Below are 230686 nucleotides of genomic sequence, written 5' to 3' on the forward strand. Positions count from 1 at the left end.
CCGCGTGAGGCGAACTGGGTGATCGGCTCGCTGCTGCTGATCCTGGCGATGTTCGAGGGCTTCTTCGGCTACTCGCTGCCCGACGACCTGCTGTCGGGCACCGGCCTGCGGGCCGCGTTCTCCGGGATCACGATCTCGATTCCGATCATCGGCACCTGGATGCACTGGCTGATGTTCGGTGGCGACTTCCCGGGCGAGATCATCATTCCGCGGCTCTACATCGCGCACGTGCTGTTGTTCCCCGGCATCATCCTGGCGCTGATCGCGGCGCACGTGGCGCTGGTGTGGTACCAGAAGCACACCCAGTTCCCCGGCCCTGGCCGCACCGAGAACAACGTGGTCGGCGCCCGCATCGTGCCGGTGTTCGCCGCCGACCAGGGCGCGTTCTTCGCCTTCACCCTCGGCGTGGTCGGGCTCCTCGGTGGGCTGTTCCAGATCAACCCGATCTGGAACCTCGGTCCGTACAACCCGTCGCAGGTCTCGGCGGGTTCGCAGCCGGACATGTACATGATGTGGACCGACGGCATGGCCCGGTTGATGCCGCCGTGGGAGCTGTACCTCGGCCGCTACACCGTGCCCGCCGTCTTCTGGGTCGCCGTGCTCATGGGGTTGGTCTTCGCCGTGCTCATCGCCTACCCCTGGATCGAAAAGCGGCTCACCGGCGACACCAGCGCACACCACAACCTGCTGCAACGCCCCCGTGACGTCCCGGTCCGCACCGCGATCGGCGCGATGGCCATCACCTTCTACGTGGTGCTGACGCTCTCGTGCGTCAACGACATCATCGCCTACAAATTCCAGATCTCGTTGAACGCGACGACCTGGGCGGGCCGCATCGGCATTCTGCTCGCGCCTCCGATCGCCTACTTCCTGGCCTACCGCATCTGCCTCGGCCTGCAACGCAGTGACCGGGCGGTGCTCGAGCACGGCGTGGAGACCGGCGTGATCAAGCGCCTGCCGCACGGCGAGTACATCGAGGTGCACCAACCGCTGGGGCCGGTGGACAAGCACGGCCACCCGGTACCGCTGGACTACCAGGGCGCGCCCGTGCCGAAGAAGATGAGCAAGCTCGGCGCGGCGGGCAAGCCGGGGACCGGCAGCTTCCTGCGCGCGGATCCGCGGAACGAGAGCGCCAAGCACTTCGAGCTCGAGCACGAAGAGGAGCGCAAGCAGCTCACCGTGCTGCGCAAGGTGCAGGAACGGGCGAACGGAAACGGGAACGGTTCCGCGCACCGCTGATCGGCGCCGCGCCGCGCACGACCCGCCCGGAAAACCGCGAAGGCCCCGAGTCCATGCGACCCGGGGCCCGCTTTGCCTTGTTCAGGCGATTCCGGAGCGACTCACCCGCGCCGGAACTCTCCCGTCGAGACCCCCTCTAGGAATGCATCCCACTCGCCCGGCGCAAACGCCAAGACCGGGCCACGTCCACTGTCCTTGGTGTCACGAACCGCGACATTGCCGTCGACGAGAAAAGCGACTTCCACGCAGTTCCCATCCGGACCGCTGTATGTGCTCTTGCGCCACACAGCGCCCGTCCAATCAACCTCCACGGCACTAGCTCCTTTGCTGCGTCGAGAGCGAGATTTCTCCTGACATCGTTCCAGCTAGCTCGGTACCCGACCGGAAAGCCGAATCCCGTGGTGCACCCCGTGCCGGAGCGCACTTTCCCGGTGCGTCGATATCGCACATCGAGTTCGAGAGGAAATTAACCTCGCGCGGGGCCTGTCCCCGCGCGGTAACACTAGCAGGTCCTTCGAAAGTTTGCCCGGCTCTTGCCTATTGAATCATCGCAACCACACACGTTTGCGAAGCAACGAAGTTGCGGGAACATTGCCGAGTCTCGGCATTCATTCCAAACACTGCCGTACCACAATGTTTTTAACGGATGTGATTGCTCTGTTATCGGTCGACAATTCACCTCCCTCCGGAGGCCGCGTCGACGGGGCCGCGGCGGCCGTGCATGATGGAACCTATGGTCGAACGCGATCGAGACGACGCAGGTCGCGCCCGTAATGCCCGTCCGCGCGACCGCCTCGGGCGTCCACTGCCTCCCGGCAGCACCGGAGTTGCCCGAATTCCGGACGATCTCGAGCTTCCACCCCAGCAAACCTTGACCTTCGCCCAGCAACTGCTGGACGAGGGACTCGCATTCAACGCACACGAGGTTTTAGAGGCCGCGTGGAAGAACGGACCGTTCGCCGAGCGGATGCTGTGGCAGGCGCTAGCGCAGTTCGCTGTCGGGCTCACCCACATACAGCGCGGTAATCCCAAGGGGGCGCGTACACTGCTCGGCCGCGCGGTGTCGCGGTTGACGTCATACCAGTCCGAGGGCGAGCACGCGCCCTACGAAATCGACCTGCCCGGATTGATCGCCCACGGCCGAGCCTTGCTCGCCACGCTGGAGGCGGGCGGCGAACCGGCGGACGCCGACCTGCGGCCGCGTCTGCGCGGCTGACCGCCGTGACTTCTACCATGACCGACGTGCGCATGTCATCGTCCACCAGGCGAGCCCGTGATTGAGCCGGGCGCGGGCCGGTACGCGCCGAGCCCGTCCGGGGACCTGCACCTGGGTAACCTCCGCACCGCACTGCTGGCCTGGGCGTTCGCTCGCTCCACCGGCCGCCGCTTCCTGCTCCGGATCGACGACCTGGATCGGGTGCGACCCGGTGCCGAACAGCGGCAGCTGGAGGATCTCGCCGCGATCGGCGTGGATTGGGATGGACCCGTGGTCCGCCAGTCCGATCGGCTGCCGCGATACGAGGCGGCCATCGAGCGCCTCACCGCCGCCGGGCTCACCTACGAATGCTTCTGCACCCGAAGAGAAATACAGAAGGCCGCGACGGCCCCGCACGGACCGATGGGCGCCTACCCCGGCACCTGCCGCACCTTGATTCCGGTGGAGCGCGAACGGCTGCGCGCGCAGGGCCGCCCGGCCGCACTGCGCCTGCGCGCCACGACCACCGAATTCGAAGTGCACGACGAGCTGCACGGTCGTTACCGAGGCCCGGTCGACGACGTGGTGCTGCGGCGCGGCGACGGCATCCCCGCCTACAACCTCGCCGTCGTGGTGGACGACGCGGCACAGGGCGTCGACCAGGTGGTGCGCGGCGACGACCTGCTGCCGTCGACCCCGAGGCAGGCCTACCTCGCGACGCTGCTCGATCTGCCGGTGCCGCACTATGCCCACGTGCCGCTGGTGCTCAACGCGGAAGGGCGGCGACTGGCGAAACGGGATGGGGCGGTGACACTCCGCGAACGATTGGCGCTCGGCAACACGCCGGAGGAAGTACTCTCGGCACTGGCCGCTTCGCTCGGCTTCACCGCGACATCGTCGTCCGAGCTACTCGAGCGTTTCGACACCGGGCGGCTACCCCGCGAACCGTCGATATTCGACGTGGACGGGTTGTTGCGAAGCAGCCCATGTCCGTAACGTACGCATCGTCCAACTACTGATCAATCGACGAGGACAAACAACTATGACAAGCGGTGGGTACGACCCCAACCAGTATCCGCAGGGCGGGCAGCCGTACGGGCAGCCGTACCCACAGGGGGGCGACCAGTACGGACAGCAGCCCCAGTACGGCCAGCAGCCTCAGTACGGGCAGCAGCCTCAGTACGGCGGGCAGCAGCCCCAGTACGGCGGCCAGCAGCAGCAATACGGCCAGCAGCCCCAGTACGGGCAGCAGCCCCAGTACGGCGGGCAGGAGCCGTACGGCCAGTACCCGCAGCAGCCGGGGTTCAACAACTACGGCGGCCAGCCGGGCGACCTCGGCACCCGGATCGGCGCGCGTGTCATCGACGCGCTCATCCTCTACATCCCGTACCTCATCCTGTACACCCTGTTCAACAACTCGCTCGGCCTGACCATCGGCCTCAGCATCGTGTGGACCTTGGTGCAGCTCGGTTACTTCGTCGGCATGGAGACCTCGCAGGGCACCACGCTCGGTAAGAAGATCCTCGGTCTGAAGGTGCTCGCCCCCGGTGGCGCCGCGAAGATCGACCCGGCCACCTCGTTGAAGCGCAACATCTTCGTCGCGGCCAACATCATCCCGTGCGTCGGCGGCCTCGTCTCGCTCGGTCTGGCCATCTACATCATGGTCACCATCTCGCAGGACCCGAACAAGCAGGGCTGGCACGACAAGTTCGCCGGCGGCACCCAGGTCGTGAAGGCCTGATCCGCCGCGGCGGGCACGAAAGCAGAAGGGGCGCACCCGGATGGGTGCGCCCCTTCTGCTTTTCCGTGACCGGTTGCGCTACGCGCTCGTCGCCCCCGCGATGATCACGACGACGAACCACAGGATGCCGAGCACGATCGCGCCGACCCCGATCCAGATGCCTGCGAGCGCCATACCGCGCCCCTCCTGGCCGGTCTGCTTGACCTGGTTCAACGCGATCACGCCGAGGATGATGCCGACGATCGAGCCGAGCCCGCAGGTGACGAACCCGACCAGCGACGAGATCAGCGCGCCGATCGCCATGCCGTTGGTGCCTTGCGACGGGACTCCGTAGGGCTGATAGGGCGTCTGGTAGCCGTATTGCGGCTGCGGCTGCGAGTACGGCTGCGCAGGCGGCTGGTAGGACGGGTACTGCGGCTGCGGAGGCGGCGTCATCGGCTGCGAGGGCGGCTGCACGGGGTACTGCGGCGCCGACGGGTAGCCCGACGGCTGCTGGTGCTCCTGGCTCGGGTACTGCGGGACCGAACTCTGCCCCCCGGACTCCGGCGACACGCCTTGGCCGCCGTACTGCTTCCACCACTCGTCGGAGTCCCCGGGATTCGTCATTGCTACAGCGTATTCCACAACCTGGTTTGATGATGCGGGTGAGTGAGTCGAAAACCACGCAAGAGCACGGCGGGCCTGGACGCCCCGCGGACCATGCGGCATTCGCCCAGGTAGCGCGGGGGTACTACGCACCGATCGTGGCCCTGTTCACGGCAACCCTGATCATTTCCAACATCTGCGCCACCAAGGGGGTGGAGTTCTTCGGCGACCGGTCGGTGTCGCTGGGGCCGCTGCAAATCCTCCCGATCGCCACCGACGGCGCCTTCTTCCTGTTCCCGCTGGCCTACATCCTCGGCGATGTGCTCAGCGAGGTGTACGGCTTCCGCGCCACCCGGCGGGCCATCTACTACGGCTTCGCCGCCCTGCTGCTGACGGTCGTCTGTTTCGCCATCGCGATCCGGCTGCCCGCCGCGAGCTTCTACGACAACCAAGAGGCGTTCCGCACCGTCCTGGGGACGACGCCTCGGCTCGTCATCGCGGGCCTGGCCGGGTACTTCGTCGGCCAGTTGCTGAATTCCGCGACGTTGGTGCTGATCAAGGAGCGGACGAAGGAAAAATACCTGTGGGCCAGGCTGATCGGATCGACCATCGTCGGCGAGTTCGCCGACACGCTGATCTTCTGCTCGATCGCCGCCGGCGCGATCGGCATCGATACCTGGCAGCAGTTCGTCAACTATGTGATCGTCGGCTTCATCTGGAAGACCCTGTGCGAGGTATTCGTACTCCCGATCACCTACCGGGTGATCGCGTTACTCAAGAAGCGCGAACCGAGCTACGCACCGACCGAAGCGGACCCGCTGCACGCCTGACGAAGTTCCCGGCGACACCACGGAGGGCGCGGGCAACGAGGGCCGATCGGAGAGTCACCGATCCGCCTCACGCCCCGCGCCCTTCTTGCTTTTCCAACGCCCCAGGGTCTCCGCCTTGTGCTCATCGAAGTAGCCGCCCTCGATGCTGTGGCGGATGCGGTCCACCAGGCGAACGGTGAACCGCTCGTTGTGGATCGTGCACAGCGTGGCCGCGAGCATCTCCTTGGCCTTGAACAGGTGATGGAGGTAGGCGCGCGTGTAGTTGGCGCAGGTGTAGCAGTCGCAGTTCTCGTCGATCGGGGTGAAGTCGCGGCGAAAGCGGCTGGTGTTGATGTTGAACCGGCCGGTGTCGACGTAGATGGCGGCGTTGCGGGCGACCCGGGACGGGTTCACGCAGTCGAAGGTGTCGGCGCCGTTCTCGATGGCGGTGAAGATGTCCTCCGGCTCGCTGATGCCGAGCATGTGGCGTGGCTTGTCCTCCGGCAGCTCGTCACTGCACCACCCGACGATGGCGCCCAGGTTGTGTTTCTCCAACGCGCCGCCGATGCCGTAGCCGTCGAATCCCGTTCCCGCGTTCCCGCGAATCGATTCCAGTCCCCGGCACGCTTTCCGGCGCAGGTCCTCGTACTGCGCGCCCTGGATGACGGCGAACAGCGCCTGGTACGGACGGTGCGTGCGCGCGGCGGTCAGACGCTCGTGCTCGTCGACGCAGCGCTGCGCCCACTCGTGCGTGCGCTGCACCGATCGTTCCTGGTAGGCGCGGGTGTTGAGCAAGGTGGTGAGTTCGTCGAACGCGAACATGATGTCGGCGCCGAGCTGGTGCTGGATGTTCATCGACACCTCGGGCGTGAAGCGGTGCACGGAGCCGTCGAGGTGGGAACGGAACGTGACGCCGTCGTCGTCCACGGTGGCCAGCCGCTCTTTGCCCGGTGCGATCACGTCGTCGCTGCGCACGTCGACGGCCTCCATCGCGAGCACCTTCTTGAAACCGACGCCGAGCGACATCACCTGGAACCCGCCGCTGTCGGTGAAGGTCGGGCCCGGCCAATTCATGAACGCGCCGAGGCCGCCAGCCTCGTCCACGATGTCGGCGCCCGGCTGCAGGTAGAGGTGGTAGGCGTTCGCGAGCAGCGCTTGGGCGCCGAGTTCCCGCATGGTCTCCGGCAGCACCGCTTTGACCGTCGCCTTGGTGCCCACCGGGATGAAGGCGGGCGTGGCGATCGGTCCGTGCGGCGTGGTGATCACGCCGGACCGGCCGTGCCGTCCGTCCAGGCGGGTACCGACGGTGAAGGAGAAGGATTCGGGACCGGACACCCCGCTATCCTCGCAGTTCGGCTGGCCGCGACCGCACATGGCCATCACTCACCGGCCGGGAAGAGCTGTTTCGTGCGCATAGCGGCGGCCTCACGACAGCCGGACGGCGCCGGCCTCCGGCGGAGGGAGGCCGACGAGCTTGGTCAGGAAGCGGTCGATCTGTTCTTCGGCGGGCGGCCAGGGCAAGTCCGGCTCGTTGATACGTTGCGCCAGCATGCCGTTGACGGCGGTGCGGAGATCGATCGTGACGGTGGCGGCGTCGTCGGGCGGGGCGAGCCCCGCGTCCATGCAGGCCTGCACAGCGGTCGCGGTGCGCTCGACGAGCACTTTCTTGAACGGCATGCCCAGCCGCCGGTGCACCTTGCTCTCGTGCAGCACCTTGTAGAGGCCGGGATGCGCCTGCGCCCACGCGGCCTGGGCCAGAATCCGCGCTCGTAGCGCCGACGCAGGGTCGGGTGCGGCCGTGGCTGCCCGGTCGCCCGCTTCGACCAATTGCTCGTGGCAGCGTTGCAGGACGGCGAGCACGAGTGCGTCGCGGTCGGGGAAATGTAGGTAGACCGAGGTCGCGGCGACCGAAACCGCGCGCGCGACCGCGCGCAGGGACAGGGCCTCGTCGTCGGCGAGTTCGTTGAGCATCTCCGCTGCGGCCACGATGATCTCTTCGCGCAGCAGCCCGCCTTGCCCGCGCGCGTTGGGACGCCGTCGGGCGCTGGGCTTCCGGGTCTCCTCCATTACTGCCGGAGTATAGCTGGACAGTCATTGCGCTACAGCTGTAGCCTTACTTGAGCTACAGCTGTAGCGCTACCGCCGTTTACTTATCTAGAGGAGTTTCCGTGAGCACTACGAGTGGGACGGCCGCCATGACGAACCTGGAGCGACTGGCCGAAGTGGACCCGGTGTTCGCCCAGATGGTCGGCGCCACCGCCGGACATGTCCGCGCGATTCCAGAGCTGACTCAGCGCGAGAAGACTTTCCTGTGCGTGGTGGCCGACGTCTGCCAGTCGAGTCTCGGTTTCGCGTTCGAGGCACACGTCCGGACCGGCCTGGCGCATGGCGTCTCGACTTCTGACGTCCGGGCGCTGTTGCGCTTCATCTCCTACGACTGCGGATATCACGCGGCCAGCGAGGGCTTCGAAAGGCTCGCCGAGTTCGAGGCGCGGCACGGCATCGCGCGCACCGAAACCGAACCGCTGGCCGACGATCTCATCACGACGGGACCCGGCGCGGCGCCGAGCCCGCTACCGGACGTGGTCCGCGATCAAGTGCGGGCGCTCGACAGCCACTTCCTCGAACACTTCGATCTGCAATCCCGCATGCGGTCCGGGCATGGCCCCGGCACGCTCTCCGAGCGCGAACGCGGATTCGCGAGCCTGAGCATCGACGTGCACTATCAGACGCTGGAAGAGACGTTCCACGCGCACGTCGGCCGGGCCCTGCGCGGCGGCGCGTCCCGTGCGGACGTCCGCGCCGCCCTGCGCTTCAACGCCCAATTCGGGGTGACTAGGGCCTGGCACGGCTGGAAGGCACTGAACGCGTACTTCGCCGAACTCGACGCGGCGGACTGACGCCGGCTTCCTACCGGCCCCAGCCCTGACGAAGAGCACTGAGGAGTTGGACCAGCAGAGCAACACGGCGCCCGCGAACTGTGCGTTCAAAGGCCGCAAATGAGCCCACGCTCGTCACAGTTCGGTGGTCGCCGCCCGAACCAGGCCACTGCTCGTCGAAGACATCAGCGGGATTCGCCCGAGCGCGACACCCGCTCGGTTTGCTCTTGGTGCACCCGCAGCGCGGTGCGCAGGAAGTCGAGGGCGATGCGCAGCTCGTCGGTGTCGAACCGCGTAAGGGCCTCGGCGCCCGCCGTCCCCACGGGTTCGAAGATCTCTCGCGCCACCTCGACGGCCCGCGCGGTGGCTTCGACCATGATCCGCCGCCGATTACCGGGATCTTGTGCGCGCGAGACGAATCCGGCCCGGGTCAACCGGTCCACGACGGTGGTGGTGGCGGCGGGACTCAGTCGCAGCGCGGCGCTGAGCTCCCCCGCCGTCAACGGGCCTCGGCCGAGCACGATGTCCAGACAGCGCAGGTCGGTGCGGTTCAACCCCAGACGAACGGCCGCGGCCTCGTCGAAGGCGTCGAAGCTCTGCTGCAGCGTCCGCAGCTCTTGCGCGATCGCGCCGATCAACTCATCTTTCGACATTCGAAGCTTTCTGTTATCTTACATTTCGATCATCGAATCTTAGCATCGGAAGGCACCACCATGAACGCGACCCTCGACCGCACCGACGACCGCGCGCTGCGCAGCCTGTTCGACGACCTCATGCGCACCTGGACCGACAACGACGCCGCCGCGTACGCCGCGCTGTTCACCGAGGACTCCGACTACGTCTCCTACGACGGCACCCGCGCCACCGGCCGCGGCGAGCATCAGGCCAACCACGACAAGCTCTTCCGTGGAGTCCTGGCCGGGTCGGCACTGGTCGGCGGTCTCGAGTCGATCCGCTTCGTCACCCCCGACGTGGCGATCGTGCACGGCACGGCATCGGTTCTGATGCCGTGGCGCTCGCGCCTGCCCCAGCGCCGCCTGTCCCGCCAAACGCTGGTGACCGTGCGCACCGAAGAGGGTTGGAAGATCGCCGCGCTGCACAACGGCCGCGTCCGCCCGGTGCGCATCCCCGAACCGAACTCGTTCCCGTCGAAGATGTCCCAGCTCATGAGCCGCTTGGCCCGCCGCATCGGCCTCGGCCGGAAACGGTCGTGAGTGCGGGCCGACCGAGCGAGCTGCTGCGTGTCCGCGCCGAAGGCGCGGCCAAAACTACACAGCTCCAGCGAACTGGGCGTTGTAGAGGCGGTAGTACGCCCCGCGCTCGTCGAGCAAGCGTTCGTGGGAGCCGTGTTCCACGATGCGGCCCGCTTCCATGACGACGATCAGGTCGGCGTCGCGGATGGTGGACAGGCGGTGGGCGATGACGAAACTGGTCCGGTCGCGGCGCAGGGCCGCGGTGGCGTGCTGCACGAGCAGTTCGGTGCGGGTGTCCACCGAGCTGGTCGCCTCGTCCAGGATGAGGATGGACGGTTTGGCGAGGAACGCGCGCGCGATGGTGATCAGCTGTTTCTCGCCCGCGCTGACGCCGGAGCCCTCCTCATCGATGACCGTGTCGTAGCCGTCGGGCAGGGCGTGCACGAAGCGGTCGACGTAAGCGGCGCGGGCCGCGGCGAGGATCTCCTCTTCGCTCGCGTTGGGGTTGCCGTAGGCGATGTTCTCCCGGATGGTGCCCTTGAACAGCCAGGTGTCCTGCAGCACCATGCCGATGCGCGAGCGCAGGTGGTCGCGGGTGATCTCGGTGATGTCGACGCCGTCGATGGTGATGGTGCCCGCGTCCAGTTCGTAGAACCGCATGAGCAGATTCACCAGCGTGGTCTTGCCCGCGCCGGTGGGGCCGACGATGGCGACCACGTGCCCTGGCTCCGCCACCAGCGACAGCCGCTCGATCACCGGTTTGTCGGGTTCGTAGCGGAACGAGACGGCCTCGAACTCCACCCGGCCGCGATCGACGGGGCGCGCGTCGGCCATCACCGGGTCGGGGCTCTGCTCCTCGGCGTCCAGGATCTCGAAGATCCGCTCGGCGGAGGCGACGCCGGACTGCAGCAGGTTGGCCATCGCGCCGAGCTGGGTCAGCGGCTGGCTGAACTGGCGGGAGTACTGGATGAACGCCTGCACCTCGCCGAGCGAGAGACTGCCCGTGGCCACCTTCAGGCCGCCGACCAGCGCGACCAGCACGAAGTTCACGTTCCCCAGGAACATGATCGCGGGCATGATCAGGCCGGAGATGAACTGCGCTTTGAAACTGGCCTGGTAGAGCTGCTCGTTGCGCTGGTCGAACTCCTTGCCGACCTCGCGGTTGCGGCCGAACGCGGTGACCACCTCGTGCCCGGTGTATGCCTCCTCGACCTGGGCGTTGACCAGGCCGGTGTACTTCCACTGGTCGACGAAGTGGGGCTTGGACCGCTTCGCGATCTGCGCGGTGACCACGATGGCGGCGGGCACGGTGAGCAGGGCGATCACCGCGAGCTGCCAGGAGATCCAGAACATCATGACCAGGATGCCGAGCACCGAGAACACCGAGACCAGCAGCTGGCTCATGGTCTGTTGCAGGCTCTGGGAGACGTTGTCGACGTCGTTGGTCACGCGGCTGAGCACGTCACCGCGCGGCGCGGAGTCGAAGTAGCGCAGCGGAAGCCGATGGATCTTGTCCTCGACGTCGCTGCGCAGCCGCTTCACCGTCCGGTTGATCACGATGTTGAGCAGGTAGCCCTGCAACCAGCCGAAGACGGCCGCGCCGATGTACAGCGCCAGCACCAGGGCGAGGACCCGCCCGACCGCGCCGAAGTCGACCCCGACGCCCGGGACCACGTTCATGGCGCTGAGCATGTCGGCGAAGGTGTCGTCACCCTTGGCCCGCAGGGCCTCGATCGCCTGGTCCTTGGACACGCCGGACGGCAGTTGTTTGCCCACCACGCCGTCGAAGACCAGGTTGGTCGCCTTGCCGAGGATGTATGGGCCGATGGTGTTCAGCACCACCGAGACGATGACGAGCGCGACGATCAGCGCGACCTGCACCCGCTCCGGCGCGAGCCTGCGCAACAGTCGTTTGAGCGATGGGCCGAACGATTTCGCCTTGGTGCCGGGTGCGCCGGGGGTCGGCATTCCGGGTCTCATCGCGCCTCCTCGGCACTCAGTTGCGACTCGACGATCTCCCGGTACTCCGAGCAATCCCGCAGGAGCTGGTCATGGGTGCCGATGCCCGCGATCGCGCCGTCCTCGAGCACCACGATCTGGTCCGCGTCCCTGATGGTGGCGATGCGCTGCGCGACGATGACGACCGAGGCGTCGGCGGTCTCCGGTTTCAGCGCCTCGCGCAGCCTGGCGTCGGTCGCCACGTCCAGCGCGGAGAACGAGTCGTCGAACAGATACACCCTCGGCTTCTTCACCAGCGCACGGGCGATGGCCAACCGTTGACGCTGGCCGCCGGACACGGTGGTGCCGCCCTGGGCGACCGGGGTTCGCAGCCCTTCGGGCATCTCGCGGACGAAATCGGCGGCCTGCGCGATCTCCAGCGCGCGCCAGAGCTCCTCGTCGGTGGCTTGCGGATCGCCGTAGCGCAGGTTGCTCGCGATCGTGCCGGAGAACAGGTACGCCTTCTGCGGGACGAGGCCGATCTGCGAGCGCAATACCTCCAGGTCGATATGGCGCACATCGGTGCCGCCGACGTAGACGGCGCCGTCGGTGACGTCCATCAGCCGGGGTACGAGGTTGATCAGCGTGGTCTTTCCCGCGCCGGTGGAGCCTACGATCGCGGTGGTAGTGCCGGGGCGCACCTGGAACCGGATGGCTTTCAGCACCGGCTTCTCCGCACCGGGAAAGGCGAACTCGGCGAACTGGAAGTCGACGACGGCCGGATCGTCGGTGAACGGCTGCGGCAGGCGCGGCGGGTGGACCGAGGACTCGGTGTCGAGCACCTCGCCGATCCGGTCGGCGGAGACCGCGGCGCGCGGGGCCATCATGGCCAGGAACGAGGCCATCATCACGGCCATCAGGATCTGCATGATGTAGGACAGCATCGCGGTGAGCGAACCGATCTGCATGTGCCCGGCGTCGATGGCGTGCCCGCCGAACCAGATCACCGCGACCGCGGTGACGTTGCTGATCAGCATGACCGTGGGGAACATCAGCGCCATCAAACGGCCGACTCGCAGCGCGGTGTCGGTGAGTTCGGTGTTGGCCAGGCCGAACCGCCAGGTCTCCTGGCGTTCCCGCACGAAGGCCCGCACCACACGGATACCGGTGATCTGTTCGCGCAGAACGCGATTCACCTCGTCGATCCTGGCCTGCATGTCGCGGAAGCCCGGCACCATCCTGGAGATCAGCACGGCCATGGAGAGGCCGAGCGCGGGCACCGCGATCAGCAGCAGCCAGGACAGGCCGAGATCCTCGCGCAGCGCCATGATGATGCCGCCGACGCACATGATCGGCGCCATCACCAGGATGGTCGCCGACATCACGATGAGCAGCTGCACCTGCTGAATGTCGTTGGTGTTGCGGGTGATCAGCGAGGGCGCGCCGAACATGCCCACTTCGCGGGCGGAGAACGTGCCGACGCGGTGCAGCAGCGCGCCGCGCAGGTCGCGGCCCGCGCCCATGGCCGCCTGCGCGCCGAGGTAGACCGAAGTGGCCGAGGCGACGATCTGCACACCCGTGACCGCCAGCATCCACAGGCCGGTGGTCCAGATGTAGCCGAGGTCGCCTTTGGTGACGCCGTTGTCGATGAGGTCCGCGTTCAGGCTCGGCAGATACAGCATCGCGATCACGGAAATCAGCTGAAGCGCAACGACCCCCGCCAACTGGGCGCGGTAGGGCTGCAGATGCGAGCGGAGCAGTTGGATCAGCATGATGAGTCGCAGGCTACCGGCTGACGGCTCGATACGCCCTGATGATTTCTGACCTGCATGGATGCTCTCCCGTTGTGATGTGCGGGGCTAACGGCGCGCCCAGGCGCCCGGATCCTCGGTGAGCGCCCCGACGAATCCGGGCAGCCGGTCGCTCGCGATGTCGGCGATGGTGACGTTCTCCAGCACCGCGCGAATATTGACCCGCAGCGCGATCCACACCCGCTGCAACGGCTCGGCCGCACCGGCATAGTGGACGTCCTCCGGTCGCGCACCGCGCACCGACGCCAGCGGGCCCTCGATCGCGCGGATCACGTCGGCGATGGAGATCTCGGCGGCCGGCCTGGCCAGCCAATAGCCGCCGTCCGGGCCGCGTCTGCTGATCACGAGTTCGGCGCGGCGCAGTTCGCCGAGCACCGACTCGAGCACCTTGGGCGGGATCCGCTGGGCGGTGGCGATCGCTTCGGCCTTGACCACCGGCGCGGCCTGCACGACGGGTGCGCCGAGACCGACCACGGACCGGTCCAGCCGCGGCGCACTGGCGATTTCGAGCAGCGTCCGCACCGCGTAATCGACCTTCGCGGTGATGTGCACAGCGGCGACTCCTGGCGTCGAGGGGATGGCTCGAATCTACGCGGCGCCGCCGCCCGCGAGCACGCAGGTCGCGGCGTCCAGCAGTGACGATTCCACCAGCGAGTCGTCCGCACCAGGCACGAGTTCCTTGGACACCAGCGCGACACCGATCACCTCGAGCGCGGCGCAGGCGCGCAGGTGCGCTTCCTCGGTGGCGTCCGGCCCGGCCAGCCACAAGCGCAGTTCCCGGGTGGTGTCCCTCAGATCGGGGTAACGGTCGGCCATGGCGTTGATGATCGCGACCGTGTCGCGCACGACCAGAGCCCCGGCGTCACGGTGATCGATCAGACCGCGCAGATACGTTCGCAGCACCCGGCGGATGCTCTCGCTGTCGTGCGGGACCTGGTCGAGATCGCTCACCACCGAGCGCATGTGATCGACGATCGGATCAATGATCGCCAATAGCAGATCGAGTTTCGACGCATAGTGATAGTAGAGCGACGCCTTTGTGATTCCTACCGCATCCGCGACCTCACGCAGGCTCGTCTGCTCGAATCCTTTGGCTCCGAAAAGTTTCACCGCGGCGTCCCGAATCGCGCTTTTGGTGCCTCCACCTGCGGCGACAGCGCCGGGTGTGTCACGCACAGCCATCCGATGATCCTCTCATCACCTTCGCATCGAGCGAATCTCGCCCGCAGAATAGAGGTTGTACCTCCGCTTAGCCGCTGGGTAGTCTACCTACCGCACGGTAGGCAGAAAGCGTCAGTGGAGGCGGAGGCAGGCAGGGCACCTCCGCGAGTGCTGTCTACACGCAGAACCAGCACGATCCCAGTCATCGCTAGGAGTAACCACTCGTGTCCGTTTATCTGTACAGATGGGGGAAGTTCGCCTTCCGCCGGAAGTGGATAGTGCTTCCCGTCTGGCTCGTCTTGTTCGTGCTCCTAGGTGGCCTTGGCGCGCAGCTCAGCAAGCCGATGAGCGACGACTTCAGCATGCCCGACCTGCCCTCGGAGCGTGCCAACGAAATTCTCGACAAGCACTTCCCCGGCGCCTCCGCCGCGTTCAAGCTGGACGCGGTCACCGGCACCTACGTCGCCGCCGCGCCGGAGGGACAGACGCTGACCGATCCGGCGAACCGTGCGGCGCTGGACGCGTTCATCGCCAAGCTCGGCCAGCTCGACATCGTCGACCACAGCAAGCCCATCACCAACCCGGTCGAAGCGGCCGAGAAGATGGGCTGCCTGAGCAATCCCGACCCCGCGCAGTGCAGTGGCGCCCCGCTGAACGTGCTCAGCAAGACCGCGCCCGCGACCGTGGCCGTGATCAATGTCCCGTTCACCATCGCGAAGGTCACCGACGTGACCGACGCCAACCGGGAAGCGGCCTACGACATCGCCGCCGACGCGCGCAACGCCGGGCTGACGGTGGAGATGAGCGGCTCGATCGCGCAGAAGCAGCAAGCGCCGAGCGGCAAGTCCGAGATGATCGGCATGGCCGTCGCGCTGGTCGTGATGGTCGTGGCGTTCGGCGCCATCGTCGCGGCGTTCGTGCCGATCGTCACCGCGATCATCGGCCTCGGCGCGGCCACCTCCTTGATCATGCTCGGCACCTCGGTGATCGAGATCCCCAGCTTCACCACCTTCCTGGCCTCGATGATCGGCATCGCGCTTTCCATCGACTACGCACTGTTCATCGTGTCCAGGTACAAGCACGAACTGGCGGTGCAGGATTCGCCGGAAGAGGCGGCGGGCACCGCGCTCGGCACGGCCGGTTCCGCCGTGGTGTTCGCCGGTCTGACCGTCATCATCGCGCTCGCGGGTCTGAGCATCGTCGGCGTCCAGTTCATGACGTTCATGGGTCTGGGCGGCGCGATCGCCGCCGGTTTCGCCGTGCTCACCGCGATCACGCTGATGCCTGCGCTGCTCGGCGCGTTCGGCCGGTTCCTGTTCAAGCCGAAGCTGCCGGTGGTCGCCCAGCACGATCCCGAGGACGAGAACTCGGTCACCAACGGCATGCGTTTCGGCCGCCTGATCGGCCGCGCGCCGTGGGTCGCGCTGATCCTGAGCGTCGTGGTGCTCGGCGCGCTCGCCGCCCCCGCGGCCGGCCTGAACCTGGGCCTGCCCGGCGAGGACAGCATGCCGAAGACCTCCACCATCAGGAAGGCATACGAGCTGCGGACCGAAGGCTTCGGCGAAGGCAGCAACGGCGTGCTGAACGTGGTCGCCGACCTGAGCGCCGTCCCCCCCGAGAACCGGGACGCCGCGGTGAAGGCACTGCGTGACAAGCTCGCGTCCTACCCCGACATGGACTACGTGACCGAGCCGCAGTTCAGCCAGGACCAGCAGGGCGCGATGTTGAACGGCGTGCCGAAGTCCGGGCCCAACAACCAGGCCACCAAGGACCTGGTGCGCGACGCCAGGGAGGCCGAAGGCCAGCTGAAGGCCGAGTACGGCATCGAGTACGGCATCACCGGCACCACGGCGATCTTCGCCGACGTGGACCACGTGCTGCTCAGCAAGATCGTGCCCTACCTGGCGATCGTGGCCGGTGCGGCGTTCGTGCTGCTGATCCTGGTGTTCCGGTCGATCCTGGTGCCGCTCACCGCGGCGCTCGGGTTCCTGCTGTCGATGGCCGCGACCTTCGGCGCGACCGTGCTGATCTTCCAGGAGGGCAAGCTCGGCCTGATCGAGGACCCGCACCCGCTGGTCAGCTTCATGCCGATCATGCTGATCGGCCTGGTGTTCGGCCTCGCGATGGACTACCAGGTGTTCCTGGTGACCCGGATGCGCGAGGAGTTCGTGCACGGCAAGTCGGCCAAGGAGGCGGTGGTCGCCGGTTACCACCACGGCGCGCGTGTGGTGACCTCGGCGGCGATCATCATGATCTCGGTGTTCGGCTCGTTCCTGCTGGAGACCGACGTGACGGCGAAGTCGTTCGGCTTCGCCCTGGCGGCGGGCGTGCTGCTGGACGCGTTCATCGTCCGCATGGTGCTGATCCCGTCGCTGCTGGTGCTGATGGGCAAGTGGTCGTGGTGGATGCCGAAGTGGCTCGACCGCATCCTGCCCGACATCGACGTCGAGGGCACGAAGCTGCGTGAGCTGCAGCGGCGTTCCGCCGAGACGGCGAAGGTGCCGGTCGGCGTGAGCTGATCGCAAGGACCTGCCTCGGCCCCGTATCCGGACTCCGGATACGGGGCCGAGTGCGTTTCACCCGCTGGGTTGGGGCAGCTCGCAGCTACCGACCTTCGGATTCACCCCCACATAGTTCAGCGGACCGGCGAGGGCGGTGAGACCGATCGTGCCCCAACCGGCGCAGTTGATCGGGGGGCCACTGTCGAAATAGTGCCGTTGACCGGCCGCGAGCAAACCGATGGCCAGCCAGGCCAGCAGCAGGAACCCGAATACCCGGGAGCCTGCACCGGAGCCGCGCCCGTCACGCGCGCGACGTTCGTAATCACGCCCCCGACGTCCGTAATCACGCATCTCATCGGTTCCTTCCGTGCTCCCCGTCGAAGGGGGATACCCGGGCACACCGACAGCTATCCAAAGAAACCTAGGAAAATGCGACCACCTCGCTGACTAGCAAACATTTGGTTTACGGCCGCGTACACAAGCGGACGGCCGGGTGGTATACCCACCCGGCCGTCCGCCGTCACTCGATCGAATTACGGGCTCGGTTGCGGGACATTGCAATCCGCGACCTTCGGGTTGACGCCCATGTAGTTGAGCGGCCCCGCGATCACCGTGACGGCGATCGTGCCGAAACCGGCGCAGTTGACCGGCCCACTGTCGAAATAATGGCGTTGTGCTGCGGCGACCACGCCGATCAGCAACCAGATCAAGACGATTACACTTCCGATTCTCATGTCTCTCTCGCGCATCGCTCCCGCGCGGATCGTCCGACGGCGCATGTGGCATCGCGTCCTTCCCGCACTTTCCGTATCGGGCGTATACCCGCGATCATCGGCGTTACCCATCGCGAAACGGGCAATTTTCGCCCCGGTTCGGCGGGGGCGTCGGCTGGTAGCTTCGGTGGCATGGCAGCGCTGTTCCAGTGGTCGATTCCCGGCTGGGTGATCCTGCTCGTGCTGGTGGCCGTCTACGAGCTGACCGTGAACAAACGCCGCAGGCGCCGCCGCACCCCCATCTCCGGCACGTTCACCGACGAGTTCACCGCGCTGTTCTACGCGACCAAGCGCATGGAGCTGGACCACCGTGAGTCGGTGTCGATGTTGCGGGACGAGCAGGAGCAGGGCGCGCCGCCGCTGGCCGGAGTCGACCTCGACGGCCGAAAGGCCGTGTTGCGCAGGGCGAAGGACGACAACCCGTAGCGCTGCGCCGATTCTCAGCGCGGGCGGTCGGCGTCGGACAGAATGAGGCCATGCGTGGCTCGATGAGTGAGAAGTGGCAGCGGTTCGGCGAGCACCTCGAGTCCGCCCCGGGGCGGCTGCCGAGCCCGGTCCGCCGGGCGCTGAAAGCCAGGGCCGCCGGGACGGCCGACTCCGGTCAGGACGTGCCGGCGGAACTCGCCGCCTTCGCCGATTTGGTGGCCGAGCGGTCCTACCGGGTCACCGAGCAGGAGATCGCGGCGTTGAAAGCGGCCGGGCACAGCGACGACGAGATCTTCGAGGCGACCGCGGCGGCCGCCTACGGCGCGGCCGACCGGCGCCTGCGCGCCGCGCGCCTGGCTTGGGAGGGGCACTGAGATGTGGCTGGAGGCAGTGCGATCCGGCCACGACCGGCCGACCAGACTCGTTTTGTGGACCATGCGCCGGTTCAGCGGCGTCGAGGTGCCAGCCGTGCTCAAAGTGCTGTTCTACCGGCACCGGTTCTTCGGTTCGCCGTTGTCGGACCTGATCCAGGACATCATGCGCGGACCGTCGTACTGGACTGTCGCCGAACGCGAGATCTTCGCGACGCACACCTCGCAGGCCAACGAGTGCCCGTTCTGCGCCACCTCGCACGAGGCGATCGCGGGCGCCTACATCGACGCCGATGTGGTGACCCGAGCCCTGGCGGGCGGCGCGGACTCCCCGCTGCGCCCCGAGGCGCGCGTCATGCTCGACTTCCTCGCGAAGATGGCTCGTGACCCCGCCGGGTTGACCGCCGAGGACGCCGCGGTGGTCCGGCTGGCCGGCGTCTCCCGGGAGGCGTTCGACGAGGCCGTCTGGGTGGGCACCTGCTTCAACGTGATCAACCGGATGATGAACACGGTCGGAGCGGGCCCGCTGGAGGACGGGCAGCGCGGCGTGAGCGCCCGATTCATCAAACTCGCCGGGTATCGCATGCCGCCGCCGGTGGCGTTGTTCTCGCGCGGCGTCTGACCGCATTTCACCCGATCCGCTCGCGCGCCGGATCAATGTGTGTTTTGCTCGAATGGTGAGCCAAGTCCACTTGGGGCACATTTTCCACATCGCCGGAAGTCCCGCTGCCGGCGATGCGGCCGCCGCTTTGACCGACGTGCCCGACGGGGCTTTGGTGATCGACGAGAGCGGCCGGGTCGTATTCTGCGGACCGCGCTCCGATATCCCGGCCGAACACCATTCCGAAAAAGTGTTCGACCATCGCCCCGGGTTCCTGCTTCCTGGGTTCGTCGACACGCATATCCACTTCCCGCAGACTTTCGCGGGAGATGCCTACGGCGGCGGCCAGCTGCTGGAATGGCTCGAATTATGTATCTATCCCGCGGAATCCCGCTATGCCGACCCGGAATTCGCGCGCTCGGCGGCCACCGAATTCTGCGCGCGGCGCATCGCCGCGGGCACCACGGCGGCGATGGTCTTCGGTTCGGCGTTCCCGCACGCGCAGGACGCGCTGTTCACCGAGACCCGGCGGCGAGGTCTGCGGATGGTCGCGGGCCGTGGCATCCAAACGACCGGAGCGGACGCGGCGGCCGCACTCATCACCACCGAAGCCGACGCCATCCGTTTGACCAGCGAAGAGATCGACAAGTGGCACGCCGCCGACACCGGTGACGTGGACACGGCGCTGCTGCACGTGGCGATCGTGCCGCGATTCTCGTTGGCGGTCACGCGCGAGACGCTGAAAAACCTGGGCGATCTCTACGATTCGGTGCGCGAACGCGGCGTCTATTTCCACAGTCACCTCAACGAGAACAACCGTCCTGGGACCGGCGAAGTCGACAGCACCAAGCAGGCGTACGACGTCGCGACCTACCTGGACACCTACGACGGGAAGTTCCTGCCGGGGTCGGCGGTGGGCGGCAAGAGCCTGCTCGGCAGGCGCAGCATCCTCGCCCACTGCGTGCACTGCCAGGATGTCGAGCTGCGGCGGATGGCCGAAACCGGCACGTCGGTGGCGCACTGTCCGGTCTCGCAGCAATTCCTCGGCTCCGGCACGATGCCGTGGCAGCGCACGCTCGCCTCGGGCGTCACGGTGGCCGCGGGCACCGATTACGGCGGCGGAGACGAATGGCTGATCCCGCAGGTGCTGTCGGCAGCGTTCAAGGTGCACATCTCCGAACCGGGCGAGCAAGGCGTGTCGATGCATCCGGCCGAAATGCTGTTCACCGGTACGCTGGCCGGTGCGCGCGCCTTGGATATGGAGAATCGTTTCGGCAACTTCGACCTCGGTAAGGAAGCCGATTTCATCGTGATCGATCCGGCGCGGGTCCCGACGCTGGAAAGCACGCTGGCCTACGGCATTCGTTCCGACGACCCGGTACTGGCTCGGGATCAGACCCTGTTCGCGCTGCTGATGGGTATTCGCGAACCCGCGATCACCGAGGTCTATGTGCGGGGCCGCCGCGTCGACGTGATATGAATGCCGCTACTGTCGTGACGGTCTTTCATCGACCGGCACACGAAGCGGCATTCCGGGATTGGCTCGATAGGCTGCGCCGAATCGCCTGCGGAATACAAGGATTCATGCATTCGTCGGTCGCGGTGACCGGAAGCCCGATGCTCGAAGCGGGATTCAGCGTCACGTTCCGTTCCGAGCCATCGCTCCATGAATTCCTGGACTCGGCCGAACGGGCAGCCGTCGTGTCCGATGGCGAATCGCGCGGCTTCCATTGCAAGAGTTCGGATCTGATCTTCGTGGAAGGCGGGGCGGCCCCGCCGGGCGTCTGCGTGTTCCGGCACAGCGTCGCGGACGGCAAGGAGGACGAATTCCAGGCGACCGAAGCGCAGCTCGTGGCGGCGAGTTCGCGATTCTCCGGGTTCGAAGGAGCGGCGCTTTTCCCCGTTGACGATGGGCGCTGGTTCTCGGTGCTCAGATTCCGCACCCAACGTCAGCTGACCGACTGGCTCGGCTCGGACGAACGCGCCGCCGCCTTACCGGAATTGCGCGCGAAGCTGACCGAGGACTTCACCGTGGACGCGCACACCACACCGTTCGGCTCGACCGTGCGCACGGTCGACGGCGAGACCAGGATGACGCCGGCCTGGAAGACCGCCATGCTGGTGTTGCTGGTGTTGTATCCGACGGTGATGGTGCTGTCCCGATTCCTCGGCCCGGTGCTCGACCGGCTCGGCGCGCAGCCGTGGCTGGCGCTGTGGCTCAGCCAGATCGTGAGCGTGGGTTTGATGAGCTATTTCCTCTCGCCAGCCGTCGCTCGCTGGTTTCGCCGGTGGCTGGACCCGGTTGACGGCGCGAGCCCGCGCATCAGCGTCGCCGGGGCGGCGGTGGTCGTCGTGCTCTACGCGCTGACGCTGCTGCTGTTCGCGTCGGTGCGCTGGTTGCAGTACTGGGACTACGACTGATCAGGACAGGTCGAGGTGCCGGTTCATCGACATCGCCGCCTCGGCCAGGTCGGCGAGCTCGATCACCTCGACGCCCGCCCGCTGAAGTTTCTCCACTCCCACGCAGTTCACCACGAACGTCGACGGCTCGCGCCACGCGATCACCACGACCGGTATACCGGCCCGCAGTATCCGGTCGGTGCACGGCAGCCGGTCCTTCGTCCCCCGCTCCGAGCAGGGCTCCAGCGTGCTGTAGATCGTCGCGCGCGCCAGCCGGGGATCGGCCGGATCGAGCTTGCGAAGCGCGGCCTCCTCGGCATGCTCCTTGGGATCGGACTCTCGTGAATAACCGGTCGCGATCTCCGCCCCGTCGGCGACGATCACCGCACCCACCGAGAACGCACCCTCGGCCATCGGGCACTGACGCGCGAGCTCGATAGCGCGGTTCATCCAGTAGTGATGGTCGGGTTCACCCACCCCGGAGCGACCTCCTTCGACTCGTCCTGCTGATCACTCACCTCTCGGACCTGAGACTAGCGCCACGCCATCCGGCCGCGCGGAGACCGCCGGGTCGAAGTCGGCAAGACGATTCACCGGCCACGCTCGATCGCCCGACTCCGGTCCTGACTGTGCCAATGACCACGCCGCACCCGCGGCGACGTGCCGGGAGGTTCCCGCACCGCCGCCGACGGCGGTTCCGCCTGACCGATCTGAAGGAGCTGCACCACCTCCGGCGAAATCCCCCGCGCCTGCAACCGCGCCCGTTCTTCGGCGCGTTCCTTCTCCGCCGCCTCACGCGCCTTGAAAGCAGCCTCTCGTTCCTTCTCGGCTGCCGCGCGGGCCTCGGCCGCTGCGCGCTCGACGCTTGCAACCTCCGCCCCGTCGCTCCCCGACCGCCGCCCGGTGTCGACAGCTTCGCGTTCCTGGTACTGGGTGGACACTGGGAACTCCTGCGCCACCCGTTCGGCAGCCGCCCGTTCAACTCGTGCACGCTCATCGGCTCCGCGCGCCAGTCTGAACCGCTCGGCTTCTTCTCTGGCCTGCCGATCACGTTCGATCTTCTGCGCTGCGTCCACCCGGCCCCGCGCAGCGGCTTCGCGGAATCTCAGCATGCTACGGAACTTTTCAGCTCGCTCACGCGCTCGCGCCAGCTCCGCGATTTTCGCGCGTCGCTTCTCTAGAGCCTGGGCCTTCCCTTGTCGAGCTCTCTCGCGAATGCCCGGAAATTCGAGCTGTTGCCCTTTTCCGCGCTCCATGGCGAGACCTAGTGCCCAGATCTCGCGGGCATCGGAACGTGAGATTATCTTATGATGAAATTGGCTCGGAAAATCGCGGATCAAGCCGTCTATCAGTTTCTGTAGATCTTTCGCTACCGTCTCGCCTTCAACGGATCGCAACATGTGCTGATGATTCGGATTCTCTTTGAGAATCTCTCGCATCGCCTCCAGTTGCTTTCTGTCCTTCTGTCCTCCGATCTGCCCGGACTTATCTTCTATGGTGAATGTCCGCGCGCCAACCTCCTTGGAGTGGTCTACACGGATCCGCCCTTTGGTGGTCTCGTATATGCGCGACCCTGGAATATACCCGTTCTCGCGGTCGCGAAAGAATCGATCGATGCCGTTCTCGAAAATTCTGCCGCGTTCATGGTTCGGGACCCGGTCGCGGTCTCTGTCGTATTCGTCCATTGCGGGCCACACCCCCCGGTGGGCAGAACATCGTGGTCAAAGAGGTTGTTCAAAAACCTTCATCGAGCCGTCGAGGCTTCATCGTCGAGCTTCTCTTGGTGATAGGCCGCATATTCACGGAAGATGGCTGCCATTTTCGAGAACATTCCGTCGTAAACCTCGGGGTCGAAGTCGATCATGCTTCCCATCAGTCCCCATATGGTGTCCACGTCTTCGTCCAACGTGTCGAATCGCAAAGCCGGATTCACGTGGTCATAGAACGAATGATCGCGACCGAACCATTTGAATTCGACCCACTCGGCACCCGCGAATTTCATGAAGCACTCACCGATAAAACATATGAATGCGTCCGCCATGTCCGCGTTCTCGGGTGCCATCGCCGTCGCCAGGTCGGGGAACAGCTCCGCAACGACAGGATCAAGCCGTTTGACTTCCGCCGACTCCTCCGGCCACGGCTCCGATGGAATGCGCCGCAATCCGGCATGATCCATGAACTTTCGCACTTGAGCCTGGCGGCGCTCCGGGTCGACCCATTTGCCCCATTCGGTCCGCTCGACGGGCACGCCGAGATCGATGGTCAACTGCTCGTCATTCCCCACATCCAACTCCTTCTCGTCACGGCCCGAACAGGTCAGTGTCGCGCGTGCAGGTCCACCGGGCAAGGAACCCACATCATCGCTCGATATACAGCCGTTCACACGGCAATCTGGGCCAGCCCTCGGCACTATCCGGAAGCACGTGCACCGCGTCGACGTAGTGCCGTTTCCGATGTTCTTGCACAAACAGAACAGCGGCGGTGAGGCAAGCGGCGAAGTCGAACCGCGCGCCGTGCAGGAACACCGACAAGTGCACGTCCGGTTCGTCCGGCGGCGGAGATGTCATCACATGCCCCGTTCCCGGAACCACCGGTAGTCGTCGCGGGTCACGATTTCCGCCGTGACCCGAGTCGAACACTGCAACGGGTCGCAACCGTCGTGCGCGTCCAGTGCCTTGTCGGCGGCGTCGCGGCTCATCAACGGCAGGGTCGGGTTGCTGTGCGAAGTCAGCCGGTCATACAACCGCGCCCACGCTGCCTCGACATCGAACCTGTGCGACTTCCCGCCCTGGAGCAGTCGCAGCGCAGGACGCTCGGGTTCGTCACTGTCCGGCATAAGCCAGTACCCGCCGGCGCTGGGCCCGCTTCACCTCCGCGATGTCCCGTATCGCCCGCACTATCACCCACCCCGAAGGGCGAACGTGGCTGTCCGGACGCACAATCCACGCTCGAAAAGCCGTCCCGCGATCGGCTGGACTCGGCAACCCGATCGTTCCGCCGTCGCGCACGATGGAGACGTTGAACCGGAACATCTCAGCGAACAACCGCACATCATCCGGCGCGTCCGGCCGGATGATGAACGTCCAGCGCTGCGAACGGGGATGCGACAGAATCGGCCCCAGCTTGTAACCCTGGTTCTGCATCCACACCTTCACGTCGTGCCCCAGCACGGCGGGCATGGTGATCGCCCACACCGAACCGCAGCGGGCCACGATCCGACCCACATGCGGCGGATCCACCCTCGCGGGTATGTCGCACACATTCCGGTAATAGGCACATCGGGACATCGGCGTATCCCCAAACGCTATGTGGCCCATACAGACCTCTACTCGAATCGGAGGGGCATCGAGGTGCGCCCGGTCCTCGACAACCCCCTGACCGGTACCCGAGGACGGAAGCGGATGTCCTGTGCCGCTTGCGGTTCCGCACTCCCTGCCGGGCGCGTATTCAGATGACCACGGAATGTGCATCGAACAACATGGATCGGCGTCCACAGCGCATCCACAACTGGCTGTCTGCGTGGCCATTACCAGCTAGATTCGGCGGTATGGACGGTCACGCCGCTATCGTCGGTGCGCAGCTCCGAGCGGCCCGAGAAGCCGCTGGAGTGTCCCTGGCCGCACTATCTGCTCAGATTCACTACAGCAAGTCTGTGCTTGCCTACTACGAGACCGGAGAACGCACACCGACGCCTGATGTCATAGCGTGTTACGAGAAGCATTTTGGTCGCATCCAAGATCCGGTAGCGACCCTGCTCAATCTCGGAAAGGCTGATGTGGAACGGCGTTCTTTCCTACGTGTCGGATACTCCACAGCACTCAGCGCGTCCGTCCTGCTTCCCGACTGGCTCGACCACGCGTCCGCCCTAACTCGTAAGGAATCTCGAGTCCGCTACGTGGGGGAAGCCGACGTAGCCGCTGTACGAGACGTGATGCTCGTCTTCTCGCAGATAGATCAGCGGCTCGGTGGCGGGCATGGACGAACAGCCGTCGTTCAGTATCTGACCAACGAGGTAACCGGCTATCTGAAGGGGTCCTTCGCCAGCGAGACGGTGCGTCGCCAAATGTTCTCCGCAGCGGCGGAAATGGCCTATCTCGTCGGGTGGATGGCTTTCGACAACGACGAGCACGCAGCCGCACAACGCTACTTCGCCACATCGACCCAGCTTGCCGCCGAAGCCGAAGACGCGCCGTTGGCCGGTCACGTGCTGCGCGCCATGGCCCACCAGGCCGTCGACCTAGGACACTCTGAGCAGGGCCTACAGCTGGCCGAAGCATCCGTCGGCGGCGCGCGCTACCGGGCGGCGTGCCCCCGCGAGCGCGCGCTGCTGAAGGTGGTGCACGCGAAAGCATTGAGCGCGGCCGGTCGGCCCGCCGAGTCAGCGAAAGCACTGCTCCAGGCCGAGCAGGATCTCGCGGCAGTCTCCGACTCTGATCCCGAACCCACTCGGGTGTTCTTCTTCTCCGAGGCGAGTCTCGCCCACGAAACTGCGTGCGCACTGCGGGATACGGGCGATCTCGCCGGGGCCGCTGACCAATTCCAGCTCAGCGTCCGTAAGCGCAAGGCCACCGCGTTCACACGAACCCATGCGGTGACTCTTGGTTACCTCGGCACAGTGCAGGCCCGCAGCGGCGAAATCGAGCAGGCTTGCGCGACCTGGCGTTCAGCACTCGACGCCATGGGCGGGGTGCAGTCCGGGCGCACCCGGAACGTGGCGCGCGACATACGCTCGACGCTGGCACGGTACCGCGGCCAGTCCATTCCCGGTGTCCGCGAGACTGACGAGCAGGCAGCCGAGTATCTAGCCGCAAACAAGAAGTAGGACAGGGGTCGTATGGCTGACGAAGTGTTCGAAGTAGTGCCGGTTGCGCACGTTGTAGGTGGACGGCGCGAACCGACCGATGATCACTGGGGTGGCACCGAGGCGATCATCCGCGTCGACGACCCCCGGTTCACCGAAGAGTCGGTGCAGGGGTTGGAGGAGTTCAGCCACCTGGAGATCGTGTTCCGGTTCCACCTCACCGACCCGACGGACCTGCATTTCGGTGCGCGTAGCGCCCGCGACAATCCCGAATGGCCGAAGGTCGGCATCTTCGGGCACAGGAACATGCGGCGCATCAACTGGCTCGGCGTCTCGCGATGCCGACTGCTCCGAGTGCACGGCCGCGACCTGCACGTCGCGGAACTCGACGCCGTCGACGGCACACCCGTGCTGGACATCAAACCCTGGTTCGCGGAGTTCGGCCCGCGCGGAGACGTCCGGCAAGCTGCGTGGTCCACGGAAATGCTCAAAGACTATTTCTAGGGACCAGGCCGCTGACCAGCCGGGCGCGGCGCTACGATGCCGGACGTGGCGCTCGACCGGTTTGAGGGCATTCCAGGACTGGAGTACCGATTGTCGGACTCGCCCTATGTCGAGGGCGTTTACCGGGTGGCGCCGATCGGTGGGCATGGTGTCTTCGCTCCGGAGCGCATGGTCTCGGTCGCGAACTCGAACTGGGAACTGCTGGTGTGGGCGTCGGACGGCGTCACCACCGTTTCGGTCCGCGGTCCCGAGACCCGACCAACCGTGGTGCCGTTGGGTGGCGGGCTGGGCTGCACCTTCGGCGTGATCTTCCGGCACGGCGCCTTTCTCCGGAATCTGCCCGTGAGCGGACTTGTGGACGGCAGCGTGTCGAGCCCGTATACGACGCCGCGCTCCTTCGTGCTGCAGGGGAGCGAGTGGGAGATCCCCACCTACGAGAACGCGGAGACGTTCGTGGAGCGCCTGGTCCGGGCGGGGTTGCTGGTGCGGGACCCGTTGGTGACCGACGTCGTCGCCGGGGAGCGGCCGGTGCTGGTAACTCCGCGCTCGGTGCAGCGCCGGGTCGCCGCCGCGACGGGCCTGACTCAGGGCATGATCCGGCGGATCGAGCGGGCTCGGCAGGCCACGATGCTGCTGCGGCAGGGCGTGGCCGCGACAGAGGTCGTACATCTGGTCGGGTATCACGACCAGCCACATCTGGCGCGGTCGCTGACCCGGTTCGTCGGCTTGACGGCGACACAGCTGCGACGGCCCGCCGCTGACGAGATCCTGTCGCTGCTGTACAAGACCGAGGCCGCGGTGCGGCCATAGGTTCGAAATCAGCCGGACGGCCCGGCGACAAGAACCGAGGAATACCAATGGCTTTCACACAGATCTATGTCAACCTGCCGGTCACCGACCTGGACGCGAGCACATCGTTCTACCTGGCGCTGGGTGGTGTGCTCAACCCGCAGTTCACCGACGAGACTTCCGCACAGGTCGCCCTCGGCGAAGTGGTGACCGTGCAGCTCATGACGCACGAGCAGTTCGCCGGATTCACCTCGCGGCCCATCGCCTCCGGTGCGATCGAGTCGATCCTCGCGCTGCCCGCCGAGTCGAAGGAGGACGTCGATCGGCTGGCCGACGCCGCCGTGAAGGCGGGCGGATCCGAGCCGCGCCCACCTCAGGACATGGGCTGGCTCTACAACCGTGCTGTGGACGACCCGGACGGCCACAGCTGGGAGCTGCTCTCGTTCGACGCGTCCGCGATGCCCGGCACGCCGGAATGATGAAGGCGCGGGCGGTTGATTCCCACCGCCCGCGTCGCGCCCGGCTAGCAGTGCGTTGTTCGGCGCGACGGCGATGTGTTCTGCTAGTGACCAGGCCGCTGACTGAGCAAAGGAAAAGCCCTTCACCTGGGCTAACAGGTGAAGGGCTGGAGCGGTGGCGGAGGGATTTGAACCCTCGGAGGGGGGTTACCCCTCACACGCTTTCGAGGCGTGCTCCTTAGGCCGCTCGGACACGCCACCGCCGACAACCATACCGGACGGGCGCCGGATCACTAAATCGCCTGTTGACCAGGGGTGGGGCTCAGCGCTGGGTGCGGAAGAACTGGTCGAGCAACGCCGCGCATTCGTCCGCGAGCACCCCGCCGCGCACCTCGGGCCGGTGGTTGAGACGACGGTCACGCACCACGTCCCACAGGGAGCCGACGGCGCCGGTCTTCGGCTCCCAGGCGCCGAAGACCAGGCGGCCCACCCGCGCGAGCACCAGCGCGCCCGCGCACATGGTGCACGGCTCCAGCGTGACGGCGAGCGTGGCACCCTCCAGCCGCCACCCGTCACCGTGGACGGCGGCGGCGCGGCGCAGCGCCAGGATCTCCGCGTGCGCGGTCGGGTCGCCCAGTGCTTCTCGCGCGTTCGCGGCGCGGGCGAGTTCTCTTCCGGCCGAGTCGAATACCACCGCGCCGACGGGTACGTCCCGCTCCCCCGCCGCCGCGGCGGCATCGATGGCCGCGCGCACCATGGCGGCGTCCGATAGGAACGGGTCGTCCGGCAGAACGCCCACGTCAGCGCGGTAGCTTGTCCAGCACCGCGGCGAATTCGCTGGCGAAGCCGAGACGCTGGGCGATCATGCCCAGTTGCTCGTCCGGATAGAGATCGGTCTCGGCGAGGATGACGCTCAGCACCGGTTCGGGCAGGCCGAGATCGGCGAGCACGCCGAGGTCGCCCTCCTCCCACGGCTCCACGTCGTCCAGTTCGTCCGGATCGATATCGGGGATTTCCACGTTCAGGGCCTCTAGGACGTCCGCGGCGATGTCGTAATCGATCGCGGCCGTGGCGTCCGAGACGAGCATCCGGGTCCCGCTCGGCGCGGGCCGGAGCACGATGAAGAACTCGTCGTCGATGTCGAGCAATCCGAACACCGCTCCGGAGCTGCGCAAAGCCTTCAGTTCGTTTTCCGCGGCGGACAAATCGGTGAGCGCGTCCCGGCTCAGCGGACTGCACCGCCATTTGCCTTCTTCGCGGACAACCGCCACTGCGAACCCTTCCACGTCGTCGTAATCGTCCGACGCCGCCCTGTTCGTGCCCGAGCGCTGTGCTGCCATGGCCGCAACGGTAGTCTGCTCGAGCGGAAATGTTGAAGTCGTATGCCAATCTGTTCCGGTGACTTCGGCGAAGAAAGCACCCGTATGCGTCCTCGGGACCGGTTTGATCGGCGGGTCGCTATTACGCGCGGCCGTCGCCGCTGGCTACGACGCCTGGGGATACAACCGCTCCCCGGTGGGCGCGCGGGCCGCCCGTGCGGACGGGTTCGACGTCACCGAAGACCTACCGGCCGCGCTGCGGCGCGCAGCGGAGAACGACGCGCTGATCGTGGTCGCGGTGCCGATGCCCGCGGTGCACCACATGCTCTCGGCGATCGCCGACTACGCGCCGGAGTGCGCGCTCACCGATGTGGTGAGCGTGAAGGGACCGGTCGCGGCGGCCGTACGCGAGCACGGCCTCGCCGCGCGGTACGTGGGCGGGCACCCGATGGCCGGTACGTCCGAATCCGGCTGGGCCGCCACCGATCCCGCGTTGTTCCGCGACGCGGTGTGGGCGGTCGGCGTTGACCAGGGCACGCGAGCCGACCCATGGACCCGCGTGGTGCGGCTGGCGCTGGACTGCGGCTCGGTGGTGGTGCCGGTGGTGGCCGCGGAACACGATCGCGCGGTGGCCCGCATCTCCCACCTGCCCCATGTGCTCGCCGAGACCCTGGCCGCGGCGGGCGCCACCGGAGGTGATCTCGCACTGGGACTCGCGGCCGGGTCGTTCCGGGACGGCACCCGCGTCGCGGGCACGGCGCCCGATCTGGTTCGCGCGATCTGCGAACCGAATTCGGCCGCGTTACTGGAAGTTCTGGACGAAACACTCACCGCGCTCGCCGCGGCGCGCGACAGCCTGCGCGACAAGCAGTCCCTCGCGGACCTGGTCGAAGCCGGACACGACGCGCGACGACGCTACGAATCCGCGCGGCGCTGGGGAATCACCGGCATCCGTCCCGGCGACCAGGATTGGCTGGAAGATCTGCGGGCGGCGGGCGAGCGCGGCGGGGTCATCACCCGGCTGGACTGACCGCGCAATCGGCGCACCCGAGCTACAGAGATGCACTACCTCCCGGAGATCCAGCCAGCAGGCGTCGGCGCACCGGAGCCGGTCTGGCCCAGCGTCGAAGGACACCGGCGACTCGCTACCGGATGACTTCGGACGCCCGGCCGCGCCGGGAGCGCACGCCGACGCTGCGGCCGGACGTCGATGAACGCGGTTTCAGATCCGCTCGGCCAGGCCCGGGTAGTCCAGCAGGAAGCCGTCGGCGTCCACCGTGACCGTCGCGCTGGAGACCGGCGACAGCACGCTGATGCCGTCGGCGGCGCTGCTGTAGATCAGCGTGGCCTCCTGGACGAGCAGGTCGGGCAGGCGCACATAGACCACCGGGACCTGCACGTCCTCGACCGCGTGTTGCAGGTCGTAGCGGCGGATGGGCAGGGTGTTGAAGAACGGGCTGAGCACCACGTCCACGTCGAGCGCTCCGGCGAACGTGGAGCGCACGTGGTTGCCGCCCGCGTCGATGAGCCAGTAGTTCTCCTCGTCGCGGGCGATGGAGGCGTGCCGCTCCCCGGCGGCGGTCGCGGTGCGCACCGACAACCGCTTCGTCACACCGTTCTCATCGGTGACCAGGTCGTATGACGCGCTGAACGCGGGATGGTCCGCGCTCGCGCCGCCGATCATGCGCCCGGCGGCGCGGATGCGGTTGCCGTTGAGCTGCACCCGCACCGACTCCATCCGGGTCGCGTCGTGGGCGCGCCAGGTGAGGATCGCCGGCCACCGGGATTCCTGCGTGCTCGCGGCGGGGCTCTCGGGGTCGGAGGATGGGGTCGTCACGTATCTACCGTAAGCGACATCCACCTCCGGCCCGTAGAACCCACCGCTCATCACACGAGCGACTCCCGCCACGCCGCGTGCAGGTCGGCGAACCGGCCGGTCCCGGCGATCAGGGCATCCGGCGCGCCGTCCTCGACGATCCGGCCGGACTCGAGCACCAGCACCCGATCCGCGATCGCCACCGTGGACAGCCGGTGCGCGATGATCACCGCCGTGCGCCCGTGCAGCACGGTCTCCAGCGCCCGCTGCACCAGTCGTTCGCTGGGGATGTCCAAGCTCGACGTGGCCTCGTCCAGCACGATCACGGCGGGATCGGCCAGGAAGACCCGCGCGAACGCGACCAGCTGCCGCTGACCCGCCGAGAGCCTGCCGCCGCGCTTGCGCACATCGGTGGCGAAACCATCGGGCAACGCCTGCACGAAGTCGTACAGGCCGACCGCGCGTGCCGCCGCGAACACCTCAGCGTCGGTGGCCTCGGGCCTGCCCAGCCGGATGTTGTCGGCCACCGAACCGGAGAACAGATAGGACTCCTGAGTGACCATCACCACGTTGCGACGCAGGTCGGCGTCGGACAGCTCGCGCAGGTCGATGCCGTCCAAGGTCACCACGCCGCCGGACGGGTCGTAGAACCGCGTCAGCAGCTTCGCCAGCGTCGACTTGCCCGCGCCGGTCGCACCGACCAGCGCGATGACCTGCCCGGCCGGGATGTCCAGGGTGAACTCCGGCAGCACCGGTCGCGTCCGGCGATCCGACCGCTCCGGCGAGTCCGCGGACCGTACCGGCAGGGCGTCGGCAGGCGCGGCCGGTTCCGCCGCGACGGCGCTGCTCGTGGAGCGCTCGGCCACACCCGTGGACGCACCGGCATGACGGCCGCCGTCGGCCGGCCGGGAATCATCCGACTGCGCCGATGCGCCCCTATCGGCGGTAGAGCCCGCCGAGTAGCCGAACCACACTTTGTCCATCCGTACCGCGCCGGACGCCTTCTCCAGGGATACCGGTCGCGCGGGCTCCGGCACCGACGGCTCCTCCTCGAGCACGCCGGAGATCTTCTCCAGCGCGGCCGCCGCGGACTGATAGGCGTTGAAGACCTGCGCCAGCTCGTCCAACGGCCCGTAGAACTCGTTGAGGTAGAGCAGGTAGGCCGCGAGCACGCCGACCGCGAGATCGCCCTCGATCACCCGCCAGGCGCCGACCACGATGATGATCACCGTGGTCAGGTTGCCGAGCAGTTTGGTCAGGCCCGAGTAGTCGCCCATCCCGCGCATGGCCGCGATGGTCGCCCGGCGGTATTCGGAGTCCTCGATCGCGAGCACCGACTCGTTGCGCTGCTCCCGGCGGAACGCCTGCACCGCCCGCATGCCGCCCATCGACTCGACGAACTGCACGACCACCTTGGCGATCGCGGCGCGCGTTCGCCGGTAGCCCGCCCGCTGCCTGCGCTGCGCCCAGCGGGTGACCAGCACCAGCGGGACGAACCCGGCCAGCACGATCGCGGCCAGCGCCTGGTCCAGGTAGATCAGCAGCGCCGCGATGGTCAGCACCGACAGGATCGCGCTCAGCGCCTGGTTGAGCGCGCTCTCCAGCAGTTCCTGCAGCGTCTCGATGTCGCCGGTGAGCCGCGCGACCACCTTGCCCGAGGTGTACTTCTCGTGGAAGGCGACGCTGAGCCGCTGCACGTGCGTGAAGGCGCGCACGCGCAGGTCGAACAAGACGCTCTGGCTGAGCCTGCCGGTCACCCGCAGGAACGAGTACGTGCAGATCAGGCCGAGCAGGATCGAGCCGACGTATCCGGCCACGGTCCTGGCCAGCGGCGCCCAGTCGCCCGCGACGCCGCGCGCGATGCCCGTGTCGAGCGCGTGCGCGACGAACAGCGGCGCGGACACCTTCGCGACGTTGTCCAGCACGATGAGCACCAGCGCGAGGCCGGTGAGTTTCCGGTACGGCTTGACCAGGTCGAGCAGCAGCCGCCGGGAACGTCCGGCCAGCACCAGGTTGCCGGTCTCGGTGACCTCCTTGTCCTCCCCCGCGATGCCGCGCCAGTCGGCCGCGCCTTCCGGCCCGGTCGAATCGCCTTCCGGTGCCTCATCTTTCGAGAGAGTCGTCGTGGTGCTCACAGTTACTCACCTCCCATCAGTTCGCGGTAGGTCCTGCTGGTGCGCAGCAATTGATCGTGGGTGCCCTCGGCGACGATCCGTCCGTCGGCGAGCACCGCCACCCGGTCGGCCAGCGCGGCCGTGGACGGCCGATGCGCGACCAGCAGCGTCGTCGCGTCGGCCAGCACGGTGCGCAGGCGTGCCTGTACCCGCTCCTCGGTCTCCACGTCCAGCGCGGACAGCGGGTCGTCGAGCACCATGATCCGGCTGCGCCTGCCTTCGCCCGCGCCGGTGAGCACCGCGCGGGCCAGCGCGAGTCGCTGCCGCTGGCCGCCGGACAAACTCAGGCCCTGTTCGCCGATCCTGGTGTCCAAGCCCCATGGCAGGTCGTCGACGAACTCGGCGGCCTGGGCGACCTCCAGGGCGCGGCGCACGTCGGCGTCGGTGGCGGACGGGTCGCCGAGCGCGACGTTCTCCCGCACACTCGCCGAGAACAACACCGGGTCCTCGAACGCGACCGACACCAGCGACCGCAGGTCGGCGACCCGCATCGCCGCGATATCGATGCCGTCGATGGTGATCGTGCCGCCGGTCACGTCGTACAAGCGCGGGATCAAGTTGAGCAGTACCGTCTTGCCGCTCCCCGTCGCGCCGACCAGCGCCACGGTCTCACCGGGACGCACCCGCAACGACACCTCGCGCAGCACCTCGTGCTCGGCGTCGGGGAACGCGAAACGCACCTGCTCCAGCCGCAATTCGCCGCGGATGCGGGCCGGCAGGCTCACCGGCTCGGCCGGATCGGTGATGTCGACCGGGGTGTCGATGATCTCCCAGTACCGGTCGGCCGCGGTGCGCGCGTCGTTCAGCTCCGCGAGCAGGAAGCCGGTCCAAATGATCGGCCACTGCAGGAAGGTCGCGAGCGTGATGGCCGCGATCAAGGTGCCGAGCGTCATCGTGCCGTGCGCCACCGCGTAGCCGCCGTAACCGAGCGCGAACGCGATGGCCAGTTGCGGGATGCTCAACGTGCTCGACCACAGTGTCGCGTCCAGGCGCGCCTTCAGCAGCTCGGTCTGCCGCAGCTCCTGCGCCTGGGCGGTGAAGCGGCGGCCGAAGAACACACCCCGACCGAACGCCTTGAGCACGCGCACGCCCTGCGCGGACTCCTCGGCCGTGGTGGCCAGGTCTCCGGACTGGTCCTGCGAACGCCGCGACGCCACCGCGTACCGGCGCTCGAAGCGAATGCAGATGAACACCAGCGGAATGGCGATCACCGCGAAGATCAGGCCGATCTGCGGGCTCAGCCCGATCAGCACGAGCAGCCCGATCGGGATGATCACGCAGTGGATCAGCAGGAACGGCCCCGCGAAGGCGACGAACCGGCGCATGGTGGCCAGGTCGTCGATAGCGCGGGACAACAACTGGCCCGACTCCCACGCGTCGTGCCTGCCGATCGACAACGCTTGCAGTTTGCGAAAGATCTTGGCGCGCAGCGTGATCTCGATACGCGTCGCGGGCGCGGCGATCAGCCAGCGGCGCCCCCACACGCCAGCGGCCTCTACCAGGCCGAGCGCGAGAACCACGGCCACCGGCCCGAGCGCGCCCGCGAGATCGCGGCGGGCGACCGGGCCGTCGATGATCCGCGCGATCATCAGGGGGATGACGACGGCCGTCAGGCCGGACAGCAGCGCGAGTCCGCTGGCGGCGAGCAGAATGCGGACGTGCGGACGCAGATACGGCCAGAATCGGCGCAGGGAATGAAAGCGGCCGGTGGCGGCGGGCCGCTCCGATATATCGGCCTCCGGTTCGGCCGACGACACGTCCAGTGCGACAGACAAGACTCCCCCTAGGTGTGTGACTGGCGGCGGAGAACAGGACCCACGGTGATGTTCGCAGCAGGGTCCGACATCTCAGGGTCGCACCGGAACGCGCGCCGACCAACCGATTTTTCGGCTACCGCCGGGCACTCACGGCTCGTCGCTGCGACGGATGCGGCACTCATCAGGCCAGTTCACAACCTCTAGCGGACTCGAGGTCAAGCCGCGTGGATCTAGACTCCGGACATGTTGATCGTCGCCGGACACCTGCGCGTCATCGATCGCGACCGCTACCTCGACAGCTGCCGGGACGTCGTGGCGCTCGCCCGCGCCTGCGAAGACTGCCTGGACTTCAGCCTCGGCGCGGACCTGCTCGAACCCGATCGGGTGAACGTCTACGAACGCTGGACCACCCGTGCCGCGGTGGAACGCTTCCGCGGCACGGGCACCTCCGGCGACCTCGACACCCAAATCGTGGGCGCCGACGTGCGGGAATTCGAGTACGAGACGGAGACCGGGCTCTAACCGACGCCCGCGGTCTCCTCCTCCCACTCCTGCGGCGCGTCCGGGAACGCCTGTTGCTGGTGGCCGCCGCGCAGCGTGCCCTCCAGATAGGCCGCCCGGCAGGCGCGGCGGGCGATCTTGCCGCTGGAGGTGCGCGGAATCGACCCCGCCGGCACCAGCAGCACGTCACGAACGGTCACACCGTGGCGCTGGGAGATCGCCGCGCGCACCGCGTCAGCGATCGGCAGCGGATCGGCCTTGCCCGCGCGGGCATTGCGCTCCGCGACGATCACCAACTGCTCGGAGGTGTCCTCGGCGTCGAACGTCAGCCCGGAGCGGCTGCCCTGCTCGAAGACCAGCGCGGGCAGTTCGTTGGCCGGCACTGAGAACGCCGCGACGAAGCCGGGGCGCAGCGCCGTGCTCGCTTCCTGTGCGGAGAACTCCAGGTCCTGCGGGTAGTGGTTGCGTCCGTCGACGATGACCAGATCCTTGACCCGTCCGGTGATGTACAGCTCGCCGTCGAGATACGCGCCGAAGTCGCCGGTGCGCATCCAGTTGGCGTCCGGCGGCGTGCCCTCCGCGTGGCTGCCCTCGGGCAACCGAGCGGTCAGCGCGGCACGGAAGGTGGCCTCGGTCTCCTCGGGACGCCCCCAATATCCGATGCCCATGTTCTCGCCGTGCAACCAGATCTCACCGACCTCGCCGTCGCGTCGCTCGGTGCCGTGCTCGGGGTCAACGATCACCGCCCACTGCGACCGCGCCACGTATCCGCAGGACACCTGCGCGATCGCGTTGTCCGCGTCCGCGGCGACCTGAACCATCCGCCCCGCGTTCAGCTCGGCCCGGTCGACATGCACGACTTTCGCCTTGTCCTGCGCCCTGGTGGCGGAGACGAACACCGTCGCCTCGGCCATGCCGTAACACGGCTTGATCGCCGTCTCCGGCAACCCGTAGGGCGCGAACGCCTCGTTGAACTTCTTCATCGACGACACCGACACCGGCTCGCTGCCGTTGATCAGCCCGATGACATTCGACAGGTCCAATTCCTCGCCCGGCTTCGGCTTGCCGCGCGCCGCCGCGTGCTCGAACGCGAAATTGGGCGCGGCGGCGAAAGTGCCCGCGCCGTCGGAGGCGGCGGCCAGTTCCTTGATCCAGCGATAGGGACGGCGCACGAACGCGCTCGGCGACATGATGGTGATGAACCCGCCCCCGACGGTCGGCAGGATCACCGCCAGCAGACCCATGTCGTGGAACAGCGGCAGCCAGGTGACGCCGCGCGAATTCTCGGTGACGCCGATCGCGTCGATCATCTGCAGAAGATTCGTGCCCACCGCGCGGTGGGTGATCGCCACGCCCGCGGGCGTCCGGGTGGAACCCGAGGTGTACTGCAGATAGGCGACGCTGTCGATATTGATGTCCGGGCGCACCCACGATGCGCCGACACCGTCGGGGATGGCCTCCACCGCGATGATGCGCGGACGCTCCCGCGGTGGCAGGTGCCGGAAGAATTTTCGCACGCCACTTGCCGCCGAACCCACCGTGAGGATCACGGCAGGCTCGCAGTCGCCGAGCACCGCGTGCAGCCGGTCGGTGTGCCCGTGCTCCTCCGGATCGAACAGCGGAACCGCGATATTGCCCGCGTACACCGCCGCGAACAGCGAGACGACGTAGTCGAGGCCTTGCGGGGCGAGAATCGCCACCCGGTCACCGGGCTGCGTGACCTGTTGCAGCCGGGCCGCCACCGCACGCAGGCGCACGCCGAACTGCCGCCAGGTGAGTTCGCGGTATTCGCCGTCCCGCTCCCGGGAATAGTCGATGAAGCGGTAGGCGAGGCCGTCGCCGTTCTCCACGCTGTGCTTGTCGACGAAGTCGATCAGGGTCTTGTCCCCGGGAATCTCGATATTGCCCTGATCGTCCAAATAGTCGTCGAAGGTTTCGTCGATCATCGCCTTATCCTTTTCCAGCGCACAGACACCCGGGCCGTGCAATGACACCGAACACAGGTCGATAACGAAGCGTCGGGAAGGCTAGCAGGTGTCCCGGCCACCTGGCCGTCAGTACCGGCCGAAGGCGAGCGCGACATTGTGCCCGCCGAAACCGAACGAATTGTTCAAGGCGTAGTCGATACGGCCGGGCCGGGGCGTGCCGTGCACCACGTCCAAATCGATCTCGGGATCCTTGTTGTCCAAATTCAGCGTCGGCGGCACGATTTCGTCCCGAACGGTGAGCACCGTGAGCACCGATTCGAGCGCGCCGACCGCGCCGATGGAATGACCGAGAGCCGATTTCGGCGCGTAGACCGACGCGTGCGTGCCCACGGCCGCGCCGATCGCGCGCGCCTCCGCCGTGTCACCGATCGGAGTGGCGGTCGCGTGCGCGTTGACGTGCGTGACATCGGACTTGCCCAGCCCGGCGGTCCGCATCGCCCGCGTCATCGCGCGCGCGGCGCCCGCGCCATCGGGATCCGGCGCGACCAAGTGGAAGCCGTCCGAGGTGACGCCCGCGCCCATCAGACGGGCGTGGATGGTCGCGCCGCGCGCCTTGGCGTGTTCCTCGGTCTCCAGCACCATCAGCGCGCCCGCCTCGCCGAAGACGAAGCCGTCGCGGTCGGCGTCGAACGGACGCGAGGCGCTCTTCGGCTCGACGTTGCGGGTGCTCATGGCGCGCATCATGGTGAACGCCGCGATCGCGAGAGCCTGGATGGAGCCCTCCACGCCGCCGGTGACCATCATGTCGGCATCGCCCATGACGATCGTCCGCCAGGCGTTGGCGATCGCCTCCGCACCCGAGGAACACGCCGACACCGGCGTCGACACCCCGGCCCGCGCGCCGATCTCCAGCGCGACGCAGGCCGCAGCGCCGTTCGGCATCACAGCGTGGACCGTGTGCGGCGAGACCTTGCGATAGCCCCCGTTGTGCAGCTTGTCCCTGGCGTGGATGATCGCCTCCGCACCGCCGAGCCCGGTGCCGATGGACACCCCGAGACGGCACTTGTCCACCTCGGGACTGCCCGCGTTGCGCCAGACCTCACGCCCGAGCACGACGGCCAACTGCTCCACGTAGGAGAGCCGATGGGCCTCGGCCGCGTCCAGATACACGGCGGGCGGGACCTTCAGATGCCCGCCGATGCGGACCGGCAGCTCGAACGCATCGATGAAATCGTCTTCCAGTACGTCGATACCGCTGTCGCCGTTGAGCAAGCCTTTCCACGTGGAATCCACGTCACCCGCGATCGACGTGGTCGCAGCGAGGCTGGTGACCACGACCGAGGGAAACTGTCCGTTTCTGGTGGAAGGCATCTGCATGTTTCGCTCACTTTCCCTAGCGTCGCTCTGGAACTTCGTCGAGCAAAAGCACTGCGAGCGCGCCACCAGGATCATGGGCGGCCCGCACGGATGGCACTGGAGCGCAGGCGGATCGGCCGGTCATCACGTCCGGGTGCGACCACCCTTGTGCATTATTGGAAAAGCGCATCGATCGCACGGCGTGACACGCGGACCGTACCAGGTGCGGGGGACGATGGTCGCGTTGTTCGGCGATCGCCTCGGACGACTCGAGTAACCTGCTCCCCGGGCACGGGACACGCGGGCGGCGTCCGGTGTGGACGCGAGAAAGGGAAGGGCGTTGACGGGCGCGCGGATGGTCGGGCTGTTCGCCGGGATCGGCGGGCTCGAACTCGGCCTCGGCAGGCACGGCTGGCACACCGAGCTGTTGTGCGAGATCGAGCCAGGGGCCCAAGGCGTGCTCGCCGCCCGTTTCCCGGAGGTGCCGCTGCACGCCGACATCACCCGGCTGCGCGCCATCCCGGCGGGAACGGAGCTGGTCGCGGCCGGATTCCCGTGCCAGGACCTCTCCCAGGCCGGGCGCACCGCCGGCATCACCGGCACGCGTTCTGGTCTGGTCGACGAAGTGTTCCGCTTGGTCCGCCGCAAGCGCGGCCCGCGCTGGCTGCTGATCGAGAACGTGCCGTTCATGCTGCAACTCGGCCGCGGCGCGGCCATGCGGCACATCACCGGCGCGCTCGACGACCTCGGCTACACCTGGGCCTACCGTGTGGTGGACGCGCGCGCGTTCGGCCTGCCGCAGCGCAGGCAGCGGGTGCTGATGCTGGCTTCCCGCACCGAGGATCCGCGCGAAGTGCTGTTCGGCGAGGACGCCGGGCCCCGCGCGATCGGCGACCCGGAGATCGATCCCTGCGGCTTCTACTGGACCGAGGGAGTGCGTGGACTGGGCTGGGCGGTGAACGCGGTGCCGACGCTGAAGGGCGGCTCCGCGCTCGGCATCGCCAGCCCGCCCGCCGTGCGGCTGCCGTCCGGGGAGATCGTCACGCCCGGCATCGCCGACGCCGAACGTCTGCAAGGTTTCGACGCGGGCTGGACGGCGCCCGCGACCGAGATGCCGGGCATCAGGAAGGGCCACCGCTGGAAACTGGTCGGCAACGCGGTGAGCGTGCGGATGGCGGCCTGGGTCGGGTCGCGACTGGCCGCTCCGCTCGCACCGATTTCCGGCGATCAACCCCTGGCCCCCGGCACTCCATGGCCGGTCGCCGCGTGGGGACACAACGGCGCCGCCTACCGGGTGCCGGTCTCCACCTGGCCGGTGCACGAGCCGTACGAGGACCTGGCCCACTTCCTCACCGACGCGCAACTGCTATCCGCCCGCGCGACGGCCGGGTTCCTGCGCCGCACCACCATGGGCAGTCTGCGTTTCCCGCCCGGCTTCCTGGCCGATGTGGAAAGCCATCTCGATCGGATGGGCGGATGGGCGGCATGAGCCGCAGGCCCGAGACCGACGCGGCCACCAGCGCGCGGATGTCGCGCCAGCGGCGCACCGGAACCGATCCCGAGCTGGCTCTGCGGAGGGAATTGCACCGGCGCGGACTGCGCTATTTCGTCGACCGCGCGCCGATCCGAGGCCAGCGCAGGCGCGCCGACCTGGTGTTCCCCCGCAGGCGCGTCGCGGTCTACGTCGACGGGTGCTTCTGGCATCGATGCCCGCAGCACGCCACCGATCCGAAGAACAACGCCGAATGGTGGGCGGCCAAACTGGCGGGCAACGTGGCCAGGGACCGGGCCACCGACGCGGCACTCATCGCCGCGGGATGGCGCGTGGTCCGCGTCTGGGAGCACGAGGATCCCGTGCGCGCGGCCGACCGCGTGCAAGCCGAGCTGTCAGCGGTGACGCACCCGCACCAGTGAACGCGGAGCGTGCGCGGCCAGATAACCCGACACCACCATCACCGTCATGACGGCGATTCCGGCGGCGGCAGTCGCGAAACCGAGCATGGGGACCTCCTCGAGTTGCAGCTGTCGACCAGCGTGCCGGGCGAAGCTGACAAGACCCTGTGTGCCGGATGGTAATGACGTGTGCGGCCCGCCGCTGTCCGGCGCGCTCGGGCGACCAGCAGAATGAAAGCGTGACGAGTGGCCCGAAGATCTCCGTTCGGCGCCTGCGCCCGGCGACGGTGCTGGTCGCCGCGGCGATCGCGATCGCTGGGCTCTGCTATTCGTCCTGGGTGCTGCAATTCGTGCTGAGCATCGACCTCGACCCGGTCGACACGTTCCTCAGCGAACTGGACGCGGAGGGCAAGCCGTACCGGGAGGTGTTCGCGACCGCCGATCTGATCGTCGGCGCGGTTCTCGTGCCCGCGGCCCTCGCCGGGCTGTTGCTGTTCCCACGCCGCAGGCTGACCGACGTCGGCTGGATCGCGCTGCTGTGCTTCGGCGCGGCGACCGTCGCCGACGTCCTGCTGCCGCTGCACGACTGCGTTCCCGGTGAGAGCGGGTGCGGCGGCCCGAGCGAACTGTTCCCGCAACTGCATCAACCGCACGCCCTGACGAGCACGCTGGCGGTCACGTCCATCGCGGTCGCCGCGTTCGCCTTCAGCCTCGCCGCATTCCGCTATCGGCGCTGGCGGGTGCTGCGCGAGTTCGGCCTGGTCGTCTTGGTGGTCGGGTCGCTGGCGACGGTGTGGATGCTGGTCGCCGACAATCTGCCGGGGAACTACGCCCTCGGCATCGCCCAGCGAATCCAGGTGGGCGCGATGTCGCTGTGGTTGATCGCGCTGGCCGCCGCGGTGATCGTGGAGGGACGGGAGTCCGGCTGACGCGCCTCCATGCCGTCGCGGCGCTCCGGCCGGATGGTCGGCGGCGCGCGATCCTGCTCGCTTCATCGGCGCGCGGCGACCACCATCTACCCACGCGAGTCCGCCGGTTGCGGGGACGCCGTGCGCGCTGACGCCGCTGATCGGGATCACCTCCGCGCTGTCGCGGGGCTCCGGCCGGACCGATCAGCGGCGCGAAGTTCCGCTCGCTGACAGCACGCACTTAGGTCGTGCTGCGGCTACCGAGCCAGGTGGCGTCGGCCCTGCCCTGCCCTGTCCGCCGAACGACCGCGCCGAGCGCCGTGCGATGCTGTCGCGCATGAGTGATCGCGTGAACATCGCCTCGGGCTCGGAGTTCGAGGACATCGTCGGCTACTCGCGGGCGGTCCGGCTCGGCGATGTCATCGCGGTCAGCGGCACCACAGCGTCGGCTCCCGGCGGCACGGCGGTCGGCGGCGACGACATCGGCGAGCAGACCAGGGAAACCCTGCGGCGCATCGCCTCCGCGCTGGAGGAGGCGGGCGCGAGCCTGGCCGACGTGGTGCGCACCCGCATCTTCGTCACCGACATCGCCCGCTGGCCCGAGGTCGCCAAGGCGCACGCCGAGGTCTTCGGCGACATCCGTCCAGCCACGGCGATGTACGAGATAAAGGCGCTGATCACCCCAGCTCTGCTGGTCGAAATCGAAGCCGACGCGATCGTCGGGGGGTAGGAGTTCCGGCTGCAAGGGGTTCGTCCGGATTCAGCTCAACCGGGAAGCCGGTAGTGCCGCCGACCCCCACGGATCGTCGTACGAAGTGGGCCGTGCTGGCCCGGCTCAGGTTTCCGAGCTTACGGTCTGTCGCCCTCAAAGGGCACGCCGGATGGTTCGCCAGAACGCCTGTGCGGCGATTCGCTGCCGCCGAGTGGGGCTACGGGAGTTGCGGCCGGAATCCCGCCTGATGCCGGTATGACAGCCCTCGCCGGAACCACGGCTCGTCGCCTTCGACAGACCCACCGGACGGTTCGCCGCACCGCGCCGGACCGCCTCTGCGGCGGTACCCCACCGCCGAGTGGAACCACGGTATTGCTGCCGGAATCCGCCTTGTGTCCCTTGCGGCACGAAGCCCTTCCGAGGCGATGCCATCTTGCGGCCGGAGCCGAACCCATATCCAGCGGCGGCCAGACCGGTGAACGATTGATGGCACGCCCTCGCAGGCCCACAACAGTTCCATTGGCCTTCGAATCAGCCGAGCGCGGCCCGTCGTTCGCGGCGGACAGGGCCTTGGCTCGCTAGGGTCGGAACCGTGACCACCGCCTCGCAGACCCCCGTGCAACTCGACACCGTCGCCGAGGCGACCGCCCGCCTGCTCGACACCATCCGCGGCCTCGACGAGCACGCCGTCACCGAACCCTCCCTGCTGCCCGGCTGGACTCGCGGCCACGTCTTGGCCCACCTCGCTCGCAACGCGGACAGCTTGGTGAATCTCCTGCTGTGGGCCCACACCGGCGTCGAAATCCCGCAGTACGCCAGCGCTTTCCTGCGCGACGCCGACATCGAGGCGGGCGCGCCCCGCCCGCTCGCCGAGCAACTCGCCGACAACGAGGCCGCCGCGACCCGCTTCCTCGGCCTGGCCCGCTCACTCACCGACGACGCTTGGCGAGCACAGGTCCGCACCCGCCAGGGCCGCCCCATCCCCGCGACCGAAGTCCTGTGGATGCGCTTGCAAGAGGTCGAAATTCACCACGTAGACCTCAACGCGGGCTACACCCCCACCAACTGGCCCGCCACATTCGTCTCCCGCATCCTCCCCCAAGCCACCGCCGACCTCACCCGCCTCACAGCCGAATCGCCTCTCCCCTTCACCCTCCAGGCCACCGACACCGACTTCACCACCCCCCTCGGCCCCTCCCCGACCCAAACCATCTCCGGCCCAGCCCCCTCCCTAGCCGCCTGGCTCCTAGGCCGCAGTCCCGGCACCGACCTCACCGGCCCCCTCCCCACCCTCCCCGCCTGGAAGTAGCCCGGCGGGATACGTATGTGCCCGAAGGGATTCGAACCGTTACCGCCGCTCAGCCCCGGACGTAGCGACGGCAGTCGCGTGATTGCTCAGGCGACGTTCACCTCACTGCGCGAGGCGTTCCCGTGGCAGTATCCTCCGCCGACCGTGTTGCCGGACTTACGCGGATTTCCAGCGGGCTCGTTTTCCGTCGCCCCGCAACTCGAGGAGGACGTTCCGCCATTCGGACGGCCAATCTGGCCAGGTTTCTCGCAGCATTGCGATCCCGGTCGATCACAAGACCGCAATGCTCACATCGGAACTCGCGCTCGCTCAGGTGCAGTTTGGCTTTCACCACACCACAACGAGGGTTGGAGCATGTCTTCGATGACGGGTACCAGCGGTCGGCGACCACCAGCGCCCCGCCGTTCCACCGAACCTTATAGCTCAGTTGCCGCCTGAGCTCCCCCCACCCCGCATCGGCGATCGAGCGTGACAAGCGACGGTTGCGCAACATACCTGCGACATTGAGGTCTTCCACGACAACCGTCCCGAAGCGGGAAGCGAGAGTTGCCGTCAATTGGTGCAGACTCTCAGATCGTGCCTGCGTCACCTTGGCATACAGTCGCGCGATCCGGCGATTGGTGCTCTGCAACCGCTTCGAAGGTTCTGTATTGGGTCTGGACTTGCCCGCAAGACGCCGACGAGCAGCTTGACGCTGCAACCGTCTCATTTTCTTTCGAACTCTGTCGAGATGCTTCGGGTTCGGCAGCATCCCTGCGGAGTCCGTCAGTCCACGCACTGGCTCAGAAAGCACAGCCAGGTGTCTCACGCCGAGATCCACGCCTACTACGCCGTCGGTTCGATCAGGCTTGCGCGAATTTTTAGCCACTTCGACGGAGAACGACACGAACCATCGCCCGTGCCGGAAGGACACCGTGGCCGAACGAATTCGCGCCGTGCCCGCGTCCAGCCGACGTGCCAACTTCCTGGTGGATTCGCAGGTCCGTACGGTACCGATCCGGGGTAACTTCACATGCCGTCGGTCCTTCGTACTTAAGCCGATCACTCCGGTGGTGAACCGACACGAGGCATGGGTTTTGCGGCTCTTGAAGCGAGGAAAGCGGACACGTGGGCCACGTCGGTCTCCCGAAGAGGAAGTCGACCAGTTCGTCAAGGCGATGGATAGATTGGCGATACCGCTGGAATACGCTTCCTTAGAGTTCTCCCACCACCATGGAGCGATCTCGCCCTTGGCTTGGTTCCACCGTTTACGCAGTTCATAAGCCGACCACCCCAGCGCGGGTGTCAGGTCGGTCTCATCAATACCGTACGAACGCTCCGCCGCCCGCTGCCGAAGATTCGCGCTGATCAGGCGGAGCGCCCAGTTGAACGCGAAGCGCTGCGCCCCGCAGTGAGACCGCAGCATCGCCACCTGATCGGCGGTGGGGTCAAGAGCGAAGCGGTATGCCTGCACGACGAAGGTCAATGGCACTTCACTGCTGACACTCATTCCCACCCCCGATCAACGAACTCGACCACAATCCCGGCCCAGCGCCTAGCTTCGCATCCGGGTCCGACAAGTAGCGAAACCGCCAGGCGGTGGAGTATCGCGTGACGATGCTGCAGCTGACAGCAGTGTCAGAGAAGCGAGAAGGTCCCTCCGCTGATACCGGAGGGACCTTCTACTTGCGTGCGCCCGGAGAGACTCGAACTCCCAACCTTCTGATCCGTAGTCAGATGCTCTATCCGTTGAGCTACGGGCGCATGTGTTATTCAGTTGTACCCGGTTTCCCGGGCGTGGCGGAGGCGAGAGGATTTGAACCTCCGGTCCCCGTGAAGGGACAACTCATTAGCAGTGAGTCCCATTCGGCCGCTCTGGCACGCCTCCTGGAGCCTTCTCTTCGAGGGCACCGGTCCTTTCGAACCGCCGAGCAGAAAGGTTACAGCAGCTACGGACCAGATGACAAAACGGCTGGTCAGCGTAGGTTACTGTCGAACCAATCGAAGATTCTGGTCTGCGAATCGACCTCGTCGCCGTCGTCCGCCTCCGAGGTGTCGGCTCGGTGGTGCAGGCCGGGGTAGGTGACCACGAGGCTGGCGACCGCGGCGCGAGCGGTCGCGTCGCGGAGCTCGTCGACCTGGGCGGGCGGGGTGGCGGGATCGTCCACGCCGAACAGGCCGAGCCACGGCGCTTGCAGGTTGGGCGCGGCGCGCACGAGAGCGTCGGCCTGGGCGGTGAGCGGCTCGGTGATGCCGTGCGCCGCGACACTCACCGCCGCGCCGATGGGGCGGTTGGTCGCGACCAGGAACGCGGCGGTGCCCGCGGAATCGAAGCCGAGCACGCCGATGGTGTCGGGGAACACCCCGCGCCGGGTGAGCCAGTCGAAGCAGGCATCGAAGTCAGCGAACAGCTCGTCGCCGAAGACTCCGACGCCGGAGTCTTCGTCGGCCCGATGGAAGAGTTTGGGGGCGACCACGGTCCACCCCTCGCCGGCCAGCGCGTTCATCAGGTCGCGCAACGCGCCGGTGAACTCGCGCGACTCGTGCAGCAGCACGATGCCGCCGCGGGCGTTTCCTTCCGGCTCCACCACCGTGATGGGCACCTGCCCACCGCTGGTCGGCCGCTCGTCTTCCTGGTCGCTCGCCCGCAGCGGGGCCGTATCGTCGTAGGTGCCCGACATGAAACCAGCGTAGGGCGAGTTGCCGATCTTCGGTAGAAATTGCACGTGAGGGCCTATATCCAAGATATTTTCCGGTACGCCGATCGGGCTTTTTCCCGCGCGGATTAGGGTTGGAGTGTGACAGCGCAGATCCGGCCGGACCTCGAATCGATCCCGGCGTACACCCCCGGCCGCAGCAATCCAGGCGCGGTCAAGCTGGCCAGCAACGAGACGACGATCGGTCCGCTGCCCGCGGCGGCCAAAGCCATCGCCGAAGCGGCCGAACTGGCCAACCGGTATCCGGACAACCAGTCCACCGAGCTGCGGACGGCGCTGGCCGAGTTCCTCGGGGTCGGCTTCGACAATGTCGCGGTCGGCTGCGGCAGCGTGGCGCTGTGCCAGGAGCTGGTGCAGATCACCTGCTCGTCGCCGTCGGACGAGGTGCTGTTCGCGTGGCGCTCGTTCGAGGCGTACCCGATCGTGACCAAGGTCGGCAACGCCACCGCGGTGCAGGTGCCGCTCACGGCCGGTCAGGTGCACGATCTGGACGCGCTGGCCGCCGCCGTCTCCGAGCGAACCAAGTTGATCTTCGTCTGCAACCCGAACAACCCGACCGGCACCGCGGTCGGCCGCACCGAGCTGATCCGGTTCCTGGACGCGGTGCCAGCGCACGTGCTGGTGGTGCTGGACGAGGCGTACTACGAGTACGTGCGGCTGACCGACCACCCCGACGGCGTCGAGATCGGCCGGACCAGGCCCAATGTGGTTGTGCTGCGCACTTTCTCCAAGGCTTACGGCCTGGCCGGCCTGCGGGTGGGCTACGCGGTGGGCGATCCGGCCGTGATCACGGCGCTGCTGAAGGTGCACATTCCGTTCAGCGTGAGCAGGCTCGCGCAGGCGGCGGCGATCGCGTCGCTGGAGGCACGCCACGAATTGCTGGATCGCACCGATCTGCTGGTGGTCGAACGCGAACGGGTGCGCGACGCGCTGGTGGCGGCGGGGTACCCGGTGCCGCCGAGTGAGGCGAACTTCGTCTGGCTGCCGCTCGGCGCGCGCAGCGCCGAGTTCGGCGAGGCCAGCGCGGCGGCCGGAGTGCTGGTGCGGCCGTACGGGACCGACGGCGTGCGCGTCACCATCGGCGACCCGCACGAGAACGACCTGTTCCTGAGCTTTGCCGCCGAGCCGGAGGTGCTCGCCCGGTTCCTGGGTTAGCGGACGCCGATCGCGGGCGCGATGGTGGGCCAGGAGAGGGCGAGTTCATCCTCCCAGTACGGCCATGAGTGAGTGCCGGTGGCGCGGAAGTGCGCGGTGATCGGGATGCCGAGCGACCGCAGCCGGTCGGTGAGCCGCCGGGTGCACGCGTTGGTCGCGGCCTCCAGCGGGCCGCCGAAGGTGATGGCGCTGGGCAGGTCGACGTTCGGCGTTCCCGGCACGTCGTGCACGCCGGGCAGACCGCTGCCGACCGAGAGGTAGATCGTCTTGCCGCGCAACGCGTCCGCGTGCAGGGTGACGTCGTGCGCCAGCCAGTCCGGGTCGTCCTGCTTGCCGAACATATTGTCCGGCTCGCCCATGTAGGTGGCCACCACGGCGCGCGCCTGCGCCTGGCCGATGTCGGTGCCCATCGAGAAGCAGCCGCTGTGCGCCCCGATCGCCCGGTAGAGCGTCGGCTGCCGGAAGGCGAGCATCATCGCGGCCTCCGCGCCCATCGAGACGCCCATGACCGCGTTGACGCCGTTGCCGTCGAACTTCGCGTCGATCAGCGGGGGCAGTTCCTTGGTGAGGAACGTTTCCCACTTGTTGGTGCCGAGCACCGGATCCGGCTGCTGCCAGTCGGTGTAGAAACTGGCAGGCCCGCCGACGGTGAGCACGACGTTGACGTCCTTATCGGCGTAGAAACGGTCGGCGTGCCCGAGTTCGGTCCAGTTGTTGCTGTCGGGGCTCGCGCTGCGGCCGTCGAGCATGTAGACGGTGGGACGCGGGCGCGACTGGTCGCGCGGCAGCAGTACCTGCACCTCGACCACCCGGCTCATCGCGGGCGAGGCGACGTAGACCCGCAGCCAGCGATCGTTGATCGGTTCGACGCGCTCGATCCGTGGCGTCGACGGCTGTTTACTGGTCGGCTCGGCCGGGCCTGGGCCGTCGGCGGATCCGGTGTTGACCGGCGGCGTGTTCCCGGGCGCCGCCGTCACCTGGGGCGCACCGAACGACACCACACCGGAGACGAGTGCGGCACTGATCAGGGCGCTGGAAAGCCAACGCCGCACCCCGCGGCGACAGAGCATGCGAACCATCCTGCCAGAGACATCACGGGCCGGCGGAAGGCCGTCGCCGTGTCCGAGAACCACACCGCGCTCACCGTGCGGCCAGACCGTCCTGCCAGCGCCGCTCCACTCCGGCGAAACGCCATACCGCGACGGCGACCGCCCAGGTGAGCACGAACAGGCCGACGATGATGTACCCGAGATCACCCAGATCGAGATTCCCGATCCAGGCGACGACGCCCGATTCGACCTCCAACCGCTCGGCGAAGATCGAGACGATCTCCTGCCCGCCGATCACCAGCGCCACCGCCACCGACAGGCCGGTGATCACCAGGTTGTAGTAGATCTTGCGCACCGGTTTCGCGAAGGCCCAGTCGTAGGCGAAGCTCATGAATGATCCGTCCAGCGAGTCGAACAGCGCCATGCCCGCCGAGAACAGCACGGGCAGTACCAGGATCGAATACCAGGGCAGGCCGGTCGCCGCCGCGCCGCCCGCGATCACGAGCAACCCGACCTCGGTGACGGTGTCGAAACCGAGGCCGAACAGCACGCCGACCGGATACATGTGCCTCGGCCTGCGGACGAGGCCGAGCACCGGCCGCAGAATCCGGTTGAGCAGGCCCCGGCTGTCGAGCTGTCGTTCCAGCTGCGCCTCGTCGAATTCGCCGCGACGCATCTGCCGGAATACCCGCCAGATCCCCACCAGCGAGGCCAGATTGAGCAGACCGATCAGGATCAGGAACGTGCCGGAGATGCTGGTGCCCCACAGGCCGGTCCAGCGTTGCAGGGCCGAATCCTCGTCTTCCAAGCTGGACGCCAGCGCCTGGACACCGAACGCGAGCAACGCGACAAGCGCGAACACCACGGTGGAATGGCCGAGCGCGAACCAGAAGCCCACCGTTCGGACCTTCCGCTTCCCGCTCTCCGCCACCAGTTTTCGCGTGGTGTTGTCGATGGCGGCGATATGGTCGGCGTCGAACGCGTGCCGCATGCCGAGCGTGTACGCCGTCACCCCGAGGCCGGCACCGAAGACCGAACCGTCGATCACATAGTGGCTCGGCGCGACGAGCAGCAGAAGCGTCCCCCAGCCGAGGACGTGCAGCGCGACGACGGTGACGGCCATTCCGATGACACTGCGCACGAGTGAACCCCTCGACCCCCGAAGCGAAGACCTGTCAACGATACTCGACCGCACCCGCGCGGGTCCGCTTGTCCGGCCGATCCAGCAAATCCAGCAAATCGTGGCACACCGTCAGCACACCCGCCGTACGCTGAGCGCCTGGCCTTTTCCGGGTATCGAACTAGGACGGGCATGATCGCGCATCAACGCTATCGGCGGCGAGGTCACGGCACTGCGCTTCGCCGCGCCGCACAGACCGGCCGCCCGGTTCGCAGCCGCGACGGTCCCGGCATCCTCTGAGTCGGTCTCGACGCAAAGCTATTTCGTGGCATCCATCCTGGGCGGTTTCCGCGACGAAAGCGTCGGCCGCTGCGCGCTCCGCGCGAATTCTCTGCTCGATTCGTCTGTTCCACCGCAGCACTCATGCCCGACCGGAGAACACCGTGAATCCAGTGTCACCCGTCTCGATCGAGAACGTATCGGATACGAAGTCTTTTTCAGCCGATCTGGACCGCCGGATGCGGGAGTGTGACGAGTTCTTCCGGCTACCGGAATTGGCGCACCTGAGCGCGCAGCGCCGCCGCTGCGCACTGGAGCAGCTCGAACAAACCGGCTCGTATCTCCAGACCGCCGAGGAGATCCTGATCGGAGCCAAACTCGCCTGGCGCAACCACGCTCGCTGCGTGGGCCGCAAGCATTGGCGCTCGTTGAAACTGCTCGATGCCCGTCGGGTCCGCTCGGCGCGCGACCTGGCCGAGGTCTGCTGGCAGCACCTGCACATGGCGACCAACAATGGCGCCATCCAGTCGATGATCACCGTCGGGCCGCCGCGGCAACCGGACGGGCGCGAGTTCCGCATCGTCAGCCCGCAGATCATCCGCTACGCGGGTTACCGCAACGGGGACGGCACGGTCACCGGTGACGCCGCCAACGTCGAACTCACCGAGTTCGCCATGAAGCTCGGGTGGCGCGGCGCCGGAACGCCTTTCGACATCCTCCCGCTGCTGATCAGTACGCCGGACGAGCCGATTCGCTGGTTCGACATTCCGCCCGAGCTCGCACGCGAGGTGCACCTCGAGCACCCGGAGTTCGAGTGGTTCGCCGGTCTGGGCCTGCGCTGGCACGCGCTGCCCGCGGTGTCGAACATGAATCTCGAGGTCGGCGGCATGACCTATCCGTTCGCGCCGTTCAACGGCTGGTATCTGGGCGCGGAGATCGGCGCGCGCAATCTCAGCGACGCCAACCGCTACAACATGCTCCCGCTGATCGCGGAGATGATGTGCCTGGACACCAGAGCGGAGCGCAACCTCTGGCGCGATCAGGCCCTGGTCGAACTCAACCGCGCGGTGCTGCACAGCTTCCGCAAGGCGGGCCTGTACATCGTCGACCACCACACCGTCGCAAAACAGTTCTGCGATCACGTCAAGCGCGAGGAGGCCGCAGGCCGCCCCTGCCCCACCGACTGGTCCTGGATCAACCCGCCGATCTCCTCCGGCCTGACCCCCACCTTCCACCGCTACTACGACCCACCCGACCTGGACATCCGCCCCAACTTCGTCCGCAGGGATTTCCGCACCGACGCGGCCCTGTAACCAGCGCGAATTCGAGCGAACGGTTCCGAGTCATGCTCGGCCCACCCATCAGCCAAAGTCCTGACCGCAGAAGGGGCCCGGACATCGGAAGGTGACCGCACCGCAGACCAGTGGCAGGGCCATCGGAAGTGACTCGACTGTCGGCCGAAGGCCCAGCCATCGGCAAGTGCCAACCCATCAGCGGGCAAGCCCCAACCACCGGCAGGCAAACCGACCCCCAGCGGAAGTACAACAACCAGCAGGAGGCCCGACCACCAGCGGCAAGCCCAACCGCGAGCGGGGGCCCGGCCATAAGCGGGGGTCCGGGGGCGAAGCCCGCCGGGCGGGGTGTGGGGGTTGCACCCCCACAAAACATTGCGAAACGAGCCCCGGCTCATGCTCCATGAGCATGGGTCACCCAGCGAGTGGAGCGGAGACGGAGGGATTTGAACCCCCGGTCGCTCTCGCGACGCTCGCTTTCAAGGCGAGTGCATTCGGCCGCTCTGCCACGTCTCCAGAGACCTGATCGTAGCGGACGGCTCAGCCTGCCTGCTTGCCGATTTCCTCGTCGACGCGGCCGAAGACATCGGCGATCACCTCTAGCTGGGCCGGGGCGAGCAGATCGATGAAGTGGCTGCGGACGGCCTCGACGTGTCCTGGCGCGGCGGCTTGCAGGCGGCGCAGGCCCTCGTCGGTGAGTTCGGCGAGCACGCCGCGGCCGTCCTCCAGGCAGGTGTTGCGGCGGACCATCTGCTGCGCCTCCAGCCGCCGGATCTGATGGGTCAGCTTGCTGCGCGAGGACAGCACGCCGTCGGCCAGCTCACTCATCCGCAACGAGCGGTCGGGCGCTTCGGAGAGCAGGACGAGGATCCGGTATTCGGCGACGGTGAGGTCGCTGTCGCGTTGCAGCTGACGATTCAGTGCCGTCATCAGGCGCTGATGGCCGTCCATGTAGGCGCGCCATGCGCGCTGCTGGGCCGGGGTGAGCCAGCGCGGCTCGGCCACGACGCGACCGCTCGGTTCGGGATGCACGGTGGTCATTCTATGCTCGGCGAACTGCGGAAATGGGCATCTCTCGCAGGTCAGCGCACCGTGGACAGCAGGGCGCGGTTCACCGCGGCGGGGCTCGCGCATCCGGCGAGGCCGAGCGCGGAGTCGAAATCGGCGAGCAGCGTGCGCAGCGCGTGCCGGACTCCGGCGGCGCCCGCCAGCCCGAGTCCGTAGGCCCACGGCCGCCCGTACAGCACCGCCTTCGCGCCGAGCGCCAGCGCGATGAGCACGTCGGACCCGGTGCGCAAGCCGGAGTCGAACAGCACGTCGGCGCGGTCGCCGATGGTGGCGACCACCGCGGGCAGCGCGTCCAACGCCGCGATCGAACCGTCCACTTGGCGGCCGCCGTGATTGCTCACCACCACCGCGTCGGCGCCCGCGTCCACCGCCTGGCGTGCGTCGTCGGGGTGCAGGATGCCTTTCACCGCGATCGGAAGGTCGGTCCATTCCCGCAGCAGCGCGAGGTCGGCGAGCCGCAGTGTGTGGTTGCCGAACAAGCCCACCCAGGTGAGGATGGCCGTGCGCATCGCCTCCTCGCTCTCCTCCGGTGCGGCGGGCAGCTTGGCACGGAACACCGGGTCGGACAGGTAGTTGGCGATGCCCTTGCCGTGCAGGAACGGCAGGTGCGCCTGTTCCAGGTCGCGCGGCCGCCAGCCGAGGGCCGGGGTGTCCACGGTGACCACGATCGCCGAAGCACCGGCCCGCTCGGCACGCTGGACGAAAGAGCAGGCCAGTTCGTCGTCGGCGGGCCAGTACAGCTGGTACCACCACGGACCCGCCGCCGCGCCGACGTCCTCGATGGTCGAGGAAGCGGCGGTGGAAAGCACCGTGCCGATGCCGAGTTCCTTGGTCACCTCCGCGACCACCACCTCGCCGCGTTCGTGCAGGAGTTCCAGCACGCCGACCGGCGCGGTGAGCACGGGCGCGGCCAATTTCGTGCCGAGCACCTCGACGGAGAGATCCCGCGCGCCGGGGCCGGTGGAGCCGCGCAGCATCCGGGGCAGGATGCGGTAGCGGTCGAAGGCGGAGCGATTGGCCGCGGCGGTGCGTTCCGCCGAGGCGCTGCCCGCCACGTAGGCGAACGCGGCCGGATCCAGCCGTTGCTGCGCCAGCGACTCCAAACCCGCTGCGGTCATCGGCAATTCGGGTGTCACGCCACCAAGGCCGCCGAGGTAGATCTCGTTCTGGAAATCGATGAAGCCGCCACTCACCAACCGAACGGTAGTCCGTGACGCCGGTCACCGCAGGCCGGTTGCCGGATCGGTCCGGAAAGGCCGACTCGGGGACCCACCGCGCGGCCGTCCGACGGCGCGGAGCACTATGGCACGGTGCGCGCGATTGATCTGAACGGTGCCGGCGGTCCCGAGGTCATGGTGTTGTCCGAGGTGCCGGCACCGAAGCCGGGACACGGCGAAGTGCTCATCGAGGTGGCCGCGGCGGGCGTCAACCGGGCCGATCTGTTGCAGCGCCAGGGCTTCTACCCGCCCCCGCCCGGCGCAAGCCCGCTGCTCGGCCTGGAATGCTCCGGCGTGATCGCCGAAGTCGGCGACGGAGTGCGCGACTGGGCCGTCGGCGATCGCGTGTGCGCGCTGCTGTCCGGCGGCGGCTACGCCGAGCGGGTCGCTGTGCCCGCCACCCAGGTGCTTCCGGTTCCGGACGGCCTCGACATCGGCGCCGCGGCCGGGCTGCCGGAGGTGGCGGCCACCGTGTGGTCGAACTTGGTGATGACCGCGGGGATGCGGGCCGGTCAGCTGGTGCTGATCCACGGCGGCGGCAGCGGGATCGGCACGCACGCCATCCAGGTGGCCAAAACCATCGGCGCGCGCGTCGCGGTGACCGCTGGATCGGCCGAGAAGCTGGCGCGCTGCGCGGAGCTCGGGGCGGACGTGCTGATCAACTACAAGGAGGACGACTTCGTCGCCGCCGTGCGCGCCGAGCGCTCTGGCGCGGACGTCATCCTCGACAACATGGGCGCGGCCTACCTGGGACGCAACGTCGACGCGCTGGCCGAGCACGGCCATCTCGTGGTGATCGGCATGCAAGGCGGGGTGACCGCCGAATTGAACCTGGGCGTGCTGCTGCGCAAATGGGGCACCGTCCACGCGACCAACGTGCGCGCGCGGCCAGCGACCGGCGCGGGCAGCAAGGCCGAGATAGTGGCCGAGGTGCGCAAGCAACTGTGGCCGTTGATCGCCGAGGGCACGGTGGCGCCCGTCATCGCGGCCGAACTGCCGATCGAAGACGCCGCCGAAGCGCACCGGCTGCTGGATTCCGGCGAGGCGTTCGGCAAGGTCGTGCTGCGCGTGGCCGACCTGTGAACGGCGCTCACTCCAGCGCCAGCAGCGCCCTGCCGAGCTGATCGATCTCGAACTTGGTGGTGTAGGGCGCGAGGCCGATGGTCACCGCGCCGCCCTCGTCGTTGACGCCGAGCGCGTCCAGCAGCCTGCTGCCGCCGTGCACACCGCTCACCGTGCCGATCCGGTTGTCGGCGAGCTTCGCCGCGACCTTCTCCGCCTGCATGCCCGCGAGGGTGAAGCTGACCGTGGGAATGCGGGTGGACGCGCGGCCGATCACGGTGAGGCTGGGAATCGAGTCGAGCACGCTCATCAAGTGCTCGAACAGCTGGTCGTGGTAGTCCTGCAACGAGGTGATCGACATCTCCAGCCGCTCGCGCCGGGTGCCGCGCGCCCGCTCGTCCAGCCCGGCCAGGAAGTCGATCGAGGTGGTCAGGCCAGCGAGCAGCGCGTACTGATGCCCGCCGACCTCGAGCCGCTCGGCGCCCTTCGCATAGGGGTTGAGCGACATGGACGGGATCCGGTCCAGGAACGCCGGGTCGCGGAAGACCAGCGCGCCGATCTGCGGACCGCCCCAAGCCGGGGCGCTCAGCGCGACGACGTCGGCGTTCAGTTCCTCGATATCGATCAGGGCGTAGGGCGCGGCGCCGAACGCGTCCGCCACCAGCAAACCGCCCACCTCGTGCACTCGGTCGGCGGCCACCCGCACCGCGGGCGCCGAGCCGACGATGGGCGAGGCCGCGGTCAGCGCGACCAACCGTGCCGTCGGTCCGATCAGCTCCTCGAACTGCCAGGACGGCATCTCGCAGGTCTCGATCTCCACTTCCGCCCAGCGCACGTGCGCGCCGTAGCGGTTGGCGATGCGCAGCCACGGCGCGACGTTGGCCTCGTCGTCCAGCCGGGAGAGCACGATGCCGGTGCCGAGGCCGAGACGGGAACTCAGCGATTCGGCGAGCCAGGCCAGCAGCACCGCACGGTCGGGGCCGAGCACGACGCCCGCCGGGTCGCCGCCGACCAGGTCCGCCACGGCCTCGCGGGCCGCGTCCAGAATCGCCGCGCTGCGCACGGCCGCGGCGGTTCGGCCGATATGCGAGAAAGAAGAGGTTCGAAAACCCGTGGAAACCGCTCGGGATACCGCGTCGGGAACCAGCATTCCCGCTTGCGGGTCGAGATGGATCCAGCCGTCGCCCAGGGACGGTATCAGGCCCCGAACCCGCGCGACGTCGTAAGTCATGCTGGCCACTCTAAGGGCAGCGGGCGAGCCTGTGTAACCGCGTTCCCCTCCACATCGTGGCGGGAGCACAGCGACCTGGGACTCAGCATGGCGACCGACTTTCGACAAATCCGAACCACACGACCCGATCAGAATAGAACGCCTGCCCGCACGGCGGTGCGTACCCGCGGCACGCGCCGCACGCTGCCCGGTGTGCCCGCCCGAGGAGCACCGGCTTAGCGCGTTCCGAGCGAACACGACATGATAGGGACCATGACGCACTCGGACGAGGCACCGGACCACATCGTCGTTGTCGGACCCGACGGCAGGCCGTTGGCCATCCCGGCCACCGCCGGATCGGAGGCGCCCTTCACCGCGCAGGTGGTGACCGACGATAACAAGGACAAGGCGGCCGACCGGGACGACTCCGGCGAATCGCTCGCCGACATGGTGGAGCAGCCCGCGAAGGTCATGCGGATCGGCACCATGATCAAGCAGCTGCTCGAGGAGGTGCGCGCCGCTCCGCTGGACGAGGCCAGCCGCAATCGCCTCAAGGAGATCCACACGTCCTCGGTGCGTGAGCTGGAGCAGGGCCTCGCCCCCGAACTGCGGGAGGAACTCGAGCGGCTCACCCTGCCGTTCACCGACGACGCGGTTCCGTCCGACGCCGAGCTGCGGGTCGCGCAGGCCCAGCTGGTCGGCTGGCTGGAGGGCCTGTTCCACGGCATCCAGACCGCGCTGTTCGCCCAGCAGATGGCCGCCCGCGCCCAGCTCGAGCAGATGCGTCAGGGCGCGCTGCCGCCCGGCCTCAACGCCGCCGACCCGCGCGCAGGCCAAGCCGGTCACGTCACCGGCGGTTCCGGCCAGTACCTGTGAAGCCGGCGACGCGCGTGTGCCACACATGGGCGGGAAGCCGCCGGGGTAGTCTCGTGCACCGTGCCCGCCGCTGCCGCTCGCTCCGACTCGGTCTCCGAACCGAGTGCGGTGCGTCCTGAAGAGAGCTCAGTTGGTTCCGATGACCAAGCGCGTTCAGATGACAGCTCGCCGACCGCCTCGGATGAGCACACGGGTCCGTCCGGCGACGACGCACCGGAGGCTCCGGTGAGCGCGGCCGCACCGGAGGCGCAGACCCTGCACGCCGGGGCCACCGAGGCGAAGATCGTGCCCGACTCGCAGACGTTCCGGCGCGCGTTCCAGGACTTCGCCGGCGGCTTCGCCCAGCGGGAGTTGTGGCTGTCGCTGGGCTGGCAGGACATCAAGCAGCGCTACCGCCGCTCGGTGCTCGGCCCGTTCTGGATCACCATCGCCACCGGCTTGCAGGCCGTGGCGATGGGCGTGCTGTACGCGGCGCTGCTCGGCCAGCCGCTGCGCGAGTACCTGCCCTACGTGACGGTCGGGCTGATCATCTGGAACGTGATCAGCGCGAGCATCCTGGAGGGCTCGGAGGTCTTCATCGCCAACGAGGGCCTGATCAAGCAGCTTCCTTCGGCGCTGAGCGTGCACGTCTACCGGCTGGTGTGGCGGCAATTGCTCTTCTTCGCACACAATATGGTCATCTACCTGGTGATGCTCGCCGCGTTCGGCGTGTGGCGCCATCTCGGGGTGGCCAGCCTCATGGCGATTCCGGCGATCGTGCTGATCTTCCTGAATTCGATGTGGGTGTCGATCGTGTTCGGCATCTTCAGCACGCGCTACCGCGACATCGCGCCGATTCTCGGCAGCACAACGCTCATGCTGTTCGTGCTGACGCCGGTCATGTGGACGACCAAGACGCTGCAATCGCAGATGGGCAACGGCGACCGCGCGAAGCTCGCCGAACTCGTGCCGACGTTCCACTATCTCGAAATCGTCCGGGCGCCCTTGCTCGGCGAACCGCAGGAACCGCGGCACTGGGTGGTGGTCGGCGTGATCACCCTGGTCGGCTGGATCGTGGCGATCCTCGCCATGAAGCAGTTCCGTTCGCGCGTACCGTACTGGGTATAGGAGCGCCCCGATGAGTCGTGTGAGTATCGAGACCCAGCAGGCCTGGGTCGAATTCCCGATCTTCGACGCCAAATCGCGGTCGTTGAAGAAGGCGTTCCTCGGCAAGGCGGGCGGCGCGATCGGACGCAACAAATCCGACGTCGTCGTGGTCGAGGCCCTGCGGGACATCAACCTGTCGCTGAAAGAGGGCGACCGGGTCGGCTTGGTCGGGCACAACGGCGCGGGCAAATCGACACTGCTGCGCCTGCTTTCGGGGATCTACGAACCCTCGCGCGGCAGCGCGCGCATCCGTGGACGGGTGGCGCCGGTGTTCGATCTCGGCGTCGGCATGGACCCGGAGATCTCCGGGTACGAGAACATCATCATCCGCGGACTGTTCCTCGGGCAGACCCGCAAGCAGATGCTGTCGAAGATCGATGAGATCGCGGATTTCACCGAACTCGGCGAATACCTGTCCATGCCGCTGCGCACCTATTCCACCGGTATGCGGGTGCGCCTCGCGATGGGCGTGGTCACCTCGATCGATCCGGAGATCCTGCTGCTCGACGAGGGCATCGGTGCGGTGGACGCGGAATTCATGAAGAAAGCGCGCAAGCGGTTGCAGTCGCTGGTGGCGCGTTCGGGCATCCTGGTCTTCGCCAGCCATTCGAACGAATTCCTCGCGCAGCTGTGCGATACGGCGCTGTGGATCGACCACGGCCAGATCCGGTTGCGTGGCGGCATCGAAGAAGTGGTGCGAGCCTATGAGGGGCCGGAGGCGGGGAATCACGTCGCGACCGTGCTGCGCGAGATGGAAGCCGAACGGGCCGAGAAGTCGGACCGAGAATTGGAGCGGAACCAGGCATGAGCGGTCAGGCCCGGAGGCGGCAGCGAAGCGTAACCACGCAGGGCCCCGCTCATGCCGACAACCGACACAGCATGAGCGGTCAGGCCCGGAGGCGGCAGCGAAGCGTAACCACGGAGGGCCCCGCTCATGCCGGAAAGGCCGCAGCATGAGTGAGCCGACCGGGCAGGACACCCCGATCGACGAAGGGGCGCAGGCCCGGATCTGCTCCGCGCCGGAGGAGGCCGTCGAGCTCGCCGCGAAATCCGAAGCGGTGCAGCCTGATACGCAGCAGCGCGTCGTGGCCGTCGTGGTCACGCACAAGCGCCGCGAACTGCTCGCCGAGTCGCTGAAAGTCGTCACCTCGCAGACCCGTCCGGTGGATCACCTGATCGTGGTCGACAACGGCAACGAATCCGAGGTCGCCGACCTGGTGCGCGACCAGCCGGTGGAGTCCACCTACCTGGGCTCGGCGCACAACCTCGGCGGCGCGGGCGGATTCGCGCTCGGCATGCTGCACGCGTTGAGCATCGGCGCGGACTGGGTGTGGCTCGCCGACGACGACGGCAGACCCGAAGGCCCCGACGTGCTGTCCACCCTGCTGGACTGCGCGAACCGGCACGGCCTGGTCGAGGTCTCGCCCGTGGTCTGCGATATCGACGAGCCCGACCGCCTGGCCTTCCCGCTGCGCCGCGGCGTGGTCTGGCGCAGGCTGCGCTCCGAACTAGGCGATGACGATTTCCTGCCCGGCATCGCCTCGCTGTTCAACGGCGCGCTGATCTCCGCGCAGGCGGTGGACGTGATCGGCGTGCCCGACCTGCGCCTGTTCGTGCGCGGTGACGAGGTGGAGGTGCACCGCAGGCTCGTGCGCTCGGGGCTGCCGTTCGGCACCTGCCTGCAGACGGCGTATCTGCATCCCAACGGCGCGGCCGAGTTCAAGCCGATTCTCGGCGGCCGGATGCACACGCAATACCCCGACGATCCGGTGAAGCGCTACTTCACCTATCGCAATCGCGGCTATCTGATGTCCCAGCCCGGTATGCGAAAGCTGCTGCCCCAGGAGTGGATTCGCTTCTCCTGGTTCTTCCTCGTCACCCGCCGCGACCCCGCTGGCCTGCGCGAATGGTTCCATCTGCGCTCCCTCGGCCGGCACGAGCAGTTCGGCAAACCGGACTGAGGCCGGGTAGCGCGCCGGCCGGATATCCGCGTACTCGGAAATTCGGTTGTGCGCCGGCGGGGTCGGATGCAAAGGTGATGGGGACTGCGAGAGAGGCAAGGAGGTGTGGACCGTGACGAGGAACGTTCGGGTTGTCGTGCTCAGGCGCGCTGACGTCCGTCATGCCGCCACGCGAAACTCCCCCTCATTCTCCGCTCGCTGAACCCGCCGTCGGGTTCGGCGCCCGACGAAGGACTCCTTCCATCATGGTCGACCACGACCTTCTCGTCCCTTACGGCTGGACCGAAGCCGTTGCCTCGCATTACGCCTCGATGATCGAGGAAGACTGTGTGCCCGCGCGCGTGATCCGCATGGATCGCAGTGAATGCGACGTCGCCACGCCGAACGGGCTCGCCCGCGCCCGGTGCCCGCGCCCGGATTCCGAAGTCAGCGGGCTGTGCACCGGCGACTGGGTGACCGTCGACGCCACCTCGGCGGTGCGGCGGTTGCTGCCGCGCAGGTCGGCGATCACCCGGTCGTCGGCATCCGGCCGGTCGCAGGGCCAAGTGCTCGCCGCCAATGTCGACACCGTGCTGATCTGCACCGCCGCCGACGGCGACGTGGATCTCGGCCGCATCGAACGCATGCTCGCGCTCGTCTGGGAGAGCGACGCCAAGCCGATCGTGCTGCTCACCAAGGCCGACGCGGCCGAAGACCTTCCGCTCGCCCAAGTTCGCGCCGTGGCTCCTGGCGCAGCCGTGCTCGAGGTGAGCGCGAGCACCGGCCTCGGGCTCGACGTGCTCACGGCGATGCTCGACGGCACCGTCGCGCTGCTCGGACCCTCCGGCGCTGGGAAGTCGACCCTCGCCAACGCGCTGCTCGGCGCGGAGGTCTTCGCCACCAACGCGGTCCGCGACGCCGACAAGAAGGGCAGGCACACCACGGTGCACCGGGAGCTGCGCCCGCTGCCCGGCGGCGGCACCCTGATCGACACCCCCGGGCTGCGCGGCGTCGGACTGTGGGACGCAGGCGAGGGCATCGAGAAAACCTTCAGCGACATCGAAACCCTTGCCGCACAGTGCCGTTTCGGCGACTGCGCACACCACGGCGAACCGGGGTGCGCCGTGCGGGAGGCGATCGACAACGGCGAACTCACCCAGCGCAGGCTCGACAGCTACGAGAAGCTGGCGCGAGAGAACGAATGGATGCTGGCGCGCACCGACAAACGGTTGCGGGCCGAACGCGAGCGAGCCTGGCGGGACATCACCAAGCACCACCGCAAGATGTTCCGGGAACGGAACTCGCGACGCTGATCGAGCGGGGGCACGGTAGGGTGCCCCTCGCATCGTTCGCTATCTGGGAGGGATAGATGAGTCAGCCCGGCGGGTACCCGCCACCCGGTCAGCAGCCCGGCCAATGGCCGGGACAGCCGACGTTCGGTCAGCAGCCGCCAGTCGGCCAGTACCCGCCGCCGCAGGCGCCCGCGCAGTACGCGCCGCCCGCAGGGCAGCATCCGAGTCAACCGCATCTCGCCCAACCGCAGCCGGGCCAGCCGCCGTACGGGCAGCCAGCGCCCCAATTCGGCCAGCCCGCACCGCAGTACGGGCAGCCGCAGCCCTACGGGCAGCCGCCCTATGGCCAGCCGCAACCGTACGGTCAGCCGCAACAGTTCGGCCCGCAGGGCTACGGCGCGCCCGCCGATCCGCCTGGCATCACCATCGATGCCTCGTATTCGCTCTGGACGTTCATGCTCGCGTTGACCAAGCCGAAGATCTTGGTCAACGGGCAGCGGGTGCCCAACACCCGCTGGGGCGCGAACCACATTCCGGTCGGCCCCGGGCAGTACCACGTCCGGGTCGCCACCCCGTGGTTGTTCGACATGGGTCCGGCCACTGTGACCGTGCCGATTGCCGAGGGGCAGGCCACCCGGTTCTACTACAAGGCGCCGGTGGTGATCTTCCTCAACGGCGCGATCGGGCCGGTTCCGCAGAAGGCGCCGGGCATGTTGTTCCTGTACATCATCTGGGCCCTGGTCGGCCTGATGTTCCTGTTGAACATCGTGCTGATCGCCGCGACGGCCTGAACCGAGAGAGGGCATCGGCCCGCCGGTGCCCTCTCTTCGCACCTGCTATGCAACTGGTTGCATAGCGAGCGGGTTTACGCTTAGTCTGCAAGCGCGTACAGCCGCGGGCTGCTGCCTGCGGCGGAAACGAAGGAGCAGGTCAGATGACGGAACCGGGATCCAAGCCGCTAGCGGGCCGGACGATGATCATGTCCGGCGGCAGTCGCGGCATCGGGCTGGAGATCGCCAAGCGGGCCGCGGCCGACGGCGCGAACATCACCCTGATCGCGAAGACCGATCAGCCGCATCCCAAGCTGCCCGGCACCATCCACACCGCCGCCGCGGAACTCGAGGCGGCCGGCGGGCAGGTAGTGCCGTTCGTGGGCGACGTCCGCGTCGACGAGTCGGTGGCCGAGGCGGTGCGCCGGACGGTCGAGCGGTTCGGCGGCATCGACATCGTGGTGAACAACGCCTCCGCGATCGACCTGTCCCCCACCGACGCGCTGCCGATGAAGAAGTACGACCTGATGCAGGACATCAACTGCAGGGGCAGCTTCCTGCTGTCCAAACTGAGCATCCCGCATCTGCGCGAATCGGCGAAGGCCGGGCGCAACCCGCACATCCTGACGCTGTCCCCGCCACTGAACCTGGACCCCAAGTGGGCGGGCATGGCGCTGGGCTACACCATCGCCAAGTACGGCATGTCGCTGACCACGCTGGGGCTGGCCGAAGAACTCAAAGGCGACGGCATCGGCGTCAACTCGCTGTGGCCGCGCACCACCATCGCCACCGCGGCGGTGAAGAACCTGCTCGGCGGCGAGGAGATGATCTCCACCTCGCGCACCCCCGACATCTACGCCGACGCCGCCTACCTGGTGCTGACCTCGCCCGCCAAGGAGACCAGCGGCAACTTCTTCATCGACGACGATGTCCTGGCCGCACACGGCATCACCGACCTGGACAAGTACCGCGTCACCCCCGGCGACGGCGAATTGACCACCGACCTCTTTCTCTGACCCGCACGACATGCGGGCATGCCCCCGGAACCGGTCATGGACGCGGTTCCGGGGGCGCCAGGGTCAGGCGCGCGGAGCGCCGGACTTCTCGATCCCGTACAACCGCTCCCAGTTCTCGCGGCTGGTCAGTTCCGGCATGGCCGCGCGGTACTGCGCCTGCACGGCGGGCAGCTCTCGGCGGAGGCGCCGCAGCACGCGCACCATCCGACGCAGCAATCGCAGCGCGCGGGCCTTGTCGCGCTGACGCACCCGGACACCGGACTGCGAGGCGTCGGTGACCACCACGTGGTCGAACAGCGAGACATGCCACCAGTAGGCGTCTTCCCTGGTGACGCCGATGATGCCGTGCTGGGTGCGGCCGAGCCACTGATTGATCGCGCGCTTGATCAAGACCAGCTTCGCGCGACTGGGTTCGCCACCGGCACGGCGCAGTTGGATGTCCGCGGAGCGAACCGGCGGCGTCGCGGCCGGATGCTTGATCGTCTCGGGATAGTCGGCCCGGCTGGTGCGCGCGGCGGCCAGCGCTTCGATCCCGCCGTCGTGCAGCACCTTCGGGCCTTTCAGGAAGTCCTCGATGCCCTGCAGAGTCGTGTGCACCAGGCCGTACTGCATCGCGACCAACTGCTCGGCCATCTCCCGGAACAGCCTGCCCGCGATGTCCTTACCGTCCAGCTCGGTGTGCAGCGAGCCGACGATCAGCGAGTTGCGGGTGCTGAAGTAGCGCGCCCAGTCGTCGTAGTCCTTCCAGTAGAAGTCCGCGTGCCAGACCGCGGCGTTGGGCAGCGTGACGGTGACGAAACCGTGCTCGCGCGCCCGGATGCCGTATTCCACGTCGTCCCACTGGAAGAAGATCGGGATCGGCAGGCCGATCTTCGCGACCACCTCGGCCGGGATGAGGCAGGTCCACCAGGCGTTGTAGCCCGCGTCCACGCGGCGCTCCTGGTTCTTCTTCAGCATGCTGGTGTTGCGCAGCGCCTTGGGCACCTTCTGGCCGTGCCGCAGCCGGTTCAGATGCACTTCTTCGGCGCCGACGTTGAGGTAGTCGGGGTTGAGCAGGAACAACATCTGCGCGCCGACCAGAGTGGGCTCGACCGTCAGGTTGGCGAACGCGTTCAGGCGCAGCACCGTCTCGGGTTCGCAGAGGATGTCGTCGTCCATCAGGATGACGTCGGCGTGCTCGTTGACCGCGGACACCTCGTAGAGCCCACGGGTGAAGCCGCCTGCGCCGCCGAGGTTCGGCTGACGCAGGTAGCGCAGCTTCTCGCCGAAGACCGGCGCGACCTCCTGGTAGCGCGGCCGGTTCTCGACCAGATCGGTGCCCTGATCGACGACGTACACCGCGTCGATGGCGGCGAGCACGGTCGGATCGGAAGACAGCGCCGCGACCGTCTCGGCGCAGTCCGCGGCCCGGTTGAAGGTGCAGATCGCGATGGCGACCGGACGGACGCGTTCCGGCGCGACGGCGCTCCAGGCCAGCTCCGCGATGCCGAGCGCGCCGCCGACGGCGTCGAACTCCAGCCACAGCGCGCCGCCGTCGACGTACTGGTCGAGCGGGGCGCTCAAGGTGACCGAACCGCTCGCGGCGACCCGCTGGGTCTCGATGATCCTGCGGTGCCCCGCGATGTCGGAGGCCACGAGGCGGATGTTCGCCTTGGCGGCGACGTCGAGCACCATGGTGACCCGCACCTCGGTGACCGTGGTCCAGCGCTGCCAGTAGCTGGCGGCGAACCGGCCGAAGTAGGTGTTGGTGTGCGCGGTCGCGCCCTTGTCCAAGCGCAGGGTCTGGCGGTCTCGGTGCGCGCCGCCCTTCACGACGGCGTACAACTCGTCGCTCACCTTCGCCGAAGGACCGGTGAAGATACCGCGCTGGAGCACGAGCCGGTCCGGCGCCCGATGGTCGGCGCGCAGCGCGGCAGGCGCCTCAGCGGCCGTCGAGCGATCGTTTGTTTCGGTAACGGCCTCGATAGCCGACTGATCCATGAAATCCTCGAAATTCTCATTGTGCCGGACGGGACAGACACGCCCCTGGATGCCTTCACGGCGGGGGTGAGGATATCAACCGCCCTGTGCGGTTGCCCGCCGTACAGCCACGCCGACGTGTGCACGAAGCATTGCTAAACGTTCGCCGATTCGTTGTCGGTGGCGCCGCCATCGTCCGAGCGGGCTCCGGTGAAGACGAACTTGTCGTAGGCCCAGTACCGGAACACCACGGCCACGATCTGCCCGATCAACGTACCGGAGATGTTGTCCGAGAGCGGGCTGGACAGGTCGAGCACGTAGCGGGAGAAGCCGAGACAGCCCAGTTGCAGGCCGATCGCGATCACGTTGAACACGGCGTACAAGAGGTACTCGCGCCCGGGGTTGTCGGTCTGCTTGTGCGCGAAGGTCCACCATTTGTTGCCGAAATAGGTCACCACGGTCGCCACCGCGATCGCGATGATCTTGGCCGGCAGTGGGTAGTGATAGAGCACGCCCTCGCCACCCCAGAAGACCAGGAGGTTGTACGTGCCCGCGTCGACCAGGAAGCCGACGGCGCCGACCACCAGGAAAGCCCCGCCTCGGCGCAGCGCGGTGAGCGCCTTGCGAACGACCGCTCCGGTCTCCTGCGTCACTGGCTCGCCCGCTGGCGCGGTGGACTCACTGGATGGCACGGCCCGACGGTACCGCAGGAACATCGAAGCCCCCGCGCGGGGAAATTCCGCTCCCGCACACGGTGAGGTCGGCCACGCGCAAGCTGTGAGTTCCCTGTACCCTCCCCGTGTTCCCACATTCACCGATCGCGAGGATTGACCCGGGTGGACTCCACCGAGCTCCGTATTGCCGCCGTGGTTCCGTGTCACAACGAAGAGGCCTCGGTCGCCAAGGTCGTGGCCGATCTCCAGGCCGCCGTGCCGGGGATCGTCGTCTACGTCTACGACAATCTGAGCACGGACAAGACCGCCGAGCGCGCCCGCGAGGCCGGAGCGATCGTGCGGTACGAGAACACCAAGGGCAAGGGCAATGTGGTGCGGCGCGCCTTCGCCGACATCGAGGCGGACGTGTACTTGATGATCGACGGCGACGACACCTACGAGGCGTCCGCCGCGCCGATGATGATCAAGACGCTGCTCGACGGCCCCTACGACCATGTGCTCGGCGTGCGCAAACAGGACGAGGGCGCCTCGGCCTACCGCGCGGGGCACGAGACCGGCAACAAGGTGCTCAACGGCGTGGTCGGGAAGGTGTTCGGCGAGAACGTCGAGGACATGCTGTCCGGCTTCCGGGTGTTCTCCCGCCGCTTCGTGAAGAGCTTCCCCGCGGTGTCCCGCGAATTCGAGATCGAGACCGAGCTGACAGTGCATTCCCTGCACCTGCGGGTGCCGCAGACCGCGGTGCCGGTCGGTTTCCGTGACCGTCCCGCAGGCAGCGAGAGCAAGCTGCGCACCTACCACGACGGGTTCAAGATCCTCGCCCTGATCATCGGGCTGGCCAGGCACGAGCGGCCGGTCGCGTTCTACGGCCTGTTCGGCACGCTGAGCTGGCTGGTCTCCATCATCCTGACCATCCCGATCATCGTGGAGTTCTACAACACCCACACGGTGCCGCGGTTCCCGACGCTGTTCCTCGGCTTCACCTTGCTGCTGCTCGGCAGCCTCGCCTGGACGGCGGGCCTGATCCTCGACGGCATCCGGCGCTCCCGCCACGAGGCGGCGCGCCTGGTCTACCTCCGTTACCACGCGGTGGGCGCGGAGGACCCGCACGGCGTCGGCAACGGCGGAGCCGGGCGGTGACGACCTCGGCGGATCGCACCGCCACGCCGGAGGAGAAGCCGGTCGAGCCTTCGGACACCGCACCGCTACCCGCGACCGACACCGCACCGCTACCCGCTGTGGAGAACGAGCAGGCGACCACCGGCGCGGACCGGTCCGCGAAAGGCTTCGCGGCGCGCGTGGTGACGCGCCTGGGCGCGGCGACGATCGCCTTCACCCTGCTCGCGACCATCTTCGGCGCGCTGTTCACCGTTCTCGCCCCGCCGTTCTGGGGTCATGACGAGATCACCCAGTTCGGTCGCGCCTATCAAGTCGCGCACGGGGGGTTCCTGCCGCAGCGGATCCACGACGATCGCGGCATCGCCTACGGCGGCGACGTCCCGGCCAGCATCACCGAGCTGATGGGCTACGCGCTGCGGGACTACTCCACCAACCCCGACGAGCCGGACCCCATGGTGGCCGACCCGGCGCGCTACGACCAATTGACCGGCGCCGCGGTTTCGGAAGCCACCGAGCCGGTGTGGTTCACCAACACCGCGGCCTACTCGCCGGTCCCCTACATCCCGGCCGCCATCGGCATCCGCCTCGGCGAGCTGTTCGGACTGAACGTGGGCGGCCTGCTGCTGCTCACCCGGTTCGCCGGGCTGGCGGCCTATCTCGCGGTGGTCGGATTCGGCCTGTACGCCTTGCGCGCGCACCGGGTGCAGTGGCTGGCGTTCACCGTCGCCGCGCTGCCGATCGCGGTGTTCCAGGCGGGCACGGTCACCGCGGACACTATGACCAACGCGCTGGCCATCCTGGTCTCCGCTCTGCTGGTGAAGGCCATGTTCCTCGGCGAGCGCCTGAACCGGGCCGAGATCGGCGCGCTGCTGGCCGCGACGATCCTGCTGCCGGTGAGCAAGCCCACCTACGTGCTGCTCGCGCTGCTGGTCGCCGTGGTGCCCGCCGATCGGTTCGGGTTCAGCGGATGGCGGCGCCGGATTCCCTGGGTCTTCGCCGCCGCCGGTGCGCTGGCGTTCGCGGTGTGGATGAAGATCGCCGCGCCGACCGGCGACGGCATGGGCCTGATGCGGCCGCCGCACCAGTGGCATTCGGTGCGGCCAGGCGACCAGCTCAGCGGCATCCTGCGCGATCCGCCGGAGTTCGCGCACGTGTTCGGCGAGAGCATCGCCCTGCGCGACCAGCGCTGGTTCAGCCAGTTCTTCGGCGAACTCGGCTTCGCCTACGTCGACGTGCCCGCCCTGTCCATGCTGGCCTGCCTGCTGGCGTTCGCGGTGAGCATCGGCATCGCCGAGCGGATGACCGCCCCGGCTTTCCGCCGCACCCTGATCGTCGCGCTCACCATGGCCGCGAGCGTCGCGATGATCTACGTGACGCTCTACATGTCGTTCACACCGGTCGGCTACTACATCATCGACGGTGTGCAGGGCCGCTACTTCGTGCCGCTGGCGATCGTCACGCTGGCGGTGCTGCTGCGCTGGCTGCCGTTGCGGCTCACCGACGCCACGGGGAAGACGCCGTCGGTCGGCCCGGCCGTCACCGTGCTGGTGGCGACGAGCGTGGCGCTGATCGCGGCGGCGGCGAAGTACTACACCATCGTCTGGGGCTGAGCGGCTCGGCCCGGCGGGGCGAGGTCAGTCTCCTGTCGCGCTGAGCGTCCGCTCTCCTGCGTCGGCGTAGGCGCGCTCGGTAGCGGCTTTGTCCGGACGCCACCAGGATTCGTTGTCCCGGTACCACTGGATCGTCGCCGCCAGTCCGGCGCGGAAGTCCGCGTAACGGGGACGCCAACCGAGTTCGGAACGCAGCAGCGAGGCGTCGATCGCGTAGCGCTGGTCGTGGCCGGGCCGGTCGGTCACGTGGTCGAAATCGTCGGGGTCGCGGCCGAACTCCGCGAGAATCATCCGCACCACCGACTTGTTGTCGAGTTGACCGTCGGCGCCGATCAGGTAGGTCTGCCCGATCCGGCCCCGGTGCAGGATCTCCCACACGGCGCGATTGTGGTCATCGACGTGGATCCAGTCGCGCACCTGATGTCCCGCCCCGTAGAGCCGGGGACGCGCCCCATCGATCAGATTGGTGATCTGGCGCGGGATGAATTTCTCCACGTGCTGGTAGGGCCCGTAATTGTTACTGCAGTTCGAGATGGTGGCGCGCACGCCGAACGAGCGGGTCCACGCCCGCACCAGCAGATCGCTCGACGCCTTGGTGGCCGAGTACGGGCTGGACGGGTTGTACGGGGTGGTCTCGGTGAAGGCCGGGTCGTCCGGAGCGAGGTCGCCGTACACCTCGTCGGTCGAGACATGGTGGTAGCGCACGTCGTGCCTGCGCACGGCCTGTAGCAGGGAATAGGTGCCGACGATATTGGTCTGCACGAACGGCCACGGCTCGGCGAGGGAGTTGTCGTTGTGCGACTCCGCGGCGAAGTGCACCACCGCGTCGACCCGGCCGACCAGGTCGTCGACCAGGTCGAGGTCGGCGATGTCGCCGTGCACGAACTCGATGCGGTCGGCCACCGGGTCCAGCGAGGCCCGGTTCCCGGCATAGGTCAGGGCGTCGAGGACGGTGACGGACGTATCCGGGTGGTCGGACACGGTCTGCTGGACGAAGTTCGCGCCGATGAAACCGGCGCCACCGGTGACGAGCAATCGCACCCCATGACTGTACGTGGGGCCGCGCCGCCCCGGCGACGGACTCGAAACGCGGTGTCGGCTAACCGATCTCCATGGTTTCGATCTGTGACGTTCGTCTCATTGACTTCCCATCGATTGGAACACTCGGATTGATTCGCTACGGAAAAGGCCGGTCAGCGCCCCGATTTCCGCGACCCCACCAAGCCGTGGGTCGCGACGGTGAACAAAATTTGAATAAACAGTCACAAAGGGTTCACCACGCGTTAGCTGCTCTAGATTTTGCTCGTCTAGTCCCCTCCGAACGCTTCAATAGAGGTTCCAAACAAAATGCTGATGAGGAAATTCGCCGCGACGTCGGCACTGCTGATCGCCGCTCTCGGCGTCACCGCCGGCACCGTCAACGCGGCTCCGGCCTCCGAGGCCGACGGCGCGGTGAACTTCACCGCGCACGCGACCGACACCCAGTCCATCATCACGACCGATGCCGGTTCCATGGTCGTCGAGGACGGCACGTTCAAGGTCAAGGCCGCCAACGGTGACGTGCTCACCGGCATGCCGCTGACCTTCCGGGTGGACGACTTCGAGTTCCCGATCGCTGCCGAGATCGCGGACCACACCGCCACCCTGACCCCGCAGTTCGACATGGCGCACGCGACCTACAAGCCGGTCGCCCTGCCCTTCGAGGACAAGGCGCCCTGGAAGAGCGAGTACGACCGTGAGCAGGCCGCCTTCAACCGCATGAAGGACACCATCTCGACCGGCGCCACCATCGGCACCCTGGTCGGCGGCATCGGCGGCGGCGCCGTCGGCTGCGTCCTCGGCGGCATCGCGGGCGCGACCGTCGCCTCCGCGGCCATCGTCGGCCTGTTCGGCGCGTTCATCCCGGCCGCGGCCATCGGCTGCCTCGGCGGCATCATCGCCGTCGGCGCGCTGGGCACCCTCGCGGGCCAGCTGCTGATCACCGCCCCGGTCGCCATCGGTGCCGCGATCCAGTACTTCACCACCATCAACCAGCCGTTCAACGCCCCGAAGTAATCCGCGGCCGAACGCAGACAACTGAATCGATCGGAGGCCCCGCTCGCGCGTTCGCGCCGGCGGGGCCTCCATTATTCCGACGCCTGTGCGAAAGTGAACAAATATTGAACAATATGGAACTTATGAACTCCACCGGACGCTGACCTGCGCTATCAAGACCGAATAACTCTCAGGTGGAATCAATTGGGTCGACGGCGGTCGGCGGGACGGAATTGCCGAAACCGCGGACCCCGGACAGGACGCGAGCCCCGTCCCGTCGGTCGCGGGGCGAGGCTCGCCTCGAAAGGCCGGACGGTCAAGCCGTCCGCGCCTGCTGGTCGTCCGCGATGCGGGCCCGCACGAACTGTGCGACCCGCGCCAGCGCCGCCCTGCTCTCCGGCAGGTTCGGCGCGATGCTCATGAAGGCGTGCACCTGGCCGCGCCACAGTTCCAGCGCGTTCGGCACGCCCGCCGCGGTGAGCCGCTGCGCCATCAATTCCGAGTCGAAGCGCAGCACCTCGTCCTCGGCGGCGACCAGCAGCACCGGCGGAAGCGCGGACAGCGCCGCGTTGACCGGCGACAGAATCGGATCGAGCGCCCCGTCGACCTCCGCGCCGATGCGCACCACGGCTTCCAGCGCCGACAGCGGGATGTACGGATCCCGCGCGACGTTGACGTAGTCCCGCTTCGCCCCGTAGTCCAGGTCCAGCAACGGGCTCAAGCCCACCAGCCCGGCCGGCGCGGGCAGCCCCGACTCCACGGCCAGCAGCGCGGTCGCGAAGGTGAGGTACCCGCCCGCGGAATCGCCCGCGAAGACGATCCGCGCCGGATCCGCGCCATGGCGCAGCAGCCAGCGGTAGGCCGCCAGGCAGTCCCGCACCGAGTCGCTGATCCGCGTGCGGGGCAACTGGCGGTACTCGACGTTGATCACCGGCAACCCGGTGCGGCGGGCCAGGCTCGCCGCGACCGGGCGGTGGCTGCGGGTGTTGCAGATCGCGAAGCCGCCGCCGTGCATATAGAGCACCGCACCGTGGCGCAGCGCACGCGACGCGCCGGCCGGGCGGATGATCTCCAAGCGCATGCGGTGCAGCGTGACCTGCTCCCGGTCGACGCCGTGCGGCTGGGGACGCAACCGCGCCAGTCCGTCCACGGTGGCCGCGCCGAGGGGAATGGTCGCCTTGGTGACCGGGAAGGTGCGCAGCACCGGCCGGACCACGCCCATACAGGTCGCCAGCAGCAAGCGCGATTGCGCGCTGGGGCCCCTGGGATTCATCACCACGCCGGGCTCGCCGTCTCTGGTCGCCATCGCGCACCTACCTCACAACTGGCGCGCCGAATCACGACCGGACCGTGCCCAGGCGAGGTGTCGGCGCTGACATCTCACGCAGTGTCTTTTCAGAACACCATGCGCATCGTGACCTACGCAACAGAATCGCCCCAACCCGCCCGCGGCGAAACGCCCGTAACCGAATCGAGGACTACTCGGAACCTCACCGAATCCCGGAGCCGCGAAACTGGCAGACTCCATGGCATGCGCGGAATCATTCTGGCGGGCGGCACCGGCTCCCGGTTGCACCCGATCACGCGCGGGGTGAGCAAGCAGCTGGTCCCGGTCTACGACAAACCCATGGTCTATTACCCCCTTTCCACGCTGATGCTCGCGGGGATCAGGGACATCCTGGTGATCACCACACCCGAGGACGCAGCGGCGTTCCAGCGCCTGCTCGGCGACGGCACGCAGTTCGGGCTGTCCCTCAGTTACGTGGTCCAGCCCGAGCCGGACGGCTTGGCCAGGGCCTTCGTCCTCGGCGCTGATCACATCGGCGCCGACTGCGCGGCGCTCGTGCTCGGCGACAACATCTTTCACGGCCCCGGTCTCGGCACCAGCCTCAATCGCTTCCACGGCATCGACGGCGGCGCGGTGTTCGCCTACTGGGTGTCCGACCCGACCGCCTACGGCGTGGTCGAGTTCACCGAGGGGCGTGCGGTGTCCATCGAGGAGAAGCCCAAAACGCCGCGGTCGAACTACGCCATCCCCGGCCTGTACTTCTACGACAACGACGTGGTGGAGATCGCCAAGTCGCTGCGTCCGTCCGCCCGTGGCGAGTACGAGATCACCGACATCAATCGCGCCTACCTGGAACAGGATCGCCTGAGCGTGGACGTACTCGCCCGTGGTACCGCCTGGCTGGACACCGGCACCTTCGATTCGCTGCTCGACGCCGCCAATTACGTGCGCACCATCGAGGAGCGGCAGGGCCTCAAGATCGGCGTCCCCGAGGAGGTGGCCTGGCGGATGGGCTTCATCGACGACGAGCAGCTGTGCGCGCTCGCCGAACCGCTGGTCCGCTCCGGTTACGGCCGCTACCTGCTGGATCTGCTCGAACGCGGACGGGACTGGTGAGCATGGAGTTCCGGGAACTCGCGGTGCCCGGCGCGTGGGTGGTCACGCCACGCCAGCACGGCGACGATCGCGGCATGTTTCTCGAGGGGTTCAAGGCCTCGGAGTTCGAGAAGGCCACCGGGCGGCCGTTCGACCTGCGGCAGGTCAACTGCTCGGTGTCGGCGGCCGGGGTGCTGCGCGGCATCCACTACACCGACGACCCGCCCGGGCAGGCGAAGTACGTGACCTGCGTGCGCGGCGCGTTCCTCGACGTGGTCGTCGACCTGCGCCCCGGCTCGCCGACCTACGGACGCTGGGACAGCGTGCTGCTCGACGACGTCGACCGGCGCTCGGTGTTCCTGTCCGAGGGGCTCGGTCACGCGATCCTCTCGCTGGAGGACGGCTCCACGGTCACCTACTTGTGCTCGCTGGAATATCAGCCGGAATTCGACCACGACATCGACGCGTTCGATCCCACGCTCGGTATCGAGTGGCCGCGGGTCGGGCGCGACGGCCGGGAACTCACGTTCATCCGCTCTGCGAAAGATTCTGTGGCCCCGCCCTTTTCGTGATCCGAAGAGGGCCGAACGTGCCGCTGGCGATGAGCCGCACAAGCACAGTTCGGCGCAGCCGTATGCGTCGAGCGCCGCCACCCGGTGCTGGGTGACGGCGCTCGGCGTTCACTGCTCCGGTCAGCCGACGAGTTGCAGTTCCTTCTCGTCCACCGCCCGCTGCTGACCGCGGAAGCGCGGCGCGAAGGCCAGCAGGGCGACGAGCGCACCGACGATGGAAACGCCCGCGGCGAACTCCAGACCGGGACGGTAGGTGTCGAGCATCCCGGCGGCCGAGATGTCGGCATGCGCGCCGGAGGAGATGATCGCCGTGGTCACCGCGAGCACGATGGCCGCGCCGACCTGCATGGATGTTTGCAGCACGCCGGCGGCGAGGCCCTGTTCCTCGTCATCGATGCCGTTGGTGGCCTGGATGTTGATGGCGGGGAAGCCGACCCAGCCGATGCCGATGAGCAAAACCGCGGGCAGCAGCATCGTCAGGTAGGAGGGCGCGGTGTCCAGCCGCAGGAAAAGCAGGTAGCCGACGGCCATCACGGTCATGGTCACACCGATCACCGGCCCCGTGCCGAAGCGATCGACGAGTCTGTCGGAGAAGAAGGCCGACAGCACGACCAGCAGACCGACCGGCAGCAGCGCCATGGCCAGCTTCAGCGGCGACCAGCCGAGCGTGTCCTGCAGGTACAGCGTCACGATGAACTGCCAGCTGAAGTAGGAACCCGCCACCGCGACGATCGCGAGACTGGCCCGCACCAGCGAGGACTTGCGCAGGATCCCGAGGCGCACCAGCGGGTAGCGCACTCGCTTCTCCACCGCGACGAACCCGGCGAACAGCGCGGCGACCGCGACGAACGAACCGATCGTGCGCACCGACGCCCAGCCTGCTTCCGGCGCGGCGACCACGGTGTAGACCAGCAGCAACATGGCCGCGGTCGACAGCAGCGCGCCGAGCAGGTCGTGTCCGCCTTCCTCGGCGGGCTTGTCCTTGGGCACCAGCACGAAGGCCGCGGCCAGCGCGGCGAGCGCGATCGGCACCGGCAGCAAGAACGTCCAGCGCCAGCCCACACCGGTCATCAGACCGCCGAACAGCAGGCCCATCGAGTAGCCGCCCGCGCCGAACACCGTGTAGATGGACAGCGCCTTGTTGCGGGCAGGGCCCTCGGCGAAGTTGGTGGTGATGATGGACAGGCCGGTCGGCGCGGTGAACGCGGCGGCGAGGCCCTTGACGAAGCGGGTGAGGATCAGCAGCGGGCCCGAGCTGACCAGACCGCCGGCCAGCGAGGCGACCGCGAAGACCGCGAGCGCGATCAGGAAGACCTTGCGCCGCCCGAGCAGGTCGGCGGTGCGGCCGCCGAGCAGCAGCAGACCGCCGTAGCCGAGGACATAGCCGCTGACCAGCCATTGCAGGGTCGAGGTAGACAGATCGAGTTCCGTGCCGATGGACGGCAGCGCGACACCGATCATCGAGACGTCGAGGCCGTCGAGGAACAACACGATGCACAGCGTGATCAGCATGCCCCAGAGCCGGGCTGACCATCTGGCCGGATCGCTCGCCTGAGCGGCCGAGAGCGTTGCTGGTGAAGTCATGCGGGGAACATTACATGCGCGTGCATTAAATGCCAACACATTTAATGCAGTTGCATGAAGTTGCCCTGACCACTAAGATGGGGCCATGTCGAAGCCGACCACCGTGAGCACAGCCCGGCGCGCGCCCGCGCAGGCCGGGCTGGTTGGAGAGTGGCGCGAGCTGCTCGACCGGCACGCCGCGGTGAGTTGTGCGCTCGAGAAGGCGCTCCAGAACGGTCACCACATCGGCCTCAGCGAGTTCGAGACGCTGGACCGGCTGGTCGACGCCAACTGCGGCGACTACCGGATGAGCGACCTCGCCAACGACATCTATCTCAGCCAGAGCGCGCTGTCGCGGGCCGTGGCACGGCTGGAGCGCGACGGCCTGGTCCGGCGCACCATGTGCGAACAAGACCGCCGCGCCGTGTTCGTCTGCCTCACCGAGAAGGGCCGCGAGGTCTACGAGCAGGCCCTGCCTACCCACCGCGCGGTCCTGAGCGACACCTGGGCGCTGCCGGGGCCGCCGAAGTGCTGATCAGCGCGGATGCGATGTTCGGTCAGAGCGCCTTGCGCGCGTCCTCGATGCGTTCGCGAGCGTCGACCGCAACCGATTCGATGCTCGCGAAAGCCGCTCGGAACCGCGCGATCTCCTGCTTCTTGTCCAGGTAGACCGGCCCGGTGAACATCTCCAGGTAGACCACCGGCGGTTCCGGCCGCTCCCCTGAGCCCGGCTCGGCGAACTCCAGCAGCACGAAACGGCCCGACGCCATGCCGTCGTGATAGCCGCAATCCGCGGGCACCAGCCGGATCCGGACGTTCGGCAGCTGCGCCACGTGCAGCAGATGGTCGAGTTGCTCGGCGGTCACCGCCGGGTCGCCGATGCGTCGTCGCAGCACCGCCTCGTCGATCAGCGCCTCCAGTCGCAGCGGCGCGTCGGCACGGGTGATCAGCGCCTGCCTGGCCTGGCGTAAGCGCACCCTGCGATCGATCTCGTCCTGGGACAGCTCCGGATGCGCCGCCGTACACACCGCGCGGGTGTAACCCTCGGTTTGCAGCAGGCCGGGGACGAGTTCGTTCTCGTAGGTGGACACCCGGGTGGCCGCTTCTTCCAGCCCGATGTAGACGTCGAAGCCCTCGGGGATCACGTCGCCGTATGCGGTCCACCAGCCCTTGGCCTTGGTGTCGCGCGCCAGCGCGCGCAGCGGTTCGAGCAGGTCGAGCGGCGCGCCGTAGACCTTGCACATCGCCTCGACATCGAGACCGCGCAGCGAGGTCTGACCGGTCTCGATCCGCCAGATCTTCGCCTCCGACCACTCCAACTGCTGGGCGGCCACCCGCGTCGTCATCCCGGCCCGGTTGCGCAGATCGCGCAACTGCCTGCCGAGTTGCCGTCGCGGCATGGTCGATCCGGTCGTTCCCTGCGGTAAAGCCATGCTTCCCCCCTGTTCGCCGTACACCGCCGCGCCGGGAACCGTGCTCGGTCGGCCGGCGCGGCACGCCCTCGGACACCCGGGGTGGATGCCGGGTATCCGAACAGCATTGTTCACAGTGAAACTCACAGCGGTCACGGCGCGTGTCTCAGCCAGGCCGGTGACTCCTCCGAGTCAAACCACTTCCGCCCGTCGCGATTTCCGCTCTACCTGCGCTGGTTCCGCTTGCGGAAGCGCCAGAACTGCACCGCCCGTACATCTTCGGACAGTTGGTTGACCGGCTCGGCCACGTCCGACAGCGCCTGGAACAAGTCGTCGGCCAGTTCGCTGATGTGCTCCACCCGTGTCGCCAGGCGCGAGGCGTTCACCAGGAACTCGAGCATCAGGCGGACGGCGGCGGCGATGGTGAGCCCGAGCGGCACGCCGAGCAGCGCGGCGAGCACACCCAGCACCGCGGAGACCCGCCATGCCGAGACCGTCAGCGTGATGGGCACGGTGAAGGCGAACACCAGTCCCAGGATGTAGGCCAGCGGCAGGAGGGTGCGGGTGGCCGGACGGTGGAACTGCACGTCGAGCAGGGCGCGCGCGGCCGCGGCGCTCCACTGCGCGAACGCGCGCGGGCTGTCGAACGGCTCGGCGGGTTGCTCTTCGTCGGGAGTGGGCCCGGAGAACCGCCTGGTCGCCGACTCTTTCCACGCGATCCAGCGCGACTCGGCCTCGTAGTCGTCGGCGTCCGCGGGCGCACGGTCCGCAGGCGCGCCGGGTCCGTTGGATTCGTCACTCATGTCGTGTTCGCCTCCGGGGCCGAGGTTGGTGTCGCACGTGTCCTGTGTCATACCGGCTGCCGGGGCCGATGCGCATGCCGGATCCCGCTGGGCCAGCCATGCGCCCTGAGCGGTTACGCACGCTGCCATTTCCAGGCTTGACGCTCATGCCGAGAATCCTCCCTGCCGGGGGTACGGGGATCCAACCGGAAATCACCCGCTGCCGGTATGTTTTCGCACCCGCAACACCCAGTACGCCCATCCACAGCGATCTCACAGCTCCGGCGCAGCGCGCGGCCAGCCCCGCGGCCGAAAGTAGCTGCGTGGCAACCCTGGCGAGCCACCTCGGGATGCCCGGCGGCACACGAACGAACCTCTCGGAAATGAGACGTAGGCGACACTCCGGAAATTCTTTCGGAGAACCCGTAACGCCCACGGCGTCCCCCGCCGATACGACCCATGAATGCAGGACCCAGAGATCTACCGGGGAATGGAGAAGACAGTGCGCACCACGTTTCCGACTTCCGTCACGGCGGCCGAGCTGACCGCCGCTGCGCAGGACTACAACCAGCGCGGGTGGACGGTCGCCGAAACGGCCAACGGTCTGAGCCTGATCACCGACGACGACCTGTCCGGCATCGAGGTCACCGGCGAACTGGCCGGTGAGGTCCGCCGCTTCCTGCGGGCGAACAACCTGTCCGGCGCGGTGATCGAGTTCCCTGGCACGGAGCGGCGTGAGATCCACCTGGTCACCGGTGTCCGCAAGGCCGCGATGGCGCTCGAGGCGCTGCGCGAGGCCGGAGCCACCGTGTACACCGACGGCGCGGGCATCCCGCTGCCGCCCACCCATCTGTCGGCCGGTTCGGCCTGCTGGGGCGTCGCCCCCGCCGAGGCCCGCTGGGTGCCGCCGGTCGTCGCGATCGCCGCTGCCGTGCGCGCCGCCACCAGCTCGCGCCGCGCCAAGCTGACCATCGCCTGCTGAGCGACGCGCCCCCTGATCGAGTTCACCTGCTGATCGCGGGCCGGGGCCGCGCTACCCGGCCTGTTTGCGACCGGTATCCGTCCCGGCGCTCCGGATCCCCACCCCGGAGCGCCACCGGGTGCCGCTCGTTCGGCGTTGCCGATATCAAGCGTTCTCTTTTCAGTTCCGCCGCCGAACGCCAAGATGGGGTATGGCCCCGATCACGCAATCGCGCAATCTGCTGCGGACCTGCCCGCTCTGTGAGGCGGTCTGCGGCCTGGAAATCACCATGGACCCGGACGACCACGTGACTTCGGTCCGCGGCGACCGCAGCGACCCCTTCAGCAAGGGCTTCATCTGCCCGAAGGGAGCCAGCTTCGGCCATCTCGACGAGGACCGGGACCGGGTGACCGAGCCGCTCATCCGTGATCGCGCCACCGGCGCCTGGCGCACCGCGACCTGGGACGAAGCCTTCGATTACATCGCCGAGCGTTTTCCCGCCGTCGTGGCGCGGCACGGCGCCCAGTCGGCCGCGGCCTACCTGGGCAATCCCAACGCGCACACCGTGGCGGGCACGCTGTATGTGCCTGCGCTGCTACGCGCGCTCGGCACCAAGAACATCTACTCCGCGAGCACCGCCGACCAGATGCCCAAGCAGGTGGCCAGTGGGCTGATGTTCGGTGATCCGCTCACCGTGCCGGTGCCCGACCTCGACCGCACCGACTACCTGCTGATGCTGGGAGCCAACCCGCTGGAATCAAACGGCTCGCTGTGCACCGCACCGGATTTCCCGGGCAGGCTGAAAGCGCTGCGCGGCCGCGGCGGCCGTTTCGTCGTGGTCGATCCGCGGGTGACCCGCACGGCGAAACTCGCCGACGAGCACCTGTTCATCCGGCCCGGCAGCGATGCGTATCTGCTGTTCGGCATCGTGCACACGCTTTTCGCCGAGCAGTTGACCGATCTGCGCGTCGAGGTCACCGGCCTGGACGAATTGCGCACGGCCGCCGCCGCCTTCGACCCAGGCACGGTCTCGGCCCGCACCGGAGTGCCCGCGTCCACGATCGTGCGGCTCGCCCGCGAACTCGCGGCGGCGCCGACCGCGGCGGTGTACGCCCGCATCGGCACGTGCACGGCCGAATTCGGCACGATCACGCAGTGGCTCGTCGACGCCATCAACGCCCTGACCGGCAACCTGGACTCCCCCGGCGGCGCGATGTTCGCCACCGCCGCGGCCGGCGGCATCACGCGCACCAAGCCGTTCCGCCCCGGGCGCTGGACCAGCCGCGTGCGCGGGCTGCCCGAGGCGATGGGCGAGCTGCCCGTCGCCACGCTCGCCGACGAGATCACCACGCCGGGCGAAGGGCAGATCCGCGCCTTGGTGACGGTCGCGGGCAATCCGGTGCTGTCCGCGCCGAGCGGCGCACGCCTGGACGAAGCGTTCGCGCAGCTCGACTTCATGGTCAGCGTGGACCGGTACGTGAACGAGACCACCAAGCACGCCGACGTGATCCTGCCTCCGCCGCGTCCCACCCAGTCCCCGCACTACGATTTCGCGCTGCTGCAATTCGCCGTGCGCAACTACACGCGCTACTCGCGTCCGCTGGTGCCGCTGGGCGACCGGCCCTCCGAGCCCGCCGTCCTCGCTCGTCTCGCCGCCGCGCTGACCGGCAGGCCGCACGACGGCTCCGACGGGATCGACCCGCTCACCGCCGTGGACGAGCTCGTCATCGCGGGCATGCTGCACAAGGCCGGGATCCCCGAGCGGCGCGGCGATCTGATCGGTGAGAACAGCACCGAGCAACGCATCGATCTGATGCTGCGTCTCGGGCCATACGGCGAATGGAACGGCGGCACGCTCAATTTGCAGGTGCTGCTGGACAACCCGCACGGCATAGATCTCGGCCCGTTGCAGCCGCGGCTGCCGGGCGTATTGCGTACCGCGAGCGGACGGGTGGATCTGGCCCCGCAGCCGCTGCTGGACGACGTGGAGCGGATGCGGGCGCGGCTGTCGGACGCGGCGCCGGAGATCGTGCTGATCGGCCGGCGGCAGCTGCGGTCGAACAACAGCTGGATGCACAACATCGCGACGCTGGTGAGCGGATCGAATCGATGCACGCTGCACATCAATCCGGCCGATGTGGCGCGCCTGGGGCTCGGCGACCACGCGGTGGTGAAATCGGCGGCGGGAACGCTGACGGTCCCACTGGAGCCGACCGAGGCCATCATGCCCGGCGTGGTGAGTCTGCCGCACGGGTGGGGTCACGGCGACAGCGCGCAGACCGTGGCGCGCACGCACGCGGGCGTCAACGCCAATGTGCTCACCGATGATTCGGTGGTCGACGTCCCCTCCGGCAACGCCGTGTTCAACGGTGTTCCGGTGACGCTGGCTCCGGCCTGATCGCTGACGAATCCCGCAAATCCCGACCGGCCGGACATTATTCCGGCCGGTCGGCTTTTAGCTAACCGTGGGAAATGCTTGCGCCGCAGCCGAATCGGAGGCATCCTCGACGGGGATTTCGACGTTTCGCCGGGCGGTTCTCATCTAAACTGAACGCGATCTCGATACGACCGCGGTTCAACGTCGAGCCTGGTGGAATCCGCATTTCGGCGACCAGAGGGGGCGGCGATGCCCGGTGGACACAACGGCAGCGATGGCGAGCGTGAGCTGCAGGAACGGTACGGAACACAGGATCGAGCGGAACGCTTCTACGACGACCAAGTGCTCGATCGACTCAATCCGGCGATGATCGACTTCATCGGCCGGATGGATATGGCGTTCATCGCCACAGCGGACAAACGCGGCGAATGCGACGCGAGTTTCCGCGCCGGACCAGCCGGTTTTCTCCATGTGATAGACGACCGTACGATCGCCTATCCGGAATATCGTGGCAACGGCGTCATGGCCAGTCTCGGCAATATCCTGGAAAACCCGCACGTCGGGATCCTGCTCATCGATTTCGTGCGCGACCTCATCGGACTGCACATCAACGGCTCGGCCCGCATGGTCTCCGACCCGGCGCTTCGGGCCAGCGTGCCCGACCTGCCGGTGAACCACAAGGGCCGCATCGCCGAACACTGGGTGGTGGTCGATGTGGAAGAGGCGTACATCCACTGCCGCAAGCACATTCCCCACCTGGTCCCCGCCACGCGCGAACAACGGGAATGGGGCACCGACAACGTCCGCGCCAAGGGCGGCGACTACTTCGCGGCCAAAGCGGAGAAGAACGAGCTCGCCGACACGGTGATCAGCGGGCACTGAAGGGCGGCCGCGTCGCCGTTGCGTCTGGGCTTGACCCCTTGCGGCACCGCCGAATCGCATCGTGCCCGCCAACTGGATCGGAAACGGCTTCTCGCAGGGGCGGTCGGCAGGGTGATAGACGCAAAGTCTCGACTCCCTCGCGGCGCGGAGCGCTGGGCCCAGAAAGGGCGGGCGCGTCGCGACGCCGTCGTGTCCAGGCCGGTCCCGTTGCGGCACCACCAATCGCATCGTGTGCGCCAGTTGGACGCCGATCGGAAGCGGCTCCTCGCAGGGATGGTCGGCCGGGCGATAGACGCGGAGTCTCGACTCGCTCGCGGCGCGGAGCGCTGGGCCCCGAAGGGCGGCACCGAACTCGCGACCCCGCGTCATCCGCGACGCGCGTGCGGTTGCGGCACGTGCTCATCGCACGCCCGGCCGGGGCGTCGAGCCGGCTTCCGCTCATCCCCGCTGATGGTGGGCGAGCAAGCGAGCGAGCAGCCGGGTCAGGTCTTCCCTGTCCTCGGCCGAGAGCGGGCCGAGTAGGTCGTCCTGCGCCTTGTCGAGCGCTCGGTCGATGCGCCGCAGTTGCCGGTCGCCCGCTTCGGTGAGGGTCACGATATTGCGCCTTCGGTCGTCCGGGTCGGGCGTCCGCTCGACGAAACCCTGCCCGGCGAGTTCGTTGATCGCCGCCACTACATCGCTTCGGTCCATATTGCACCGGCGACCGAGGTCGGCCTGACTGGCTGCCCCGAACTCGTCCAGCGCGGCCAGGATGCGGAAGTGATATCCACGCGCACCCACCTCACCGAAGCAATCCGACGCCAGCCGGTGGGCGTACACGGCCAACTGGGTGAGCAGCCAACTCGGCTTCGCGGTCAGGCGTGCGGGTGTGTTCTCCACGACAGCCACGATACATCGTTGGCACAGCCAACCAACCGGCCTATAGTTGGCTTCGCCAATATTGGCTGAGCCAACGAAAGGGCCGTCATGTCCACGGATACCGCGATCGCCGACCGTATCGAGATCGCCGACCTGTTCACCCGCTTCGCACGCCTGCTCGACGAGAGGCGTTATGCGGACGCCGCCACCATCTACACCGACGATGTGGAGGTCAACTCGCCGCGCGTCCGAGTTCGCGGCATCGACAAGGTCGTCGACTACATGCGACAGGCCGAGGTCGAGGGCGAACGCACCCAGCACACGACCACCGATCTCCTGGTGACCCTCGACGGCGACCGCGCCGCGGCCTCGGCGAACTCGCTGGTCTACTACTACCGCGACGGACAACCGCCGCACCTGACAAGCGGCCTGCGCCTGACCGCCACCACCGTACGCACACCGGCGGGCTGGCGACTGCGCGAAATCCGGATCACCCTCGCCTGGACCCGCAAAGAGTGATCACCCTCCCCGTGATCCGGGCGACCGATCCCGCCCACGAGTGGCACACCATGGAGACCCCTTCTCGAAAGACGCCGCAGCCGTGTGCCACTCGACGCATTGATTCGTCGCGGTGAAATTCGGCGGCCGGTCGCAAGTCACGGTCAGCGTGGTCGGGCTTCCCGCGGGGTCACCCCGGAATCGCGCCTCGAAGGCGGAGCCGAAGGGTGACGAGCGGTTAGCCCGGCCCGCCGACCGCTCAGCGGAGCTTGAAGATCACCAAGCGCTGGACGATGAAGTTGATGACGGTCGCGGTGCCCTGGGCGACGATGAAGGCGAGCGGCTGGCGCCACCACTCGTCGGCCAGGGCGAAGTACAGCAGGTTGTTGATGCCGACCTGCACCGCGAAGGTCACCGCGTACAGCGCGACCACCGCGAGGAAGCGGGCGCGGCTCGGCGGGGCCTGGAAGGTCCAGCGGCGGTTGATCAGGTAGGCCGTTGTGGTGCCCGCCACGAAACCGATCGACTTGGCGACACCGACCGGGAGGCCGACCAGGTTGAGCAGCAGGCTGTAGAGCCCGTAGTCGACGACGGCCGAGAACCCGCCGGTGAGGGTGAACCGGATGATCTGCGTCTTGAGGTCGACCTCGGTGCCGCCCGGCTCGTCGACCAGGGGCAACTCGGCCGGAAGCGGCAGGTGTGGTTCGGCTTGCACGCCGACGAGCGTAGCGTCGAACGCGGCATCACCGGGATCCGGTGCTGAACCGACACGTACGTCACTACCCATGGGTAGAGCGACCCCGCTCCCATCTGGCGTCATACCTGTAGCCTCTATGCCGATGTCCACGAAAGCTCCGACCGCCACCAAGACAACCGGGAACGACGAAGGCGCCGGCGTCGCGAACGACGGCCCGGCCGCGGGCACCGCGTTCACGCTTCCGACGCGCACCCGTACGTTGACCGGGTGGGGTCGCACCGCACCCACCTCCTCCGAAGTGCTCTCGACCAGCGATCCCGAACTGATCGCCAAGGCAGTCGCCATGGTCGCCGAGGACAACGACGGCAAGCCCGCCCACCTGCGGCGCGGCGTGATCGCCCGCGGCCTCGGCCGCTCCTACGGCGATCACGCGCAGAACGCGGGCGGCCTGGTCGTCGACATGACCGCGCTGAACAACATCCACCGGATCGATCGCGACACCCGCATCGTCGACGTGGACGGCGGCGTCAGCCTGGATCAGCTCATGAAGGCCGCGCTGCCGTTCGGCCTCTGGGTCCCGGTGCTGCCCGGCACCCGCCAGGTGACCATCGGTGGCGCGATCGCCTCCGACATCCACGGCAAGAACCATCACAGCGAGGGCAGCTTCGGCAACCACGTGCGCTCGATCGATCTGCTCACCGCCGACGGGCAGGTGCAGCACATCACGCCGAAGCGCAACGCCAAGCTGTTCTGGGCGACCGTCGGCGGCAACGGGCTCACCGGCATCATCCTGCGCGCGACCATCGAGATGGTGCCGACGGAGACGGCCTACTTCCTCAACGACGGCGTGAAGACCACGACCCTCGACGAGACCATCGCCGCGCACAGCGACGGCAGCGAGGCGAACTACACCTACTCGAGCGCCTGGTTCGACGTCATCAGCCCGCTGCCCAAGCTGGGCAGGGCCACCATCACGCGGGGCAGGCTGGCGAAGCTGGACGAGCTGCCCAAGCGGCTGCGCAACAAGCCGCTGAAGTTCGACGCGCCGCAGCTGATGACCGTCCCGGACATCTTCCCGAACTGGACGATGAACAAGCTGACGCTGATGTCCATCGGCGAGGCCTACTACCGGATGGGCGGCAACTACACCGGCAAGGTGCAGAACCTGACGCAGTTCTATCACCCGCTGGACATGATCGCGGAGTGGAACCGCGGCTACGGCTCCAACGGCTTCCTCCAGTACCAGTTCGTGGTGCCGACCGAGGCGGTCGAGGAGTTCAAGCGGATCATCATCGACATCCAGGCGTCCGGGCACTACTCGGCGCTGAACGTGTTCAAACTGTTCGGCCCCGGCAACCAGGCGCCGCTGAGTTTCCCGATGCCGGGCTGGAACATCTGCGTCGACTTCCCGATCAAGCCCGGTCTCAACGAGCTGGTCGGCGAGCTGGACCGGCGGGTGCTGGAATTCGGCGGGCGGCTGTACACCGCGAAGGACTCGCGGACCACCGCGGAGACCTTCCACAAGATGTATCCCCGGATCGACGAGTGGATCAAGGTCCGCCGTAGCGTCGACCCCACAGGCGTTTTCATGTCCGATATGGCGAGAAGGCTGGAGCTGCAGTGATCAATGCCGTTGGCAACCCGCAGTCGATTCTGCTGTTGGGTGGCACCTCGGAGATCGGCTTGGCAATCTGCGCGGAGTACCTGAAGAAGGGACCCGCGCGCATCACCCTCGCGGCGCTGCCCGGCGATCCGCTGCGGGAGGGCGCGGTCGCCCAGATGAAGGCCGCGGGCGCGAGCCAGGTCGACGTCATCGACTTCGACGCGCTCGACACCGAAAGCCACGCGAAGGTGATCGACGCGGCATGGGACGCGGGCGACGTGGACGTGGCGATCGTCGCCTTCGCCCTCGACGGCGATCCCGAAGAGCTGTGGCAGAACCAGGCCAAGGCCGTGCGGGTGGCGCAGATCAACTACACCGCGTCCGTCTCCGTCGGCGTGCTGGTCGGCGAGAAGATGAAGGCGCAGGGCTTCGGGCGGATCATCGTCATGTCCTCCGTCGCCGGTGAGCGGGTGCGCCGCTCGAACTTCGTGTACGGGTCGACCAAGGCCGGTCTGGACGGCTTCTACCTCGGTCTCGGCGAAGCGCTGCGTCCGCACGGCCCGCGTGTGCTGGTGATCCGGCCCGGCATGGTGCGCACGAAGTTCTCCTCGCACGTCAAAGAGGCTCCGCTCACCGTCGACAAGGAAGACGTGGCCGCGCTGGCCGTCGCGGCGTCGCAGCGGGGGAAGGAACTGGTCTGGGCGCCGGGAACCTTCCGCTACGTGATGATGGTGCTGCGGCACATCCCGCGCTCGATCTTCCGCCGACTGCCGATCTGATCGGCGACCGAGCTCGGACGACGTGCCCGCGTGATCGCTGATCGCGCGGGCACCTATCGTCTGACGGAGTGACCCTGTGAACCGGGAGGCGCCATGCGAGTAATCCAGTGCGACGAGCGCGGAGCGGTCCGTTGAGCACGGTGACCGCGGCGGACGAAGCGCCGCCGCGTCCGGTCGATCCGGCTCCGGCGCCGGGGCGCGGGTCGCTCGTGGCGCGGCAGATCGCCTCCGCCGTCGGCGAGGCCGCGCTCGCGGCGGTGGTCGCCGCCGTGGTGGCCGTCGTCGGGCTCGTCGCTTTCTCGCTGGTGCAGTGGCCCGCGTTCAACTCGTCGAACGTGACGCGGGCGCTGACCACGGTCGGACAGGTCGGCGCGGCGGTCGTGCTCGCGGTCGCGATCGCGCTGCTGCGGCTGCGCAAGTGGCCTTCGATCGCGAAACTGCTTTCCTGGGCCGGGCTTTCGACGTTCGTCACGTTCACGCTCGGCATGCCGCTTGCGGCGACGAAGCTGTATCTGTTCGGCGTCTCGGTGGATCAGGAGTTCCGCACCGAGTTCCTCACCCGGCTCACCGATTCCGCGGCGCTGCGCGATATGACGTACGCCGATCTGCCGTCGTTCTATCCCGCGGGCTGGTTCTGGATCGGCGGGCGGGTGGCGAATCTGCTCGGGATGGACGGCTGGGAAGTGTTCAAGCCGTACGCGATCACGTTCCTCGCCGTGGCCGCGGTGGTCGCGCTGGTGTTGTGGTCGAAATTGATCCGCGCGGACTGGGCGGTGGGCGTCGCGGCGGCGAGCACCGCGGTCACTCTGGCCTACGCCGCGCCGGAGGCCTACAGCGCCGTCATCGTGCTGCTGCTGCCGCCCGCGCTGGTGCTCGCCTGGGGGGCACTGCACCGGCCCGCGGTGCGCTCGGCGGAGGACGCCGAGCGCACGGCCGGTGGTTGGGGCGCGGTCGTGGGCACCGGACTGTTCCTCGGCTGGGCGGCCACCTTCTACACCCTCTACTTCCTCGTGGCCGCCTTCGCGGTGGCGCTGATGGGGCTGGTGGCGGTCTTCCTCGCGGTGCGGGCACAGCGCGCCGCCGACCGGCCGCGCCGTGCCCGCCCCGCGACGGACTCGACCCGTCCCGTCTGGCGCGCGGCCCTGCCGCCGTTGGTGCGGCTCGTGGTGATCGCGGTGATCGCCGGGTTGGTCGCGCTCGTCGTGTGGGCGCCGTACCTGGCGAAGGCGCTGCGCGGCACTACCGCGAGCTCCGGAACCGCCCTGCACTACCTGCCGGAGGCGGGAGCGGAACTGCCCCTGCCGATGTTCCAGTTCTCCCTGCTGGGGGCGCTGTGCCTGCTCGGCACGATCTGGCTGGTGCTGCGCGGCGCGTCGTCGCGCAGGGCGCAGGCGCTCGGCATCGGGGTGGCGGCGATCTACCTGTGGACGCTGCTGTCGATGGCCGCGACCGCCGCGGGCACCACGTTGCTGTCGTTCCGCCTGGAGCCGGTGCTGCTGGTGCTGCTGTCGGTCGCGGGCGCGTTCGGGTTCGTGGAGGGCGCGCGGGCGATCTACCAGGCGTTGAACGAGCCGGCCCGGTTCCGGCTCGTGGCGATCGTCGTCGCGGCGATCGGCGCGCTGGCCTTCGCCCAGGACATTCCGCACGTGCTGACGCCGGAGATCACCACCGCGTACACGGACACCGACGGCGACGGGAATCGCGCCGACCAGCGGAATCCCTCGGCCGTGTCGCGATACGCCGAAGTGGATCGGGCACTCACCGCGCAGACCGGACGCCCACGCTCGGACACGGTGGTGCTCACCGCCGACACCAGCTTCCTTTCCTTCTATCCCTATCTCGGCTTCCAGGCGCTCACCTCGCATTACGCCAACCCGCTCGCCGACTTCGCGGGCCGGGCGGCGACCATCGAGCGCTGGAGCAAGGTGAAGACGCCGCAGGAACTGCTCGACGCCTTGGCGACCAGCCCGTGGCGCGCGCCCGACGCGTTCCTGTTCCGCAACAGCGGCGACACCTACACCTTGCGGCTGGCCAAGGATGTCTATCCGAACGATCCGAACGTGGCGCGGTATTCGGTGAGCTTCCCCAAGGAACTGTTCGCCGACCCGCGGTTCACCACCACGGATATCGGGCCGTTCACGCTGGTCACCGTCCACCGCTGACATCGCGACGGTTGAACTCGCGCGCAGTGGTTACCCCTTTCGTTTGTCGGTCCACGCGCGGCGTGGTTGCTACGGAGGGCGCTGTCGAGGAGTGATGCCAGGGTGACACAGGCACAGGACGCCGAGACCGGCCTACCAGCGGGATCGGCGACGGTCGCGACGGAGAAGGCGACAGCGGCCGGAGTGCTCACCCGTCCGGCGCGTACCCGGCGGCCGACCGCGATGCGGGTCGCGGACCTTGCTGTCGGCGCCGGTTACCTGGCGCTGGCCGCGACCGTGCTGTCGGGCCAATGGCGTAATACCGGCAGCGGGTACCTGATCAAGAGCGGTCAGGACCAGACCATGTGGGAGTGGTTCTTCGCGGTCACGGCGCACTCGGTGGCCGCCGTGCACAACCCGCTCGGCACGGATCTGCAGAATTTCCCGGCCGGGGTGAACATGATGGCCAACACGGCCATGTTCGGCGTCGGCGTGCCGCTGACGCCGGTCACCTTGCTCTTCGGGCCGACCGTCACGTTCGTGCTCGTGCTCACCCTCGGCTTGGCCGGGACGGCGTTCGCCTGGTACCGCTTGTTCGCCCGCGAGCTGGTCCGGTCCAGAACCTCGGCGGTGATCGGCGGGCTGTTCTGCGGTTTCGCCCCCGGAATGATCTCGCACGCCAACGCGCATCCGAACTTCGTGGTGCTGTTGTTGCTTCCGATCATCGCGGGCAGGCTGATCCGGATGGCGCGGCGGGCGGCCACGGCGGAACCGGCACGGCCGCGCGGGCGGATTCGGGACGCCGTCGTGCTCGGTCTTCTGGTCGCGACGCAGATCGCTCTCGGCGAGGAACCGCTGTTGATCTTCGCTCTCGCGTTCGGCCTGTTCGCGATCGTCTACTACCTGCATGCTCCGCGCACCGGGCTGCGCGTGACGCGCACCATCGCTCCCACCCTCGTGCTGGCCGCGGTGATCACGCTGGCGCTGGCCGAGATTCCGCTGTGGTGGCAGTTCTTCGGCCCGCAGAGCTATCGCTCGATCGACCACGGCCCGATGGGCAACGATCTCGCGGCGCTGGTGCAGTTCCCGTCCGAATCGCTCGGCGGCGTGTTCGCTCCCGGCGCGAACGTGGCGATCAACCCGACCGAGCAGAACGCGTACTTCGGTTGGCCGCTGCTGCTTCTGGTCGTGTTCACGGTGGGACTGCTGTGGCGCGACCGCGTGGTGCGGGCCGCGGGCGTCGTGATCGCGGTGTTCGGCCTGCTGTCGCTGGGTGCGGTCGCCACCATCGGCAAACGGCCGACCGGCGTGGAACTGCCCTGGCGCTGGGCCGAATATGTTCCGCTGTTGAACACGGTGCTGGAGAGCAGGCTGAGCATGGCCGCTGTCCCGGCCATCGCGGTGGTGCTCGCGCTGGCCACCGACCGCGCCGTGGGCGCTTGGACGCGATCGGCGGCGGACTGGAAGCCGCTGGGCTGGTTCACCGCGGTGACCTGCGCGCTGCTGCCGCTGATCCCGACCATCCTGCCGGTGGTCGAGCGGCCGCCGACACCCGACTTCTTCGCCGACGGCGCCGTCCGCCGCTACGTCGGCGACGGCTCGGTGGTCATGGTGCCCCCACCGCGGCCGCCCGACGCGCGGGCGCTGCGCTGGCAGGCCGAAGCCGGTTTCACCTTCCCGCTGGCGGGCGGCTATTTCGTCGGCCCGACCGGCGCCACCAAGAAGGGGATCTACGGTCCGGAGGCCCGTCCGACCACCGCGCTGCTGGTCGGGGCGCAGGACACCGGGGTGGTGCCGCCGATCGACGCGGGTGTGCGCACCCGCGCGCTGGAGGATCTGCGGTTCTGGCAAGCCGACGTCTTGGTGCTGCCCGCGGCGAAGAACGGGGATGTGTTGCGGGAAACCGTGACCCAGCTGCTCGGATTCACGCCGACGCGGGTGGAGGACGTCTGGCTGTGGGACGTTCATACGCTGCGCTCGTCGGGGGCAGTCGGCATCACACCGGGCGGTAGCTAGCATCAACCACCGTGCGACCGGACCGATCTACTCGAGCGTTCACCCGTATCCGCTTGATCGCCCTCCTCTCCGGGCTTCTCGGATTCCTGCTGGCCTTGCTGACCCCGGTGCTGCCGGTGCGGCAGGACCGGGCGAGCCTGGACTGGCCCGAGTCCGGCGCGGCGAGCGTGGCGGCGCCGCTGGTGTCCTACGAGCCGCTGCGGTTTCACGCGACGCTGCCCTGCGCGCTGACGGGTGAGCTGGGATCGGGCGGCACGCTGCTGTCCACCGTCCCGGTGGCCTCCGGCCAGGCGGCGACCAAGGGTCTGGTGGTCTCGGTCGCCGACGGCGTCCTCTCGGTGGTGCTGCGCGACATCCCGCTGTTGTCGGCGCCGCTGGCCGAGGTCGGTTCCTGCACCGGGATCGACATCGAATCGACCGCCACCGCGACCACCGCCGAACTCACCGGCGTGACCCGGCAGGACGGCACGCCGTTCCGGTCCACGGTCGGGCGGGACATCCGGCCGCAGCTGGTGGGCGTGTTCACCGATCTGAAGGCCGATCGGCTCGCCGGGGCGCAGGCGCACGCGGACATCGACTCGCGTTTCTCCTCCACGCCGACACCGCTGAAGCTGGCCGCCATGATCGCCGCCGCCGTGTTCACGCTGATCGCACTCGTCGCACTGCATCTGCTGGACACCGCCGACGGGCGCAGGGCGCGCCGGTTCCTGCCCGCGCACTGGTGGCGGGTCACCTCCGCGGACGGCGTGGTGCTCGGCACGCTCGCGCTGTGGCACGTCATCGGGGCGAACACCTCCGACGACGGCTACATCTTGAACATGGCGCGCGTCTCCGGGCACGCGGGCTACATGGCGAACTACTACCGCTGGTTCGCGGTGCCGGAGGCGCCGTTCGGCTGGTCCTACGAGGTGCTGGCCTGGATGTCGCGGATCTCCGACGCCAGCCTGTGGATGCGGCTGCCCACCTTGCTGGCGGGCGTGATCTGCTGGCTGGTGATCAGCCGGGAGGTGCTGCCGCGCCTGGGCGCGCGGGTGCGGCGCAACAAGGTGGCACTGTGGACGGCGGGGCTGGTGTTCCTCGCGTTCTGGCTGCCCTACGACAACGGCTTGCGCCCCGAACCGCTGATCGCGGCGGGCGCGCTGCTCACGTGGTGCTCGATCGAACGCGCCATCGCGACCGGGCGGCTGCTGCCCGCGGCGGTGGCCGTGCTGATCGCCGCCTTCTCGCTCGCGGCGGGCCCCACCGGCCTGATCTGCATCGCGGCGCTGATCGCGGGCTCGCGGCCGGTGCTGCTGATCATCATCAAGCGGGCCCGCGGCGCCGTCCCGGCCCGGACCGGGCCCGACGCCGACGCGGCCGCCGCCGGTTCCGCCGAAGCCGCGGCCGCCGTGAACGCCCCAGCGCGGGCGCGCGAGTCGTCCCGGGCGGGCGCGGTGTTCCGCTTCGCCGCGCTGATCGCCCCTGGCCTCGCCGCCGGCACGCTGGTGCTGGTGGTGATCTTCGCCGACCAGACTCTGGCGACGGTGCTGGAAGCGACTCGGGTGCGCACGATCGTGGGGCCGAATGTCGCCTGGTTCGACGAGCGCACCCGCTGGGACTCGCTGCTCATGCTCTCGCCGGACGGTTCGCTCGCGCGGCGGTTCGGCGTGCTGGTGATGCTGTTGTGCCTGCTCGTGTGCGTGCTGCAAGTACTGCGCAAGGGCCGCATCCCCGGCACCTCGCGCGGCCCATCGGTGCGCATTCTCGGCATCGTGTTCGCGTCGCTGTTCCTGATGATGTTCACCCCCACCAAGTGGACGCACCACTTCGGCGTCTACGCCGGACTGGCCGGATCGCTGGCCGCCCTCGCCGCGGTCGCGGTGGGCACCACCGGGATTCGCTCGCCGCGCAATCGCGCGCTGTTCGCGGCTGCGGTGCTGTTCCTGCTCGCCGTGACCTTCACCGGCCCGAACGGCTGGTGGTACGTGTCCAGTTACGGTGTCCCGTGGTGGGACAAGGCGCCGCTGATCGCGGGCAAGGGGCTGTCCACGCTGTTCCTCGGCCTCAGCGGCCTCGCGCTGCTGGTCGCCATCTGGCAGCACTACCGGGAGCCGTACCGGCGTGAGACCGGCGGCGCGCCGAGGCGATTCGACCGCTGGGCCTCGGCTCCGCTGACCGTGGCCGCCGCGCTGCTGGTGATCTTCGAAGTCGCCTCGCTCGCCAAGGCGGCGGCCACGCAGTACCCCGCGTACTCGATCACCAAGTCGAACGTGCAATCGGTCGGCGGGAACTCGTGCGCGCTGGCGAACGAGGTGCTCGTCGAGACCGACACCGCCGATTCGCTGCTGCAACCCTTCACCGGATCGCCCGCGGACGGATTGTCCGCGCAGAACAAGGGATTCACCCCGAACGGGGTGGCGCGCGACCTCACCGCCGACGCGGAGGAGACGGTCACCGGCGGCGCGAACTCGGTGGAGAAGGATTCGGAGAACAAGACCACCAACACCACCGGAGCGGGCACCGGAGGCGGCACCACCGAGCAGGCGGGCGTCAACGGCAGCACCGTCGCGCTGCCGTTCGGCCTCGACCCGGCGAAGACCCCGGTGCTGGGCAGCTACCAAGAGGGCGAGCAGCAGCAAGCCAAGCTGACCACCCAGTGGTACCGCCTCGACCTCACCGACAGCATGCGCGAGGACCCCGCCTACCAGGTGCTCGCGATCACCGCGGCGGGCCGCATCCGCTCGGTGGACGCCGACGGTGTGCTCACCTACGGACAGGAACTGCACTTGGAGTACGGCGTGCGCGGCGCGGACGGCGAGGTGCGCACGCTCGGCTCGATCGATCCGCTTGACATCGGCCCCGCGCCGTCCTGGCGCAACCTGCGAGTGCCGTTGGACCGGCTGCCCGCCGAAGTGAACGCCGTGCGGCTGGTGGCGATCGACAACGACATCACGCCCAAGCAGTGGCTGGCCGTCACCCCGCCCCGGCTGCCCAAGCTGGCCACGCTGAATTCCGTGGTCGGGTCGCAGGCTCCGGTGCTGCTGGACTGGCATGTCGGCCTGGCCTTCCCGTGCCAGCGGCCGTTCGACCACAAGGACGGCGTCGCCGAGATCCCGCAGTGGCGCATCCTGCCCGACCGGGTCGGTTCCGACGCCTCCAACGCCTGGCAGGACGACATCGGCGGTGGCCCACTCGGCTGGACCGGCCTACTGCTGAAATCCCAAACCGTCCCCACCTACCTCGACCGCGACTGGGCCCGCGACTGGGGCTCCCTCGAACGCTTCACCCCCTACGCCCCCAACGCCACCTCCGCCCCCATCCACATCACCACCCAAACCCGCACCGGCCTCTCCACCGACGACCCCATCCGCATCCGCTGAACCGCGAGTGGCACATGGTGGAGAGCGCTTCTCGCGATTCGCCACAGCATGTGCCACTCGCGGAGGGGTGTCAGGGGGTGAGGACGAGTCGGCCGCGGAGGCCGCCGAGGGCGAGGCGTTTCTGGGCTTCCGGGGCGGCGGTGAGGGGGTGGGTTTCCGCGACGCGGAGGGTCAGGTTGCCTGCGTCGACTTGGGTGACGAGGTAGTCGAGTTGGGCTCGGTCGGCGCGGATCAGGACCGTGTGGACGGTCGTGCCGCGCAAGGGGATCGGGGTGTTCGGAGGACTGACGCATGCGAAGCGGCCGCCGCCGCGTACCGCGGCGAGTGCCGCCGGGCCGATGGCGGCCGCGTCCAGGGCGGCGTCGACGCCGCCAGGGACGATGGCGCGCACGGCGTCCGGCAGGGATGCCTGGCGCGGAACGAAATCGGTGGCGCCCAGGGCACGCACCGCGTCCTCGTCGGCGGGCGTGGCCGACGCGATCACCCGGACTCCGCGCGCCGCCGCCAGTTCGACCGCGAAGCCGCCGACCGCGCCCGCCGCGCCGGTCACCAGCAGTGTGTCGGTGGACGCGAGATCCAGCGCGTCGAGGGCCTGGAGCGCGGTGAGACCGTTGAGCGGGATGGTGGCCGCTTGCACCGGCGACACCGAAACCGGGGCGGGCGCGACATTCCCCGCCTCCAGCACCACGTAGTCGGCCTGCGCGCCGAGCGAGACGTCGAGCCGGTCGCTGATTCCGATCACCGCTTGCCCCACCGTGAACTCCGTGACGCCGTCGCCGATCGCGTCGACCGTGCCCGCCACGTCCCAGCCGACGCCCCACTGGTCGCGTGGCGCGGCGAAGGGCGTGCCGCCCACACCCGCCCGCACCATCAGATCCACGGGATTCACCGTCGCCGCCGCGACCGCGATGCGAACCGAGCCGGGGCCCGGTTGCGGCGTCGGCACATCCACGATCTCCACCACGGCTTCCGGTCCCGGTCGGCGGACTACCACTGCACGCATGATGTTCCTTTCTCTCTGCTGCCGACCAACCTAGGAATAGCTACTATCTGTTGGGTAGTAGTTACCCGAAAGTGCGTTAGAGGCAGCGAGGTGCTCCCGATGGCGACGAAGACCGCGGCGCAGCGCCGTGAGCTGGCCAAACAGCGGTACGACGCGTATATCGCCGAGTGCCCCACCCGGCAACTGCTGGACCGGATCAGCGACAAATGGGTGAGCCTCGTCTTGGCCGCGCTCGCCGAGGGGCCGCTCCGCTACGGCGAACTGAACCGGATCATCGCGGGCGTGAGCCCCAAGATGCTCACCCAGACGCTGCGCGGACTGGAACGCGACGGGCTGGTGGAGCGACGGATCACCGCGGAAGTGCCGGTCCGCGTCGACTACGAGCTCACCCCGCTGGGGCACAGCCTCCAGCCGGTCATGAGCGCGGTGAAAGCCTGGGCCGAGACCCGCATGGACGACGTCATCGCCGCGCGGGCGCGCTATGACAGCAGCTTGCAGTAAACCGGTTGTCCGGTCTGAAAATGTGCTCCCACCTGTGGCTACGCATCGCAGGACGAATCGGGCCGGTGGCCTTAATCTGATTGCCATGACAACGGCATTCGATGAAATGGATCTGCGCGATCTTGTCGGACTGCTCAGCGAAGAGGAACAACGGGAGCTGCGACCAGCGGTGCTGCGCGTGCTCGGCCGCCTCCCTTCGCAAGAGGTGCTCCGGCGCGAGCTCGGCCTTCGGCTGAAGGTCTGAGCGCCCGGCATCGCACCGGAACATACTCGGCAGGGCCGCCGCGCAGGATCAACCTGCGCGGCGGCCCTGCGTCTGGGCACTTAGCCCATAGCCGGCTCGCTGAACGCGACATCGACGGGTATCGGCACGTCCCACACACCCCGCTATTCGCGACGCTCGGCCATACCGCGGATGTCCTCAGCGCGTGAAGCCGCTCGAGCCAAACGCCCGTCCGTGGTGATCAGCGGCACGTCCAGCTGTTCGGCGAGTTCGACATATAGGGCATCAGTCAGCCTGATAGCCGCGCGGCGAGCCCAAGCGCCTTTGGTCAGATTCATCAATGGATGACGAGTCAATGGCGCGCGTGCGAGACGGCTCAGCGCAGTCTCGACGTCGGTGTCGGTCAAATCGCCGGCCCGATTCAGTCGTCCCAGCGCGGACAGCACTTCAGCGTCGAAGTGCGCCGGGACATGCATGATAGTTGGCGTGATTCGCTCGATCACGGCGGCCGTGCGATCGTTGCGCACGAGAAGGTCGACCATCGCGCTGGCATCCAGCACGATCTGTTCGGAAGAGGTCACCTGCCGAACTCATCCCGAGACGAATCCAAAGCGTCGAGGGTAGCTTCGTGGGAGACCGCTGGTCGATCAGCGAACTCGGCCAGCCAAGCCGAGGTGGCAGTCTTCTCGAGTTCGGCGAGAATCGCGGCCTGAGTAAGCGCGGACACGTTCAGTCCACGTTCACGCGCGCGTTCAGCTAGTTCGTCGGGCACGTAGACATTGAGCCGAGCCATGCATCAACTATACACACTTATGTGTGTATAGTTGTCCCGGCAGGCCTGACGGCTGGTGATCCGTGACAACAAAGGGCCGTCGCACAGTTTCCTGCGCGACGGCCCTCTAGCCGACTGGTCCCGAACGTCAGAACACCCGCATGCTGCCCGGGGACCACAAGCCCGAGCGGGTGGCGGTGCCGGTGTCCAGCTTCGCCGGGACGGCGTTGCGGTCGTACTGGTCGTAGCGCTCCAGCGACCCCCAGTCGCGCGCCCAGTCGTTCTTCAGGTAGGTGGGCACGGTGGTGGACCTGGCCAGCATCTGGGTGAAGCCGAGCACGCCGCCGAACTCCTCGGCCTGCCAGGTGTTGGTCGAGCTGATGGCCAGCGGGCGGTCCGGCAGGATGCGGTAGCCGGGCACCTCGGCGACGCCGTTGCGGTGGTCGAACGGACGCTGGCACGGGAACTGCAGGCCGACCGCCCAGTCCAGCAGGATCGGCTGCTGGGAACCCAGCAGGCTGTTGAGCGTCTGTAGCTTCGGCATCCGCGGCGGCGTGAACGCCAGCCACTGGTCCCCGATCAGGATCGGGTCGTTGGCGACGATGCGTACCGCGTCGGCGTCGGGCGCGATCTCGTCCAGCGGCACCCGCAGGTTGCGCCAGGACGGGAACGGGCCGATGTCGCGCGGCAGGTAGGTGCCGAGCTTCTGCACACTGCCGTCGGGCTGCCGCTTGCCGTAGTCGACGGTCAGCGACTGGCCGTACTTCATCGCGCCGGTGTCGTCGAAGGAGAGGATGCGGCCCGCGGCGGAGATCACCACCAGCGGCTTGTCCGCCGACCGCGCGGGCAGCTGGTACCAGCTCGACGTGACGTTGGCGGGCTGCTGCATGCCGTTCTGGTAGCTGCCGAGGATCGGCGTGGTCGCCGGGTCGAGGCCGAACGGCAGGGCGACGGTGGAGCCGTTCACGCCGCGCGCGCCCTGACCACCGCCCGTGCCCGCGCTCTGCCCCTCGGCGAAGGCCGCGCCGACCGACTGGGTCGAGGTGTTACCGGTGCCCGGCTTCACTTCGACGCTGTCGGCGGACAGATCGTTCGGCACGCCGTTGGGATCGAATCCGACCGGGTCGACGCCGGCCAGCGGGTCGGACGGATCGGTCGGCGGATGCGCCGGGTCGATGATCGGCTCCAGCTTGCCCGCGTTCGGGTCCGGCTCCACCAGCACGTCGTTGGCCAGGCCGCAGGTGCTGCCGCCGAGCGCGTCGATGTTCGAGCGGGCCAGCGAGTACGCCGGATACTGCGAGACAGCGCCCTTGACCAGCGAGAGCACCTCGAGTGCGACCATCAGCGCGGCGACCACGGTCAGCGGGATCGCGGCGAACCGTCGGATCCGCCTGCCGCGCGCCGTCTTGGCCGACGGCTGCGGCTTGGTGTAGTCCTCCCGCAGCGCGTACCACCCGACCAACGCCAGCGCCAGGCCGAACAGAACGAGCATCAGGGTGTTCGACTGGTAGCCGTGCAGCGAGATGCGCTTGTCGAACCACGGCACGCCGAAGCTGGACACGTACCAGTAACCGTTGATGCCGGAGAACGCGACCGCGAGCACGAACAGCAACCCGGCCAGGAAGATGGCCCGGTTCTTCCTGGCCCGCAACGCGCTCGCCGAGACCGCGACCGCGGTGACCGCCGCCAGCGAACCCGCGATGCCCGCGTACGCGCCGAAGTGGTGGGTCCACTTGGTCGGGTTGAACATCATGAAGAAGATCGTGCCGAAGACCACGCCCATCAGCCGCCAGGTCGGCCCGCTCGCGATACCCGGCACCTGCCTGCGCCGCAGCAGCACCAACATGGTGGTGAACAGGCACAGCAGCATCACCAGGAAGGCGAAGCGGCGCGACAGCGAGCCGTCGACGGTCTCCACGAACAGGTAGTAGTAGCGCAGGTAGTCCTCGTACCAGGCCAGGTTCGGCCCGGTCACCTGACGGACCCGGTTGGCCTCCTGGATGCCCGCGAAGGTCTGGTCGGTGTAGACGGCCGTCAGCACCAGCACGCCCGCCGCGCCGATCGGCGCGAGCAGTGGCAGCGTCGAGCCCCATCGCCCGGCGCCGAGCGCGGCGAACTGCCGGTGCTTGCGCACCACGATGCGCACCATCGGACGGATACCGGCCAGCAGGGCGGCCACACACATCAGGCCGGTCGGCGCTGCCGCCAGGGTGAACGCCGCCACCAGCACGGACACCGCCGCGGGCAGCAGCCGCCCGGTCGCGATGGCCCGCTCGATCGACACCCAGGTCAGCAGCGCGCCGAGCGCGACGATCGGCTCGGAGCGCAGGCCGTTGTCGAACGGCAGCCAGAACGCCAGGAACACCAGTCCACCGGTCCACAGCGCCACCTTGCTGGTGCGCACCCCGCGGCCGAGCCGCGGCACCACCTCGCGGCTGATCACAAGCCAGCACAGGATCGCGCAGGCCAGCGCGGGCAGCCGGACCCAGGGACTGGCGGTGGAGATCTCCGAGAAGATCTGGATCACGTAGTAGTACCAGCCGAACGGCGCCTCCGGCACGCCGTACCAGCGGAAGTAGTTGGCCATGTACCCCGCGTGCGGAGCCACCCGGACCATGCTGAGGATGTAGCCGTCGTCGGAGGTGTTCGCGCCCGCGAAATGCCACAGCAGCAGCGTGCCGACCACCGCGCCGTCCGCCCAGGTCGGCTTCAGCCAGTTCGCGGGCAGGAACCGGCGGTGCCCGCGCCCGTCGCTGCTGTCGAGCCGGGCCAGCGCCGCCAGCGCGATCAGCGTGCAGAGCACCGCCGCGATCATCGCGATCAGCTTGATCGCGGTCGGGCTGGAGGAGAAGCGGGTGTCCACCGTCATGGTGAACGACAACCCGTTGGGCGCCGCGCCCTTCAGGTCGGAGAACACGCCGACCACCTGGGGCCGCAGATCGCCGCCGAGCGTCCCCTCCACCGGCACGGTGACCAGCTCGGTCGCCCCGGGTGCCCCACCCTCGACCGGACGCTCCACCTGCCTGGTCAGCCCGTTGAACCCGCTGTAGGTGCGCTCGCTGTCGGAGGTGATGCTCAGCGACGTGCACTCGCCCATGCGACCGCGGTCGGCCGACACCACCACCGCGTTGCGGTCGACCACGTCCACCGAGGTTTCCGAGACCCGCACGAACAGCGCTTCCAGCGCGGCCCGGTCACCCTGCGGCGGCGCGGTGGCCAGCAGCATGCCGCCGCGCTCGGGTAGCTGGGCGATCGTCTCGCACGGGATCGTCGCCTTCAGGTCGATCGGGACCTGCGACATCAGCGGCGCCTGCACGTTGCCGAGCGTCCCGCCCTGCGGCCAGTTCAGCACCGCGGTGGTCTGCGTGACCGGCAAGAACGGCGTCGCGAGCGCGAACAAGGCCCCGAGCACTCCGGCCACCAGCGCGATGAGCCGGGCGGTGCGGAAATCGTTCGGGGTCACCACCGGGGCGGCGGGAGGTTTCGTCAGAACAGCGGTTGCGGCGTCGGGCACGGTTGGCAATGCTATCTGGCTCCGTCGCCGCACCGGGTCTTTAGGCCGTACTAGTCAGGTGTCGCGAGCGTCGGGTTCGATTCCGGCGTTCAGCGCCACTCGCCTTTCGGGTGTGCCTGATCAGTATCCCCACGTACATACAAGATCAGCCACCTTGATCGGACCGCGAGCACAGGAAACAGGAGCCGAATGGCTCACCCGTGGCGGAGAAATGGAAAGGTGGGGGTATGACCAAGGTGAATCTCTCGACGAACTACGGATCGATCGTGCTCGAACTGGACGATCAGAAAGCGCCGAACACGGTGCGCAATTTCGTGGACTACGTGAACGCCGGCCACTACAACGGCACCATTTTCCACCGCGTCATCCCCGGCTTCATGATCCAGGGCGGCGGGTTCGAGCCCGGACTGCGCCAGAAGGGCACCAAAGACCCGATCCAGAACGAAGCGAACAACGGCCTGAAGAACAACAAGTACACCGTCGCGATGGCGCGCACCAACGACCCGCACTCGGCCACCGCGCAGTTCTTCATCAACGTCTCCGACAACGATTTCCTCAACCACTCCGCTCCCACCCCGGCGGGCTGGGGCTACGCCGTATTCGGCGAGGTGACCGAGGGCACCGACGTGGTCGACAAGATCGCGGGCGTCGCCACCTCGTCGGCGGGCATGCATCAGGACGTGCCGGTCGACGATGTCGTCATCGAATCCGCCACCGTCAGCTGATCATTCGATAGCGATACGCGAATCGGGCCGCACCCCAAGGGGATGCGGCCCGATCGTGTTCCGGTGCTACAACGGCAGCAAGTGGTGCTTGCGCGGGTTGCGGGCAACCGCCTTGTCCCGCAACAGTTGCAGCGCGCGACGAATTTCCAGCCGGGTCGTCGCAGGCTCGATGACCGCGTCGACGTATCCGCGTTCGGCGGCCACCCACGGCGTCGCCACGGTGGCGTTGTAGAAGTCGATCATCTGCTGGCGAATCGCCGCGCGCTGGTCCTCGGGCGCTGCGTCGATCTGCTTGGCCCCGATCAGGCTGACCGCGCTCTCCGCGCCCATGACCGCGATCCGCGCCGTCGGCCAGGCCAGGTTCACGTCGGCGCCCAGCTGCTTGGAGCCCATCACGGCGTAACCGCCGCCGTAGGACTTGCGGATCACCACGGTGACCTTCGGCACCGAGGCCTCCACATAGGAGAACAGGAACCGTCCGCCGCGCTTGATGACGCCGATCTTCTCCTGTTCCACACCGGGCAGGAACCCCGGCGTGTCCACGACGAACACCAGCGGGATCTCGAACGCGTCGCACAGGCGCACGAAATGCGCCGCCTTGTCCGAGGCGCGGGCGTCCAGCGCGCCCGCGTACACCATCGGCTGGTTGGCCACCACGCCGACGCTGCGGCCGTCCACCCGGGCGAAGCCGGTGATGACGTTGCGTCCCGCCGAAGCGCCGACCTCGTGGAAGGCGCCGTCGTCGAAGATGCGCAGCAGGATCTCGTGCATGTCGTACCCGGAGTTGTCGGAGTCCGGGACGATCGAGTTCAGTTCCAGGTCGGTGTCGGTGATCTCCGGCTCCAAGCCGGGATTCACGATCGGCGCCAGCTCCTGGCAACTGGTCGGCAGATAGCTCAGGTAGTCGCGGACCCACTCGAACGCGGCCGCCTCGTCCTTGGCCACATGGTGGATGTTGCCGTATTCCGCCTGGCTGCGCGCGCCGCCGAGCTCTTCGAGGCTCACGTCCTCGCCGGTGACCTCACGGATCACCTTCGGCCCGGTGACGAACATGTACGCCTCTTCGGTCGCCACCACCACATCGGTGTTGATCGGGGCGTAGACGGCGCCACCGGCGCATTTGCCGAGGATCATCGAGATCTGCGGGACCAGCCCGGACAGCGGCTCCTGCCGCCGCCCCAGTTCGGCGTACCAGGCCAGCGAGGTCACCGCTTCCTGCACGCGGGCGCCGCCGGAGTCGTTGATGCCGACCACCGGGCAGCCCACCTTGGCGGCGTACTCCAGGATTCCGGCGACCTTGCGGCCGAACATCTCGCCGACCGAACCGCCGTAAACGGTCTGGTCGTGCGAGAACACCGCGACGGGCCTGCCTTCGACCAAGCCGTGCCCGGTGACCACGCCGTCGCCGTAGAGCGCGGCGGGATCGCCCGGTTTGCGCACCAGCGCGCCGATTTCCACGAACGTTCCCGGATCGAGCAGCATGTTGATCCGGTCGCGGGCGCTGGGAATGCCCTTCTTCGCCCGCTTGGCGATCCCCGCTTCACCCGCTGGCTCCTGCGCCAGATCCAGGCGCTTGCGCAGGTCGGCGAGTTTCTCGGCAGTCGTGCTCACTTGGCCCCTTTCGCCTCGATCGCGGCGAGCTTCGCGGTCAGGTCGGCTCCGATCTTGCCGATCCGCGGTTCGTCGATGATCTGCAGGTGGTCGCCCGCGATATGGACGACCTCCAAATTCGGGATGTATTCGTTCCAACCGCCATTGGGCAGCCGGTCGGCGAAGCGTGGCTCCAGCTCGATCATCCCGTCGTGATAGCGATCGGCGAGGTACAGCACCACATTGCCGTCGTACTGCGACGGTTGGGTTTTGGCGAGCTCGCGGCTCTCGATCCACGAGGTGCGCTGGTGTTCGAGCACGCCACCGGGAATCTTCGTGCCGCTGATCTTGATCAGGTCGCTGATCATCTTGAACTGCTCTTCGTCGGAGGCCGCGGCCAGCGTCTCCAGCTGTTCGCGGTCGAGTTCGCCGTCGACGCCGTAGGTCTTCTTGGCGAAGGCCTGGTAGCGCTCGATCCGGCGCACCCGCTCCTCGGGGCTGTTGTCCTCGCCCTGCGTCGGAATGGCCAGGTCGATCAGGCCGACCACGCGCACGTCGGCGCCCTCGGCGCGAAGCAGCTGCGCGGTCTGCATGGCCAGCACCGCACCCAGCGACCAGCCGTACAACACGAACGGACCGTCGCCCTGGAGTTTGCGCAGCTCCGGAAGGTACTGGCGGGCTCGTTCCTCGATGGAGCCCTCGACCCGTTCCAAGCCGTACATCGGTGTGTCGGCGGGCAGCCGCTTCAGCAAGGGTTCGTACACCAGCGTGTTTCCGCCGGACGGATGGAACACGAAGACCGGCACGGCATCCGAGCCTTCCGGCCGCGCCCGCAGCGGACGAACGAATCCGTCCACATCCGCGCCGCTGTCCTGCAAGTTGCGGACGATGTCGGCCAGCTGCTCGATGGTCTCGCAGTCGAGCACGTCGTCCACGGTGACCTCGGCCTTGACCCGCTCGGTCAGGCGCGCGGCCAGTTTCTCCGCGGTGTCCTCGTCGAGGATCGGCAGGGTGTTGAAGATGCCGCCGGCGGATTTGCCGGTGACCACCGCCCAGGTGGCGAAGGTCAGGCGCTCGGCGGCGTCGCGTGGCGGGACGTCGTCCTCGTCGGCGGACGACTGGGCGCCGCCGCCGAACACCGCCGCGGGCGACGCGGGAGCCGGTGCGGCCTCGGCGACCGGTTCCGCGGTGGGAGCCGCGTCGCCTCCGGCTGCGTCCTCCTGGCTGGCGGAAACCGAATCGGACTCGGCGGCAGCGGTTTCCGGCGACGTGGGCGCGGCACCCGTCACCGCCGCGACCGGGTCGGCGCCGGTGGCCAGCGCCGCGCGGGCCGTGGCGATGAAATCTGCGTCGACGGCCAGCTCGCCGGTACCGCCCGCGGCCTTGTCGGCGGCCTGCTGATCAGCCATCGCCTGCACCTCGTCGCGGTGCTCGATCGCGTACCGCAGCACCTTGCCGACCTCGTGCAGGCTCGCGTCCCGCACCGCCTGCACCTGCAACTGCGGGATGTCGAACTCGTACTCGACACGGTTCTTGATGCGCATCGCCATCAGCGAGTCCAAGCCGAGTTCCATCAGCGGGATCTCCATCGGGAGATCCTCGACCGCGTAACCCATGGACTCCGCGACGATCAGGGCGAGCCGTTCCTCGACGCTCTGCGTGCCGTTCGGATCCCACCGGTCGCCGAAGGTCTCCACGACCTCGAGGTCGGCCTCACCTTGCGGCTGCGCCGCGACCGCGGGAACGGACTCGGCCGCAACGGGTTCCGGCAACGGAGCGCCAGAGGTCACCACGGCGTCGAACACCAGGCGGAAGGCGCTGCCTTCCTTGGCGTGCACCTGCACCGAGGCGCCACCGGGATGCGGGGTGAGCGTGGTGGTGAGCGTGCCCGCGGCCGGAATCGGCGCGTGCGGGATCGACGCGCCGAGCGACACGTCGCTGAGCACCTGCGCCGCCGCGACACGCACGAGCCCGGCGAGGTCGGACACCGCGGACGCCTGCACCTCCCAGACGTGCCTGCCGTCCGGCAGCGCCACGTGCGCACCGGGAAGCCTGCCGTTGCCGCCCGAGGACAGCTGGACCTTCGGCCAGTACTCCTTGCGCACGAACGTGGTGCGCGGAACGTCGGCGTACTCGCCGGGACCGACGAGCGAGAACAGATCCACCTTGTGCCCGTGCACGTACAGCTGGGCGAGCGCGGCGATCACACCCGCGGACTCGTCCTCCTTGCGCTTGAGCGTGGGGATGAGCTGCGCGTCGTGCACGCCCGCGGCGAAGGTGGTGCCGAGCACCTGCATCAGCGCGACCGAGTTCGGCGCCAGCTCCAGGAATGTGGTGTGCCCTGCGTCCACCGCGAGCTTCACCGCGTTGGTGAAGTACACGCTGTGGCGCATGTTCTTGACCCAGTAGTCCTCGTCGTGGATCGGGTCGTGACCGGAGCGGAAGAACTCTTCCTTGTGCACCGTCGAGTACAGGCCGGTCTTCAGCTTGGTCGGCTCGATACCGGCCAGCTCAGCGGCCAGCTCGCCGAGCAGCGGATCCATCTGCGAGGTGTGGCCCGCGCCGCGGGTCTGCAGCACCCGGGCGAACTTGCCCGCCGCCTCCACCCGCGCGACGATCGCCGCGACCTGGTCCTGCGGGCCGCCGATCACCGTGTTGGTCGGCGCCGCGTACACCGCGACCTCGACGTCCGGGTACTCCGGCAGCAGGGCGGCCACGTCCTCGGCGCTGTACTCGACGAGCGCCATGTTGCGCACGTCGTCGTCGCTGATCATCTGCTCGCCCTCGCCCATCAGGCGGGAACGGGCGCAGATCACGCGCACCGCGTCCTCCAGCGAGAGACCACCGGCGATGTACGCGCCCGCGACCTCACCCATGGAATGACCGACCACCGCTTCGGGTTCCGCGCCGTGCGCGCGCAGCAGCGCGGCCAGGCCGACCTGGATGGTGAAGATGCCGACCTGCGAGGTGCCGACGTTGTAGTCCTGGCTGTCGTCGAGGAACAGTTCGCGCACCGAGTACCCGGCCTCGTCCTGCACCAGCTCGTCGACCTCGTCGACGGCCTTTGCGAAGATCGAGTTCTCCAGGTACAGCTGCTTGCCCATCTTGCGGTGCTGCGCGCCGAAACCGGCCAGCACCCACATCGGACCCATGGCCGCTGGCGCGTCGGCGGTGAAGACGCCGGGCCCCGGTTTGCCCGCCGCGATGGCGCGCAGTCCGGCGATCGCCTCTTCGTGCGTCTTGGCCAGCACCACGCCGCGCGAACGCCAGTGGCTGCGCTTGGCCAGCGACCGCGCCACATCGGCGAGGGGGGTCCGCGCGCCCGCCTCGGACTCCAGCCAGTCGGCCAGCTCGGCGGCGGCACGGCGGCGGCGCGACGGCAGATAGCCCGACACGGGCAGGATCTGCGGCAACGGCTCGGTGCGCTCGGCGGTCCACTCCGCGACGGCTTCCGCCACCTCGGCCACGGCATCACCGGCTTCGGATTCCGCCACCGCTTCGGTGGTCTCCTCCACGGTGTCCTCGTCGAGCTGGGACTCGAGTTCGGAGAACGGGGCCTGGGTCTCGGCGGCGGGCACGTACTCCTGGACGACGATGTGCGCGTTGGTGCCGCCGAAACCGAAGCCGGAGATGCCGATGGTGGCCTTGCCGCTGTAGCGCGGGAACTCGGTGGGCTCCTCGACGACCTTCAGCCGCGCCTGGTCCCACGGAATGTACGGGTTCGGGCCCGCGTAGCCGATGTTCGGCGGAATGACGTTGTGCTGCAACGACATGACCACCTTCGCCAGGCTCGCCGCACCGGCGCCGGACTCCAGGTGACCGAAGTTGGTCTTGGCCGAACCGAGCAGCGCGGGCTTGTCGGCTTCGCGGCCACGGCCCACCACGCGGCCGAGCGCGTCGGCCTCGATCGGGTCGCCGATGAGGGTGCCGGTGCCGTGCGCCTCGATGTAGTCGACCGCCGACGGCGCGATGCCCGCGTCCCGGTAGGCGCGGCGCAGCACCTCGGCCTGCGCGTCGGGATTCGGGGCGAGCAGGCCGTTGGACCGGCCGTCGTTGTTGACCGCCGTGCCCTTGATCACGGCGTAGATCGTGTCGCCGTCGCGCTCGGCGTCGGCCAGGCGCTTCAGCACCACCAGACCGCCGCCCTCGGAGCGGACCATGCCGTCGGCGTCGTTGGAGAAGGCTTTGATGTGCCCGTCCTTGGCGACACCGCCGTTGGCGTCGAAGCCGAGGGTGGCCATCGGCGCCAGCAGCATGTTCACGCCACCGGCCAGCGCAAGATCCGCGTCACCGTTGCGCAGCGCCTGCACCGCCTCGTGCACCGCCACCAGGGTCGAGGAGCACGCGGTGTCGACGGACACCGACGGACCGCGGAAGTCGAAGAAGTAGGAGACCCGGTTCGGGATGATGGAGCTGACGCTGCCCATGATCGCGTACGCCTCGGCCGACACCGGCACGTTCGGATCGCGCTCACTGCCCAGCCCGAGCGCCGCGAGCAGCATGAAGTCGTTGCCGGAAGAGCCGATGAACACGCCGACCGGCTCGCCCTTGAGCTCGCTGGCCGGAATCCGTGCGTGCTCGAGGGCCTCCCAGGTCAGCTCCATCATCAGGCGCTGCTGCGGATCGACCCGCTCGACCTCGACCGGCGACATGGCGAAGAACTCGGCGTCGAAGCCCTTGACGACCTCCTGATCGAGGTAGCCGCCCTTGGTGTTGGCCTTCTCGATCGCCTCGGCCAGCTGCGGCTCGGCCATGAACTCCGACCAGCGCCCTTCCGGCCGCTCCCGGATGCCGTCACCGCGGCCGATGAGGAAGTCCCAGGTCGACTCGGGGGTGTCGCCCGCGCCGGGCAGCCGCGTCGACAAACCGACGATCGCGATGTCGTGCGCCTCGCCGGGACGGTAACCCGCGGTGTAGAACGAGTCGTCCCCGGTTTCCTCCGGCAGGTCCGGCTCGCCGTTGATGATCCGCTCGGCCAGCGCGGCGATGGTCGGATGCTGATAGACGATCGTCGCGTTCAGCAGCACGCCGGTCAGTTCCTCGATGTCCCCACCGAGGGCGATGGCGTCCCGCGAGGCGAGCCCGAACTCCTCCATCGGCCGGTCGACGGTGATCTGCTCGATCGGTTGCCCGGTCGCTTCGGAGACCCAGCGCCGTAACCATTCACGCAGCTCCGCGACCGACATGTCGGTCTGCGCGCCGCCGTTGGTTGCCTCGGCCGTGGCCGACGCGTCGGCGACGGCCTCCACGGGCGGGGTGTCGGTCGTCTGGGTGGGCGTGCCCTCGTTGTCAGCCATCAATTCCTCAAGCTACCTGTCTGCGTACCGGGCGTACCGTGAATTGACGCTCGGCGCGTGGGAAGCTCGGCGCCGAGCGTCGATGGTCGGTCCGAGGCCGCCCCTGGCAATTACTCTTCCGGTGCATCGGGGAAAGCCTGCTGGGTGTAACCACCCCGCAGCGTTCCCTCCAGATAGGCCGCCCGGCAGGCGCGGCGGGCGATCTTGCCGCTGGAGGTGCGCGGAATCGACCCCGCCGGCACCAGCAGCACGTCACGAACGGTCACGCCGTGGCGCTGGGAGATCGCCGCGCGCACCGCGTCGGCGATCGGCAGCGGATCGGCCTTGCCCGCACCGGGACCGCGCTCACCCACGATGACCAGCTGCTCGGACGCGTCGTCGGCGTCGAACTGCAGACCGGAGTGGCTGCCCTGCTCGAACACCTCGGCCGGGAGCTGGTTGGCGGGCACCGAGAACGCCGCCACGAAGCCGGGACGCAGCGCGCTGCTGGCTTCCTGCGCGGAGAACTCCAGGTCCTGCGGGTAGTGGTTGCGTCCGTCCACGATCACCAGGTCCTTGACCCGTCCGGTGATGTAGAGCTCGCCCTCGAAGTACACGCCGTAGTCGCCGGTGCGCATCCAGTTCGCGTCCGGCGCGGTGCCCTCGGCGTGGCTGCCTTCCGGCAGGCGCTCGGTGACCTTGTTGTGGAACGTCGCCGCGGTCTCGTCGGGACGACCCCAGTAGCCGATGCCCATGTTGTTGCCGTGCAGCCAGATCTCGCCGACGTGCCCGTCCGGCACCTCGCGGCCGCCGCCGGACTCCACGGATTCGGGATCGATGATCGTCGCCCACTGCGAGAGCGCGACGTAACCGCAGGACACCTGCGCGATCGCGTCCTCGTGGCTCGGGTCGACCTTCACCATGCGTCCCGCGTTGAGTTCCTTGCGGTCGACGTAGGTGACCTTGGCCTCGTCCTCGGCCTTGGTGGCGGAGACGAACAGCGTGGCCTCGGCCATGCCGTAGCACGGCTTGATGGCGGTCTTGGGCAGGCCGTAAGGGGCGAACGCCTCGTTGAACTTCTTCATCGACGACGTGGTCACCGGCTCGCTGCCGTTGATCAGGCCGATGACGTTCGACAGGTCCAGCGACTCGCCGTTCTTCGGCAGGCCGCGCGCCGCGGCGTGCTCGAACGCGAAGTTCGGTGCGGCGGCGAACGTTCCGGCGCCGTCGGAAACCGCGGCCAGCTCCTTGATCCACCGGTAGGGGCGGCGCACGAACGCGCTCGGCGACATGATGGTGATGTACTTGCCGCCCACCGCGGGCAGGATCACCGTCAGCAGGCCCATGTCGTGGAACAGCGGCAGCCAGGTGACGCCGCGCGAGTTCCAGTCCAGGTTGATCGCGTCGACCATCTGCAGCAGGTTCGTGCCCACCGCGCGGTGGGTGATCTCCACGCCCGCGGGCACCCGGGTGGAACCCGAGGTGTACTGCAGGTAGGCGATGTCGTCGATCGCGATGTCCGGACGCACCCAGCTCTCGCCGACGCTGTCGGGAATCGCGTCCACCGCGATGATGCGCGGGCGCTGGGCGGCGGGCAGCGAGCGGAAGAACTGCCGGACCCCGGCCGCGGAGGAGCTCGCGGTCAGGATGGCCGATGGCTCACAGTCGCCGAGCACCGCGTGCAGGCGATCGGTGTGGCCCGGCTCGTCCGGGTCGAACAGCGGGACCGAGATGGTGCCCGCGTAGATCGCGGCGAAGAAGGAGATCACGTAGTCCAAGCCCTGCGGCGCGAGGATCGCGACCCGGTCGCCCGGGTTGGTCACCTGCTGCAGTCGAGCGGCCACCGCGCGCAGCCGAATGCCGAACTCACGCCACGTCAACTCCTGCGCCTCGCCGTCGCGCTCGCGCGAGTAGTCGATGTAGCGATACGCCAGGGTGTTCGCGTCGTTCCTGGTGTGCTTCTCGACGTGATCAACCAGGGTGTGATCCTCGGGAATACGGATGTTCCCGGTTTCGTCCAGGTAGTCGTCGAAAGTCTCTTCCATTCCTTCTTCTCCTCCGAGGCACACGCAGCAAGACGGCGAGATCGCCGCTTTTACCTGTGAGGCCCCGACTCGCTTTCGCCCGCGGGTGCTCCAAGTGCAGAGCCAGCCTGCAGATTTTGTGCGGTCTGCGCGGTGACCGCTTATCGGCTAGATGTACTCAAACCAGAGTCATGTTACAGAGAAGACCGGCTCACTCGTCCCGCAGCAGGGGAATAACGGGGGCGAACGCGTCCATCTGGGTGGGGAATACACCGACGTAGGACATCGAGGTGAGCTGCCGCACACGGCGGATCTGCTCGGCGATCTCCTCGAATGTCCCGATCGCCACGTAGGGCGAGTTCAGGATGTCCTCGACGGACAGCTGAACATCGACCTCCAGGTTCGGGTGCAGTCCCCGGTCCAACGCCGACAACGCCATCTCCGCGGTCTTCTCGCGATCGTCGGTGATCACGATGGCGGTGATGGCCCAGTTCAGCTCGATGTCGGCGAACCGGTCACCGGCGGCCTCCTTGATCAGATTCACCTTTTCCACGGCCTTCTCGATGGTGATACCGGAGAGAAGGCCCTTGCCGTTCTTGGTGGTCACGGGAACGACGGAGATGATGTCGGCGTGCTTGGCGGCCAGCCGCAGCATCTTCGGACCACCGCCGCCGGTGCAGATCGGCGGGCGCGGACCCTGCCGCGGCCGTGGGGTCCCCTTGACACCGCGGACCTGGTAGTGCTTGCCCTCGAAGGTGCACTCCTGGCCGCGCAGCAGCACATCCAGAATGGTCAGCGACTCATCCAGCTTCTCCAGCCGGACACCGGGGGACTCGTAGGGGATGCCCGCGTTCTCGAACTCCTCCTTGATCCAGCCCGCGCCGACGCCGACCTCGAGCCTGCCCTTGGACAGCACATCGATGGTCGCCAGGTCCTTGGCCAGCACGACCGGGTGGCGGAACCCGTTCGCCAGCACCGACGTGCCGAGCCGGATCTTCTCGGTGGCCTGGGTCAGCGCACCGAGCGCCGCGATCGGCCCGATCTGCTCACCGAGGTGATCGGGTACCACGAAGGTGTCGAAGCCGTACTCCTCGGCCTGCTGAGCGGTCTGCACGAACTTGCGCGCACCGCCCTCCTGCTTGTTTCCCTCACCGGCCGCCGCGAAGCGGAACGGACGCAACGGAGTGCCCAGCGCGGACAACGCAGCATCCGCGTCACGGCTCGCCGTGGTGGCCGGTGCGGCGGCTTCTGTCATGAACTCATGCTCCTGGCTGTAAGGAAAATACGGGCGCGACGCCCGCTTCCGGACTGCGCTGCGGTGGTGCCCGGCGTCGCGATCACCAGCGCACTTTACAGCGTGCTACCCAACTCGAGTTGCGCTTGTCACGCCAATCGGGTGCGGGGTATCTCACGGGCTGTGAATTTTCACGAATGGGCCGGATGCGGCGCTGCCTCGATGAGGCCCGCCGCCCAGTTCACCGTCCACTGCGTCGCGGTGGTGCCGTCACCGTCGACGACGTAACTGTTGTAGAGGGTGTGCACCGGGTTACCCGCGGCCCGGACCAGCGTGTTCACACTGCCCAAGATGTTGAACGGACTCAGGGCCTCACGGGGCGCGTCGCAGATCAGATCACCGGGCGCGCACATGGTGTAGGTGCGGTCGGCCAGTGCGCCAAAGCCCCCTTGACGCGGACCGGTCATCGTGATGCCGGGCACGTTCAACCCCTTCAGCGCGACTTCGGCACCCACACCCGGCGGCGGGGTGCCGATCTGGATCGCCTGGCCATTGCCGCTCTCGCCGGTGCGGCGTCCGTCGGCGATCAACGTCACGCCGAGCACCAGATCGGCGGGCACCGGGCCCGCGCCCGCGCCGATCTGCGCGGCGACGTCACCCGCGATCACCGCGCCCTGGGAGAACCCCGCGAGCACATAGGTGGTCAGCGGACACTCCTGATGACGTGCGGCCATGGCGTCGACCATCCGCTGGGTGCCCTCCGAGCGGCTGTTGTTGTAGGACTGCTGGCCGTCCGGCGGGATCGCGATCGGATTGGAGAACTGCGCGACGTACGGAACGGTGTAGACGTCCACTCGCTCGCTCGGGAACCGCTGGGCGATCGGGCCGGAGACGTTGAGCATCAGCGACACCGGGTTTGCGCTCGGGTTGTGCGGATCGTCGGCGCTGTTGGACTCCCAGGTGCCGGGCACCGAGATCATCTGCACGTCCGGGCAACTCGCGGGCTGCGAGGTCGGCCGTTCCGGCGGCTTCGGCCCGGGGCCGGGCGGGCGCAAGCGCCCCGCCAGCAGGTACCACAGCAGCAGGACCACAAGGACGATCAGCAGGACGACGCCGATCACGAGCAGGCATCCCGCCGGCTTGGACCGGCGGGAGCTCGAACGGACGCGCGAACTCACTGGCAGTACGTGGCGCGAGCGGTGGAGATGTAGATCTGCCCGGCCTTCTCCACCGGCATCTTCGCCGGGTCGAAGGAGGGATCGGAACCTGCCATCGCGTTGACGAAGGTCATCAGATCCTGGTCGGACGCGCCGGCGGCGGTGCCCTGGCAGACGTACGCGCCGATGCTCAGCGCGATGTCCGGGCTGGACGGGGTGACACCCTGCTTGGCCAGCTCGTCGAGGAACTTCTTGTCCTTGTCGGTGAGCTTCGAGGTGTCGGCGGGCGGAACCGCCTCGGTCGGCACCGGCTGCGGACGCTCGGGCGGCACCGTCGCCGTCGGCTGCTCCGGCGCGGGAGCGGGCTGTCCGGTCTCGGCGGGTGTCGAAGCAACCGGCGAGCTGATGGTCGCCGTCGTCGTGGTGCGGGTAGGCGATGGCGTGCTCGTGGCGGTCGAATCATTGTCGCCGCACGCGGCGAGCAGGCCGGTCGCGGCGATCGCCACAACCACGCCGACTACCTTTCCCGTGGTCCGATGCATGAATTCTTGTCCTCGATCTGTCACTGAGCGGGGTCGGGTCGCCCACCAGGCTAGCGGTGTTGAATTTGCCGCGCCTTCGCGCGGCGTGTTCGCGGCCCTTTATGGCTCGCGTCCGAGCGACCACCGCTTGCTCCTTCGTCGCCTACGCGGCGGCCACTCGGACGCGAGCCGGGCCGCGAACGGCGCATGCTCGGTCTCGTTTCGCTCGAAAGACGTGGTTGCGGTGCGCTGGGCGCGTCGACGTTCTGGCTCAGGCGGCCTCGTGGGCGCGATGCCGCAGCGCAACGTTTTGGTCGGCTGCGGCTGGGGCGCAAACGGCGGCAGGCCGGGTCTCGCTACCACCGGAAGCGGGGGCTCGGCCGACATGCTGGTATCGGCAGCAGCGCGCGGTCTCGATGCGCGGGCGCGGGCCGTGAGGGAAGCGCGGTGCGCTGACGACCGCACTGCCCCGCGAGTACAACATCGACCGAGCCGAGATTCCGTCTTGCCTGCTCGGACCCGGGAGTCGGGCCGACGTGCTGGTATCGGTGTCACCTCGCCATTCGGAGTCACACCCGGCGCATCTGCCGTGCTCAAAGTGCGTGTACTTCCGTTTTGCCGTCGCGCAGGGTGATGAAACCGCCCTGGAAGTTCTGTTGCACGCCGTCGGAGATGGGGAACTCGTCGCCGGTGGGGAAGCCGAGTTTGCCGTTTTCGTAGCCGGCGTCGCGCCAGGCGTCCAGGATCGGGCCGTTGCGGACCGCCCATGCGCCGGAGAGCGGGCTCCAGTAGATGGCGCCGCCTTCGAAACGGCTGAAGCGGCCGGCGTCCTTCACCGTCTGTTCCTCGGCGACCGGGAAGCCGAGGGGGCTGTTCTCGAAACCCAGCTGGGCGTACTTGCCGAGGATCAGACCTTGGACCCGATGCGTACCGGTGGCCTGGCTGTAGTAGAACGGACCGTTCTCGAAGCCTTGCACGGCGCCGTCGCGACTGGGCGTCTTCGCCTCCGGCGCGGTCGGATAACCGGCGGGGCCGCGCTCGAACCCCTGTTTGCCCCACTCATCGAAGATCGCGCCGCGAACCATCTGGGCGCCGGTCTGCGGCGTCCAGTACAGCGCGCCGTTCTGGAACGGCTGGAACCGGCCGCGGCCGTCCTCCAGCGCGCGCTCATCACCCGTCGGCAATCCGAGCGGTCCGGTAGGTCCGCCCGCCGCCTGGTATCCCGGCCCGAAAACGCCACCGACGGGGTAGGCGCCGCTGCCAGGTGCGAAGTAGACCCGGCCGCCCTTGAAATCCTGCGCGGTGCCTCCGGCCACGGCGTACTCCCCGGTGAGGCATTCACCCAGCCAGCCCGCAGCGGCGGCCACCGGACCTATCGCGCCACCCGGCTGACACGCGGGCTTGCCCGGATCGACGCCCAGCGCGGACGCGGCCTGGCTCCAGGACTGGCGCATCTCGAAATCCCAATACGGCCAGGAATGGGTGCCGGACGGGCGATAGTTCACCTGCGCCGGGATGGCCAGTTTGGACAGTTTTGTCACGAAGTTCTGCGAGGTGAGCCGGGAAAGGATCTCCAAGCCCATGCCCGCGACGTTGGTGCTCACGCCGGGAATGCCGAGGGCATGGTCGTAGGGACCGATCGCTCCGCTGCCGCTGGAGACGTAGAGGCTGACACCGCGCAGCTTGTCGGCCAGCACGTACGGGTCGTGCGCCTCCCACTCCGGGCTGGTCTGCGGGCCCCACATGGCGGCGGAGTCGAAACCGCCCGCGTCGCGCATGGCGAACTCGATGGCCTGCGGCATGCCCAGCGTCGTCGTGGTCAGGAACCCGGAATAGGACGCGGCGTGCCGGACGAAGCCCGGATTGCGGGCGGCGAGGAACATCGCGGCCGTGCCGCCCATCGAGAGGCCTTCCACGCCGCGCACCGGCGTCGCCCGCCAATGACTCTCCAGCAGCGGCGGGAGCTCTTTCGTCAGGAAGGTCTCCCACTTGTAGGTGCGGCCGTTGTCCGGCTGGAGCCAGTCGGCGTAGAAACTGGACTGCCCACCCACCGGCAGCACCACGGTGACGTTCTTGTCGGCGAAGAAATCGACCGCTCCCGCTTCCTTCGTCCAGCCGTTCTCGTCGTCGGTCGCACGCAGACCGTCGAGCAGGAACAGGACGGGGAACCGGGCTTCCGGCCGGGCGTTCCAGTCTCTGGCCAGCAACAGTTGGACCTGTATCGGCACCCCCATCGCGGGCGAGGTCACCCACAGCGCGACGCGGCGGTCGCTGAGCCACTGGATCCGCTCCAGCGCAGGTGCGGACACGGCAGCGGCGGGCTCCGCGACGGCGGGAGCATCCACGGACACGCTCGCGGCTAGCGGGACCACCATCGCGGTGGCGAGCAGCATGAGCCGCTCGCGTGCCGAACGAGCGACGAGACGCCCGCGTATGCCACAGCTACCGCGCGTAATCCCTGCCACAAGAGCTTTGTACTCCCGTTATAGCGACGTTTACGGGAGACACGCGCTGCACAGCAAACTATGTTCGCTGCGACGCGATCGTGGCTGCCCCCGAACGCAATTCAGGCCGCACCGAATCGGTGCGGCCTGAATGCGAGAGGCGGATCAGATCACCAGGCGCCGGTGGCGTCCAGGATCATGTTGCGCGAGGCGAACAGCTCGCCCTCCCAGTACTTCCAGGAGTGGGTGCCCGCGGCCGGGAAGTCGAACCGCGCGGGGATACCCAGCGAGTTCAGGCGGGCCTGGAACGCGCGGGTGTTCACCAGCGAGAGGGCTTCCAGCGCCATCGCGTTGCCGGTGTTGAACAGGCCGACCGCCGAGTTCGGCTGGTCGAACTGGCCCGGAAGGCCGCTGGCCGCCGAGATGTACATCGGCAGGCCGCGCAGCTGCGGCGCGAACACGAACGGGTCCATCCGCAGCCACTGCGGGCTCCACGGCGCGGCCATCGCGTCGACGTTGAAGCGGCCCGCGTCCAGCATCGCGATACGGATCGCCTCGCGCATACCCGGCGCGGAGATGTTCAGGTAGCCGGAGTAGGAGGCGGCGAACTTGAACTGGTCGCGGTGGTAGGCCGCGAGCGCCAGCGCCGCGCTACCGCCCATGGACAGGCCGACGACGGCGTTGTTGGTGCGGGAGACGCCGTAGCCCTCGAGGAAGGCGGGCAGTTCCTTGGTGAGGAAGGTCTCCCACTTGTAGGTGGTCTTCTGGCCGTTGGTGTTCGACGGCGCGTACCAGTCGGTGTAGAAGCTGGACTGGCCGCCGACCGGCATCACCAGGGTGATGTTGTCGTTGGCGAACTGCTGCATCGCGTTGGTCTCGAACGACCAGGCGTTGCGGTCGTCGCGGGCGCGCAGGCCGTCGAGCAGGTACAGCGCGGCGTTGCCGCCGCGCGATGCCCACTGCACCTGGACCTTGATCGGGCCCATGCTGGAGGGGACCATCAGGTCCTCGTAGCCGCCCGCGGGCGACCGCAACACCGGCGCGTGCGCCGACGGCGCGGCGGCGGCGAGAGTCGGGGTTGCCAGACCTGCGGCGATCGGTAGCGCCAGCGCGGCGGCACCGACAGCCAGAATTCGATTACGCCAACCGCGAGGTGCGCCTCGCCGTCCCGACGGTGTTCTCTTCGGCGCGGCGGCCCTGCCGAAACGCATGAATCCTGCTCTCTTTCTGCTGTTGTGGTACCACTCGCCGCCCGAGGGGCGAAGCGGCACCCGTGTTGCCAACGAGACGCGCGTCACGGACATGGTCCCGACAATCCGATCCCCATGACGGCGCTACAACGATCTGGTCACACTTGCGCTCGCTGGACGATATTCGACGCCTCTCGCTTTAGCAAGATCCGGGTCTTTCCACTGGCCGAAATCCGTCCGTTCGCGCAAGGTAATGATGCGGTGACCTTATCGCGTTCTCGCGGTGATGTCGTGTTGGATCGCAAGATTATTCGCGCGTCTGGCGGGAACTGTCACCGACCCGAGATCTACGCAATCCAGACACCTGTCACCCGCCCCGACGGCGGCCAACCGGGGCCCTCGGACAAGAAGCGAGCCCGCCCCGACCATTGACCACACCGTGATCAGACGCGATATCTGCCGTAATAGCCACCGAGACCCTAGCGGGCAAACAATTCCGAACAGCCATAACCCCACAACAGCTATCAAGTAGCAAACATGACTGCGGCTGCCAGACCCCCGAAGCTCGCCCCCACGGCCCCCTAACTGCCCACCCCTCACTCCCCACGCCCGGCAGCTGAAACCCCCTACATTCCCCCAACCTCGACGGCAGGCAAACCAACTACCGCCCAGCAACACAACCACACAAAAGGCAAACAAAATGTCCCCGCCGACCCCAGGCGCAACCACAAAGCGCAAGATCCCCACCCCCTGAACCCCGTCGAGTGCGAGTCTTACGAGCACCGTTCGCGGCCCGGCTCGCGTCAGAGCGGACGAAGCGCATGCGCCGCAGGCGCGAGTCTCGTCCGCTCTGACGCGAGCCATAAGGGGGCCGCGAACACGCGGGGCCGGCAGGCACCGCCAAAACAACACAGCAGGCGCGAGTCTCGTCCGCTCTGACGCGAGCCATAAGGGGGCCGCGAACACGCGGCGCCGCAGGCGCCGCCAAAAGATTCAGCCGATGTTGGCCGACATATCCGGGATCATTCGCATCGCCTCGTCGGCCCAGTTGTTCCAGGCGTGGATGCCGAACGGCGGGAACGAGTAGACGGCGTTGCCGCCGCCCAGGGTCGCCATCCGGACCTGGAACGCGCGGGTGTTGGCCAGCGCGAGGGTTTCCAGCCCCATGCCGGTGAGGGTGTTGAAGCTCGGCGGGTCGCTGGCCGCGGGCAGGCCGCTGGCCGCGGCGATCCACAGGCGGGTGCCGTTGCGGATCAGGTTGGGCGCGAAGACGAAGGGGTCCATCCGCAGCCACTGCGGGCTCCACGGCGGGGCCATCGCGTCGACGTTGTAGCCGCCCGCGTCCAGCATGGCGGCGCGGATCGCCTCGCGCATGCCCGGCGCGGAGTTGTTCAGGTAGCCGGAGAACGAGCCAGCGAAGCTGAACTGGTCGGGGTGGTAGGCCGCCAGGGTGAGCGCCGCGCTGCCGCCCATCGACAAGCCGAAGGCGCCGTTGCGGTTGGGGTTGAACCCGAGCCGGTCGCGCAGCGCCCAGCGGAGGTTGTTGGTCAGGAAGGTCTCCCACTGGTACCGGTAGCTCTTGCCCGGCCCGCCCGCGAACCCGTCCAGCCCGCCGGAACCGGTGCTGGAGCCGGAGCCGGCCGGGATGCCGAAGAACTCGCTCGGCGCGATCCAGTCGGCGTAGAAGCTGGACATGCCGCCGACCGGCATGACCACGTTGATGTTCTGGCTCGCCAGCACCTGCGGGATGTTGGTCTCGATCTCCCAGCCGTTGAGCGTCTCCGGCGCGCGCATGCCGTCGAGCACGTAGACGACGCGATTGGTGTTGCCGTCGGCGGCACGCAGGATCCGGCTCTTGATCGGACCCATGCCGGAATCGACCCAGAAGTCGAAGGCCGCGGGGTCGAACGCCGCCGATGCGGTGGCGCCGGTGCCCGCGATGGTCGCCCCGAGCGGCAGCAGCATCGCCGCGGCGATGCCGAGGGCGGATCGCCGCAACCACGAACCGGCTGTTCGGGACCTCTGGGGCCTGCGCTTCCCGCGCGCACTACGCATCACATCGACCTTTCCCTCGAGCGGCCTGGCACTGGCAAACTTCTAGCGATCCCAACCGGGCCCCACATCGGGCACCGAGGCACGACGTCCACCGAGAAACGGACGAATCGACCCTGGCGCATGTTGTTCGGGTATCAATTGGAGATGAATGCCTTCATGTTGCTGGATGGTGATCCAGACCACAACTACCGAAGCCGTTTTCTCTTCATATTCGTTGCCTAAGTACCCGCGGACGACCGGCTAAACGGGCAAAAGGCCGCTCCGCGCCGATGGCGCGAAGCGGCCTTTCTCGCTCTGACCGGACTACTACCCGATGTTCGCGGACAGATCCGGGATCATCCGGTAGACCTCGTCGGCCCAGTAGTTCCAGTTGTGCACGCCCACGGCCGGGAAGTCGTAGGTGACATTGTTCGCGCCCAGGGTGAGCATCCTGACCTGGAACGCACGGGTGTTGGCCAGGGCCAGCGCTTCCAAGCCCATGGCGTTCAGCGTGTTGAAGCTGATGCCGTCCGCCCCGCTGGGCAGACCACTACCGGCGGAGACCCACAGGCGGGTGTTGTTCGCCTTCAGGCGCGGCGCGAACACGAACGGGTCCATCCGCAGCCACTGCGGGCCCCACGGCGGCGCCATCGCGTCGATGTTGTAGCCGCCCGCGTCCAGCATCGCCACGCGCAGCGCCTCACGCATGCCCGGCGCCGAGATGTTCAGGTATCCGGAGTACGAACCCGCGTAACGGAACTGGTCGGGGTGGTAGGCCGCCAAGGTGAGCGCGGCGCTGCCGCCCATGGAAAGGCCGAAGACGCCGTTGCCGTTCGGGTTGAACCCGAGGCGGTCGCGCAGCGCCCAGCGAAGGTTGTTGGTGAGGAAGGTTTCCCACTTGTAGGTACTGGTCTTGCCCGGCCCGCCCGCGGAACCGGTGAGCAGGCCGGAGCCGGAGTTCGCCGAACCGGTGGAGGACGAGCCCGCGCTGCCGAGGCCGAAGAAGTCGCTCGGGCCGTTCCAGTCCGCGTAGAAGCTGGACTGCCCGCCGACCGGCATGACGACGTTGATGTTCCATTTGGTCAGCTCGCGCGCGACCTCGGTGTCGATCTCCCAGCCGCTCAGGTCGGTGCGCGCCCGCATGCCGTCCAGCGCGTACACCACCCGGCCGGTGTTGCCGTCGGCGGCGCGGAAGATGCGGGACTTGATCGGCCCCATTTCGGAGTCGACCCAGAAGTCGAAACCATCCGGATTGAACGCGGCGGAAGCCGGGGCGGCAGGGCCTGCCACCGACACCCCGAGCGGTAGCAGAACGGCCAGCGATACCAGCATGGACCGCTTGAGCCAAGAACCTGCTCTTCGAGAATTAAGACGACGCCCGATCACGCCTCGCATCAGTTTCAACCTTTCGTTTGCACAGCGACAGCGGCAAGCCGTCCACACGGTAACCCGCCCATGCCCACGACCGGTGGACGCCAGGCCGGGCATAGGGTCGTAGCGTATATCGGTATCGACACGGTGGCGTTACCAAAAAGAGATAAAGCGGCGTACGCCACTCTCTCTACCTCGAAAAATGAGACCACTGGGCCCACCGTTCCTGATGGGCCCAGTGTGATTCACGGGATCAGCGCTGCGCGACCAGTTGCGGGAATGGATCTTCCAGTCCGCACCGCTGGATCTCGTACTTCGGCACCCGGTCGATGCGGTACTTCGCGAATCGCAGCGCGTTGCGCAGGTTGTGCCGGAAACGCTCGAAGGTGAGCGGATCGCGGTAGGAGATCAACAGCGCCTGGGTGTCGGGGCAGGACATCGCGGTCCGCGCCTGGGTAACCCACTTCTCGTCCAGGTACCAGGGCATCCACGGTTTCTTGTCCACCATGCCGGTGTCGACGATGACCCAGTCCGGGAACAGGCTCTTGTCGTGGCCGATGCGGCCGTCGGTGAGCCGGTCGGTGTGCGCGGCCAGCGGATAGGCCAGGCCCATCGGATCGATCACGGGCACGTCCAGCGGGACGTTCATGCTGGTCATGCCGAGATTCAGGAAGTAGACCGTGTGCCCGGCGCCGCCGGCCGGAATCGGCTGGGGCGGGGGCGCGACGTACCAGAACATGAACGACGGCGAATTGAGCAGCAGCCCGCCGTCCGGGGTGTTGGTGATGTCGTCGACCATCGCGCGGATGCGCGGGTAATCCAGGTAGTCCTCGGCCAGGATCGGATGGTCGTGCCCGGTGTTGAGCACGTAGTAGACGCGCTCGTCGACGATGCCGGTGGAGGTGATCTTGGTGCCGGTCTTGATCGCGGTGGTGTTGGCCGCGAACAACGCCCAGCCCGCGACGCCGGCGAACGCCACGGCGAGCGCCGCCAAGGACCAGTCGGCGGCGGTGGCCGCGCGCACACCGCCCTGGGGCGCCCGGATCGGCAGGACCGCGACCGGGAGCAGGAACAGGAACAGCTGGGGAAGCAGCATGCGGCCGTGCATGAAGTCGCCGCCGACCCGAAGCGCGTAAACGGTCAGGATGAACCCGCTGAACAGGACCAAGGCGACCACCGCGCCCGGTGATTGCAGCCACTCCCGAATCCGGTCGATCGACCAGCCGCGCGCTTCTGCGGACTCGGCGCCCGCCGTCCTGGCCGCCCCCGTGCGCGCGGCGAGCACGCCGGCGATCAGCAGCACCAGCAGCGGCGCCCACAGGAAGTACGGACCGACGAGATCCCACAGGTAGGTGAAGCCCTGCCCCCACTTGGCGCCGCCCGCGTCCTTCGCGACGGCGGTGTTCGGGTAGGGCAGGCCGTAGTAGCCCATCCGCCAGATCTGGTAGCCCAGCGGCACCAGTCCGGCCACCGCGACGATCACCGCGCGCAGCACGATCGGCCGCAGCCTGCTCTCCGGCATGGGGGCGCAGAAGATCATCAGCAGCGCGAGCGCGCCGACCAGCGTCATCTCGGGACGGATCAGGGGGGCCAGCCCGGCGAGGAAGACCAGTCCGAGCAGGCCGGGCAGGCGCACCGACTTGGCCTGGCTCCAGCGCATCAGCTGCCACCACAGCAGGCCGATCCAGCAGATCACCAGGCCGCTTTCCAGACCGGAGGTGGCGTAGTCGCGGGCCGGGGGCAGCGCGATGTAGACCAGCACGCCCGCGGGCAGCAGCAGCCCGGTGCTGGTCCCGCCCCACAACCGGGCCGAGCCGAGCATGGCGAACACCACCGCGGCCAGTGACACCGTGAGCGCGACGCCGAGCACCACGTACTCGAGCCGCGCTTGGGTCAGCCAGCTGAAGAACCAGACCAGGTAGGTCCACGCGGTGCTGGTGTTGGTTTCGACCCGCTCGCCCTGGTTGAAGACGGGGCCGTTGCCCGCGAGCAGGTTGCGCACGGTGCGCAACACGATGAGACCGTCGTCGGCGATCCACCGCCGCTGCCAGCCCCCGACCGCGAAAAGAACAACGGTGAGCGTGATCCCACCGACGAACGTGGCTTTGGACAGACGCGGGGACCGCTCCGCTACCAGCATCTCGTCAGGTGAGATAGACAGCGACACCTACCGCTCCGATCCAGGCGATTGCGAGCAGCTGCAGGACGCGGTCCCCCAGCGCGATCTCTTCCGGCTCCCCGGCCTCGCCCCCGTCGACGTCGACCGCGTAACGGAGGATCGCGACGGTGAACGGGATCATCGAGATCGCGAACCAGTTGGTGTCCTTGATGCCGTCCTGCTGGAACGCCCACAACCCGTAGAACACCACCACCGCCGTCGCGGCCAGCGTCCAGATGAAGCGCAGGTAGGTGGGCGTGTAGTACTCCAGGGACTTGCGGATCTTCGCGCCGGTGCCCAGCGCGATCTGCAGCTCCGCGTAACGCTTGCCCGCCGCCATGAACAGCGAGCCGAAGGCCATGATCAGCAGGAACCACTGCGACAGCTCGATGTCGGCCGCCGCGCCACCGGCCACGGCGCGCAGCAGGAAGCCGGAGGACACGATGCAGATGTCCAGCACGGCTTGGTGCTTGAGCCCGAAGCAGTAGGCCAGCTGGATGCCGATGTAGACCGCCATCACCACGGCGAGCTGCCACGACGCGAGGAACGATCCCGCGATCGACCCGGCCAGCAGCGTCGCCGACAGCAGGTAGGCCAGGTTCACCGGGACGACGCCTGCGGCGATCGGCCGGAAACGCTTGGTCGGGTGCGCCCGGTCGGCCTCCACGTCGAGCGCGTCGTTCACCAGGTAGATGCCCGAGGCGGCCATGCAGAACATCACGAAGGCGATGCCGACGTGCGCGAGCACGTCGACGTCGGTGGCCGTTCCCGCGGCCAGCGGCGCGGCGAGCACCAAGACGTTCTTGACCCACTGCCGCGGACGGACGGCCTTGAACAGACCGCCGGCCAGCGTCTTGGGCGGGCCCTTGACTACCGCCTCGGCCAGGTCGGCGCCGGTCGGCTCTTCACTCATGTCAACGAAGGCTCTTTCTTGTGCGGTCACTGTCGAGTCTCTTTTCGGCGGCGAGCAGGGCGGCGGCGGACGCGGCGCCGAGCGCGGAACCGGCGAGCACGTCGGTGGGGTAGTGCACCCCGAGGACCACCCGCGAAAGCAGCATCGGGGGGACGAGCACCGCAGGCAAGGGTAGCCCGGTCAATCTGCCGAGCAACACGGCCGCTGCCGTCGTCGAGGTCGCGTGCGAGGACGGGAAACTGAGTTTGCTGGGCGTCCCCACGTTGACCTGCACCGACGGGTCGTTCGGCCGCGGGCGGCGGACGACGCGCTTGATGACGATCGACGCCGCGTGCGCGCCGACCGCGCCGACGGCGACCCCGGCCCACTGTCTGCGCCGCGGCTTGTCCACCAGCCAGCCCGCGGCGGCGATGCCGACCCAGCCGAGCGCGTGCTCGCCGAAGTGCGACAGGCCGCGCGCCGCCGACACCACGGCGGGCTTGCCGCCCAGGGTGGCTTGCACGGCGTTGATGATCGCGACCTCCGGCGGCGTCTGTCCGGCCGCGGGCGGGTGCGCGGACACCGGGCCGCCGTGGCCGTTGGCGCTGTGCGGCGGCGGCTGCACCACCGCGTCGTCGGCGGCGCTCGCTCCGAGACTCACTGCTGCCCATCCTTCGTGTCGATGCCGAAGACCTTCTCCCAAGCCGCGGTGCTGGTCAGCTCCGGGTGGGCGGCGCGGTAGCGCTGCTGCATCTCCGGGAAGCGGGCGGCCAGCTCCTTGCGCAGGCGCATGGCCTCCTTGAACAGGCCGAGCGCCTGGCGCGGGTCGCGCTTGCGGTAGACGACGCCGCGACCGTCGGCCGTGGTGACGGTGACGCCGTCGACCTGCGAGAGCAGGAACCAGCGCGCGTCCAGCGTCGGCACGTTCAGCTGCGGGGTCTCGTGGTGCTCGGTGCGCGCGGGGCGGAAGTTGTGCACCACGCCCTTGGCCAGCCGGGCCACCTTGGCGATCGGATTGGCCGGCTCGCCGACCGCGCCGACGTCGATGTGGCTGGCCAGCGGCAGTTCGGTGGACGAGGGCAGGATCACCGCGTCCGGATACTGCTTGCGCAGCTCGTGCACCGCGCCCAGCGCGCTGGGCAGTAGCTGGAACAGCCGTTCCGGGCCTGCGAGGAAGTCGCGGATGGCGAGGTTCTGGATCGCGACCGTCGAGTACTCCAGGCACAGCAGATGCTTCAGCGTCGCCTTGATCGTGTTGACGACCATGCCGCGCCCGTTGCCAGGCAGGTGCAGCGAGGCGACGACCAGGCGGTTGCGCAGGTGGAAGTACGCCTGCCAGTCGATCGCGTCGTCCTTGTCGCTCCAGGCCATGTGCCACACCGCGGCGCCGGGCAGGGTGACGGTCGGGTACCCGGCCGCGCGGGCGCGCAGGCCGTACTCCGCGTCGTCCCACTTCAGGAACAGCGGAAGCGGCTGGCCGAGCTCCTCGGCGACGCGCCGCGGGATGACGCAGGTCCACCAGCCGTTGAAGTCGACGTCGATGCGCCGGTGCAGCAGCTTGGAGTTGTCCCGGTCCTTGAGCGGGTACTTCGAGAAATCGTGGTCGTACTCGACGTTCGGCGCGGCGGTCCACATGAAGATGCCGCGGTCGACCACTTCGCCCATGACGTGCAGGTGCGAGCGCTCCTGCAGATTGAGCATCTGGCCGCCGACCAGCACCGGCGACTTCGCGAAGCGGGCGAAGGCCAGCGCGCGCAGGATCGAGTCGGGCTCGATCTCGATGTCGTCGTCCATGTAGACGATGTACTCGGCGTCGGTGGTCTTCAGCGCCTCGTACATGACCCGGCTGTAGCCGCCGGACCCGCCGAGGTTGGGCTGGTCGTGGATGGACAGGCGATCCCCGAGCGCGGCCGCCGATTCGGCGAAGCCGGGTTCGTCGACGACCTTCTTCGTGCCCTGGTCCGGGATGATGACCGCCTGGATCTTCTCCAGCACCAGCGGATCGGAACCGAGGGCGGCGAGGGTCTTCACCGCGTCGGTGGGCCGGTTGAAGGTGGGCATGCCGACCGCGATGCTGCCATCGCCGGGCGCCTCGACCGGCGCGTACCAGCCGCCGGACAGCAGCGTGACCGCCGTGTCGGTGGTGATGTCGAACCAGATCCAGCCGCCGTCCTCGAACGGGCCGAGGTCGGTCTCGAATTCCACGACCACCGAGTCGGCCCCGGACGCGACCGCGAATTCCTTGCCCTGCACGTGGATTCGCGAGCCGTCCGCCTTGGAGCGGTAGACGTCCACGCGGCCGTGCCCGGCCAGTTCCAGCCGCAGCACCACCGACGACAGGACGCTCCAGCGCCGCCAGTAGCTCGCGGGCAGCGCGTTGAAGTAGGTGCAGAAGGAGACCTCGGACTCCGCGCCGATCGACAGCGAGGTACGGGTGGTGGCGTGCGCGCGCCTGGCGTTGGTCGCCGATTCCTCGACGTAGAGCGTGCGCACGTCCAGCGGCTCACCCGGCCTGGGCAGGATGATGCGCTGCAACAGCGACTTCGCGCGGGTTTCGGTGGTCATGTCTTCCAGAATGGATTGGGAGGTCATCGCGCTCCTACGCCTCCTGATCGACCAGCGGCGCGCCGTCGGCCAAGTGCGGGCGCAGCACGTTGTCGAACATGCTCAGCGCGCTGCCGATCGCCATGTGCATATCCAGATACTGATAGGTGCCGAGACGGCCGCCGAAGACGACCTTCGCGGCGGCGGTCTCCTGCTTGGCCAGCTCACGGTAGGCCAGCAGTTTCGCCCGGTCCTCCGGTGTGTTGATCGGGTAGTACGGCTCGTCGCCGGTCTGGGCGAACCGGGAGTATTCCCGCATGATCACCGTCTTGTCGGCGGGGTAGTCGCGCTCGGGGTGGAAGTGGCGCGGCTCGATGATGCGGGTGTAGGGCACGTCCGCGTCGTTGTAGTTCATCACCGAGGTGCCCTGGAAGTCGCCGACCGGCAGCACCTCGGTCTCGAAATCGATGGTGCGCCAGCCCAGCTCGCCTTCGCGGTAGTCGAAGTAACGGTCCAGCGGGCCGGTGTAGACGACCGGCGCGTCCGGGCTCTCCGCGCGTACCTGCTCGCGCACCTCGAACCAGTCGGTGTTCAGGCGCACCTCGATCAGGTCGGAGGCGGCCATGTTCTCCAGCCACTTCGTGTAGCCCTCGCGGGGCAGGCCCTCGTAGGTGTCGTTGAAGTAGCGGTTGTCGAAGGTGTAGCGCACCGGGAGCCGGGTGATGTTGCCCGCGGGCAGCTCCTTCGGGTCCGTCTGCCACTGCTTGGCGGTGTAGTCGCGCACGAACGCCTCGTAGAGCGGGCGGCCGATCAGCGAGATGGCCTTCTCCTCGAGGTTCTGCGCGTCCTTGGTCTCGATCTCCGAGGCCTGCTCCGCGATCAGCGCCCGCGCCTCTTCCGGCGAGAAGTAGCGGCCGAAGAACTGGGAGACCAGGCCGAGACCCATCGGGAACTGGTAGGCCTGCCCCTTGTGCATCGCGAAGACCCGGTGCTGGTAACCGGTGAACTCGGTGAACTGGGTGACGTAGTCCCAGACCCGCTTGTTCGACGTGTGGAAAAGGTGCGCGCCGTACTTGTGGATCTCGATCCCGGTCTCCGGATCCGGCTCGGAGTAGGCATTGCCACCGATGTGGTGGCGCCGTTCGATCACCAGAACCCGTTTACCCAGCACGGTGGCGGCGCGTTCGGCAACGGTCAGCCCGAAGAATCCGGAGCCGACGACGATCAGATCGAACTGTGAGGCGGAATGGACGGAGGTACCCGGGGACGATGCGACGGTCACGGGAGCCCAGAGTATCGGAAGTCCCCGCCGTGTCCTGGTGGAGTCGGAACTGTGCTGAGCGGCACCGCTGCGCGACCCCGATTTCACGCCCCTGACCTGGAAATTTCGCCGGAAGTTTGCCGGAATGGGCTTCTCCGGCAACCGACAGGTTGTGCACTGCCGCGGCCGGATGATCGCGCACGACTGCGGATGGCCCCGTCCGGTGCGCGATCAAGGGGTCTTCGGGTTCAGGCCGGGAAACCGACGTCGAGTTCCACCTCGTCCCGCTCGGTGTACAGCCGCCAGTAGTGGTCGCCGAGTTCGGCGCCGCTCATCCGGACGATCTCCAGCCCCGCCGGGATCACCTCCGGATTCTCGTCGATGATCTGCGCGGCCTTGCTGCCGTCGATCAGCGCGCCGATGTTGAGCAATCCGACGTAGACGCCGGTCCCGCGCAATTCGACCGCGAGCTGGCGCAGGTATCCGCGCTGAGCGGCCAGCGCGATGCCGAAATTGGCCAGGTAGGGCGCCACGAAGTGCTCGGAGGAGCCCGAGGAGAACAGCAGCGCGCCGTCGCCGCGCTCCACCATCTTCGGTGCCAGCGCCCGCGTCACCAGGATCGGTGAGTGCAGTTTCAGCGCGATCGGCGCGTCGAGGGACGGGATGTCCACCTCCAGGGTGGAAGGCAGCCGGTCGCTCATGTTGCCCGCCGCGCCGTGCATGGCCACGTCGATCGGCCCGAACGTCGCCTCGATCTTCTCGATCACGCCGGTGACCTGCGCGGCGACAGTGACGTCCGCGGGGAAGGCCGCGGCCTCGATGCCTTCGGCCGTCAACTCCTCCGCGTGCCGCCGCGCCTTTTCGGGATCCCGGCCGATGACGGCCACCCGGAATCCTTCGCGCCCGAATCGGCGTCCTGTGCCGACGCCGAGGCCGGGTCCGTACCCGAAGATCGCGATGGTCTTGGACATTGCCACTCCTGATTAAGTTGAGAGATGGTTCAAGTTATGCGGCCGACAGTAGCATTAACTTGAACCCATGCTCAACATATGGGCGCCTGCCTGATTTGTAGGATCGGCCCGTGGACAAGCCGTTACGCAGCGATGCCCAACGCAATCGGGACGCGCTCGTGACCGCCGCCCGCGCCGTCTTCGAGGAACGCGGTCTCGACGCGCCGCTGAAAGAGATCGCCGCCCGCGCCGGGGTCGCCATCGGCACGCTCTACAACCGCTTCCCCACCCGCGACGACCTCATCGCGGCCGCGGTCGAGGATCGGATCGAAGCGGGCAGCCGCATCGCCGAGGACGCGCTGGCCATCGAGGACCCCTGGGAATCGTTCGTCTACCTGGTGGAGCAGGTATGCGCGCTGCAAGCCGCCGACCGGCTGCTCAGCGAACTGGCCGTGCGCGCCGCGCCCAGTCGCGCCATCGCGCGGGCCCAGGAGTACGGCCACGGCCTGATGCGCCGGATCATCACCCGGGCACAGGAAGCCGGAGTCCTGCGCGCCGACTGGGTGCTCGAGGACATCGCCTTCATCACCTGGTCACACACCCGAATCGTCGAGGCGACCGCTCACATCGCCCCCGAAGCATGGCGTCGCCACCTCGGCCTGATACTCGACGGCCTGCGCGCGGAGGCCGCCCACCCGCTTCCGGTGCCCCCGATCACGGAGGACCAGTTGATGCACGCGCTCGGGCGCGACGGCGAGAGTTGACCGTGCTGAAAGCGTAGGCGGATGTCGCCTTCGCCGAACACTCAGTGATGCGGCCCCGGCGGCGCCGCCGGGGGACTTGTCTCGCATCGAACCTTACCGCGCCGTTCGGGCGGGATCGAGACGAAAGCCGTCTTCGCACAGCGACATACCCCGATTCGGCTGATGCGGACGAACCGACGGCCGGTACGCGTTTGTGCGTACCGGCCGTCGGAGGGTTGTGTGCTACAGCCGCTGCTCGGCGTAGACCTTCATCGCGTCGCGCACGAACTCGGCGGTCCCCGCGCCGTGCACGTCGTAGTTCTGCGCGAAACGCGGGTCGGCCACGTACATCTCGCCGAGGTTGACGAACGCCTCTTTCACCACCGGACGCCCCTGCCAGCCGACGCCGATCCACTCGTAGTGGCGCTGGACGATGGCCTGCACCTCGGCGGCGTCGGGCGCGAGCCCGTTGGCGTGCGCCCTGCCGTAGTCGGCGGCGATGTCGAGATGGGTTTGCTGGAAGCTCTTCTTGTCCTTCTCGGACATCGAGCCCCACCAGCGGTCGCCCCTCTCGTAGGCCTCCTTGCCCCAGCGTTCGATCACCTCGTCCTTGTACTTCGTGTGGTCGAAGCCGTCGAAAACTTCTGCTGCCACGAGTTGTTCACCTCTTTCCGTCTTGTGCAGCGTGGTTCGCACCGACTCGATCTGCCGCCGGATCCGATCCTGTTCCTGCCGGAGCAGTTCCAGGTGCGTACGCAGCGCGGCGGCGGTTTCCTGCTCGCCGGCGAGAACATCGGCGATGACCGGAAGGCCGAGGCCGAGTTCACGCAGCAGCAGGATGCGTTGCAACCGCACGAGGGAATCCTGGTCGTAGTACCGGTAACCGTTGGCTCCGATCCGGCTGGGCGGCAACAGCCCGAGCTGCCCGTAGTGGCGCAGCGTGCGGCTGGTGGTACCGGCCGCCTTCGCCAGATCCTGGATGGACCATTCCTTCCCGCCCACGATCCTGTTTCCTTCGTGCTCTCGTCGGTGTAACCAGCTTGCAAGTTGACGCTACGTCAAGGTCAACCCCCTTATGCGATCAACGCAGGCATCGCGCCACCGCCAGGCACAGGGGCACCGCCAGGGTTGGACAGCACCGGCCAAATGCACTCATTTAGCCACAGCGGCACCATCGGGCACAGGGGCACCGCCAGGCGGCGTGGCACTGCCAGGCAGGGTGGCACCGCCAGGCGAGATGGCACTGCCAGGCGGGATGGCACTACCAGGCATTACGGCACCGCCAGGCGTAGCAGGACCACCGGACACAGCCGCGTCTCCAGGTGCACCAGGCTGAGCCCCACCGCCGGGCGGCACGACGTCGGGCCGGAGCGCGGGCGCCGGGCCGGACGGGACCTGCTGCGCCCCATCCGCTTCCGGCACCACCTGCAACATGCGCGAGTAGTCCACCACCTGCGCGCCCAAGGTCGGCGTCGCGATGATCACGCCGTTGGTGTACATCCGGTAGGTGCCCGCGTGCTGCGGCAGGATCATCTGCGGTCCGATCGGCGTGCCGAGGGAACTGTTCGCGCCGCCGATCCGTCGGTACTCGGCATCGATCGCCGACTCCGTGTCCGCCGCCCGCGTCGGCGGCTGCTCGCCCGGAGCGGTGGTGAGCAACTGCTCGGGCGCAGGCCCGACGTCCATGGTCCGGATATCCGCCGGTTCCCCTCCGTCGGGTGCGGCGGAGTACTCCGTCCGCAGGATCCGGCCTTCGCGCAGCAGCACCGCGCCCGCCGTGGCGGCCACGGCCGCCGCCGTCCTGGGGTCTTCCCGCTCGGTGCCGGGATAGCTCTGACAAGCGGTGGTGTCGCACGTCTGCGCGTACGGGTAACGCTGTTCGGCAAGGACATACGAGCGCGCCGCGATCGCCTGGGCGCGCAGCGCCTCGGCCGCGCCTTTGTCCGCCCAGTTGGGCTGCACCTCGGCCGGGACCACGCCGAGCAGATAATCCTCGACATCCACCTGGTTGATAGTGCGGGCAGCGCCGTCGTCGAGGGCGACGCCGAGCGCACCGCGATAGGACGGACCGCCGCACAGCGTGAGGTGTTCGGCCACCGGCCGGTTCGGCCTCGGGTCGATCGGTTGAACCCAGGGGTCGTCGGTCTGCGCCTGCCACAGCACGTCACCGTCGCAACCCACGGTCACCACCACGGTGGCTCCGCCGCCGGGCAGCGGCGTGAGGTGCGCGGCTTGGCCGGGCGGGAGCTGGCGGCCCGCCACTCGCAGCCCGGTGGCGGCGAAGACGTCCAGCGAAGAGCCGTCCCGAGCCGCGAGGCGGACCCCGACGGGGACGGGCGCGACAGTGCCGAACGTCGCGCCCGGGTAGTAGTGCGCGAGGATGCGATCGGCACCCCAGCCCGCTCGAGCGTTCTCGAACGCGCCGACCTGACTCAAGCCGCGGCCGTGTCCCGGCCCCGCCAGCGGGCGATACGGCACGTCGACCGGCCAGGCCGAGAGCACGACGACGGCTCCAGCGACCAGCCCGACTCCACTGAGCAACAGCACAGGACCCGCCACAGCCGTCCCGAACAGCCCCCTGACGCGACCTCGCTGGGAAAATATCGCTCTTACCAGCATTTTTCTGACCCCCACATGGGCCTATTACGATGCATCCGTTCACTCCCGCGGTTTACGAGGCGGTAGATCTTCCACTTTTTCCGCACGTTTTGCAGACGCGCCAGCAATCAACCAGCTACATTCAGGCAATCACATAATCCTCAACCAGAGGTTTAGCCATGTGACAAATGTGGTTATTGTGACCGTTGTTACATCAGGAAGTGACCCTTTAATCACAGATCACTGGTACGACCTGATTGGAGACGCACGTGCGGTACCGCAAACCGAAACGCTCCTACGTGCTACCGGTTGTCACCACCCTCGCGGTAGCTGCCCCGCTCGGCACGCTGGCGCTCAGCGCTTCGAACGACTACCGCACCGCCACCGACAGCGAACCGGCCGCCGTCTCCGCCGGCCTCGCCGAGGTCGCACTCACCCAGGCCCCCGATATCGTGTTGCCGCTGCGCGAATTCACCGGGCTGACGCTGCCTGATCTGCATCTTTCCGACCTGCGCATGCTGCCGATGGCGGCGGGCATTCCGATTCAGGACGGGCCGCTGCCCCCGGGCGCGCAACCACCGGAAGGAATGCGACTACCCAGTTCCAATTCCAACCAAACCCCCGAATCCGAATTGATGCCGATGCGGCCGGACGGCGGCACGAATTCCGCTGGTCAGCCGATTTCCCAACCTTCGGCGAACAGCGTGCGCTTCATCGCTGATCCCGCCCGGCTCCAGCCCGGCACGACGCCCGACACCCCGGCGCTGTCTCCCGGGGCGGTGACCCCCGAACAGATGAGCCAGGTGGGGGCCCAGGTGAAGGAACTTTCCAGCGACACCCCGTTCAGCATGGTCGCCCTCACCGCGCGAGAGCTGGCGGACACCAGAGCCACCATCCGCGCTCGGCAGCCCGATGGCACCTGGGGGCCCTGGTACGACACCGAACCGGTGGACACCCACCGCACCGATCACTCCGGCCCCGGCCCGACCGACGGCACCGAGCCGATCTACGTGGGCAACACGAACGCGGTGCAGGTGCTGGTCACCCGAAAGCAAGCGGCGCGGACGATCCAGCCGGTGGCGCAACCCGGACCCAGCGCGGACGATCGGTCGCGTCCGGGCGACCCGGCTCAGCAGGTCCATGACCTGACCGCCGTGCTGATCGATCCCGGCCGGGCCGCCGCCGACGGCGATCTGCGCAACGTGGCGGCCGCGCTGCCCGGCGGCGGACCGAGCGTGATCACCCGCGCCCAGTGGGGCGCCGACGAATCCATCCGCTGTGCCGAACCGACCTACGACGACCGTCTCGGCGGCGTCACGGTGCACCACACCGCAGGCCGCAACGACTACAGCAAGTCCGAGTCGGCGGGCATCGTCCGCGCGATCTACACCTATCACGCGAAGACGTTGGGCTGGTGCGACATCGGCTACAACGCCCTGGTCGACAAGTACGGCCAGATCTTCGAAGGACGCTTCGGCGGCCTCGACCGCCCGGTGCAGGGCGCGCACGCGGGCGGGTTCAACGAGAACACCTCTGGCGTCGCGCTGATGGGCAACTACGAGTCCGAGCAACCGACGGAGGAGGCGCTCCAGGCGATCGGCGCCTTCGTCGGCTGGCGCACCAAGGTCGCCGGACTCGATCCCAAAGGCTCCACCACGATGTACTCCGAGGGCACCTCCTTCACCTCGTACGCCGAGGGCGAGGCCGTGCAGTTGCCGGTGGTCTTCGCACACCGCGATGTCGGAAACACCACCTGCCCAGGCGACGCGGCGTACGCGCTGATGGACCGGATACGCGACATCGCCGCCGGTGCGCCGGGCTCGCCGGGCACGCACGACAGCCAGGCGCCCGCACCGGCGGAATCCGACGTGTCGGCCCTCGCCGCGCTGACCACCAAGCTGCTGAACATGGTGCAGGAGAACATCATCGCCAGGCACTGGTCGCAGTCCGGTGGACCGAACGGCCCGCTCGGCGCCGCGCGTTCGGACGTGCTGCCCGCCGCGGGTGACCGCCAGTACGCGAAGTTCGCCAACGGCTACGTCTACACCGCCGCCGACGGGCAGGTCGTCGAGGTGCTCGGCAGCATCCTGGACCGGTTCCTGCAACTCGGCGCCGACACGGGGATGCTCGGACTCCCCCTGCGCAACGCCTATCCGGTCCCCGACGGCCTGCGCGCCGACTTCGAGCACGGTTCGCTGATCCTCGACCAGCTCACCGGCCTCGTCACGACGGTGTGGAAGACCTACAACGACACCTATCGAGAGGAAATGAGCCGGAACCCGGTCGCAGCGCAGGTGAGCGCACCGATCCCGAACCGTCTCCCCGCCCCGGCCGCACCGGCCCCGGGAGCTCCGGCAGCAGGCAGCCCACCGGTCCCGAACGCCGTCCCCACCCCGGCCTCGAGCGGGCTGCCCCAACCGGCCCCGCCACACTCAGCCGCCGTACAACCACCACACGGCTCCGCTCCAGCCGAACCCGCGTTCCCGGCCGACGCGCCATCCCCTCAGGGCTGACCTCGGACAGCCCGACCGTTTTCTCCCCTCGGAGCCCGCGCCCGACGCGCGGGCTCCGAATCGTTCCGCCACGCCACTTCGCTCACACCCACCAGCGTTCGAGGATGCGCGCGACGCCATCGTCGGAGTTCGATTCGGCGACCTCGTCGGCGGCGGCGATGGCCTCGGGGTGGGCGTTGCGCATCGCGACACCGTGGCCCGCCATGGTGAGCATGGGGACGTCGTTGGGCATGTCGCCGAACGCGACGATGGTGGATGCGTCCACACCGAGCCGCTGGGCGACCACCGCCAGCCCCGCGGCCTTGGTGATGCCGGGCGCGGACAGTTCGATGAGCCCGTGCTCGGTCGAGTAGGTGATGTCGGCGCGTTCGCCGATCAGCGGCGCGAGCACCGTGCGCATGTCCGAACTGCGCGCACCTGGCAGCCGGATCAGCATCTTGATGGCGGGTGCGTCGATGACCTCCTCCCTGGCGACGGAGGTGTCGTCCGGGTTGAGCCAGGCGTGCTCGTACTGCGGCGAGCTGACGAACTGCGGCGTCACGGCGTCGTGCGCGCTTTCGCCGACGCGTTCGGCGGCCAGACCGCAGCCGGGCAGGGCCCGCTCCGCGACATCGGCGAGCCAGGCCAGCGTCGGCACGTCCAGGGTCATGCTGGTCAGCACCCGGTCGGCGGCACTGTCGTAGATCACCGCGCCGTTGCCGCATACGCACAGCGGCGCGTACCCGAGCCCTTGCACCACGGGGTCGATCCAGCGCGGCGGGCGACCCGTGGCCAGCACGAACGGCACGCCGTCGGCGATCAGCGCGCCCACCGCAGCCTTCGTCCGCGCGGTCACCCGCTCGTCGCGGTCGATGAGGGTGCCGTCCACGTCGGTGGCGACCATCTTCGGTTTGGGGAGGTGCAGGGGCGTCACCCGTCCATCCTGCCGGACGACCTCCGGCTCGCGCCCGGCCACCGTGGCCGGATGGGCCCCGGACATGCCCGGATGTCGTGTGGCACGCGCGCCGCGAACCACGTCCTTATGATCGGGGGCTAATACCGACGCTGGCCCGCCCAGCCGAAAGACCAGAGGACTGATGACCGGCTTCCTGCTACGACGCGCGCTCAACTATGTCGTGCTGTTGCTGCTGGCTTCGTTCCTGACGTTCAGTCTGGCGTCCCTGACGTTCCGGCCGCTGGACAGTCTCGAACAACGCAATCCGCGCCCGCCGCAGGCAGTGATCGACGCCAAGGCCGAGGAGCTGCACCTCAACGACCCGATCCCGGAGCGGTACGTCACCTGGCTCAAAGGCATTCCGCACGGCGATTTCGGCACCACGCTGGCCGGTCAGCCGGTCAGCGAGGAACTGCCGCGGCGGGTCGCGGTGAGTCTGCGGCTGCTGATCGTCGGCTCGCTGGTCGGCACGGTGCTCGGGGTTCTGATCGGCGCGGCGGGGGCGATCCGGCAATACAAGTTCAGCGACTACTTCACCACGGTGGTGTCACTGCTGATCTTGAGCACGCCGGTGTTCCTGCTCGCGACGCTGCTGAAATACGGTGCGCTGGAGATCAATTCGCTGACCGGATCGCAGATCTTCCTCTACACCGGCGAGACGTCGGCGACCAGCATCGAAGGGTTCGGGCCGCAACTGCTCGACCGCGTCCAGCACCTGATCCTGCCCACCACCGCGCTGGCGCTCGGCGCGATGGCGAGCTACAGCCGCTACCAGCGCAACGCGATGCTCGACGTGCTGCAGAGCGATTTCATCCGCACCGCCCGCGCCAAAGGTCTCACCCGCGGCAAGGCGCTGTACAAGCACGGCCTGCGCACGGCGCTGATCCCGATGGCCACGCTGTTCGCCTACAGTCTCGGCGCCCTGATCACCGGCGCGACGTTCACCGAGAAGATCTTCGGCTGGCACGGTGTCGGCGAGTGGCTGGTCGACTCGATCAACGCCCAGGACCTGTACGTCGTGGTGACCGTCACCGCGTTCGCCGGCCTGGTGGTACTGGTGTCGGGTCTGCTGTCCGACATCGTGTACGCGATTCTCGATCCAAGGGTGCGTGTGGGATGACCGAAACCGAGATCATCGTCCAGGGCGCGCCCGAGGTCACCGCGACCGGGCGGCGCAGGCTGGTCCTGCGGCGCTTCCTGCGCAACAAGCCTGCCGTCGCGGGCGGCCTGGTCCTCATCGCGCTGTTCGTCGTGAGCTTCGCGCTGCCGCCCTTTCTGCCCTACGACTACCAGCAGTTGGACTACACCGCCCTGCTGAAGCCGCCGAGCCCGGACCATCCGTTCGGCACCACCCAGATCGGTCAGGACGTTTTGGCGCAGACCCTGCGCGGATTGCAGAAGTCCCTGGTCATCGGCCTGTGCGTCGCGCTGTTGTCCACCACGATCGCCGCCACCGCCGGTTCGCTGGCCGGATTGCTCGGCGGCTGGACCGACCGCGCGATCATGTGGCTGGTCGATCTGCTGCTGGTGGTCCCGAGCTTCATCATCATCGCGCTGTTCGCGCCGCGCACCAAGGGCAGCGGATCCATCCTGCTGCTGATCCTCCTGCTGTCCGGCTTCGGCTGGATGATCTCGGCGCGGATCGTGCGCGGCCTGACGCTCAGCCTGCGTGACCGCGAATTCGTCCGGGCCGCCCGGTACATGGGCGCGCCGACCCGCACGGTGATCCTCAGCCACGTCATCCCGAACATCGCCTCGATCCTGATCATCGACACCACGCTCACCGTCGGCGCGGCGATCATGGCCGAGACGGGCCTGAGCTTCCTCGGTTTCGGTGTGCAGCCGCCGGATGTGTCGCTGGGCTCGCTGATCGCCGCCGGAACGAAATCAGCGTTGACTTATCCCTGGCTGTTCCTGTTCGCGGGTGGTCTGCTGATCATCACCGTGCTGTGCGCCAACCTCGTGGGCGACGGACTGCGCGACGCGTTCGATCCCGGCGCGAAGCGGGCTCGGTCGAAGAAGAAGGCGAAGGCATGACGAGCGCGGGAGCTACCGAGAAGACGGTCGAGACCACCTCGACCGCGCCCCTGCTGGAGATCACCGACCTGCGGGTGTCGTTCCCCAGCGAGGAAGGCCGGATCGACGCGGTGCGCGGCGTCGACTACACGGTGTCCGACGGCGAAGTGCTGGCCATCGTGGGTGAATCCGGATCGGGAAAGTCGGTGTCCTCGCTGGCCGTGATGGGGTTGCTGCCGGAGCAGGCGAGAATCACCGGTTCCATCCGGTTCCGCGGCCGCGAACTGCTCGGGCTTGGTGATCGCGAACTGTCCAAGCTGCGCGGCAGTTCCATCAGCATGGTGTTCCAGGATCCGCTCTCGGCGCTCACGCCGGTCTACCGGGTGGGCGATCAGATCGCCGAAGCCCTGCTCGCACACGGCAAGGCGAGCAGAGGCGATGCCGCGAAGCGCGCGGTGGAACTGCTCGACCTTGTCGGTATCCCGGACCCGGAGGTGCGAGCCAAAGCGTTTCCGCACGAGTTCTCCGGCGGCCAGCGCCAGCGCGTGGTCATCGCGATGGCGATCGCGAACGACCCGGGGCTGATCATCTGCGACGAACCGACCACCGCGCTGGACGTGACGGTGCAGAAGCAGATCCTCAACCTGCTGCGCAAGGCGCGCGACATCACCGGCGCGGGCGTCATCATGATCACCCACGACATGGGTATCGCCGCGACGCTGGCCGATCGCGTCGCCGTCATGTACGCGGGCCGGATCGTCGAAACCGCCCCTGCCGCCGAGCTGTTCGACGCGCCGCGGATGCCGTACACCGTCGGTCTGCTCGGCTCGATCCCGCGCATGGACGGTCCGCCGCGACGACCGCTGATCCCGATCGTCGGCGCGCCGCCCGCCATGCACGCGCTGCCGCCGGGCTGCTCGTTCGCACCGCGCTGCCCGGTCTCGATCGACGAATGCCGGGCGGCCGAACCGCCATTGGAAGGAGTCGAACCGGGACATACCGCCGCCTGCATCCGCACCGCCGAGGTCGGCACCGACGAGCTGTTCGAGGCCTATCGCCGCGAGATCGCCGAGCCGGAGGCCGAGGCGCGGGTGGAGACGGATGTGGTGTTGCGGGTCTCGGACCTGGTGAAGGTCTTCCCGATCACCTCGGGTGTGGTGCTGCGCCGCCGCAAAGGCGAGATCAGGGCGGTCGACGGCATCAGCTTCGAGGTCCGGCGCGGGCGCACCTTGGCGCTCGTCGGCGAATCCGGCTCCGGCAAATCGACCACGCTCACCCAGATCCTCGATCTGGTTGCGCCGCAATCGGGTTCGATCGAGATCATGGGCAGCGACGTCGCGACCCTGAGCAAAGCGCGCAAGCGGGAGATCCGCCGGAAGATGCAGATCGTCTTCCAGGACCCCACCGCGTCCCTCGATCCCCGCCTGCCGATCTTCGACGCCATCGCCGAACCGTTGCGCATCGACGGGCGGCCGCGCGCCGAGATCGCCCGCCGGGTTCCGGAACTGCTCGAACAGGTCGGTCTGCGCCCTGAGCACGCCGACCGTTACCCCGCCGACTTCTCCGGCGGCCAGAAACAGCGCATCAGCATCGCCCGCGCGCTCGCGCTGGACCCGGAACTGCTGGTGCTGGACGAGCCGGTCTCCTCGCTGGACGTCTCGATCCAGGCCGGCGTCCTGAACCTGCTGCGCGACCTGCAAACCGAGCGCGGCCTCTCGTATCTGTTCGTCTCGCACGACCTGTCCGTGGTGCGGAACCTGGCCCACGACATCGCGGTCATGTATCGCGGCAAGATCGTGGAATACGGCTCGGCGGAGCAGATATTCGCCGATCCGCGACACGAGTACACCAGGGCGCTGATCGACGCGGTCCCGGTGCCGGCAGTCAGCCGATAGGCAGGAGGGCGCGATGCGGATCCGTTTCGACCGAACGCGGTGGACCGCGGGGTTGGTGGCGCTGGCGCTGATCGCGGCCGGCTGTGCGAGCAGCGCCGACGATTCGGCCGCCGGACTGTCCGACGCGCTCGGCACCACCAGCGACATCAATCCCAAGAACCGTGACGAGGTGCGCGACGGCGGCAACCTGCGCCTGGCGGTCACCAGCTTCCCGTCGAACTGGAACACCCTGTCCGCCGACGGGAACGACGGCGAGATCAGCGATATCGAGCGTCCGCTCATGCCACGCGCGTTCGACGTCGACGCGGCGGGCAATCTCACCGTCAACCACGACTTCTTCACCGATGTGGCGCTGACCGGCACCAACCCGCAGCAGGTCACCTACACCATCAATCCCGAGGCGGTCTGGTCCGACGGCAGCCCCATCACCTGGGAAGACATCGCCTCGCAAGCACACGCGCTCAGCGGTCGTGACAAACGCTTCCTGATCGCGATCACCTACGGTTTCGAGTTCGTCGAAAAGGTGGAACGCGGTGTGGACGACCGGCAGGCCGTACTCACCTTCAACCATCCCTTCGGCGAATGGCGCGGCCAACTCGCCGGTGATTCCGCGCTTTTCCCGAAATCCGTCACCGCCGACCCGGAGTCGTTCAACAAAAGTCTGGTGGACCGGCTCGGCCCCAGCGCCGGGCCTTTCGTGGTCCAGTCGACCGACCGCACTCAGGGCCGGATCGTGCTGAGCCGCAACCCGAAATGGTGGGGCGATACGCCGAAACTGGACACCATCACCATCACCGTGCTGGATCAGGCGGCGTGGGCGAGCGCCCTGCGGAACAACGAACTCGACCTCATCCGCTTGTCCTCGATCGACGAGGTCAAGGCGGTGCGCAATACCGGCGGACTGGTGATTCGCCGTGCGCCGGGCAACCGCTGGCGGCACATCACCTTCAACGGCGCGCCGGGGTCGATTCTCGCGGACCCGAAACTGCGCGTCGCGATCGCGAAGGCCATCGATCGGCAGGGCATCGCCACCGCGACGCAGAACGGTCTGGTCGAGAGCCCGAAACCGTTGAACAATCACATCTTCCTCCAGGGCCAGGACGGCTACCAGGACAATTCCGCGCCCGTGGCCTACGACCCCGACCAGGCGGCACGGGAACTCGACGCGCTCGGCTGGAAGCTGAACGGCGACGTCCGGGAGAAGGACGGCCGGAAGCTGGAGATCCGCGATGTGATGTACAACGACCCGCTGTGGATCCAGATCGCGCAGATCATCCAGCAGAACCTGGCCCGGATCGGCGCGCGGCTGATCATCGACACCAAACCAGGCGCGGGGTATTTCACCAACGTCATCATTCCCGGCGATTTCGACGCCGCGCAGTTCGTCTTCACCGGAGACGCGTTCTATCTGAGCGATATCCGGCAGATCTACTACTACGACCCGAACGACCTGCAGGGCAACTACGGCCGCATCGGCTCGCCCGAGCTCAACGCCTTGATCGAGCGCACGCTGACCGAACTCGATCCGAAGAAGATGATCGAACTGGCCAACGAGGTCGACCGCAAAGTGTTCGAGGAAGGACATTCGCTGCCGCTGACCCAGTCCGACGGCAGTTTCGGCGCCCGCGCCGACCTCGCCAATATCGGCTCCCCCGGCCTGGCGTCCTACGACTACACCAAGATCGGATTCGTGAAATGAGACCAGCACAGCCAACTCGGAACCGCCGCAGGCAGGTACGCACGGTGATCACCCGGGCGCTCACCGTTGGCACGGCGCTCGCGCTGCTGGTCGGCTGCGGCTCCGGCGGCAGCGAAGTGAAGTCCGGCTCCAACGCGATCGGCTCGACCAACGACATCAATCCCCGCGAGCCGAGCGAACTGCGCGACGGCGGCAACCTGCGTCTGGCCATTACCGGTTTCCCCGCGACGTTCAATTCGCACCATGTCGATTCCGACGGCGACCTCGCCGAAGTGGTGGACTGGACCATGCCGAGCCCGATCACGGCCGACGCCGCGGGCGAGTTATCGGTCGATCACAATTTCTTCACCGACATCGCGTTGACCGAAACGAACCCGCAGCGAGTCGTCTACACCATCAACCCCAAGGCGGTCTGGACCGACGGCAGCCCGATCACCTGGGAAGACCTGCGGTCCCAAGCAGAGGCGCTGAGCGGCCGCGATACGGCATACCGGGTCGCCGCGACCCAGGGCTACAGCCGGGTGGCCAAGGTCGAACGCGGCGCCGACGACCGGCAGGCGATCGTCACCTTCGCGCAGCACTACGCGGAGTGGCGCGGCCTGTTCTCGCAGCTGTATCCCAAGGAGTCGACCGAGACACCGCAGGCGTTCAACGAGCGCGATCGCAACGGGCTCGCCAAGTCGGCGGGACCGTTCGTGATCACCTCCGTCGACCGGGCGCAGCAACGAATCGTGCTCAGCCGTAACCCCAAATGGTGGGGCGAGACGCCGAAGCTGGACACCGTGACCTACAGCGTGCTCGACTGGTCCGCCCGGCTCAACGCCTTGCAGAACAACGAACTCGACGCCATCGATGTCACGGGCATCGAGGAGGTCAAGTCCGCGACCAACTCACCGGGCATCATCGTTCGCCGCGCCGCGCGCCCGTACAACTCGCACATCACGTTCAACGGCGCACCGGGATCGATCCTCGCGGACCCGAAGTTGCGCGTCGCGATCGCGAAGGGCATCGACCGGCAAGGCATCGTCACCGCGCTGCAGAACGGGATCGTGGAGAACCCCAGGCCGCTGAACAACCACATCTACCTCGACGGTCAGAAGGGCTATCAGGACAACGCGGCGATCATCGCCTACAACCCGGACGAGGCCGCCCGCATGCTGGACGAACTGGGCTGGAAGCTCAACGGCGACGTCCGGGAGAAGGACGGACGCCAGCTGGTCATCCGGGATGTGATGTTCCAGCAGGACACCTGGGTGCAGATGGCTCAGATCATGCAGCAGAATCTCGCGCGGATCGGGGTGAAACTGGTGATCCAGACCTACCCGGGCAACGGCCTGTTCACCGATGTCATCGATCCCGGCAACTTCGACATCGCTCAATTCAGCTGGTCACGAAGCATTTTCCCGCTCGGCGCGTTGCCCCAGATCTACGCGTACGACCCGGCGAACACGCTCAGCAACAAGGGACGGATCGGGTCACCCGAACTGAACGAGCTGATCGAGCAGGTCATCTCCGAACTCGACCCCGAGCGAGCGATCGAGCTGGCGAACAAGGCCGACCGGATGATCTTCGAGCTCGGCCACTCGGTGCCGGTCGCGCAATCGCCCGGCAACGTGGCCGTCCGTGCCGGGCTGGCCAACTACGGCGCCTTCGGGCTGGCTTCCACGGACTACGTCCGAGTGGGTTTCGAGAAGTAGGGCCGTGTCCATAAGACGCAACGAGGAGAAAGGATCACCATGCGGATCACCTCTGCGTGTGCCCGGCTGGCGTTGTCGCTGGTCGTCGTAGGGCTGACGCTCACTGGCTGCGGCGGCGACAACGGCGTCACCGCGGGCACCAGCACGGTCGGCGCCACCAACGACATCAATCCGAGGGACCCGAGCGAACTGCGCGACGGCGGCAACCTGCGGCTGGCACTCACCAACTTCCCGGAGAACTTCAATTATTTGCATGTGGACGGCGGAACGGAGACCGTCTCCTCCATCGTCGAAGCGACGATGCCGACCACCTTCGTCAGCGATGCGGCGGGACAGCTGAGCGTCGCGCACGACTTCTTCACCGACATCAAGCTGATCGGAACCAGCCCGCAGCAGGTGGAGTACACCATCAATCCGAAGGCCGTATGGTCCGATGGTTCGCCGATCACCTGGGAGGATCTCCGTTCGCAGGCCCATGCGCTGAGCGGTAAGGACAACGCGTTTCTCGTCTCGTCCACCAGCGGTTTCGATCGGGTCGGCAAGGTCGAGCGCGGCGCGGACGACCGGCAGGCCGTGGTGACCTTCGATCAGCCGTTCGGCGAATGGCAAGGACTGTTCAGCCCGCTGTATCCGAAGTCGGTCACCGCGACCCCCGACACCTTCACCAACGCGGCCAAGAACGAGCTGCCGCTCAGCGCGGGCCCCTTCGTGATCACCTCCATCGATCGCAGCCAGAACCGCATCGTGCTCGGGCGCAATCCGCGGTGGTGGGGTGATACGCCGAAGCTGGATTCCGTCACCTTCAGCGTGCTCGACCACTCGGCCTGGCTGCCCGCGATCCAGAACAACGAGCTCGACATCGCCTACATGTCCGGCATCGAGAACGTCAGCGCGGCGCGCAATGCCGCGAACGTGGTCATCCGGCGCGCGCCGGAAGCGACCTGGTCGCACATCACGTTCAACGGCGCCCCCGGTTCCCTGCTCGCCGATCCGCAGCTGCGGATCGCCATCTCCAAGGCGATCGACCGGCAGGGCGTGGTCACCGCCTCGCAGCACGGCGTCGTCGACGACCCCAAGCCACTGAACAATCACGTCTTCGTGGCGGGGCAGAAGGGCTACCAGGACAACGCGGCCCCCATCGCCTACGACCCGGACGAAGCGGCCCGGATGCTGGACGCGCTCGGCTGGAAACTGAACGGCGACGTCCGCGAGAAGGACGGTCGCAAGCTCGAACTCCGCGACGTGATGTACCAGCAGGATCAGTGGGTGCAGACGGCGCAGATCGTGCAGCAGAATCTCGCGCGGATCGGGGTGAAGCTGATCATCCAGACGGTGCCGGGCACCGGCCTGTTCACCAACGTCATCGACCCGGGCAATTTCGACCTGGCCCAGTTCAGCTGGGGCGGTAGCGTGCTGCCGCTCAGCGGGTTGCGGCAGATCTACTACTACGATCCGAGCAACTGGCAGAGCAACAAGGCACGCATCGGCACGCCGCAACTCAACGCGCTGATCGACCAGACCCTCGCCGAACTGGATCCGGAGAAGGCCATTCAGCTGGCCAACCAATGCGATCAAATGATCTTCGAAGAGGGTCACTCCATCCCGCTGCACCAGGCGGCAGGCACCTACGCCGCCCGGACCGACCTGGCGAACTACGGTGCGTTCGGCCTCGCGTCGCGGGACTACACCAAGGTGGGTTTCCTGAAGTGAGTTCCGGATCGGGCCACCCGCTGGCCTATCCGATCACGGTGACGTCCGGCGCCCTCGCGGTCTGTGCCGCCTGGGCGCCGTTCGGCACTCTGGATCAGGTGGCGGCGATCGCGGCCGTCGCGCTCGCCGTGGGCGGGTACACCGGATACCGACTCGCCGTCGCCTTCGGGGTGCTCCGCTTCTTTCGTCCGGGCGCCGCGCGGACCGTCCGGGTCACCCGCGTCCGCCAGCACCATCGCCTGGTCGGCCGGTCGTGGTTGCAAGTCGGTGGCACGGGCCGGCCGCGGTGGCTTCCGGTGTACTTCGACCCGGCGCTGGTCACCCTCACCGAAAGCGAAGCGGAGCTCACCGACCGCACGATTCACGTCGCGGGACGACGCCTCTACCCGTCGGGCCGCATGCGCGACGTCGAACCGCCCGGCCGTTTGGTCGACAACCCCAGCCGCCCCGACCCCGACGCCCCCGCCCACGTCACGCAGGCCACTCGCCTGCGCCGCCGCCTCCTGCTCGACGCCCAATCCACGGTCGCCGCCCCCATCGCCGCCCTTCTGTGGGTGTACCTCGACGGCGGCGGCTTGCCGATCTTCGTGGCGGCCACCACCATTGCCGCAGCGTGCGCGATCTGGTTGTCCGCCGTGCAGGGTTCCGATCCCAGCTGACCTGCGCCGGGTGTTGCTTCCCCCGAGACCGGCGATGGGCCGACATCCACGCCGCCCCACCGCCGGTCGTTCAACCGGCTATTCGATGCCGAATGGCGCGGCGTAGCGGACCGTGCCACCCGGTAGCGGGTGGGCGGGGTCGAGGGTCAACGCCATCAATGCCTCGTCCGGCACGTCGATGCTCAGGCCGATGCCGTGGTCGGAAGCCCGGCCGAAGCCGAAGCGCGGGTAGTACGTCGGATGACCGAGCACGATGACGAAAAGCTCGCCCATTCGCGCCGCGGCCGCGAGCCCGGCTCGGATCGCGGCGGAACCCGCACCCGTCTTCTGGTAGTCGGGCAGCACCGCGCACGGGCCGAGACACAATGCCGGCGTGGCGTCCACGTGACAGCGAGTCAGCAGCGCGAAGCCGACCGGTGTGTCATCCGGCAGGGTGCTGACGATCGACAGGCCGCCGATCCATGCGGGGTCGTCGCGCAACGCGTCGACCAGTTCGGCCTCTTCGGCTCGTTCGAAGGCCGCGACATTGATCTCGTGGATCGCGGCGATATCGGCATCGGTTTCGGCGCGCACACGCCAATCGATGGTGGAACTCAACTCGGATTCTCCGTGTTCTCGATGGTCGGGCCCGGTCGCGGACACGGCACCACCGTCACGGGAGCCCAAGGGCTCGGCACGAACGCCGGACGAAAGGATCAGACCGGGACCCGAGACGATTGGACGGTCCGGGCGTCGTGCGTGACGGCGGTCTTCGGCGCGGTCATCCCGCCCCACCTCCTGATGGTCTCCACCTTCGAATACGAACGAGTGATGCTAGCTCGCCAAGTGGCACACGGGCCACCGAATTGAGACCCCCGGCAGCTGTAGACGCGGACTGTTCCGAACGTCGCGGCCCCGCTCAGAACCGGCGTTCCGCGGGCCGGAAGATATCGCTCAGCCTGTCATAGGCGTCGCGTACGTTATCCGGAATGTTCTCTTGGACGCAGTGGCCTTCGCGGGGATACTCGTCGAGCCGTTTGATCTCACCCATGGTGATGGCGACGATGGACTTCGGATGTGGCGCTGTATCGGCGTCGGGCCGGTTCCCGTATTTCATATAGTTCTCGAGCGAGACGTCTGCGGCGGAGATGGAGACGTGGTCGACATCCGGGCATTGTTTCACGAGGGTTCCCCACACCCGCCGTGAGTGGAACGGGGTGCAGACACCGATCACCGACGAGACATCGCGACCGTGCGCTTGCAGCATGTCCACGGAGTAGACCGCGTTCTGGCCGGTGTTCTGGGCAAATGGTTCTTCGATGATCTGGTTCGGGTTCAGATTCAGCTTCTCCGCCGCCAGCCGGAACTTGGCTGCCTCGCCGCGATATCCGGAGAACACCACAGGCACGTCATCGAGGCCGCGATCGCGAACCAGGTTCGCGATCACCGAGGCACCGCCGATGTCTCGGCTGCCGAAGAAAATGATGCCCCCGTAGTCGCGTTCGGGATCGAATGCCCATTTGGGATCGAAACGCAAATAGTCCCAAACCGTCTCCAGATCCGACATCGCCCGGTCGGTGTCGACCCCTCGGCCACGAAGCTCCCCTAGCCATTCCGTGTACGCGGTCTCATTGCGCCCTCCGTACACCGCGTTATCTCGAATCAGCGCTCGACCAGCGGAATCGAGCGGAATCGCGCCGGCGTGGTCCTGATACAGCAAACCTCTGACAGAGGCTCGCGTCTCGTCCGCCCCTTCGTGCTGTCGCCGGCTGATGTGGGAGGAACCGGCGGTCAGTGCCCGCGCGATCCGTTGCGCACCTTGACGGGCCACTTCTGCCGGCCCCGGTATGTCTGCGCCCCTCATCCGCCTTCCCGGCTCAGTCCTCGAAACTCGAGAAGTATGTCCGATTTCGGCCCAAATTCCGAACCACCAGATCAAGCAGGACGAGACGACACACGCCAACCGAATCTGGTCTGACCACTTGACCTCCTGACCAATCGGACGCACAGTAGACGCATGGCGTTGCAACCTGTGGTCAAGCGGTCGGTGTCGGCGGATGTGTTCGAGCAGATCGCCGCGGATGTGCTCAGCGGTGAGCTGGCGCCGGGGGCGACTCTGCCCAGTGAGCGGCAGTTGGCGGAGGCGCTGGGGGTCTCCCGGCCCGCGGTGCGAGAGGCCTTGCAGCGGCTGGCCGCCGCGGGGCTGGTGTCGGTGCGCCAAGGAGACGCGACCACCGTGCTGGACTATCGGCGCGGCGCGGGGCTCGAGGTGCTGCCGAGGCTGTTGGTGCAGGCCGGAGAACTGGACCCCGCGGTCGCGCGCAGCATCCTCGAGGCGCGCCTGCACAACGGGCCGAAGGTCGCGGAGTTGGCCGCGCGGCGGGTGGGTGCGATCGGCGCGGCCGAAGTCCGCCCGTTGCTGGAAGCCTCGCTCGACGCGCTGGCCGCCGAACAGGACCCGATCGCGCAGCAGCGGCACGCGATGGAGTTCTGGGATCACGTCGTGGACACGGCCGACTCGATCGTGTTCCGGCTGATGTTCAACATGTTGCGCGCCGCCTATGAACCGGCGCTCGCGGCGCTGGCCCCGATCATGTCCGCCGAGGTGGGCAACATCGAGGCATACCGCGAATTGGCCGCCGCCGTCGTCGCGGGCCGGCCGCAGAAGGCCGCCACCACCGCTCGGGCGTTGCTCGAGCCGGCGACCACCGCCCTGATCGAGGTCCTCGGCGGACCGCCGGTCACGCACAGCTAGGAACGAACATGACGAAATCCACAGCCTCCGAACGAGCCTCGGTCGAGGCGGATGCGCGGGCGCGGGTGCGCAGGGACGAGCGGGCGTTGCGTCGCGGGCTCACCCTGGGCCAGGCATTCGCAGAATTCGTCCGGCATCCCTCGCCGTGGATGATCGGGACCACGCTGGTGGGCGCGCTGATCGCCCGCGTGGTCGTCGGCGACTGGCAGCCGACGGACCTACTGGTCCCCGCCGCCATGCTGGCGGTGTTCCCGGTCTTCGAGTGGATCGTGCACGTCACCGTGCTGCATTGGAAACCACGGCGGGTGGGCCCGCTCGCACTCGACAGCGAACTGGCGCGCAAGCACCGCGAGCATCACGTCGATCCGCGCGACATCCCGCTGATCTTCATCCCGACGCGAACCCTGGCGGTGCTGGTCGTGGTGTTGATCGCGCTGGCGGCGTTCGCCTTCCCTCGCCCGGGCCTCGGCCTGACCTTCCTGATCACCATCACGCTGCTCGGCCTCGCCTACGAGTGGACGCACTACCTGATCCACACCGACTACAAGCCGAAAGGCTCGCTCTACCGGGCGGTCTGGCGCAACCATCGCCACCATCACTACAAGAACGAGCACTACTGGTTCACAGTCACCAGTTCCGGCACCGCCGACCGCCTCTTCGGCACCTACCCCGACCCGGCCACGACCGAGACCTCACCCACCGCCCGCAACCTGCACTCCGCCTGATCCCCTCAGGTGCCGCCCCGCGACGAGTCAGCGGGGCGGCATCGGTGCGCGGGTCAGACCGCGAGCAGACGCTCCGCGATGGTGCGGGCACGAGACGCCGCCTCCGGAGTCCCTTCGCGAACGGCGGTGACGATCGCGCCGTCCACCAGTAGCGCGAGTTCGGCGGCCAGCTCGTCCGCGTCGGATCGTCCCGCCGCGGTGAGCAATTCGTCCAGGTATTCGATCACGCGGCGCTTGTGCCGATCGGCGACCTGGTGGGCGGCGCTTTCGCGATCGGCGACCTCGACCATGGTGTTGATGAACGCGCAGCCGCGGAAATCCTTGCGGGCGAACCGTTGTGCCAGCGCGTCGAAGACGGCGAGCGGACGCGCGGCCGGGTCGCCGGTCTGCTCGACCGATTCGCGCAGCCAGTCCAGCCACCGGCGGTCTCGATCCTCCAGCACCGCCACGACGAGGTCGTCCTTGCTCGCGAAGTGGCGATAGAAGGAAGCCCGGCCGACGCCGGACGCCTGGAGCAGGCGATCGAGACCCACGGCGCGAATCCCTTCGGCGTAGAACAACTCTTCCGCCGTGGTGAGCAAGCGCTGCTTGGCCTGGGTTGGCATACCGCAACGGTAGCAGGACGGAACCGATCAGTACCATCCAGGTTGACCAAAACGGAACCAGTCAGTACCGTCTTGATTCGGCACCGATCGGTACCATCTTGTTCGACCTGGAGGCTTCGATGTCCCGCCTGCCCCTTGTGTCCACCGACTCCGCCGACGCCGAGCAGTCCGATCTGCTCGCCGAGGTACAGCGCCAGCTGGGCCGGGTCCCGAATCTCTACGCCGCCATGGCGAACAGCCCCGCCACCTTGCGCGGATACCTGAACCTGCGCGAAGCGCTGACCAAGGGAAAGCTCTCGGCCCGAGTACGCGAGCAACTCGCCTTGCTGGTCGCCGACGAGAACGGCTGCGACTACTGCACCGCCGCGCACACCATGCGCGCCGACCGGATGGGCTTCACCGAGCAGGCGATCGCCGACACCCGCGCGGCGCGCGCCGACGATCCGCACGCCGACGCGATCCTGCGCGTCGCCCGTGACGTGCTCCGGTCTCGCGGCCGGATCGACGACGCCGCGCTCGCCTCAGCGCGCGCCAGGGGCGTCAGCGACGCCGAACTGAGCGAGATCGTCGGCCATGTGGCACTGAACGTGTTGTCGAACTACTTCAACCATGTCGCCGAGCCGGAACTCGACTTCCCGCCCGCGGCACCGGCGAAAGGCACGGCGATGGAAGCGAAATGGCGGCCCGCGAGCAAGGTCGTCCTGGTCGACGGCTATTCCCTGACGGACACAGAGGGCCGCGCGACACGCACCGTCGATGACGTCCACATCGCGATCGAAGGCGGATTCCTGCACGTCAAGGTGTCCGACACCGCCGACGTGCAGGTGGTGTCCGCGCCCGCCGTCGCGCTGGTGACCTACCGCTGATCCCGATCCACCCGGCCCGGTCCGCGACTCGTCGCGGATCGGGCTTTCGTCTGCGCGGGACTTGACATCTCGATACCCTAGGGGGGTAGGGTAAACATCGATAAGCAGACGTACTCGCAGAAGGACACCGACCATGAGCACCACCACCGTGACCGTCACCGGCATGACCTGCGGCGGCTGCGCCGCCAAGGTCCGCACCGAGATCGGCAGCATCTCCGGCGTCGATTCCGTGGCCGTCGACCTCGCCGACGGACTGGTGACCGTCGAGAGCGCGAGCCCGATCGACCGCGCGGACCTCACCGCCGCCGTGACCCGCGCCGGCTACACGGTCGCAGGCTGACGGACGGGAGCACTCCGATGAACACAACTGTCAAATTCGGCGGCTTCGCCCTCGGCCTCGCGGCGGTCTTCGGGATCGCCCTCGCGGCCGGTGCGGTGATCGGGCCCGAACCCGCCGCTCACGACCCGAAAACGCACGGCGCTGCCGAAGGCGAAGCCGACGCACTACCTGGAGGAATGATGGCAACCGACCGCGGCTACACCCTGCGGCTCGACACCACACGGACCACCGCCGCCGCGAACGTGCCGCTGCGCTTCCGCATCCTGGACCAAGACGGCAAACCCGTCACCCGCTACGTGCGCAGTCACGACAAGGATCTGCACTTGATCGTCGTGCGCCGGGATATGGCCGCCTTCCAGCACGTCCACCCGGTGCTCGATGGCAACGGCACCTGGAGCGTCCCGCTCGATCTCACCCGCGCCGGGGACTACCGCGTCTTCGCCGACTTCACTCCTGAGGGCGGAGCGAACCTGACCCTCGGCGCGGACCTGCTGGTGGCCGGCGTCTACGACCCCCAGCAGCTGCCCGCGGCGGCCGCCACCACGAGCGTCGGCGACTACACCGTCACGCTGGACGGAACCGTCGTCCCCGGCCGGGCGTCGAAGGTGACGCTCTCGGTGAGCCGCGCGGGCAAACCGGTGACCGACTTGCAGCCCTACCTCGGCGCCTACGGCCATCTCGTGGCCCTGCGCGCCGCCGACCTGGGCTATCTGCACGTCCATCCGGAAGGCCATCCCGGTGACGGCGTGACCGCGGCCGGACCTGGCATCACCTTCGCCGTCACGGCGCCCAGCGCCGGCGACTACCGCTTGTTCCTCGATTTCCAGCACGAGGGCGTGGTCCGCACCGCCGAATTCACCCTGACCGTCGCACCGGGCACCCCCGCTGTAGACGCATCCCACCACAACGAACACACTGGTCAGCAGCCGGACGGCCACGCGCACTGACCCGAAGACCGTCCGCGCACAGAACGGAGCACCCACGATGACCACCGCGACACAACCGCCGCCCTCCGGGCAGGTCGAACTCGTGATCGGTGGAATGACCTGCGCGTCTTGCGCCGCCCGGATCGAGAAGAAGCTCAACAAACTCGACGGCGTCACCGCGACCGTGAACTACGCCACCGAGAAGGCCCGCGTCGAGGTCACCGGGGACGTCTCGCCGGACGACTTGATCGCCACCGTCGAGCAAGCGGGTTACACCGCGGCCCTGCCCGCTCCCCCGGAGCCGCAGGAGAGCGCCGCCGAGGAAGATCCCGCCGCCGCCCTGCGCACCCGCCTGCTGATCTCGCTGGTGCTGTCGGTGCCGGTGATCGCCATGGCGATGATCCCGGCCTTGCAGTTCACCAACTGGCAGTGGCTGTCGCTGACCTTGGCCGCGCCGGTCGTCGTGTGGGGCGCGCTGCCGTTCCACCGCGCGGCGTGGACGAACCTGCGCCACGGCGCGTCGACCATGGACACCCTGATCTCGATGGGGACGCTGGCCGCACTGGGCTGGTCGGTGTACGCGCTGTTCTGGGGCACCGCGGGCACGCCGGGCATGACGCATCCGTTCGAGTTCACCATCGCGCGGATGGACGGCACCGGCAGCATCTACTTGGAGGCCGCGGCAGGCGTCACCACGTTCATCCTGGCGGGACGCTTCTTCGAGGCGCGCGCCAAGCGGCGGGCGGGTGCGGCGCTGCGGGCCCTGCTCGAGCTGGGGGCCAAGGAGGTCTCCGTCCTGCGCGACGGAACCGAGCAGCGCATTCCGGTGGAGCAGCTGCGGGTCGGCGATCGGTTCGTGGTGCGGCCCGGCGAGAAGATCGCCACCGACGGCATCGTGACGGAAGGCTCCTCGGCCGTCGACGCCTCGATGCTCACCGGCGAGTCGGTGCCGGTCGAGGTCGGCCAGGACGACGCCGTGGTCGGCGCGACCGTCAACGTGGGCGGCCGGATCGTGGTGCGCGCCACGCGGATCGGTTCCGACACCCAGCTGGCGCAGATGGCGAAGCTCGTCGAGGACGCGCAGACCGGCAAGGCGCAGGCGCAGCGGCTGGCCGACCGGATCGCCGGGATCTTCGTGCCGATCGTCATCGCGCTGTCGGTCGCGACGCTCGGGTTCTGGCTCGGCACAGGCGGTTCGGTGGCCGCGGCGTTCACCGCCGCGGTGGCGGTGCTGATCATCGCCTGCCCGTGCGCACTCGGACTGGCCACGCCGACCGCGCTGATGGTCGGCACGGGACGCGGCGCGCAGCTCGGCATCCTGATCAAAGGCCCCGAGGTGCTGGAGTCGACCCGGCGGGTGGACACGATCGTGCTGGACAAGACCGGCACCGTCACGGCGGGCAAGATGACGCTGCTCGATGTCGTCGCGGCCGAAGGTGAACAGGCCGAGCGCATTCTGGAACTGGCCGGAGCGCTGGAGGACTCCTCCGAACACCCGATCGCCCAAGCCATCGCCAAGGGCGCCCGCGAGCGGGTTGGCGAGCTGAAGCCCGTAGAGGATTTCGCGAATGCCGAGGGCCTCGGCGTGCAGGGCGTGGTGGACGGCCACGCGGTGGTCGTCGGCCGCGCGCGGCTGCTCGCCGACTGGTCACAGCACCTCGACGACGATCTGACCCGGGCGATGCGCGCGGCCGAAGCCGAAGGAAAGACCGCCGTCGCGGTGGGCTGGGACGGCAAGGCGCGCGGCGTGCTCGTCGTGGCCGACGCGGTGAAACCCACCTCCGCCGAGGCGATTTCCCAGCTGCGTGCCCTCGGGCTCACCCCGATCATGCTGACCGGCGACAACCAGGCCGCAGCCGACGCGATCGCCGCCCAGGTCGGCATCGATGCGGTGATCGCGGAGGTGCTGCCGCAGGACAAGGTCGCCACCGTCAAGCGGTTGCAGGCCGAAGGCAAAGTGGTCGCGATGGTGGGCGACGGCGTGAACGACGCCGCGGCGCTGGCCCAAGCCGACCTGGGCCTGGCCATGGGCACCGGCACCGACGTCGCCATCGAGGCGGGCGATCTGACCTTGGTTCGCGGCGACCTGCGGGCGGCGGCGGACGCGATCCGGCTGTCCCGCCGCACCCTCGCGACCATCAAGGGCAACCTGTTCTGGGCCTTCGCCTACAACGTGGCCGCGATTCCGCTGGCCATGGCGGGCTTGCTCAACCCGATGCTCGCGGGCGCCGCGATGGCGTTCTCCTCGGTCTTCGTGGTGAGCAACAGCCTGCGGCTGCGTGGTTTCCGCTCGACAGCGAACTAGGCACACCGGACGGGACGGCACACCTGGTGTCGTCCCGTCCGAGCACGTGCAGTGGCTCGATTTTTGCTATACGGGGCATTTCTGCCACTGTCGGGCACGCCGTGCGAGTGGCCATGATCTTTGGTGATCCGGGCTCGGCCACCGTCCGACCCACCCCCGGTGGAGCACGAACAAAGGAAACCCATGATCGTCCGTTCCCTGAAAGAGATCGCAGGCACCGAGCGGGAAGTGCGAGGCCCCTCCTGGAACAGCCGCCGCTTGGTGCTCGCCGAGGAGAGGGTCGGCTTCTCCGTGAACGACACGGTGGTCGAGGCGGGCGCCGAGCTCGAGATGTGGTACGCCAACCACGTCGAAGCCGTCTACGTGATCGAGGGGCATGGTGAGGTGATCGACGACGAGACCGGGGAGGCGCACCGTCTCGAACCAGGTGTGCTGTACCTGGTAGACGCACACCAGCGGCACACCCTGCGCGCCCATACCCGGTTCCGCGCGGTCTGCGTGTTCGACCCACCCCTCACCGGCCGCGAGGTCCACGACGAGAACGGCTCTTTCCCGCTGCTGACCGAGGAGGACCGGTGAGCGACAGCTCCCCCGAGCCCGACCACGACAACCCACGCGGATTCGCCAGCGACAACAACGCCCCGGTGCACCCGGACATCATGGCGGCGCTGGCCGCCGCCAACGTGGGCCACCAGCCGGCCTACGGCGCGGACGCCTACACCGCACGGCTGCGCGAGCTGATCAAAAGCCATTTCGGCGAGCGCGCTGAGATCTATCCGGTCTTCAACGGCAGCGGCGCGAACGTGGTCGGATTGCAGGCCATGTGCGACCGGTGGAGCGCCGTGATCTGCCCCGAGTCCGCGCACATCAACCTCGACGAGTGCGGCGCGCCAGAGAAGGTAGCCGGGCTGAAGCTGATCCCGGTGCCGACCACGGACGGCAAGCTGACGCCGGAGTCGCTCGACCGGTACGCCTGGGGCTTCGGCGACGAGCACCACGCCCAGCCCAAGGTCGTCTCCATCACGCAGAGCACCGAACTCGGCACCCGCTACACGCCCGGAGAGATCGCGGCGATCGGCGCGCTGGCGCACGAGCGCGGCATGCTGCTGCACGTGGACGGCGCCCGGCTGGCCAACGCGGCCGCCGCACTCGACCTGCCGCCGCGCGCGTTCACCACCGACGCCGGGGTGGACGTGCTGTCGTTCGGCGGCACCAAGAACGGTCTGATGTTCGGCGAGGCGATCGTGGTGCTCGAGCCCGACGCGGTGCGCGGCGTGCCGTACCTGCGCAAAGCCGCGCTGCAACTGGCCTCCAAGATGCGGTACGTGTCGGCGCAATTCGTCGCGCTGCTGGAGGGCGACCTGTGGCTGCGCAACGCCCGGCACGCCAATGCGATGGCGGCCCGGCTGGCCACGGCCGTCGCCCGGGTACCCGGCGTCGAGATCGTACGGCCGGTCCAGGCCAATGCCGTCTTCGCCGTGTTGCCCAGGGAGGTCACCGAGCGGCTCCAGCAGCGGTTCCGCTTCCACACCTGGGACGAGCGCACCGGCGAGGTGCGGTGGATGTGCTCGTTCGACACCACCGAGGCCGACGTGGACGCCTTCGCGGCGGCGATCGGTGCGGAAATGGCCGCTCGATCCCGGAACTCCCACGCGCTCAGCACAAAACACCGGACGGGACGGCACACGTAGTGTCGTCCCGTCCGGGCATCCGCCAGGAGGTCTCCATGTCGGTAATCACCGAAGGCGCGGCGCGGATCGCGCGGCATCCGGTTACCAGATGTCTCGCCGCGTGCTTGCTCGCCGCCGCCACCCGAGCCCTACGCTCGAGCACAACGGAATCCGGCAACGCATGCGCATAACGCCATGGGCGAGCATACCCCTGGCACACCGGATTCCGAAACGGAATTCGGTTCAGCCGCGCAGCGTGGTGACGGTGACCAGCGACGGCTGGATCAATGCCCCGTACACCTCGATCGACACCCCACCGGTGGGAGTTTCGCTGGCCCAACGGGCGTGCTCGGTGATGCCTTCGCCGAGAAGCGCTTTCGCTCCGGGCGACCAAGCGACGGCCACCTGGCTCAGCGCCGGTCCGAGGTTCAGGTTCGCGATCGCCGCGGATTCACCGTTGTCGAAGTAGACCTCCGTGCCACCGGGGAACGGATTCACCGCGACCGCGGAGGCGCTCGCCCCGCCGAACGCGGCGGCGGACCCGCCCGCCACAACCGCTACCAAGACCGTCATGACCCGTTGACGCATCCGAATTTCCTTTTCGTGTAAGCACACCGGCCGTCCAGCCGGTCATGTCACCTTTGCCGAGCGGACATCGTTCGGCAATTCGATGTGGTGCTGATCACATGCAGCCTACGGTGCGTTCGCGCCGGCCGCGAAGGCACTCGCGTGATCGGTGGCCCATTCGGCGAAAGTCCTTGCCCGGCCGAGAATTTCCACCACATCCGGGGTGACGATCGCATTGTGTCCGGCGCGCACATATTTCTGCCCGGCAAGCGCACCGTCGGCGAATTCGACGGACATTCCGGACGCCAGCATATGTGCCCGCGCTTCGGTTTCGGGAATTCGGTCACGTCCACCGGGTGGCCGGTGACCGTTGCCAGAGTCGCGGCCAGGTCGTGGGTGGTGAGCAATTCCGGCCCGGTGAGCGTGTGGATCCGGCCCGCGTGCCCGCCGGAGACCAACGCCTCGACGGCGACTCCGGCGACGTCACGGGGATCGACGACACCCTGGGCCGCGTCGCCGGTCATATTCGGCACCGGCTGTCCGGCCCGGATCGCGGTGGCCCAGCTAAGGGTATTGGACGCGAAGGAGCTGGGGCGCAGGATGGTCCAGTCGACGCCGCTGTCGCGTGCGGCCTGCTCACCGGGCATATGCCAGGTCCCGACGCGGCCGAGACCGGGGTCCCCGGTGCCGATGGCGGAAAGTTTGACGATTCGACCGACTCCGGCGTCCCGCGCCGTGGCGATCAGCGCCCGATCCAGGTCCGCGTACTCCGGACCGAGCACCCCGACGACGAACGCGGCCTCCGCACCAGCCATCGCCTTCGCCATGGACGCGACGTCGGTGTAGTCGCCACGCGCCACTTCGACGCCCGCGGGGACGTCGGCCCGGTCCGGGTCGCGGGTGACGGCACGGATCGCGGTCCCGCGCGAACTCAGTTGCCGGACGATTTCACTGCCGATGGTGCCCGTCGCACCGGTGATCACGATCATGAGGACCACCGTGCCGGGCGTTCGGGCAGGTCTCTAGGAAATTCCGGCACACCTGCGCGGTGCACGGCTGCCTACAGTGGATGCGGTGACCACTCTGTTGCGCCCGCTCGTCCTGACCGCCGAGTCGGTCGAGACGTCCGAGCCCGCGCCGGAGTCGTTGCGGCCGTGGCTGGCCGAACTCGGCCGCATCCCGACCGTGCTCGAACTGTCCGAGCCGTTCGCGCACGTGCCGCAGACTGCCACCACGATCGTGCTGCGTACCGAGCGCGTAGCTGCCGGTGACCACCGGGTGGCGCTCGTCGTCGGGCCGCAGACCAAGGCGAGCTACTCGCGCGCGAGCAAACCCGCGGGCTGCGTCCGCCTGCGGCTGGCCCCGGGTGCGGCCCCCGCGCTGCTCGGTGTTCCGGCGGCCGACCTCACCGATCGCGTGCTGCGCCTGGACCACCTGCCCGGCCCGGTCGCGCACCTGGCCGCCGAGCTGAGCGAACTCGACCACGGCGAGGTCGTGTCATACCTGGAGAACGAACTGCCCCGGCGTATACCCGACGATCCGGCCCAGAACGCCCGCCGTGAACTGCTCACCACGGCCGTAGCCGCCATCGCCGCCGACCACCCGCTTTCGGTCTCCGAGTTGGCCACGCGCCTCTCCGTCAGCGAACGCCAACTCCGCAATCTGTTCGCCAGTGGCATCGGCGTCTCCCCTAAGCACTTCGCACGCATCAACCGCGTTCGGGAGGTCCTGTCGCGAACTGACGACACACCATTGGCCGATATCGCCACAGGGACGGGGTATTACGACCAGTCGCATATGACTGCCGATTTCCGCAGCTTGATGGGTGTACCGCCGACTTCATACATTCGAGGCCGGGTCCCCGCCCCTTCCCCTTGCCGCCCACTCACCCGTCTCCGCTGATCGGACCATCGGCCGTTCTCCCGTGGTGTCGTGACAGACCCTCGCAATACAAGCGTTCGCAAGGGAGGCGCGGCAGGCCCTCCGCGCCGTTCGGGAGGACTTCTACCGCGTCGGGGTAATGAGCATGCCGCCATTCGCGCGCGAACGTCATCGCCGCCGTGACGCATGCGGCGAAATCCATGCGCAGTCCGTGCAGGAACACACTCACGTGGACGTCGTCCGAGGGATTGGTGCAGGAATCGCCGCACATCACGCACCTGATCCCAGTGTGGGTATCTCGAGATCGCCTGCGGTTTCAGTGCGACGGAAGTAGCGGTAGTCCTCGCGGCTGACTATCACCGCCGCGACGAGCGTCGCGCACGCTGAGTAGTCGCAGTCGCAGTGCATTTCGAGCGCCTTGGCGGCATTCGCGGGACTGGATACCGGCCAGTGCGGGTTGTCATGTGCTCGCCGGGACCGCAACTCCCCGACGCGTCGGAGCCGCCGAGCGCGAGAGCCGTCATCCGACATGAGTTGTGCCCGTCCTGCGCCGAGTACGCGGCATCTGATCCGCCCATGCCCGCACGCCCTCGACCACCAACTGGCCCGACGGACGGAAGGCATTGCGCGGCGGCACGATCCAGTGCCGGATCGCTCCCACCGCAGCGGTGGGCGAAGGCAGCGCGATCGTCGCTCCTGACCGCGCGACCGCCACGTCCAGCCGGAACAATTCCGCGAACAATCGCACGTCATCAGGCAGGTCGGGCTGAATGAGGAAGGTCCAGCGCCCCGAACGAGGATGTCCCACGATCGGGCCGAGAGGGACGCCCCGGCTCTGCATATGCGCCTTGACCGCCTGCCCGAGCCGAGTGGGCATCGTCATCGCCCACACCGACCCGGCCCGCAACACGATCCGCCCGAGTTCCGGCGGATCCACCACAGCGGGGAGCCCGCACTCCCGCCGATAGAACAGGCACCGCGATCGTGGTGTATCTCCAAGCGCTTCCATCCGCATCCTCTCTCGCACATCGAGACCCGGCTGACGAGTGCCCGACTCTGCCGACGAGCGAATGCCGCCATCGCTTCGGGCATACGCGCAGCACAGCAGCCCCGCCATCTGTTTGGGTGATCCAGCGGATGAATCGCGAAAACCCGATCATTTTCCCAGGTGACCACCCATACTTGCTGTTCGGTGGCACCCGTGGCGCGGTAGCAGCGTCATCCACAGCTCGGGGGTGGGGCCACCCACGAATGCAGTGCTTGCCATCTACCAGAAGGGGAAAGTAACAGTGGTCAAGCCGCTTACCAGGGGGAATTCGCAGCGCAGCGCCATTTCGTCGCCATCCATGGCACGCACCCCAGGCGTACCGCATCGGCAGCTGGGCCGTGTCCTCCGCGCGATGCGCCTCGAATCCGGCCTGTCGATCCTGATGGCTGCGAAGGCGATCGGTCGTGGTTCCGGTACGGTGCAACGGCTCGAGACGGGCCACGCGAACAAAATCTCCGACTCGGATATCGACAACTTGTGTCGGCTGTATCGACAGCCTGAACGTGCGAGCGAGTTGAAAGCTCTTGCTGCTCAGCGTATGGAGCAGAGTTGGTGGGACGAGTACACCGATCAAGTCGCACCCAGTTTCGGGGTTTACCTCGGGCTGGAGTCTGCGGCCGAAGCGGTGACCATCTACCGACCGGACATTGTGTCCGGCCTGTTCCAGACTCGCGAATATGCCGAGGCATTGGACAGGTTGTACTTTGTAGAAGACTTGCCCGAGGAGCGTGAGCGGCGTCTGCGCGTCCGACGCGAACGCCAGAACCTCATACTGCGCACAGTCTCGCCTCTCCAGGTCGACCTCGTGATCGATGAAGGGGTCCTTCGGCGAGTGGTCCACGGACCGCGGGTGATGGCGAGACTGTGTCGCCACCTCGCCGACCTGCCGCCGAACGTGTCGGTGAGAGTGCTGCCTGACACCGCAGGCTATCCAGTGGGTACGACGGCTGGGCCGTTCACCATTCTTGATTTCGGCACCGACAGCGCAGGCAATGCTCTGGAGCCACCTGTCGTATATATCGAGAGTTTCGCGGGCAGTATTCATCTCGAACGCCCGGATAGCGTGCGGCGCTATCGCAATGCGTTCCACAAGATTCAGCGAGTAGCGTTGGATCGAACTGAGAGCAAACGCCTGCTGCGGCGGGTGGCAAAGGAGTATGCACCATGAGCATGGACCTATCCGGGGCGCGCTGGTTCAAGAGCAGCCACAGCGGCGGCAAGGACGATTGTGTAGAAGCCGCGCACCTGGAAGACGGCATGGTCGGCGTGCGCGACTCCAAGAACCCGTCCGGAGGAACGCTGGTGTTCTCCCCTGACGCATGGGACTCCTTCACCGCGTACGTGCTCAACAACGAGTACGCCCGGTCGTAGTCCAAAGCTCGCTGCGGCGGGAATAGTCCCTCGCAGCGAGCTTCGTCGTACTGTCGCAACACCAAGTGCCCGATGCGTCTCGACTAGATCAAGGTCATAGATGAGCAGGCGACGCGACTACTACCGAGATCCCCATGCCCCGAGGGCCAACAGCTTGGTTCCCGGCGGCTCCGCTCTGATTGTCGACCCCACCGGCGCGATCCTCATGCAGCGCCGAGCCGACTCGGGCAACTGGTCCCTGCCGGGCGGCACCATGGAGATCGGCGAGACGCTCGAGCAGTGCGTGGTCCGCGAAACGAAAGAAGAGACCGGGCTAGATATCGAAATCACCGGTCTCCTCGGCATCTACACCGATCCGGAGCACGTCATCGCCTACTCCGATGGCGAGGTGCGCCAGGAGTTCAACGTCACCTACTACGCCCAGGTGATCGGCGGCCACTTGACGGTCAGCGACGAATCCACCGACGTTCGCTTTCTCCGACCGGAACAGCTCCCACACGAACCGATTCACGAAACCGTCCGTCTTCGGTTGCGGCACCACAGTGAAGGACGCACACAGCCGTATCTGGGTTGAGCACAACCGCCTGCGCCAGCGTCGGGGAACCGGAACCTGAAGACCACGCGAGCCATGTCAGCAGACCCTGCTGTCCCCCGTGACCAGGCGCAGTTCCATGTCAGCGACCGTGTCAGCTTGCTGTCAGGGCGGCGTCAGGCCAGGCGCCGAGAGTGGTTGGCATGACGAAGAACAGCAACTCATCCACCGCTGCGAAGTGGACCGGGATGGTGTCGGTCGATGATACGGCGCTGGCCGTCACCGACACCGGCGGTTCCGGTATCCCGGTGGTCTACTGCAACGGCCAGTTCGCCACGCAGGGGTACTGGCGGCGGGTGATCGCCGATCTCGGCCCTGAATACCGGCACATCACCTTCGATGAGCGGGCTCGCGGCAAGTCGCGGCGTTCGGCGGACTATTCCTTCGAGGCCGCGATACGGGATGTCGACGCCGTCCTGGCCGCCAGAGAAGTGGACCGGGCGCTGCTGGTCGGCTGGTCCTACGGGGCGGTCGTCGCGGCGCACTGGGCCGGCCGGAATCCGGAGCGCGCCGTGGGCGCGGTGCTGGTCGACGGCGCGTTCCCGTACGACTGGCTCGACGAGGCCATGGAGCAGCGGATCCGCAAACTGTTCAAGCGGCTGAACTTGTTCATGCCGCTGCTGCGCCCCACCGGTCTGACCCCGCGGATGAACGCCGCGCAGATGGCCGAAAGCAATATCGAACTCGGCAAGCTGTCCCGCGAGCGCGAGCTGGGTCCCGTGCTGGACGACATCAGCGTGCCGGTGCGGTATGTGGTTGCTTCGGGGACGTCGTTCGGAAGCAAGGGCGATGAGCAAGAGCGAATCCGCACCAGCCTCGACGCGGTGTGCACCCGCAATCCGAATATTCGGGTCAGCGCGAAAGTCGCCAGCAATCACGGCGCGATTCTGCGCAAGGACTTCCGCGTCATCACCCAGGCCGTCCGCGAGATCGCGGCGGCCAACGACGAGCAGGGTTCGCCCAGCCGCTGACCGACGCGCGTCAGTCCACATCCACGATCTGCCCTCGGCACTCTCACCATCCCGGCCAGGTTTCGCCAGCCGGACATCCGATCGCGTTTCGACCAAACACAGAAGGAGACACCACCATGTCCATCACCCTCACCGACCAGGACAAGGCCACCGTCCGGACCGCCGCCTACGGCGCTGTCTCGCTGATGGCCGCCGCCGACGCCACCGGCTCGCCCCACAAGGCCGCCACTCACGGCACCATCGCCCTGTCGTCGGCGACCGGCCTGATCGGGCACGTACTCGCCGCGAAGTCCAAGGACATCACGTTGAACGGCAAGAACGTCGCCGAACTCGCCGACCACGTGCTGCCCGCGCTCACCGCGGCCATGCACCTGCTCCAACAGCGGGATCCGGCCGAGGCCGACAACTTCCGCAGCACCGTCCTCGTCGCCGTCGACGCGGCCGCCGGAACCCGCAAGGGCGCGCCGAGCCCGGTCCTGGCCGAAATGGCCCGCAAGATCACCGCGGCCATCGACGCCGCCTGACCGGATGCCGACCGCACCGCCACAAGCTGTCACGAGGTCCTCCCTCGGACCTCGTGACACGGCGGCGTGGCAGGTGCGGCGACATCACCCCGCCTTCGCCCGCCGCCGCCGCTCCATCTCCTCGCGTTCCAGCACAGCCGCCTCCGCGAGGGTCGGCGCGGTTCCACCGAGCCGCGCGGGAACCCAACGGGCGCCTTTCACCATCGGGTAGTCGCGTTGGGCGCGTTCCAGAAGTTCGCTCATTCGGGTTCGCAGGGTGGCGGTGAGTTCTTCAGCCGGTTCGTCGGGTGGGATCGGTGCGCCGATACGGATATTGATCGGGAAATTGTGCCGACCCAACTGCTTGGGGATGTCCTTGGTCCAGATCCGGTGCGCGCCCCAGATGATCATGGGAACGATCGGGACATCGGCTTCGACCGCCATGCGCGCCGCGCCGGACTTGAATTCCTTGAGTTCGAAGCTGCGGCTGATCGTCGCCTCGGGATAGACCACGACCACCTCGCCCGCACGCAAGGCGGTCACCGCGCGGGCGTAGGACTCCGCACCCGCCGTGCGGTCGACGCCGATCGCCTTGCAGTGCTTCATGAGAAAGCCGACGATGCCGTGCTCGAGTTCCGCCTTCATCATGTACCGGACATTGCGGCCGGACTTGCGCCCGACCAGCCCGACTTCCATGAAATCCAGATAGGCCGTGTGATTGACGGCCAGCACCGCACCGCCGGAACGCGGAATGTGCTCTTGGCCTTCGATATCGACGCGCAGGCCCTGCGCGAAGAAGATGGCGCGGACCAAGCCGGCGAGAATATCGTAGACCGGTTCTCGCGCCATCACACCTCCAGCTACTGCGCCGCGTTCTTGCGCGCGGCCTTGGCCTCGGCTTCGGCGGCATCCATCGCGTCCGCCTCTTCCAGGGTAGGAGCGCTGCCGCCCAGACGGGCGGGAACCCAGTACGCGCCGGGCTCGTGCACGTAGTCCTTTTGCAGGTCGAGCAGCATTTCCTGCATGGTCGAGCGCAGCTTCGCGGTCAGTTCGGCGGCGGGCTCGAACGGCTGGATCGGCTCGCCGACCGCGATCGAGATGGGCGTGTTGGTGCGGCCGAGCCGCTTCGGGAAGCCCTTCGTCCAGACCCGCTGCGCACCCCAGATGACGATCGGGATGATCGGCACCTCGGCCTCGATGGCCATGCGCGCCGCGCCGGACTTGAATTCCTTGATCTCGAAACTGCGGCTGATCGTCGCCTCGGGATACACGCCGACCAACTCGCCCCGGCGCAGGTACTCCACGGCGGCCTTGTAGGAATCCGCGCCCGCCGAACGGTCCACCGGGATGTGCTTGAGCGCGCGCATGATCGGGCCGGAGATCTTGTTGTCGAAGACGTCCTTCTTGGCCATGAAACGGATGTAGCGCTTCGGGGTGCGCACCGGCAGGCCCGCGTAGGTGAAGTCCATGTAGCCGGTGTGGTTCACCGCCAGCACGGCGCCACCTCGGGCGGGGATGTGTTCATCGCCCTTGACGGTGAACTTCAGACCTTCGATGAAGAAGACGGTACGGGCCAGGCCGATGATCGTCCGGTAGACGGGTTCCACAAGTCCGCTAGCGTAGTCGCTGCTCGTCCCCATCGGCAGTTCGCCGCCGCCGCGCGCCGCGCCGGAGCGAGGACGCATGAGCAGCCCCGACCGCATGCCCGGAGAGAAGAGGATCGTCGAAGTGGAACGCGCCCGATCGGTACCGCGCGAGTACGACCGCAGTGCAGCACGCGAGCGGAACCGGTCCGGGCGCGCGACCCGCGCCGCGCTGATCGGCGGCTCCGCCCTGATCGCTGCGATCGCGCTGACCGGCTGCGATTCCGTCGTCGGTATCCCGGAGGACAGCCCGCCGCAGGCGGCCGCTCGCACCACGCCACCGGCCGCCGTCCCGACCGCGCCCCCGCCGAGCACCTCCGCACTTCCGCCGGTTCCGGCCGACGCTCCGACGGTCGGCGCGGTCGCCGGGCTGCCCGCCGCCGCCCCGGCGATGCAGCGCTGGGCGGCCGACCTGCGCTCCCACACCATCGCGGAAATGCAGGACAAGTGCTGGACCATCGCGCCGAGGAACGTGGCCGAGATGTACGAAGACCAGCAGGCCGTCCTCACCGCGCTCGCCCAGCCCGGCACGGTGACCGAGGACGCCGTCGTCTGGAAGAGCCCGACCACCACCGTCGCCGCCCAGCGCGCCGAGATCGCCACCGGCTACGCCTGCCCGCGCGTCGCGGCGGCCGGTGCGGAGATCGCCTACAACGACGCGGACGCCAGGCACACCGTGCGCCGGTACCTGTCGCGCTTCGTCGGCAAGCCGCTCGACCCCGCCGACAAAGAAGGCGACTACCCTCTGATCTGTAAGGCGTCCCCGGCGACCTGGGACCCCAAGGGCACCGGGCGACCGAGCCCCGCGCCGCTGGCGAACAACCAGGGCGCGCTCACCGGGGCCACCGAGTTCGCCGACCAGCAGATCCGGTCGGAGCAGGTGAACACCGACTACATCGCGGTGCTCGTGCCGGTGACCAACTCCTCCGGTGTGACGCAGACCCGCACCTTCACCTTGCGCTCCGGGACGGACGGCTACTGCATCGGCGAGGTCTCGCCGTAACCACTACCCTGGTTGGCTGGTAAACAGCAGGAGGAGCAGCTAGTGCAGATCACCAGCGTCGGACACGCCGGATTCCACATCCGCACCGCGGCCGGGTCGATCCTTTGCGATCCCTGGGTGAACCCCGCGTACTTCGGTTCCTGGTTCCCGTTCCCCGACAACACCCGGCTGGACTGGGACGCGCTGGGCGCATGCGACTTCCTCTACGTCTCACACCTGCACCGCGACCATTTCGACGCGAAGACGCTGGCCGAGCACGTGAACAAGGACGCGACCGTGCTGCTGCCGGACTACCCCGTGCCCGATCTGCGCCGGGAACTCGAACAGCTGGGCTTCCACAAGTTCTTCGAGACCGAGGATTCGGTCAAGCACACGGTGACCGGCCCCGGCGGGGATCTGGACGTCATGATCATCGCGCTGCGCGCGCCCGCCGACGGCCCGATCGGCGACTCCGGGCTCGTGGTGTCCGACGGCGAGACCACCTGTTTCAACATGAACGACGCCCGCCCGGTCGACATGGACGTGCTGCACGACGCTTTCGGTCACGTCGACATCCACCTGCTGCAGTACTCGGGCGCGATCTGGTACCCGATGGTCTACGACATCCCGGCCCGTACCAAGTCGAACTTCGGCAAGCAGAAGCGTCAGCGCGGCATGGACCGGGCCCGCAGCTACATCGAGCAGGTCGGCGCGACGTGGGTGGTGCCGTCCGCGGGTCCGCCGGTGTTCCTGGACGACGAGTTGCGCTACCTCAACGACGATCGCGGTGACGAGGGCAACATCTTCCCCGACCAGAAGGTGTTCCTCGAGCAGATGGAGATCCACGGCAACGCGGGCGGGGTCCTGATGATCCCCGGCTCGGTCGCCGATGTGCGCGGCGCCGAGCTCACTCTGACCCACCCGAGCGATCCCGCCGAGATCTACGACAACAAGGCCGAGTACATCGAACGGATGGCCCAGCGCCTCGCTCCGGTACTGGAGGCGGAGAAGGCGACCTGGGAGCGCGGCGACGGTTCGCTGCTGGAGCCGCTGCGCAAACTGTTCGAGCCGATCATGGCGCAGAGCGACGTGATCTGCGACGGCATCGGCTATCCGGTCGGCTTGGTGATCGGCGAGGAAACCATCGTGCTTGACTTCCCCAAGCGCACGGTGCGTGAGCCGATCGAAGGCGAGGGCCGTTACCGCTACGGCTTCCGCATCGCGCCGGAACTGGTGCGCACGGTGCTGCGCGACCGGGAGCCCGACTGGGTGAACACCATCTTCCTGTCCACCCGCTTCCAGGCCTGGCGCATCGGCGGATACAACGAGTTCCTCTACACGTTCTTCAAGTGCCTCACCGACGAGCGGATCGCCTACGCCGACGGCTGGTTCTCCGAGGCGCACGACGACTCGGCCTCCACCGAACTCAGCGGCTGGGAGGTGCAGCGGCGCTGCCCGCACCTGAAGGCGGACCTGTCGAAGTTCGGCGTGGTGGAAGGCAACACGCTCACCTGCAACCTGCACGGCTGGCAGTGGGACCTGGAGTCGGGACGGTGCAAGACCTCCAAGGGCCACGAACTGCGCTCGCGCAAGCTGGACTGACGGCGAGGCTTCCGGCCGACGGTTTCCCGTCGGCCGGAAGCGTTTGCCGACCGATTACCGGTCGGCAACCTCGCGGGTCATCTTCGACGACCACGGACACCAGAAGCAGCCCGGCAGGAACGCGCCGCACGCCTCGTCCAGATGGTCGTTGACGTACATGATGCTGGCGTCGCAGACCTCGATCGCCATGGTGAAGAAGCTGATGGTGTCGGGGTCCAGATGGAAGTCCCAGCCCGGGTTGTAGGGCGCGGGCATCTTCCGGATCCGGCCCATGACGTGGACAGACATCTGCTCGTCCCCCGACAGGATCCGACGTGCTTCGGCGATCCGCTGCTCATTGGTCAGCTGGATGATGAACTCTTTGCCGGAGTAGTCGGTGAATGCGAAGAGCGCCATGTCTTTCCCCTCTTGTCGATGGGTCTGGTGGATGGATGGCGAATTCCGCACCGGTGCGACTCGATCCTATCGGCGCGGCACCGTCTATTTGCTAGAAATTTGCCAACCAGTTCATAACCGGACCGGAGTCGGTCAAGACGGGCGGAAAAGAGGTACGCCCCGAAATCAGCTGGACGCTCCTGCCGGGATTTTGTCCCGCGCCAGCCCGCGCGGCCGGGTCCGCGCCGTGCGGATCAACTCGCGGATCGCGATGCCTCCCCTGGCCACCGGCGCGGCCACACGTCCATCGGAATCGATCAGGACGGCGGACGGCGTGCCGCGCACCCGGTAACGCAATGCCGCTTCGTTGCCCTGCTGCACGAGCGAGGGGATATCGCCCAACCCGTGCTCGGCTCCCCACGCGGCTTGCTCGGCGGCATCGCCGTTGCCGACGGCGACGATCGCGAGGGCATCGCCCGTCCGCGCGCGCCAGCGGGGCAGCTCACGGGCGAGCGCCGCGCACAGTTCACAGCCCGGGTGCACGAAGACCAGCAGGACCGACCGCCCTCCGGTCAGCAGGTCCTCGAGCGTGGTCTTCGCTCCGTCGGGAGCGAGCAGTTCGAATTCCGGCGCCACCGCACCGACCGGCAGGCCCTCAGCGCCCAGCGTGGACAGCGCCTGCTCGTCCATCCGGCGGCGCAGGACGCGCAACTGGCCCGCCAACCACACCAGCACCGCGACCACCACGGCGAGCGCCGCGCAGCCGATCGCGTTGTCGGCGGGCAGGTCCATCGGCACGCGCGGGTGCGTTCGCGCGCCGATACCGACCAGCACGGCGAGCGCGGCGAAAACACCGTTGCGCACCAAGATCTTCGGCCCGATCGGCGTGGCGCTCGCGGCGCCGAAGCAGGAACAGGAAGGGCGCTCGCCACGGCGCAGCAACCGCACGATCACCGCCGTGAACACGGCGAGCAACAACAGCACCGCCAGCGCGGCCGAGCCGGAAAGCCCGGGAATCAGCACGCTCACCGCGATGATCGCCTCGGTGATGGACAACCCCCATGCCACCGCGGGCACCCAGCGCAGCGGCACCCCGAAATCCCCCACCGCCTGCCGCGTCGCGCTCCGATCCGCCAGCTTGCCCCACGCCGACAGCCCGAACACGACAGCCAGACCCAGCCGCGAAATCCACACCCCGTATTCGATCAGCATGAGCGCACCATTCCACACTTATGCGCTTCGCGTATGAATGCGCGGGGAGTGTCCTCAGGACTGCGGTCGAGCGGCGACCGCGACCGCGACCAGAGTCAGCGCGCAGCCGATGATCGCGGTGACCGACAGTCCCGCGCTGGTCGGGGTGAGCATGTCGAGGATCAGGGAGGCCAGCAACTGTCCCGCCACCGAGGTGAGCCCGAGTAGCAGAACGCCGATCCAGCGGACCGTCAGCGCGGCGAGGGCGATGAAGGCGACGCCGATGAATCCGCCGAGATACAGCCACGGCTCGGCCGGGAAATCGGCGGGCCCGCCCGAAGACACGATGACCAGCGCCTCGATGACGAGCAGGGCGGCAAGACCGACACCGAAATTCACCAGCGCCGCCGACAGCGCCCCACCGACGGCGCCCACCTTGCCGTTCACCGCCTGCTGCCAGGCCAGGCCGATGCCTGCCAGCGCGGGCAGCGCGATCAGCAGCACGGTCGGGGTGCCGCGCAGCGCCTCTGGCACGGAGAGAGCACCGTCGGCGCGGGTGTGCCCGAATCCGGCGATCAGCACCGCCACCACGCCGAGCGCAGCGCCGGCCAGACGTACCGCGGTGACCGGCGTGCGGCCGCTCGGACCGAGGCCGAGCCGGTCGACGGCCAGGCTGCTGAGCAACTGCCCCGCGACGGTCGCGACGGTGAACGCGGTGACACCGATGGCCGCGACGGTGAGCCCCTGGCACGCGACGAAGAACGCCCCGCACAGACCGCCGAGCAATTGCCAAGGCCGCAGCACGCCCTCCGATACCGCCCGCCGCACCCGCCGCGCGCCATCCCGCAACCGCCCACTGACCGCGAACGCCACCACCAGCACAATCAGCCCCACCCCGAAACTGATCGCCGCCGCCGCCACCCCGTCCGCCAATCTCGCCCCCAACGCACCATTGATCCGCCCCTGCACCGCCACCCCGGCGCCGATCCCGAACCCGCAAACCAGCCCGAACCGCACTCCCGCACGCTACCCAACCGCCGCGAGTGGCACATGACTGCGGCTCGCGGTCAGTCGGCGCGCGGGAGCCAGCGCGGCGTGAGGGCGGCGATGGCGAGGAGGGAGGCGCCCAGGAGGGCCAGGAGGGCGGAGATGGAGGTGTGCTGGGCGGTGAGGGCGGCGAAGGCGAAGACCGCGAGGGCGATCACCTCGCCCAGGAGGCCGGAGACCGAGGTGACGGTGGCGCGGGCAGGACCGGCGATGGCGTCCTGGAGGCGGGCGGCCGCGACTATCCCCGCGTTGTAGACGATGCCGTAGGAGATGCCGATCGAACCGAAACCGAGGCCGGTCAGCAGGTAGACCGCGTCCGGACGGCCGGTCGCGAGACCGGCGATCAGCGCGCCGCCGAGGAACAGCACGCCCGCGGCGGCCACCGCGATCGACATCGTCCGGCCCGACATCCCTTCGGTGCGCCCGGCCAGCACCGAACCGGTCAGCGAACCGAGCACGGTGAGACCGACCAGCAGGGGCACCACGGCGGTCGAGACCCCCGACTCCTCCGCCAGCAGGGCGAAGTACTCGTCGAACGCCGTCACCCCGAACAGCAGCGCCTCCAGCAGCACGCCGTAGCGCACCGCCCGCACGCGGACCGCCTCGCCCACACCGGCTTTCAGCATGGTGAGGTATCGCGCGAACGGCCCTGACCGCGTCGCGGAGCGCTTGGGATCGACCTTGGACGCGAAGCCGCTCGCATAGGCACTCGGTTCCTCGAACCGTTCGCCCCGTGAACGGCGCACGGAGCCGACCTCGGACGCGGCCGCACGATCCACCGAACAATCCCGGACAGTGCGGGCGCAGACAGCGCCGGTATGGGCGACAGTTGGCGCCGCGACGACTTCCGGTCTCCGACCGCCGTCGGCGTACCGCACGGCGGCGGAGGAGTCTTCTTCGAGAGCATCGATGTCCGCCGCTGACACCGCTTTCGGCGCCGTGGGCAGCGATAGCGCGAGCAATGTGTGCACAGCCGCCATGGCGACGCTGAACCAGCCGACCAAGACATAGCCGCCGGACAGATACAGGGGCGTCGCGGCGAGGATCGCGATGACGACAGCCGTCTCCGCACCGGCACGGGTGTACCCCAGGATGCGCGGATAAGCCGACGACGCGGCGCGGGCGGCGAGGTCGTCGTACAGCAGCGCCTCGAACGTGCCGGAGGCCAGCGCGCCCGAGATTCCCCAGAGTACGAATCCGGCGGCGAAACCCGCGAACGAGGGCGCCACCGTCCACAGCGCGAAACCCGCCGTCAGCAAGACTCCGCTGAGCACGAGCAGCCCGCGGCGCGACATCGTGTCGGCCCACGCGCCGGAGGGCACCTCGAGTAAGAACGACGTCGCCGACCAGATCGCGAACAGCAAGGAGATCTGCCCGGTGCTCATGCCGTGGTCGGCGAACAGCAGGGCGTACAGCGCGTAGAGCGGGATCAGTTCACCGATGCTCTTGAAGAGCACCGCCCGAACCGTCAGCGAGCGCAGGCTGAGCGCACGGGCGCTATTCGCTCGACGGGCGCGCGACGATACAGCGGATCAATAGGCGTAGATGAGCAAACGCATGTCGATCAGCATGGCCATTCCCGCCGCACGCCGTCAAGGGAATTACCGCTCGTCGTCGACCTGCTCAGGGCAGCGGCACCCAGCCGTTCGCGGCAACCGCGTCCCCGTCGCCGAGTTCCCCGTCCGTGACGCCGGAGCCGATCCGGCCTTTGTTCTCGTTGAGGTCGCTGATCAGCTCCGACACCGGGTGCGAATCGCTGTAGTGATAGCCCTGCGCGAGCGCGAAGCCCAGTTCGGTGAGCACCGCGGCTTGATATTCGGTCTCTACGCCCTCGGCGATGACCTGCAAGTCCAGCGCGTTGGAGAGGGCGGCGATCACGCCGAGCAACGGCGGTGCGGGCGAATCGGAACGGATCGCGGCGACGAAGGACTGGTCGACCTTGAGGATGTCGCTGGGCAGGGTGGCCAGTCGGCTGAGCGAGGAGTATCCGGTGCCGAAGTCGTCGATGGCGATGCGAACGCCACGGTCGCGCAGGGTGTGCAGGTTCTCGATCGCGGTCTGGGATTCGGCGGCCAGTTCGCTTTCGGTCACCTCGAGCACCAGCTGATCGGCGGGCCATCCCGTGGCGGCGAGGATTCCCGCCACCCGGTCGGCGTAACCGGCCTCGGCCAGCTCCAGCCCGCTGACGTTCACGTTCAGTGTGAGATCCAGCTGAGCGAAGGTCTCCTGCAACCGCGCGGCGTCCGCGCAGGCGCGGCGCAGCACCAGCTCGTCCAGATCGGCGATGAGGTCGTACTCCTCGGCGACGCGGATCAAGCCCTCGGTGGTGACATCCGGTTGCGCGCTCGACGACCAGCGCAGCAGCGCCTCGACGCCGACCGCCTTGCCGCCGCCCTCGGTCAGGCTGACGATCGGCTGGTAGTGCACGTCGAGCGCGCCGCGGTCGATCGCCTCGCGCAGTTCCACCGCCAGCGGCAACTGCCGGGAGGACTCCAGCACCGTCCGGTTGCGTCCGGCCTGCTTGGCCCGGTACAGGCCGACGTCGGCGCGGCTGACCAGCAGCGATCCGGATTCGCCCGGCTGCCATGAGGTCACGCCGGCCGAGCAGCCGGTGGTCACCGCGGCGCGGAGCTGTTCGGTGAGCAGGATCGCGGCCTGCTCGGTGGTGTTCGGCAACAGCAAGGCGAACGCGTCGCCGCCGTAGCGCGCGAGGCGTTGCTCGGGGGCCAGCAGTTTCGACCAGGTGTCGGCCACTCGCTGCAGGACGGCGTCACCGGCGCGGTGCCCGAGGTGATCGTTGATCTTCTGGAAGCGATCCAGGTCGACCAGCACCAGTGCGAGCCCGTGCCCGGACCTGGTGGCCTGTTGGATCGCGGTGTTCAGCGCCCGGTCGAAGCCGCGCCGGTTGAGCAAGCCGGTGAGCACGTCGATGTCCGCTTCGGACGCCATCCTGGTCAGGATTCCGACGACGACGCCGACGCCGAAGGTCACTCCGGCCGGGATCAAGCCCGACCACCACGGCAATCCGGGCGTCACCGGCCGCGCGGGCAGCACCCACAGGCACAGCGCCAAGGCGAACGCGATATGGGCGGCGGCCTGCGACCAGGCGAAGAACAGCGCCGCGTCGCACGCGATGAACACGTAGAACGCCGCGAGGCTGATCGCGCCGACGGTGTTCGGGAAGGAGTGCACCGCGATCGTCACCAGCACCGTCGCGATCGCGACGTAGACGTGATGGATCGAATGCGGCAGCCGCGGCCCCCATGCGAGCAGCGTGAGACCGAGCGCCAGCGCCACCGCTGCCGCCCCGCCCACCAGCGGACGATTACCCTCCTCACCAGGGGCGATGGCGGTGATCAACAGACCGAGCACCCCGCCCATGACGTAGAACGCCCCGGTGGTCCGAGCCATGACCATAGCCGTCGCCAGCGCAGACGCGGCCCGCACCCGGGTTCGGGTATCGCCGCGAGACCCGATTCCTCGCACGACGAATAGCCTAGACATAAGGAATCCCACTGGTTGCCACATCCCGGGAATCCGGCATGGCGAACCAGTAGCTATTCATCTGAACGTTATTCCCGCGTAGTCAGTTCGACGGCCGGAGCACGTCCGTGCCGACGAACGGGACCAGGGCGGCCGGAATCCGGACCGACCCGTCGGCTTGCTGATGGTTCTCCAGAATGGCCACCAGCCAGCGGGTGGTCGCGAGCGTGCCGTTCAACGTGGCGGCGATCTGCGGCCGTCCGTTCTCGTCGCGGTAACGGACGGCCAGCCGCCGCGCCTGGTAGGTGGTGCAGTTCGATGTCGACGTGAGCTCCCGATAGGTCTGCTGGGTCGGCACCCACGCCTCGCAATCGAACTTGCGCGCGGCGGAGCTGCCGAGATCACCGGCCGCGACGTCGATCACCCGGTAGGGCACCTCGATCGCCGCGAGCATCTCCTGTTCCCAGGCGAGCAGGCGCTGATGTTCGGCGTCGGCCTGATCGGGCGTGGTGAAGACGAACATCTCCACCTTGTCGAACTGGTGCACCCGGATGATGCCGCGGGTGTCCTTGCCGTAGCTGCCCGCCTCCCTGCGAAAACACGACGACCAGCCCGCATAGCGCTTGGGGCCGTCGCTCAGGTCGAGGATCTCGTCCGAGTGGTAGCCCGCCAACGGCACCTCCGAGGTGCCGACCAGGTAGAGATCGTCGTCGGCGAGGTGGTAGACCTCGGCCGAATGCTGCCCGAGGAACCCGGTGCCCGCCATGACCTCCGGACGCACCAGCACCGGCGGAATCATCATGGTGAAGCCGTTGGCCACCGCCTTCTGCGCGGCCAGTTGCAGCATGCCCAGCTGCAGCAGCGCGCCGTAGCCGGTCAGGAAGTAGAACCGGGCGCCGGAGACCTTCGCCCCGCGCTCCATGTCGATCACGCCGAGCGACTCGCCGAGTTCCAAGTGGTCCTTCGGCTCGAAATCGAACTCCCTCGGGGTGCCGACGGTTTGCCGCACGACGAAGTCGTCCTCACCACCCGCAGGCGCGCCTTCCTGCACCACGTTCGAGATGGCGCGGTGCGCGGCGTCGAGATCCATATCGGCGGCGTGCTGCGCGGCCTCGGCCTCCTTGACCTTGACCGACATCTCCGACGCCTGCGCCAGCAGCGCGGACCGCTCCTCCTTGCTCGCCTTACCGATCAGCTTGCCCATCGCCTTGTGCTCGGCGCGCAGGTTGTCCGCGGTGGCGACCGCGGCACGCCGCGCCGCGTCCGCCTCGAGCAGCGCGTCGACGAGGGCGGGGTCTTCGCCGCGGGCGCGCTGCGAGGCGCGGACCGCGTCCGGGTTGTCCCGCAGGAATCGGAGGTCGATCATGGGCCACCAGCCTAGTGGTCGGTGTGTTGCGCTTTCACGCCGATATCCCAGGATGCGGACCATCCACGCTCGATCGAGCGCATAGTGGGCTTGTGGGCACCCCTTCGGGCGAGACGGCCATCGACAACGCGCTGGCCGATCTCGCCGCGGGCGAGAAGACGTGGGCCGCGACGCCGCTGCGCCGCCGCCGCGCCCTGCTCGACGAGATCCATGCCAGGACCGGCCGCTTCGCCGAGGACTGGGTGCGCGCCGCGTGCGTCGTCAAGGACCTCGACGAGCACTCCGCGCTGGTCGGCGAGGAATGGATGTCCGGCCCGCTCACCCTGCTGCAAGCCACGGCCGCGCTGTCGGCGACCATGGCCGCGCTGGAGACCGGCCGCAGCCCGCTGGCCGGCATCACGCTGCGGGACGCGCCGGGCGGGCGGTTGGCCGTGCCCGTGTTCCCGTTCGGCGTCTACGACCGGCTGTTGCTGAACGGTTTCCGCGGCGAGGTGTGGCTGCGGCCCGGCGTCGACGCCGACAGCGCCCGCAGGCGAGCCGGGCTGGCCCAGCTCGATCCCACCGCGACCGGCGGGATCGGCGCGGTGCTCGGCGCGGGCAACATCACCTCGATTCCGCCGCTGGACGCGCTGTACGAGCTGTTCGCGCACAACCGGGTGGTCGCGCTGAAGCTCAACCCGATCACCGACCCGCTGTTCACGGTCTTCGAGATGGTGTTCGAACCGCTGCTTGAACTCGGCGCGCTGCGGATTCTGACCGGCGGCGCGCGGGAGGGCGGCTATCTGGTGCGTCATCCGGATGTCGCGCACGTGCACATGACCGGCAGCGCGCAGACCCACGACGCCATCGTCTGGGGCGCGGGCGCGGAGGGCGAGGAGCGCAAGAAGGACAACCGGCCCCTGCTGGACAAGCCGATCACCAGCGAGCTGGGCGGCGTCTCACCGACCATCGTGGTGCCCGGCGACTGGTCCGACGCCGATCTGCGCTACCAGGCCGAGCACGTGGCCACCCAACGGCTGCACAACGGCGGCTACAACTGTGTGGCGGCGCAGGCGCTGGTGATCGGCTCCGAGTGGGACCGCAAGGACGATTTCCTCGCCGAACTCCGCCTGGCCATGGAACGGGCGCCACAGCGAACCGCCTACTACCCCGGCAGCGACGCGCGGGTCGCCGACGCGCTGGCCTCGTATCCGGACGCGGAGCGCCTCGGCGCGGGGCGGGTGCTGGTCGACGGACTGCCGCGCACCGGCTCGCCGCTGCTGCACACGGAGTACTTCTCGCCGGTGCTCGGCGTCGTGGAGCTGCCGTACTCGGGCGGCGAGTTCCTGCAACACGCGGTGGACTTCGCCAACGCCGAGCTGACCGGCACCCTCGGCGCGAACGTCATCGCCCATCCGGCGACCATGCGCAGGCTCGGTGTCGCGTTCGACCGCGCGATCGAACGGCTGCGCTACGGCGCGATCGCGGTGAACACCTGGACCGGCCTGGCCTTTCTCGCGCCGCGGGCCGCGTGGGGCGCCTTTCCCGGACATACCCTCGATGACGTGCAGAGCGGTATCGGCGTGGTGCACAACGCCCTGTTGCTCGACGATGTGGAGCGCACCGTGGTGCACGGCCCGTTCCGGCCCGTTCCGCGCTCGTTGCTCGGCGGGGAGTTCGCCCTCTCCCCCAAGCCGCCTTGGTTCGTGGGCAACGCCACCGCCGCCACCACAGGGCGCAGGCTGACCGAGTTCTACGCCGACGCCAACCCGGCCCGGTTGCCCGGCGTCTTCCTCTCAGCGCTGCGCGGCTGATCCGCCCGTGCCCGTGCCGCGCCGATCGGGCCAGGTCGTGGCACCACGGCACCGACGCTGCCATGATGGACCGCGATGTCCTCCGAACGTGTGTCCCGATCCCCGCAGCCGCGCAAGCGCGGCGCGTCGTCGCGCGCCGACTCCATTCGGCGCTCGTTCGACTCGGCCAAGGCCGCCATGGGCAAGGGCGAACTGCGCGATCTGCATCTGTCGGCGCCCACCTTGCGCTGGGGCCTGCTCGCGGTAGCCGTCGGCGCCGTGGTCGCTGCCCTGGTGACGCTGTTCATCACCGGCTTCGACAACGAGAAGGGCTTGGAGGCGCACAATCCGGGCGCACCGGCACAGCCGGTGCTGGACAAGGAGTTCGGCACCGCGTCCAAGGGTGACTGCCTGAGCTGGACCAAACCGGACCGCTCGGACCTGGTCAAGGTGAACTGCTCGAGCAAGCACATGTTCGAGGTCGCGGCCGACATCGACATGAGCAGGTACCCGGGCAAGGAGTTCGGTCCCGGCTCGCGGTTCCCGGACTCGCTGCGCCTCACCGAGCTGAAGGAAGAGCACTGCGTGCCCGCGGTGCAGAAGTACATGTCGGGCCGGTTCGATCCGCGCGGCAAGTACATCGTCGGGCTGATGTACCCGAGCCCGGAAGGCTGGCAGCACGGTGACCGCACGCTGCGCTGCGGCCTGCAGATCGCGGCCAGCGCAGGCACCCCGCCGTCGGTCGGCAGCGCCACCGAGCACGACCAGTCCAAGGTGTACGAGGCGGGCGTGTGCCTCGGCATCAACCAGAACCTGCCCACCGATCCCGTCGACTGCGCCCAGCCGCACGCGGTGGAGATCGTCTCCACGGTGGATCTCAGCGCCCACTTCAACGGCGGCCCGCCCGCGAAGGACGACCAGGACAAGTTCGTCGAGGAGGAGTGCACCCGCACCTCGACCGACTATCTCGGCGGACCGGACGTCATCCGGAACAAGACGCTCACGCTGTTCTTCGATTACATCGATGCCCGCAGTTGGATGGCGGGCAGCCGCAAGCTGGACTGCATGATCGGCAAGGGCGCCGACCGGGAGGGCTTCGCGCCGATCACCGGTTCGGCGAAGGGCGAGATCCTGATCAACGGCCAGGCTCCGGTGCCGCCGCCGAACAACGGACGTTCCACGCCCGCACCGCTGCCTGGCGCGGCGCCGCTGCCGCCGCAGCCACAGCCGAGGTAGCCGAACGCCGATGCCCGTGACGATGTCCGCCGACCGGTTCGAGGAATTGGTCGGCGACGCACTGGATCTCATCCCGCCCGAGCTGACCCGCGCCATCGACAACGTGGTCGTGCTGATCGAGCCGCGCAATCCGGAGGATCCGCATCTGCTCGGCCTGTATCACGGCATCGCCCTCACCGAACGCGACAGTCAGTACGGCGGAGCGCTTCCCGACACCGTGACCATCTATCGCGACGCGATTCTCGAGCACTGCGCCGACGAGGCGGAGGTGGTGGAAGAGGTGGCGATCACTGTGATCCACGAGATCGCACACTATTTCGGCATTGACGAAGACCGCCTGCATCAGCTGGGATGGGGATAGTCTTGACCGAGCTGTATTGCGCACCACCAACGGTAGGTGTGTAATCGGCACGGAGATCGAAAAGTTGGGGATTCGATGGAACCGATCGCGTTGCTGTCGCGTCCTATCACTCGAAGGGGGAATTCTCGTGGTTCCGCCCCACAGCCACTAGAAGGAGTCGAGTCATGGTTGGACATGTACTGATCGCACCCGAAGCCATTCTCGCCGCCGCGGCCGAACTCGACCTCGTCGCCGAACGTCTGGCCGCCGCCGCGGCGGTCACCGCGCCGGCGACGCACGTGCTGCCCTCCGGGGCGGAGGAAGTCTCCTTCGTCAGCGCGAGCCACTTCAATCAGGGGGCGATGTCGCACGACCGGGCGATCGCGCAGGCGATTCTGGAATGCCACCACGCCGCGGCGACGCTGCGCATGCAGCTGGCCCAGCACGTCGCGGGCGACGTGGTGCGTGCCGCCGGCATCAGCGCCATCCAGGTGTAGTTCCGCACCGAGTTCATCAGCAACGCTTCAAGCAGGGGAGAAGACAAACATGGTCGCAGGAGTCACCGGGGTGATCTGGGCCGCGCGCCCGTCGGAGGTCAATTCGGCCACCCTTCACGCGGGCGCGCACGCGATTCCGATCTCGGCCGCCGCCACCGCGTGGGGCGGTCTCACCGCCGCCTGGGTCGACGCGACGACGACCGTCGCCAGGGTGATGGCCGAACTCGGCGTCGGCATGCAGGGCATCAACGGTATCGCCGCGCTGGGCAAGCTCACCGGCTTCCTCGGCTGGTCCGAGCAGCAGGGCGTGCAGGCGGCCGCGATGGGCGCCAAGGCCGCGGCGAACGCCACCGCCTACACCGTCGCCGCGCTGGCGATGCCGAGTCCGCCCGAGATCGCGGCCGTCAACACCGCACTGGCCGCGTCGGCGAACCCGCCGGGCGTGTTGAGCGGCGCCTTCGAGGCCGCCGAAGTCGCCAGGCACGCCATGGACATTCGCGCCGCGCTCGTCATGGAGACCTACGAGGCCGCGACCAGCGCCATGCTCGCCACGCCCGCCGAGTTCCTGCTGCCGCCGCCGATCGCCAAGGGCGCCGGTACGGCCAGCCCCGAGCAGGCGGCGGACACGACCACCGAAGTCCCGGCCGATCCGATCCAGGCTGCCGTCGCCGCCACCCAGGCGTTCCTGAGCAACCCGGGCGTGGCGAGCGCTGCCACCCAGGCCGCTCAGGCTGTCGGCTCGATCGCCACCACCGGTGTCTCCACCGTCGGAAATGTCGCGGGCAGCGCGATCGCGGCGGCCACCACCAGCTCCGCTCCCACTCTCTCCGGCATGGCTCCCATGGCGATGGGTGTCGGTGCGGCGGCCACGGCTGCCGGCGCGGCGACGCGTGCCGTGTCGTTCACGGGTCTCGGATCGGTGGCGGGCATCAGCAGCGGCTCGCTCAAGCTTCCCGAGGGCTGGGGCTCCAACGGCACGATCGGCGGCGCCACCGCTCCCGTCCAGGAGACTTCCGTGGTCAAGGGCGCCGAGACGGCGCCGGTGCGTCCTGCCAACACCGGCAACGGCAACCCCTTGCTCGGTAATCAGGCGCGCAGCGACGAGGACGACGAGAACGAGCACGACGGCCGGGACTACTTGCGGTCGACCGAGCACTTCAACGACGGCCGTTTCACCGCCGATGGGGTCATCGGCGGTGACCTCAGCGGGACGGTTAGGTGACCGTACTCGGTGCGGGCCGCGGCCCGTCGACGCTCGATGCGGTCGTCCTGTCGCTCGACGAAATGCAGTTCCTCGTGGAGAAACTGCAAATCGAGGTTCCCGTCGTCCTGAACGCGAGGGCGCGGTACGACAACCTGACCGACCACAAAGCGGCGATGGACGCGGCCGCCGAGTCCCTCGCGCAGCGGGAACTCCTGATCGATGATGTGCTGCATGGTGATCTGGAGAATCGGCTGCGCGCGCTGCACCGGCCCCACTGGATCATCGCGCTGCGCTTGGTCGTCGATGGCTGGGTGAGCCGCTTCTGTCTGGCGAAGGGCGTCGACCTCCCGGTCGTCGCCCTTCGGGGGCAGGACTCCTACGTCATCGACGAGGCCGGAAACGACCTACCGGGAACGGTTCTCGCGGCACTCGGTTACGCCGAGCCGCTGGAGCTGTACGGCATGAACGCCCCGACCGAAGAGCTGGCCACGATCTTCGGCGACACCGGTGACGCCGCGGCCACCGCGGAAAGGCTGGCCAAGGTGGGCCATCCGGCCCAGGACGCGCACACCCTCGCCGCGGCTCTGGTGGAGATTCACTCGTATGCCGAGATCGTCGGTGTGATCTACGGCGACGGCACCAGAGACACGGCCGACAACCACATCGCCGTCTTCAACACGCGCGCCGGTCGATTCATCGCGACCGCGAGCAGGTCCGACGACGGCGTGAAGTGGACGTCGCTCAGCAGCGGCACGCCCGCACGACTGCGCACGGCCGTGCAGGATCTGATCAATTTCCTACCGGAACGCGAAGACTTCCCCCGGAATCCGAAGCTGTCCTGAGCGCGCGGGCATCGCTAACCCATGGGGTCGTCCGAGGTCGGTGCGACTTCGTAGCCGAACGGCGGCGTGAACCGTCCCCAGCGAATGCACTCCCACCCGCCGTCCGGCATCGGTACCAGCTCGATGGTCTCGGTGTTGTCCAAGTGATTGTTCGTGGTGAACGGCGGCCGGACGTCCGCGAGAGTGCGGCCGACGAGTCGCATGGCCGCACCGTGACTGACCACCATCACGTCACCGTGCGTGTCGTCGTCCGGGGTCAGATAGGTGTTCCGCAGTTCCTCGACCGCGGGCAGGAACCGGTCCAGCACATCCTGTGCGGATTCACCGCCCGGCACCCGCAGCGTGAGATCGCCCTCGTGCCAGGCACGGTAGATCCGCTGGAAGGTTTGGTGCGCTTCTTCGCTGTGTTCCCCCTCCAGATCTCCGGCCTGTACCTCGTGCAGTCCGTCGAGCACCATGGCGGCCACACCGGTCGCCGCCTCGATGTAGCTCGCGGTCTGGCGCGCGCGCAGCGCCGCGGAGGAGAACAGCACCTTCGGCGGCCGGAGCAACCCTTCACCGAACGCTTTCGCTTGCGCCGCACCGCGTTCGGTCAGCGGTAGGCCAGGAATGCGAGTGTCCAGCAGTTTGGCGACATTGCCCTCGGTCTCCCCGTGCCGGACCAGAATCAACCTCCCGGTCATAGGTCGGCCATCCCCTTTCTCAGCTGGATCAACCACTCCGCGTCCGCTTCGTCCGGCGGTGGTGGCGTGCCGGTCGCGGAAGTGGCAGGCCAAGACCCGAGAAAGCGGATCCGCGCGGTGCGGTGCAGTGCCTTGAGCGCCTCGGCCACCGCGGCGTCATCGATGTGCCCCACGCAGTCGAGGTAGAAACGGTAGGTGCCCATGCCGGTCCGGGTGGGCCGCGACTCGATCCTGGTCAGATCGATACCGCGAGTGGCGAATTCGGCGAAGGCGCGCATCAGCGAGCCAGGCACGTTCGGCAGCTCGAGCACGATCGAGGTGCGGTCGGCGCCGGTGGCGGGCGGCGCCACCGTCGGCCTGGTGCACAGCACGAACCGCGTGATCGCCTGCTCGTGATCGGCGACCCCGGAGGCCAGCGCGATCAATCCCAGCCGCTCTCCGGCCAGTGCGGTCGACACGGCGGCATCCGCGTGGCCTGCCGCCACGTCTTCGGCGGCGGCGGCGTTCGACGCGGAGGTGTAGGGCTGCGCTTGCGGGAGATGCCGCGACACCCACAAGCGCACCTGCGCGGCGGCCACTGGATATGCGGCGAGGGTGCGCACGTCCGGTAGCGCCGTGCCCGGTTTGCCGAGGATCGTGAAGCTGACCTCGAGTTCGGTCTCGGCGACGATCTGCAGACGCGGACCGATTGCCAGCGAGTCGAGCGTCGCCGAGATCGACCCCTCGACGGAGCTCTCGATCGGCACCACCGCGCCCTCCACGTCACCGGAGCGGATCAGGTCGAGCGCGGCGCCTTGACTGGGCGCGGCGATCCGCTCCACGGGCCCGTCGAAGGTTCCCGAGGATTCCAGTTGAGCGAGGGCCATCTCGGTGAACGTTCCGGACGGCCCGAAGTACGCGATTCGCGGCACGGTTACGAGATTACTTGCGCGCTCGCTCGGCTCCCCACCGATTGGGAAGGCCCCACCGCCCCGGGTTGTCTGGTCCACGACCGCCCGAGCGGCGTTCACCCTGCGTTGAGCACCCGCAATGCGGCGTCCACCCGGTCGGCGGCCTCGGTTTCGATGGCGAGCAGGACCGATCGGACCGCCTCGACGGCCTGCGGCTTCAAGGAGGTCAGAAAGGCGATGTCGGGGTCGCGCAGGGCCGTGCCGATGTCCTCGCCGCACAGGGCGGCGGCCGTGGCGGCGACGATGGCGACCGCACGCTCTCCCGAGGAGGTGCGCGCGACGAAGCCGGTATCGGAGTGGGCCACCTGCGCGAGGAAGTCGGCGATCTCGGCGTCGGGGGCGTCCAGCTCCAGCGTCGGCGCGGCGGGACTTGCGCCGATGTTGCGGACCAACCCGTCGGCCAAACCGCGCCGCGGCGGCGCCGACAACGTCACCAGCACCGGTTCGCCCGATTCCGTCCTTTCCGACACGCCCCCACCGTAACAACCCGGTTCGACCGGAATCGACACGGTTCGCTGCGATCAGCCGGATCGGAACGCTTGCGGGAACACCGGTTCGTCTCTTAGCTTAGGGTAACCTAATCATCACTTGTTGCGCCGCACGCTCCACGGAGGTTTGTATGCCGCGTCCGTCCTCGACCGTCGCACCGTCCACCGCCGAGCGAGTGCGCAGCGCCTGCGCGCACGCGGAGCAGGCGGTGCTGGCCATGCCCGGCATCGATCCGACGCCCGCGTCCGTGCATCACGTCCGGCAGTGCGGCGACGCCGTGATCGCGGTGCCGACGGCCTCGGTCGCCGCCATCCTGGCCGGCAACTCCGGAGAGCACGGCGCGCCCGCGGTGCTGGAACTCACCGACCACGCCCCGCTGCCGCTGCGCGAGCCCGTCCGCGCGTTGGTCTGGCTGCGCGGCTGGGTGCGCGCGGTGCCCACCCAGGCGCAGCGCGCGCTGGCGACCGAGGTGGCGAAGGAGCATCCGCATCCGGGACTGCTCGATATCGGCTTCGGCGCCAGCCTGCTGCGGTTGGTGATCAACTCCGCGGTGGTGGCCGACTCGACCGGCGCTGAATCGGTGAGCAGCGACGAGTTGCGTTCGGCGCAGCCGGATCCGTTCTGCGCCATGGAATCCGCGTGGCTGCAGCACATGCAGGCCGACCACGCCGACGTCGTTGCCCAGCTCGCCAGGCACCTGCCGCCACAGCTACGGCACGGCATCGTGCACCCGCTCGCCATCGACCGCTACGGACTCACCCTCCGGGTGGAAGGACACGACGGCGACCACGACTTCCGCTTGCCGTTCAGCGCACCGGCCGACGACATCGATGGCCTGAGCCGGGCCGTGCGCACGCTGGCTGGCTGCCCGTTCCTCAACGGATTGCGCCGGATCTGACGCCGGAGCGCCGGCCCGCGTTCGGCGCTCGAGCCCTGGGCAGGACCACGCCGGGGCGATACGGCGGCGCGCCGGGCGATTCGACCGCCGACGCGGCGCGCGCCTGTTCGGACCAGCGCAATAGATTCGACCCATGCGTGCGGAGTCCAGTGCCGAGTGGGACGAGGCCGAGCCGACCGATCGGGAGCGGCTGGCGATCAAGCTCGAGATCGCCGTGGTGCTGCTGGTCACCTTCGGGCTCAGCGGGCTCAGCGCCGCGCTCTCGCTGGTGGAGAGCGCGCTGGCCCCGGGCGGGATCGGCGGGCGCACCGTCGCGCTGAATCCGTCGCGATCGACCCAGTCCACCATCGACCTGCTGTTCCAGCTGCTCAGCGTGCTGCGGCTGCTCGGATGGGCGGCGCTGGGGCTGTATCTGCTGTGGCGCGGCGGCATCGGGCCGCGGCTGATCGGGCTGGCGAACCGGCTGCGGTGGCGCGCCGACGTGCTACCCGGCTTGACGCTGGCCGCGATCATCGGATTGCCGGGGCTGGGGTTGTATCTCGCGGCGCACGCGCTCGGCCTCAGCGTGACGATCGTCCCGGCCTCGCTCGGCGACTACTGGTGGCGGCTGCCCGCGCTCATCCTCTCCGCCTGCGCGAACGCCGTGGCCGAAGAGGTCATCGTGGTCGCGTTCCTGCTCACCCGGCTGCGCAAACTCGGGTGGTCGGCGAACTCGGCTCTGCTGGCCTCGGCTGTGCTGCGCGGCAGCTATCACCTGTACCAAGGAATCGGCGGCGGGCTCGGAAACTTTGTGATGGGCGTCATATTCGGCCGCTATTGGCAGCGGACGAACCGGCTGTGGCCGCTGGTCCTCGCCCACGCAACCATCGATGCGGTCGCCTACATCGGCTACACCGTTCTGCGCGGCCATGTTTCGTGGCTCCCGTGACGCAACTGTGCCCTCGGGAACGCTAACAACCGGGTCCGGCCCGCGAATTACGAAGCAGCGCCGCTTCCGCGTGCGCCGGTGTCCACATGCGGCACGTCACGTCGGCCCGATAAGTAGAGTTTCAGTGATGAACGGCGACGACCCCCAGCGCAACGCGCGTACGCGCCGGATGCCGCCGCCCGGCAGTCCCGGTGAGCCTCCTCCCATGCGCCGCCGCATGCCGCCTCCCGGGCCCGGCGCTCCGCCGCCGATCGAGCCCACGCAGGTGATGCGCCGCGACGGAACCGCCGACCCGCACGGCCAGCCGCTGGCGTATTCGCAGGTCCCGCCCGAGCAGGCGCGCCGTATGCCGCCTCCCCAAGCCCGCAGGCACGCCCCCACCCAGCGCCCCGTGCCGCATCACGACGTTCCGTCGCACGCCCCCACCCAGCGCCCGGTGCCCTATCACGAAGGTCCGCCGCACGCGCCGCCCCGGAAGCCGCGGCCGTTCCGGGAAGGCCCCCCTCCGGTCCCGCCCCGGGGAGCACGTTCGCCGCGGGCCCCTCGACCACGCCGCAAGCGGCACCCTTTCCGCTGGTTCCTGGTGATCCTGCTGGTGCTGGTGGTGGCCGCCGTCGGCGCCGTCATCAAGTTGGACAACTCGCTCAACCGCATCCCAGCGCTGGCGAACTACGCCAAGCGCGTCGGCGACACACCCGGCACGAACTGGCTGCTGGTCGGGTCCGACGGTCGCGGCGAACTGACTCCCGAGCAGGAGCGGGAACTCGCCACCGGCGGTGAGGTCGGCCCCGAGCGCACCGACACGATCATGCTCGTGCACGTGCCGCGATCGGGGAAGACCACGCTGGTCAGCCTGCCGCGCGACTCGTACGTCAGCATTCCGGGCCAGGGCAAGGACAAGCTGAACGCGGCGTTCGCCATCGGCGGCCCCGCGCTGCTGGTCCAGACCGTGGAGGTCGCCACCGGCCTGCGCATCGACCACTACGCGCAGATCGGTTTCAGCGGCTTCGCCAGCGTGGTCGACACGCTCGGCGGCATCGACGTGTGCGTGCCCAAGCCGATCGATGACCCGCTCGCCGGCATCGACCTGCCCGCAGGCTGCCAGCGCCTGAACGGACCACAGGCGTTGGGCTTCGTCCGCAGCCGCGCGACGGCGCTGGCCGATCTGGACCGGATGAACAACCAGCGGATCTTCATGGCCGCGCTGCTGAAGAAGGCGACCAGCGGCGCCACGCTGGCCAACCCGTTCAAGCTCTGGCCGCTGGCCACCGACACCGCCAAGTCCCTGAAGGTCGACAACGGCGACCACATCTGGAACCTCGGCGGGCTGGGCTGGGCGCTGCGGGGCGACACCGTCGCCACGGCGGTGCCGGTCGGCGGATTCGACGACACCGACAGCGGCAACGTCCTGCTGTGGGACAAGGAGAAAGCAGGCCGGTTCTTCGACGCGCTGGCCGACGACCGTCCGATCCCGGAGGATCTGCTGACGCGGTAGCGTCGACGCCATGCCGGACATCGACGACGCCGACGAGTCCTTCGCCGACTCGCTGCGCACGCAGATTCGTCGCGAATTCACTGCTGCGCAGCAGTATCTCGCGGCCGCCGTGTACTTCGACGCGCGCAGGCTGCCGCGATTGGCCGGACACGCCTACGACCGGTCACGCGAGCACCACGGTAACGCGCTGCGCATGGTGCAGTACCTGTTGGACCGGGATCTCCCGGTGCAGATCGGCGGCTTGGACGAGATCCAGTCCACCTTCGAAAGCCCGCGCGCCGCAGTCGCTTTACTGCTGGAGATCGAGCAGGCCCGCCGCGCTGGTATCAGTGATCTGGCTCATACGGCTCGCACTTCCGGCGACTATCTGGGCGAACGATTCATTCGATGGTTCCTCGCCGAACAGGTGAAGAACGTCGCCGGGATGAGCACGATGCTGGCCGTGATCGACCGCGCCGACGGGCAGTTGTTCGACGTCGAGGAGTTCGTGGCCCGGGAGATGCGGTCGCGACCGCACGCCGATATCGCGGCGCCGAAAATGGCTGGCGCCGCGAAGAATTAATTAGGCAACACTAGCCTCATTAAGGCTGCACTTGGATGACATGGGACATGGCCGGCGCTAATGTCGATGCCATGTCAAGCCATCCGGAATCACCTCGCAGCAAATTTCACAGCCTGTTGCACGATCAGATCCGGCACGAATTCAATGCCGAGCATCAGTACATCGCGATTGCGGTGTGGTTCGACAATGCCGATCTCCCGCAGCTTGCCAAGCGGTTCTACAAGCAGGCCGTCGAAGAGCGCAATCACGCGATGATGATCGTGCAGTACTTCCTCGACCGGGATATCAGCGTCGAGATTTCCGGCATCGACGCCGCGAAATCGCGGTTCGAGAATGCCAGGGAGCCGATCGCGCTCGCGCTAGCGCAGGAGAAGACGGTCACCGAGCAGATCATCCAGCTGGCGAGCACCGCCCGGGAAGAGGGCGACTACCTCGGCGAACAGTTCATGCAGTGGTTCCTCAAGGAACAGGTCGAGGAAGTCGCGAACATGACCACCCTGCTCACCATCGCCGATCGCGCCGGGTCGAACCTGTTCGACCTGGAGGAATTCGTCGCCCGGGAAATGAGCGGCCCGAGCGATGCCTCCGGCGCGCCGTCGGTGGCCGGCGGCTCCGTCTGACGGAGGTCGCCGAACAGGCCCGGTTCCCGTATCGGGAACCGGGCCTGTCGCTGTTCAGCTCCGATTTGCTCTGTCGGTGTAAACGGCGGTCTCATCGCATTTCGCAGTGCTTCGGCAATTCTTTCCCCGCCTTCCGGGCGGTACCGGCGCCAATTGAAACACCGACCGCTTTTCCCGAAGTTCCGTGTCTCCGAGGCTCAGCGCAAGGTGACCTGACGCGACCGCAGGCCGTCGCGGGAGCGCCGCTCGTCGGAGGTCAACGGGGCGTCCACGGCCAGCGCCTCGGACAGGCGAGCGCCGAATTCGGCCGCGGGCTTCACCCATTCGTCGGGGTGCCGCTCGCGGTCCAGGTCGAAGACCGGGACCAGCACGCCGTGGGTGCGGAAGGACCCCGCGAATCGAGAGCCATCGCCGAGGTGCAGCCCCCCGGAAGCGTGCAGGCGGGCCAGCGCCAGCATGAGCGCGTCCTCGTCCTCCGGCCGCACCCAGCGGATGTGCGCCTTCTCGCCCGCGTCCACCCACCAGGCGGCGCCGATCGCGTCGGCGTCCAGCCCGAGCCGCGCCGACGGCATGATCGCCTGCTTGGCCTGCTCGATGGTGGCGGCGACCTGCGCGTCGGGCTCCACCCCCGCCGGCACCCACCAATCGAAGTCCTGGTGCACGGTCAAATCCAGGCTCGCGGCGGGGTCGATGACATCGGCCAGCCGCGGGCCGCCCGCCACGCTCTCCACGGAGGTCAGCGAATCACCGGGTTCGGCGGACTGCGTCCACAGGATCGCCGCGGCCAGATCGGCGGCCGGGTCCGCGCCCTGGAATTGCACCTGTGCGCCGACGTAACCGCTGGGTTCGTCACCGGCGCGCACCAACGCGGCCACCGCGCCGGGTAGCACCGTTCCGAGCACGACCGGCCGCTCCGCCGCCACCTCGGCCGCCAGGGTCAAGGTCGCGGTGGCCGACGGAACGAATTCGCGCAGGGCGATCAGATCGCACTCCGCGGCCAGGCCCTCGAACGGACGCGAGACGATCCGTGCCGCCTGCTCCTGCGCCGCCCGCCGCTCGGCGAGACGCTGCGCCCGGTTCCCGCCGGGCTTAGGACTGTTGCGCTTGCTTTTACCCACGAGGGGTCAACTTACTGTGTTTGTTTTTCCAGCGCCTGCGGCGCTGGGTGTTCGCGGCCCCTTTGTGGCTCGCGTCCGAGTGACCGCCGCTGGCGACTTCGTCGCGGACGCGGCGGCCACTCGGACGCGAGCCGGGCCGCGAACGGCGGATGCTCGGTCTCGCTTCGCTCGAAAGCCGTGGTTGCGGTGGTGTGGTTCCGTAAGGAATTGGCGCCCGAATTACCTGCGCCGTGTGGGCGTGGCGAAATGCCGCCGACACCCCGCTCCGGCCTTCTCACTGCCTGCGCAGAAGCGACGGACGTCTAGGGACCTCTTCGGATCAGCGGGACACGTGTCTGTCTCGATCGATCCACTGCCGAAACGACTGGCACGACCTCAGGTGGCTGTATGGGCGAGATGTCCCGAATCAGCCCGGCCCGGCAGTTCCGGTCAGGCGGCGGGCAGTAGCGACTTGGTGCGGCCGGGGTGGTTGGTGGCGACCCAGCTGACGCCGAGGTCGGCGCACAGTTGGACGTCGTCCGGATCGTCGACGGTCCAGCAGTAGGTGGCGCGGCCCGCGGCGGCGGCCTTGTCGACCAGGTCGGGGTGCTCGCGCAAGGTCTTCACCGATGGCCCGACAGCTGTGGCGCCGACGGTGGTGGCCGCCGATCCGCCGAGGTAGCGTGACGACTCGCCGAGCAGAACGGTGGGCAGCAGCGGGGCGGCGCGCCGGATGCGCCACACGGCGGTGGCCGCGAACGACATCACGACCGCGCGGGAATGATCGGCCGAGGCCGGGGTGGCGATGCCGAAGCGCTGGAGCTCGGCGAGCAGCTTGTTCTCCACCAGCGCGCCGTAGCGGACCGGGTGCTTGGTCTCGATGAACAGCTTGGTCGGCCTGCTGCGCCAGTCCAGCACCAGGCCGATCAGCTCGCTGAGGGTCAGCACCGAGGCGGGCGCGCCGTCAGCCCCGAAATCGAGCGCGCGGAGCTCGTCCAATGTCATCTCGCTGACCAGGCCGCTGCCCGACGAGGTCCGGTCGACGGTGCGGTCGTGCACGCACACCAGATGCCCGTCCCTGGTCAGCCGGACATCGCACTCGACGCCGTCGGCGCCCTCCTGCAGCGCGAGCTCGTAGGCGGCGAGCGTGTGCTCGGGGCGCGCCGCCGATGCGCCTCGATGCGCGACGACGAACGGCGCGCGACTGCCCTGGCTCACTTGGCCATAACCTCCTCCTGCTCACGGTCCTGAGCACCGTTGTCCTCGTGCGTGTCGGCGCGGGCCTGGCCTCGCCCGCCGGGATGCACCGGCTCGATCACCGGCACGGCGGGGTCGACCGCGATCAGCCAGCGGCGTGCGGTCCGGCCGCGACCGAGCAGGTCGCGCCCCTCGATCGTGCGCAACACCCAGAGGGTCAGCACCGCGACCACCGCGGCGACCGCGTCGGTGAACGCGGTGAACAGCACCCCGTCCGCCTCGGCTTGCAACGAATCCGCGGTCCGCCACAGTAGCGCGGCCGCCGCGACGAGTCCGCCGAAGACCCACGCCGCCCACCAGATCCGGACGGTCCGGCGCATCCGGGGATCGTCCTGCAACGCGGCCACTTCGCTCAGGAAGACCCCCGGCCACAGGAGGTTGACCACCGGAACCAGGCAACCGAACGCGAGCGCTCGCGGCGATCGCGGGTCGCGCCTGCCCGAAGCGGCGTAGGCCGAGCGCCTGATCTCGATCAGCCGTCCGACCGTGGCCGCGGCCGCCAGCAGCGCGAGCACGATCGCGAGCACGCCCGCGCCGATGACCAACGCGTCGGAGGCGAAGAGGACGGCGGGGTGGATCAAACGGGTCCGGTTGCGCAACAGCACCGCATAGCGCGCCAGCTCGGCGACGGCCGCGAGTCCGAAGACGACCGCCGTGGCGACCAGCAGCCTGGTCACCGCGTCGGTCAGCTTGCCGAACGGACGCCGCGCCGCGCGGCCCGGGTGTGGCGGCTGGTCGATCAACCCCCAGCGTGGGATCTGCGTGTACCGGGGCGTTTCGCTCGGTGCGGCCGACCGGACGGATGACTGCGCTCGCCTGGCGCGGTGGTCCGGTTTGCGCGCCACCCAGCGGTAGTTGCGACGGCTGGCGGGCGCGTCGATCGGCCCCGGCGAGAGGAGTACGCCGCGGCAGCGCGGGCACCAGTGCATCGGCGCCCCTTGCACGGCCCAGCGCGCACCGCAGCGCGCACAAGGTTGCACCACCGTACTCACCCGCGCACCTCGTTCTTTCGTCAGTAGATCTTCGCCTCGTGGTCGCCCTCCGCGACCAGCGGGCGGCCGGCGTGTTGCCACGCCACCATGCCCCCGCTGACCTGGATGGCCTCGTAGCCGATGTGCGTGAGATATTCGACCACCTGAAGGGACCGGCCGCCCTGCCTGCAGATGACGTAGAGATCGGCGGCGTACTCCAGCTCGTCGATCCGCGCGGGAACGTCGACCATCGGGATGTGGATCGCACCCGGGGCGTGCCCGAGCCGCCACTCGTCGTCCTCCCGGACGTCGAGCAGAATCGGTCGCGGCGTGTCGGCCGACGCGGGCGCGCTGCTGTCGAATTCGGCAGGCACGTCCTCCACCGTGACCGACGGAACGTGGGGGCTCGTCACAGATTCGATCCTGCCATGCGTGGCGGGCCGCCGTGCAGTTCCATCCCAGGGGAGCGTCCTCGACAGCGAGCCACGACTTCGGGTATGTTCTGCCATCCGGAACTCGACCGGGCACCCGCCCGATGCTGGTTGTGCATAACTCGGGCGAAGTTATCCACATAATCCACAGATCGATCCACAAGTCGCAGGTGTCGGCGGCGTTTCGCCCGATCGGCCCAGCTTTTTAGCAACTTATCAGCTACCGGTACGGGCTGGTTTCGGACTTCCGGTCGGAACCCGCCGCGTTTACCTGATAGACGTCCGGATTCAGCCCCTAACGGTCGAGCGATGCGAATGACCGATCCGGGACTCCCCTCCATACCAATCCCGGAGCGGCCATTCGTCGCCGACATCGGAACCCGCGACCGAAGGGGTTCCGATATCTACTTGGACGGGGCCGGAGCGCGTTCGGTTCCATTGAATTCGGAACGCCGCCGAAATCCCGGGTTCCGGCGGAGACGGTCGGTAGCCTGAGCGCATGAACGTGAGCAGGGGGCTACGCCACGGAATGGACACCGCAGGTCTCAACATCGCGTTGTCCGAGGCCACGTGCCTCGGCCTCGCGGTCGACGAGGCCGCAGGCGAACTGCGACTCGACCTAGAAGTGCTGACTCTTCCCGAAGACGGGACCGCGGCGGAGGACGGCCGGGTGCAGGTGACCTTCACCGGCGTGAGCCGGGTCGCCGCGTCACTGCGGAGACAGCACTGGGACGACCTGGAACCTCAGGTGCTGCCGCTGCGACTGGACGGCTTGGACGAGGCGATCCGGAGTTTCGGCGGCGGACGGCTGCACGGCTGGGAGTTCATCGACCTCGACGACAGCAGCTGGGCGCTGTGGAGCGAGTTGCTCAGCTTCGACACCCGCATCGCCGATCGAGAATCCGCGCACGTCCTCGAGTTCTCCCAGGAGGAGGGCATCGACCCGCGCGAACTCGACGTCCGGGTGTGGTTCGACGACATCACCGTGCACGACGCGCGGGGCAAGCAGATCCCGCTGGCCGACTTCGTCGCGGGCGGCGCGCGGTGGTGGCGAGCACACGACGCGGGCGACCCGAGGGCCAGTCGTCCCGGTATCGCTCCGCCGCTCTGATCGACATCGTCGCGAGCGAACCGCATCCGTGCGACGGCACGTGCGGTTCGTCGTGCGATGGCGCTCAGGCGCCGGTGCCCACCGGGCAGCTCACTCCGGTGGCGTGCACCGGACAGTATCCGCCGGGGTTCTTGGCCAGGTACTGCTGGTGATAGCCCTCGGCATAGTAGAAGGCCGCCAGTCCGGGCAGCGGCGCGATCTCCGTGGTGATCTGCCCGTATCCCGCCGCGGCCAGCCGCTTGCCGTAGGCCTCGGCCGTCGAGCGGACGAGATCGGCCTGCTGGCCGCCGAAGGTCCACACGGCGGAACGGTATTGGGTGCCGCGGTCGTTGCCCTGCCGCATGCCCTGGGTGGGATCGTGGTTCTCCCAGAAGTGCCTGAGGATGCCCGCGTAGTCGATCACCGCGGGGTCGAACACGACGAGCACGGCCTCAGCGTGGCCCGTCCGCCCGCTGCAGACCTCTTCATAGGTGGGATTCGGCGTGTAGCCGCCGACATATCCGACCGCCGTGGTGTAGACGCCGTCGAGTTCCCAGAAGCCCTTCTCCGCACCCCAGAAACAGCCCATCGCGACGACCGCGAGCTGTAGCCCCTCCGGGAACGGCGGGCGGATCGGGTGACCGTTGACGTAGTGGGTATCCGGCACGTCGAGCGGTTCCGCCCGGCCGGGCAGGGCATGCTCGGGAGCGACCATGACGGGTTCGGGGAGGCTCAGACGCCCCACTAGTTCGTCGTACCACGACATGGTTCGATGCTACGCGTGCGTTTCCTGTGGGGCCGATGTGCGCGATGTGACGGTGCGCGACCCGCCTGATGTGAGCGGCATCACCGGAATGTGCGGACGTGGGCCCGAGTTGGAATCGACCGGGTGTACGAATGATGGTTGGCTGGGTCCGGAACAACGGGCACAACCAGCCCGACATAGGAAGGGACATCGTGGCTGAGTACACGCTGCCAGATCTGGATTACGACTACAGCGCCCTGGAGCCCCACATCTCCGGGCAGATCAACGAGCTTCATCATTCCAAGCACCACGCCGCTTACGTCGCCGGCGCGAACACCGCACTGGAGAAGCTGGAAGCCGCTCGCGAGTCGGGCGATCACAGCGCCATCTTCCTGCACGAGAAGAACCTCGCGTTCCACCTGGGTGGGCACGTCAACCACTCCATCTGGTGGAAGAACCTCTCCCCCAACGGCGGCGACAAGCCGGTCGGCGAGCTGGCCGCCGCGATCGACGACCAGTTCGGTTCGTTCGACAAGTTCCGCGCGCAGTTCACCGCCGCCGCCAACGGCCTGCAGGGCTCCGGCTGGGCGGTGCTCGGCTTCGACACCCTCGGCCAGAAGCTGCTGACCTTCCAGCTCTACGACCAGCAGGCCAACGTTCCGCTCGGCATCATCCCGCTGCTGCAGGTCGACATGTGGGAGCACGCCTTCTACCTGCAGTACAAGAACGTGAAGGCCGACTACGTCACCGCGTTCTGGAACGTCGTCAACTGGGCCGACGTGCAGGAGCGCTTCGCCAAGGCGACTTCGCAGGCCAAGGGCCTCATCTTCGGCTGAGCCCGCTCGGCACACCGCGACCGGGTCCGCGAATCCGTCCGCCACGCGCGGCGGGCTCGCGGGCCCGTTCTGTCTCCCGGCGACGCGGGCATGTTGCCGGGAACGCCATGCCGCCCCTGCCGATCCGGCCCCGGTGAGGTCGCGCCCGATCCGCCGGGTGCGCAGCCCGATTGCCCGCCGACTCGTGCCCGCCTGTCCGATTGGCACTCTTTGGTACTTGTGTGCCAGGTGACTCCTGGTTCATATTCGGGAATCCAGATCGAATAAACGGGCAAGGTCGCCCCCGGTTCCACAACGGGAGGCAGGAATGCGCACGAACGAACCGATCGGCATCACGCCGTTCCATTCGCGCGGATCGCTGCGTGGCTTTTTGATCTCCGGGCGGTGGCCGGAGACCACCAAGGAGTGGGCCCAGGTGCTGGTCCTCGCGGTGCGCGTGGCCACGCTACCCGGTCTGCTGACGACCTCGACGGTGTTCGGCGTCCGCGAGGATCTGCCCGACGACCCGGCTCCCGGCACGGTCGGCTTGGTGCTGGCCGAAGGTCCCGTGCTCGGCGATGAGGCGGTGGAACCAGGCCGGTTCGCCGAACATGTGCCGCCGGCGCTGCTGATGCTGCATCCTCCGTCCGAAACCCGCCCGTCGCTGCCCGAGTGCGCGGGCGCCGCCTCCGGCTGCGTCCTGTTGCCCGGCGTGCCCCATCTCGGGCTGGAACACCGTGCCGCATGGGTGGAGGCGGAGTCGGATGGGACGGTGACTTCGCTGGTCAGCCGGGTCGGACTGGACCCGATCAGCGATCCCGACACCGCGGTTCTGGCTATGCTGCTCGCCGCGTGAGGGTAACCGAAACTCGCCACGTGGATCGCCAAACTTATTGTGCGCATAGCGATTTCGCTTACATCGGGTTGGCACGAGCAGGCCGTGGCGGGTAGAGTCGCTGGCAGCGAAGGGGAGTAGCCCCCAATCGCACAGTCGACATACTGATCCGCCGAGCCCGCTCGGGCCGGGTCCGGCTGTGTGAACCGGCATCAGGCCGGTGGGCGAGACCTTCGGCCTGGACAACCATTTTCGTTGTCGGCCGGAGCGTCCCCGTTTCTCCGGTCGGCAGGCCGGAGACCTGGGAGCAGCCATACATGATCGCCACCGCATTGCTGACCATCGGTGTCGTCTTCCTCGCCGAACTCGGTGACAAGTCGCAGCTGATGGCGCTGACGTTCGCGCTGCGCTACCGCTGGTGGGTGGTGCTCGGCGGCATCGCGACCGCCTCCGCGGCGGTGCACCTGATCTCCGTCGGCATCGGCTACTTCCTCGGCGCGGCGCTGCCGACCACCGCGATCGCGCTGATCGCCGCCATCACCTTCCTGGCCGTTGGCCTGTGGACCCTGCGCGAGCACTTCGGCACCGGCGATGCGGACCAGGAGCCGAAGACGCCGAAGCTCGGCGGTGCGCCGTTCTTCGTGGTGCTGTCCGCGTTCTTGCTCGCCGAGCTGGGCGATCGCACCATGTTCGCGACCGCCGCCCTGGCCACGGACTACGACTGGACCGGCGTCTGGCTCGGCTCGACCATCGGCATGGTCGCCGCCGACGCGCTCGCCATCGCGGTGGGCATCCTGGTCGGCAAGCACCTGCCGGAGCACGCGATCGGCATCGGTTCCGGCCTGCTGTTCCTCTACTTCGGCGCGGCGACGCTGCTCGGCGCTACCGCATCCGGTCTCGGCGGCGTGGCCGTCGCCGGGCTCGCCGCGCTCGCTCCCGCGCTGGCAGGCGCCGCGCTGCTGCTCACGCGGATGGCTCGGCGCTCGACTCCAGCGCGGCTCCATACAGTCCGCCACCCCGGCGCAACAGATCCAGCAGTGGTTCCCGCAGCGCCAGCAGACCACCCGAGTCCCCGGCCGCGATCCGAGCGGTGACCATCGAACCGACCGACGCGGCCAGGGCCTGACAGGCGAAACGCTGCGATTCGGTCCGCGCGTCGAGCACGTCGGCGATCAACTCGACGAACCGCTCTTGCAGCTGGGCCCGGCGTGCGATGGCCGCGGAGCCGACGGCGAAGACCTCGACCAAGAACAGCCGCGCGCTGGCCGGGTCGTCCACCAGGTACTGGAGATAGGCGCGCAGGATCCGGTCCATGCGGGCGATGGCGCCCGTCTCGGCCGCGGCGTCTTCCGCCTCGGTGGCCTCGGCGATCCGGTCGAGCAACAACTGCACCGCACGCTGATAGGCCGCCTCGAAGCAGTCTTCCTTGGAGCGGAACTGCTCGTAGAACGTCTCCCGCGACACGCAGGCCCGCTTGAGGATCGCCGCGACCGATGTTCCGATGTAGCCGTTCTCGGCCATCGCCTCCGCCGTCGCGACGAGGATTCGTTCGCGCTGCGAGGCGATCACCTGCTCCCGCGGCAGGCCGTGCCTACCCCGGGGCAGGCGTGCGCTGATGGCCGATTCGGTCATTCGGTGACTCCGCTTGTTCGGTCGAGCTGACTGGGCGGTTCCATTCTGCGCGGTCGGTTCCGCCGGCTTGCCGGAAAGGCCCCGCGCCGGGATCGAGTCGCGGGAGCCGTGCAGGGGCACGCGCCGAGCACCGGTTAGGGTGCAAATTGACGAAGGGCCAACTGGCTGTCACAAACGAGAGGACCATCGTGGAGATTTCGGGTTCCGCCGCCATTGTCACCGGAGGCGCATCGGGCCTCGGCGCCGCCACCGCCAAGCGTCTCGCCGAGCTCGGCGCCACCGTCTTCGGGCTGGATGTACCGCAGTCGATCGAGCGCGCGGGCGACAACGTGCCCGCCGGGGTCACCCTCATCCCCGCCGATGTCACCAGCAACGACGAGGTCGGCGCGGCCGTCGCGCAGGTCGTCGAGTCCGGCGCTCCGCTGCGCATCGTGGTCAACTGCGCCGGTGTCGGCTGGGCAGGCCGGATCCTGTCCAAGAACGGCCCGCACGACCTGGAACTGTTCCGCACGGTCATCACGGTCAACCTGCTCGGCACCTTCAACGTCATGCGGCTGGCCGCCGACGCGATCGCCAAGACCGACGCCGTGGACGAGTACGGCCAGCGCGGCGTCATCGTCAACACCGCCTCGGTCGCCGCGTTCGAGGGCCAGATCGGCCAGATCGCCTACTCGGCCTCCAAGGGCGGCGTGCACGGCATGACCGTTCCGGCCGCGCGCGACCTGGCCCAGTTCGGCATCCGGGTGAACACCATCGCCCCCGGCATCATCGACACCCCGATGCTCGCCGGCGTCACCGAGGAGTACCGCAAGGGCCTCGAGGCGGGCGTGCCCTTCCCGTCCCGCCTGGGCCGTCCCGACGAGTACGCGCAGTTGACGCAGTACATCATCGAGCACGACTACCTGAACGGCGAGACCATCCGCATGGACGGCGCGCTGCGCATGGCGCCGCGGTAATCCCGCTCCGCAGTCCCGGCAGCGCGCGGCCTTCCGAAGGGTCGCGCGCTGTTCTCATTCCCGCGGCTTATGGCCGATGCCGAGGTAGGCCGTGGTGGACAACGGGCAGTGCGGCCGGTACTTCTCCGCGAGAAACGCTTTCATGACGGCGGCGCGCCGAGCCCAGACCTCCGCGCTCACGTTGTGGCGCATGAGTTCCAGAGGGGCGCTGCTGCGCACCATGGTCTCCCACATCTCCTCCGGGCTGCCGAAGGTGAGCGCGATCGAATGCCGCTGGATGGACACGGCTTCGAAGCCGGCGCCGCGCATCTCCGATTCGAAGACCTCTGGGTTCTCCAGGCTCAGGAAGTTCGGCTGCGGCTCCTGGATATCCGGGTCGGCCGCGGTCAAGGCGCCGAACATCATCCGCATCAGCGGCGAGTCCGCGATCGGCGCCCAGCTCGACACCACCGCCGTGCCACCCGGCCGCAGCACCCGGAACAGCTCGGCGAATCCGCGGGCACGGTCCGGGAAGAACATCAGTCCGAACATGGAGAACCCGGCGTCGAACCGGTCGGATTCGTACGGCAGCTCCTGCCCGTCGCCCACTCGCGCCCGGATATTCGTCAGCCCGGCGGCAGCGGCGTTCTTCGCCAGGCGCGCGATCATCGACTCCGCGAAATCGATGGCCTCGACCTGCGCCACCTGTCTCGCGGCCAGCAGGCTGAGGGTGCCAGGCCCCGCCGCCACGTCCACGATCCGGGATTCCGGCGAGAGCGACGCGAACTCGAGCGCCCGCGCCGAGAACGGTTGCATGATCGCGGGTGCGAACTCGTCGTATCCGTCGGCGACCAGATCCCACGGCTCGGCGACGGCAAGCGGGTTTGCGGACATGTTTGTGACGATCCTTTCAGGCATCCACATCTAACCGCGCCACCCGGGGGCGAACTCCCCAGTCCTGCGAATATGCCATCCCGCCGATCACCGTAACCACGAAATGGCCGAAACGCCGCCGACCGCACCGGCCGCGACCGGAGGACATCGTCGTTGCCCTCCGGTCGCGCGGACTCACAGGGTGCGGGTGAGCCGATCGGTGAGGATGTGCGCGAAGTGCGCCGGATCCTTCAGTTCACCGCCCTCGGCGAGCACCGCCGTGCCGTACAGCAGTTCGGCAGTCTCCGACAGCTCGGTGGCCGTGCCCGCGTCGGCCTCGTCCTTCTTGGCCGAGTACGCGTCGCGCAGGCCGGTGACCAGCGGGTGGGTCGGGTTGAGCTCCAGGATTCGCTTGCTCTCCGGCAGTGCCTGCCCCGAGGCACGGTACATCCGCTCCAGCATCGGCGTGAAGTCGAACACGTCACCGACCAGGCAGGCCGGAGAGGTGGTGAGCCGGTTGGTCAGGCGCACCTCCTTGACGTTCTGCTCCAGCGTCTTGCCCAGCCAGGACAGGACATCGGCGAAGTCCTTGTCCTGCTGCTCGCGCAGCGCCTCGGAGGCCTTCTTCTCCTCCTCGGTCTCCAGATCGACCTCGCCCTTGGCGATGGACTGGAACGCCTTGCCGTCGAACTCCGGCACCGAACCGACCCACATCTCGTCCACCGGGTCGGTGAGGATCAGCACCTCGCGGCCCTTGGCCTTGAACGCCTCCAGATGCGGGGAGCTCTCGACCTGCTGACGGGTCTCGCCGGTCATGTAGTAGATGGTGTCCTGCCCCTCCGGCATCCGCTCCACGTACTGGGCCAGCGTGGTGAGCTCGGTCTCGGAGTTCGTCGAGGCGAACGAGGAGACCTGCAGGATGGTGTCGCGGTTGTCGAAGTCGGAGAGCAGGCCCTCCTTCAGGACGCGGCCGAACTCCTTCCAGAACGTCTGGTAACTGGTCTGGTCCTCGGCGCCCTGCAGATCCTTGACCGTGGACAGCACCTTCTTCACCAGACGCTTGCGGATCATCTGGATCTGCCGGTCCTGCTGCAGGATCTCCCTGGAGACGTTGAGCGACAGGTCCTGCGCGTCCACCACACCCTTGACGAAGCGCAGGTACTCCGGCATGAGCTCTTCGCAGTTGTCCATGATGAACACCCGCTTCACGTAGAGCTGCACGCCGCGCTTGTGCTCGCGGGTGAACAGGTCGAACGGCGCGTGCGACGGGATGAACAGCAGCGCCTGGTATTCGAACGTGCCCTCGGCCTTCAGCGGGATGATCTCCAGCGGATCGTCCCAGCCGTGACTGACGTGCTTGTAGAACTCCTTGTACTCCTCGTCGGAGACCTCGCTCTTGGGTCGCGTCCACAGCGCCTTCATGGAGTTGAGCGTCTGGTCCTCGAGGATCGTCTTCTGCTCGGCGTTCTCGCCTTCGCCCTCGGTGACGGTGCGTTCCACCTGCATGCGGATCGGCCAGGAGATGAAGTCGGAGTACTTCTTGACGATCTCGCGCAGCTTCCACTCCAGCGTGTAGTCGAAGAGGTGATCCTCTTCGTCCACCGGCTTGAGGTGCAGTGCGACCGACGTGCCCTGCGGGGCCTCGTCGAGTTCTTCGATCGTGTAGGTGGAGCTGCCCGCGGTGGACTCCCACCGGGTGCCGGTGGTCTCGCCCGCGCGGCGGGTGGTCAGCGTGACCTTGTCGGCCACCATGAAGGTCGAGTAGAAACCGATGCCGAACTGGCCGATCAGCTCCTCGGCGGCGGCCTCGGACTTGGCTTCGTTCAGCTTCCTGCGCAGCTCGGCGGTACCGGACTTGGCGAGGGTGCCGATCAGGTCGACGACCTCGGCGCGCGACATGCCGATGCCGTTGTCCCGGACGGTCAGGATCCGGTTGTCCTTGTCGACCTCCAGCTCGATGTGCAAGTCGGAGGTGTCGACGTGCAGATCCTTGTCCCGGAAGGACTCCAGCCGCAGCTTGTCCAGCGCGTCGGAGGAATTCGAGATCAGCTCCCGCAGGAAGGTGTCCTTGTTGGAGTAGACGGAATGGATCATCAGCTCGAGCAGCTGATGGGTCTCTGCCTGGAACTCGAGTTGTTCGACGTGCTCTGTCACGTCGCGATGGTACCGCCGCGCGCGGACTACGGAGCCGAAGGTGGCGCCACCGCGTAACCCGCGACCGTCCCGTGCGACCGCGCATCGGGCGCTTGCCGGAAATCGGCGAGACCGGCGACCTCCGCGTCGGCGCGGGTGGTCATCCACTCCCGCAGCACTTGCGTGGCGCGCACGTCGTCCTCGTTGTACTCCAGCAACCGGGTGCGCTGGCTCGCGTCGGGCGCCGCGCCGTCGTAACCGACCGCGAGCCGGTACCAGCTCATCGACGCCTCGCCGCTCGCCTCGGGATCGCGCCAGGAGAACCCGGCGACCGGGGCGATCTTCTTCAGTCCCTTGCCGTTCGGGCAGATGAACTGATCGGAGACGGCTTGGAACATGTCCACCCATTGCGGGCCGTCCACGAACGCGCGCACCTGCTCCACCGTCGGCACGCCGGGGCGGCCCGCGAACCGGCGCGCCGACTCGTACAGCCACTTGTCTTCCGCCGTGCGCGAATAGCAGTACGCGGCGAACGTTTTGCCCGCCGCGGCGGCCTCGGCGCGCACCGTCATCAGCCAGGTCCAGAACTCGCCGAAGGAGCGGCCCTCGTCCTCGGTGGGCAGCGGATCCCAGGTGACGAACGGGCGGTACACGCCGTTCAGCAGCGTCCCCCACAGGTACGCGCCGTGCTCCTGGAAACTCTCCAGATCGACGTCGACCTCCACGTCCGCCCGCCGCACCCACACCCGCTCGACCCGCCGCACCAGCGGTGCGCCCGCGATCCACGCTCGCGCGGTGACCACGGCCTCGTCGAACGGGCCGTGCTGCCAGTCCTCCGGCTCATCGCCCACCCAGGCGGCGAGCTCGTCGATGGTCTCGACGTCGTGCCTGCGCAGCACCTCGGCGCGGGAGCCGGGCGCGACCAAGCTGACGTCGCGATGCTCGATCAGCCAGCTCTCGCAGCTCGGGCCGTCGATCCCGCGCGTCCACCACGGGCACTGCCTGCACTCGGGCACCTTCGACGGGACGGTGGGCAGCTCGCCGCGCACCACCGCGATCCGGTCGGCGTAGCGGCGGTCGTAATCGGCCAGCAGCGGCGCCAGGTCGTGCACCAGGATGCGATCGAAGTCGAAACCGATGACGCCGCCGACCAGCGCGGGGCTGGCCAGGCCGTGCCGTTGCAGCATCCGGTGCAGATGGGCGAGCCGCTGCTGGTCGCGGGGCTGCTGGCGGAGTTTGCGGCGCGGATCCGGTTGCGGGTCCCAGTGATACGGGTCGGAGGTGGTGGGGTGGAAATCGGCCGGCTCGGGTTGCCGCGGATCGGTCACCTTGTGGTTCACCACGATGATCGGGATGTAGCCGCCGCGGTCGGCGTCGCGCAACAGGATCTCCGAACCTCCGCGCCTGCCGGTGTCCGGCTCCTGCGGCAGCAGTCCACCCCAGATGTGCCGTGCGCCTGCTCGGCACGCGCGCATCGTCGCCTCGGCACGCTCGGCGGCGCGCAGCCCGGCATCGATCACCACCCAGGCATCGGGGTCCGCGCCGACCAGCGCGTCGCGTACCCGGGCGCGGTGCGCGGCCGCGGCGTCCCTGCGCTGGCGTACGCCCGCGTCCTCGACGAGTCCCGTCAGTGCCTCCGGGTGCGAGGCGTCCATCCGCAGGCGATGGCGGCAGCCGATCAGTGCCCTCGCATCGATGAAGGCGGTCGGCACGTCGGTGGCTCGATCCACGGCCGTCCCGTTGCGCTTGCCACCATCCCGGTCACCGATGTCCGAATCCACGCTAAGCAGTATGGTCCCCTACCCCGACAGTGTTGAACTTCAGCGCCTGTGTTGGTTTGGCCGCGACTGCGTCGCGGCGTGTTCGCGGCCCTTTCATGGCTCGCGTCCGAGCGACCGCCGCTGGCGACTTCGTCGCGGACGCGGCGGCCACTCGGACGCGAGCCGGGCCGCGAACGGCGGATGCTCGGTCTCGCTTCGCTCGAAAGCCGGGGTTGCGGTGCGCTGAGCGCGTTGGGCGGTCGGCAACCTCGATATTCGCCGCTCGCCCATTGCCCGTTGCCCATCGCGTCGGGCCGCGCGTGATGAAGTCACCTACTTGGAACTGGGGTGGTTCTCGGTCTTCTTCGCTCGCAAGACGTAGCCAGGCTGGGGTGGGCGTGTATCGCGGCAAGGCCGCACCGCAGGCCACCCGCCAGTTGCGTCGATCCCACCCCCACAGAGCCATTTCGCTTCCAGCCAACTCGCTGCCCCGGCTGCGTGGTTCCGGCATCGCTGCTGTTTGTGGACGATGTGCGGCGTGACCGATGGGCGCCGGTCGGCAGACGTCGGGTGAAGACGGGAGTTCGGCGGAGCGATCGCTCGGCGGCGCTGGGAATCGCCAGCGGGCGAGGCGCACTACCCTCGCAGCTGACGGTGTGGAACCGATAGGGTGTCGGCAAAGCGTGTGACATGGGCGGACGGGCTTCCCCGGCGTCGTACTGCCATGGTGAACCAGCATGACGGAGGGCCTTCGATGGGGTTGTTCACGAAGCGCAAGCGGCGGCCGAGCCGCAGGGCCGAGGCGAAAGCCCTCAAGCACAAGGCCGCGATGGAGGCCAAGCTCGTCGCGAAGAACGACCGCAAGGCGCGCCGCGCCGAGGCCCGCACCCAGCGCAAGGTCGCCAAGGCGCAGATCGCGGCATTCCAGGCCGAGGAGAAGGCCGCGCTGAAGGTGGCGGCCAAGGCCGAACGCGATCCGTTCAGCGCCGGTCAGGTGAAGAAATACCTCGGCGTGGCCCGGGTGCTCATCCCGGTGCTCGCTCCGCTCGCCTACCGGGGCGCGACCTTCCTGCGCGGGCAGCTCGACACCCGCCGCGCCCAGCAGCTCGGCGTCGGCATCGACCAGCTCGGCGACTTCACCGGTCACGGCGCCAAACTGCAAGCGCGGATCACGAACGCCGAAGCGGCGCTGGAGAAGATCGGCTCGCAGAACGGCAAGGACAAGGGCGAGACCCAGAAGTTCGTCGCCGCGACCAAGGACCGCCTCGGCAGCCTGACGGCGGCCGTGCACACCTCCGACCAGATGCCGGCCAATCGCCGCCGTTCGGTGCACGCGTCGATCTCCCACGAGCTGTCCGGGATCGAGTCGGACATCCTCGCCCGGCTCGGCGTACGCTGAGCTTCCCCGACCCGATGTCCGCGCACCCGATCACCGGCCACCTGCGTGGCGGCCTGGTCGGCGTGCTCGTCGGCGTGCTCGCCGTGGCCGCCCACGGTGCGGCGGGCGGCGGTGCGCCCGGCTCCGCCGAGCTGACGCTGCTGTTGCTGATCGCCGCCGGAGCCGGCTCGGCCGCGGCGACCGCACGGGCGTGCGCACGCCCGTCCGTCGTGGCCGGGCTGCTCGGCGCGGGCCAGCTGCTGAGCCACGCGGCGCTGTCGGTGCTGGTGGGCCACGATCATTCCGGAACCGCCGACGGCGCAACGACTTCCGCGCTGCCGACGGGATGGATGCTGTTCGCGCACACCGTCGCGACGGCCGGTTGCGCGGCTCTCATCGTCCTCGCCGAGCGGCTCTTCGCCGCCGCCTCCGGTGCACTGCGCGTGATATTCGCTCCGCCGCGGCGGGCGCGCATCGCAGGCGCGCCGCTCTCGGCCGCCCCGGGCCTCCCCCTCTATCGCTGCGTTTCGCTGGGCGACCGCGGGCCTCGTGCGCCGCCGGTGTCGGTCTGACCCTCCGACACCCCTTCCTTCCGCACAGGAGACCTCAGCATGCCCAACTCGATCTCGCGCGCCGTCACGACGACGGTCGCGACAACCGCACTCGTTCTGCTCGCAGGCGGCGCCGCAGGAGCACACGTCACGGTGGACGCGCCCGGCGCGGCACAAGGCGGATACGCCGTCGCCACCTTCCGGGTGCCCACCGAATCGGACACCGCGAGCACCACCGCGCTCACCGTCACCGTGCCCAACCTGAAATCCGCTCGGACCGAGCCGCTTCCCGGCTGGTCGGCGAAGGTCGAACGCAACGACAAGAAGGAAGTCACCGCGATCACCTGGACCGCCGATCCCGGCGCGCCGGGCATCCCGCCCGGTCAGTTCCAGCGTTTCGCGGTATCCGTCGGCCCGCTGCCCGCGCTGGATTCGGTGAGCTTCCCCGCCAAGCAGACCTACTCCGACGGCAAGGTGGTCAGCTGGGATCAGCCGGTCCAGAAGGACGGCGACGAACCCGAGCATCCGGCCCCGTCGCTCACCCTGGCCGCCGCGAAGGACCACGCGGACGGGCACAAGGTGAGCAGCGAGGCCGCGGACGAGGACGATGAGCACGAAGACGACACCGCCCGCTGGCTCGGCGGGATCGGTCTCGCGCTCGGCCTGCTCGGTGTCGCCCTCGGCGTCGGCACCGTGATCCGCGGGCGGCGCGCATGAACCGCCGCCTCCTCGCCACCCTGGTGGCGAGCCTGTTCCTGCTCGGATTCGGCATCGCCGCGACCGGAGTCGCCGCCGCGCACTCCGCGGCCACCGGAAGCGTCCCGGAGGACAACGCGACCGTGGACGCGGGTCCCGACCGCGCCAGTGTCACGTTCAACGAGGAACTCCAGCCCAGCTTCCCGTCACTCACCGTCGTCGGGCCGGACGGCAATCTGTGGTCGAAGGGTGATCCGGTGGTCGAGGGCAAGACGGTCAGCGTCGCCCTCGGCGAGCTGGGCCCGGCCGGCGAATACACCATCGCCTATCGGGTGACCTCCGCCGACGGGCACCCGGTCAGCGGCAAGCGGCACTTCACGCTCAGCAAGCCGGGTAACGGCACGCCCGGACCCAAACCGAACGCGAAGGCGAACGACAGCTCGGACGGCTCGGACGGGATTCCGCTGTGGGTGTTCGTCGTCGGCGCGGTCGTGTTGTTCGGTGGCGGGCTCGCGTTCGCGTTGTTCGGCGGCAGGAGCCGCGGCCAGAAGCGGTGAGCGACGTGAAGACCGGCGGCCGGGACTGCGCTCGGCGCGCCCCCGGCCGGATGCCGTGGCCGGCGGTGCTCATGACCGTCCCGGCCGGGCTGCTCGGCGTCGCACTCGCCTGGATCCTGATCCTGCCGGGCCCGCTGCCAGGTGAGGCCGTGGTCCGGGTGGTGGCCGACGGCGTCGGTGCCACCGCGCTGGGATTGGCCGCGCTGCCCAGGGTCGCGCCGCGCTCACGGACACCGTGGCGGCTGCTGGCGGTGCTCGCCGGGATCTGGGCGGTCGCGGAATTCGCCGTGTTGATCTTCGAGGCGGCCGAGGTGGTTGGCGTTCCGGTACGGGAACTGGGCGCGGGTGAGTTCGGCACCTATCTGGTCGACGTCAGCGGCGGACAGGTCGGGCTCGCCATTCTGGTCGGCGTCGCGACGGTGGCCGGTGGGTCGGCGCTGGCCTTCCGGCGGCCCGAGTCCGCCTCCGCCGATCTGGTGCTGGTGTTCGCGGCGGTCGCGCTGGCGTTGCGGCCGATCACCGGCCACATGTCGCAGCAGGCGTTCGGGTCGGTGCTCGCGGCGGTGCACGCGTTGGCGGCGGGCGCCTGGTTCGGGTTGCTGGTCGCGCTGGCGCTGGTCGTGCGCACCCGCGGCGAGTGGGCGGTGGTGCTGCCGAGGTATTCGGCGGTGGCGTTGCCGCTGGTGGCGGTCGTGGCGGTGACGGGGCTGCTCAACGGGTTGATCCGGGTCGGTGGGTTCGCTCCGTTCGTCAGCACCGGTTACGGCCGGATTCTGCTCGCCAAGACCGTGGTGCTGCTCGGGTTGCTCGCGCTCGGCTGGTGGTGGCGGCGCAGTTGGGTGCCGAAGGCGGCCGACCACCGGATGGACGCGAAGGACTCGCTGCGCCGCGCGGTGGCCGAGGTGGTCGTGATGGCGCTGGCCTTCGGCCTGGCGGCGGCCCTCGCGGTGACAGCCTGAGCCGCGTCGCCGTGCCCCCGGTTATGCGTACCTCCGCCTTCGCTCCGGCCTTGCGCGGGCTGAGGACATGCCACGTCCGACCGCACCGTTATGGTCTGCGCATGACCGAAGTGAAGATCGTCGAGGATTGCGCTGCCTCGGCGGAGTCCGCGTTCGCCTACGTGAACGACTATCGGAACCTGTCGCGGTTCCTGCACGGTATCCAGTCCTTCACTCCGGTCGGCGAGCAGACCGAGGGCGTCGGCGCCACCTTCGACGGGCACATGAAGCTGGGGCCCGCCTCGCTGAAGTCGCGGATCCGCGTGGTCCGCTGGGAGAAGGACTTCGCCATCGGCGTCGAGTCGATCAAGGGTTTCGAGGTCGAGTCCACCTTCTTGTTCCATGCGTTGGGCGACGGGTTGTGCACCGTCGACGCGATCGTGGACTACCGGGTGCCCGGTGGGTTGGCCGGGCGAGCGCTCGGGAAGACCATCGAGCCGTTCGTCAAGATCGCCGTGCAGCACACGACGAACAACTTGGTCACTCAAATAGCCGCCTTCGGTGCCTGATTTCCAGCGCCTGCGGCGCTGGGTGTTCGCGGCCCCGTTATGGCTCGCATCCGAGCGACCACCGCTGGCGACTTCGTCGCGGACGCGGCGGCCACTCGGATGCGAGCCGGGCCGCGAACGGAACATGCTCGGTCTCGCTTCGCTCGAAACCCGCAGTTGAGCCACGCCCCTTCGAATAGCGCCCCGGTTGCGCGGCTGACGGCCAGGTCGGGATGCTTGTGACGTGAGCGCTACACCCTCGTTCGGACAGCGGATCGGTTACATTTTCGGCCGGACCCTGCCCGCATCGATGTCCGATTGGGTGCGGGAGGATCTGGTCGGACCGGGCGCTACGCGGCGTTACCTTTTGCGATTCCTGGTGCCGGTGCTTCCGGCGCTGATGCTGTTCCTGTTACTGCCCGGTCCGTTGTGGATGGGTCTTGCGATGATGGCGCTGCTGTACATCCCGCTGATCTACTTCACGGTGGCGCTGCTGTACGTCTACCGACGTCATCGGCTGATCAAGCACGGTCTCGACCCCGCGCTGGCGGACGCCGACGCCCGCAGGCGTGGCGAGCGCGAACGCCTGGACTACGAGCGCAGACACGGACGCGGTTGACCCGTATCGAGACCTGGCGGTGGCTTATATCACAGGCATAGCCTAGAGGCATGAAAACCCCCACCTTCAGGCAACGGGTCGCCTACGATCTGGGCCGCGAGCTCCCCGAGGAGCTGCACGAGTGGGTCATTCACGACCTCGTCGGACACGGGGCCATGGAGCGCTATCTCGTCCGTTTCATCGGGCCGATGCTCCCGCTCCTCGCCTTGGTGCTGCTGTTCCCCGGGCCGATGCCCCTGAAGATCGGCTTGATCGTGATGATGATCGTCCCGCTGGTCGTCTTCACGGTCGCGCTGAGCTACGTCTGGCGCCGCTTCCGCCTGTTCCAGCACGGCCTCGACCCCGAACTGGTCGACCACGGCAAGTGCACCGAACACGACCGCGACCTGTACGAACTGCGCTACGGCCACAGATAACGCCGCCGATCGATGAGAAGCACGCGCGTCGAGAGCCCACGCGCGAAGATGTGTCACGGCTCGAATCCGACCCATCCGCAATCCTGAACCTCGCCGTCGCAGCATCGAAGCCGGGCCGACCACAGCATCCCAATCGCCGCCCGGCTCCCATCCGAACGACCGCTAGGTCAGCGCCGGGCGATGTCCGCTGACCGCCCTGACAGCACTACCCTCATCCGCGCACACCGAGTCCGGACTTGGGACACCTACGCGCCCAGCGCACCCCCACCACCGGTTCCGAGCGAAGCGAGACCGAGCATCCGCGTTCGCGGCCCGGCTCGCGTTTACGCGGCCGCCGCGCACGCGACGAAGGAGCAAGCGGCGGTCGCGTAAACGCGAGCCACAAGAGGGCCGCGAACACCCAGCGCCGCAGGCGCTGGAAAAACAAACACAGCCCCGCGAACGCTCAGCTGCGCGGGCGCTGGAAAATAACCCCATGCCCGAATCGCAGAATGTAATCGCCACCGCCGACCTGGCCGATGAGATCGGACCGGAGATCCGCAGCTGCGACACGCAGTTCATCCAGTTCGGCGGGCGTGCCGCGTTCTCCGGACGCATCACCACGATCCGTTGCTTCCAGGACAATATGCTGGTCAAGCAGACGCTCGGCGAGCCGGGCGAGGGCAAGGTGCTGGTGGTCGACGGCGGCGCCAGCGTGCACACGGCGCTGGTCGGCGACATCATCGCCGGGCGCGGTGTCGAGAACGGCTGGGCCGGCGTCGTCGTCAACGGCGCCGTTCGCGACTCCGCCATCCTGCGCACCCTGGACATCGGCATCAAGGCGCTGGGCACCAACCCGCGCAAGAGCACGCAGACCGGGAGCGGCGAGCGCGACGTTCCGGTGGAGTTCGGCGGGGTCACCTTCGTCCCCGGCGACGTGCTCTACAGCGATCACGACGGCATCGTGGTGCGCGCCGAGGACTGAGCCGGTCCGGCGGCGCGGCCGGATCCGTCCGGGCGCTCAGGCGGACACGATCGCCTTGTGACCGGCGAGCGCGACCACATCACCGATGTGCAATTGCCTGCCGCGCCGCAGTTCCACCTCGTCGTTCACCCGCACCAATCCGGCGGCGATCACCGTCTTCGCCTCCGAACCGGAATCGATCAGGTTGGCCAGCTTCAGAAACTGGCCGAGCCGAATAACGTCGTCATCGATCGGTACTTCGACTGGTTCCGACATGGGTTGAATACTTACTCCCCCATCCGAACTCGCCGCACACCGACCCAGCTTCCCAGCGATCTCCGGGCAACTTATGCCGCACGCTCGCTCCGCGCAGAAATCGGACCGTCTCCACCGCATGCACCTAATTCCCGCCGATTCGGCCGGTCGCTCCGCACAGGTCGGCACGGAATCACGAAAGATCGTCGTCGAGCCTCCCCGCCGGGAAACGGACCGCGCCGGACTCGGGGCCGCGCGAACACCGCACAAACACGCGCGCCGCAGGCTTGGCAAATCCGACACACTCACGTACACACTGGTTCCGTGACCTCCACGCAAGCCCAGCAACACCTCGACACCGCGCCACCCGCGGATAAACCGACTCCGCCGGTTCCACACCGTGGTCACGGACGCCTTTCGGAAGTGCCGCATATCGCGGGGTTGACGCTCGGTGTATTCGCGGTGCTGTGCTTCCTCTGGAGCCTCTCGCCCGCGCTGCGTTTCCTGACCCAGGTGCCGCGCCGCTATATCGATACCTATTACTTCGACGCCCCCGACACGAACTTGATGTGGGCGCTGGTGGTCGGGCTGACAGCCGGTGCGATCACCAGCCGCAAACGAATTGCCTGGTGGTTGCTGATCGGCTATCTCGCGATCTACACGGTGGTCAATGCCATCGCCTTCGCCGAGCGCGGCAGCATAAACGCGCTGGTGGCGATGGTGCTGCACGCGGCAGTGATCGGCGTGCTCATCGCGGCGTGGCCGGAGTTCTACACCAAGGTGCGCCGCGGCGCCGGGTGGAAGGCGCTCGGCGTGCTGGTCGGTGGCCTGGCGATCGGCGCGCTGCTGGGCTGGGGACTGGTGGAACTGTTCCCCGGCAGTCTTCCGCCGGGCCTGCAGCGGCCGGGGTGGGCGGTCTACCGGGTGACCGCGGCGGTGCTGGCGGAGAACGAGCGCTTCGACGGACATCCGCGACCGTTCGTCAACTTCCTGCTCGGCCTGTTCGGCGCGATCGCACTGCTGGCGGCGGTGATCATCCTGTTGCGTTCGCAACGCGCGGCGAACGCGATGACCGGCACCGACGAGTCGGCGCTGCGCGGGCTGCTGGAGCGCTCGGACGTGGAGGATTCGCTCGGCTACTTCGCCACCCGCAGGGACAAGGCGGTGGTGTTCGCCCCGAGCGGCAAGGCGGCGGTGACCTATCGGGTGGAACTGGGCGTCTCGCTGGCCAGTGGCGACCCGATCGGCATCCGCGAGGCGTGGCCGCAGGCCATCGATGCCTGGCTGCGTCAGGCCGATCAATTCGGCTGGGCGCCCGCGGTGATGGGCGCCAGTGAACTCGGTGCGACGGCGTACCGGCGCGCGGGCCTGTCCGCGCTGCGTCTCGGTGACGAGGCCATTCTGGACACCAGGAACTTCTCGCTGGCCGGACCGGAGATGAAGCCGGTCCGCCAGGCCGCGAACCGGCTGCGCAAGCACGGTGTCGTGGTCCGCATCCGCAGGCATCGCGATATCCCCGCCGAGGAGTTCCCCCGGATCATCGCCCGCGCCGATGCCTGGCGCGACACCGAGACCGAACGCGGGTTCTCGATGGCGCTCGGCAGACTGGGCGACGCCTTGGACGGCGATTGTCTGCTGGTGGAGGCGGTCAATCCGCAGGACCGGGTGCTCGGCATGCTGTCGCTGGTGCCGTGGGGACGCACCGGCGTATCGCTGGAGCTGATGCGCCGCGATCCAGGTGGTCCCAACGGCGTGATGGAGCTGATGATCTCGCAGCTCGCGCTGAACTCGGAGCTGTACGGCATCACCAAGGTGTCGCTGAACTTCGCGGTGTTCCGCTCGGTGTTCGAGGAGGGCGGCCGGATCGGGGCCGGTCCCGTGCTGCGTCTGTGGCGCGGCGTGCTGCTGTTCTTCTCCCGCTGGTGGCAGCTGGAGGCGCTGTATCGCTCGAATGTGAAGTACCAGCCGCACTGGGTGCCCCGGTTCTTCCTGTTCGAAGAGCGCAGGCAGCTGCCACGGGTCGCGATGGCCAGCGCGCTGGCCGAAGGCTTCCTGCCGCGCTTCGGCAAGGAGCCGGACACCGCGATCCACACCGGCGAGCATGTCGCGGTGCCCGCCACGGTGACGGGTCTGCACGCCGACGGTAGCCCGCCGGACCTACCCGAACTCGAGGGCACCGAACAATTGCCGCGCAGGCCGGAACAGGTCCGAGTTCGGATGGACAAACTGGCTCGGCTGGCGGAATCCGGCATCGATCCCTATCCGGTCGCCTACCCGCCGACGCATACGGTCGCCGACGCGCGGCGTTCCCCGCGCGGCACCACGGTCCGGGTCTGCGGCAGGTTGCTGCGCATCCGCGACTACGGCGGCGTGATCTTCGCGGTGGTCCGGGACTGGACCGACGACATCCAGCTGGTCATCGATCGCGATCGGGTCGGCGCCGCACGCAGCGCCGAGTTCGGCGAGTTCTTCGATCTGGGCGATCTGATCGAGGTGAGCGGCCAGATCGGGGCCAGCAGGCGCGGCGAGCTGTCGCTGCTCGCGGCGGACTGGCGGATGCTGGGCAAATGCCTGCACCCGTTGCCCGACAAGTGGAAAGGGCTGGCCGATCCCGAGGCCAGGGTGCGGCAGCGCTACGTCGACATGGCGATCAACACCGAGATCCGCGAAGTGCTGGCCAAGCGCAGCGCGGTGGTGCGCTCGCTGCGTGACTCGCTGAACTCTTTGGGTTACCTGGAAGTGGAGACGCCGATCCTGCAACAGGTGCACGGCGGCGCCAACGCGACGCCGTTCCTCACCCACATCAACGCCTACGACCTCGACCTGTACCTGCGGATCGCCCCCGAGCTGTATCTGAAGCGGCTGTGCGTCGGCGGCATGGAGAAGGTGTTCGAGATCGGGCGCACCTTCCGCAACGAGGGCGTCGACTTCAGCCACAATCCCGAGTTCACCATTCTCGAGGCCTACGAGGCGCACAGCGACTACGAGCGCATGATGCACACCTGCCGGAGGCTGATCCAGAACGCCGCGATCGCGGCCAACGGCGCCATGGTGGCCATGCGGCCCAAGGGCGACGGGACCTTCGAGGAGGTGGACATCTCCGGCGAGTGGCGGGTGCGGACGGTGCACGGCGCGGTGTCGGACGCGGTCGGCGCGGAGATCACCCCCGAGACCGATGTCGAGGAGTTGCGCGCGCTGTGCGAGAAGGCCGAGGTGCCCTATCAGCACGGCTGGGACGCCGGTCAGGTGGTGCTGGAGATGTACGAGCACCTGGTCGAATCCCGCACCGAGGAGCCGACTTTCTACATCGACTTCCCGACCTCGGTGTCCCCCTTGACCAGACAGCACCGCAGCATCCCCGGCGTGACCGAACGCTGGGACCTGGTCGCCTGGGGCGTCGAACTCGGCACCGCGTACAGCGAACTCACCGACCCCGTCGAGCAGCGCCGCAGGCTCACCGAGCAGTCACTGCTCGCCGCCAACGGTGATCCGGAGGCGATGGAACTCGACGAGGACTTCCTGCAGGCGCTCGAGCACGCCATGCCGCCGACCGGCGGGCTCGGCATGGGTGTCGACCGCGTCGTCATGCTGATCACCGGACGCAGCATTCGCGAGACACTGCCGTTCCCCTTGGTGAAACCACGCTGACGCGAACCTTCGATCCGGAAGGGTACGCATCGATCGAATCGGACCGCTACCCTTGGAGTTTCGGCCCCGGGAGGAGGCCGCTACACCAAAGGGGTTCCGATATGTACCTTGACCTGCTGACGAACGCCAGTCTGCTGGACCATTCCGTGTGGGCGAGCCCCGATACCTGGAACTCAGCGCTCGAGCTGGCCGCCAAAAAGAAGAAGAGCCGGGGCGGCGGCGGCCTGATCATCGGCGCGCTCTGCTGCCTGCTGGTGGTCGCGCTCATCATCGGCGGCATCTACCTGCTGACCAAGCGCAGGAAGAACAACTGACGGCACTTCGACGGCTCGGCTCGGCCCGTGCGAACCGGGCCGTCGATTCGCACCACCGTTGCCGTGGTCTGAAGCACGCTCGTACGCAGTCTCCACAGCACCGCGATCCGTCCGTGCGGGTGCCCTTGGTTCGACCGAATGAATGCCTTGGAGCGCTCGGCCGAAGCCGAACCGATCGTTTCTAAAGCCGATCGATCTCGGTGAGATCGATATCCAGATCGAACGGCACGGTCAGCTTCAGGCGATCATGGTGAATTCCGGTAAGCGCGTAGGTCTTCGTGGCCGGGTCCAATTCGTAGACGTAGACGACCGGGCGGCCATCGACGTTCTCGACTCGCCAGAAGTGCGCGATTCCCGCTCGGGCATACAGTTGCGGCTTGCGCTCCCGATCCCGGGTGCGAGATTCCGCCGACACCACTTCTACTGCCAGGACGACGTCATCGGCAACATACGAGGTGAGCTCGGGACCACCGTCACGGTCGGCGTGGATGACGACCAGGTCGGGTTCCGGCCGCTGGTCCCGTCCGAGCGTCACCGTCATTTCCCGCCGCACCCGTAGGTGTGCCGGGGCGAAATGACGGAGCACGGAGTCGAGCAGCGTGATGGCCAGCATGTGGAACTTCGCCTGCGGGCTCACGAAGACGAGACTCCCGTCGATCAGCTCGGTGTGCGGGGGAAGGTCTGGCAGGCGATCGAGATCCTCGGCGACGAACCCGCCCGGCGGCGGGCGCAGCCACTGCGGAAACGGCTCGACGGTCATGGTTCGAGTATGTCACCCCTGATGGGCTGGACGGAGGGCCGATGGGGCCGGATGGAGGGGAGCGAGGGCATCCGGCAGAGTGGGGCGGGTGCAGTTGATTCTCGTTCGCCATGCCCAGCCGGTCCGGATGCTCAGTTCGGGTGGGCCGGCCGATCCGGAGTTGGCCCCGGTGGGGCTGGAGCAGGCCGAGCGGGTGCCTGCGGCGCTCGGTCATCACCGGATTTCCCGGGTGGTGAGCAGCCCGCAGCGCCGGGCTCGGGAGACGGCCGCGCCGACCGCCGCGAAACTGGGGCTCGGCGTCGAGGTCGTCGACGACCTCGCCGAATACGATCGCGATCTCCCGGCCTACATCCCCATCGAGGACGCCAAGGTCGAGTTCCGCGACGCCTACGACCGGATCAAGGCCGGACATCTTCCGGTGCAGGTGGACGGTGCGGCGTTCAAAGCCAGGGTGCATGCCGCGGTCACCGGTATCGTCGCGGCCACCGATCCGGCCGACACGGTCGTGGTGTTCGCGCACGGCGGCGTGATCAACGTGTTGCTGCAAGAGGTCCTCGGGCTGGAGCGGCCGCTGACCTTCCCCATCGACTACTGCTCGATCACCCGCGTCCTGTTCTCCCGCACCGGCCGCCGCACGGCCGCGACCGTCAACGAGAACGGGCACGTCTGGGATCTGCTGCCGCGCAATATCGCCGGGCGCTGAGCACTCACAGCCGATTGCCAGGCGTATCGAACCGGTGTCCCAGTCACGGAATCTGAGATAGGACACGTGAGCCGCTCCGATCGGCGGCCCGCGATCCGAACGAAAGGAATTCCGTGTCGCTTTTCAAAACTGCCACGCCGCTGCGGCGTCTGGCCCGCGTGGCCGTCGCCGGCGCGCTGATCGCCGTCCCCCTGGCCGCTCTGGCGACGACCGCGTCCGCCGAAACCCCGGTAGCGCCGGGCGTGGTGCAGGTCGTGGACGCACCGCAGCAGGTCGCCGACCACGACCGCGATTTCGACCGGGACGGACGGCACGACGATCCGGGCCGTGGACCGGACAACGGCCCAGGGCATGGTCCCGACAACGGACCCGGCCGTGGACCGAACGACGGCCCACGGCAGGACGGCCCGGCGCCGCAGCAGCAGTTCCTGCCGCCGACCGGGTCGAGCTAGTCACGACCCCATCGAAACCGCAGGGGCCGCCTCCAGAAGTTCGGAGGCGGGCCCTGCGGGTTTCGGCGCCTGCCCAGCCATTCATGCGATCCAGCTGGGCGCCCAGGCTTCGGCTGTCGCACTGCCGACGCCAGCAAGAAGAGGCACGTCCGGGATCCATTGCAGCGCAACATCGCGCCGCACATTCACAGCCGATTGCCAGGCCCATCGCACCGATGTCCCAGCGACGAAATCTTCGATAGGACCGGTGAGCCGCTCGCAGACAGTGGCTCACGGTTCGAGAGGAAGGAATCCCGTGTCGCTCTCCAAAACCGTTACGCCGCTGCGGCGTCTGGCCGGAATAGCAGCCGCAGGCGCGCTCGTCACCGTCCCGCTCGCGGCCTTCGCCGCGACCGCGTCCGCGGAAACCCCCGCCGATCAGGGCCAGATCCAGCTGGTGGACGCGCCGCAGCAGGGCGCCGACATCGACGGCGGCCCTCGTCATTTCGAACGTTTCGAACGGCATGACGGGCCGGATGGCCCTCGTCATTTCGAACACTTCGAACGGCACGACGGCCCGGACGGCGGACCGTGGCTGGATGGCCCGCGGCAGAGGCACTTTTTCCATGTGCTTCCGCCCACCGGCTCCAGCTAGCCCCCACCACATCGAAAAGGGCCCACCTCCGAGTTCGGAGGTGGGCCCTGTGGTTTCGGTGCTCGCTCAGGCCATGCCCGCGATCCAGTTGTGCATCCAGGAGATCGCCGTCTGGCCGCCACCGACGGGGTAGCTGCCGTACAAGGTGTGCGCCTGGGACTTGTAGAAACGCTCCAGGTCCTTGACCCGCTGCTGGTTGGCCGAGTCGGTCAGCTGCGACTGGAGTACGGGGACACCACCCGAACTCATCAGGTCGCCGAGGATGTTGCCCGCCTCGATCTGGTAGCGCCACATGTTGGCCGGGTTGGCGTCCGAAGCCTGGGCGAGGAATCCGGCGAAGCGCGTGACGAAGTCCTCGGTCGCGGTGGCGCAGTACAGGTCGTCGAGCGCGCAGATGGTGCGGGTGCGATCGCTGACCCACCCGAAGCCGCCGACGCGAGGGCCACCGGCGCCCGCGCCCGGCGCGACCGGGCCGACCTGGATGTCGGTGGGCGAACGACGCGGATCGGAGATCAGGCCGACACCGGCGATCCGGTCGGGCGGCACCACACCGAGGCCGGTGCCGATCTCGGCGGCCAGATCACCGGCGGCGTCCGCGCCCTGGCTGTAGCCGACCAGCGCGATCTTGGTCGCGCCGCACTGCTGGGCCATGTTCGCGATCAGGCCGCGCGCGTTGTCGACCGCTTCCTTCTTGGAGTTGCCGTAAACCTCGCCCTCCCACGGGAAGGCGGTCGCGGCGTAGGTCACGTAGTCGACCTCCGCCGAGGACGGCAGGCCACGGGTGACGCCGGCCAGCATGCCCGGCTGCGGGTTCTTCTCGTGCCCGGTCTCCCAGGTACCCGGGATCGCCACCACGTACAGGCTCGGGCAACCGGGCGCGGCGGTCGCCGAACCGCTACCGAAAACCAAGCCGGACATCACGGTCGCGGACGCGCCCAGAGCCGCGACGACCTTCTTCCACTGCATACCGCTCCAAACCTCGCCCTCGTCGAACGTCCCGCCGAGTTGCCGCGTCCATGCTGACCGCACTGGATGTCGTTCCAGTGCACGCCGGGTGAACACAAGTCACCCGACCGGATGACGTGCACTCACAACCACATCCCAAGATCAGCAGCACGCCGGAGATCACAATAAGGCCACGCCCGCCGCAATGCCATTCGAACCCCGTAGTGTGTCGGATTTCCGTCGGCGGGGCGACCCGCGGCCGGGAATCGAGGACTGAATGGTCCGATTCGAACGCGAAAAAGGCGCCTGTGGACGAGTTGTCCACAGGCGCCTTTCGTTTCCGCTCCGGTAAGAGAGGGGACCTAGCGCTGAGCCACCATGGTGGGGGTGATCGGCGCCGGAAGGGCGGTCTCGCCTTCCAGGTACCGGTCCACGCCCGCGGCCGCGGCGCGGCCCTCTGCGATGGCCCAGACGATGAGCGACTGGCCGCGGCCCATGTCACCGGCGACGAAGACGCCGGGCACGTTGGTCGCCCAGTTCTTGTCGCGCTGCACGTTGCCGCGCTGGTCGTAGCCGACGCCGAGATCGGTGAGCAGACCCGGCTTCTCGGGACCGACGAAACCCATGGCCAGCAGCACCAGGTCGGCCTCGAGGGTGAAGTCGGTGCCCTCGACCTTCTCGAAGCGGCCGTTGACCATCTTGACCTCGTGCGCCTCCAGGCCGGTCACCTTGCCGTCCGCGCCGACGAAACGCTCGGTGTTCACCGAGAACACCCGTTCGCCGCCCTCCTCGTGCGCCGAGGACACCCGGTACATCAGGGGGTAGGTCGGCCACGGGGTGGACGCGGCGCGCTCCTCCGGCGGGCGCGGCATGATCTCGAACTGGTGCACGCTGGCCGCGCCCTGGCGGTGCGAGGTGCCGAGGCAGTCGGCGCCGGTGTCGCCGCCGCCGATGATGACGACCTTCTTGCCCTTCGCGTGGATGGGCGGCAGTCCCTCTTCGTCGGTGACGTCGTCGCCGTGCTGCACCCGGTTGGCCCAGGGCAGGAACTCCATGGCTTGGTGGATGCCGTCCAGGTCGCGGCCGGGGATCGGCAGGTCACGCGCCAGCGTGGCGCCACCGGCCAGCACGATCGCGTCGAACTGCTCGCGCAACTGCTCGGCGGTGATGTCGACGCCAACGTTCACACCGGTCTTGAAGATGGTGCCCTCGGCCTCCATCTGCGCGAGACGGCGATCGATGAAGCGCTTCTCCATCTTGAATTCCGGGATGCCGTAGCGCAGCAGACCGCCGATGCGGTCGGCCCGCTCGAACACGGTCACGGTGTGCCCGGCGCGGGTCAACTGCTGCGCCGCGGCCAGACCGGCCGGACCGGAACCGACGACGGCGACCTTCTTGCCGGTGAGGCGGGTCGGGTAGACCGGGGTCACCCAGCCCTCGTCGAAGGCGTTCTCGATGATCTCGACCTCGACCTGCTTGATCGTGACCGGATCCTGGTTGATGCCGAGCACGCAGGACGCCTCGCACGGCGCGGGACACAACCGCCCGGTGAACTCCGGGAAGTTGTTGGTCGCGTGCAGCCGGTCGATGCCTTCCCGCCAGCGGTCCTTGTAGACCAGGTCGTTCCACTCGGGGATCAGGTTCCCCAGCGGGCAGCCGTTGTGGCAGAACGGGATACCGCAGTCCATGCACCGGCTGGCCTGGGTACGCAAGGTCTCGTGGGAGAAGTTCTCCTCGTAGACCTCTTTCCAGTCCATCAGGCGCAACGGCACCGGGCGCCGCTTGGGCAGTTCCCGTTCGGTGTGCTTCAGAAAACCCTGGGGGTCAGCCACGAGCGGCCCCCGAATGGTCACAGCGCCTCGTCCACGTCATCTCTAGAACTCTCTCAGCCACGAGCAGCCTCCATAATCGCCTCGTCCACGTCCTTGCCGCTCTTCTCAGCTTCGGAGATGGCGAGCAAAACCTTCTTGTATTCGCGCGGCATGACCTTCACGAAGTGGTTCACCTGCTGCGACCAGTCGCTCAGAATGCGCTCGGCCACCGGGGAACCGGTCTGGTCACGGTGCTGGGTGATGATGTCGTGCAGCCAGGTGAAGTCGTCACCGGCCAGCTGCTCGACGGCGTCGGCCTGCTCGGGGTTGAGCTTCGAGGCGAAGGTGCCCTCCGGGTCGAAGACGAACGCGACGCCGCCGGACATACCGGCGCCGAAGTTGCGTCCGGTCTCGCCGAGGATGACCACCCGGCCGCCGGTCATGTATTCGCAGCCGTGGTCGCCCACGCCCTCGACCACCGCGGTGGCGCCGGAGTTGCGCACGGCGAACCGCTCGCCGACCACACCGCTGAGGAACACCTGACCGCTGGTCGCGCCGAACAGGATTACGTTGCCCGCGATGATGTTCTGCTCGGCGGCGAACTCGCCTGGCGCGTTCAGCGAGGGGCGCACCACCAGACGGCCGCCGGAAAGACCCTTGCCGACATAGTCGTTCGCGTCACCCTGCACGCGCAGCGTGATGCCCGCGGGCACGAAGGCGCCGAAGCTGTTGCCCGCCGACCCGGTGAAGGTGATGTCGATGGTGTCGTCGGGCAGGCCCGCGCCGCCGTAGAGCTTGGTCACCTCGTGACCGAGCATGGTGCCGACGGTGCGGTTGACGTTCGTGATCTTGGTCTCGAACTTCACCGCCTGGCCGCGCTCGAGCGCGTCCCTGCTCTGCACGATCAGCTGCTGGTCCAGCGCCTTGTCCAGGCCGTGGTCCTGCGCCTTGGTGCAGCGGCGGTCCTGGTACATGAACGCCGTCTCGACGTCGTCCAGGATCGGCGAGAGGTCGAGCTTGCTCGCCTTCCAGTGCTGCTTGGCCCGCGAGGTGTCGAGCAGGTCCACCCGGCCGATGGCCTCGTCCAGCGTGCGGAAGCCCAGCTGCGCCAGCAGCTCCCTGACCTCCTCGGCGATGAACAGGAAGAAGTTCTCGACGAATTCCGGCTTGCCGGTGAACCGTTCGCGCAGCACGGGGTTCTGCGTCGCGACGCCGACCGGGCAGGTGTCCAGGTGGCAGACGCGCATCATGATGCAGCCGGAGACCACCAGCGGAGCGGTGGCGAAGCCGTACTCCTCGGCGCCGAGCAGCGCGGCGATCATCACGTCGCGGCCGGTCTTCATCTGGCCGTCGACCTGCACCACGATGCGGTCGCGCAACCCGTTGAGCAGCAGCGTCTGCTGGGTCTCGGCCAAGCCGAGCTCCCAAGGGCCGCCCGCGTGCTTCAGCGAGGTCAGCGGCGAAGCGCCGGTGCCGCCGTCGTGGCCGGAGATCAGCACGACGTCGGCGTGCGCCTTGGAGACGCCCGCCGCGACGGTGCCGACGCCGGGCTCGGCGACCAGCTTCACGTGGATGCGCGCCTGCGGGTTGGCGTTCTTCAGGTCGTGGATCAGCTGCGCCAGATCCTCGATCGAGTAGATGTCGTGGTGCGGCGGGGGCGAGATCAGGCCGACGCCCGGCGTCGAGTGCCGTACCTCGGCGACCCACGGGTACACCTTGTGGGCCGGAAGCTGGCCGCCCTCACCGGGCTTCGCGCCCTGCGCCATCTTGATCTGGATGTCGGTGCAGTTGGTCAGGTAGTGCGCGGTCACGCCGAAGCGGCCGGAGGCCACCTGCTTGATCGCACTGCGCCGCCAATCGCCGTTCTCCTCCGGCTCGAAGCGCGCGGGCGACTCGCCGCCCTCACCCGAGTTCGACCGGCCGCCGAGGCGGTTCATCGCGATCGCCAGGGTCTCGTGCGCCTCCGCCGAGATGGAGCCGTAGCTCATCGCGCCGGTGGAGAACCGCTTCACGATCTCCGAGGCAGGCTCGACCTCATCGATCGGAATCGGGTTGCGCGCCTTGTGCTTGAACTTGAACAGACCGCGCAGCGAGGCCAGCCGCTCGGACTGGTCGTCGACCAGCTTGGTGTACTCCTTGAAGATCGAGTACTGGCCGGACCGGGTCGCGTGCTGCAGCTTGAACACCGTGTCCGGGTTGAACAGGTGGTATTCGCCCTCGCGCCGCCACTGGTACTCACCGCCGACCTCGAGCTCGCGGTGCGCGCGCTCGTTGCGGTTCTCCAGGAACGCGATGCGGTGCCGCTGGGCGACGTCCTCGGCGATCTCGTCGAGGCCGATGCCGTCCAGGTGCGAGCGCAGGCCGGTGAAGTACTCGTCCACCAGGTCCTGCGACAGGCCGATCACCTGGAAGAGCTGGGCGCCGTTGTAGGAGGCCAGCGTGGAGATGCCCATCTTGGACATCACCTTCAGCACGCCCTTGCCCGCGGCCTTGTTGTAGTTCGCGACCGCCTTGCGGTAGTCGGCGGCCAGGTCGCCGGTGCTGCCCGGCATCTCCAGCGCGCCGCGCTCGAGCATGTCCTCGATGGTCTCGAAGGCCATGTAGGGGTTGATCGCGGCGGCGCCGAAGCCGACCAGGGTGGCCATGTGGTGCACCTCGCGGGCGTCACCGGCTTCGACGACGAGGCCGACCATGGTGCGGGTGCGCTCGCGCACCAAGTGGTGGTGCACCGAGGAGGTCAGCAGCAGCGACGGGATCGGCGCCAGCTTCTCGTTGGACTCGCGGTCGGAGAGCACGATGATCCGCGCTCCGCCGTCGATGGCGGCCGACACCTGGGTGTTGATCGCCTCCAGCGCCTTGCGCAGGCCCTTGCCGCCCTTCTTCACCGGGTACAGGCCGCGCACGACCACCGAGCGCAGCTCGGGGTGCGATCCGTCGTCGTTGATGTGCACGAGCTTGGCCAGCTCGTCGTTGTCCAGGATCGGCTGCTCCAGCGCGATCATGTTGCAGGACTCCGGCCCCGGGTGCAGCAGGTCGGCCTCCGGGCCGATGTTGCGCTTGAGGCTGGTGACGACCTCTTCCCGGATCGCGTCCAGCGGCGGGTTGGTGACCTGCGCGAACAGCTGGGAGAAGTAGTCGAACAGCAGGCGCGGACGGGCCGAGAGCACCGCGATCGGGGTGTCGGTGCCCATCGAGCCGAGCGCTTCGCCTCCGGTCTTCGCCATCGGCGAGATCAGCAGGTTGAGCTCCTCGGTGGTGTATCCGAAGATCTGCTGGCGGATCAGCACGCGGTCGTGCGACATGTGCACGTGCGGGCGGTCGGGCAGGTCGGCGAGGCGGGAGACGCCCGCGTCCAGCCACTCCTGGTACGGGTGCTCGGCGGCGAGCTGGGACTTGACCTCCTCGTCGCCGACGATGCGGCCCTGGGCGGTGTCGACCAGGAACATGCGGCCCGGCTGCAGCCGCGCCTTCTTGACCACCTTGGACGGGTCGATGTCCAGCACGCCGACTTCGGAGGCCATCACGACCAGGCCGTCCTCGGTCACCCAGATGCGGCTCGGCCGCAGGCCGTTGCGGTCGAGCACGGCGCCGACGACGGTGCCATCGGTGAAGCACACCGACGCGGGGCCGTCCCACGGCTCCATCAGCATCGAGTGGTACTCGTAGAAGGCCCGCCGCTGCGGGTCCATCGTGTCGTTGCGTTCCCAGGCCTCGGGAATCATCATCAGCACGGCGTGGGGCAAGCTGCGGCCGCCGAGGTGCAGCAGTTCGAGCACCTCGTCGAACCGGGCGGTGTCGCTCGCCCCCGGGGTACAGACGGGGAAGATCTTCTCCAGCCGGTTCTTGCCCGCCGAGTCGACGCCGAAGACGTCGCTGCGCAGCAGCGCCTCGCGGGCGCGCATCCAGTTCTCGTTGCCGGTGACGGTGTTGATCTCACCGTTGTGCGCCACCCGGCGGAACGGGTGCGCCAGCGGCCAGGACGGGAAGGTGTTGGTGGAGAACCGGGAGTGCACGATGCCGAGGGCGCTCTCCACCCTGGAGTCCTGCAGATCCAGGTAGAACGCGCGCAACTGCGGCGTGGTGAACATGCCCTTGTAGACGAAGGTCTGCCCCGACAGGCTCGGGAAGTAGACCGACTCCCTGCCGACCGCACCCTCACCGGCTCCGGCCGAACCAAGCTCGCGCTCGACGCGCTTGCGCACCACGTAGGCGCGACGCTCCAGATCCATGTCCGACAGCGGATCGGAGGCGCTCTTCGGCGATGCGATGAAGATCTGCCGGAAGCTCGGCATGGCGTCGCGCGCCAGCGCGCCCAGCGACGACTCGTCGATCGGCACCTCGCGCCAGCCGAGGACCTCGAGGCCCTCTTCCTTGACGATCTTCTCCACGCCGTAGGCGGCGCGCGCGGCTTCGCGGCGGGCCTGCGGCAGGAAGGCGATACCGGTGGCGTAGGAGCCCTCCGGAGGCAACTCGAAGTCCACGATGGCGCGGAAGAAGCGGTCCGGGACCTGGATCAGGATGCCCGCACCGTCGCCGCTGTTGGGCTCGGCGCCCGCGGCGCCACGGTGCTCCAGGTTCAACAGAGCCGTAATAGCCTTGTCGACGATGTCGCGGCTGCGGCGGCCGTGCATGTCGACGACGAATGCGACGCCGCAGGCGTCGTGCTCGTTCGCCGGGTCGTAGAGCCCGATGGGTCCAGGTGACCGGTGGCCAGGAAGTTGCGTCATGCCTCTGCCTTCAAGAAAGTCGGCCTTCGAAGAAAAACGGCCTTTCGTCGAATGCCTCCGTACAAGACTGCGCCCATACGTTCCGAAGCCAGCCGCGCTGATGGTCTTCGGCGTGCGATCTAGGTCTGCAGTTGTCCACCCGCTTCTGTGACGTAGTGGGTGCCCTTCGGTAACGGATCCCTAACAAGATCCTTACCTCCGAGCGGGTGCTCGCCCGCTACGCTGAGCACCTGGCTAGGGCTGCCCGAGCGGGCGAGGTAGCCGAACGTTCTGTGTTCGGCGTAAGAGCAAACGATAAGTCAGGTCCAGGGCCCAACCAACTTAGGTTGTGCTAATAACCATGTTTAGCTGGGCTTCTGCATCGGGTCCTCCACGTGTGCGCGTCGTCCAGTGTAAAGCAGCGAGTGCCGTGCGATCGATCCCCATGGCACCCGGTGCCAGCTGGGAAAACCGACGCGCGACACCGACCCGAGACCTTCCTCACAAGGCCGGGAAACCGCGCTCACCTGCGTCGAAATGGATTTCCCCCGTGGGACGCCCGGCAAACCAAGTGGCGGCGGCTAACTCGGCGATCGCAGCGGTGAGAGATTTCCGACAGCTGCGTGACAAGCAGTGAATATGATCCGACCGTCCGGCCTCTTTTGTCCACTGTGGGTTTCGGCACATATCCAGCAAATATCGGGAAGTGGTGTTGGACACATCTTTCCGAAACGGGCCGTTTCGCGGGCCCCGCGCCCGCCTACGCCGGGCAGAGCGACACGGCGGCCCGCACCAGCGCCGCCCGGTGCAGTGCGTCGGCGTGGTCGGTGACGAACACGCCGAAGACGCTGCGCGCCAACTGTTGCGCGCAATCCGGCGCGGTCAGTTCGGCCCGGTGCCGGGCGAGCTGATCGAGCATTTCGACGTTCACCCGGTCGATGACCGGACGCACCGAATCGAGACCGGATGGCGCGGCCGGCGCCGCCGCCGGGTCGAAGCGCCACCGGGCCATCAGCCCGCGCTGCACCGTCTTGTTGGCTTCGATCTGCCCGAAGAAGACCTGCCGCACCCAGTTCTCCGGCAGCGCACGATCGTGGCCGAGCCCGGCCATGGCGTCGTAGACCTCCGCCTCCCGGACCGGATCGTCGATGGCGGGCTCGGCGCCGCGCTCGCCCGCGGCCACCCACTTCGCCGCGGCGACCGCGTCGGCGGTGTTCAAGCGCTCCACCACCAGCGCGACCAGCCCGTCCAGCGCCGGCTCGGCCGGAGCGGCGCCCGCGCTAGCCGGCCACATCAGCAGCGCCGCCGCCAGCAGCGTCAATCCGAATCCGCGCACGTCGTGACCTCCTGCAATCGCCCACCCCGATACGAATCACCGGGCCAGCGTAGGCGAGCGAACCGGCCGCGCCGCGCACTCCTCCGGCCGAGCTGTGAGCCTGACCACATCGGGCCGTTCCTGCTCGCTGCGCACCGGCAGGGCCTGTCACGCTGTCACAACGAATCCGTGACAGTTTCGTCGCGCCCGTGAAGCGCCTGGGACGTGGAGGATGTGCATTCCGATGACCGTCACCGGCTTGTTCACCTGGCTCGGCGGCGGCCGGACCAGCGCGATCACCGACCGCCACGAACGCGCGGGATACGCCGTCACCGGCGCTGTCGTGCTGCTGTTCGCCGCGATCTCCGGGGCGGTCGCCGGCCTGGCGACGGCCTCGGCGTGGCCCTGGTCGGCCGCGCTGGTCTCCGGCCTCGTGATCGCCGCGCTGACCGGCGCGCTCGCCCGTGCGCTCGCGACGGCGCGGCCGAGTGGCGGACCGGATCGGGTCGGGTCGATCGCGCGCGTCGCGGTCGCCGTGTTGGCCGGGGGATTGCTCGCGGAACTGGCCGCGATCGTCTTGTTCAGCGGGTCCGTCGACCGCGAGCTGGAGCAGCGGGCGCAGCGCTCGCTCGATTCGGCGCCGCGGGTGGTCGCCGCGCAGGCGGAACTGGACCGGGCGCGAGCCGACCGCGCCGCGCTCGAACAGGCGATCGCCATGGCGCAGAACGATATCGATCACGCCTTGGTGATCGCGCGCTGCGAGTTCAACCCGACCCCCGAGTGCCCTCGGACCAGGATCACCGGCGTGCCAGGCCGCGGACCGGAGGCGCGGACGGCCGACGCCATGCTCGACGACGCGCGAAAGCATCTCGCCGCCGCCCGAGACCGGATCGACGCGGCCGACCGCAGGATCGACGCGGACCAGGCCGCCTTGTCGGCCGCACGGACCGCCGCCTTCGACGACGCCGACCGCGGCCTCGGCGCGCGCTGGCAGGCGATGAACGACTACACCGTGCACAACGCGCTGCCGCTGCGCATTCTCACCATCGTGGCGTTCGTCGCCCTCGCCCTGCTGCCGCTGGTGCTGCGCTGGTGGCGCGGCGAGACCTCCTTCGACCGGCACAACGCGGCGCGCACGGTGCACGATCGCGCCGAGCGGGAAGCCGACACGGCGATCGCGGTCAAGCAGGCCGAAGTGCGCGCCGAGGCCGAGGCGCTGCGCGCCGAGCAGCAGCTCGCCGCCGCCCGCCTCGCCGTCGAGGCGGACACGGCCATCGACCGGGAGCGGCAGCGCACCCGCATCATCGCGGCCATCGGCGGCATCGAGATCGGCATCACCGAGCCGCCGAGCCGCCCCGAACTTCCCGCCGCAGCGGCGGACGACCGAAAGGACAGCGCCATGCCCGACGAGGCGACGCCGAACCTACCCGCGCCCGCCGGCGCGCACCCGCAAGCCCCTGCCGTCGCAGCGGCGCCGAGCGGCGGTCTCGAGCTGCCACTGATCGGCACCGTCCCGTTCACCGACACCGCCGCGCGTTTCATCCGACCGCTGGTTCCCTCGTTCGTCGCCAATGCGATCGATACGGCGACGCATCCGCTGCGCACCGCACGGCAGGCGTTCGAGGAGGTCGAGGAGATCACCTTCACCCTGCGGCGCACCCGCAAGGTCACCGTCGACGGCCAGAGCTCGCATCCGCAGGCCGTCGGCTACCAGCTGCAGCCCGGCGCGCCCGAGATCGCGCACGCCCAGCACATCGCCTCGACCGTCGTCGACGCCGCCTACCCCGCGCCGCGCTATTCCTCACTCCCGCCCACCGGCGCCGCCGGCTACGGCCTGCCCACCGGCGCACGCAGAGACGAACTGCCGGGCCACCACCGCCCCGAACTCCCCGAGCCCGACCGCCGCGAGCTGCCACCGGGCCGCTGACGGCACCGCTGTCCCGACACCGATCCAAGCCCCGGGGCACCGCAGGGGCGGGGCCGCCACCGCGCATCGCGGGGTATAGGCACACTCCCGCGGATCGGCGCAGCCGTGGTCTCCGCTGGTCCCGGCGTCGGATCGGGCCAAGTGCTACGCACACCACGAGCGACGGCACACTCCGGGACCTGTATCGGACTTTCCACCGAGTTGCGCTGTACGTCTCCTGAACCGGGCTCGCCTCGCCTTCGGCCTGCGTAATGGGAGTCACCGAGCACCACGTAGCGCCGGTGAAGGAACCGATCGATCGGCGTGTTCTGCGCCTCAGCGAGTGGTCACGGAAACCACGTGGTGGTCCTCCCTGCCGACGCAGCACGGCGAGGTAGCTGCCTGCGGTGTTGCGTCGAAAGTGTTCACGGACCAGGCCGCCGCATCGCCGAGCCGCAGGGGTGTCGCCGTCACCGGTCACCGGGGTCAACGGGATCGCCGGGTCAGCGGGGCCGCCACATCGCCGGGGTCACCGCCGTCGCCGGAACGCCGGAACGCCGGAACGCCGGAACGCCGGAACGCCGGAACGCCGGAACGCCGGAACGCCGGAACGCCGGGAGGAGAGTCCGGCCTGCGGCGCCGGGAGCCTGCTCGGCTTACGCTGCTCCCCATGCAACACAGGGAGGTGACGCTCGCCGCGGCGCCGTGGGGGTCGCGACTGCTCGGGTCGGCCGAGGAGTCGTCGGGGCTGCGGCGTATCCGCGTTCAGTTGTTGCTCACGGTGCCCACCTTGCTGGGCAATCTGACCGGCATGGTCGTGTCGATCGTCCTGGTCGGCTTCGTCTTGCCGGGGCCATCGGTGTTCACTCGGGATCTCTTGCTGCTCGACGCGCTCGCCGCGCCGCTGTACGCGACCTGCGCGCTGTTGGCCGGGCTGTGGTGGGGCACCAGCCGCGAATTGCGTGCCCTGCGCTGGGCCACCGATCCGGAGCACGTGCCGACCGAGGAGGAGCAGGCCGCGGCCACGGCGGTGCCGCGCAGGCTGGTGCGCGACCAAGCGCTGCTGTGGTGCGGCGGACTCGTGCTGCTGACCACGCTGTACGGCCTCGCCGAACCGCGGTTGATCCCGAAGGTGGCCTTCGGCATCGCGATCAGCGCCATCGTGGTGTGCGCCAACAGCTATCTGATCATCGAGTTCGCGCTGCGGCCGGTCACCGCGCGGGTGCTGGAAGCCGCGGATTCCGGCAGACGCCGCGGCATCGGCGTCTTCGGGCGCGCGCTCATCGTCTGGATGGTCGGCTCCGGCGTGCCGGTGGCCGGGATGATGGTGCTCGCGGTGCTGGCGCTCACGATCGACGACGTCACCAAGGCGCGATTGGCGGTGTGCGTGCTGTCGCTCGGCGGGGCGACGCTGGTCTTCGGTCTGCTGCTGATGACGCAGACCCTGGCCGCGACCGTCGCTCCCATCCTCGGCGTGCGCAGGGCGATGCGTCAGGTGGAGGACGGCGATCTCGATGTGGCGCTGGCCGTCTACGACGGCACCGAACTCGGTGAATTGCAAAGCGGTTTCAATCACATGGTGGAAGGGCTGCGCGAACGGGAGCAGATCAGGGACCTGTTCGGCAGGCATGTCGGGCGCGAGGTCGCCGCGGCCGCGCTGGCGGGCGACCCGACGCTCGGCGGTGTGGAGACCGACGCGGCGGCCCTGTTCATCGATATCGTCGGCTCGACGACGATGGCCGCGACCATCCCCGCGCCGGAGATGGTCGCCATCCTCAATCGGTTCTTCGGCATCGTCGTGGACGAGGTGGAGCGCCACGGCGGGCTGGTCAACAAGTTCGAGGGCGACGCGGCCCTCGCCGTCTTCGGCACGCCCGCGCCGCTGGCCGACGCCCCGGGCGCGGCGCTGGCCACCGCCCGTGCGATCCGGGCCCGGCTCGACAGCGGGGCGGCCGATTTCGTCGCCGCCATCGGCGTGGCCGCCGGCCGGGTGGTCGCGGGCAACGTCGGCGCGCATCAGCGCTACGAGTTCACCGTCATCGGCGACGCGGTCAACGAAGCGGCCCGCCTGTGCGAACTGGCCAAGCGACAGGGCCTGCTGCTCGCCTCGGGCACGACCATCGCGGCGGCCGCCGATCCCGAGGCGGGACTGTGGCGGCTCGGCGACTCCGTCACCCTCCGCGGCCGCCTGACGCCGACCCGGCTCGCCCGCCCGGCCTGACGCCGTTCCCCACCGCCTGACGATCTCAGCGGTGCGACGGGTCCCGCCGAGGAAGAACGCCCGCCGCCGGGCTGCCGTCGCAGGATCGGGTGCAGGTGCGGAATCCTCGCGGCGCCCGCCCGGCCCGACGCCGTTTCCCATCGCCTGACGATCTCAGCGGTGTGACGGATCCCGCCGAAGATGAGCGCTCGCACGGTCTGTCGCCGCAGGGGGGCCGGGTGCGGGTGCGGCATCCTCGCGGCGGGGCAGCAGCAACGGGCTGACGAGGATCAGCAGGCCTGCGACGGTGACAGCCGTGCGCGGGCTGGTCGCGCCTGCGAGCAGCCCGCCGAGCGCGCTCAGCACGGCGATAGCGGCGCTGCTGCTGATCGACCAAGCCGCCAGGGTGCGGGCGACGCGGTTCTCGGGGGTGTGCTCGAGTCGATAGGTGGCCAGTACCGGGTTGTACAGGCTCATGCTGATGATGATCGCGAGTTCGACAGCGATCACCGTCACGAGGCCGACGACACCGGGCTGGACGAACGCGAGGCCGATCAGCCAGATCGCGCGCAGCGTGCCGACGGTACGAAGAACCCGGCGCCTGCCGTACCGCCGCACGACACGACCGGCGAGGCGTGAGCCGATCAACCCGCCGACGCAAGGGGCGGCGAACGCAAGGCAGTACTGCCAGGGTGGGAATCCGAGCTCGCGCAGCAGCAGTACGGCCAGCAGCGGCTCGGTGGCCATGATCAATCCGCCGACGAGCAACTGGTTGAGGTAGAGCGCGCGCAGGCCGGGATGCCCCAGGATGTGCCGCCAGCCGTCGAGCAGCTCACCGGCCAGGACCGGACGGTCGCCGGTCCGCTGCGGGGATGCCTCCCGGCCGCGAATCGCCGTGACCGCCAGCGCGGAGCACAGGTAGCTCAGCGCGTCGGCCACCACGGTGGTGACCGGCCCGAACAGGCCGATCGCCGCACCGCCCAGCGGCGGCCCGACGGCGATGGAACTCCACGTGGTCGACTCGAACCGCGCGTTGGCCGCGAGGAGGTCCTCCGGCCGCACGATGGCTTTGAGGTAGGCGCCGCTCGCCGCGTTGAAAGCGATCTTGGCCGCGGCGACCACCGCCGAGACGACCAGCAGTTGGACGAAACCGAGCCTGCCGAAGGCGTAGGCGACCGGGATCGTCGTCATGACCGCGAACCGGATCAGGTCCATCGCGATCAGCACCGGTCGCTTGCGGCGAAACTCCACCCACGGCCCGAGCGGCAACGCGATCAGCGCGCCCACCGCAGGCCCCACCGCAGATAGCGCCGACACCTGCGCCGGACTCGCGTGCAACACCAGCACGGCGATCAGCGGCAGAGCGCCGAAACCCAGCCCGGAGCCGTAGGCGCTGACCGCGTAGGCCGTCCACAGCCAGCCGAATCGCCGACCCAGGTTTCGTCCGGCCACCAAGCTCTGCACCTCCCGCTTCGGACAACTCGCCGTTGACCGCCGTGATCAAAGCAAGGCCGCGGAGGCGGAATCAAACAACCGATCCGTCGGCGAGCCACAACGAATCGTTGTGTGGCTAGGGTCTTCTTGTGGATCTCGACGCCGTGCGCACCTTCGTCGCCGCCGTTGACGCCGGTCAGTTCCAGGAAGCCGCCGCGGAACTCGCGATCACTCAGCAGGCGGTCTCCAAGCGCATCGCGTCGCTGGAGAAAGACCTCGGGGTGCGTCTGTTCGCCCGCACGGCTCGCGGCGCCCAGCTCACGATCGACGGTCAGGCCTTCCTGCCGCACGCCCGTGAGCTGCTCCGGGTTGCCGAGCGCGCCGACGCCTCCGTGCGCCCGGGGCGGCGCGTGCTCCGGGTCGATGTCGTCGCCCGGCGGGTCGTGACAAGCGTGCTCCTCCAGGACTTCCACCGCACGCGTCCCGGCATCGAGCTGGACGTCGTCACGCTGGAAGCCGATCTCGACGCGGCGATCGCCGCTGTCGAAGCGGGAACGATCGATGCCACCTTTCACGCCGTCCCCCCGCGGCAGCGTCTGCCCAGGGCGATCAGCACTGCCCGGGTGATCGACGAGCCGCACCAGTTGCTCGTCGGCCCTCGCCACCCACTCGCCAACGCCCCGGCGGTCACACCTCGGCAGCTGGCCGGGCACCGAATCCGGATGCCGGGCCTCCCGGTCCGTGGCGAGGTGGCCGACTACTACGCCGAATTCGCGGCCACCTTCGGGTTCACCATCGACATACTCGGCCCGGTCTTCGCGAAAGAGGCGCTGCTCGACGAGATCGCCGACGCGTCGGACCTGGCGACCCTGGTCGGCGAAGGCTCGCGGTATCTCTGGCCGGACCGCTACGACCTGCGGCGGATTCCGGTGCGTCATCCGACACCGGTCTACCCGATGTCGATGATCTGGCGCGGCGACAATCCGCATCCCGCGCTGGCCGAACTTCGCGCCTACCTCGAGTCGAGGCGAGCGCACGCACCCGCCGACGAGGTCTGGGTACCAACATGGGCGCAGCGCGTCCCGCCCACCACGCGGGCGTCCAGCTGATCGATGCCCCGATCCGGCGCGGTGAGCCCCATGCACGGCTCCCGAGAGCTCACCACACCGTCCGGCGGGAAATAGCGCCGGTTCCGCGACCATCGAACACCGGCGCGGACCCGGCCGAAGGAATCATCCACGCGCACGGCGCAACCGGAACGCCACCACCGCCGCGAGCAACAGAATCGAGGTGGTGCCGACGGCCGCGAAGTGGATACCGGAGACGAAGGACTCGTGCACCGAGGCGAGGAACGCGCGCCCGGCGGCCTCCGGCAGTTCGCGCGCGAAAGCGGTGGCCGCGCCGAGCGATTCCGAGGCCGACTCCATCCGGTCGCCGGGCACGTGCGTCGGGTCGATGCCGTTGCGGAAGATCGCCATGACCACGCTGCCGAGGATCGCGACTCCCAGCGCGACACCGGTCTCGTACGCGGTCTCGGAGACCGCGGCGGCCGCGCCCGCGCGCTCCGGTGGCGCCGAGCCGACCACCAGATCCGACGACACGGTCAGCGCGACGCCGACACCAGCGCCGATGAGCAGGAACCCGAGCACGAACGGTGTCGTGCTGGTGGTCGCGTCGGGGCCGAGCAGGCCGAACAGCGCCGCGCCCGCCGCCGCCGTGATCAGCGCGCCGCCGAGCACCGTGCCCGGCCGCAGTCGCCGCACCAGCCAGGCCGCGGCGAGCGAGGCGATCATCCCGGCCGACAGACCGGGCAGCAGCAGCAATCCCGCCTGCAGCGGGGAGCGTCCCAGCACCAGCTGGAGGTACTGCGAGCCGAAGAACAGCACACCGGCCAGCGCGAACACCGCGAGCAGATTGGTCAGCACCGCCGTACGGAACTTCGGCAGCGCGAACAACGCCAGATCAAGCATCGGCTGCGCCAGTCGTCGCTGCCTGCGCACGAACCACACGCCGGCCAGCAGACCGAGTCCGCCGAGCACCGCGACCCGCACGCTCGGACCGTGCGCGGCGAATTCCTTCACCGCGTACACCACCGGCACCAGCGCGAGCATCGACAACACGGCGCTGAGCAGGTCGAAGCGACCGGGCCGCGGATCACGCGACTCCGGGATCAGCACCGGACCCAGCCCGATCAGCACCAGCATGACCGGCACGTTCACCAGGAAGACCGAACCCCACCAATAGTGCTCCAGCAGCCAGCCGCCCAGCAGCGGTCCCGCCGCGGCGCCACCGCCCGCCATCGCGCTCCATACCGCGATCGCGACGGTTCGCTGCCGCGGATCGAGGAACATCGACCTGATCAACGCCAGCGTGGCCGGCATCAACGTCGCGCCGGCGACACCTTGCAGCACCCGCGCCGCGATGAGCATCTCCGGAGTGAAGGCCCACGCCGCGAGCATCGAGGCGGCGCCGAATCCGGCCGCACCGAGCAACAGCAGTCTGCGCCGCCCGATCCGGTCGCCCAGATTGCCCATGACGACGAGCAGTCCGGCGAGCACGAACGAGTAGACGTCGATGATCCACAGCAGCTGCGGCGTGGTGGGCGCGAGATCGGCGCTGATCGCGGGCACGGCCAGGTCGAGCACCGTCGCGTCGACGGCCAGCAGCAGCAGGGCCAGCGCCAGCACGGACAACCCCACCCATTCGCGTGCGCCCGCACGAGGCGGGGCGTTGCTCGATAGGCCGGTGGGCTGGGTGGTCTGGGGGGTCATGACTTTCTCGACTTCCGTCGTCTTTTTCTTACCGTCCAGACGGTATAGTACTGACATAACCGTCCGGACGGTATAGTTCTGTGGGTGACGGCTGACACCCGCGACCGCATCCTGGACGCGCTCGAGACCTTGCTCCTGGAAAAAGGCATGTCCCAGGTCACCTTGGAGAACGTCGCGGCCACCGCGGGCGTCTCCAAAGGCGGCTTGCTCTATCACTTCAAGAGCAAGGACGCGCTGCTCGCGGGCCTGGTCCGCAGGCTGGCCGACCGGGCAGGCCAGCAGTTGGACAGCGCGGTCGCCAAGGGCGGCTCGGTAGCCGAGTGGTACCTGCAGACGCCGAACCCGGCCGACAAGGCGGAAGCGGTAGAACTCGAGCTCTACCGGTCGATGCTCGCGACCATGCGCACCATCGACGCCACCCCGGAGCCGGGCGAGGTGCAGCGGGCGCTGGCCGACATGATGACTTCCTGGTCGGACGGTCTGGACGAGGAGGTCGCCGACCCGGTGCAGGCCGACCTCATCCGGTTGGTCGGCGACGGGGTCTACCTGCGCGCGCTGCTCGGCCTGCCGCCCATCGATCCGGTTCGCTACCGGCACGTGGTGGACCGCTTACTGCGGCGCTGACGGCTAGACTCGGCCCGTGCTGCCAGCCGCCGAACCGGCCGGCGCCGTCGGGGCGGGAACAGATCCGGTACCGGGGTCTCCTGGAGCGACGGTGCCGATCCGCCCGCTGAGTTTCCGCGAACTGCTCGATGTGCCGTTCGCGCTGATCCAGGCGAACATCCGCGCCCTGGCCGGGTTGAGCGTGCCGGGTTTGCTGCTCGCCGAGACCGTTGTCGTCGCGGTGACCGCGGGCGGCTCCGCGCTCACCGGCGGCTCCGACACCGGCACCGCGTGGTCGGCGATCCTGGCCACAGCGGCCTGCGCGTGGCTGCTGCGGTTCGTGTTACGCGGCACGACCGTGGCTCTCGGGCTCGCGACGGTCGGCGGCGCGCCGATCGACCGCAGGACCGCGCTACGCCGATTCGGCGCGACGCTCGGCCCGCTGCTGGTGTTCCAACTGCTGTTCACCATGGTCGGTGTCGGCGTGCTCGCGGTGAGCGGCCTTCCGATCGTGACGCTGCCGCTCGCCGGGATCTGGCT

208 protein-coding genes, 4 tRNA genes and 1 pseudogene (1 of these 213 cut by a window edge) are annotated in these 230686 nt (G+C 68.2%); 112 read left to right on the forward strand and 101 right to left on the reverse strand.

All coding sequences use genetic code 11. The features are described 5' to 3' along the window. A partial coding sequence (qcrB, locus tag NB3_RS09740) for a cytochrome bc1 complex cytochrome b subunit (RefSeq protein WP_067799866.1) occupies positions 1-1239 on the forward strand: 1239 nt, incomplete at its 5' end. A gap of 101 nt (positions 1240-1340) precedes the next feature. Here the strand turns inward: qcrB and NB3_RS34035 are convergent. Next, positions 1341-1550 carry a DUF397 domain-containing protein gene (locus NB3_RS34035; RefSeq protein ID WP_084486072.1) on the reverse strand — a complete coding sequence of 70 codons (210 nt, stop codon included), beginning with the start codon at positions 1548-1550 and terminating at the stop codon, positions 1341-1343. 422 nt (positions 1551-1972) lie between these two features. On the opposite strand from NB3_RS34035, the gene NB3_RS09745 reads away from it, so the two are divergent. Genes NB3_RS09745 through NB3_RS09755 form a run of 3 tightly spaced genes read left to right on the forward strand, consistent with a single transcriptional unit; the run spans position 1973 to position 4175 of the window. Next, positions 1973-2455 carry a DUF309 domain-containing protein gene (locus tag NB3_RS09745; RefSeq protein ID WP_067799869.1) on the forward strand — a complete coding sequence of 161 codons (483 nt, stop codon included), beginning with the start codon at positions 1973-1975 and terminating at the stop codon, positions 2453-2455. Between the two features lie 57 nt (positions 2456-2512). Further along, positions 2513-3430, forward strand: a complete 918-nt coding sequence (gene gluQRS / locus NB3_RS09750; protein WP_067799872.1) for a tRNA glutamyl-Q(34) synthetase GluQRS — start codon at positions 2513-2515, stop codon at positions 3428-3430. A 46-nt stretch (positions 3431-3476) separates the two neighbouring features. After that, complete coding sequence (locus NB3_RS09755; protein ID WP_067799875.1) at positions 3477-4175, forward strand: RDD family protein; 699 nt, start codon at positions 3477-3479, stop codon at positions 4173-4175. A gap of 78 nt (positions 4176-4253) precedes the next feature. On the opposite strand, the gene NB3_RS09760 is transcribed toward NB3_RS09755, so the two are convergent. Next, positions 4254-4781 (reverse strand): DUF4190 domain-containing protein, encoded by a 528-nt coding sequence (locus tag NB3_RS09760; protein WP_067799878.1) that lies wholly within the window; start codon positions 4779-4781, stop codon positions 4254-4256. 29 nt (positions 4782-4810) lie between these two features. On the opposite strand from NB3_RS09760, the gene NB3_RS09765 reads away from it, so the two are divergent. Further along, positions 4811-5590 (forward strand): queuosine precursor transporter, encoded by a 780-nt coding sequence (locus tag NB3_RS09765; protein ID WP_157111686.1) that lies wholly within the window; start codon positions 4811-4813, stop codon positions 5588-5590. Between the two features lie 54 nt (positions 5591-5644). On the opposite strand, the gene tgt is transcribed toward NB3_RS09765, so the two are convergent. Together tgt and NB3_RS09775 are read right to left on the reverse strand one after the other, a co-directional pair. After that, positions 5645-6904: a tRNA guanosine(34) transglycosylase Tgt gene (gene tgt / locus NB3_RS09770; protein WP_067799881.1), complete on the reverse strand. Its 1260-nt coding sequence runs from the start codon at positions 6902-6904 to the stop codon at positions 5645-5647. A 90-nt stretch (positions 6905-6994) separates the two neighbouring features. Continuing rightward, entirely contained in the window at positions 6995-7636 is a 642-nt protein-coding gene (locus NB3_RS09775; RefSeq protein WP_067799884.1) for a TetR/AcrR family transcriptional regulator, read from the reverse strand. 101 nt (positions 7637-7737) lie between these two features. Between NB3_RS09775 and NB3_RS09780 the strand changes: the two genes are divergently transcribed. After that, positions 7738-8469, forward strand: coding sequence for a carboxymuconolactone decarboxylase family protein (locus NB3_RS09780; RefSeq protein ID WP_244891836.1), 732 nt, complete (start codon positions 7738-7740; stop codon positions 8467-8469). 164 nt (positions 8470-8633) lie between these two features. Here the strand turns inward: NB3_RS09780 and NB3_RS09785 are convergent, their stop codons facing one another. Further along, a complete protein-coding gene (locus NB3_RS09785; protein ID WP_067799890.1) occupies positions 8634-9101 on the reverse strand; it encodes a MarR family winged helix-turn-helix transcriptional regulator in 468 nt (155 codons plus the stop codon). A 60-nt stretch (positions 9102-9161) separates the two neighbouring features. Between NB3_RS09785 and NB3_RS09790 the strand changes: the two genes are divergently transcribed. Beyond that, a complete protein-coding gene (locus NB3_RS09790; protein WP_067799893.1) occupies positions 9162-9662 on the forward strand; it encodes an SgcJ/EcaC family oxidoreductase in 501 nt (166 codons plus the stop codon). A 54-nt stretch (positions 9663-9716) separates the two neighbouring features. On the opposite strand, the gene NB3_RS09795 is transcribed toward NB3_RS09790, so the two are convergent. The 4 genes from NB3_RS09795 to NB3_RS09810 all read right to left on the reverse strand — a co-directional run bounded on the left by NB3_RS09795 (position 9717) and on the right by NB3_RS09810 (position 14572). Beyond that, positions 9717-11621, reverse strand: coding sequence for an ABC transporter ATP-binding protein (locus tag NB3_RS09795; RefSeq protein ID WP_067799895.1), 1905 nt, complete (start codon positions 11619-11621; stop codon positions 9717-9719). Then, entirely contained in the window at positions 11618-13351 is a 1734-nt protein-coding gene (locus NB3_RS09800) for an ABC transporter ATP-binding protein (RefSeq protein WP_067799898.1), read from the reverse strand. The genes NB3_RS09795 and NB3_RS09800 overlap by 4 nt, the downstream gene beginning before the upstream one ends. An 87-nt stretch (positions 13352-13438) precedes the next feature. Beyond that, positions 13439-13942: an RrF2 family transcriptional regulator gene (locus NB3_RS09805; RefSeq protein WP_067799901.1), complete on the reverse strand. Its 504-nt coding sequence runs from the start codon at positions 13940-13942 to the stop codon at positions 13439-13441. 36 nt (positions 13943-13978) lie between these two features. Continuing rightward, positions 13979-14572 (reverse strand): TetR/AcrR family transcriptional regulator, encoded by a 594-nt coding sequence (locus NB3_RS09810; protein ID WP_067799905.1) that lies wholly within the window; start codon positions 14570-14572, stop codon positions 13979-13981. A 203-nt stretch (positions 14573-14775) separates the two neighbouring features. Between NB3_RS09810 and NB3_RS09815 the strand changes: the two genes are divergently transcribed. After that, positions 14776-17070 (forward strand): MMPL family transporter, encoded by a 2295-nt coding sequence (locus NB3_RS09815; protein ID WP_067799908.1) that lies wholly within the window; start codon positions 14776-14778, stop codon positions 17068-17070. A 57-nt stretch (positions 17071-17127) separates the two neighbouring features. On the opposite strand, the gene NB3_RS09820 is transcribed toward NB3_RS09815, so the two are convergent. Together NB3_RS09820 and NB3_RS09825 are read right to left on the reverse strand one after the other, a co-directional pair. Continuing rightward, positions 17128-17403: a hypothetical protein gene (locus NB3_RS09820; RefSeq protein ID WP_307694107.1), complete on the reverse strand. Its 276-nt coding sequence runs from the start codon at positions 17401-17403 to the stop codon at positions 17128-17130. A gap of 182 nt (positions 17404-17585) precedes the next feature. Continuing rightward, positions 17586-17786 carry a hypothetical protein gene (locus NB3_RS09825; protein ID WP_039794406.1) on the reverse strand — a complete coding sequence of 67 codons (201 nt, stop codon included), beginning with the start codon at positions 17784-17786 and terminating at the stop codon, positions 17586-17588. Positions 17787-17957: 171 nt separating this feature from the next. On the opposite strand from NB3_RS09825, the gene NB3_RS09830 reads away from it, so the two are divergent. From NB3_RS09830 to NB3_RS09840, 3 genes are all read left to right on the forward strand, one after another. Beyond that, positions 17958-18251, forward strand: coding sequence for a DUF6191 domain-containing protein (locus NB3_RS09830; protein ID WP_067799911.1), 294 nt, complete (start codon positions 17958-17960; stop codon positions 18249-18251). Positions 18252-18301: 50 nt separating this feature from the next. Further along, positions 18302-18625 (forward strand): hypothetical protein, encoded by a 324-nt coding sequence (locus NB3_RS09835; protein WP_067799914.1) that lies wholly within the window; start codon positions 18302-18304, stop codon positions 18623-18625. A gap of 61 nt (positions 18626-18686) precedes the next feature. Then, positions 18687-19244: a carboxymuconolactone decarboxylase family protein gene (locus NB3_RS09840; protein ID WP_157111688.1), complete on the forward strand. Its 558-nt coding sequence runs from the start codon at positions 18687-18689 to the stop codon at positions 19242-19244. A 7-nt stretch (positions 19245-19251) separates the two neighbouring features. Here NB3_RS09840 and NB3_RS36120 read toward each other — a convergent pair whose 3' ends face one another. After that, positions 19252-19485: a hypothetical protein gene (locus tag NB3_RS36120; RefSeq protein ID WP_244891837.1), complete on the reverse strand. Its 234-nt coding sequence runs from the start codon at positions 19483-19485 to the stop codon at positions 19252-19254. On the opposite strand from NB3_RS36120, the gene NB3_RS09845 reads away from it, so the two are divergent. Then, a complete protein-coding gene (locus NB3_RS09845; protein WP_244891838.1) occupies positions 19474-20703 on the forward strand; it encodes an amidohydrolase family protein in 1230 nt (409 codons plus the stop codon). The two genes, NB3_RS36120 and NB3_RS09845, sit on opposite strands and share 12 nt — an antisense overlap. A gap of 104 nt (positions 20704-20807) precedes the next feature. Further along, entirely contained in the window at positions 20808-21644 is an 837-nt protein-coding gene (locus tag NB3_RS09850; RefSeq protein WP_244891839.1) for an antibiotic biosynthesis monooxygenase, read from the forward strand. Here NB3_RS09850 and NB3_RS09855 read toward each other — a convergent pair whose 3' ends face one another. The 5 genes from NB3_RS09855 to NB3_RS09880 form a co-directional block, all read right to left on the reverse strand. Further along, a complete protein-coding gene (locus NB3_RS09855; RefSeq protein ID WP_067799924.1) occupies positions 21645-22100 on the reverse strand; it encodes a deaminase in 456 nt (151 codons plus the stop codon). Between the two features lie 113 nt (positions 22101-22213). Beyond that, positions 22214-23308, reverse strand: a complete 1095-nt coding sequence (locus NB3_RS34955) for a hypothetical protein (protein ID WP_157111690.1) — start codon at positions 23306-23308, stop codon at positions 22214-22216. A gap of 59 nt (positions 23309-23367) precedes the next feature. Next, the gene (locus NB3_RS09865; protein WP_157111692.1) at positions 23368-23907 is read right to left on the reverse strand and encodes a hypothetical protein; all 540 of its coding nucleotides are present in this window, start codon (positions 23905-23907) and stop codon (positions 23368-23370) included. Positions 23908-24189: 282 nt separating this feature from the next. Then, a complete protein-coding gene (locus NB3_RS09875; RefSeq protein ID WP_067799936.1) occupies positions 24190-24459 on the reverse strand; it encodes a hypothetical protein in 270 nt (89 codons plus the stop codon). Further along, positions 24446-24847, reverse strand: a complete 402-nt coding sequence (locus NB3_RS09880; protein WP_244891840.1) for a DNA-directed RNA polymerase subunit beta — start codon at positions 24845-24847, stop codon at positions 24446-24448. The genes NB3_RS09875 and NB3_RS09880 overlap by 14 nt, the downstream gene beginning before the upstream one ends. Positions 24848-25170: 323 nt before the next feature. Between NB3_RS09880 and NB3_RS34040 the strand changes: the two genes are divergently transcribed. Genes NB3_RS34040 through NB3_RS09900 form a run of 4 tightly spaced genes read left to right on the forward strand, consistent with a single transcriptional unit; the run spans position 25171 to position 28196 of the window. Beyond that, a complete protein-coding gene (locus tag NB3_RS34040) occupies positions 25171-26445 on the forward strand; it encodes a helix-turn-helix domain-containing protein (protein WP_169810665.1) in 1275 nt (424 codons plus the stop codon). A 12-nt stretch (positions 26446-26457) separates the two neighbouring features. Then, on the forward strand, positions 26458-26928 hold the full coding sequence (locus tag NB3_RS09890; protein WP_067799941.1) for an SAM-dependent methyltransferase: 471 nt from the start codon (positions 26458-26460) through the stop codon (positions 26926-26928). A gap of 45 nt (positions 26929-26973) precedes the next feature. Next, a complete protein-coding gene (locus NB3_RS09895; RefSeq protein ID WP_244891841.1) occupies positions 26974-27738 on the forward strand; it encodes a helix-turn-helix domain-containing protein in 765 nt (254 codons plus the stop codon). 47 nt (positions 27739-27785) lie between these two features. Beyond that, complete coding sequence (locus NB3_RS09900; RefSeq protein ID WP_067799946.1) at positions 27786-28196, forward strand: VOC family protein; 411 nt, start codon at positions 27786-27788, stop codon at positions 28194-28196. Positions 28197-28348: 152 nt separating this feature from the next. Here the strand turns inward: NB3_RS09900 and NB3_RS09905 are convergent. From NB3_RS09905 to NB3_RS09915, 3 genes are all read right to left on the reverse strand, one after another. After that, positions 28349-28436 (reverse strand) — tRNA-Ser (locus NB3_RS09905). A gap of 61 nt (positions 28437-28497) precedes the next feature. Continuing rightward, positions 28498-28932 (reverse strand): nucleoside deaminase, encoded by a 435-nt coding sequence (locus NB3_RS09910; protein ID WP_067800387.1) that lies wholly within the window; start codon positions 28930-28932, stop codon positions 28498-28500. Between the two features lie 43 nt (positions 28933-28975). Beyond that, complete coding sequence (locus NB3_RS09915) at positions 28976-29515, reverse strand: tRNA adenosine deaminase-associated protein (protein WP_067799948.1); 540 nt, start codon at positions 29513-29515, stop codon at positions 28976-28978. A 58-nt stretch (positions 29516-29573) separates the two neighbouring features. On the opposite strand from NB3_RS09915, the gene NB3_RS09920 reads away from it, so the two are divergent. Further along, a complete protein-coding gene (locus tag NB3_RS09920) occupies positions 29574-30524 on the forward strand; it encodes a prephenate dehydrogenase (protein ID WP_371855892.1) in 951 nt (316 codons plus the stop codon). A 192-nt stretch (positions 30525-30716) separates the two neighbouring features. Here NB3_RS09920 and NB3_RS09925 read toward each other — a convergent pair whose 3' ends face one another. From NB3_RS09925 to NB3_RS09935, 3 genes are read right to left on the reverse strand one after another with little or no spacing between them, the layout of a single operon-like run. Then, entirely contained in the window at positions 30717-31331 is a 615-nt protein-coding gene (locus NB3_RS09925; RefSeq protein WP_280516576.1) for a putative glycolipid-binding domain-containing protein, read from the reverse strand. Between the two features lie 50 nt (positions 31332-31381). Then, on the reverse strand, positions 31382-33445 hold the full coding sequence (locus NB3_RS09930) for an ABC transporter ATP-binding protein (protein WP_067799954.1): 2064 nt from the start codon (positions 33443-33445) through the stop codon (positions 31382-31384). Between the two features lie 2 nt (positions 33446-33447). Further along, entirely contained in the window at positions 33448-35259 is a 1812-nt protein-coding gene (locus NB3_RS09935) for an ABC transporter ATP-binding protein (protein ID WP_084486077.1), read from the reverse strand. 225 nt (positions 35260-35484) lie between these two features. Between NB3_RS09935 and NB3_RS09940 the strand changes: the two genes are divergently transcribed. After that, complete coding sequence (locus tag NB3_RS09940; protein WP_067799957.1) at positions 35485-35763, forward strand: putative quinol monooxygenase; 279 nt, start codon at positions 35485-35487, stop codon at positions 35761-35763. On the opposite strand, the gene fadD32 (NB3_RS09945) is transcribed toward NB3_RS09940, so the two are convergent. Both fadD32 (NB3_RS09945) and NB3_RS09950 read right to left on the reverse strand, forming a co-directional pair. Continuing rightward, a complete protein-coding gene (gene fadD32 / locus NB3_RS09945) occupies positions 35760-37688 on the reverse strand; it encodes a long-chain-fatty-acid--AMP ligase FadD32 (protein ID WP_067800396.1) in 1929 nt (642 codons plus the stop codon). The genes NB3_RS09940 and fadD32 (NB3_RS09945) overlap by 4 nt on opposite strands. Before the next feature lie 108 nt (positions 37689-37796). Next, the gene (locus NB3_RS09950; RefSeq protein WP_067799959.1) at positions 37797-39047 is read right to left on the reverse strand and encodes a KasA/KasB family beta-ketoacyl-ACP synthase; all 1251 of its coding nucleotides are present in this window, start codon (positions 39045-39047) and stop codon (positions 37797-37799) included. 334 nt (positions 39048-39381) lie between these two features. Here NB3_RS09950 and NB3_RS09955 point away from each other — a divergent pair, with 334 nt between their 5' ends. From NB3_RS09955 to NB3_RS09975, 5 genes are all read left to right on the forward strand, one after another. After that, entirely contained in the window at positions 39382-40515 is a 1134-nt protein-coding gene (locus NB3_RS09955; protein WP_067800399.1) for a DNA cytosine methyltransferase, read from the forward strand. Then, on the forward strand, positions 40512-40940 hold the full coding sequence (locus NB3_RS09960) for a very short patch repair endonuclease (RefSeq protein WP_067800404.1): 429 nt from the start codon (positions 40512-40514) through the stop codon (positions 40938-40940). The genes NB3_RS09955 and NB3_RS09960 overlap by 4 nt, the downstream gene beginning before the upstream one ends. Positions 40941-41158: 218 nt before the next feature. Then, the gene (locus tag NB3_RS09965) at positions 41159-41848 is read left to right on the forward strand and encodes a DUF998 domain-containing protein (RefSeq protein WP_244891842.1); all 690 of its coding nucleotides are present in this window, start codon (positions 41159-41161) and stop codon (positions 41846-41848) included. Between the two features lie 316 nt (positions 41849-42164). Further along, positions 42165-42557 (forward strand): RidA family protein, encoded by a 393-nt coding sequence (locus NB3_RS09970; RefSeq protein WP_174553183.1) that lies wholly within the window; start codon positions 42165-42167, stop codon positions 42555-42557. Positions 42558-43131: 574 nt separating this feature from the next. After that, the gene (locus NB3_RS09975) at positions 43132-43848 is read left to right on the forward strand and encodes a maleylpyruvate isomerase family mycothiol-dependent enzyme (protein WP_067799962.1); all 717 of its coding nucleotides are present in this window, start codon (positions 43132-43134) and stop codon (positions 43846-43848) included. Between the two features lie 97 nt (positions 43849-43945). On the opposite strand, the gene tnpB is transcribed toward NB3_RS09975, so the two are convergent. The 4 genes from tnpB to NB3_RS09990 form a co-directional block, all read right to left on the reverse strand. After that, entirely contained in the window at positions 43946-45337 is a 1392-nt protein-coding gene (tnpB, locus tag NB3_RS34045) for an IS607 family element RNA-guided endonuclease TnpB (RefSeq protein WP_084486083.1), read from the reverse strand. 181 nt (positions 45338-45518) lie between these two features. After that, positions 45519-45591: transfer RNA gene (locus NB3_RS09980), tRNA-Arg, on the reverse strand. Between the two features lie 34 nt (positions 45592-45625). After that, positions 45626-45715: transfer RNA gene (locus NB3_RS09985), tRNA-Ser, on the reverse strand. 88 nt (positions 45716-45803) lie between these two features. Further along, a complete protein-coding gene (locus NB3_RS09990; protein ID WP_067800413.1) occupies positions 45804-46508 on the reverse strand; it encodes a dienelactone hydrolase family protein in 705 nt (234 codons plus the stop codon). Positions 46509-46625: 117 nt separating this feature from the next. On the opposite strand from NB3_RS09990, the gene hisC reads away from it, so the two are divergent. Further along, positions 46626-47699: a histidinol-phosphate transaminase gene (gene hisC / locus NB3_RS09995; RefSeq protein WP_067799965.1), complete on the forward strand. Its 1074-nt coding sequence runs from the start codon at positions 46626-46628 to the stop codon at positions 47697-47699. Here the strand turns inward: hisC and NB3_RS10000 are convergent. Continuing rightward, positions 47696-48769, reverse strand: a complete 1074-nt coding sequence (locus tag NB3_RS10000; protein WP_067800416.1) for an alpha/beta hydrolase — start codon at positions 48767-48769, stop codon at positions 47696-47698. The two genes, hisC and NB3_RS10000, sit on opposite strands and share 4 nt — an antisense overlap. 70 nt (positions 48770-48839) lie before the next feature. Beyond that, positions 48840-49889, reverse strand: a complete 1050-nt coding sequence (gene nicT, locus NB3_RS10005) for a Nickel transporter NicT (protein ID WP_503826325.1) — start codon at positions 49887-49889, stop codon at positions 48840-48842. A gap of 497 nt (positions 49890-50386) precedes the next feature. Between nicT and NB3_RS10010 the strand changes: the two genes are divergently transcribed. Then, positions 50387-51460 (forward strand): nitric oxide synthase oxygenase, encoded by a 1074-nt coding sequence (locus NB3_RS10010; protein ID WP_067799971.1) that lies wholly within the window; start codon positions 50387-50389, stop codon positions 51458-51460. Positions 51461-51870: 410 nt separating this feature from the next. Here the strand turns inward: NB3_RS10010 and NB3_RS10015 are convergent. The 3 genes from NB3_RS10015 to NB3_RS10025 all read right to left on the reverse strand — a co-directional run bounded on the left by NB3_RS10015 (position 51871) and on the right by NB3_RS10025 (position 53700). After that, positions 51871-51955 (reverse strand) — tRNA-Ser (locus NB3_RS10015). Positions 51956-51979: 24 nt separating this feature from the next. Continuing rightward, positions 51980-52480 carry a MarR family winged helix-turn-helix transcriptional regulator gene (locus NB3_RS10020; protein WP_067799974.1) on the reverse strand — a complete coding sequence of 167 codons (501 nt, stop codon included), beginning with the start codon at positions 52478-52480 and terminating at the stop codon, positions 51980-51982. Positions 52481-52521: 41 nt separating this feature from the next. Further along, a complete protein-coding gene (locus tag NB3_RS10025) occupies positions 52522-53700 on the reverse strand; it encodes an alpha-hydroxy-acid oxidizing protein (protein ID WP_067799976.1) in 1179 nt (392 codons plus the stop codon). 117 nt (positions 53701-53817) lie between these two features. Here NB3_RS10025 and NB3_RS10030 point away from each other — a divergent pair, with 117 nt between their 5' ends. After that, positions 53818-54807, forward strand: coding sequence for an NAD(P)H-quinone oxidoreductase (locus NB3_RS10030; RefSeq protein WP_067799979.1), 990 nt, complete (start codon positions 53818-53820; stop codon positions 54805-54807). Between the two features lie 7 nt (positions 54808-54814). Here NB3_RS10030 and NB3_RS10035 read toward each other — a convergent pair whose 3' ends face one another. Then, positions 54815-56017, reverse strand: coding sequence for a cysteine desulfurase-like protein (locus NB3_RS10035; RefSeq protein ID WP_067799982.1), 1203 nt, complete (start codon positions 56015-56017; stop codon positions 54815-54817). A gap of 252 nt (positions 56018-56269) precedes the next feature. On the opposite strand from NB3_RS10035, the gene NB3_RS10040 reads away from it, so the two are divergent. From NB3_RS10040 to NB3_RS10070, 7 genes are all read left to right on the forward strand, one after another. Further along, positions 56270-56872 (forward strand): bacterial proteasome activator family protein, encoded by a 603-nt coding sequence (locus tag NB3_RS10040; protein WP_067799985.1) that lies wholly within the window; start codon positions 56270-56272, stop codon positions 56870-56872. A gap of 225 nt (positions 56873-57097) precedes the next feature. Then, complete coding sequence (wzm, locus tag NB3_RS10045) at positions 57098-57979, forward strand: galactan export ABC transporter permease subunit Wzm/RfbD (protein ID WP_067799989.1); 882 nt, start codon at positions 57098-57100, stop codon at positions 57977-57979. A 10-nt stretch (positions 57980-57989) separates the two neighbouring features. Then, positions 57990-58826: a galactan export ABC transporter ATP-binding subunit Wzt/RfbE gene (gene wzt / locus NB3_RS10050; protein WP_067799992.1), complete on the forward strand. Its 837-nt coding sequence runs from the start codon at positions 57990-57992 to the stop codon at positions 58824-58826. Between the two features lie 145 nt (positions 58827-58971). Continuing rightward, entirely contained in the window at positions 58972-59979 is a 1008-nt protein-coding gene (gene glfT1 / locus NB3_RS10055) for a galactofuranosyltransferase GlfT1 (protein WP_244891844.1), read from the forward strand. 245 nt (positions 59980-60224) lie between these two features. Then, positions 60225-61271, forward strand: coding sequence for a ribosome small subunit-dependent GTPase A (gene rsgA, locus NB3_RS10060; RefSeq protein ID WP_067799995.1), 1047 nt, complete (start codon positions 60225-60227; stop codon positions 61269-61271). Between the two features lie 56 nt (positions 61272-61327). Continuing rightward, positions 61328-62041, forward strand: a complete 714-nt coding sequence (locus NB3_RS36125; RefSeq protein ID WP_067799997.1) for a hypothetical protein — start codon at positions 61328-61330, stop codon at positions 62039-62041. A gap of 143 nt (positions 62042-62184) precedes the next feature. Continuing rightward, positions 62185-63036, forward strand: coding sequence for an SDR family oxidoreductase (locus tag NB3_RS10070; RefSeq protein ID WP_067800001.1), 852 nt, complete (start codon positions 62185-62187; stop codon positions 63034-63036). A gap of 63 nt (positions 63037-63099) precedes the next feature. Here NB3_RS10070 and NB3_RS10075 read toward each other — a convergent pair whose 3' ends face one another. Beyond that, positions 63100-65016, reverse strand: a complete 1917-nt coding sequence (locus NB3_RS10075; protein WP_067800004.1) for a glycosyltransferase — start codon at positions 65014-65016, stop codon at positions 63100-63102. A 134-nt stretch (positions 65017-65150) separates the two neighbouring features. Continuing rightward, complete coding sequence (locus tag NB3_RS10080; RefSeq protein WP_244891845.1) at positions 65151-65687, reverse strand: GtrA family protein; 537 nt, start codon at positions 65685-65687, stop codon at positions 65151-65153. A gap of 144 nt (positions 65688-65831) precedes the next feature. Here NB3_RS10080 and NB3_RS10085 point away from each other — a divergent pair, with 144 nt between their 5' ends. Both NB3_RS10085 and NB3_RS10090 read left to right on the forward strand, forming a co-directional pair. Further along, positions 65832-66806 carry a glycosyltransferase gene (locus tag NB3_RS10085; RefSeq protein ID WP_067800009.1) on the forward strand — a complete coding sequence of 325 codons (975 nt, stop codon included), beginning with the start codon at positions 65832-65834 and terminating at the stop codon, positions 66804-66806. Next, entirely contained in the window at positions 66803-68395 is a 1593-nt protein-coding gene (locus NB3_RS10090) for a DUF2142 domain-containing protein (protein WP_067800013.1), read from the forward strand. The genes NB3_RS10085 and NB3_RS10090 overlap by 4 nt, the downstream gene beginning before the upstream one ends. 24 nt (positions 68396-68419) lie before the next feature. On the opposite strand, the gene rfbB is transcribed toward NB3_RS10090, so the two are convergent. Continuing rightward, positions 68420-69436 (reverse strand): dTDP-glucose 4,6-dehydratase, encoded by a 1017-nt coding sequence (rfbB, locus tag NB3_RS10095; RefSeq protein WP_067800016.1) that lies wholly within the window; start codon positions 69434-69436, stop codon positions 68420-68422. A gap of 306 nt (positions 69437-69742) precedes the next feature. On the opposite strand from rfbB, the gene NB3_RS10100 reads away from it, so the two are divergent. Then, positions 69743-70450: a DUF8020 domain-containing protein gene (locus NB3_RS10100; RefSeq protein WP_067800019.1), complete on the forward strand. Its 708-nt coding sequence runs from the start codon at positions 69743-69745 to the stop codon at positions 70448-70450. A gap of 295 nt (positions 70451-70745) precedes the next feature. On the opposite strand, the gene NB3_RS10105 is transcribed toward NB3_RS10100, so the two are convergent. Beyond that, positions 70746-71735 carry an alpha/beta hydrolase gene (locus NB3_RS10105; RefSeq protein WP_067800022.1) on the reverse strand — a complete coding sequence of 330 codons (990 nt, stop codon included), beginning with the start codon at positions 71733-71735 and terminating at the stop codon, positions 70746-70748. A 225-nt stretch (positions 71736-71960) separates the two neighbouring features. Between NB3_RS10105 and rfbA the strand changes: the two genes are divergently transcribed. Together rfbA and NB3_RS10115 are read left to right on the forward strand one after the other, a co-directional pair. Next, complete coding sequence (gene rfbA, locus NB3_RS10110; protein WP_067800025.1) at positions 71961-72833, forward strand: glucose-1-phosphate thymidylyltransferase RfbA; 873 nt, start codon at positions 71961-71963, stop codon at positions 72831-72833. A gap of 2 nt (positions 72834-72835) precedes the next feature. Beyond that, a complete protein-coding gene (locus NB3_RS10115; protein ID WP_067800032.1) occupies positions 72836-73384 on the forward strand; it encodes a dTDP-4-dehydrorhamnose 3,5-epimerase family protein in 549 nt (182 codons plus the stop codon). A 120-nt stretch (positions 73385-73504) separates the two neighbouring features. Here the strand turns inward: NB3_RS10115 and NB3_RS10120 are convergent, their stop codons facing one another. Then, a complete protein-coding gene (locus NB3_RS10120) occupies positions 73505-74968 on the reverse strand; it encodes an MFS transporter (protein ID WP_067800035.1) in 1464 nt (487 codons plus the stop codon). An 85-nt stretch (positions 74969-75053) separates the two neighbouring features. Here NB3_RS10120 and NB3_RS10125 point away from each other — a divergent pair, with 85 nt between their 5' ends. Further along, positions 75054-75482, forward strand: coding sequence for a MarR family winged helix-turn-helix transcriptional regulator (locus tag NB3_RS10125; RefSeq protein ID WP_067800037.1), 429 nt, complete (start codon positions 75054-75056; stop codon positions 75480-75482). 22 nt (positions 75483-75504) lie between these two features. Here the strand turns inward: NB3_RS10125 and NB3_RS10130 are convergent, their stop codons facing one another. Next, positions 75505-76380, reverse strand: coding sequence for a helix-turn-helix domain-containing protein (locus NB3_RS10130; protein ID WP_067800042.1), 876 nt, complete (start codon positions 76378-76380; stop codon positions 75505-75507). A gap of 203 nt (positions 76381-76583) precedes the next feature. Then, complete coding sequence (locus NB3_RS10135; protein WP_067800421.1) at positions 76584-77162, reverse strand: DUF4282 domain-containing protein; 579 nt, start codon at positions 77160-77162, stop codon at positions 76584-76586. 442 nt (positions 77163-77604) lie between these two features. On the opposite strand from NB3_RS10135, the gene NB3_RS10140 reads away from it, so the two are divergent. From NB3_RS10140 to NB3_RS10150, 3 genes are all read left to right on the forward strand, one after another. Continuing rightward, positions 77605-78123 carry a hypothetical protein gene (locus tag NB3_RS10140; RefSeq protein WP_228827474.1) on the forward strand — a complete coding sequence of 173 codons (519 nt, stop codon included), beginning with the start codon at positions 77605-77607 and terminating at the stop codon, positions 78121-78123. 190 nt (positions 78124-78313) lie between these two features. Beyond that, a complete protein-coding gene (locus tag NB3_RS10145; protein WP_067800045.1) occupies positions 78314-80500 on the forward strand; it encodes a molybdopterin-dependent oxidoreductase in 2187 nt (728 codons plus the stop codon). Between the two features lie 228 nt (positions 80501-80728). Beyond that, on the forward strand, positions 80729-81361 hold the full coding sequence (locus tag NB3_RS10150; protein WP_067800047.1) for a pyridoxamine 5'-phosphate oxidase family protein: 633 nt from the start codon (positions 80729-80731) through the stop codon (positions 81359-81361). A gap of 438 nt (positions 81362-81799) precedes the next feature. Here NB3_RS10150 and NB3_RS10155 read toward each other — a convergent pair whose 3' ends face one another. Continuing rightward, entirely contained in the window at positions 81800-82240 is a 441-nt protein-coding gene (locus NB3_RS10155) for a MarR family winged helix-turn-helix transcriptional regulator (RefSeq protein ID WP_067800051.1), read from the reverse strand. Positions 82241-82327: 87 nt separating this feature from the next. Between NB3_RS10155 and NB3_RS10160 the strand changes: the two genes are divergently transcribed. Further along, positions 82328-82738, forward strand: coding sequence for a nuclear transport factor 2 family protein (locus tag NB3_RS10160; protein ID WP_067800054.1), 411 nt, complete (start codon positions 82328-82330; stop codon positions 82736-82738). 238 nt (positions 82739-82976) lie between these two features. Here the strand turns inward: NB3_RS10160 and NB3_RS10165 are convergent, their stop codons facing one another. Continuing rightward, positions 82977-83432, reverse strand: a complete 456-nt coding sequence (locus tag NB3_RS10165; RefSeq protein ID WP_244891846.1) for a GtrA family protein — start codon at positions 83430-83432, stop codon at positions 82977-82979. A 118-nt stretch (positions 83433-83550) separates the two neighbouring features. On the opposite strand from NB3_RS10165, the gene dprE1 reads away from it, so the two are divergent. The 5 genes from dprE1 to NB3_RS10190 all read left to right on the forward strand — a co-directional run bounded on the left by dprE1 (position 83551) and on the right by NB3_RS10190 (position 93312). Beyond that, positions 83551-85038, forward strand: a complete 1488-nt coding sequence (gene dprE1 / locus NB3_RS10170) for a decaprenylphosphoryl-beta-D-ribose oxidase (protein ID WP_228827475.1) — start codon at positions 83551-83553, stop codon at positions 85036-85038. Continuing rightward, positions 85035-85796 (forward strand): decaprenylphospho-beta-D-erythro-pentofuranosid-2-ulose 2-reductase, encoded by a 762-nt coding sequence (gene dprE2 / locus NB3_RS10175; RefSeq protein ID WP_067800057.1) that lies wholly within the window; start codon positions 85035-85037, stop codon positions 85794-85796. The genes dprE1 and dprE2 overlap by 4 nt, the downstream gene beginning before the upstream one ends. Positions 85797-85936: 140 nt before the next feature. Next, the gene (locus NB3_RS10180; RefSeq protein ID WP_371855893.1) at positions 85937-87958 is read left to right on the forward strand and encodes a galactan 5-O-arabinofuranosyltransferase; all 2022 of its coding nucleotides are present in this window, start codon (positions 85937-85939) and stop codon (positions 87956-87958) included. A 222-nt stretch (positions 87959-88180) separates the two neighbouring features. Further along, a complete protein-coding gene (locus NB3_RS10185) occupies positions 88181-89953 on the forward strand; it encodes a glycosyl transferase (protein ID WP_371855894.1) in 1773 nt (590 codons plus the stop codon). An 11-nt stretch (positions 89954-89964) separates the two neighbouring features. Beyond that, the gene (locus tag NB3_RS10190) at positions 89965-93312 is read left to right on the forward strand and encodes an arabinosyltransferase domain-containing protein (protein ID WP_067800063.1); all 3348 of its coding nucleotides are present in this window, start codon (positions 89965-89967) and stop codon (positions 93310-93312) included. A gap of 70 nt (positions 93313-93382) precedes the next feature. Here NB3_RS10190 and NB3_RS10195 read toward each other — a convergent pair whose 3' ends face one another. After that, on the reverse strand, positions 93383-94315 hold the full coding sequence (locus NB3_RS10195) for an NADP-dependent oxidoreductase (protein ID WP_067800066.1): 933 nt from the start codon (positions 94313-94315) through the stop codon (positions 93383-93385). Between the two features lie 99 nt (positions 94316-94414). Between NB3_RS10195 and NB3_RS10200 the strand changes: the two genes are divergently transcribed. Further along, the gene (locus NB3_RS10200) at positions 94415-94816 is read left to right on the forward strand and encodes a winged helix-turn-helix transcriptional regulator (RefSeq protein ID WP_067800068.1); all 402 of its coding nucleotides are present in this window, start codon (positions 94415-94417) and stop codon (positions 94814-94816) included. An 85-nt stretch (positions 94817-94901) separates the two neighbouring features. Beyond that, positions 94902-95060 (forward strand): hypothetical protein, encoded by a 159-nt coding sequence (locus NB3_RS35535; RefSeq protein ID WP_168434190.1) that lies wholly within the window; start codon positions 94902-94904, stop codon positions 95058-95060. Positions 95061-95203: 143 nt separating this feature from the next. On the opposite strand, the gene NB3_RS10205 is transcribed toward NB3_RS35535, so the two are convergent. The 3 genes from NB3_RS10205 to NB3_RS10215 all read right to left on the reverse strand — a co-directional run bounded on the left by NB3_RS10205 (position 95204) and on the right by NB3_RS10215 (position 99325). Further along, the gene (locus NB3_RS10205) at positions 95204-95620 is read right to left on the reverse strand and encodes a type II toxin-antitoxin system VapC family toxin (protein WP_244891847.1); all 417 of its coding nucleotides are present in this window, start codon (positions 95618-95620) and stop codon (positions 95204-95206) included. Next, positions 95617-95832 carry a type II toxin-antitoxin system CcdA family antitoxin gene (locus tag NB3_RS10210; protein ID WP_067800071.1) on the reverse strand — a complete coding sequence of 72 codons (216 nt, stop codon included), beginning with the start codon at positions 95830-95832 and terminating at the stop codon, positions 95617-95619. Before NB3_RS10210 ends, NB3_RS10205 begins: the two co-directional genes overlap by 4 nt. 127 nt (positions 95833-95959) lie before the next feature. Further along, a complete protein-coding gene (locus NB3_RS10215; protein WP_067800074.1) occupies positions 95960-99325 on the reverse strand; it encodes an arabinosyltransferase domain-containing protein in 3366 nt (1121 codons plus the stop codon). A 227-nt stretch (positions 99326-99552) separates the two neighbouring features. Here NB3_RS10215 and NB3_RS10220 point away from each other — a divergent pair, with 227 nt between their 5' ends. Continuing rightward, complete coding sequence (locus tag NB3_RS10220) at positions 99553-100050, forward strand: peptidylprolyl isomerase (RefSeq protein WP_067800077.1); 498 nt, start codon at positions 99553-99555, stop codon at positions 100048-100050. A 66-nt stretch (positions 100051-100116) separates the two neighbouring features. On the opposite strand, the gene NB3_RS10225 is transcribed toward NB3_RS10220, so the two are convergent. The 16 genes from NB3_RS10225 to NB3_RS10300 form a co-directional block, all read right to left on the reverse strand. Further along, positions 100117-101661 carry an acyl-CoA carboxylase subunit beta gene (locus NB3_RS10225; RefSeq protein WP_067800080.1) on the reverse strand — a complete coding sequence of 515 codons (1545 nt, stop codon included), beginning with the start codon at positions 101659-101661 and terminating at the stop codon, positions 100117-100119. Beyond that, positions 101658-106937, reverse strand: a complete 5280-nt coding sequence (gene pks13, locus NB3_RS10230; protein ID WP_084486089.1) for a polyketide synthase Pks13 — start codon at positions 106935-106937, stop codon at positions 101658-101660. The genes NB3_RS10225 and pks13 overlap by 4 nt, the downstream gene beginning before the upstream one ends. A gap of 110 nt (positions 106938-107047) precedes the next feature. Continuing rightward, on the reverse strand, positions 107048-108961 hold the full coding sequence (fadD32, locus tag NB3_RS10235; protein WP_067800083.1) for a long-chain-fatty-acid--AMP ligase FadD32: 1914 nt from the start codon (positions 108959-108961) through the stop codon (positions 107048-107050). A gap of 190 nt (positions 108962-109151) precedes the next feature. After that, positions 109152-110195 (reverse strand): LLM class F420-dependent oxidoreductase, encoded by a 1044-nt coding sequence (locus NB3_RS10240; protein ID WP_084486091.1) that lies wholly within the window; start codon positions 110193-110195, stop codon positions 109152-109154. 170 nt (positions 110196-110365) lie between these two features. Continuing rightward, a complete protein-coding gene (locus NB3_RS10245; protein WP_084486093.1) occupies positions 110366-111358 on the reverse strand; it encodes a cutinase family protein in 993 nt (330 codons plus the stop codon). Beyond that, entirely contained in the window at positions 111349-111843 is a 495-nt protein-coding gene (locus NB3_RS10250) for a DUF732 domain-containing protein (RefSeq protein WP_244891848.1), read from the reverse strand. Before NB3_RS10250 ends, NB3_RS10245 begins: the two co-directional genes overlap by 10 nt. 602 nt (positions 111844-112445) lie before the next feature. Then, a complete protein-coding gene (locus NB3_RS10255) occupies positions 112446-114245 on the reverse strand; it encodes an alpha/beta hydrolase-fold protein (protein ID WP_067800095.1) in 1800 nt (599 codons plus the stop codon). A 221-nt stretch (positions 114246-114466) separates the two neighbouring features. Continuing rightward, positions 114467-115507, reverse strand: a complete 1041-nt coding sequence (locus tag NB3_RS10260; protein WP_244891849.1) for an alpha/beta hydrolase — start codon at positions 115505-115507, stop codon at positions 114467-114469. A gap of 972 nt (positions 115508-116479) precedes the next feature. After that, on the reverse strand, positions 116480-117541 hold the full coding sequence (locus NB3_RS10265) for an alpha/beta hydrolase (protein WP_067800098.1): 1062 nt from the start codon (positions 117539-117541) through the stop codon (positions 116480-116482). A 306-nt stretch (positions 117542-117847) separates the two neighbouring features. After that, entirely contained in the window at positions 117848-118915 is a 1068-nt protein-coding gene (locus NB3_RS10270) for an alpha/beta hydrolase (RefSeq protein ID WP_244891850.1), read from the reverse strand. Positions 118916-119144: 229 nt separating this feature from the next. Continuing rightward, on the reverse strand, positions 119145-121031 hold the full coding sequence (locus tag NB3_RS10275) for an arabinofuranosyltransferase AftB family protein (protein ID WP_067800104.1): 1887 nt from the start codon (positions 121029-121031) through the stop codon (positions 119145-119147). A 4-nt stretch (positions 121032-121035) separates the two neighbouring features. Then, on the reverse strand, positions 121036-121962 hold the full coding sequence (locus tag NB3_RS10280; protein WP_067800107.1) for a decaprenyl-phosphate phosphoribosyltransferase: 927 nt from the start codon (positions 121960-121962) through the stop codon (positions 121036-121038). A gap of 1 nt (position 121963) precedes the next feature. Further along, positions 121964-122524, reverse strand: coding sequence for a phosphatase PAP2 family protein (locus NB3_RS10285; RefSeq protein ID WP_067800444.1), 561 nt, complete (start codon positions 122522-122524; stop codon positions 121964-121966). 74 nt (positions 122525-122598) lie between these two features. After that, positions 122599-124533 (reverse strand): glycosyltransferase, encoded by a 1935-nt coding sequence (locus NB3_RS10290; RefSeq protein WP_067800111.1) that lies wholly within the window; start codon positions 124531-124533, stop codon positions 122599-122601. Between the two features lie 7 nt (positions 124534-124540). Then, the gene (gene glf, locus NB3_RS10295) at positions 124541-125767 is read right to left on the reverse strand and encodes a UDP-galactopyranose mutase (protein ID WP_067800116.1); all 1227 of its coding nucleotides are present in this window, start codon (positions 125765-125767) and stop codon (positions 124541-124543) included. Between the two features lie 227 nt (positions 125768-125994). Next, the gene (locus NB3_RS10300) at positions 125995-126717 is read right to left on the reverse strand and encodes an SDR family NAD(P)-dependent oxidoreductase (protein ID WP_067800119.1); all 723 of its coding nucleotides are present in this window, start codon (positions 126715-126717) and stop codon (positions 125995-125997) included. Positions 126718-126827: 110 nt separating this feature from the next. Here NB3_RS10300 and NB3_RS10305 point away from each other — a divergent pair, with 110 nt between their 5' ends. Continuing rightward, entirely contained in the window at positions 126828-127460 is a 633-nt protein-coding gene (locus NB3_RS10305; protein ID WP_067800121.1) for a TetR/AcrR family transcriptional regulator, read from the forward strand. Positions 127461-127682: 222 nt separating this feature from the next. On the opposite strand, the gene NB3_RS10310 is transcribed toward NB3_RS10305, so the two are convergent. Continuing rightward, positions 127683-128441: a MerR family transcriptional regulator gene (locus tag NB3_RS10310; protein ID WP_067800127.1), complete on the reverse strand. Its 759-nt coding sequence runs from the start codon at positions 128439-128441 to the stop codon at positions 127683-127685. Between the two features lie 150 nt (positions 128442-128591). After that, positions 128592-129986 (reverse strand): SpoIID/LytB domain-containing protein, encoded by a 1395-nt coding sequence (locus NB3_RS10315; RefSeq protein WP_067800130.1) that lies wholly within the window; start codon positions 129984-129986, stop codon positions 128592-128594. 320 nt (positions 129987-130306) lie between these two features. On the opposite strand from NB3_RS10315, the gene NB3_RS10320 reads away from it, so the two are divergent. Further along, positions 130307-132550: an N-acetylmuramoyl-L-alanine amidase gene (locus tag NB3_RS10320; RefSeq protein ID WP_067800133.1), complete on the forward strand. Its 2244-nt coding sequence runs from the start codon at positions 130307-130309 to the stop codon at positions 132548-132550. 82 nt (positions 132551-132632) lie between these two features. On the opposite strand, the gene NB3_RS10325 is transcribed toward NB3_RS10320, so the two are convergent. After that, positions 132633-133433 carry a Cof-type HAD-IIB family hydrolase gene (locus NB3_RS10325; RefSeq protein WP_067800447.1) on the reverse strand — a complete coding sequence of 267 codons (801 nt, stop codon included), beginning with the start codon at positions 133431-133433 and terminating at the stop codon, positions 132633-132635. Positions 133434-133626: 193 nt separating this feature from the next. On the opposite strand from NB3_RS10325, the gene NB3_RS10330 reads away from it, so the two are divergent. Genes NB3_RS10330 through NB3_RS10360 form a run of 7 tightly spaced genes read left to right on the forward strand, consistent with a single transcriptional unit; the run spans position 133627 to position 143160 of the window. After that, positions 133627-134604 (forward strand): ABC transporter permease, encoded by a 978-nt coding sequence (locus tag NB3_RS10330; protein ID WP_067800137.1) that lies wholly within the window; start codon positions 133627-133629, stop codon positions 134602-134604. Further along, the gene (locus NB3_RS10335; protein WP_067800141.1) at positions 134601-135521 is read left to right on the forward strand and encodes an ABC transporter permease; all 921 of its coding nucleotides are present in this window, start codon (positions 134601-134603) and stop codon (positions 135519-135521) included. The genes NB3_RS10330 and NB3_RS10335 overlap by 4 nt, the downstream gene beginning before the upstream one ends. Beyond that, positions 135518-137395: an ABC transporter ATP-binding protein gene (locus tag NB3_RS10340; RefSeq protein WP_067800143.1), complete on the forward strand. Its 1878-nt coding sequence runs from the start codon at positions 135518-135520 to the stop codon at positions 137393-137395. Before NB3_RS10335 ends, NB3_RS10340 begins: the two co-directional genes overlap by 4 nt. 13 nt (positions 137396-137408) lie before the next feature. Beyond that, positions 137409-139094: an ABC transporter family substrate-binding protein gene (locus tag NB3_RS10345; RefSeq protein ID WP_067800146.1), complete on the forward strand. Its 1686-nt coding sequence runs from the start codon at positions 137409-137411 to the stop codon at positions 139092-139094. Beyond that, on the forward strand, positions 139091-140791 hold the full coding sequence (locus NB3_RS10350) for an ABC transporter family substrate-binding protein (protein ID WP_067800149.1): 1701 nt from the start codon (positions 139091-139093) through the stop codon (positions 140789-140791). Before NB3_RS10345 ends, NB3_RS10350 begins: the two co-directional genes overlap by 4 nt. A 39-nt stretch (positions 140792-140830) precedes the next feature. Next, positions 140831-142501, forward strand: coding sequence for an ABC transporter family substrate-binding protein (locus NB3_RS10355; RefSeq protein ID WP_067800153.1), 1671 nt, complete (start codon positions 140831-140833; stop codon positions 142499-142501). Further along, positions 142498-143160 carry a hypothetical protein gene (locus NB3_RS10360; protein ID WP_244891851.1) on the forward strand — a complete coding sequence of 221 codons (663 nt, stop codon included), beginning with the start codon at positions 142498-142500 and terminating at the stop codon, positions 143158-143160. The genes NB3_RS10355 and NB3_RS10360 overlap by 4 nt, the downstream gene beginning before the upstream one ends. A 78-nt stretch (positions 143161-143238) precedes the next feature. Here the strand turns inward: NB3_RS10360 and NB3_RS10365 are convergent, their stop codons facing one another. After that, on the reverse strand, positions 143239-143757 hold the full coding sequence (locus NB3_RS10365; protein WP_067800156.1) for a GNAT family N-acetyltransferase: 519 nt from the start codon (positions 143755-143757) through the stop codon (positions 143239-143241). Positions 143758-144058: 301 nt separating this feature from the next. After that, the gene (locus tag NB3_RS10375) at positions 144059-144859 is read right to left on the reverse strand and encodes a YdcF family protein (RefSeq protein ID WP_169810666.1); all 801 of its coding nucleotides are present in this window, start codon (positions 144857-144859) and stop codon (positions 144059-144061) included. A 297-nt stretch (positions 144860-145156) separates the two neighbouring features. On the opposite strand from NB3_RS10375, the gene NB3_RS10380 reads away from it, so the two are divergent. Beyond that, entirely contained in the window at positions 145157-145894 is a 738-nt protein-coding gene (locus tag NB3_RS10380; protein ID WP_067800163.1) for a FadR/GntR family transcriptional regulator, read from the forward strand. 8 nt (positions 145895-145902) lie between these two features. Next, on the forward strand, positions 145903-146619 hold the full coding sequence (locus tag NB3_RS10385; RefSeq protein WP_084486102.1) for a sterol desaturase family protein: 717 nt from the start codon (positions 145903-145905) through the stop codon (positions 146617-146619). Between the two features lie 53 nt (positions 146620-146672). On the opposite strand, the gene NB3_RS10390 is transcribed toward NB3_RS10385, so the two are convergent. Beyond that, the gene (locus NB3_RS10390) at positions 146673-147224 is read right to left on the reverse strand and encodes a TetR/AcrR family transcriptional regulator (protein ID WP_067800166.1); all 552 of its coding nucleotides are present in this window, start codon (positions 147222-147224) and stop codon (positions 146673-146675) included. Positions 147225-147343: 119 nt separating this feature from the next. Here NB3_RS10390 and NB3_RS10395 point away from each other — a divergent pair, with 119 nt between their 5' ends. The 6 genes from NB3_RS10395 to NB3_RS10420 all read left to right on the forward strand — a co-directional run bounded on the left by NB3_RS10395 (position 147344) and on the right by NB3_RS10420 (position 153352). After that, on the forward strand, positions 147344-148090 hold the full coding sequence (locus NB3_RS10395; protein WP_067800456.1) for a carboxymuconolactone decarboxylase family protein: 747 nt from the start codon (positions 147344-147346) through the stop codon (positions 148088-148090). Positions 148091-148223: 133 nt separating this feature from the next. Beyond that, positions 148224-148430 (forward strand): heavy-metal-associated domain-containing protein, encoded by a 207-nt coding sequence (locus NB3_RS10400; RefSeq protein WP_067800168.1) that lies wholly within the window; start codon positions 148224-148226, stop codon positions 148428-148430. A gap of 17 nt (positions 148431-148447) precedes the next feature. Further along, a complete protein-coding gene (locus NB3_RS10405; protein ID WP_067800173.1) occupies positions 148448-149377 on the forward strand; it encodes a DUF8832 domain-containing protein in 930 nt (309 codons plus the stop codon). A 37-nt stretch (positions 149378-149414) separates the two neighbouring features. After that, positions 149415-151661 carry a heavy metal translocating P-type ATPase gene (locus tag NB3_RS10410; protein WP_067800175.1) on the forward strand — a complete coding sequence of 749 codons (2247 nt, stop codon included), beginning with the start codon at positions 149415-149417 and terminating at the stop codon, positions 151659-151661. 183 nt (positions 151662-151844) lie between these two features. After that, a complete protein-coding gene (locus NB3_RS10415; protein ID WP_067800177.1) occupies positions 151845-152240 on the forward strand; it encodes an ectoine synthase in 396 nt (131 codons plus the stop codon). Next, the gene (locus NB3_RS10420) at positions 152237-153352 is read left to right on the forward strand and encodes a threonine aldolase family protein (protein ID WP_067800180.1); all 1116 of its coding nucleotides are present in this window, start codon (positions 152237-152239) and stop codon (positions 153350-153352) included. The genes NB3_RS10415 and NB3_RS10420 overlap by 4 nt, the downstream gene beginning before the upstream one ends. Before the next feature lie 222 nt (positions 153353-153574). On the opposite strand, the gene NB3_RS10425 is transcribed toward NB3_RS10420, so the two are convergent. After that, entirely contained in the window at positions 153575-153919 is a 345-nt protein-coding gene (locus NB3_RS10425) for a hypothetical protein (RefSeq protein WP_157111696.1), read from the reverse strand. 47 nt (positions 153920-153966) lie between these two features. Then, positions 153967-154887 carry an NAD(P)H-binding protein gene (locus NB3_RS10430; protein ID WP_244891852.1) on the reverse strand — a complete coding sequence of 307 codons (921 nt, stop codon included), beginning with the start codon at positions 154885-154887 and terminating at the stop codon, positions 153967-153969. A gap of 85 nt (positions 154888-154972) precedes the next feature. Here NB3_RS10430 and NB3_RS10435 point away from each other — a divergent pair, with 85 nt between their 5' ends. Then, positions 154973-155800 carry a helix-turn-helix domain-containing protein gene (locus NB3_RS10435; RefSeq protein WP_218020562.1) on the forward strand — a complete coding sequence of 276 codons (828 nt, stop codon included), beginning with the start codon at positions 154973-154975 and terminating at the stop codon, positions 155798-155800. Positions 155801-156299: 499 nt separating this feature from the next. On the opposite strand, the gene NB3_RS10440 is transcribed toward NB3_RS10435, so the two are convergent. Next, positions 156300-156662: a hypothetical protein gene (locus NB3_RS10440; protein ID WP_244891853.1), complete on the reverse strand. Its 363-nt coding sequence runs from the start codon at positions 156660-156662 to the stop codon at positions 156300-156302. Positions 156663-157125: 463 nt separating this feature from the next. Here NB3_RS10440 and NB3_RS10445 point away from each other — a divergent pair, with 463 nt between their 5' ends. The 5 genes from NB3_RS10445 to NB3_RS10465 all read left to right on the forward strand — a co-directional run bounded on the left by NB3_RS10445 (position 157126) and on the right by NB3_RS10465 (position 160285). Then, a complete protein-coding gene (locus tag NB3_RS10445) occupies positions 157126-157995 on the forward strand; it encodes a helix-turn-helix domain-containing protein (protein ID WP_067800190.1) in 870 nt (289 codons plus the stop codon). Then, positions 157992-158198: a DUF397 domain-containing protein gene (locus NB3_RS10450; RefSeq protein WP_067800192.1), complete on the forward strand. Its 207-nt coding sequence runs from the start codon at positions 157992-157994 to the stop codon at positions 158196-158198. Before NB3_RS10445 ends, NB3_RS10450 begins: the two co-directional genes overlap by 4 nt. Positions 158199-158298: 100 nt before the next feature. After that, positions 158299-158772, forward strand: coding sequence for an NUDIX domain-containing protein (locus tag NB3_RS10455; RefSeq protein ID WP_067800196.1), 474 nt, complete (start codon positions 158299-158301; stop codon positions 158770-158772). A gap of 161 nt (positions 158773-158933) precedes the next feature. After that, on the forward strand, positions 158934-159761 hold the full coding sequence (locus tag NB3_RS10460) for an alpha/beta fold hydrolase (RefSeq protein ID WP_067800199.1): 828 nt from the start codon (positions 158934-158936) through the stop codon (positions 159759-159761). Between the two features lie 116 nt (positions 159762-159877). Further along, positions 159878-160285 (forward strand): hypothetical protein, encoded by a 408-nt coding sequence (locus NB3_RS10465; RefSeq protein WP_067800203.1) that lies wholly within the window; start codon positions 159878-159880, stop codon positions 160283-160285. 84 nt (positions 160286-160369) lie between these two features. Here the strand turns inward: NB3_RS10465 and NB3_RS10470 are convergent, their stop codons facing one another. Continuing rightward, positions 160370-161113 (reverse strand): lysophospholipid acyltransferase family protein, encoded by a 744-nt coding sequence (locus tag NB3_RS10470; protein WP_067800205.1) that lies wholly within the window; start codon positions 161111-161113, stop codon positions 160370-160372. Positions 161114-161124: 11 nt separating this feature from the next. After that, positions 161125-161871 carry a lysophospholipid acyltransferase family protein gene (locus tag NB3_RS10475; RefSeq protein WP_067800463.1) on the reverse strand — a complete coding sequence of 249 codons (747 nt, stop codon included), beginning with the start codon at positions 161869-161871 and terminating at the stop codon, positions 161125-161127. A gap of 76 nt (positions 161872-161947) precedes the next feature. On the opposite strand from NB3_RS10475, the gene NB3_RS10480 reads away from it, so the two are divergent. After that, positions 161948-162910 (forward strand): hypothetical protein, encoded by a 963-nt coding sequence (locus NB3_RS10480; RefSeq protein WP_084486104.1) that lies wholly within the window; start codon positions 161948-161950, stop codon positions 162908-162910. A 42-nt stretch (positions 162911-162952) separates the two neighbouring features. Continuing rightward, positions 162953-164491, forward strand: a complete 1539-nt coding sequence (locus tag NB3_RS10485; protein WP_067800209.1) for a Rieske 2Fe-2S domain-containing protein — start codon at positions 162953-162955, stop codon at positions 164489-164491. A 54-nt stretch (positions 164492-164545) separates the two neighbouring features. Here NB3_RS10485 and NB3_RS10490 read toward each other — a convergent pair whose 3' ends face one another. The 6 genes from NB3_RS10490 to serS form a co-directional block, all read right to left on the reverse strand. Next, positions 164546-164887, reverse strand: coding sequence for a BP74-related protein (locus NB3_RS10490; protein ID WP_067800213.1), 342 nt, complete (start codon positions 164885-164887; stop codon positions 164546-164548). A gap of 165 nt (positions 164888-165052) precedes the next feature. Beyond that, positions 165053-166078, reverse strand: coding sequence for a peroxiredoxin family protein (locus tag NB3_RS10495; protein WP_067800216.1), 1026 nt, complete (start codon positions 166076-166078; stop codon positions 165053-165055). 54 nt (positions 166079-166132) lie between these two features. Next, positions 166133-167074, reverse strand: a complete 942-nt coding sequence (locus NB3_RS10500; RefSeq protein WP_067800219.1) for a DMT family transporter — start codon at positions 167072-167074, stop codon at positions 166133-166135. A gap of 50 nt (positions 167075-167124) precedes the next feature. After that, positions 167125-168561 carry an MFS transporter gene (locus tag NB3_RS10505; protein WP_067800222.1) on the reverse strand — a complete coding sequence of 479 codons (1437 nt, stop codon included), beginning with the start codon at positions 168559-168561 and terminating at the stop codon, positions 167125-167127. A gap of 166 nt (positions 168562-168727) precedes the next feature. Next, positions 168728-170515 carry a putative bifunctional diguanylate cyclase/phosphodiesterase gene (locus NB3_RS10510; protein ID WP_228827483.1) on the reverse strand — a complete coding sequence of 596 codons (1788 nt, stop codon included), beginning with the start codon at positions 170513-170515 and terminating at the stop codon, positions 168728-168730. Between the two features lie 175 nt (positions 170516-170690). Beyond that, entirely contained in the window at positions 170691-171953 is a 1263-nt protein-coding gene (gene serS / locus NB3_RS10515; protein ID WP_067800229.1) for a serine--tRNA ligase, read from the reverse strand. A gap of 92 nt (positions 171954-172045) precedes the next feature. On the opposite strand from serS, the gene NB3_RS10520 reads away from it, so the two are divergent. The 6 genes from NB3_RS10520 (at position 172046) to NB3_RS10545 (ending at position 177844) form a co-directional block, all read left to right on the forward strand. Then, positions 172046-173746, forward strand: coding sequence for an aldehyde dehydrogenase family protein (locus tag NB3_RS10520; RefSeq protein ID WP_067800232.1), 1701 nt, complete (start codon positions 172046-172048; stop codon positions 173744-173746). Positions 173747-173923: 177 nt separating this feature from the next. Further along, entirely contained in the window at positions 173924-174961 is a 1038-nt protein-coding gene (locus NB3_RS10525) for a septum formation family protein (RefSeq protein ID WP_067800469.1), read from the forward strand. 10 nt (positions 174962-174971) lie between these two features. Then, the gene (locus NB3_RS10530; RefSeq protein ID WP_067800235.1) at positions 174972-175322 is read left to right on the forward strand and encodes a metallopeptidase family protein; all 351 of its coding nucleotides are present in this window, start codon (positions 174972-174974) and stop codon (positions 175320-175322) included. Between the two features lie 164 nt (positions 175323-175486). Next, a complete protein-coding gene (locus tag NB3_RS10535) occupies positions 175487-175798 on the forward strand; it encodes a PE domain-containing protein (protein WP_067800238.1) in 312 nt (103 codons plus the stop codon). A gap of 49 nt (positions 175799-175847) precedes the next feature. Next, entirely contained in the window at positions 175848-177020 is a 1173-nt protein-coding gene (locus NB3_RS10540; protein ID WP_067800240.1) for a PPE domain-containing protein, read from the forward strand. Further along, positions 177017-177844: an ESX secretion-associated protein EspG gene (locus NB3_RS10545; protein ID WP_067800243.1), complete on the forward strand. Its 828-nt coding sequence runs from the start codon at positions 177017-177019 to the stop codon at positions 177842-177844. The genes NB3_RS10540 and NB3_RS10545 overlap by 4 nt, the downstream gene beginning before the upstream one ends. A 14-nt stretch (positions 177845-177858) precedes the next feature. Here the strand turns inward: NB3_RS10545 and NB3_RS10550 are convergent, their stop codons facing one another. From NB3_RS10550 to NB3_RS10560, 3 genes are all read right to left on the reverse strand, one after another. Further along, the gene (locus NB3_RS10550; RefSeq protein ID WP_067800246.1) at positions 177859-178527 is read right to left on the reverse strand and encodes a histidine phosphatase family protein; all 669 of its coding nucleotides are present in this window, start codon (positions 178525-178527) and stop codon (positions 177859-177861) included. Next, a complete protein-coding gene (pheA, locus tag NB3_RS10555) occupies positions 178524-179438 on the reverse strand; it encodes a prephenate dehydratase (protein WP_067800248.1) in 915 nt (304 codons plus the stop codon). The genes NB3_RS10550 and pheA overlap by 4 nt, the downstream gene beginning before the upstream one ends. A 95-nt stretch (positions 179439-179533) precedes the next feature. After that, complete coding sequence (locus tag NB3_RS10560; RefSeq protein WP_067800252.1) at positions 179534-179947, reverse strand: hypothetical protein; 414 nt, start codon at positions 179945-179947, stop codon at positions 179534-179536. Between the two features lie 149 nt (positions 179948-180096). Between NB3_RS10560 and NB3_RS10565 the strand changes: the two genes are divergently transcribed. From NB3_RS10565 to NB3_RS10585, 5 genes are all read left to right on the forward strand, one after another. Next, entirely contained in the window at positions 180097-180864 is a 768-nt protein-coding gene (locus NB3_RS10565; protein WP_067800255.1) for a DUF2470 domain-containing protein, read from the forward strand. Positions 180865-180997: 133 nt separating this feature from the next. Next, complete coding sequence (locus tag NB3_RS10570; RefSeq protein WP_067800258.1) at positions 180998-181792, forward strand: CPBP family intramembrane glutamic endopeptidase; 795 nt, start codon at positions 180998-181000, stop codon at positions 181790-181792. A gap of 127 nt (positions 181793-181919) precedes the next feature. After that, positions 181920-183287 (forward strand): LCP family protein, encoded by a 1368-nt coding sequence (locus NB3_RS10575; RefSeq protein ID WP_084486108.1) that lies wholly within the window; start codon positions 181920-181922, stop codon positions 183285-183287. A gap of 10 nt (positions 183288-183297) precedes the next feature. Beyond that, entirely contained in the window at positions 183298-183849 is a 552-nt protein-coding gene (locus NB3_RS10580; RefSeq protein ID WP_067800260.1) for a ferritin, read from the forward strand. 71 nt (positions 183850-183920) lie between these two features. Continuing rightward, positions 183921-184469 carry a ferritin gene (locus NB3_RS10585; protein ID WP_067800264.1) on the forward strand — a complete coding sequence of 183 codons (549 nt, stop codon included), beginning with the start codon at positions 183921-183923 and terminating at the stop codon, positions 184467-184469. Positions 184470-184666: 197 nt separating this feature from the next. On the opposite strand, the gene NB3_RS10590 is transcribed toward NB3_RS10585, so the two are convergent. The 4 genes from NB3_RS10590 to NB3_RS10605 all read right to left on the reverse strand — a co-directional run bounded on the left by NB3_RS10590 (position 184667) and on the right by NB3_RS10605 (position 188207). After that, positions 184667-185587, reverse strand: coding sequence for a DUF5926 family protein (locus NB3_RS10590; RefSeq protein WP_067800266.1), 921 nt, complete (start codon positions 185585-185587; stop codon positions 184667-184669). A gap of 429 nt (positions 185588-186016) precedes the next feature. After that, positions 186017-186784: a glycerophosphodiester phosphodiesterase gene (locus NB3_RS10595; RefSeq protein WP_067800268.1), complete on the reverse strand. Its 768-nt coding sequence runs from the start codon at positions 186782-186784 to the stop codon at positions 186017-186019. After that, a complete protein-coding gene (locus tag NB3_RS10600) occupies positions 186781-187815 on the reverse strand; it encodes a DUF4328 domain-containing protein (RefSeq protein ID WP_218020563.1) in 1035 nt (344 codons plus the stop codon). Before NB3_RS10600 ends, NB3_RS10595 begins: the two co-directional genes overlap by 4 nt. Positions 187816-187835: 20 nt before the next feature. After that, positions 187836-188207, reverse strand: coding sequence for a rhodanese-like domain-containing protein (locus NB3_RS10605; RefSeq protein ID WP_195043832.1), 372 nt, complete (start codon positions 188205-188207; stop codon positions 187836-187838). Between the two features lie 517 nt (positions 188208-188724). On the opposite strand from NB3_RS10605, the gene NB3_RS10610 reads away from it, so the two are divergent. Further along, positions 188725-189336, forward strand: a complete 612-nt coding sequence (locus NB3_RS10610; protein WP_067800273.1) for a PDZ domain-containing protein — start codon at positions 188725-188727, stop codon at positions 189334-189336. A 64-nt stretch (positions 189337-189400) separates the two neighbouring features. Here NB3_RS10610 and msrA read toward each other — a convergent pair whose 3' ends face one another. Further along, positions 189401-190081 carry a peptide-methionine (S)-S-oxide reductase MsrA gene (gene msrA, locus NB3_RS10615; protein ID WP_067800276.1) on the reverse strand — a complete coding sequence of 227 codons (681 nt, stop codon included), beginning with the start codon at positions 190079-190081 and terminating at the stop codon, positions 189401-189403. A gap of 191 nt (positions 190082-190272) precedes the next feature. Between msrA and NB3_RS10620 the strand changes: the two genes are divergently transcribed. The 3 genes from NB3_RS10620 to NB3_RS10630 all read left to right on the forward strand — a co-directional run bounded on the left by NB3_RS10620 (position 190273) and on the right by NB3_RS10630 (position 192804). Then, a complete protein-coding gene (locus NB3_RS10620; protein WP_039794275.1) occupies positions 190273-190896 on the forward strand; it encodes a superoxide dismutase in 624 nt (207 codons plus the stop codon). 307 nt (positions 190897-191203) lie between these two features. Further along, positions 191204-191731: a peptidase gene (locus NB3_RS10625; protein WP_067800279.1), complete on the forward strand. Its 528-nt coding sequence runs from the start codon at positions 191204-191206 to the stop codon at positions 191729-191731. A gap of 296 nt (positions 191732-192027) precedes the next feature. After that, positions 192028-192804, forward strand: a complete 777-nt coding sequence (locus tag NB3_RS10630) for a TMEM165/GDT1 family protein (protein WP_084486114.1) — start codon at positions 192028-192030, stop codon at positions 192802-192804. 322 nt (positions 192805-193126) lie between these two features. Here NB3_RS10630 and NB3_RS36550 read toward each other — a convergent pair. Beyond that, a pseudogene (locus NB3_RS36550) lies at positions 193127-193342 on the reverse strand (TetR/AcrR family transcriptional regulator); the annotation flags it as partial. 188 nt (positions 193343-193530) lie between these two features. On the opposite strand from NB3_RS36550, the gene NB3_RS10640 reads away from it, so the two are divergent. Further along, entirely contained in the window at positions 193531-194298 is a 768-nt protein-coding gene (locus NB3_RS10640) for an SDR family NAD(P)-dependent oxidoreductase (protein WP_067800284.1), read from the forward strand. Between the two features lie 54 nt (positions 194299-194352). On the opposite strand, the gene NB3_RS10645 is transcribed toward NB3_RS10640, so the two are convergent. The 3 genes from NB3_RS10645 to NB3_RS10655 all read right to left on the reverse strand — a co-directional run bounded on the left by NB3_RS10645 (position 194353) and on the right by NB3_RS10655 (position 198938). Next, entirely contained in the window at positions 194353-195171 is an 819-nt protein-coding gene (locus NB3_RS10645) for a class I SAM-dependent methyltransferase (protein WP_067800288.1), read from the reverse strand. Positions 195172-195345: 174 nt separating this feature from the next. Continuing rightward, a complete protein-coding gene (gene htpG / locus NB3_RS10650) occupies positions 195346-197304 on the reverse strand; it encodes a molecular chaperone HtpG (RefSeq protein ID WP_067800291.1) in 1959 nt (652 codons plus the stop codon). 26 nt (positions 197305-197330) lie between these two features. Next, complete coding sequence (locus NB3_RS10655; RefSeq protein WP_157111712.1) at positions 197331-198938, reverse strand: TM0106 family RecB-like putative nuclease; 1608 nt, start codon at positions 198936-198938, stop codon at positions 197331-197333. Positions 198939-199797: 859 nt separating this feature from the next. Between NB3_RS10655 and NB3_RS10660 the strand changes: the two genes are divergently transcribed. The 9 genes from NB3_RS10660 (at position 199798) to rraA (ending at position 205710) form a co-directional block, all read left to right on the forward strand. Further along, positions 199798-200442, forward strand: a complete 645-nt coding sequence (locus NB3_RS10660; protein ID WP_067800479.1) for a DUF6474 family protein — start codon at positions 199798-199800, stop codon at positions 200440-200442. A gap of 14 nt (positions 200443-200456) precedes the next feature. Continuing rightward, positions 200457-200993, forward strand: coding sequence for a hypothetical protein (locus NB3_RS10665; RefSeq protein ID WP_067800294.1), 537 nt, complete (start codon positions 200457-200459; stop codon positions 200991-200993). Positions 200994-201032: 39 nt separating this feature from the next. Then, complete coding sequence (locus tag NB3_RS10670; protein WP_067800297.1) at positions 201033-201689, forward strand: YcnI family copper-binding membrane protein; 657 nt, start codon at positions 201033-201035, stop codon at positions 201687-201689. Continuing rightward, entirely contained in the window at positions 201686-202225 is a 540-nt protein-coding gene (locus tag NB3_RS10675; RefSeq protein WP_084486116.1) for a copper resistance CopC family protein, read from the forward strand. The genes NB3_RS10670 and NB3_RS10675 overlap by 4 nt, the downstream gene beginning before the upstream one ends. A 50-nt stretch (positions 202226-202275) precedes the next feature. Next, on the forward strand, positions 202276-203184 hold the full coding sequence (locus NB3_RS10680) for a CopD family protein (protein WP_067800482.1): 909 nt from the start codon (positions 202276-202278) through the stop codon (positions 203182-203184). 101 nt (positions 203185-203285) lie between these two features. Further along, positions 203286-203732 (forward strand): SRPBCC family protein, encoded by a 447-nt coding sequence (locus NB3_RS10685; protein ID WP_067800300.1) that lies wholly within the window; start codon positions 203286-203288, stop codon positions 203730-203732. A gap of 223 nt (positions 203733-203955) precedes the next feature. Beyond that, positions 203956-204330, forward strand: coding sequence for a DUF5313 family protein (locus tag NB3_RS10690; RefSeq protein ID WP_067800302.1), 375 nt, complete (start codon positions 203956-203958; stop codon positions 204328-204330). Positions 204331-204380: 50 nt separating this feature from the next. Beyond that, positions 204381-204746, forward strand: a complete 366-nt coding sequence (locus NB3_RS10695; protein WP_067800305.1) for a DUF5313 family protein — start codon at positions 204381-204383, stop codon at positions 204744-204746. Positions 204747-205221: 475 nt separating this feature from the next. After that, complete coding sequence (gene rraA, locus NB3_RS10700; RefSeq protein ID WP_067800308.1) at positions 205222-205710, forward strand: ribonuclease E activity regulator RraA; 489 nt, start codon at positions 205222-205224, stop codon at positions 205708-205710. A gap of 36 nt (positions 205711-205746) precedes the next feature. Here the strand turns inward: rraA and NB3_RS10705 are convergent, their stop codons facing one another. Then, on the reverse strand, positions 205747-205965 hold the full coding sequence (locus NB3_RS10705; protein ID WP_039794186.1) for an RNA-binding S4 domain-containing protein: 219 nt from the start codon (positions 205963-205965) through the stop codon (positions 205747-205749). 303 nt (positions 205966-206268) lie between these two features. On the opposite strand from NB3_RS10705, the gene lysX reads away from it, so the two are divergent. After that, positions 206269-209592, forward strand: coding sequence for a bifunctional lysylphosphatidylglycerol synthetase/lysine--tRNA ligase LysX (gene lysX, locus NB3_RS10715; RefSeq protein ID WP_067800315.1), 3324 nt, complete (start codon positions 206269-206271; stop codon positions 209590-209592). A gap of 101 nt (positions 209593-209693) precedes the next feature. Beyond that, positions 209694-209906: a hypothetical protein gene (locus NB3_RS10720; protein ID WP_039794184.1), complete on the forward strand. Its 213-nt coding sequence runs from the start codon at positions 209694-209696 to the stop codon at positions 209904-209906. Between the two features lie 181 nt (positions 209907-210087). Here the strand turns inward: NB3_RS10720 and NB3_RS10725 are convergent, their stop codons facing one another. Beyond that, entirely contained in the window at positions 210088-210666 is a 579-nt protein-coding gene (locus NB3_RS10725; RefSeq protein WP_067800318.1) for a Uma2 family endonuclease, read from the reverse strand. Positions 210667-210754: 88 nt separating this feature from the next. On the opposite strand from NB3_RS10725, the gene NB3_RS10730 reads away from it, so the two are divergent. The 3 genes from NB3_RS10730 (at position 210755) to NB3_RS10740 (ending at position 212455) form a co-directional block, all read left to right on the forward strand. Beyond that, positions 210755-211369 carry a histidine phosphatase family protein gene (locus NB3_RS10730; protein WP_067800321.1) on the forward strand — a complete coding sequence of 205 codons (615 nt, stop codon included), beginning with the start codon at positions 210755-210757 and terminating at the stop codon, positions 211367-211369. Positions 211370-211482: 113 nt separating this feature from the next. Further along, positions 211483-211821 (forward strand): hypothetical protein, encoded by a 339-nt coding sequence (locus NB3_RS10735; RefSeq protein ID WP_067800324.1) that lies wholly within the window; start codon positions 211483-211485, stop codon positions 211819-211821. A 247-nt stretch (positions 211822-212068) separates the two neighbouring features. Beyond that, on the forward strand, positions 212069-212455 hold the full coding sequence (locus tag NB3_RS10740; RefSeq protein WP_157111698.1) for a hypothetical protein: 387 nt from the start codon (positions 212069-212071) through the stop codon (positions 212453-212455). A 66-nt stretch (positions 212456-212521) separates the two neighbouring features. Here the strand turns inward: NB3_RS10740 and NB3_RS10745 are convergent, their stop codons facing one another. From NB3_RS10745 to aroQ, 4 genes are all read right to left on the reverse strand, one after another. Next, the gene (locus NB3_RS10745; RefSeq protein ID WP_067800331.1) at positions 212522-213421 is read right to left on the reverse strand and encodes a cutinase family protein; all 900 of its coding nucleotides are present in this window, start codon (positions 213419-213421) and stop codon (positions 212522-212524) included. Between the two features lie 341 nt (positions 213422-213762). Then, the gene (locus tag NB3_RS10750; protein ID WP_067800334.1) at positions 213763-215232 is read right to left on the reverse strand and encodes a glutamate synthase subunit beta; all 1470 of its coding nucleotides are present in this window, start codon (positions 215230-215232) and stop codon (positions 213763-213765) included. A 53-nt stretch (positions 215233-215285) separates the two neighbouring features. After that, entirely contained in the window at positions 215286-219938 is a 4653-nt protein-coding gene (gene gltB / locus NB3_RS10755) for a glutamate synthase large subunit (RefSeq protein ID WP_067800336.1), read from the reverse strand. A gap of 739 nt (positions 219939-220677) precedes the next feature. Then, entirely contained in the window at positions 220678-221253 is a 576-nt protein-coding gene (aroQ, locus tag NB3_RS10760; protein ID WP_084486118.1) for a gamma subclass chorismate mutase AroQ, read from the reverse strand. 223 nt (positions 221254-221476) lie between these two features. Between aroQ and NB3_RS10765 the strand changes: the two genes are divergently transcribed. Both NB3_RS10765 and NB3_RS10770 read left to right on the forward strand, forming a co-directional pair. Further along, positions 221477-223159, forward strand: a complete 1683-nt coding sequence (locus NB3_RS10765; protein ID WP_067800489.1) for a DUF4407 domain-containing protein — start codon at positions 221477-221479, stop codon at positions 223157-223159. A 649-nt stretch (positions 223160-223808) separates the two neighbouring features. Continuing rightward, positions 223809-225359 (forward strand): adenylate/guanylate cyclase domain-containing protein, encoded by a 1551-nt coding sequence (locus tag NB3_RS10770; RefSeq protein ID WP_067800338.1) that lies wholly within the window; start codon positions 223809-223811, stop codon positions 225357-225359. A gap of 153 nt (positions 225360-225512) precedes the next feature. Here NB3_RS10770 and NB3_RS10775 read toward each other — a convergent pair whose 3' ends face one another. Then, the gene (locus tag NB3_RS10775) at positions 225513-226790 is read right to left on the reverse strand and encodes an MFS transporter (protein ID WP_157111714.1); all 1278 of its coding nucleotides are present in this window, start codon (positions 226788-226790) and stop codon (positions 225513-225515) included. Positions 226791-226921: 131 nt separating this feature from the next. Between NB3_RS10775 and NB3_RS10780 the strand changes: the two genes are divergently transcribed. Beyond that, complete coding sequence (locus tag NB3_RS10780) at positions 226922-227881, forward strand: LysR family transcriptional regulator (protein ID WP_067800340.1); 960 nt, start codon at positions 226922-226924, stop codon at positions 227879-227881. Between the two features lie 123 nt (positions 227882-228004). Here the strand turns inward: NB3_RS10780 and NB3_RS10785 are convergent, their stop codons facing one another. After that, entirely contained in the window at positions 228005-229543 is a 1539-nt protein-coding gene (locus NB3_RS10785; protein ID WP_084486120.1) for an MFS transporter, read from the reverse strand. A gap of 84 nt (positions 229544-229627) precedes the next feature. Here NB3_RS10785 and NB3_RS10790 point away from each other — a divergent pair, with 84 nt between their 5' ends. Both NB3_RS10790 and NB3_RS10795 read left to right on the forward strand, forming a co-directional pair. Continuing rightward, a complete protein-coding gene (locus NB3_RS10790) occupies positions 229628-230167 on the forward strand; it encodes a TetR/AcrR family transcriptional regulator (protein WP_067800343.1) in 540 nt (179 codons plus the stop codon). Positions 230168-230183: 16 nt separating this feature from the next. Further along, positions 230184-230686, forward strand: partial view of a hypothetical protein gene (locus tag NB3_RS10795; RefSeq protein WP_244891855.1) — the 5' portion only. It continues 370 nt past the right edge of the window; 503 of the gene's 873 nt are visible here — the first part of the coding sequence; it begins with the start codon at positions 230184-230186; its stop codon lies off the right edge, out of view.

Source organism: Nocardia beijingensis NBRC 16342, from assembly GCF_001612785.1.
GTDB lineage: Bacteria > Actinomycetota > Actinomycetes > Mycobacteriales > Mycobacteriaceae > Nocardia > Nocardia beijingensis.

Coding starts and splice junctions, on each gene's coding strand:
- NB3_RS10210 (WP_067800071.1), bottom strand. CDS start 95,832: ATGGCTCGGCTCAATGTCTACGTGCCCGACGAACTAGCTGAACGCGCG.
- NB3_RS10445 (WP_067800190.1), top strand. CDS start 157,126: ATGGCACGCACCCCAGGCGTACCGCATCGGCAGCTGGGCCGTGTCCTC.
- NB3_RS10335 (WP_067800141.1), top strand. CDS start 134,601: ATGACCGAAACCGAGATCATCGTCCAGGGCGCGCCCGAGGTCACCGCG.
- NB3_RS09990 (WP_067800413.1), bottom strand. CDS start 46,508: ATGTCGGGCACCTACGACGATACGGCCCCGCTGCGGGCGAGCGACCAG.
- NB3_RS10565 (WP_067800255.1), top strand. CDS start 180,097: ATGCCGCGTCCGTCCTCGACCGTCGCACCGTCCACCGCCGAGCGAGTG.
- NB3_RS10020 (WP_067799974.1), bottom strand. CDS start 52,480: ATGACCACCGTGCATCCCGAACCGAGCGGTCGCGTCGTGGCCGAGCCG.
- NB3_RS10130 (WP_067800042.1), bottom strand. CDS start 76,380: ATGGCTTTACCGCAGGGAACGACCGGATCGACCATGCCGCGACGGCAA.
- NB3_RS10115 (WP_067800032.1), top strand. CDS start 72,836: ATGGAGTTCCGGGAACTCGCGGTGCCCGGCGCGTGGGTGGTCACGCCA.
- NB3_RS10270 (WP_244891850.1), bottom strand. CDS start 118,915: ATGCGAGGCGTGATCGGGCGTCGTCTTAATTCTCGAAGAGCAGGTTCT.
- NB3_RS10465 (WP_067800203.1), top strand. CDS start 159,878: ATGTCCATCACCCTCACCGACCAGGACAAGGCCACCGTCCGGACCGCC.
- NB3_RS10585 (WP_067800264.1), top strand. CDS start 183,921: ATGTCAAGCCATCCGGAATCACCTCGCAGCAAATTTCACAGCCTGTTG.
- NB3_RS10385 (WP_084486102.1), top strand. CDS start 145,903: ATGACGAAATCCACAGCCTCCGAACGAGCCTCGGTCGAGGCGGATGCG.
- NB3_RS10340 (WP_067800143.1), top strand. CDS start 135,518: ATGACGAGCGCGGGAGCTACCGAGAAGACGGTCGAGACCACCTCGACC.
- NB3_RS10430 (WP_244891852.1), bottom strand. CDS start 154,887: ATGATCGTGATCACCGGTGCGACGGGCACCATCGGCAGTGAAATCGTC.
- NB3_RS10330 (WP_067800137.1), top strand. CDS start 133,627: ATGACCGGCTTCCTGCTACGACGCGCGCTCAACTATGTCGTGCTGTTG.
- NB3_RS10240 (WP_084486091.1), bottom strand. CDS start 110,195: ATGACAGAAGCCGCCGCACCGGCCACCACGGCGAGCCGTGACGCGGAT.
- NB3_RS10355 (WP_067800153.1), top strand. CDS start 140,831: ATGCGGATCACCTCTGCGTGTGCCCGGCTGGCGTTGTCGCTGGTCGTC.
- NB3_RS10550 (WP_067800246.1), bottom strand. CDS start 178,527: ATGACCGGGAGGTTGATTCTGGTCCGGCACGGGGAGACCGAGGGCAAT.
- NB3_RS09955 (WP_067800399.1), top strand. CDS start 39,382: ATGGTCGGGCTGTTCGCCGGGATCGGCGGGCTCGAACTCGGCCTCGGC.
- NB3_RS10655 (WP_157111712.1), bottom strand. CDS start 198,938: ATGGACGCCTCGCACCCGGAGGCACTGACGGGACTCGTCGAGGACGCG.
- NB3_RS10460 (WP_067800199.1), top strand. CDS start 158,934: ATGACGAAGAACAGCAACTCATCCACCGCTGCGAAGTGGACCGGGATG.
- NB3_RS09915 (WP_067799948.1), bottom strand. CDS start 29,515: ATGGCAGCACAGCGCTCGGGCACGAACAGGGCGGCGTCGGACGATTAC.
- NB3_RS10345 (WP_067800146.1), top strand. CDS start 137,409: ATGCGGATCCGTTTCGACCGAACGCGGTGGACCGCGGGGTTGGTGGCG.
- NB3_RS10185 (WP_371855894.1), top strand. CDS start 88,181: ATGCGGGTCGCGGACCTTGCTGTCGGCGCCGGTTACCTGGCGCTGGCC.
- NB3_RS10290 (WP_067800111.1), bottom strand. CDS start 124,533: ATGACCTCCCAATCCATTCTGGAAGACATGACCACCGAAACCCGCGCG.
- NB3_RS10695 (WP_067800305.1), top strand. CDS start 204,381: ATGAAAACCCCCACCTTCAGGCAACGGGTCGCCTACGATCTGGGCCGC.
- NB3_RS10275 (WP_067800104.1), bottom strand. CDS start 121,031: ATGCTGGTAGCGGAGCGGTCCCCGCGTCTGTCCAAAGCCACGTTCGTC.
- NB3_RS10535 (WP_067800238.1), top strand. CDS start 175,487: ATGGTTGGACATGTACTGATCGCACCCGAAGCCATTCTCGCCGCCGCG.
- NB3_RS10040 (WP_067799985.1), top strand. CDS start 56,270: ATGACGCACTCGGACGAGGCACCGGACCACATCGTCGTTGTCGGACCC.
- NB3_RS36120 (WP_244891837.1), bottom strand. CDS start 19,485: ATGGTCGAACACTTTTTCGGAATGGTGTTCGGCCGGGATATCGGAGCG.
- NB3_RS09785 (WP_067799890.1), bottom strand. CDS start 9,101: ATGTCGAAAGATGAGTTGATCGGCGCGATCGCGCAAGAGCTGCGGACG.
- NB3_RS10140 (WP_228827474.1), top strand. CDS start 77,605: ATGCAGGACCCAGAGATCTACCGGGGAATGGAGAAGACAGTGCGCACC.
- NB3_RS09940 (WP_067799957.1), top strand. CDS start 35,485: ATGTTGATCGTCGCCGGACACCTGCGCGTCATCGATCGCGACCGCTAC.
- NB3_RS10075 (WP_067800004.1), bottom strand. CDS start 65,016: ATGGATCAGTCGGCTATCGAGGCCGTTACCGAAACAAACGATCGCTCG.
- NB3_RS10725 (WP_067800318.1), bottom strand. CDS start 210,666: ATGACCGTCGAGCCGTTTCCGCAGTGGCTGCGCCCGCCGCCGGGCGGG.
- NB3_RS10265 (WP_067800098.1), bottom strand. CDS start 117,541: ATGCGTAGTGCGCGCGGGAAGCGCAGGCCCCAGAGGTCCCGAACAGCC.
- NB3_RS10135 (WP_067800421.1), bottom strand. CDS start 77,162: ATGAGTGACGAATCCAACGGACCCGGCGCGCCTGCGGACCGTGCGCCC.
- NB3_RS09970 (WP_174553183.1), top strand. CDS start 42,165: ATGAGTGATCGCGTGAACATCGCCTCGGGCTCGGAGTTCGAGGACATC.
- NB3_RS35535 (WP_168434190.1), top strand. CDS start 94,902: ATGACAACGGCATTCGATGAAATGGATCTGCGCGATCTTGTCGGACTG.
- NB3_RS10410 (WP_067800175.1), top strand. CDS start 149,415: ATGACCACCGCGACACAACCGCCGCCCTCCGGGCAGGTCGAACTCGTG.
- pks13 (WP_084486089.1), bottom strand. CDS start 106,937: ATGGCTGACAACGAGGGCACGCCCACCCAGACGACCGACACCCCGCCC.
- NB3_RS09760 (WP_067799878.1), bottom strand. CDS start 4,781: ATGACGAATCCCGGGGACTCCGACGAGTGGTGGAAGCAGTACGGCGGC.
- NB3_RS10525 (WP_067800469.1), top strand. CDS start 173,924: ATGGGCAAGGGCGAACTGCGCGATCTGCATCTGTCGGCGCCCACCTTG.
- NB3_RS09900 (WP_067799946.1), top strand. CDS start 27,786: ATGGCTTTCACACAGATCTATGTCAACCTGCCGGTCACCGACCTGGAC.
- NB3_RS10530 (WP_067800235.1), top strand. CDS start 174,972: ATGCCCGTGACGATGTCCGCCGACCGGTTCGAGGAATTGGTCGGCGAC.
- NB3_RS10325 (WP_067800447.1), bottom strand. CDS start 133,433: ATGGTCGCCACCGACGTGGACGGCACCCTCATCGACCGCGACGAGCGG.
- NB3_RS10160 (WP_067800054.1), top strand. CDS start 82,328: ATGTCCACGGATACCGCGATCGCCGACCGTATCGAGATCGCCGACCTG.
- NB3_RS09850 (WP_244891839.1), top strand. CDS start 20,808: ATGCATTCGTCGGTCGCGGTGACCGGAAGCCCGATGCTCGAAGCGGGA.
- rraA (WP_067800308.1), top strand. CDS start 205,222: ATGCCCGAATCGCAGAATGTAATCGCCACCGCCGACCTGGCCGATGAG.
- rfbA (WP_067800025.1), top strand. CDS start 71,961: ATGCGCGGAATCATTCTGGCGGGCGGCACCGGCTCCCGGTTGCACCCG.
- NB3_RS10070 (WP_067800001.1), top strand. CDS start 62,185: ATGACGGAACCGGGATCCAAGCCGCTAGCGGGCCGGACGATGATCATG.
- NB3_RS10220 (WP_067800077.1), top strand. CDS start 99,553: ATGACCAAGGTGAATCTCTCGACGAACTACGGATCGATCGTGCTCGAA.
- NB3_RS10705 (WP_039794186.1), bottom strand. CDS start 205,965: ATGTCGGAACCAGTCGAAGTACCGATCGATGACGACGTTATTCGGCTC.
- NB3_RS10495 (WP_067800216.1), bottom strand. CDS start 166,078: ATGCTGATCGAATACGGGGTGTGGATTTCGCGGCTGGGTCTGGCTGTC.
- NB3_RS09820 (WP_307694107.1), bottom strand. CDS start 17,403: ATGCGTGATTACGGACGTCGGGGGCGTGATTACGAACGTCGCGCGCGT.
- NB3_RS10660 (WP_067800479.1), top strand. CDS start 199,798: ATGGGGTTGTTCACGAAGCGCAAGCGGCGGCCGAGCCGCAGGGCCGAG.
- NB3_RS10120 (WP_067800035.1), bottom strand. CDS start 74,968: ATGACTTCACCAGCAACGCTCTCGGCCGCTCAGGCGAGCGATCCGGCC.
- NB3_RS10665 (WP_067800294.1), top strand. CDS start 200,457: ATGTCCGCGCACCCGATCACCGGCCACCTGCGTGGCGGCCTGGTCGGC.
- NB3_RS10280 (WP_067800107.1), bottom strand. CDS start 121,962: ATGAGTGAAGAGCCGACCGGCGCCGACCTGGCCGAGGCGGTAGTCAAG.
- NB3_RS10455 (WP_067800196.1), top strand. CDS start 158,299: ATGAGCAGGCGACGCGACTACTACCGAGATCCCCATGCCCCGAGGGCC.
- NB3_RS10675 (WP_084486116.1), top strand. CDS start 201,686: ATGAACCGCCGCCTCCTCGCCACCCTGGTGGCGAGCCTGTTCCTGCTC.
- NB3_RS10540 (WP_067800240.1), top strand. CDS start 175,848: ATGGTCGCAGGAGTCACCGGGGTGATCTGGGCCGCGCGCCCGTCGGAG.
- NB3_RS10680 (WP_067800482.1), top strand. CDS start 202,276: ATGCCGTGGCCGGCGGTGCTCATGACCGTCCCGGCCGGGCTGCTCGGC.
- NB3_RS10390 (WP_067800166.1), bottom strand. CDS start 147,224: ATGCCAACCCAGGCCAAGCAGCGCTTGCTCACCACGGCGGAAGAGTTG.
- NB3_RS09835 (WP_067799914.1), top strand. CDS start 18,302: ATGCGTGGCTCGATGAGTGAGAAGTGGCAGCGGTTCGGCGAGCACCTC.
- NB3_RS10630 (WP_084486114.1), top strand. CDS start 192,028: ATGATCGCCACCGCATTGCTGACCATCGGTGTCGTCTTCCTCGCCGAA.
- NB3_RS10145 (WP_067800045.1), top strand. CDS start 78,314: ATGGCCCCGATCACGCAATCGCGCAATCTGCTGCGGACCTGCCCGCTC.
- NB3_RS09830 (WP_067799911.1), top strand. CDS start 17,958: ATGGCAGCGCTGTTCCAGTGGTCGATTCCCGGCTGGGTGATCCTGCTC.
- NB3_RS09825 (WP_039794406.1), bottom strand. CDS start 17,786: ATGAGAATCGGAAGTGTAATCGTCTTGATCTGGTTGCTGATCGGCGTG.
- NB3_RS10610 (WP_067800273.1), top strand. CDS start 188,725: ATGAACGTGAGCAGGGGGCTACGCCACGGAATGGACACCGCAGGTCTC.
- NB3_RS10765 (WP_067800489.1), top strand. CDS start 221,477: ATGACCGTCACCGGCTTGTTCACCTGGCTCGGCGGCGGCCGGACCAGC.
- NB3_RS10010 (WP_067799971.1), top strand. CDS start 50,387: ATGCGGGAGTGTGACGAGTTCTTCCGGCTACCGGAATTGGCGCACCTG.
- NB3_RS10350 (WP_067800149.1), top strand. CDS start 139,091: ATGAGACCAGCACAGCCAACTCGGAACCGCCGCAGGCAGGTACGCACG.
- glfT1 (WP_244891844.1), top strand. CDS start 58,972: ATGAGTGAGCCGACCGGGCAGGACACCCCGATCGACGAAGGGGCGCAG.
- NB3_RS10510 (WP_228827483.1), bottom strand. CDS start 170,515: ATGGCTCGGACCACCGGGGCGTTCTACGTCATGGGCGGGGTGCTCGGT.
- tnpB (WP_084486083.1), bottom strand. CDS start 45,337: ATGAGTGTCAGCAGTGAAGTGCCATTGACCTTCGTCGTGCAGGCATAC.
- NB3_RS10770 (WP_067800338.1), top strand. CDS start 223,809: ATGCAACACAGGGAGGTGACGCTCGCCGCGGCGCCGTGGGGGTCGCGA.
- fadD32 (WP_067800083.1), bottom strand. CDS start 108,961: ATGGAAGAGACTTTCGACGACTACCTGGACGAAACCGGGAACATCCGT.
- NB3_RS09790 (WP_067799893.1), top strand. CDS start 9,162: ATGAACGCGACCCTCGACCGCACCGACGACCGCGCGCTGCGCAGCCTG.
- NB3_RS09765 (WP_157111686.1), top strand. CDS start 4,811: ATGATGCGGGTGAGTGAGTCGAAAACCACGCAAGAGCACGGCGGGCCT.
- NB3_RS10785 (WP_084486120.1), bottom strand. CDS start 229,543: ATGACCCCCCAGACCACCCAGCCCACCGGCCTATCGAGCAACGCCCCG.
- NB3_RS10570 (WP_067800258.1), top strand. CDS start 180,998: ATGCGTGCGGAGTCCAGTGCCGAGTGGGACGAGGCCGAGCCGACCGAT.
- NB3_RS10255 (WP_067800095.1), bottom strand. CDS start 114,245: ATGCTGCTCGCCACCGCGATGGTGGTCCCGCTAGCCGCGAGCGTGTCC.
- NB3_RS36125 (WP_067799997.1), top strand. CDS start 61,328: ATGAGTCAGCCCGGCGGGTACCCGCCACCCGGTCAGCAGCCCGGCCAA.
- NB3_RS09875 (WP_067799936.1), bottom strand. CDS start 24,459: ATGCCGGACAGTGACGAACCCGAGCGTCCTGCGCTGCGACTGCTCCAG.
- NB3_RS09755 (WP_067799875.1), top strand. CDS start 3,477: ATGACAAGCGGTGGGTACGACCCCAACCAGTATCCGCAGGGCGGGCAG.
- NB3_RS09810 (WP_067799905.1), bottom strand. CDS start 14,572: ATGGCTGTGCGTGACACACCCGGCGCTGTCGCCGCAGGTGGAGGCACC.
- NB3_RS10685 (WP_067800300.1), top strand. CDS start 203,286: ATGACCGAAGTGAAGATCGTCGAGGATTGCGCTGCCTCGGCGGAGTCC.
- NB3_RS10400 (WP_067800168.1), top strand. CDS start 148,224: ATGAGCACCACCACCGTGACCGTCACCGGCATGACCTGCGGCGGCTGC.
- NB3_RS10480 (WP_084486104.1), top strand. CDS start 161,948: ATGAGCAGCCCCGACCGCATGCCCGGAGAGAAGAGGATCGTCGAAGTG.
- NB3_RS34955 (WP_157111690.1), bottom strand. CDS start 23,308: ATGGACGAATACGACAGAGACCGCGACCGGGTCCCGAACCATGAACGC.
- wzt (WP_067799992.1), top strand. CDS start 57,990: ATGAGTCGTGTGAGTATCGAGACCCAGCAGGCCTGGGTCGAATTCCCG.
- fadD32 (WP_067800396.1), bottom strand. CDS start 37,688: ATGATCGACGAAACCTTCGACGACTATTTGGACGATCAGGGCAATATC.
- NB3_RS10380 (WP_067800163.1), top strand. CDS start 145,157: ATGGCGTTGCAACCTGTGGTCAAGCGGTCGGTGTCGGCGGATGTGTTC.
- NB3_RS09745 (WP_067799869.1), top strand. CDS start 1,973: ATGGTCGAACGCGATCGAGACGACGCAGGTCGCGCCCGTAATGCCCGT.
- NB3_RS10425 (WP_157111696.1), bottom strand. CDS start 153,919: ATGCGTCAACGGGTCATGACGGTCTTGGTAGCGGTTGTGGCGGGCGGG.
- NB3_RS09910 (WP_067800387.1), bottom strand. CDS start 28,932: ATGGTGCGCGCGGCCATCGATGCCGCCGCGGCGGCGGGGGAGCGGGAC.
- NB3_RS10490 (WP_067800213.1), bottom strand. CDS start 164,887: ATGGCGCTCTTCGCATTCACCGACTACTCCGGCAAAGAGTTCATCATC.
- NB3_RS10405 (WP_067800173.1), top strand. CDS start 148,448: ATGAACACAACTGTCAAATTCGGCGGCTTCGCCCTCGGCCTCGCGGCG.
- NB3_RS10720 (WP_039794184.1), top strand. CDS start 209,694: ATGTACCTTGACCTGCTGACGAACGCCAGTCTGCTGGACCATTCCGTG.
- NB3_RS10745 (WP_067800331.1), bottom strand. CDS start 213,421: ATGCAGTGGAAGAAGGTCGTCGCGGCTCTGGGCGCGTCCGCGACCGTG.
- NB3_RS10395 (WP_067800456.1), top strand. CDS start 147,344: ATGTCCCGCCTGCCCCTTGTGTCCACCGACTCCGCCGACGCCGAGCAG.
- NB3_RS10645 (WP_067800288.1), bottom strand. CDS start 195,171: ATGTCCGCAAACCCGCTTGCCGTCGCCGAGCCGTGGGATCTGGTCGCC.
- NB3_RS10470 (WP_067800205.1), bottom strand. CDS start 161,113: ATGGCGCGAGAACCGGTCTACGATATTCTCGCCGGCTTGGTCCGCGCC.
- NB3_RS10195 (WP_067800066.1), bottom strand. CDS start 94,315: ATGCGTGCAGTGGTAGTCCGCCGACCGGGACCGGAAGCCGTGGTGGAG.
- NB3_RS10300 (WP_067800119.1), bottom strand. CDS start 126,717: ATGTCCAAGACCATCGCGATCTTCGGGTACGGACCCGGCCTCGGCGTC.
- NB3_RS09950 (WP_067799959.1), bottom strand. CDS start 39,047: ATGCAGATGCCTTCCACCAGAAACGGACAGTTTCCCTCGGTCGTGGTC.
- dprE1 (WP_228827475.1), top strand. CDS start 83,551: ATGCCGATGTCCACGAAAGCTCCGACCGCCACCAAGACAACCGGGAAC.
- NB3_RS09890 (WP_067799941.1), top strand. CDS start 26,458: ATGGCTGACGAAGTGTTCGAAGTAGTGCCGGTTGCGCACGTTGTAGGT.
- NB3_RS09800 (WP_067799898.1), bottom strand. CDS start 13,351: ATGCTGATCCAACTGCTCCGCTCGCATCTGCAGCCCTACCGCGCCCAG.
- NB3_RS10450 (WP_067800192.1), top strand. CDS start 157,992: ATGAGCATGGACCTATCCGGGGCGCGCTGGTTCAAGAGCAGCCACAGC.
- NB3_RS10000 (WP_067800416.1), bottom strand. CDS start 48,769: ATGCTCTGTCGCCGCGGGGTGCGGCGTTGGCTTTCCAGCGCCCTGATC.
- rsgA (WP_067799995.1), top strand. CDS start 60,225: ATGGTCGACCACGACCTTCTCGTCCCTTACGGCTGGACCGAAGCCGTT.
- NB3_RS10125 (WP_067800037.1), top strand. CDS start 75,054: ATGTCGAAGCCGACCACCGTGAGCACAGCCCGGCGCGCGCCCGCGCAG.
- NB3_RS09960 (WP_067800404.1), top strand. CDS start 40,512: ATGAGCCGCAGGCCCGAGACCGACGCGGCCACCAGCGCGCGGATGTCG.
- NB3_RS10260 (WP_244891849.1), bottom strand. CDS start 115,507: ATGCGTTTCGGCAGGGCCGCCGCGCCGAAGAGAACACCGTCGGGACGG.
- NB3_RS10105 (WP_067800022.1), bottom strand. CDS start 71,735: ATGGCGACCAGAGACGGCGAGCCCGGCGTGGTGATGAATCCCAGGGGC.
- NB3_RS10150 (WP_067800047.1), top strand. CDS start 80,729: ATGCCCGGTGGACACAACGGCAGCGATGGCGAGCGTGAGCTGCAGGAA.
- gltB (WP_067800336.1), bottom strand. CDS start 219,938: ATGACGCAACTTCCTGGCCACCGGTCACCTGGACCCATCGGGCTCTAC.
- NB3_RS10575 (WP_084486108.1), top strand. CDS start 181,920: ATGAACGGCGACGACCCCCAGCGCAACGCGCGTACGCGCCGGATGCCG.
- NB3_RS10200 (WP_067800068.1), top strand. CDS start 94,415: ATGGCGACGAAGACCGCGGCGCAGCGCCGTGAGCTGGCCAAACAGCGG.
- NB3_RS09775 (WP_067799884.1), bottom strand. CDS start 7,636: ATGGAGGAGACCCGGAAGCCCAGCGCCCGACGGCGTCCCAACGCGCGC.
- NB3_RS10415 (WP_067800177.1), top strand. CDS start 151,845: ATGATCGTCCGTTCCCTGAAAGAGATCGCAGGCACCGAGCGGGAAGTG.
- NB3_RS10440 (WP_244891853.1), bottom strand. CDS start 156,662: ATGACGATGCCCACTCGGCTCGGGCAGGCGGTCAAGGCGCATATGCAG.
- NB3_RS10100 (WP_067800019.1), top strand. CDS start 69,743: ATGCTGATGAGGAAATTCGCCGCGACGTCGGCACTGCTGATCGCCGCT.
- NB3_RS34040 (WP_169810665.1), top strand. CDS start 25,171: ATGGACGGTCACGCCGCTATCGTCGGTGCGCAGCTCCGAGCGGCCCGA.
- NB3_RS10670 (WP_067800297.1), top strand. CDS start 201,033: ATGCCCAACTCGATCTCGCGCGCCGTCACGACGACGGTCGCGACAACC.
- NB3_RS09795 (WP_067799895.1), bottom strand. CDS start 11,621: ATGAGACCCGGAATGCCGACCCCCGGCGCACCCGGCACCAAGGCGAAA.
- NB3_RS10580 (WP_067800260.1), top strand. CDS start 183,298: ATGCCGGACATCGACGACGCCGACGAGTCCTTCGCCGACTCGCTGCGC.
- NB3_RS10035 (WP_067799982.1), bottom strand. CDS start 56,017: ATGACTTACGACGTCGCGCGGGTTCGGGGCCTGATACCGTCCCTGGGC.
- msrA (WP_067800276.1), bottom strand. CDS start 190,081: ATGTCGTGGTACGACGAACTAGTGGGGCGTCTGAGCCTCCCCGAACCC.
- serS (WP_067800229.1), bottom strand. CDS start 171,953: ATGATCGACCTCCGATTCCTGCGGGACAACCCGGACGCGGTCCGCGCC.
- NB3_RS10625 (WP_067800279.1), top strand. CDS start 191,204: ATGCGCACGAACGAACCGATCGGCATCACGCCGTTCCATTCGCGCGGA.
- NB3_RS09840 (WP_157111688.1), top strand. CDS start 18,687: ATGCGCCGGTTCAGCGGCGTCGAGGTGCCAGCCGTGCTCAAAGTGCTG.